Annotated in this window: 223 protein-coding genes, 3 rRNA genes and 3 other annotated features (1 of these 229 only partly in view); of the genes, 115 read left to right on the top strand and 111 right to left on the bottom strand. The window is 56.8% G+C overall.

Annotated features, from left to right (window positions below):
• Positions 1-34: 34 nt before the first annotated feature.
• Both KPHS_04230 and KPHS_04210 read right to left on the bottom strand, forming a co-directional pair.
• Positions 35-1333 (bottom strand): adenylosuccinate synthetase, encoded by a 1299-nt coding sequence (locus KPHS_04230; RefSeq protein ID YP_005224723.1) that lies wholly within the window; start codon positions 1331-1333, stop codon positions 35-37.
• A 102-nt stretch (positions 1334-1435) separates the two neighbouring features.
• Positions 1436-1633 carry a DUF2065 domain-containing protein gene (locus tag KPHS_04210; protein ID YP_005224722.1) on the bottom strand — a complete coding sequence of 66 codons (198 nt, stop codon included), beginning with the start codon at positions 1631-1633 and terminating at the stop codon, positions 1436-1438.
• A gap of 104 nt (positions 1634-1737) precedes the next feature.
• On the opposite strand from KPHS_04210, the gene KPHS_04220 reads away from it, so the two are divergent.
• Positions 1738-1878 (top strand): hypothetical protein, encoded by a 141-nt coding sequence (locus KPHS_04220; protein ID YP_005224721.1) that lies wholly within the window; start codon positions 1738-1740, stop codon positions 1876-1878.
• Positions 1856-2146 (top strand): hypothetical protein, encoded by a 291-nt coding sequence (locus KPHS_04200; protein ID YP_005224720.1) that lies wholly within the window; start codon positions 1856-1858, stop codon positions 2144-2146. The genes KPHS_04220 and KPHS_04200 overlap by 23 nt, the downstream gene beginning before the upstream one ends.
• Before the next feature lie 82 nt (positions 2147-2228).
• Here KPHS_04200 and KPHS_04190 read toward each other — a convergent pair whose 3' ends face one another.
• From KPHS_04190 to KPHS_04100, 10 genes are all read right to left on the bottom strand, one after another.
• Complete coding sequence (locus KPHS_04190) at positions 2229-3233, bottom strand: FtsH protease regulator HflC (RefSeq protein ID YP_005224719.1); 1005 nt, start codon at positions 3231-3233, stop codon at positions 2229-2231.
• Positions 3234-3235: 2 nt separating this feature from the next.
• Positions 3236-4498, bottom strand: coding sequence for an FtsH protease regulator HflK (locus KPHS_04180; protein YP_005224718.1), 1263 nt, complete (start codon positions 4496-4498; stop codon positions 3236-3238).
• A 65-nt stretch (positions 4499-4563) separates the two neighbouring features.
• Positions 4564-5844, bottom strand: coding sequence for a putative GTPase HflX (locus KPHS_04170; protein ID YP_005224717.1), 1281 nt, complete (start codon positions 5842-5844; stop codon positions 4564-4566).
• A 75-nt stretch (positions 5845-5919) separates the two neighbouring features.
• Positions 5920-6228: an RNA-binding protein Hfq gene (locus KPHS_04160; protein ID YP_005224716.1), complete on the bottom strand. Its 309-nt coding sequence runs from the start codon at positions 6226-6228 to the stop codon at positions 5920-5922.
• Between the two features lie 92 nt (positions 6229-6320).
• Entirely contained in the window at positions 6321-7226 is a 906-nt protein-coding gene (locus tag KPHS_04150; protein ID YP_005224715.1) for a tRNA delta(2)-isopentenylpyrophosphate transferase, read from the bottom strand.
• 37 nt (positions 7227-7263) lie between these two features.
• On the bottom strand, positions 7264-8811 hold the full coding sequence (locus KPHS_04140) for a DNA mismatch repair protein (protein YP_005224714.1): 1548 nt from the start codon (positions 8809-8811) through the stop codon (positions 7264-7266).
• Positions 7264-9122, bottom strand: a sequence feature (potential frameshift: common BLAST hit: gi|288937531|ref|YP_003441590.1| DNA mismatch repair protein MutL). (Overlaps the previous gene by 1548 nt.)
• Positions 8799-9122, bottom strand: coding sequence for a DNA mismatch repair protein MutL (locus KPHS_04130; protein ID YP_005224713.1), 324 nt, complete (start codon positions 9120-9122; stop codon positions 8799-8801). (Overlaps the previous feature by 324 nt.) Before KPHS_04130 ends, KPHS_04140 begins: the two co-directional genes overlap by 13 nt.
• A gap of 10 nt (positions 9123-9132) precedes the next feature.
• Entirely contained in the window at positions 9133-10488 is a 1356-nt protein-coding gene (locus KPHS_04120; RefSeq protein ID YP_005224712.1) for an N-acetylmuramoyl-l-alanine amidase II, read from the bottom strand.
• Positions 10489-10504: 16 nt separating this feature from the next.
• Positions 10505-10954 (bottom strand): putative ATPase, encoded by a 450-nt coding sequence (locus KPHS_04110; RefSeq protein ID YP_005224711.1) that lies wholly within the window; start codon positions 10952-10954, stop codon positions 10505-10507.
• Between the two features lie 4 nt (positions 10955-10958).
• Entirely contained in the window at positions 10959-12470 is a 1512-nt protein-coding gene (locus KPHS_04100; protein ID YP_005224710.1) for a bifunctional ADP-dependent NAD(P)H-hydrate dehydratase/NAD(P)H-hydrate epimerase, read from the bottom strand.
• Positions 12471-12483: 13 nt separating this feature from the next.
• Here KPHS_04100 and KPHS_04090 point away from each other — a divergent pair, with 13 nt between their 5' ends.
• Positions 12484-13623 carry a ferredoxin-like protein gene (locus tag KPHS_04090; RefSeq protein ID YP_005224709.1) on the top strand — a complete coding sequence of 380 codons (1140 nt, stop codon included), beginning with the start codon at positions 12484-12486 and terminating at the stop codon, positions 13621-13623.
• A 707-nt stretch (positions 13624-14330) separates the two neighbouring features.
• On the opposite strand, the gene KPHS_04080 is transcribed toward KPHS_04090, so the two are convergent.
• Complete coding sequence (locus tag KPHS_04080) at positions 14331-14531, bottom strand: hypothetical protein (protein ID YP_005224708.1); 201 nt, start codon at positions 14529-14531, stop codon at positions 14331-14333.
• 24 nt (positions 14532-14555) lie between these two features.
• Here KPHS_04080 and KPHS_04070 point away from each other — a divergent pair, with 24 nt between their 5' ends.
• The gene (locus KPHS_04070) at positions 14556-15287 is read left to right on the top strand and encodes a putative arginine-binding periplasmic protein (protein YP_005224707.1); all 732 of its coding nucleotides are present in this window, start codon (positions 14556-14558) and stop codon (positions 15285-15287) included.
• A gap of 43 nt (positions 15288-15330) precedes the next feature.
• Here the strand turns inward: KPHS_04070 and KPHS_04060 are convergent, their stop codons facing one another.
• Positions 15331-15876, bottom strand: coding sequence for an oligoribonuclease (locus tag KPHS_04060; RefSeq protein YP_005224706.1), 546 nt, complete (start codon positions 15874-15876; stop codon positions 15331-15333).
• Positions 15877-15970: 94 nt separating this feature from the next.
• Between KPHS_04060 and KPHS_04050 the strand changes: the two genes are divergently transcribed.
• The 3 genes from KPHS_04050 (at position 15971) to KPHS_04030 (ending at position 21508) form a co-directional block, all read left to right on the top strand.
• The gene (locus KPHS_04050) at positions 15971-17032 is read left to right on the top strand and encodes a ribosome-associated GTPase (protein YP_005224705.1); all 1062 of its coding nucleotides are present in this window, start codon (positions 15971-15973) and stop codon (positions 17030-17032) included.
• A 160-nt stretch (positions 17033-17192) separates the two neighbouring features.
• Positions 17193-18155: a phosphatidylserine decarboxylase gene (locus KPHS_04040; protein ID YP_005224704.1), complete on the top strand. Its 963-nt coding sequence runs from the start codon at positions 17193-17195 to the stop codon at positions 18153-18155.
• 23 nt (positions 18156-18178) lie between these two features.
• On the top strand, positions 18179-21508 hold the full coding sequence (locus tag KPHS_04030; protein YP_005224703.1) for a putative periplasmic binding protein: 3330 nt from the start codon (positions 18179-18181) through the stop codon (positions 21506-21508).
• Positions 21509-21545: 37 nt separating this feature from the next.
• Here KPHS_04030 and KPHS_04020 read toward each other — a convergent pair whose 3' ends face one another.
• Together KPHS_04020 and KPHS_04010 are read right to left on the bottom strand one after the other, a co-directional pair.
• On the bottom strand, positions 21546-23048 hold the full coding sequence (locus KPHS_04020) for an inner membrane transporter YjeM (protein ID YP_005224702.1): 1503 nt from the start codon (positions 23046-23048) through the stop codon (positions 21546-21548).
• A 182-nt stretch (positions 23049-23230) separates the two neighbouring features.
• Positions 23231-24208: a lysyl-tRNA synthetase gene (locus KPHS_04010; protein ID YP_005224701.1), complete on the bottom strand. Its 978-nt coding sequence runs from the start codon at positions 24206-24208 to the stop codon at positions 23231-23233.
• A gap of 275 nt (positions 24209-24483) precedes the next feature.
• Here KPHS_04010 and KPHS_04000 point away from each other — a divergent pair, with 275 nt between their 5' ends.
• The 5 genes from KPHS_04000 (at position 24484) to KPHS_03960 (ending at position 28424) form a co-directional block, all read left to right on the top strand.
• Entirely contained in the window at positions 24484-26274 is a 1791-nt protein-coding gene (locus KPHS_04000) for a fumarate reductase (RefSeq protein YP_005224700.1), read from the top strand.
• A complete protein-coding gene (locus tag KPHS_03990) occupies positions 26267-27001 on the top strand; it encodes a fumarate reductase iron-sulfur subunit (protein YP_005224699.1) in 735 nt (244 codons plus the stop codon). The genes KPHS_04000 and KPHS_03990 overlap by 8 nt, the downstream gene beginning before the upstream one ends.
• A 10-nt stretch (positions 27002-27011) precedes the next feature.
• Positions 27012-27407 carry a fumarate reductase, cytochrome b subunit gene (locus KPHS_03980; RefSeq protein YP_005224698.1) on the top strand — a complete coding sequence of 132 codons (396 nt, stop codon included), beginning with the start codon at positions 27012-27014 and terminating at the stop codon, positions 27405-27407.
• Positions 27408-27417: 10 nt separating this feature from the next.
• Positions 27418-27777 (top strand): fumarate reductase subunit D, encoded by a 360-nt coding sequence (locus KPHS_03970; RefSeq protein ID YP_005224697.1) that lies wholly within the window; start codon positions 27418-27420, stop codon positions 27775-27777.
• A gap of 113 nt (positions 27778-27890) precedes the next feature.
• Positions 27891-28424, top strand: a complete 534-nt coding sequence (locus KPHS_03960) for an outer membrane lipoprotein Blc (protein ID YP_005224696.1) — start codon at positions 27891-27893, stop codon at positions 28422-28424.
• On the opposite strand, the gene KPHS_03950 is transcribed toward KPHS_03960, so the two are convergent.
• From KPHS_03950 to KPHS_03920, 4 genes are all read right to left on the bottom strand, one after another.
• Entirely contained in the window at positions 28421-28738 is a 318-nt protein-coding gene (locus tag KPHS_03950) for a quarternary ammonium compound transport protein (protein ID YP_005224695.1), read from the bottom strand. The genes KPHS_03960 and KPHS_03950 overlap by 4 nt on opposite strands.
• A 143-nt stretch (positions 28739-28881) precedes the next feature.
• Positions 28882-29028 (bottom strand): entericidin B membrane lipoprotein, encoded by a 147-nt coding sequence (locus KPHS_03940; protein ID YP_005224694.1) that lies wholly within the window; start codon positions 29026-29028, stop codon positions 28882-28884.
• Positions 29029-29187: 159 nt separating this feature from the next.
• Complete coding sequence (locus KPHS_03930) at positions 29188-29319, bottom strand: entericidin A (protein ID YP_005224693.1); 132 nt, start codon at positions 29317-29319, stop codon at positions 29188-29190.
• Positions 29320-29392: 73 nt separating this feature from the next.
• Positions 29393-29959, bottom strand: coding sequence for an elongation factor P (locus KPHS_03920; protein YP_005224692.1), 567 nt, complete (start codon positions 29957-29959; stop codon positions 29393-29395).
• Between the two features lie 107 nt (positions 29960-30066).
• Here KPHS_03920 and KPHS_03910 point away from each other — a divergent pair, with 107 nt between their 5' ends.
• Complete coding sequence (locus KPHS_03910) at positions 30067-31029, top strand: putative aminomutase (protein ID YP_005224691.1); 963 nt, start codon at positions 30067-30069, stop codon at positions 31027-31029.
• Between the two features lie 121 nt (positions 31030-31150).
• Here the strand turns inward: KPHS_03910 and KPHS_03900 are convergent, their stop codons facing one another.
• Positions 31151-31795, bottom strand: a complete 645-nt coding sequence (locus KPHS_03900) for a winged helix-turn-helix domain-containing protein (protein ID YP_005224690.1) — start codon at positions 31793-31795, stop codon at positions 31151-31153.
• A 480-nt stretch (positions 31796-32275) separates the two neighbouring features.
• Between KPHS_03900 and KPHS_03890 the strand changes: the two genes are divergently transcribed.
• The 8 genes from KPHS_03890 (at position 32276) to KPHS_03820 (ending at position 42603) form a co-directional block, all read left to right on the top strand.
• Positions 32276-32839, top strand: coding sequence for a type 1 fimbrial protein (locus tag KPHS_03890; protein YP_005224689.1), 564 nt, complete (start codon positions 32276-32278; stop codon positions 32837-32839).
• Positions 32840-32896: 57 nt separating this feature from the next.
• A complete protein-coding gene (locus KPHS_03880) occupies positions 32897-33583 on the top strand; it encodes a fimbrial biogenesis periplasmic chaperone (RefSeq protein ID YP_005224688.1) in 687 nt (228 codons plus the stop codon).
• A 254-nt stretch (positions 33584-33837) separates the two neighbouring features.
• Positions 33838-36162: a putative fimbrial biogenesis outer membrane usher protein gene (locus KPHS_03870; protein YP_005224687.1), complete on the top strand. Its 2325-nt coding sequence runs from the start codon at positions 33838-33840 to the stop codon at positions 36160-36162.
• A 22-nt stretch (positions 36163-36184) separates the two neighbouring features.
• Positions 36185-37219, top strand: a complete 1035-nt coding sequence (locus KPHS_03860; protein ID YP_005224686.1) for a fimbrial protein — start codon at positions 36185-36187, stop codon at positions 37217-37219.
• Between the two features lie 211 nt (positions 37220-37430).
• Positions 37431-37796 (top strand): hypothetical protein, encoded by a 366-nt coding sequence (locus KPHS_03850; RefSeq protein ID YP_005224685.1) that lies wholly within the window; start codon positions 37431-37433, stop codon positions 37794-37796.
• A 528-nt stretch (positions 37797-38324) separates the two neighbouring features.
• Positions 38325-39611, top strand: coding sequence for a microcin H47 secretion protein (locus KPHS_03840; protein YP_005224684.1), 1287 nt, complete (start codon positions 38325-38327; stop codon positions 39609-39611).
• The gene (locus KPHS_03830; RefSeq protein ID YP_005224683.1) at positions 39604-41727 is read left to right on the top strand and encodes a microcin H47 ABC transporter, permease/ATP-binding protein; all 2124 of its coding nucleotides are present in this window, start codon (positions 39604-39606) and stop codon (positions 41725-41727) included. Before KPHS_03840 ends, KPHS_03830 begins: the two co-directional genes overlap by 8 nt.
• Positions 41728-41739: 12 nt before the next feature.
• Positions 41740-42603 carry a hypothetical protein gene (locus tag KPHS_03820; protein ID YP_005224682.1) on the top strand — a complete coding sequence of 288 codons (864 nt, stop codon included), beginning with the start codon at positions 41740-41742 and terminating at the stop codon, positions 42601-42603.
• A 54-nt stretch (positions 42604-42657) separates the two neighbouring features.
• Here the strand turns inward: KPHS_03820 and KPHS_03810 are convergent, their stop codons facing one another.
• The 3 genes from KPHS_03810 to KPHS_03790 form a co-directional block, all read right to left on the bottom strand.
• On the bottom strand, positions 42658-43011 hold the full coding sequence (locus tag KPHS_03810; RefSeq protein ID YP_005224681.1) for a putative lipoprotein: 354 nt from the start codon (positions 43009-43011) through the stop codon (positions 42658-42660).
• Positions 43012-43271: 260 nt separating this feature from the next.
• Complete coding sequence (locus KPHS_03800; protein YP_005224680.1) at positions 43272-44918, bottom strand: chaperonin GroEL; 1647 nt, start codon at positions 44916-44918, stop codon at positions 43272-43274.
• Positions 44919-44955: 37 nt separating this feature from the next.
• Positions 44956-45249 (bottom strand): co-chaperonin, encoded by a 294-nt coding sequence (locus KPHS_03790; RefSeq protein ID YP_005224679.1) that lies wholly within the window; start codon positions 45247-45249, stop codon positions 44956-44958.
• Positions 45250-45283: 34 nt separating this feature from the next.
• On the opposite strand from KPHS_03790, the gene KPHS_03780 reads away from it, so the two are divergent.
• Both KPHS_03780 and KPHS_03770 read left to right on the top strand, forming a co-directional pair.
• Positions 45284-45430 (top strand): hypothetical protein, encoded by a 147-nt coding sequence (locus KPHS_03780; RefSeq protein ID YP_005224678.1) that lies wholly within the window; start codon positions 45284-45286, stop codon positions 45428-45430.
• 51 nt (positions 45431-45481) lie between these two features.
• Positions 45482-46732 (top strand): putative transport, encoded by a 1251-nt coding sequence (locus tag KPHS_03770; RefSeq protein ID YP_005224677.1) that lies wholly within the window; start codon positions 45482-45484, stop codon positions 46730-46732.
• A 51-nt stretch (positions 46733-46783) separates the two neighbouring features.
• On the opposite strand, the gene KPHS_03760 is transcribed toward KPHS_03770, so the two are convergent.
• Both KPHS_03760 and KPHS_03750 read right to left on the bottom strand, forming a co-directional pair.
• Positions 46784-47260, bottom strand: coding sequence for an FxsA protein (locus tag KPHS_03760; protein YP_005224676.1), 477 nt, complete (start codon positions 47258-47260; stop codon positions 46784-46786).
• Positions 47261-47414: 154 nt separating this feature from the next.
• On the bottom strand, positions 47415-47573 hold the full coding sequence (locus tag KPHS_03750) for a proline-specific peptidase (RefSeq protein YP_005224675.1): 159 nt from the start codon (positions 47571-47573) through the stop codon (positions 47415-47417).
• Between the two features lie 24 nt (positions 47574-47597).
• Here KPHS_03750 and KPHS_03740 point away from each other — a divergent pair, with 24 nt between their 5' ends.
• The 6 genes from KPHS_03740 (at position 47598) to KPHS_03690 (ending at position 55437) form a co-directional block, all read left to right on the top strand.
• Positions 47598-49034 carry an aspartate ammonia-lyase gene (locus KPHS_03740; protein YP_005224674.1) on the top strand — a complete coding sequence of 479 codons (1437 nt, stop codon included), beginning with the start codon at positions 47598-47600 and terminating at the stop codon, positions 49032-49034.
• Positions 49035-49149: 115 nt separating this feature from the next.
• Entirely contained in the window at positions 49150-50451 is a 1302-nt protein-coding gene (locus KPHS_03730; RefSeq protein YP_005224673.1) for an anaerobic C4-dicarboxylate transporter, read from the top strand.
• Positions 50452-50575: 124 nt separating this feature from the next.
• On the top strand, positions 50576-50899 hold the full coding sequence (locus tag KPHS_03720; protein ID YP_005224672.1) for a divalent cation tolerance protein: 324 nt from the start codon (positions 50576-50578) through the stop codon (positions 50897-50899).
• Positions 50875-52671, top strand: coding sequence for a thiol:disulfide interchange protein (locus tag KPHS_03710; RefSeq protein ID YP_005224671.1), 1797 nt, complete (start codon positions 50875-50877; stop codon positions 52669-52671). Before KPHS_03720 ends, KPHS_03710 begins: the two co-directional genes overlap by 25 nt.
• Before the next feature lie 20 nt (positions 52672-52691).
• Entirely contained in the window at positions 52692-53282 is a 591-nt protein-coding gene (locus KPHS_03700) for a putative TetR/AcrR family transcriptional regulator (protein YP_005224670.1), read from the top strand.
• A 67-nt stretch (positions 53283-53349) separates the two neighbouring features.
• Entirely contained in the window at positions 53350-55437 is a 2088-nt protein-coding gene (locus tag KPHS_03690) for a DUF1176 domain-containing protein (protein ID YP_005224669.1), read from the top strand.
• Between the two features lie 371 nt (positions 55438-55808).
• Here the strand turns inward: KPHS_03690 and KPHS_03680 are convergent, their stop codons facing one another.
• Both KPHS_03680 and KPHS_03670 read right to left on the bottom strand, forming a co-directional pair.
• Positions 55809-55946 carry a hypothetical protein gene (locus KPHS_03680; protein YP_005224668.1) on the bottom strand — a complete coding sequence of 46 codons (138 nt, stop codon included), beginning with the start codon at positions 55944-55946 and terminating at the stop codon, positions 55809-55811.
• 273 nt (positions 55947-56219) lie between these two features.
• Positions 56220-56432 carry a PerC family transcriptional regulator gene (locus KPHS_03670; RefSeq protein ID YP_005224667.1) on the bottom strand — a complete coding sequence of 71 codons (213 nt, stop codon included), beginning with the start codon at positions 56430-56432 and terminating at the stop codon, positions 56220-56222.
• Positions 56433-56704: 272 nt separating this feature from the next.
• Here KPHS_03670 and KPHS_03660 point away from each other — a divergent pair, with 272 nt between their 5' ends.
• A complete protein-coding gene (locus KPHS_03660; RefSeq protein YP_005224666.1) occupies positions 56705-56827 on the top strand; it encodes a hypothetical protein in 123 nt (40 codons plus the stop codon).
• Here KPHS_03660 and KPHS_03650 read toward each other — a convergent pair.
• On the bottom strand, positions 56822-57388 hold the full coding sequence (locus tag KPHS_03650; RefSeq protein YP_005224665.1) for a LuxR family transcriptional regulator: 567 nt from the start codon (positions 57386-57388) through the stop codon (positions 56822-56824). The two genes, KPHS_03660 and KPHS_03650, sit on opposite strands and share 6 nt — an antisense overlap.
• A 633-nt stretch (positions 57389-58021) precedes the next feature.
• Here KPHS_03650 and KPHS_03640 point away from each other — a divergent pair.
• Genes KPHS_03640 through KPHS_03610 form a run of 4 tightly spaced genes read left to right on the top strand, consistent with a single transcriptional unit; the run spans position 58022 to position 64263 of the window.
• Positions 58022-60469, top strand: a complete 2448-nt coding sequence (locus KPHS_03640) for a poly-beta-1,6 N-acetyl-D-glucosamine export porin PgaA (RefSeq protein YP_005224664.1) — start codon at positions 58022-58024, stop codon at positions 60467-60469.
• A gap of 8 nt (positions 60470-60477) precedes the next feature.
• Entirely contained in the window at positions 60478-62493 is a 2016-nt protein-coding gene (locus KPHS_03630; protein YP_005224663.1) for a putative polysaccharide deacetylase, read from the top strand.
• Positions 62486-63814, top strand: coding sequence for a biofilm PGA synthesis N-glycosyltransferase PgaC (locus tag KPHS_03620; RefSeq protein ID YP_005224662.1), 1329 nt, complete (start codon positions 62486-62488; stop codon positions 63812-63814). Before KPHS_03630 ends, KPHS_03620 begins: the two co-directional genes overlap by 8 nt.
• Positions 63814-64263 (top strand): hemin storage system HmsS protein, encoded by a 450-nt coding sequence (locus KPHS_03610; RefSeq protein ID YP_005224661.1) that lies wholly within the window; start codon positions 63814-63816, stop codon positions 64261-64263. The genes KPHS_03620 and KPHS_03610 overlap by 1 nt, the downstream gene beginning before the upstream one ends.
• A gap of 45 nt (positions 64264-64308) precedes the next feature.
• Here KPHS_03610 and KPHS_03600 read toward each other — a convergent pair whose 3' ends face one another.
• Entirely contained in the window at positions 64309-65094 is a 786-nt protein-coding gene (locus KPHS_03600; RefSeq protein YP_005224660.1) for a putative DSBA oxidoreductase, read from the bottom strand.
• Between the two features lie 31 nt (positions 65095-65125).
• Between KPHS_03600 and KPHS_03590 the strand changes: the two genes are divergently transcribed.
• Together KPHS_03590 and KPHS_03580 are read left to right on the top strand one after the other, a co-directional pair.
• Positions 65126-65356, top strand: a complete 231-nt coding sequence (locus KPHS_03590) for a hypothetical protein (RefSeq protein YP_005224659.1) — start codon at positions 65126-65128, stop codon at positions 65354-65356.
• Complete coding sequence (locus KPHS_03580) at positions 65320-66003, top strand: putative transmembrane protein (RefSeq protein ID YP_005224658.1); 684 nt, start codon at positions 65320-65322, stop codon at positions 66001-66003. The genes KPHS_03590 and KPHS_03580 overlap by 37 nt, the downstream gene beginning before the upstream one ends.
• Here the strand turns inward: KPHS_03580 and KPHS_03570 are convergent.
• Positions 65960-66073: a hypothetical protein gene (locus KPHS_03570; RefSeq protein ID YP_005224657.1), complete on the bottom strand. Its 114-nt coding sequence runs from the start codon at positions 66071-66073 to the stop codon at positions 65960-65962. The two genes, KPHS_03580 and KPHS_03570, sit on opposite strands and share 44 nt — an antisense overlap.
• Positions 66074-66148: 75 nt before the next feature.
• Here KPHS_03570 and KPHS_03560 point away from each other — a divergent pair, with 75 nt between their 5' ends.
• The 4 genes from KPHS_03560 (at position 66149) to KPHS_03530 (ending at position 68903) form a co-directional block, all read left to right on the top strand.
• Entirely contained in the window at positions 66149-67066 is a 918-nt protein-coding gene (locus KPHS_03560; RefSeq protein YP_005224656.1) for a curved DNA-binding protein, read from the top strand.
• Positions 67066-67371, top strand: coding sequence for a chaperone-modulator protein CbpM (locus tag KPHS_03550; protein ID YP_005224655.1), 306 nt, complete (start codon positions 67066-67068; stop codon positions 67369-67371). Before KPHS_03560 ends, KPHS_03550 begins: the two co-directional genes overlap by 1 nt.
• Positions 67372-67539: 168 nt before the next feature.
• Positions 67540-68061 carry an IS3 family transposase gene (locus KPHS_03540; RefSeq protein YP_005224654.1) on the top strand — a complete coding sequence of 174 codons (522 nt, stop codon included), beginning with the start codon at positions 67540-67542 and terminating at the stop codon, positions 68059-68061.
• Between the two features lie 56 nt (positions 68062-68117).
• Positions 68118-68903: an IS3 family transposase gene (locus KPHS_03530; RefSeq protein ID YP_005224653.1), complete on the top strand. Its 786-nt coding sequence runs from the start codon at positions 68118-68120 to the stop codon at positions 68901-68903.
• Positions 68904-69068: 165 nt separating this feature from the next.
• Here the strand turns inward: KPHS_03530 and KPHS_03520 are convergent, their stop codons facing one another.
• The 5 genes from KPHS_03520 to KPHS_03480 all read right to left on the bottom strand — a co-directional run bounded on the left by KPHS_03520 (position 69069) and on the right by KPHS_03480 (position 73543).
• The gene (locus KPHS_03520) at positions 69069-69440 is read right to left on the bottom strand and encodes a plasmid stable inheritance protein (protein ID YP_005224652.1); all 372 of its coding nucleotides are present in this window, start codon (positions 69438-69440) and stop codon (positions 69069-69071) included.
• Positions 69441-69449: 9 nt separating this feature from the next.
• A complete protein-coding gene (locus KPHS_03510) occupies positions 69450-70406 on the bottom strand; it encodes a plasmid segregation protein ParM (RefSeq protein YP_005224651.1) in 957 nt (318 codons plus the stop codon).
• A 147-nt stretch (positions 70407-70553) separates the two neighbouring features.
• A complete protein-coding gene (locus tag KPHS_03500; protein YP_005224650.1) occupies positions 70554-70676 on the bottom strand; it encodes a hypothetical protein in 123 nt (40 codons plus the stop codon).
• A 5-nt stretch (positions 70677-70681) separates the two neighbouring features.
• A complete protein-coding gene (locus KPHS_03490; protein ID YP_005224649.1) occupies positions 70682-72097 on the bottom strand; it encodes a melibiose:sodium symporter in 1416 nt (471 codons plus the stop codon).
• A 93-nt stretch (positions 72098-72190) separates the two neighbouring features.
• Entirely contained in the window at positions 72191-73543 is a 1353-nt protein-coding gene (locus KPHS_03480; RefSeq protein YP_005224648.1) for an alpha-galactosidase, read from the bottom strand.
• Between the two features lie 239 nt (positions 73544-73782).
• Between KPHS_03480 and KPHS_03470 the strand changes: the two genes are divergently transcribed.
• Positions 73783-74721 (top strand): DNA-binding transcriptional regulator MelR, encoded by a 939-nt coding sequence (locus tag KPHS_03470; RefSeq protein YP_005224647.1) that lies wholly within the window; start codon positions 73783-73785, stop codon positions 74719-74721.
• Between the two features lie 49 nt (positions 74722-74770).
• On the opposite strand, the gene KPHS_03460 is transcribed toward KPHS_03470, so the two are convergent.
• Positions 74771-76273, bottom strand: a complete 1503-nt coding sequence (locus tag KPHS_03460; protein ID YP_005224646.1) for a proline/glycine betaine transporter — start codon at positions 76271-76273, stop codon at positions 74771-74773.
• A gap of 646 nt (positions 76274-76919) precedes the next feature.
• Between KPHS_03460 and KPHS_03450 the strand changes: the two genes are divergently transcribed.
• The 12 genes from KPHS_03450 (at position 76920) to KPHS_03340 (ending at position 85650) form a co-directional block, all read left to right on the top strand.
• Positions 76920-77153 carry a putative alkylphosphonate uptake protein in phosphonate metabolism gene (locus tag KPHS_03450; RefSeq protein ID YP_005224645.1) on the top strand — a complete coding sequence of 78 codons (234 nt, stop codon included), beginning with the start codon at positions 76920-76922 and terminating at the stop codon, positions 77151-77153.
• Positions 77154-77216: 63 nt separating this feature from the next.
• The gene (locus KPHS_03440; RefSeq protein ID YP_005224644.1) at positions 77217-77816 is read left to right on the top strand and encodes a VOC family metalloprotein YjdN; all 600 of its coding nucleotides are present in this window, start codon (positions 77217-77219) and stop codon (positions 77814-77816) included.
• A 155-nt stretch (positions 77817-77971) separates the two neighbouring features.
• Entirely contained in the window at positions 77972-78697 is a 726-nt protein-coding gene (locus KPHS_03430; RefSeq protein ID YP_005224643.1) for a putative transcriptional regulator, read from the top strand.
• Positions 78698-79150, top strand: a complete 453-nt coding sequence (locus KPHS_03420) for a phosphonate C-P lyase system protein (RefSeq protein ID YP_005224642.1) — start codon at positions 78698-78700, stop codon at positions 79148-79150.
• Positions 79147-79731 (top strand): carbon-phosphorus lyase complex subunit, encoded by a 585-nt coding sequence (locus KPHS_03410; protein ID YP_005224641.1) that lies wholly within the window; start codon positions 79147-79149, stop codon positions 79729-79731. The genes KPHS_03420 and KPHS_03410 overlap by 4 nt, the downstream gene beginning before the upstream one ends.
• Positions 79732-80796 (top strand): phosphonate metabolism protein, encoded by a 1065-nt coding sequence (locus tag KPHS_03400; RefSeq protein ID YP_005224640.1) that lies wholly within the window; start codon positions 79732-79734, stop codon positions 80794-80796.
• Complete coding sequence (locus tag KPHS_03390) at positions 80789-81637, top strand: protein in phn operon (RefSeq protein YP_005224639.1); 849 nt, start codon at positions 80789-80791, stop codon at positions 81635-81637. The genes KPHS_03400 and KPHS_03390 overlap by 8 nt, the downstream gene beginning before the upstream one ends.
• A complete protein-coding gene (locus KPHS_03380; RefSeq protein YP_005224638.1) occupies positions 81634-82392 on the top strand; it encodes a phosphonates transport ATP-binding protein in 759 nt (252 codons plus the stop codon). Before KPHS_03390 ends, KPHS_03380 begins: the two co-directional genes overlap by 4 nt.
• A 107-nt stretch (positions 82393-82499) precedes the next feature.
• Positions 82500-83180 carry a phosphonate transport ATP-binding protein gene (locus tag KPHS_03370; RefSeq protein ID YP_005224637.1) on the top strand — a complete coding sequence of 227 codons (681 nt, stop codon included), beginning with the start codon at positions 82500-82502 and terminating at the stop codon, positions 83178-83180.
• Positions 83177-84313 (top strand): phosphonate metabolism protein PhnM, encoded by a 1137-nt coding sequence (locus tag KPHS_03360; RefSeq protein YP_005224636.1) that lies wholly within the window; start codon positions 83177-83179, stop codon positions 84311-84313. The genes KPHS_03370 and KPHS_03360 overlap by 4 nt, the downstream gene beginning before the upstream one ends.
• Positions 84313-84876 (top strand): phosphonate transport ATP-binding protein, encoded by a 564-nt coding sequence (locus tag KPHS_03350; protein ID YP_005224635.1) that lies wholly within the window; start codon positions 84313-84315, stop codon positions 84874-84876. The genes KPHS_03360 and KPHS_03350 overlap by 1 nt, the downstream gene beginning before the upstream one ends.
• Positions 84877-84891: 15 nt before the next feature.
• Entirely contained in the window at positions 84892-85650 is a 759-nt protein-coding gene (locus KPHS_03340; RefSeq protein ID YP_005224634.1) for a carbon-phosphorus lyase complex accessory protein, read from the top strand.
• Between the two features lie 21 nt (positions 85651-85671).
• Here KPHS_03340 and KPHS_03330 read toward each other — a convergent pair whose 3' ends face one another.
• Together KPHS_03330 and KPHS_03320 are read right to left on the bottom strand one after the other, a co-directional pair.
• Positions 85672-86025: a membrane protein gene (locus KPHS_03330; protein ID YP_005224633.1), complete on the bottom strand. Its 354-nt coding sequence runs from the start codon at positions 86023-86025 to the stop codon at positions 85672-85674.
• A 70-nt stretch (positions 86026-86095) separates the two neighbouring features.
• Positions 86096-88381, bottom strand: a complete 2286-nt coding sequence (locus KPHS_03320; protein YP_005224632.1) for a putative histidine protein kinase — start codon at positions 88379-88381, stop codon at positions 86096-86098.
• Positions 88382-88560: 179 nt separating this feature from the next.
• On the opposite strand from KPHS_03320, the gene KPHS_03310 reads away from it, so the two are divergent.
• The 4 genes from KPHS_03310 to KPHS_03280 all read left to right on the top strand — a co-directional run bounded on the left by KPHS_03310 (position 88561) and on the right by KPHS_03280 (position 93130).
• Positions 88561-90081 (top strand): putative ABC transporter, encoded by a 1521-nt coding sequence (locus tag KPHS_03310; RefSeq protein YP_005224631.1) that lies wholly within the window; start codon positions 88561-88563, stop codon positions 90079-90081.
• A complete protein-coding gene (locus tag KPHS_03300) occupies positions 90078-91076 on the top strand; it encodes a ribose ABC superfamily ATP binding cassette transporter, permease protein (protein ID YP_005224630.1) in 999 nt (332 codons plus the stop codon). Before KPHS_03310 ends, KPHS_03300 begins: the two co-directional genes overlap by 4 nt.
• Before the next feature lie 30 nt (positions 91077-91106).
• Entirely contained in the window at positions 91107-92048 is a 942-nt protein-coding gene (locus KPHS_03290; protein YP_005224629.1) for a ribose ABC transporter ATP-binding protein, read from the top strand.
• Positions 92049-92122: 74 nt separating this feature from the next.
• Positions 92123-93130, top strand: a complete 1008-nt coding sequence (locus KPHS_03280) for a putative carbohydrate kinase (protein ID YP_005224628.1) — start codon at positions 92123-92125, stop codon at positions 93128-93130.
• A 124-nt stretch (positions 93131-93254) separates the two neighbouring features.
• Here KPHS_03280 and KPHS_03270 read toward each other — a convergent pair whose 3' ends face one another.
• The 4 genes from KPHS_03270 to KPHS_03240 all read right to left on the bottom strand — a co-directional run bounded on the left by KPHS_03270 (position 93255) and on the right by KPHS_03240 (position 96069).
• The gene (locus KPHS_03270; protein YP_005224627.1) at positions 93255-94172 is read right to left on the bottom strand and encodes a nucleotidyl transferase AbiEii/AbiGii toxin family protein; all 918 of its coding nucleotides are present in this window, start codon (positions 94170-94172) and stop codon (positions 93255-93257) included.
• Positions 94173-94177: 5 nt separating this feature from the next.
• Positions 94178-94936, bottom strand: coding sequence for a type IV toxin-antitoxin system AbiEi family antitoxin (locus KPHS_03260; protein ID YP_005224626.1), 759 nt, complete (start codon positions 94934-94936; stop codon positions 94178-94180).
• A gap of 85 nt (positions 94937-95021) precedes the next feature.
• Entirely contained in the window at positions 95022-95750 is a 729-nt protein-coding gene (locus KPHS_03250; RefSeq protein YP_005224625.1) for a putative response regulator, read from the bottom strand.
• 178 nt (positions 95751-95928) lie between these two features.
• Positions 95929-96069 (bottom strand): hypothetical protein, encoded by a 141-nt coding sequence (locus KPHS_03240; protein YP_005224624.1) that lies wholly within the window; start codon positions 96067-96069, stop codon positions 95929-95931.
• Here KPHS_03240 and KPHS_03230 point away from each other — a divergent pair.
• The 3 genes from KPHS_03230 (at position 96023) to KPHS_03210 (ending at position 99086) form a co-directional block, all read left to right on the top strand.
• Positions 96023-96442: a formate dehydrogenase-H gene (locus KPHS_03230; protein YP_005224623.1), complete on the top strand. Its 420-nt coding sequence runs from the start codon at positions 96023-96025 to the stop codon at positions 96440-96442. The two genes, KPHS_03240 and KPHS_03230, sit on opposite strands and share 47 nt — an antisense overlap.
• Positions 96023-98170: a sequence feature (potential frameshift: common BLAST hit: gi|238892571|ref|YP_002917305.1| formate dehydrogenase-H), on the top strand. Its footprint overlaps the gene before it by 420 nt.
• Positions 96491-98170 (top strand): formate dehydrogenase-H, encoded by a 1680-nt coding sequence (locus KPHS_03220; RefSeq protein ID YP_005224622.1) that lies wholly within the window; start codon positions 96491-96493, stop codon positions 98168-98170. It overlaps the preceding feature by 1680 nt.
• A 229-nt stretch (positions 98171-98399) precedes the next feature.
• Positions 98400-99086 (top strand): sel1 repeat family protein, encoded by a 687-nt coding sequence (locus KPHS_03210; protein YP_005224621.1) that lies wholly within the window; start codon positions 98400-98402, stop codon positions 99084-99086.
• Between the two features lie 36 nt (positions 99087-99122).
• On the opposite strand, the gene KPHS_03200 is transcribed toward KPHS_03210, so the two are convergent.
• Positions 99123-100436: a glutamate/aspartate:proton symporter gene (locus tag KPHS_03200; protein YP_005224620.1), complete on the bottom strand. Its 1314-nt coding sequence runs from the start codon at positions 100434-100436 to the stop codon at positions 99123-99125.
• Between the two features lie 111 nt (positions 100437-100547).
• Positions 100548-100748 (bottom strand): hypothetical protein, encoded by a 201-nt coding sequence (locus KPHS_03190; protein ID YP_005224619.1) that lies wholly within the window; start codon positions 100746-100748, stop codon positions 100548-100550.
• Between the two features lie 100 nt (positions 100749-100848).
• Here KPHS_03190 and KPHS_03180 point away from each other — a divergent pair, with 100 nt between their 5' ends.
• The 3 genes from KPHS_03180 to KPHS_03160 all read left to right on the top strand — a co-directional run bounded on the left by KPHS_03180 (position 100849) and on the right by KPHS_03160 (position 104954).
• Positions 100849-102807, top strand: a complete 1959-nt coding sequence (locus KPHS_03180) for an acetyl-CoA synthetase (RefSeq protein ID YP_005224618.1) — start codon at positions 100849-100851, stop codon at positions 102805-102807.
• Positions 102808-102990: 183 nt separating this feature from the next.
• Positions 102991-103302, top strand: coding sequence for a DUF485 domain-containing protein (locus KPHS_03170; RefSeq protein YP_005224617.1), 312 nt, complete (start codon positions 102991-102993; stop codon positions 103300-103302).
• Complete coding sequence (locus KPHS_03160) at positions 103299-104954, top strand: acetate permease (protein ID YP_005224616.1); 1656 nt, start codon at positions 103299-103301, stop codon at positions 104952-104954. The genes KPHS_03170 and KPHS_03160 overlap by 4 nt, the downstream gene beginning before the upstream one ends.
• 47 nt (positions 104955-105001) lie before the next feature.
• On the opposite strand, the gene KPHS_03150 is transcribed toward KPHS_03160, so the two are convergent.
• From KPHS_03150 to KPHS_03080, 8 genes are all read right to left on the bottom strand, one after another.
• The gene (locus KPHS_03150; protein YP_005224615.1) at positions 105002-106099 is read right to left on the bottom strand and encodes a putative adhesin; all 1098 of its coding nucleotides are present in this window, start codon (positions 106097-106099) and stop codon (positions 105002-105004) included.
• Positions 106100-106118: 19 nt separating this feature from the next.
• On the bottom strand, positions 106119-106631 hold the full coding sequence (locus KPHS_03140; protein YP_005224614.1) for a fimbrial morphology protein: 513 nt from the start codon (positions 106629-106631) through the stop codon (positions 106119-106121).
• Between the two features lie 71 nt (positions 106632-106702).
• Entirely contained in the window at positions 106703-108928 is a 2226-nt protein-coding gene (locus KPHS_03130) for a putative outer membrane usher protein (RefSeq protein ID YP_005224613.1), read from the bottom strand.
• 307 nt (positions 108929-109235) lie between these two features.
• Positions 109236-109925 carry a putative chaperone gene (locus KPHS_03120; RefSeq protein YP_005224612.1) on the bottom strand — a complete coding sequence of 230 codons (690 nt, stop codon included), beginning with the start codon at positions 109923-109925 and terminating at the stop codon, positions 109236-109238.
• Positions 109926-109985: 60 nt separating this feature from the next.
• On the bottom strand, positions 109986-110543 hold the full coding sequence (locus KPHS_03110; RefSeq protein ID YP_005224611.1) for a putative fimbrial chaperone protein: 558 nt from the start codon (positions 110541-110543) through the stop codon (positions 109986-109988).
• Positions 110512-110637: a hypothetical protein gene (locus KPHS_03100; RefSeq protein ID YP_005224610.1), complete on the bottom strand. Its 126-nt coding sequence runs from the start codon at positions 110635-110637 to the stop codon at positions 110512-110514. Before KPHS_03100 ends, KPHS_03110 begins: the two co-directional genes overlap by 32 nt.
• Positions 110638-111053: 416 nt before the next feature.
• A complete protein-coding gene (locus KPHS_03090) occupies positions 111054-111743 on the bottom strand; it encodes a putative inner membrane protein (protein YP_005224609.1) in 690 nt (229 codons plus the stop codon).
• The gene (locus KPHS_03080; RefSeq protein ID YP_005224608.1) at positions 111740-112147 is read right to left on the bottom strand and encodes a putative inner membrane protein; all 408 of its coding nucleotides are present in this window, start codon (positions 112145-112147) and stop codon (positions 111740-111742) included. The genes KPHS_03090 and KPHS_03080 overlap by 4 nt, the downstream gene beginning before the upstream one ends.
• A gap of 105 nt (positions 112148-112252) precedes the next feature.
• Between KPHS_03080 and KPHS_03070 the strand changes: the two genes are divergently transcribed.
• A complete protein-coding gene (locus KPHS_03070; protein ID YP_005224607.1) occupies positions 112253-113134 on the top strand; it encodes a LysR family transcriptional regulator in 882 nt (293 codons plus the stop codon).
• Positions 113135-113296: 162 nt separating this feature from the next.
• Here the strand turns inward: KPHS_03070 and KPHS_03060 are convergent, their stop codons facing one another.
• The 4 genes from KPHS_03060 to KPHS_03030 all read right to left on the bottom strand — a co-directional run bounded on the left by KPHS_03060 (position 113297) and on the right by KPHS_03030 (position 118215).
• On the bottom strand, positions 113297-114943 hold the full coding sequence (locus KPHS_03060; RefSeq protein YP_005224606.1) for a putative sodium:hydrogen antiporter: 1647 nt from the start codon (positions 114941-114943) through the stop codon (positions 113297-113299).
• Positions 114944-115090: 147 nt separating this feature from the next.
• A complete protein-coding gene (locus tag KPHS_03050) occupies positions 115091-116440 on the bottom strand; it encodes an NCS2 family permease (protein ID YP_005224605.1) in 1350 nt (449 codons plus the stop codon).
• 388 nt (positions 116441-116828) lie between these two features.
• The gene (locus KPHS_03040; RefSeq protein ID YP_005224604.1) at positions 116829-117497 is read right to left on the bottom strand and encodes a putative S-transferase; all 669 of its coding nucleotides are present in this window, start codon (positions 117495-117497) and stop codon (positions 116829-116831) included.
• A 259-nt stretch (positions 117498-117756) separates the two neighbouring features.
• Complete coding sequence (locus KPHS_03030) at positions 117757-118215, bottom strand: redox-sensing activator of soxS (RefSeq protein YP_005224603.1); 459 nt, start codon at positions 118213-118215, stop codon at positions 117757-117759.
• Between the two features lie 84 nt (positions 118216-118299).
• Between KPHS_03030 and KPHS_03020 the strand changes: the two genes are divergently transcribed.
• Positions 118300-118629, top strand: a complete 330-nt coding sequence (locus KPHS_03020) for a DNA-binding transcriptional regulator SoxS (RefSeq protein ID YP_005224602.1) — start codon at positions 118300-118302, stop codon at positions 118627-118629.
• Here the strand turns inward: KPHS_03020 and KPHS_03010 are convergent.
• Positions 118614-120218 carry an EAL domain-containing protein gene (locus KPHS_03010; RefSeq protein YP_005224601.1) on the bottom strand — a complete coding sequence of 535 codons (1605 nt, stop codon included), beginning with the start codon at positions 120216-120218 and terminating at the stop codon, positions 118614-118616. The two genes, KPHS_03020 and KPHS_03010, sit on opposite strands and share 16 nt — an antisense overlap.
• Before the next feature lie 506 nt (positions 120219-120724).
• On the opposite strand from KPHS_03010, the gene KPHS_03000 reads away from it, so the two are divergent.
• On the top strand, positions 120725-121006 hold the full coding sequence (locus KPHS_03000) for a YjcB family protein (protein YP_005224600.1): 282 nt from the start codon (positions 120725-120727) through the stop codon (positions 121004-121006).
• A 46-nt stretch (positions 121007-121052) separates the two neighbouring features.
• Here KPHS_03000 and KPHS_02990 read toward each other — a convergent pair whose 3' ends face one another.
• Genes KPHS_02990 through KPHS_02960 form a run of 4 tightly spaced genes read right to left on the bottom strand, consistent with a single transcriptional unit; the run spans position 121053 to position 125052 of the window.
• Positions 121053-121910: an ABC superfamily ATP binding cassette transporter permease protein gene (locus KPHS_02990; protein YP_005224599.1), complete on the bottom strand. Its 858-nt coding sequence runs from the start codon at positions 121908-121910 to the stop codon at positions 121053-121055.
• The gene (locus KPHS_02980) at positions 121907-122740 is read right to left on the bottom strand and encodes an ABC transporter permease (RefSeq protein ID YP_005224598.1); all 834 of its coding nucleotides are present in this window, start codon (positions 122738-122740) and stop codon (positions 121907-121909) included. Before KPHS_02980 ends, KPHS_02990 begins: the two co-directional genes overlap by 4 nt.
• A gap of 60 nt (positions 122741-122800) precedes the next feature.
• The gene (locus KPHS_02970) at positions 122801-123940 is read right to left on the bottom strand and encodes a periplasmic maltose-binding protein (RefSeq protein ID YP_005224597.1); all 1140 of its coding nucleotides are present in this window, start codon (positions 123938-123940) and stop codon (positions 122801-122803) included.
• A gap of 29 nt (positions 123941-123969) precedes the next feature.
• Positions 123970-125052 carry a putrescine/spermidine ABC transporter ATPase gene (locus KPHS_02960; protein YP_005224596.1) on the bottom strand — a complete coding sequence of 361 codons (1083 nt, stop codon included), beginning with the start codon at positions 125050-125052 and terminating at the stop codon, positions 123970-123972.
• Positions 125053-125176: 124 nt separating this feature from the next.
• On the opposite strand from KPHS_02960, the gene KPHS_02950 reads away from it, so the two are divergent.
• From KPHS_02950 to KPHS_02930, 3 genes are read left to right on the top strand one after another with little or no spacing between them, the layout of a single operon-like run.
• The gene (locus KPHS_02950; RefSeq protein ID YP_005224595.1) at positions 125177-125935 is read left to right on the top strand and encodes a ribonuclease Z; all 759 of its coding nucleotides are present in this window, start codon (positions 125177-125179) and stop codon (positions 125933-125935) included.
• The gene (locus KPHS_02940; protein ID YP_005224594.1) at positions 125932-126945 is read left to right on the top strand and encodes a mgl repressor, galactose operon inducer; all 1014 of its coding nucleotides are present in this window, start codon (positions 125932-125934) and stop codon (positions 126943-126945) included. The genes KPHS_02950 and KPHS_02940 overlap by 4 nt, the downstream gene beginning before the upstream one ends.
• Before the next feature lie 10 nt (positions 126946-126955).
• On the top strand, positions 126956-127717 hold the full coding sequence (locus KPHS_02930) for an inositol monophosphatase (RefSeq protein ID YP_005224593.1): 762 nt from the start codon (positions 126956-126958) through the stop codon (positions 127715-127717).
• Positions 127718-127755: 38 nt separating this feature from the next.
• Here the strand turns inward: KPHS_02930 and KPHS_02920 are convergent, their stop codons facing one another.
• A complete protein-coding gene (locus KPHS_02920) occupies positions 127756-128109 on the bottom strand; it encodes an anti-adapter protein IraM (protein ID YP_005224592.1) in 354 nt (117 codons plus the stop codon).
• Between the two features lie 551 nt (positions 128110-128660).
• Positions 128661-131084: a putative outer membrane antigen gene (locus tag KPHS_02910; RefSeq protein ID YP_005224591.1), complete on the bottom strand. Its 2424-nt coding sequence runs from the start codon at positions 131082-131084 to the stop codon at positions 128661-128663.
• Positions 131085-131105: 21 nt separating this feature from the next.
• Here KPHS_02910 and KPHS_02900 point away from each other — a divergent pair, with 21 nt between their 5' ends.
• Positions 131106-131336 carry a prepilin peptidase dependent protein C gene (locus KPHS_02900; protein ID YP_005224590.1) on the top strand — a complete coding sequence of 77 codons (231 nt, stop codon included), beginning with the start codon at positions 131106-131108 and terminating at the stop codon, positions 131334-131336.
• Between the two features lie 31 nt (positions 131337-131367).
• Here KPHS_02900 and KPHS_02890 read toward each other — a convergent pair whose 3' ends face one another.
• Positions 131368-131487 carry a hypothetical protein gene (locus KPHS_02890; protein YP_005224589.1) on the bottom strand — a complete coding sequence of 40 codons (120 nt, stop codon included), beginning with the start codon at positions 131485-131487 and terminating at the stop codon, positions 131368-131370.
• A gap of 222 nt (positions 131488-131709) precedes the next feature.
• On the opposite strand from KPHS_02890, the gene KPHS_02880 reads away from it, so the two are divergent.
• Both KPHS_02880 and KPHS_02870 read left to right on the top strand, forming a co-directional pair.
• Complete coding sequence (locus tag KPHS_02880) at positions 131710-133470, top strand: putative hydrolase (RefSeq protein YP_005224588.1); 1761 nt, start codon at positions 131710-131712, stop codon at positions 133468-133470.
• A gap of 33 nt (positions 133471-133503) precedes the next feature.
• Entirely contained in the window at positions 133504-133872 is a 369-nt protein-coding gene (locus KPHS_02870) for a helix-turn-helix transcriptional regulator (protein YP_005224587.1), read from the top strand.
• A 263-nt stretch (positions 133873-134135) separates the two neighbouring features.
• Here KPHS_02870 and KPHS_02860 read toward each other — a convergent pair whose 3' ends face one another.
• Both KPHS_02860 and KPHS_02850 read right to left on the bottom strand, forming a co-directional pair.
• Positions 134136-136394, bottom strand: a complete 2259-nt coding sequence (locus tag KPHS_02860) for an outer membrane ferric enterobactin receptor (RefSeq protein YP_005224586.1) — start codon at positions 136392-136394, stop codon at positions 134136-134138.
• Between the two features lie 160 nt (positions 136395-136554).
• Positions 136555-136719, bottom strand: a complete 165-nt coding sequence (locus KPHS_02850; RefSeq protein ID YP_005224585.1) for a hypothetical protein — start codon at positions 136717-136719, stop codon at positions 136555-136557.
• A gap of 261 nt (positions 136720-136980) precedes the next feature.
• On the opposite strand from KPHS_02850, the gene KPHS_02840 reads away from it, so the two are divergent.
• Positions 136981-138561 carry a putative periplasmic binding protein of transport system gene (locus KPHS_02840; RefSeq protein YP_005224584.1) on the top strand — a complete coding sequence of 527 codons (1581 nt, stop codon included), beginning with the start codon at positions 136981-136983 and terminating at the stop codon, positions 138559-138561.
• Positions 138562-138685: 124 nt separating this feature from the next.
• Here the strand turns inward: KPHS_02840 and KPHS_02830 are convergent, their stop codons facing one another.
• On the bottom strand, positions 138686-139210 hold the full coding sequence (locus KPHS_02830; protein YP_005224583.1) for a single-strand DNA-binding protein: 525 nt from the start codon (positions 139208-139210) through the stop codon (positions 138686-138688).
• Between the two features lie 251 nt (positions 139211-139461).
• On the opposite strand from KPHS_02830, the gene KPHS_02820 reads away from it, so the two are divergent.
• The gene (locus KPHS_02820; RefSeq protein ID YP_005224582.1) at positions 139462-142287 is read left to right on the top strand and encodes an excinuclease ABC subunit A; all 2826 of its coding nucleotides are present in this window, start codon (positions 139462-139464) and stop codon (positions 142285-142287) included.
• Here KPHS_02820 and KPHS_02810 read toward each other — a convergent pair whose 3' ends face one another.
• The 6 genes from KPHS_02810 to KPHS_02760 form a co-directional block, all read right to left on the bottom strand.
• Positions 142288-142644 (bottom strand): MmcQ/YjbR family DNA-binding protein, encoded by a 357-nt coding sequence (locus KPHS_02810; RefSeq protein YP_005224581.1) that lies wholly within the window; start codon positions 142642-142644, stop codon positions 142288-142290.
• A gap of 3 nt (positions 142645-142647) precedes the next feature.
• Positions 142648-143064, bottom strand: a complete 417-nt coding sequence (locus KPHS_02800) for a YjbQ family protein (protein ID YP_005224580.1) — start codon at positions 143062-143064, stop codon at positions 142648-142650.
• A gap of 130 nt (positions 143065-143194) precedes the next feature.
• Entirely contained in the window at positions 143195-143908 is a 714-nt protein-coding gene (locus tag KPHS_02790; RefSeq protein YP_005224579.1) for an acid phosphatase/phosphotransferase, read from the bottom strand.
• 190 nt (positions 143909-144098) lie between these two features.
• On the bottom strand, positions 144099-145292 hold the full coding sequence (locus KPHS_02780) for an aromatic amino acid aminotransferase (RefSeq protein ID YP_005224578.1): 1194 nt from the start codon (positions 145290-145292) through the stop codon (positions 144099-144101).
• Between the two features lie 176 nt (positions 145293-145468).
• Positions 145469-146548, bottom strand: a complete 1080-nt coding sequence (locus KPHS_02770) for an alanine racemase (protein YP_005224577.1) — start codon at positions 146546-146548, stop codon at positions 145469-145471.
• 31 nt (positions 146549-146579) lie between these two features.
• Complete coding sequence (locus KPHS_02760; RefSeq protein ID YP_005224576.1) at positions 146580-147995, bottom strand: replicative DNA helicase; 1416 nt, start codon at positions 147993-147995, stop codon at positions 146580-146582.
• A gap of 169 nt (positions 147996-148164) precedes the next feature.
• On the opposite strand from KPHS_02760, the gene KPHS_02750 reads away from it, so the two are divergent.
• The gene (locus KPHS_02750) at positions 148165-149148 is read left to right on the top strand and encodes a quinone oxidoreductase (RefSeq protein YP_005224575.1); all 984 of its coding nucleotides are present in this window, start codon (positions 148165-148167) and stop codon (positions 149146-149148) included.
• Positions 149149-149330: 182 nt separating this feature from the next.
• On the opposite strand, the gene KPHS_02740 is transcribed toward KPHS_02750, so the two are convergent.
• From KPHS_02740 to KPHS_02710, 4 genes are all read right to left on the bottom strand, one after another.
• Positions 149331-149573, bottom strand: coding sequence for a phage shock protein G (locus tag KPHS_02740; protein YP_005224574.1), 243 nt, complete (start codon positions 149571-149573; stop codon positions 149331-149333).
• A gap of 139 nt (positions 149574-149712) precedes the next feature.
• Positions 149713-150711 carry a tRNA-dihydrouridine synthase A gene (locus KPHS_02730; RefSeq protein YP_005224573.1) on the bottom strand — a complete coding sequence of 333 codons (999 nt, stop codon included), beginning with the start codon at positions 150709-150711 and terminating at the stop codon, positions 149713-149715.
• A gap of 100 nt (positions 150712-150811) precedes the next feature.
• Positions 150812-151300, bottom strand: a complete 489-nt coding sequence (locus KPHS_02720) for a hemolysin (RefSeq protein ID YP_005224572.1) — start codon at positions 151298-151300, stop codon at positions 150812-150814.
• A gap of 92 nt (positions 151301-151392) precedes the next feature.
• Positions 151393-151551, bottom strand: coding sequence for a hypothetical protein (locus KPHS_02710; RefSeq protein YP_005224571.1), 159 nt, complete (start codon positions 151549-151551; stop codon positions 151393-151395).
• Here KPHS_02710 and KPHS_02700 point away from each other — a divergent pair.
• Positions 151550-152065 carry a zinc uptake transcriptional repressor gene (locus KPHS_02700; protein ID YP_005224570.1) on the top strand — a complete coding sequence of 172 codons (516 nt, stop codon included), beginning with the start codon at positions 151550-151552 and terminating at the stop codon, positions 152063-152065. The two genes, KPHS_02710 and KPHS_02700, sit on opposite strands and share 2 nt — an antisense overlap.
• A 95-nt stretch (positions 152066-152160) precedes the next feature.
• Here the strand turns inward: KPHS_02700 and KPHS_02690 are convergent, their stop codons facing one another.
• Positions 152161-152370, bottom strand: a complete 210-nt coding sequence (locus KPHS_02690; protein YP_005224569.1) for a putative stress-response protein — start codon at positions 152368-152370, stop codon at positions 152161-152163.
• Between the two features lie 65 nt (positions 152371-152435).
• On the opposite strand from KPHS_02690, the gene KPHS_02680 reads away from it, so the two are divergent.
• A complete protein-coding gene (locus KPHS_02680) occupies positions 152436-152585 on the top strand; it encodes a hypothetical protein (RefSeq protein ID YP_005224568.1) in 150 nt (49 codons plus the stop codon).
• 19 nt (positions 152586-152604) lie between these two features.
• Here KPHS_02680 and KPHS_02670 read toward each other — a convergent pair whose 3' ends face one another.
• From KPHS_02670 to KPHS_02650, 3 genes are all read right to left on the bottom strand, one after another.
• A complete protein-coding gene (locus KPHS_02670; protein YP_005224567.1) occupies positions 152605-153921 on the bottom strand; it encodes a DNA-damage-inducible protein F in 1317 nt (438 codons plus the stop codon).
• 69 nt (positions 153922-153990) lie between these two features.
• Complete coding sequence (locus KPHS_02660; RefSeq protein ID YP_005224566.1) at positions 153991-154599, bottom strand: LexA repressor; 609 nt, start codon at positions 154597-154599, stop codon at positions 153991-153993.
• A 122-nt stretch (positions 154600-154721) separates the two neighbouring features.
• Positions 154722-155090, bottom strand: a complete 369-nt coding sequence (locus KPHS_02650) for a diacylglycerol kinase (RefSeq protein ID YP_005224565.1) — start codon at positions 155088-155090, stop codon at positions 154722-154724.
• A 128-nt stretch (positions 155091-155218) separates the two neighbouring features.
• Here KPHS_02650 and KPHS_02640 point away from each other — a divergent pair, with 128 nt between their 5' ends.
• Positions 155219-157642 (top strand): glycerol-3-phosphate acyltransferase, encoded by a 2424-nt coding sequence (locus KPHS_02640; RefSeq protein YP_005224564.1) that lies wholly within the window; start codon positions 155219-155221, stop codon positions 157640-157642.
• Between the two features lie 48 nt (positions 157643-157690).
• On the opposite strand, the gene KPHS_02630 is transcribed toward KPHS_02640, so the two are convergent.
• From KPHS_02630 to KPHS_02590, 5 genes are all read right to left on the bottom strand, one after another.
• The gene (locus KPHS_02630; protein ID YP_005224563.1) at positions 157691-158557 is read right to left on the bottom strand and encodes a 4-hydroxybenzoate octaprenyltransferase; all 867 of its coding nucleotides are present in this window, start codon (positions 158555-158557) and stop codon (positions 157691-157693) included.
• Positions 158558-158569: 12 nt separating this feature from the next.
• A complete protein-coding gene (locus KPHS_02620; protein YP_005224562.1) occupies positions 158570-159067 on the bottom strand; it encodes a chorismate pyruvate lyase in 498 nt (165 codons plus the stop codon).
• A gap of 187 nt (positions 159068-159254) precedes the next feature.
• Positions 159255-160178, bottom strand: coding sequence for a maltose operon periplasmic (locus KPHS_02610; RefSeq protein YP_005224561.1), 924 nt, complete (start codon positions 160176-160178; stop codon positions 159255-159257).
• Positions 160179-160292: 114 nt separating this feature from the next.
• Positions 160293-161582 (bottom strand): maltoporin, encoded by a 1290-nt coding sequence (locus tag KPHS_02600; RefSeq protein ID YP_005224560.1) that lies wholly within the window; start codon positions 161580-161582, stop codon positions 160293-160295.
• An 83-nt stretch (positions 161583-161665) separates the two neighbouring features.
• The gene (locus KPHS_02590; RefSeq protein YP_005224559.1) at positions 161666-162775 is read right to left on the bottom strand and encodes a maltose/maltodextrin transporter ATP-binding protein; all 1110 of its coding nucleotides are present in this window, start codon (positions 162773-162775) and stop codon (positions 161666-161668) included.
• Between the two features lie 370 nt (positions 162776-163145).
• Between KPHS_02590 and KPHS_02580 the strand changes: the two genes are divergently transcribed.
• From KPHS_02580 to KPHS_02560, 3 genes are all read left to right on the top strand, one after another.
• On the top strand, positions 163146-164336 hold the full coding sequence (locus KPHS_02580) for a maltose ABC transporter periplasmic protein (RefSeq protein ID YP_005224558.1): 1191 nt from the start codon (positions 163146-163148) through the stop codon (positions 164334-164336).
• A 117-nt stretch (positions 164337-164453) separates the two neighbouring features.
• Positions 164454-165998, top strand: a complete 1545-nt coding sequence (locus KPHS_02570) for a maltose transporter membrane protein (protein ID YP_005224557.1) — start codon at positions 164454-164456, stop codon at positions 165996-165998.
• A gap of 14 nt (positions 165999-166012) precedes the next feature.
• Positions 166013-166903 carry a maltose transporter permease gene (locus KPHS_02560; RefSeq protein ID YP_005224556.1) on the top strand — a complete coding sequence of 297 codons (891 nt, stop codon included), beginning with the start codon at positions 166013-166015 and terminating at the stop codon, positions 166901-166903.
• Between the two features lie 191 nt (positions 166904-167094).
• Here KPHS_02560 and KPHS_02550 read toward each other — a convergent pair whose 3' ends face one another.
• Positions 167095-167505: a phosphate-starvation-inducible protein PsiE gene (locus KPHS_02550; RefSeq protein ID YP_005224555.1), complete on the bottom strand. Its 411-nt coding sequence runs from the start codon at positions 167503-167505 to the stop codon at positions 167095-167097.
• Positions 167506-167878: 373 nt separating this feature from the next.
• Between KPHS_02550 and KPHS_02540 the strand changes: the two genes are divergently transcribed.
• The 7 genes from KPHS_02540 (at position 167879) to KPHS_02480 (ending at position 171775) form a co-directional block, all read left to right on the top strand.
• Entirely contained in the window at positions 167879-169156 is a 1278-nt protein-coding gene (locus KPHS_02540) for a serine dehydratase subunit alpha family protein (protein ID YP_005224554.1), read from the top strand.
• Between the two features lie 83 nt (positions 169157-169239).
• Positions 169240-169980 carry a putative amino acid transport protein gene (locus KPHS_02530; protein YP_005224553.1) on the top strand — a complete coding sequence of 247 codons (741 nt, stop codon included), beginning with the start codon at positions 169240-169242 and terminating at the stop codon, positions 169978-169980.
• Positions 169973-170140 carry an L-asparagine permease gene (locus tag KPHS_02520; RefSeq protein YP_005224552.1) on the top strand — a complete coding sequence of 56 codons (168 nt, stop codon included), beginning with the start codon at positions 169973-169975 and terminating at the stop codon, positions 170138-170140. The genes KPHS_02530 and KPHS_02520 overlap by 8 nt, the downstream gene beginning before the upstream one ends.
• Positions 169973-170293 (top strand) — a sequence feature (potential frameshift: common BLAST hit: gi|375258435|ref|YP_005017605.1| putative transmembrane protein). It overlaps the preceding gene by 168 nt.
• The gene (locus KPHS_02510) at positions 170162-170293 is read left to right on the top strand and encodes a hypothetical protein (RefSeq protein ID YP_005224551.1); all 132 of its coding nucleotides are present in this window, start codon (positions 170162-170164) and stop codon (positions 170291-170293) included. Its footprint overlaps the feature before it by 132 nt.
• A 20-nt stretch (positions 170294-170313) precedes the next feature.
• Complete coding sequence (locus tag KPHS_02500) at positions 170314-170694, top strand: reactive intermediate/imine deaminase (RefSeq protein YP_005224550.1); 381 nt, start codon at positions 170314-170316, stop codon at positions 170692-170694.
• A gap of 107 nt (positions 170695-170801) precedes the next feature.
• Positions 170802-171311, top strand: a complete 510-nt coding sequence (locus KPHS_02490) for a GNAT family N-acetyltransferase (RefSeq protein ID YP_005224549.1) — start codon at positions 170802-170804, stop codon at positions 171309-171311.
• An 8-nt stretch (positions 171312-171319) separates the two neighbouring features.
• Entirely contained in the window at positions 171320-171775 is a 456-nt protein-coding gene (locus KPHS_02480; RefSeq protein YP_005224548.1) for a UDP-3-O-(3-hydroxymyristoyl)-glucosamine N-acyltransferase, read from the top strand.
• A gap of 49 nt (positions 171776-171824) precedes the next feature.
• Here KPHS_02480 and KPHS_02470 read toward each other — a convergent pair whose 3' ends face one another.
• Positions 171825-173474 (bottom strand): glucose-6-phosphate isomerase, encoded by a 1650-nt coding sequence (locus KPHS_02470; protein YP_005224547.1) that lies wholly within the window; start codon positions 173472-173474, stop codon positions 171825-171827.
• Positions 173475-174238: 764 nt separating this feature from the next.
• Here KPHS_02470 and KPHS_02460 point away from each other — a divergent pair.
• The 3 genes from KPHS_02460 to KPHS_02440 all read left to right on the top strand — a co-directional run bounded on the left by KPHS_02460 (position 174239) and on the right by KPHS_02440 (position 177045).
• A complete protein-coding gene (locus KPHS_02460; RefSeq protein YP_005224546.1) occupies positions 174239-175588 on the top strand; it encodes an aspartate kinase III in 1350 nt (449 codons plus the stop codon).
• A gap of 138 nt (positions 175589-175726) precedes the next feature.
• Positions 175727-176656, top strand: a complete 930-nt coding sequence (locus KPHS_02450; RefSeq protein YP_005224545.1) for a putative cytochrome oxidase — start codon at positions 175727-175729, stop codon at positions 176654-176656.
• A 116-nt stretch (positions 176657-176772) separates the two neighbouring features.
• Complete coding sequence (locus KPHS_02440; RefSeq protein YP_005224544.1) at positions 176773-177045, top strand: DUF3811 domain-containing protein; 273 nt, start codon at positions 176773-176775, stop codon at positions 177043-177045.
• Here KPHS_02440 and KPHS_02430 read toward each other — a convergent pair.
• Positions 177042-177917, bottom strand: coding sequence for a 23S rRNA pseudouridine synthase F (locus KPHS_02430; protein ID YP_005224543.1), 876 nt, complete (start codon positions 177915-177917; stop codon positions 177042-177044). The two genes, KPHS_02440 and KPHS_02430, sit on opposite strands and share 4 nt — an antisense overlap.
• A gap of 343 nt (positions 177918-178260) precedes the next feature.
• On the opposite strand from KPHS_02430, the gene KPHS_02420 reads away from it, so the two are divergent.
• The 8 genes from KPHS_02420 to KPHS_02350 all read left to right on the top strand — a co-directional run bounded on the left by KPHS_02420 (position 178261) and on the right by KPHS_02350 (position 184808).
• Positions 178261-179214 (top strand): SorC family transcriptional regulator, encoded by a 954-nt coding sequence (locus KPHS_02420; RefSeq protein ID YP_005224542.1) that lies wholly within the window; start codon positions 178261-178263, stop codon positions 179212-179214.
• A gap of 70 nt (positions 179215-179284) precedes the next feature.
• Entirely contained in the window at positions 179285-180088 is an 804-nt protein-coding gene (locus KPHS_02410) for a sorbitol-6-phosphate 2-dehydrogenase (RefSeq protein ID YP_005224541.1), read from the top strand.
• A gap of 9 nt (positions 180089-180097) precedes the next feature.
• The gene (locus tag KPHS_02400) at positions 180098-180505 is read left to right on the top strand and encodes a sorbose-specific phosphotransferase enzyme IIA component (protein ID YP_005224540.1); all 408 of its coding nucleotides are present in this window, start codon (positions 180098-180100) and stop codon (positions 180503-180505) included.
• Positions 180505-180999 (top strand): PTS enzyme IIAB, mannose-specific, encoded by a 495-nt coding sequence (locus KPHS_02390; protein YP_005224539.1) that lies wholly within the window; start codon positions 180505-180507, stop codon positions 180997-180999. The genes KPHS_02400 and KPHS_02390 overlap by 1 nt, the downstream gene beginning before the upstream one ends.
• Positions 181000-181064: 65 nt before the next feature.
• Positions 181065-181865 carry a sorbose permease IIC component gene (locus tag KPHS_02380; protein ID YP_005224538.1) on the top strand — a complete coding sequence of 267 codons (801 nt, stop codon included), beginning with the start codon at positions 181065-181067 and terminating at the stop codon, positions 181863-181865.
• Positions 181866-181876: 11 nt separating this feature from the next.
• Complete coding sequence (locus tag KPHS_02370; protein YP_005224537.1) at positions 181877-182701, top strand: sorbose permease IID component; 825 nt, start codon at positions 181877-181879, stop codon at positions 182699-182701.
• Between the two features lie 72 nt (positions 182702-182773).
• Complete coding sequence (locus tag KPHS_02360) at positions 182774-184006, top strand: L-sorbose 1-phosphate reductase (RefSeq protein YP_005224536.1); 1233 nt, start codon at positions 182774-182776, stop codon at positions 184004-184006.
• Entirely contained in the window at positions 183999-184808 is an 810-nt protein-coding gene (locus KPHS_02350; protein YP_005224535.1) for a shikimate 5-dehydrogenase, read from the top strand. The genes KPHS_02360 and KPHS_02350 overlap by 8 nt, the downstream gene beginning before the upstream one ends.
• 87 nt (positions 184809-184895) lie before the next feature.
• On the opposite strand, the gene KPHS_02340 is transcribed toward KPHS_02350, so the two are convergent.
• A complete protein-coding gene (locus tag KPHS_02340) occupies positions 184896-186527 on the bottom strand; it encodes a putative alpha helix protein (protein YP_005224534.1) in 1632 nt (543 codons plus the stop codon).
• 129 nt (positions 186528-186656) lie between these two features.
• Positions 186657-190340, bottom strand: a complete 3684-nt coding sequence (locus tag KPHS_02330; RefSeq protein YP_005224533.1) for a B12-dependent methionine synthase — start codon at positions 190338-190340, stop codon at positions 186657-186659.
• Between the two features lie 131 nt (positions 190341-190471).
• On the opposite strand from KPHS_02330, the gene KPHS_02320 reads away from it, so the two are divergent.
• Complete coding sequence (locus tag KPHS_02320; RefSeq protein ID YP_005224532.1) at positions 190472-191365, top strand: IclR family transcriptional regulator; 894 nt, start codon at positions 190472-190474, stop codon at positions 191363-191365.
• Positions 191366-191415: 50 nt separating this feature from the next.
• Here KPHS_02320 and KPHS_02310 read toward each other — a convergent pair whose 3' ends face one another.
• The 4 genes from KPHS_02310 to KPHS_02280 form a co-directional block, all read right to left on the bottom strand.
• Entirely contained in the window at positions 191416-193200 is a 1785-nt protein-coding gene (locus KPHS_02310) for a bifunctional isocitrate dehydrogenase kinase/phosphatase protein (protein ID YP_005224531.1), read from the bottom strand.
• A 102-nt stretch (positions 193201-193302) separates the two neighbouring features.
• Entirely contained in the window at positions 193303-194622 is a 1320-nt protein-coding gene (locus KPHS_02300; RefSeq protein ID YP_005224530.1) for an isocitrate lyase, read from the bottom strand.
• Between the two features lie 64 nt (positions 194623-194686).
• Positions 194687-196288, bottom strand: a complete 1602-nt coding sequence (locus tag KPHS_02290) for a malate synthase (protein ID YP_005224529.1) — start codon at positions 196286-196288, stop codon at positions 194687-194689.
• A gap of 260 nt (positions 196289-196548) precedes the next feature.
• Positions 196549-197478: a homoserine O-succinyltransferase gene (locus KPHS_02280; protein ID YP_005224528.1), complete on the bottom strand. Its 930-nt coding sequence runs from the start codon at positions 197476-197478 to the stop codon at positions 196549-196551.
• 156 nt (positions 197479-197634) lie between these two features.
• Between KPHS_02280 and KPHS_02270 the strand changes: the two genes are divergently transcribed.
• Positions 197635-198096, top strand: a complete 462-nt coding sequence (locus tag KPHS_02270) for a putative acyltransferase (protein ID YP_005224527.1) — start codon at positions 197635-197637, stop codon at positions 198094-198096.
• Between the two features lie 161 nt (positions 198097-198257).
• On the opposite strand, the gene KPHS_r00030 is transcribed toward KPHS_02270, so the two are convergent.
• The 3 genes from KPHS_r00030 to KPHS_r00200 all read right to left on the bottom strand — a co-directional run bounded on the left by KPHS_r00030 (position 198258) and on the right by KPHS_r00200 (position 203247).
• Positions 198258-198372, bottom strand: a 5S ribosomal RNA gene (locus KPHS_r00030).
• 99 nt (positions 198373-198471) lie between these two features.
• Positions 198472-201370: ribosomal RNA gene (locus tag KPHS_r00120) — 23S ribosomal RNA — on the bottom strand.
• Between the two features lie 350 nt (positions 201371-201720).
• Positions 201721-203247, bottom strand: a 16S ribosomal RNA gene (locus tag KPHS_r00200).
• The 16S, 23S and 5S rRNA genes sit together here, the layout of an rRNA operon.
• Positions 203248-203854: 607 nt before the next feature.
• On the opposite strand from KPHS_r00200, the gene KPHS_02260 reads away from it, so the two are divergent.
• Positions 203855-205471, top strand: coding sequence for a bifunctional purine biosynthesis protein PurH (locus KPHS_02260; protein YP_005224526.1), 1617 nt, complete (start codon positions 203855-203857; stop codon positions 205469-205471).
• Positions 205472-205486: 15 nt separating this feature from the next.
• Positions 205487-206782 (top strand): phosphoribosylamine--glycine ligase, encoded by a 1296-nt coding sequence (locus KPHS_02250; protein ID YP_005224525.1) that lies wholly within the window; start codon positions 205487-205489, stop codon positions 206780-206782.
• Here KPHS_02250 and KPHS_02240 read toward each other — a convergent pair.
• Together KPHS_02240 and KPHS_02230 are read right to left on the bottom strand one after the other, a co-directional pair.
• Entirely contained in the window at positions 206772-208103 is a 1332-nt protein-coding gene (locus KPHS_02240) for a DNA-binding response regulator in two-component regulatory system with ZraS (protein ID YP_005224524.1), read from the bottom strand. The genes KPHS_02250 and KPHS_02240 overlap by 11 nt on opposite strands.
• A complete protein-coding gene (locus KPHS_02230; protein ID YP_005224523.1) occupies positions 208090-209484 on the bottom strand; it encodes a sensor kinase of Zn/Pb responsive two-component regulatory system in 1395 nt (464 codons plus the stop codon). Before KPHS_02230 ends, KPHS_02240 begins: the two co-directional genes overlap by 14 nt.
• Here KPHS_02230 and KPHS_02220 point away from each other — a divergent pair.
• Both KPHS_02220 and KPHS_02210 read left to right on the top strand, forming a co-directional pair.
• Positions 209474-209593, top strand: a complete 120-nt coding sequence (locus KPHS_02220) for a hypothetical protein (protein YP_005224522.1) — start codon at positions 209474-209476, stop codon at positions 209591-209593. The two genes, KPHS_02230 and KPHS_02220, sit on opposite strands and share 11 nt — an antisense overlap.
• A 150-nt stretch (positions 209594-209743) precedes the next feature.
• Complete coding sequence (locus KPHS_02210; protein ID YP_005224521.1) at positions 209744-210181, top strand: zinc resistance protein; 438 nt, start codon at positions 209744-209746, stop codon at positions 210179-210181.
• A gap of 3 nt (positions 210182-210184) precedes the next feature.
• Here KPHS_02210 and KPHS_02200 read toward each other — a convergent pair whose 3' ends face one another.
• The 6 genes from KPHS_02200 to KPHS_02150 all read right to left on the bottom strand — a co-directional run bounded on the left by KPHS_02200 (position 210185) and on the right by KPHS_02150 (position 214547).
• Entirely contained in the window at positions 210185-210880 is a 696-nt protein-coding gene (locus KPHS_02200; protein YP_005224520.1) for a DUF1481 domain-containing protein, read from the bottom strand.
• 12 nt (positions 210881-210892) lie between these two features.
• Entirely contained in the window at positions 210893-211165 is a 273-nt protein-coding gene (locus tag KPHS_02190) for a transcriptional regulator HU subunit alpha (protein YP_005224519.1), read from the bottom strand.
• A gap of 186 nt (positions 211166-211351) precedes the next feature.
• Positions 211352-211942, bottom strand: coding sequence for a YjaG family protein (locus KPHS_02180; RefSeq protein ID YP_005224518.1), 591 nt, complete (start codon positions 211940-211942; stop codon positions 211352-211354).
• Between the two features lie 42 nt (positions 211943-211984).
• Positions 211985-212656: an endonuclease V gene (locus KPHS_02170; RefSeq protein YP_005224517.1), complete on the bottom strand. Its 672-nt coding sequence runs from the start codon at positions 212654-212656 to the stop codon at positions 211985-211987.
• A gap of 12 nt (positions 212657-212668) precedes the next feature.
• Complete coding sequence (locus KPHS_02160; RefSeq protein ID YP_005224516.1) at positions 212669-213733, bottom strand: uroporphyrinogen decarboxylase; 1065 nt, start codon at positions 213731-213733, stop codon at positions 212669-212671.
• A gap of 40 nt (positions 213734-213773) precedes the next feature.
• On the bottom strand, positions 213774-214547 hold the full coding sequence (locus KPHS_02150; RefSeq protein ID YP_005224515.1) for an NADH pyrophosphatase: 774 nt from the start codon (positions 214545-214547) through the stop codon (positions 213774-213776).
• Positions 214548-214640: 93 nt separating this feature from the next.
• On the opposite strand from KPHS_02150, the gene KPHS_02140 reads away from it, so the two are divergent.
• The 7 genes from KPHS_02140 to KPHS_02080 all read left to right on the top strand — a co-directional run bounded on the left by KPHS_02140 (position 214641) and on the right by KPHS_02080 (position 220765).
• Positions 214641-215138 (top strand): anti-RNA polymerase sigma 70 factor, encoded by a 498-nt coding sequence (locus KPHS_02140; protein YP_005224514.1) that lies wholly within the window; start codon positions 214641-214643, stop codon positions 215136-215138.
• A gap of 262 nt (positions 215139-215400) precedes the next feature.
• Positions 215401-217296, top strand: coding sequence for a thiamin biosynthesis protein for pyrimidine moiety (locus tag KPHS_02130; RefSeq protein YP_005224513.1), 1896 nt, complete (start codon positions 215401-215403; stop codon positions 217294-217296).
• A complete protein-coding gene (locus KPHS_02120; protein ID YP_005224512.1) occupies positions 217296-217931 on the top strand; it encodes a thiamine-phosphate pyrophosphorylase in 636 nt (211 codons plus the stop codon). The genes KPHS_02130 and KPHS_02120 overlap by 1 nt, the downstream gene beginning before the upstream one ends.
• Positions 217924-218679 (top strand): thiamine biosynthesis protein ThiF, encoded by a 756-nt coding sequence (locus tag KPHS_02110; protein YP_005224511.1) that lies wholly within the window; start codon positions 217924-217926, stop codon positions 218677-218679. Before KPHS_02120 ends, KPHS_02110 begins: the two co-directional genes overlap by 8 nt.
• The gene (locus KPHS_02100) at positions 218663-218863 is read left to right on the top strand and encodes a sulfur carrier protein ThiS (protein YP_005224510.1); all 201 of its coding nucleotides are present in this window, start codon (positions 218663-218665) and stop codon (positions 218861-218863) included. The genes KPHS_02110 and KPHS_02100 overlap by 17 nt, the downstream gene beginning before the upstream one ends.
• A 1-nt stretch (position 218864) precedes the next feature.
• A complete protein-coding gene (locus tag KPHS_02090; RefSeq protein ID YP_005224509.1) occupies positions 218865-219635 on the top strand; it encodes a thiamin biosynthesis ThiGH complex subunit for thiazole moiety in 771 nt (256 codons plus the stop codon).
• Entirely contained in the window at positions 219632-220765 is a 1134-nt protein-coding gene (locus tag KPHS_02080; RefSeq protein YP_005224508.1) for a thiazole biosynthesis protein ThiH, read from the top strand. Before KPHS_02090 ends, KPHS_02080 begins: the two co-directional genes overlap by 4 nt.
• Before the next feature lie 81 nt (positions 220766-220846).
• On the opposite strand, the gene KPHS_02070 is transcribed toward KPHS_02080, so the two are convergent.
• Entirely contained in the window at positions 220847-220969 is a 123-nt protein-coding gene (locus tag KPHS_02070; protein YP_005224507.1) for a hypothetical protein, read from the bottom strand.
• Positions 220970-221081: 112 nt separating this feature from the next.
• Here KPHS_02070 and KPHS_02060 point away from each other — a divergent pair, with 112 nt between their 5' ends.
• The 3 genes from KPHS_02060 to KPHS_02040 all read left to right on the top strand — a co-directional run bounded on the left by KPHS_02060 (position 221082) and on the right by KPHS_02040 (position 223412).
• Positions 221082-222614, top strand: a complete 1533-nt coding sequence (locus tag KPHS_02060) for a sensor domain-containing diguanylate cyclase (RefSeq protein YP_005224506.1) — start codon at positions 221082-221084, stop codon at positions 222612-222614.
• A 216-nt stretch (positions 222615-222830) separates the two neighbouring features.
• Complete coding sequence (locus KPHS_02050; protein ID YP_005224505.1) at positions 222831-223091, top strand: PTS system lactose/cellobiose specific transporter subunit IIB; 261 nt, start codon at positions 222831-222833, stop codon at positions 223089-223091.
• 3 nt (positions 223092-223094) lie between these two features.
• A complete protein-coding gene (locus KPHS_02040) occupies positions 223095-223412 on the top strand; it encodes a putative PEP-dependent phosphotransferase enzyme III (RefSeq protein YP_005224504.1) in 318 nt (105 codons plus the stop codon).
• 42 nt (positions 223413-223454) lie between these two features.
• Here the strand turns inward: KPHS_02040 and KPHS_02030 are convergent, their stop codons facing one another.
• The 3 genes from KPHS_02030 to KPHS_02010 form a co-directional block, all read right to left on the bottom strand.
• The gene (locus KPHS_02030) at positions 223455-224795 is read right to left on the bottom strand and encodes an anaerobic C4-dicarboxylate transporter (RefSeq protein ID YP_005224503.1); all 1341 of its coding nucleotides are present in this window, start codon (positions 224793-224795) and stop codon (positions 223455-223457) included.
• Positions 224796-225195: 400 nt separating this feature from the next.
• Positions 225196-229419 (bottom strand): DNA-directed RNA polymerase subunit beta', encoded by a 4224-nt coding sequence (locus tag KPHS_02020; RefSeq protein ID YP_005224502.1) that lies wholly within the window; start codon positions 229417-229419, stop codon positions 225196-225198.
• 76 nt (positions 229420-229495) lie between these two features.
• Positions 229496-230686 carry the 3' end of a DNA-directed RNA polymerase subunit beta gene (locus KPHS_02010; RefSeq protein ID YP_005224501.1) on the bottom strand. 2838 nt of this gene lie beyond the right edge of the window, so only the last 1191 of its 4029 coding nucleotides appear in the window; the start codon falls outside the window, past its right edge; its stop codon occupies positions 229496-229498.

The following is a 230686-nucleotide window of genomic DNA, read 5'->3' as shown; positions in this document are numbered from 1 at the left end:
ACAAGGGCGCCCGAACGGCGCCCCTTGAGAGTGATTACGCGTCGAACGGATCGCGCAGAATCATAGTCTCGGTACGGTCTGGACCGGTAGAGATGATATCCACCGGCACGCCGGTCAGCTCTTCAATACGCTGGATGTAGTTCAGGGCTGCCTGCGGCAGGCCGCTGCGCTCTTTCACGCCGAAGGTGGTTTCGGACCAGCCCGGCATGGTTTCGTAGATAGGCTCGATACCTTCCCAGTTATCGGCAGCCAGCGGAGTGGTGGTCACTTCGCGGCCATCCGGCATACGGTAGCCAACGCAGATTTTCACTTCTTTCAGGCCGTCGAGGACGTCCAGTTTAGTCAGGCAGAAGCCGGACAGGGAGTTAATCTGCACCGCGCGACGGACTGCGACCGCATCCAGCCAGCCGGTACGACGACGGCGGCCGGTGGTGGCGCCGAATTCGTTACCCTGCTTGCAGAGGAACTCGCCAGTTTCATCAAACAGCTCGGTCGGGAACGGACCTGCACCGACGCGAGTCGAGTAAGCTTTAATGATGCCCAGTACGTAATCCACATAACGCGGGCCCAGGCCGGAGCCGGTCGCCACGCCACCTGCGGTGGTGTTAGAGGACGTAACGTACGGGTAGGTACCGTGGTCGATATCCAGCAGCGTACCCTGCGCGCCTTCGAACATCACGAAGTCGCCGCGCTGACGCGCCTGATCCAGCAGGTCGGATACGTCCACCACCATGCTGGTCAGGATGTCGGCAATCGCCATCACATCGTCCAGCACTTTCTGGTAGTCAACCGCTTCTGCTTTGTAGAAGTTCACCAGCTGGAAGTTGTGATATTCCATCACTTCTTTCAGTTTATCGGCGAAGGTTGCTTTATCGAACAGATCGCCAACGCGCAGACCGCGACGAGCGACTTTATCTTCGTAAGCCGGGCCAATGCCGCGACCGGTAGTGCCGATCGCTTTCGCGCCACGCGCTTTTTCACGCGCCACGTCCAGCGCCACGTGATAGTCAAGGATAAGCGGGCAGGCTTCAGAGAGCAGCAGACGCTCGCGAACCGGGATACCACGGTCTTCCAGGCCCTTCATCTCTTTCATCAGCGCGGCCGGAGACAGCACGACGCCGTTACCGATGATGCTGGTGACGTTTTCACGCAGAATGCCTGATGGAATAAGATGGAGAACGGTTTTTTCACCGTTGATTACGAGAGTATGGCCGGCGTTGTGACCACCCTGGTAGCGCACAACATATTTAGCCCGTTCAGTCAGGAGATCGACGATCTTCCCTTTACCTTCGTCACCCCATTGGGTGCCCAGTACGACGACGTTGTTACCCATTTTTCAAAATCACCGTTTGCTTAAAAATGGATTCTACCATCGCTTTTTCAGAGTTACAGCACTTTTTGCATCCAAAATAAGGCAAATCCGACCACTTTTTGATCAGCCAATCGATTTCCTCAACATGTAGTAGATCACAATCCCGGCAACCACAAGTCCGCCGCCAAAACGACGCAATAAATTATCCGGTAGCTGGCTCAGGCTGGCGACCATTTTGCGCCAGGCGCGCGGATAAAGCAGCGGGCCAAGCCCTTCAAGTACTAAAACCAGCGCCAGCGCCAGCCAAATGGTGGAGTTCATCGTCAACCCTAATTGAAAAGTATCATTGCCGCCCTCGCGGGCGTCTCGGCCAGCATGGTGAATTCATTCTCTCATTTCACATTGTCCCGTATTTCAGCTTCATTATGAACCGGAAAGGTGAAACAAAATTCACAACTAATTGTATTGCTGGATATTTTTTAAATTGTAACTATGCCATCGCGTACTACAACCCGGTACGTCTACTTAATCAGGAAGATTATGATGAGAGAATTAACCGCATTTGAAATCGAAAATGTGAGCGGCGCAGGCTGGTTACAGGATGGTCTGGCGGCCTTAGGCAGCAAGGTCGGCGCAGCCGCATGGACGATGGGCACTGATGCCCTGAGCATTAACCTGCCACTGCTTGGCACCCTCAATCTGGCCGACCTGGCGCCGGACCTGGGCAAAACCCTGGGCGAAAGCGTTGGGTCGACTATCGGCGGCACCATCGAAAGTGCGCTGGCAGGCCTGCCGGTGATCGGCGGCCTGCTGAACAAGCTACTCGGCAACTAATTCCCGCCCTCGCAGCATGAAAAAAGGCGCCTGTTTCAGGCGCCTTTTCGCATTATTACTTCAGGTTTACACCTTCTCCGGCTTATTTACGCGCCGAATCCGGTGAACGCATATAGCGGAAGAAATCGCTGTCCGGACTCAGGACCATCACATCCTGATTGCTCTGGAAGCTCTTCTCATAGGCACGCAGGCTACGGATAAAGGAGTAGAAGCCTGGATCCTGGCTGAACGCGTCGGCAAACAGTTTCGCTGATTCCGCATCACCTTCACCACGCAGGATACGGCCCTGGCGCTCGGCTTCCGCCAGCGTCTTGGTGACTTCATAGTCCGCAGTCGCGCGCAGTTTTTCCGCCTCTTCCTGACCCTGTGAACGATGGCGACGAGCAACCGCTTCACGCTCCGCGCGCATACGGTTATAAATCGCTTCCGACACTTCTGCCGGCAGGTTGATCTGTTTGATACGTACGTCGACAACTTCGATACCCAGCGCCGCCATACTGTTCGGGTTGATCACCTGCACTTTACCGTTGGTTTCGGCTTCCACACGCTCTGCCGCTTTAGCAATCGCGTCGTCAGCCGCCGGGGTGCTAACCTCATCTTCCGTACCGGCCGAACCCGAGTTCAGCGCATCACGCACTTCCAGGGTCAGGCGACCACGGGAGTCGGTGACGATATCTTTCACATCCAGACGACCAATTTCAGAACGCAGACGGTCAGAGAATTTACGCTTCAGCAGTACCTCGGCCTGGGAGACGTCGCCGCCGCCGGTTGCCAGGTAGTAACGGCTGAAGTCGCTGATGCGCCACTTGATATAGGAGTCGACGATCAGGTCTTTCTTCTCTTTAGTAACGAAACGGTCAGCCTGGTTGTCCATGGTCTGAATACGCGCATCCAGCATCTTCACCGATTCGATAAACGGGATCTTGAAGTGCAGGCCTGGCGCATACACCAGCGGCTTGTTTTCGTCGTCGCGCAGAACTTTACCGAAACGCAGCGTGATACCGCGCTCGCCTTCCTTTACGACAAAGACAGACATGTAGAGCACTACCAGCACGATGACAATGATCGCGATAACAGATTTACGCATCGTTATTCCCCCTGACGCTGGTAGTCGTTACGCTGCGCGTTAGCGCGGCGTTGGTCCATAATGCTACCCCCGGTTGAGCTCGAGGTTGATGAGGTGCTGGCGCTGCTTGAGCTGGATGCTGGCGGCAGGCGCAGCAGATCGCTGGCGTCACTACTATCGCTCTTTGCTGCCGGCGCAGCGGCGCCTTTCAGCATCTGATCCAGCGGCAGAACCATCAGATTGCCGTTTTTGCTGTCATTGACCAGCACTTTACGGGTGTGGCTCAGCACTTTTTCCATGGTTTCGATATACAGACGCTCGCGGGTAATTTCCGGCGCGGCTTTGTATTCCGGCAGGATCTTCGCAAAGCGAGCCACTTCACCCTGGGCTTCCAGAACGGTCTGGGTCTTATAGGCGCGTGCCTCTTCGAGGATACGCTGCGCCTGACCATTCGCCCGCGGCTGGACTTCGTTGGTATACGCTTCCGCTTCACGAATGTACTGCTGCTCGTTCTCACGCGCGGCAATGGCATCGTCAAACGCGGCCTTCACCTCTTCCGGCGGACGCGCCGTCTGGAAGTTGACGTCCAGCAGAGTGATACCCATGTTGTACGGGCGAATCGTCTCTTCCAGCTCACGCTGGGTATCGCTACGGATCACGGTACGACCTTCGGTCAGAATGCGATCCATGGTGTATTTGCCGATCACGCCGCGCAGCGCGCTGTCGGTGGCCTGACGCAGACTGTCGTCCGCGCTGGTCACGCTAAACAGATAGCGCTCCGGATCGGTGACGCGGTACTGCACGTTCATCTCAACGCGCACCACGTTTTCGTCAGAGGTCAGCATGACGCCGGAAGCCGCAAGTTCGCGCACCGACTCCACGTTCACCGCCTGAACGTTATCGATAAAGGTCGGTTTCCAGTTCAGGCCAGGCTCAACCAGATGGCTGAACTTACCAAAACGGGTGACCACGCCGCGCTCGGCCTCTTTAATGGTATAGAAACCGCTGGCCGCCCAGATAATCACTGCCGCCGCGGCAACGATGCCGACAATACGCCCGCCCATCGGTCCGCGAGGCCCCTGCGCGCTATTGCCGCCGCCCACTCCGCCCTTGCCGCCGCCGAGCCCGCCAAGTTTTTTACTTAACTTGCGGAAGATATCATCCAGATCCGGCGGCCCCTGCTCGCGACCGCCTTTATTGCCATTTCCCTCAGAGTTGCCGCCAGGTTTGCTGCTCCCCCACGGGTCGCGGTCCTGTCCGTTATTACCGGGCTGATTCCACGCCATGTATATGCTCCATATTTGTTTTTGATATCCCCACAGGGGTCAATATCTTCAGGCAAGCTGCAAGGTTAAACCACATAGTCAACAAGCGTTGGCTCTTGCTTACAGAGGCGCCGCCAGTCAACGATCGGCATGCGCACCTGCAGACTCACGCTGCCGTCATCCTCCATCCACTCTTTTTCTATCGCCTGAAGCTGATAGAAACGGCTTCTCAGTCGCCCTTCTTTCGGCGGTAAGCGCAGCGTATGCTGGGCCACTTCACCGGAAAGACGCTCCGTTAATGCCTGAAAAAGCAGTGGTACGCCAACCCCGGTCTGGGCTGAAAGCCAGACCCGAATCGGTTTATTTTCATCGTCGCGATCGATGCGCGGTTCAAAATCGTCAAGCATGTCGATTTTGTTCATCACCAGCAGCGCCGGGATCTCATCGGCCTCAATTTCAGCGAGAACCGTATTTACCGCATCAATGTTTTCCTGCACGCGGACATCCGCCGCGTCAATCACATGCAGCAGCAGCGTCGCCTGACGCGTCTCCTGCAACGTCGCTTTAAACGCTGCTACCAGATCGTGCGGCAGGTGGCGAATAAAGCCGACGGTATCGGCCAGCACCGTTTCGCCGACGTCAGGGACGTCAATGCGGCGCAGCGTCGGGTCCAGGGTGGCGAACAGCTGGTTCGCGGCATAGACCTCGGCGGCAGTGATCTGGTTAAAGAGCGTTGATTTTCCGGCGTTGGTATAGCCCACCAGCGACACGGTAGGAATATCGGCTTTCGCACGCGACCGCCGCCCCTGCTCGCGCTGTTTCTCGACTTTTTCCAGCCGCGACAGGATCTGCATGATACGGTTACGCAATAAACGGCGGTCGGTTTCGAGCTGGGTTTCCCCCGGGCCACGCAAACCAATCCCGCCCTTCTGTCTTTCAAGGTGGGTCCAACCGCGGACAAGGCGAGTCGCCATATGGCGCAGCTGCGCCAGCTCGACCTGCAATTTCCCTTCATGGGTGCGCGCGCGCTGGGCGAAAATATCTAAAATAAGACCGGTGCGATCGATAACCCGGCATTCGCACAGGCGTTCCATGTTACGTTCTTGCGCCGGACTCAGGGCATGATCGAAGAGCACGACCGAAGCGCCGGTCGCTTTAACGGCTTCCGCAATTTCGACTGCCTTACCTTCACCAACAAAATACTTCGGGTGCGGTGCTTTACGGCTACCGGTAATCACCTGCATTGCTTCGACACCGGCGGAAGAGGCCAGAGTTTCAAACTCCTGGAGATCTTCCATATCTTTGTCTTGCGAAAAATAGATGTGTACCAGTACCGCCTGCTCACCGGCGTCATAACGGTCAAACAAGCGTAAACCCCTTATAAAATACCAGCGGGGAACGCAGAAAACCTGGCTCCCCGGCGTGGAAAAACAGCACTGGCCTTATTCGGCGTCGTCGCTGTCTTGTTGCGGCGCAGAAGAACCCTGCGCGCTACCACCGTGGTGATAGTTACTGGAACCGCCGCCAGCATTGTTGCTGTGGTGAGACACCGGGCGAGACGGGACAACAGTAGAAATTGCGTGCTTATAGACCATCTGGCTGACCGTGTTCTTCAACAGGATCACGAACTGATCGAAAGACTCAATTTGCCCTTGCAGCTTGATACCATTCACCAAATAAATAGAAACCGGAACGCGTTCCCGACGCAAAGCGTTCAGGAACGGATCTTGTAAAGATTGCCCCTTAGCCATTCTCTCTTTTCCTTATATGTATGCTTGTTTTGTACTCAGAACCTTACGATTCTCAAAAAAAATTACGCACGATACCGTTTAATTGTACACGTTCAGTTCTGGCTCGCACCAACAACCTGTAATACTTTGTTGAGCGCTTGTTCAGGTTGTTCACTGTCTAACCAGTGCACACCTTCCCAACCGCGCAGCCAGGTGACCTGACGTTTGGCTAACTGTCTCGTGGCGCAAACACCTCGATAAACCATCTCATCATACGGGATCTCGCCATTGAGATATGACCACATCTGGCGGTATCCGACACAACGGATGGAAGGCATGTCCGTATGCAAATCTCCGCGGGCAAAAAGCGCCCGTACTTCTGCTTCAAAACCTGAAGCTAACATCTGATGAAAACGCTGTTCTATGCGTTGATGGAGCAGTTCACGGCTCGCCGGGGCGATGGCGAACTGATGCACCTGATATGGCAGAGCGTCTCCTGACGTTTGCGTCAGTTCCGTTAAAGTTTTACCCGAAATGAAAAAAACTTCCAGTGCCCGGGAAAGCCTTTGCGGATCATTTGGATGAATACGCGCAGCAGCCACGGGATCGATCTCCTGTAATTGCTGATGTAACGCATTCCACCCCTGCTCTGCGGCCTGCTGCTCAATCCGCGCTCTGACCTCTGGGTCAGCCGACGGTAAGGGCGACAATCCTTCCAGCAACGCTTTGAAATACAACATCGTTCCGCCGACTAACAGCGGAATTCGCCCGGCGGCGACAATATCCGCCATCGCCGCCAGCGCATCGCGGCGAAAATCCGCCGCGGAATAGGCCTCCGCAGGATCCAAAATATCCAGCAGCCGATGCGGCGCAGCGCTAAGCTCCGCAGCATCCGGTTTGGCGGTGCCAATATCCATTCCCCGATAAATGAGGGCGGAATCAACGCTAATCAACTCTACTGGCAAAACTTTACGTAAGGCTATCGCCAGCGCGGTTTTGCCGGAGGCCGTCGGGCCCATTAAAAAAATTGCCTTGGGCAGGCTCGCCTCGGTTACATCATTCATCTTTCAGGGCATTCATCGCCGAATGGAGATCTACAGGTTGTAACAGGCCACCCGGCGGCGTTCTCACCAGCTGCGGGCAAAGACGCTCAACGTCCGCCAGCAGCGCAATCGCCTGCGCCATATTCCATGACGTCTGTTCGCTCGTCAGATTACGCGCCATCCATTGGGCGATATTGCCGACGTCGAATGCGTTTTGCTGCGCCAGGTAGCCTATCAGTTCAGGAATCAAGATTTGTAAATTTTGTTGTCTTAAGGGTAAAGGGACCGCGCGCACCGTCACGTGCAGGGCATCGGTATGCACATCGATCCCTAGCTGCGCCAGCGCCGGCTGAGCGGCGGCCAGCGCCTGCTTTTCCCCTTCCGTAACTTTTAACCGCAGCGGGATCAGCAGCGGCTGAGCACATACCGCCTCCGCTCCCGGGGTCAACTGCGCCTGGCGCAGCCAGCGCTCGGCAACGGTCAACGACAGCAGCGCCAGACCGCCCTCGCGCTCCAGCAGCGCGCAGTCGCCGCCAACAATCGTCAGCACTCTGCCAAAGCTCTGACTGTGACCGGCCAACTCTGCCGCCGCCGGAGGCTGCAACGCTGGCTTTGGCGCCGTTGGCGTGTCGAGCAGTTGACGATAAAGCGCTCCCTGCTGCTTCTGGTAACCCGGCTGCGCATGCGGCCAGCTCGCGCCGCCCGGTTTGCCGCTGGAGGCCGCAGGCTCACGCGATGGCGTGATGCTGAAGCGGGTCGCAGGTTCCCGCGCTTCCGCTGGCCGCGCAAACTGGTTGCCTCCCGCGGCGATGCGGTTCTCCGGCATCGGGCGCGGCGCCGGCGGGTCGTCTTTTTCCGCCAGCGGCGCGTCAAGCTGCTGCTGCAGTACGCTCAGTACGCCCTGGTAGATAAAGTCGTGCACCAGGCGCGACTGATGGAAACGCACCTCATGCTTGGCCGGGTGGACGTTTACATCCACCTGATGGGGATCGATCTCCAGATACAGCACAAACGCCGGTTGCTGATCGGCCCCTAACTTGTCTTCACAGGCCTGGCGGATAGCATGGTTGATCAGCCGATCGCGCATCATCCGCCCGTTAACGTAGCAATACTGAATTTCCGCCAGCGCCGGGGTGGTATGCAGCGGATCGGCGACCCAGCCGCGCAGGGTCAGATCGCCATGCTGCCACTCGATCGCCAGCGCATGTTCGAGAAAAGCGGCGCCGCAAATTGTCCCCAGCCGGCGCTCGCGCTGGCCATCCTGAGCGACGGCCCGATACTGGCGCATCACCTTGCCGTTATGGCTGAGGTTGATAGTGACGTCGAAGCGCGCCAGCGCAATGCGGCGCACCACCTCGTCAATGTGGCCGAACTCGGTCTTTTCGGTGCGCATAAATTTGCGCCGCGCCGGGGTGTTATAGAACAGATCGAGGACTTCCAGAGTGGTACCGACCGGGTGCGCCGCCGGCTTCACCGTCACCGCCTGATCGCGGCCTTCAGCATACGCCTGCCAGGCTTCCTGCTGCTCCGCCGTGCGCGAAGTCAGCGTTAAGCGCGCCACCGAACTGATACTGGCCAGCGCTTCGCCGCGAAAGCCGAGGCTGATAATGGCCTCCAGATCGTCAAGCGAGGCGATCTTGCTGGTCGCATGACGAGCCAGGGCCAGCGCCAGCTCGCTTTTTTGATGCCGCTGCCGTTATCGCGGATGCGAATGAGCTTCGCGCCGCCGCGTTCGATATCAATGTCAATCCGCGTGGCGCCCGCATCAAGACTGTTCTCAACCAGCTCTTTCACCACCGACGCGGGCCGCTCCACCACCTCGCCGGCGGCAATCTGGTTGGCGAGCTGCGGCGGCAGAACCTGAATCGGCATCCCCTGCTCCTTAGTTAATCAACATCCCGCCCGGCGCCGCGGCGCTGGCGGTCTGCGCCGCCTCGCCGCGAGGCGCCGACTGCAGCGGATGCTGCATAAAGTAGTTGCGTAAGCCGTTATAAATCGCCTCCGCAATCTGCTCCTGGTAATCATCGCTCCCCAGCAGCCGCTCTTCGCCGTTGTTACTGATAAAGCCCGTTTCCACGAGGATCGACGGGATATCCGGCGAGCGCAGCACTCCAAGGCTGGCATGCTCCGGGCGGCGTTTGTGCAGGTTGCCAATACGCTGCAGCTGGCTCAGCACGTTGGTCGCCACATCGTAGCCGACGCGCTGGGAATGACCAAACTGCAGATCCAGCACCGCCTGGCTCAGGTAGGGGTCGGCCTGGCTGTTTGCCAGCACATCGCCCGCCCCGCCGAGCAGTTCAGACTGCTTCTCATGCTGCTCCAGCCAACCGGCCATTTCGCTGTTGGCGCGACGGTTCGAGAGCACCCACACCGAGGCGCCGGTGGCATCGCGGTTTGGCGCGGCGTCAGCATGGATAGAGACGAGGAAATTGGCGTTTTGCTTACGCGCCACGTCAGAGCGGCCCATCACCGAAATAAAGTAATCCCCGTCGCGGGTCAGCACCGGCTTAAACTGCGGATCGGCGTTCAGTAACGCCCGCAGCTTGCGCGCAATAGCGATAGTCACGTTTTTCTCTTTGGTGCCGTTCGGGCCAATCGCGCCGGGATCCTGGCCGCCGTGCCCGGCATCAATGGCGATAATGACTTTATCATCCGCCGACACCGTGCGGGCCGCCGGGCGAGTCACGGTCTGATTGTTGGTCATCGCCGGCTGAGAGGAGGTCATCACCGTCTGCCGTTCATGACCCGACGAGCTGAACGGGTTACGCCCTGACGTCGTCGTCCGGGAAGGCATCACCGGCGGCGGGTCGGCCCGTTTCACCACCACGGGCGGCGGAGGCGGCGGCGGCGGCGCGTCGGCGTTGATGGTAAAGACCACCGTGTAATTCGCCCCGTTCTGTTGCTTCACCGCCCGGGTTTTGCCATCTTCCGTCAGATCCACCAGCAGACGCAGCGTCTGCGTATCCTGCGGCGTGCCGGCGCGAATACTCTTCACCAGGTTGCTGCCGCTAAACTGCAGCGGTAGTCCCTGCAATACGCCGGTCTGCTTGATATCCAGCGCCACCAGACGTTTACCCTGTGGGGTAAAGGAGTACTCCGGCTCACCGACAAAGCTTAGGGTAATACGGGCCTGCTGGTCTCCGTTAGAGACCTGGATATCGGATAAACTCGCCGCAGTGGCGTGAAGACTCGACAGCATCAGCGCAGCGGCAAGCCAGGTGGTTATGCGATACTTCATCCCGTCATCCTTCAGGCTAAAAGGCTAAACGCGCCAGTAAAGATTCACCCCGTGAGGAGATCGCGGTAATACGCGCCTCACGCCCTTGTGCCTGGTAATCAAGGTGAATTTCAACATCCGGGTCAGGCAGGACACCTGCGCCTTGCTGCGGCCATTCCACCAGGCAGATGGCATCGTCGGCAAAATAATCACGGATCCCCATAAATTCGAGTTCCTCAGGATCCGCCAGACGGTAGAGATCGAAGTGATACACCATCAGGTTCTCGAGGGTATAGGGCTCCACCAGGGTATAAGTTGGGCTTTTGACATTGCCGCGGTGACCGAGCGCCTGCAAAAAGCCGCGGCTGAAGGTCGTTTTCCCCGCGCCTAAATCACCATACAGATAAATCACGGTGGCGCCGGTACAGGCCTGCGCGATGCGGTCGCCAAGGGCCAGCGTGGCCTGCTCATCGGGTAAAGGAATCACTCGGTTAATCATGGTCTACGTCAATCACATCCGGGTTAACAACACGCCTGAGCGTGGAAAAGAGATCGGTCGCCAGCATGCCGCGGGTGCCCTCGCGGGCGGCCAGTCGGTCGGCGGCATCACCATGAGCGACGCACCCGGCACAGGCAGCATCATACGGCGTCAGGTGCTGTCCTAACAACGCGGCGATGATGCCTGTGAGCACATCGCCCATCCCGCCGCTGGCCATCCCGGCATTGCCGGCATCGATAATGCCCATCGCCCCGCTTTCACTGGCCACTACCGTGCCCGCGCCTTTCAGCACAACCACGCCGCCATACCGTTTTACCAGACGCTGCGCAGAAAGTAAGCGATCGCTTTCAATTTCTGCCACGCTGACGTTCAGCAGACGGGCCGCTTCGCCGGGGTGCGGCGTTAGCACGCGATTGTGACGTTTATCGGGATTGAATGCCAGCAGGTTCAGCGCGTCGGCGTCCCAGACCATCGGTTTGTTAAAACTTTCCACCGTCCGCAGGGCGCTGCGTCCCCATTCGCGCTGCCCCAGGCCAGGGCCAATCGCCACCACATCAGCCCACTCCAGCGCGGCTTTCAGAGTCTGCGGCGTCAGTTCATCTACCATTAATTCCGGCCGCACGGTGACAATGGGCGCCACGTTCTCCGGGTGAGTAAGTACTCGCACCAGTCCCGCGCCGCTGCGCAGGGCCGCTTCACCGCACATACGGATAGCGCCTGCCGTGCCGCGATCGCCGCCGACAATCACCAGCTTGCCGTGATCGCCTTTATGGGAGGTGGCCCGCCGCGGCGGCAGCCAGTCGGCGAGGTGGGCGGCGCAAAACCGCGTCAGAGGAGTGCTTTGTCCGGCGAGCCAGCGTTCGAGCCCCAGCGCATGATGGTGGAGTTGCCCGACGACATCCCGCGCCTTGCCGGTCAGCAGCCCCGGCTTGAGGGCGATAAAGGTCAGCGTATGGTCGGCCTGTACCACTGCACCTGGCGTCGCGCCCGTCTGCGCATTCAGGCCGGAAGGGATATCCAGCGCCACCACCGGCGCCGGGTGGTGGTTCGCCTGGTGGATGAGCGCCGCAACGGGATCGCGCGGCGCACTGCGCAGACCGGTGCCGAGCAGGCCATCAATAATCAGTGAGATATCGTCGGGCCATGGGATGGTCGCCGCATGGATCACGCCGCCGGCGTTAAGCCACGCCTCCCGCGCCGCCTGCGCCTCTTCCGGCAGCGGGCTGTCACTCTCCACCGCCAGCAGCGTCACCCGCCGCCCCGCGGCCTGTGCCAGACGCGCAACGACATATCCGTCGCCGCCGTTGTTGCCATGTCCGCAGAGGATCAGCCAGTGCGCGCTGGCAGGATAAGCACAGCTGGCCAGCTGGAACGCCGCCTCGCCCGCGCGCTGCATGAGTTCGAACAGCGTCAGCCCCAGGCTGTCCGCCGCCTCTCGTTCGGCCAGGCGCAGCGCCTCCGCAGGCCAAATGTTGTATGGTATACTGTCAGGGTTTTTCGTCATTGTATGGTCCATCATGTCACAGCCCCTCGATCTCGTTCAGTTAGCGCAACAAATCAAACAATGGGGCACAGAGCTTGGGTTCCAGCAGGTGGGGATCGCCGATACCGACCTCAGCGCCAGTGAACCCAAACTGCAGGCATGGCTGGATAAACAATACCACGGCGAAATGGAATGGATGGCCCGTCACGGTATGATGCGCGCCCGTCCCCACGAACTGCTGCCCGGTACGTTACGCGTCATCAGCGTGCGGATGAACTATCTGCCCGCTAACGCCGCCTTTGCCCGCACCCTGAAAGATCCCACGCTGGGTTACGTCAGCCGTTATGCCCTCGGGCGTGATTATCATAAGCTGCTACGTAATCGCCTGAAAAAGCTGGGGGAGAAGATTCAGGAACAGTGTGCTTCGCTCAATTTTAGACCTTTTGTCGATTCCGCGCCTATCCTGGAACGGCCAATCGCAGAAAAAGCGGGCCTTGGCTGGACAGGTAAGCACTCACTAATCTTAAGCCGCGACGCCGGATCGTTCTTTTTCCTCGGCGAACTGCTGATTGATCTGCCCCTGCCGGTCGACAGCCCGGTTGCGGAGGAGTGTGGGCGCTGCGTCGCCTGCATGACCATCTGTCCCACCGGGGCCATCGTTGAGCCCTATACCGTCGACGCCCGGCGCTGCATCTCCTATCTCACCATTGAACTGGAAGGTGCAATCCCCGAGGAGTTCCGTCCACTAATCGGCAACCGTATTTACGGTTGTGATGATTGTCAGCTGATCTGCCCGTGGAACCGTTTCTCACAGCTCACCGATGAAGAGGATTTCAGCCCACGCAAAGCGCTGCATGCCCCGCTGCTGGTGGAGCTGTTCGCCTGGAGCGAAGCGTGGTTTCTGAAGGTGACCGAAGGGTCGGCGATTCGTCGCATTGGCCACCTGCGCTGGCTGCGTAATATCGCCGTCGCGTTGGGCAATGCGCCCTGGGATGAAGCCCATCTTCGCGCCCTGGAGAGCCGCCGGGGCGAGCACCCGCTTCTCGACGAACACATTGAGTGGGCGATTGCCCAGCAACTGAAAAAGCGGAACGCCGACGCCGTTGAAGTACAGCTGCCGAAAAAATTACGTCTGGTCAGAGTGGTAGAGAAAGGCTTGCCGCGCGACGCCTGATTCATTCACAGGCTGTGAATAAAATCTAAAACACATTGCGTTTCAAGGCGCAGACCAAGGTCAAGTGATCGGATTAACATTTTGAAATGAAATTTATTTGTTAAATTTCAATCACATACAAAGATACTATTTACAAAGCGAAGCATTTGCGCCGCCAGTGACGGAACGATAACCTGTGGATAACTCTGTTCACAGTATTTCTGAGGACCAAACGAAAATCATCCCCGGCGCTGGATTGCACTGTGGATAAATAAGAGATGGAAGAAAATTTGGAGCGGGAAACGAGACTCGAACTCGCGACCCCGACCTTGGCAAGGTCGTGCTCTACCAACTGAGCTATTCCCGCTTAATCATCGTCATTCAAGCTACCGTCTAGCAACCTGAAAACTGCGACTGGTGTGGTGTGTCTTTCAAATTTTGGAGCGGGAAACGAGACTCGAACTCGCGACCCCGACCTTGGCAAGGTCGTGCTCTACCAACTGAGCTATTCCCGCTTAATCTTCGGCTTTCGCCCCGCATCTGCGAGATGAAATCCTTTGATCAGGATGGTGCTTTCAAATTTTGGAGCGGGAAACGAGACTCGAACTCGCGACCCCGACCTTGGCAAGGTCGTGCTCTACCAACTGAGCTATTCCCGCGTTACTGCATTTTTTGCCATATTTCGATGGCGTCGTAATTTGCATTTCTGCGTCGTTACGGGAGGCGCATTATACGAGAATTCGATGCCCCTGCAACCCCCTGACGATCACTTTTTTGCGTTTTTTGTTTAAATGGACATTTTCTCGCCATCTACGCCGCTGAATTGTATAAATAAGCGTCATAACGGGCAAAATCGCTTTTTCCGCCCGGCTGAATGACGCAAAATCGCTCGCATCATACAGCGGTGGCGCGACGTATAACGAGGCCACCCCGACGCCAAACAGGGAATTAGCATGAGAAAAGTCCTCACCGTCCTGCTGCTGAGCACGCTGGCCATCGGAACCGCGTCAGCCGAGACGCTCCATTTTGGCACCACCACGGCCAATCCACCGTTTGTCACCGCCAACGGCAAAAATCAGCCCGTTGGCTTCGATATCGATCTCGCGCACGCCCTGTGCCAGCAGATGCAGGCGCAGTGCCAGTTCACGGCGCAGCGTTTCGATACCCTGATCCCGGCTTTACGCTTTAAGAAATTTGACGCGGTGATTGCCGGCATAGAAGTGATCCCGATGCGTGAGAAGCAGGTCGCCTTCAGCCGACCCTATCGCCAGGCGCTCTCCGGGGTAGTGATCGTCAACAAAGATGTCGCCCATACCTTTGCCGATCTGAAAGCTAAAAAAGTCGGCGTGGTGAAAGGCACGCTGCATCAGCGCTACCTGCGTGATAAACAGAAAGCCGTACAGGCTGTCCCTTACGACGATGTCGCCAGCGCCCTGGCCGCGCTGAAAGCCGGGCAAATAACCGGCGTCATGGGCGACTTCGCCACCCTCGACGCCTGGCAGCAGGAGAACCCTGACTACGCCATCATGGATGAACGGGCCACCGACCCGGCTTATTACGGTAAGCAGTATGCGATTGCGGTGCGCAAAGACGATCCGGAGCTGCTGAACGCCATCAACGATGCCCTGGCCGCGGTCATGGCGACACCTGACTTCCAGCAGATGCAGCAGAAGTGGTTTAAATAACGCAGAAAAGTGTACCGGGCCGCGCACAGGGCCCGGTCGCGGTTTACAGCTTAATGAAGTGTTCGCGGTAGTAAGCCAGCTCGGCGACCGACTCGCGGATATCGTCCATCGCCTGATGAGTGCCCTGCTTTTTAAAGCCGTCGAGAATTTCCGGCTTCCAGCGGCGCGCCAGCTCTTTCAGCGTGCTAACGTCCAGATAGCGATAGTGGAAATAGGCTTCCAGTTGCGGCATGTACTTAAACAGGAAGCGACGATCCTGGCCGATACTGTTGCCGCAGATCGGCGACTTGCCCGCCGGCACCCACTGCTTAAGAAACTCAATGGTCGCCAGTTCGGCATCGTGCTCGCTGACGGTGCTGGCCTTTACGCGATCCACCAGACCGCTGCCGGTATGCGTCCGCACATTCCACTCGTCCATTAATGCCAACTGAGCGTCCGACTGATGCACCGCGATGGTCGGGCCCTCAGCCAGAATGTTCAGGTTGGCATCGGTCACCAGGGTGGCGATTTCGATAATGCGATCGCGCTCCGGATCCAGCCCTGTCATCTCAAGATCGATCCAAATGAGGTTGTTTTCATTTGCACTCATGCTATTTTCCACCCTTCTCGCGTGACTATATTCATCTAAAATAGCGTGTATCATAGAGGTTTTGCCCCATCAGGGCGACCAGGAGCCAGTTCGATTGAGTAAAAATAAACTCTCCAAAGGCCAGCAGCGCCGCGTCAAAGCCAACCACCAGCGCCGTCTGAAAACCACTGCGGAGAAGGCCGACTACGATGACAACCTGTTTGGCGAAACGTCGGAAGGCATTGTCATCAGTCGCTTTGGTATGCATGCCGACGTCGAATCCGCTGACGGCAGCGTGCATCGCTGCAATATCCGCCGGACGATCCGCTCGCTGGTCACCGGCGACCGCGTGGTCTGGCGGCCGGGCAAAGACGCCGCCGACGGCGTAAGCGTCAAAGGGATCGTCGAGGCGGTGCACGATCGCGCCTCCGTCCTGACGCGTCCGGATTTTTACGACGGCGTGAAGCCTATCGCCGCTAATATCGACCAGATCGTGGTGGTTTCCGCGATCCTGCCTGAGCTGTCGCTGAATATTATCGATCGCTATCTGGTGGCCTGCGAAGCGCAGGATATCGAGCCGCTCATTGTGCTGAATAAAATCGATCTGCTGGATGATGATGGTCTGCGCTTCGTCAATGAGCAAATGGATATCTACCGCAACATCGGTTACCGCGTGCTGCTGGTTTCCAGTCGGACTCAGGACGGCCTTAAGCCGCTGGAAGCGGCCCTGACCGACCGCATCAGTATCTTCGCCGGGCAGTCCGGGGTCGGTAAATCGAGCCTGCTGAACGCCCTGCTCGGGTTGAGCGAGGATCAGATCCTCACCAATGATGTCTCGGACGTTTCCGGCTTAGGTCAACACACCACCACCGCGGCACGCCTCTACCACTTCCCGCACGGCGGCGATGTGATTGATTCACCGGGGGTACGTGAGTTCGGCCTGTGGCATCTGGAAGCGGAACAAATCACCAACGGCTTTGTCGAATTCCATGATTATTTAGGCCGTTGCAAATATCGCGACTGTAAACACGATACCGATCCTGGCTGTGCGCTTCGCGAAGCGGTAGAGAACGGCAAGATCGCCGAAAGCCGTTTTGAGAACTACCACCGCATCCTGGAAAGCATGGCGCAGGTACAGGTAAAAACGCGTAAAAACTTTTCCTCGTCCGATGACTGATCATTAAGCTGAGCATCACGTCAGGCGCTGCCGGGCAGCGATGATGACGCAGCTTACGCGGATGCCATTTGGCGAGTTTTACGTATAGAATCGTCCCCTTTTTTCAGGTCCCCGCCCGCAGGCGGGGTCAGGAACGACATATCATGGCCTGGAGGCTACTTTGTTAAACGATCTTAAACTTTCACTGCAATACATTCTGCCTAAACTGTGGCTCACCCGCCTCGCAGGCTGGGGTGCGAGCAAACGCGCAGGTTGGCTGACGAAGCTGGTCATCGATCTGTTCGTGAAATACTACAAGGTCGATATGAAAGAGGCGCAGAAGCCGGATACCGCGGCTTATCGCACCTTCAACGATTTCTTCGTGCGCCCGCTGCGCGACGACGTTCGCCCGCTGAATACCGATCCAAACGTGCTGGTGATGCCGGCCGATGGCGTGATCAGCCAGCTTGGCGCCATTGAGAACGATAAAATCCTGCAGGCTAAAGGTCATGACTACAGTCTGGAAGCCCTGCTGGCCGGCAACTATCAGATGGCCGACCTGTTCCGTAACGGCAGCTTCGCCACCACCTACCTGTCGCCGCGCGACTATCACCGCGTACATATGCCGTGCAACGGCATCCTGCGCGAAATGATCTACGTTCCTGGCGACCTGTTCTCTGTTAACCACTTGACGGCGCAGAACGTCCCGAACCTGTTCGCCCGTAACGAGCGCGTCATCTGCCTGTTTGATACTGAGTTTGGCCCGATGGCGCAAATTCTGGTGGGCGCAACTATCGTCGGCAGCATTGAGACCGTGTGGTCCGGCACCGTGACCCCGCCGCGCGAAGGCATTATTAAACGCTGGACCTGGCCCGCTGGCGACAACGAAGGCTCCATCGCCTTGCTGAAAGGCCAGGAGATGGGCCGCTTCAAACTGGGTTCCACCGTGATCAACCTGTTTGCCCCGGGCCAGGTGAAGCTGGTCGACACGCTGCAAAGCCTGTCCGTGACCAAGATCGGCCAACCGCTGGCGACAGCAGTGGAAGCGACCGCCGCCGCTGAACCCGCGCCGTTACCGGAAGAAGAGATCCGCGCCGAACACCGCGCCAGCCCGCTGGTTGACGATAAACAAGATCAAGGTTAATTCTTCAGCAAAAGGGTTATGCCGTGCGCCTGATATACACTTTCCTGTTGGCCTTGAGCCTCAGTTTCGGGGCGTACGCTGCGACAGCCCCGGATGCTAAACAGATAACCCAGGAACTGGAACAGGCGAAGGCGGCAAAGCCCGCCCAGCCTGAAACCGTTGAAGTTCTGCAGTCCGCGCTGAACGCGCTTGAGGAGCGAAAATCATCCCTCGAGCGCGCCCGTCAGTATCAGGACGTTATCGACAATTTCCCCAAACTGTTTCAAAGCCTGCGTGCCCAGCTCAATAATCTGAGCGAAGAGCCGCGCCAGGTGCCAACCGGCCTGACCGCCGATGCGCTGAACCAGGAGATCCTGCAGGTCAGCAGCCAACTGCTGGAATCGAGCCGCCAGGCGCAGCAGGAGCAGGATCGCGCGCGTGAAATCGCCGACTCCCTGAACCAGCTGCCGCAGCAGCAAACCGATGCCCGTCGTCAGCTCAATGAGGTTGAGCGCCGCATCGGCACGCAAACCGGCAACAATGCTCTCGCCCAGGCGCAAAATCTTGCCCTGCAGGCGGAATCAGCGCGTCTGAAGGCGCTGGTGGATGAACTCGACCTCGCCCAGCTCTCCGCCAACAACCGCCAGGAGCTGTCGCGCGCCCGTTCCGAGCTGGCGCAAAAACAGAGCGAGCAGCTGGATGCCTATCTGCAGGCGCTGCGCAATCTGCAAAACAGCCAGCGCCAGCGGGAGGCGGAAAAGGCGCTGGAGAGTACCGAACTGCTGGCGGAGAACAGTGAAAACCTGCCGCCGGACATCACCGCCCAGTTTAAGGTCAACCGTGAGCTCTCCCAGGCGCTGAACCAGCAGGCGCAGCGCATGGATCTGGTGGCGTCCCAGCAGCGGCAGGCGACGAATCAAACGCTGCAGGTGCGCCAGGCGTTAAACACCCTGCGCGAGCAGTCGCAGTGGCTGGGCTCCTCCAATCTGCTGGGCGAAGCCCTGCGCGCCCAGGTGGCGCGGCTGCCGGAGCGCCCTCGCCCGCAGCAGCTGGATACGGAAATGGCGCAGCTGCGCGTGCAGCGTCTGCGCTTTGAAGATTTGCTGAGTAAGCAGCCGCAGCTGCGGCAGATCCGCCAGGCCGACGGCGAACCGCTGACCAGCGAGCAGAACAAGATCCTGCAGGCGCAGCTGCGCACGCAGAACGAGCTGCTGAACTCGCTGCTGCGCGGCGGCGACACCCTGATGCTGGAGCTCACCAAGCTGAAGGTCGCCAACGGCCAGCTGGAAGACGCGCTGAAAGAGATCAACGAAGCCACCCACCGCTATCTGTTCTGGACTTCGGACGTCAGCCCCATCGGCTTCTCCTGGCCGCTGGAGATCGTCCAGGATCTGCGGCGCCTGATCTCCCTGGATACCATCAGCGAACTGGGCAAAGCCAGCGCGATGATGCTTACCAGCAAAGAGACCCTGCTGCCGCTGTTTGCCGCCCTGCTGCTGGTTGGCTTTAGCATCAGTTCGCGGCGCCATTTCACCCGCTTTCTCGAGCGCTCCAGCGCCCGGGTGGGGAAAGTCACCCAGGATCACTTCTGGCTGACGCTGCGCACGGTCTTCTGGTCGATACTGGTGGCCTCGCCGCTGCCGGTGCTGTGGATGACGCTCGGCTATGGTCTGCAGTCCGCCTGGCCGTTCCCGCTGGCGGTGGCGATTGGCGATGGAGTCACCGCGACGGTGCCTTTGCTGTGGGTGGTGATGATCTGCGCCACCTTCGCCCGGCCAAACGGGCTGTTTATCGCCCACTTCGGCTGGCCGCGTAGCCGCGTGGCGAAGGCGATGCGCTACTACCTGATGAGCATCGGGCTGATTGTGCCGCTGATTATGGCGCTGATCATGTTCGATAATCTTAACGACCGCGAATTCTCCGCTTCGCTGGGCCGCCTGTGCTTCCTGCTGATCTGCGGCGCGCTGGCGGTGGTCACCCTGAGCCTTAAGCACGCCGGTATTCCGCTCTATCTGGATAAAGAGGGGAATGGCGATAATATGGTGAACCGCCTGCTGTGGAACCTGATGCTTGGCGCCCCGCTGGTGGCCATGCTGGCGGCCGCCGTCGGCTACCTCGCCACCGCCCAGGCGCTGCTTGCGCGTCTGGAAACCTCGGTCGCCATCTGGTTCCTGCTGCTGGTGGTCTATCACATCATCCGCCGCTGGATGCTGATCCAGCGCCGCCGGCTGGCCTTCGACCGGGCCCGCCATCGTCGCGCGGAAATTCTCGCTCAGCGCGCCCGCGGCGAAGATGAGCCCGTTCACGTCAGCAGCCCGGAAGGGTCGGTGGAGACGGAGGTCAGCGAGGTCGACCTCGATGCCATCAGTACCCAGTCGCTGCGGCTTGTCCGCTCCCTGCTGATGCTGATCGCGCTGCTATCGGTCATCGTGCTGTGGTCGGAAATTCACTCGGCGTTTGGCTTCCTTGAGAATATCTCGCTGTGGGACGTGACCTCGACGGTACAAGGGGTGGAAAGCCTTGAGCCTATTACGCTTGGCGCGGTGTTGATTGCCATTCTGGTGCTGATCATCACCACTCAGCTGGTACGCAACCTGCCCGCGCTGCTGGAACTGGCGATCCTCCAGCATCTCGATTTAACGCCCGGCACCGGCTACGCCATCACCACCATCACTAAGTATCTGCTGATGCTGGTCGGCGGGCTGGTGGGCTTCTCGATGATCGGTATCGAGTGGTCGAAGCTGCAGTGGCTGGTCGCCGCGCTGGGTGTGGGTCTCGGGTTTGGCCTGCAGGAGATCTTCGCCAACTTTATCTCCGGCCTGATTATCCTGTTTGAGAAGCCGATCCGCATCGGCGATACGGTCACCATTCGCGACCTGACGGGCAGCGTCACCCGCATTAATACCCGTGCGACCACCATCAGCGACTGGGACCGAAAAGAGATTATCGTGCCGAACAAGGCGTTCATTACCGAACAGTTTATCAACTGGTCGCTGTCGGACTCGGTTACCCGCGTGGTGCTGACGGTGCCGGCGCCTGTGGACGCCGATACCGAAGAGGTGACGAAAATTCTCATCGCCGCGGCGCATCGCTGCTCGCTGGTCATCGATACCCCGGCGCCGGAGGCGTTTCTCGTCGACCTGCAGCAGGGGATCCAGATTTTCGAGCTACGTATTTTTGCCGCGGAGATGGGGCACCGCATGCCGCTGCGCCATGAGATGCATCAGCTGATCCTGGCGGGCTTCCGCGAGCATGGCATTGATATGCCGTTCCCTCCGTTCCAGATGCGTCTGGAAAGTATTGACGGCAGGCAAAGCAGTAAAACCATGACCTCGGCCGGAAAAACCAGCCGCCGTACGGCTGGTAGCCTGTAAACCATCCCCTGCCCGGCTGCACCGCCGGGCAGGTTCTTTAACTCTCCATCACCAGCGCGCCGGACGCCATGCGCCGACGGTAGCTTTCGTAGATCCCCAGCGCCAGCAGTGAGAAGAAGATCGGTCCACCCACCATCCACAGGGTGCTGTTCCAGTCCCCGCTGTCGATGACGGGTTGGATAATGGTGAAGATATTGGCGAAGGTCACCACCAGCAGCACCACGCCGGTCGCCAGCAGCGTCGACGGACGGTTTTTGAAGATCACGAACGGCCGGTCAAGATGGGTTTTCGCCTTGAAGAACGGGAAGGCGATGGTCAGGAACAGATAAGGCAAGGTCATAGAGACATTGGTCATCAGCGTCAGCTTGTTATAAAACGCGGAAGCGCTATCCCCACCGAACGATACCAGTACGATAAACACCCCGACCAGCAGACACTGCAGCCACATCGCCGCGGCGGGCATTCCGTTGACGTTAAGGCGGGTCATCACCGACGGCCAGAGCGCTTTTGGCGTGCCCTGGATAATCGCTTTCAGAGGAGAATAGCTGAGGGTGAAGAACGCGCCGGTGTAAGCGAGAAACATCGACAGGCCGGTAATACGGGCGAACCAGACCCCGGTCAGGGCTGACGCCGCAGGGGTCAGGTGCAGGGCCTGGCCCAGCGTCGCCCCGAGGCTGGTCATCAGCACATAGGTGATGTTGCCGAGGTTGGTCGAACGCGCGCCAAGCACCTGCTGCCAGTTGGCGCTCACGCCCCACAGCACAATCGCCAGCGAGTAACCGATCGAGATAACGATCGCCGCGATGATAATACCTTTGGCAAAGTTCTTTTCCGGCTTATCGGTCTTATCCACTAAGCCACCAACCGCCTCAATTCCGCCATAGGCAAAGATGGCAAATACCACAAACGACAGCATCGCCATGCCCGACTGATACCCGGGATTAGGCGAAAGGGTGAAGTTTAACGGCTGGGCGAAATGACCGCCGTTAAGCAGAAGGATCGCCCCGCTCACCAGCAGCAGCACCAGGTTAAGCCCCATCACCGCGATACCGCCGACGGCGGTAATTTTAGCGATTTTATTGATCCCTTTGACGGCAATAAAGGTCACCACGACCATCCAGCAGGCCGCCAGAATACCGACCGTCTGCGTCGGCGTCAGGCTACCCAGCGCCCAGGTCTGGGTTTTGTCCGCGCCAAACAAAAAAGTAGATAGCGGGACCCAGATCTTAGCGGCGGTACTCACCATCCACACTACGTACGAGGCAAACCACATAAAGGTACCAATGAAGGCAAAGCGCGGCCCGACGCTGTGGTTCATCCAGGAATAGATCCCGCCCTCTTCGCGACGATAAGCTGAGCCCATCTCCGCCATCATCAGCGCGAACGGGATAAAGAAAAAGAGGGCGGAAAAAAGGTAAAACGGCATCGCGCTATAGCCCATCAGATAAAACGCCGATGGGCTGTTGGCAAAGCCAAACACCGAGGTGAAGATCATCAGAATCAGCCCGATCAGGCTCATCTTCTTGAGTTGTTGATGCATAAATCTATCCAAACGTGGGCATCGCCCGACGAGCGACGCCTGGCCTCATAAAAAGAGCGCGGATAGTAGCAAAATCACGGAGGGAAATTGTGGGTATTCGGGCTAAAGCCGGGGCGAGGGTGTCAGGTCCAGAGTCGTCTTTCACCTCCCCCACCCGGCGGCGGAGGGAGGTGAAAAAGCGATCAGGCGCGGTCTACCGTAAAGGCGATCACTTCGCCGATGCTTTCAGCGCCCAGCGCCAGCATGACCACGCGGTCAACGCCCAGCGCCACGCCGGAGCAGTCCGGCAGACCCGCCTCCAGCGCCGCCAGCAGGTTGTTATCGATGGGCTGCTGCGGAAGGCCGCGCGCGGCGCGTTTGCGGTTATCCTGCTCAAACCGCAGGCGCTGTTCATGGGCGTCGGTCAGCTCGTGGAAACCGTTCGCCAGCTCAATACCTTTGTAATAGACCTCAAAGCGCTCAGCGACCCGATGATCTTCCGGGCTGATCTGCGCTAAAGAGGCCTGAGTCGCCGGGAAATGATAAATGAACGTTGGTCGATCTTTGCCGATGTGCGGCTCCACGCCCATGGTGAACAGCAGCTGCAGCAGGGTATCGCGATCTTCTTCAGTATCGGCGATATTGCTCAGATCCAGCTTCGCTGCGACTTCACGCAGCTGTGCTTTATCGGCAGAGAGCGGGTCAATTTCCAGATGGCGCTGAAACGCCTGCTGATAGGAGAGACTTTCCGCCGGTTGGCACTCCAGCACCTGCTGCAGCAGATCGTCCACCTCATTGATCAGGCGATACATGTCATAGCATGGACGATACCACTCCAGCATGGTGAATTCCGGATTGTGATGACGCCCCATCTCTTCATTACGGAAGCTGCGGCACAGCTGGAAGACCGGGCCGCAACCTGCCGCCAGCAGGCGCTTCATGTGGTATTCCGGACTGGTCATCAGGTACAGGTTAAGCCCCTGAGAATGGCCCGGGCCGACGAAACGGGTTTCGAACGGGAACAAATGAATATCCGTTACCGTCGCCTGACTCATGCAAGGCGTCTCCACCTCCAGCACGCCGCGATCGGTAAAGAAACGGCGGATTTCCGCCATCACCGCCGCGCGCTTCAACAGATTGGGAATGGGTGCGCTCGGCTGCCAGGTTGCCGTCTCGCTCATGGTACTTTCTCCGATTGCAAATTAAGGGCACGAAGTCTACTCGCAACCGGCGAGTGAAACAAATTTTGTGCAATATCCGGCAGACTACATGCCATTAATCTATCGTTAACCCTGACGCATAAATACCACTGATAAATAACCGCACATATCGATAAAAAAATCGAACACGTCAATTTTCCATACTGACCCTAAGGCTATACTCCTGTACCTATAAAGGAGCAGTGATACTTTTTCGCCAGCCCGGCGGCGAAATACACTAAAACTGGAGGAATGTCGTGCAAACTTTTCAAGCCGATCTCGCCGTAATTGGCGCCGGCGGGGCAGGCCTTCGTGCCGCTATCGCCGCCGCTCAGGCCAACCCCAACGCTAAAATCGCCCTGATTTCTAAAGTCTATCCGATGCGCAGCCATACGGTCGCTGCAGAAGGGGGGTCCGCAGCCGTTGCCCAGGATCACGATAGCTTTGAGTACCATTTTCACGACACCGTCGCGGGAGGCGACTGGCTGTGCGAGCAGGATGTCGTCGACTATTTTGTTCATCACTGCCCGACGGAAATGACCCAGCTGGAGCAGTGGGGATGCCCATGGAGCCGCCGCCCCGACGGCAGCGTCAACGTCCGGCGCTTCGGTGGCATGAAAATCGAACGCACCTGGTTTGCCGCCGACAAAACCGGCTTCCACATGCTGCATACCCTCTTCCAGACCTCCCTTCAGTTTCCCCAAATTCAGCGCTTTGACGAACATTTCGTCCTTGACCTGCTGGTCGATGACGGGCAGGCCCGCGGCCTGGTGGCGATGAATATGATGGAAGGCACCCTGGTGCAGATCCGCGCTAACGCCGTGGTGCTGGCTACCGGCGGCGCCGGGCGCGTCTACCGCTACAACACCAACGGCGGCATCGTCACCGGTGACGGGATGGGGATGGCCCTGGGCCATGGCGTGCCGCTGCGCGACATGGAATTCGTTCAGTATCACCCGACCGGCCTGCCGGGCTCCGGGATCCTGATGACCGAAGGCTGCCGCGGCGAAGGCGGGATTCTGGTCAACAAAAACGGCTACCGCTATCTGCAGGATTACGGCATGGGCCCGGAAACCCCGCTCGGCGAACCGAAGAATAAATATATGGAGCTAGGCCCACGCGACAAAGTGTCCCAGGCCTTCTGGCACGAGTGGCGGAAAGGGAACACCATCCCGACGCCGCGCGGCGACGTGGTCTACCTCGATCTCCGCCACCTCGGCGAGAAAAAACTACTGGAGCGTCTGCCGTTTATCTGTGAACTGGCGAAAGCCTACGTCGGCGTCGATCCGGTGAAAGAGCCGATCCCGGTGCGCCCGACCGCGCACTACACCATGGGCGGTATTGAAACCGATCAGCAGTGCGAAACCCGGATCAAAGGGCTGTTTGCCGTGGGCGAATGCTCGTCCGTTGGCTTACATGGCGCCAACCGTCTGGGCTCCAACTCGCTGGCCGAGCTGGTGGTCTTCGGCCGCCTGGCCGGGGAGCAGGCCATGCAGCGCGCCGCTCAGGCGGGCGAGGCAAACGGCGCCGCCCTCGATGCGCAGGCTGCCGATGTGGAGCACCGCCTGAAAGATCTCGTCAAACAGGAAGGTAACGAAAACTGGGCGAAAATTCGCGATGAAATGGGGCTGTCGATGGAGGAAGGCTGCGGCATCTACCGCACGCCGGAGCTGATGCAGAAAACGATCGACAAGCTGGCTGAACTGCAGGAGCGCTTTAAGCGCGTGCGCATTACCGATAACTCCAGCGTGTTCAATACCGATCTGCTTTACACCATTGAGCTGGGGCACGGTTTAAACGTTGCCGAATGTATGGCGCACTCGGCCATCGCCCGTAAAGAATCGCGCGGGGCGCACCAGCGTCTGGATGAAGGCTGTACCGAACGCGACGACGTCAACTTCCTCAAGCACACTCTCGCCTTCCGCGAGGCCGATGGCACTACCCGTCTGGAATATGGCGATGTGAAGATCACCACGCTGCCGCCGGCAAAACGTGTCTATGGCGCAGAAGCGGACGCGGCTGAGAAGAAGGAGACCACCCATGGCTGAGATGAAAAACCTGAAAGTCGAAGTGGTGCGCTACAATCCGGAGGTCGACACCGCACCGCACAGCGCATTCTATGACGTGCCTTACGATGAACAGACCTCGCTGCTGGACGCGCTGGGCTTCATCAAAGACAACCTGGCGCCAGACCTGAGCTACCGCTGGTCCTGCCGAATGGCAATCTGCGGTTCCTGCGGCATGATGGTCAACAAGGTGCCGAAGCTGGCCTGCAAAACCTTCCTGCGCGATTACACCAAAGGCATCAAGGTGGAGGCATTGGCCAACTTCCCGATCGAGCGCGATCTGGTGGTGGACATGACCCACTTTATCGAAAGCCTGGAAGCCATTAAGCCGTATATCATCGGCAATAACCGCACGCCTGACCAGGGGCCAAACAAGCAGACCCCGGCCCAGATGGCGAAATACCATCAGTTTTCCGGCTGCATCAACTGCGGGCTGTGCTATGCCGCCTGCCCGCAGTTCGGCCTGAACCCGGAATTTATCGGCCCGGCGGCGATCACCCTCGCCCACCGCTATAACGAAGACAGCCGCGACCACGGTAAAAAGGAACGCATGGCGCAGCTTAACGGCCAGAATGGCGTCTGGACCTGTACTTTCGTTGGCTACTGCTCGGAAGTGTGTCCGAAGCACGTCGACCCGGCGGCCGCGATCCAGCAGGGCAAGGTGGAAAGCTCGAAAGACTTTCTTATCGCCACCCTGAAACCACGCTAAGGAGCGCATTATGACGACGAAACGCAAACCCTACGTGCGACCAATGACCTCCACCTGGTGGAAAAAGCTGCCGTTTTATCGCTTCTACATGGTACGGGAAGGCACGGCGGTACCGACGGTATGGTTTAGCATTGTGCTGATTTATGGGCTGTTTGCCCTCAAGCACGGCGCCGAGAGCTGGGCGGGATATATCGGATTCCTGCAAAACCCGGTGGTGGTAATCCTCAACCTGATTACTCTGGCGGCGGCGCTGCTGCACACCAAAACCTGGTTTGAGCTGGCGCCGAAAGCCGCCAACGTCATCATCAAAGGCGAAAAAATGGGGCCAGAGCCGGTCATTAAAGGGCTCTGGGTGGTGACGGCGGTGGTCACCGTGGTGATCCTGTTTGTCGCCCTGTTCTGGTAAGGAGGCTGAGATGATTAATCCCAATCCGAAACGTTCCGATGAACCCGTATTCTGGGGGCTGTTTGGCGCAGGCGGCATGTGGGGCGCGATCGTCGCGCCGGTGATGGTGCTGCTGGTCGGCATCCTGCTGCCGCTGGGGCTCGCCCCGGCCGACGCCTTTAGCTATGAGCGTGTGCTGGCCTTTGCCCAAAGCTTTATCGGCCGCGCATTCATCTTTCTGATGATTGTCCTGCCGCTGTGGTGTGGGTTGCATCGTATTCACCACGCCATGCACGATCTGAAAATCCATGTGCCCAACGGTAAATGGGTCTTCTACGGCCTGGCGGCAATCCTCAGCGTCATCACCCTCGTTGGCGTACTATTTATCTGATCCTGCAAGAGCCCGGTCGCATTTCTGCTACCGGGCTCGCTTCATAGAAAAATCTTGCCGCCTTTTCCCTGCTGGACTCTACACTTAGCTTAAAAGCCAGCAAGGAGCATGCCATGCGTATCCTGCCGATAATCACCGCGATTGCCGTCTCGTTCCTGTCTGTCGCCTGCAGCACGCCCGCCCCGCCGCCGGGCGTCACCGTGGTCAGTCCCTTCGACGTTCAGCGCTATCTGGGTACCTGGTATGAAATCGCCCGCTTTGACCACCCTTTTGAAAGCGGGCTGGAAAAGGTCACGATCGCCTGGCACCCACGCGATGACGGTGGCCTGGACGTGGTCAATAAAGGCTATAACCCCGACCGTGGTATGTGGCAGAAAACGGACGGGGTAGCGTACTTTACCGGGGAGCCCAGCCGCGCCGCGCTGAAGATTTCCTTCTTCGGCCCTTTCTACGGCAGCTATAACGTCATTGCTCTGGATAAGGAGTATCGTTACGCGCTGGTCTGCGGCCCCGATCGCGACTATCTCTGGCTGCTGGCCCGGGCGCCGACCATCGCCCCGGAGGTCAGGCAGCAGATGCTGGACATTGCCACCCGACAGGGCTTTGATGTCGGCAAACTGGTCTGGGTCAATCAGCGCTATGATTAGTGCGCGCTGATCTTCAGGCCAATGATGCCAATCACGATACAGACAAGGCTGGCGATACGCATGGCGCTGGCGGATTCCCCTAACAGCACAATACCGGTCACGGCGGCGCCCACGGCGCCGATCCCGGTCCAGACGGCGTAGGCGGTACCTACCGGTAGGGTTTTCATCGCCCATGAGAGCAGCGCCATGCTGGCCACCATCGCCACGATGGTGATAACGCTGGGAACCAGGCGGCTAAAGCCATGGGTATATTTCAGGCCGACGGCCCACACCACTTCCAGCAGGCCAGCGATAAACAAGACTATCCAGGACATAAGGCTCCTTTGCTGGGGCCGTCCCCGGATGAGAAACGCTTACGGGTCGTCCCGTAAGGTGGATGAAAAGTCGTGGTGAGTATATCCAACGGAATGAGAGAAGTGAAGAACGGTACGGCGCTAAACCGTACCGTTGACGGCGTTTATTGCTGAGCTTTGGTTGCCGCGCCAGAGATTGCGTTGCCGCCGTCTGAAATATCCTCACCGACACCGCGCGTGGTGTTACAAGCGGTCAGTGCTGAAGAGAGGACCAAAACCGTAAAGAACGCTGCAATCGTTTTTTTCACCATAATGTCATCCTTAGTGTCAGTTTTGTTTTCATGCCCTATAAGCATAGACAAACCGTCCAAAGATGAAGGGATCTTTGCGATTTTTAAGAGAAAAGGAGTATGCGTGGAGGAGGCTGACATACCGGGAGGCAAGCGCCATTAACGAAACGGCAGGGAAATTCAGCTCACAGCGTGAGAGATAGCGTGGCCCAGGCCCTGAATATCTTCACCCACACCGCGGGCGGTATTGCAGCCAGCCAACAGTGCGCTGCTCAGAAAGAGTAACACCAGGAGTTTAACGCTGCGCTTCATGTATCGTGCTCGTTGTGCCTGTACGAAAAGAGCGGCGCAGCACGGAGGCTACGCCGGTCATCATGACGCGAAATTACTTCACGCGGGATACATATTCGCCAGAGCGAGTATCCACTTTAATCACTTCGCCGATCTGAACGAACAGCGGAACTTTAACCACCGCGCCAGTAGACAGGGTCGCCGGTTTACCGCCGGTACCCGCGGTGTCGCCTTTCAGGCCTGGATCGGTTTCAATGATTTCCAGCTCAACGAAGTTCGGCGGGGTGACCGCGATCGGCTGGCCGTTCCACAGGGTCACGATGCACTCAGCCTGATCCAGCAGCCATTTAGCGTTGTCACCGATCGCTTTCGCGTCAGCAGACAGCTGCTCGAAGGTTTCGTTGTTCATGAAGTGCCAGAACTCACCGTCGTTGTACAGGTAAGTCAGGTTCATATCGACAACGTCCGCGCCTTCTGCGGAATCGGTAGATTTGAAAGTTTTCTCAACGCGGGTACCGGTCAGCAGACGGCGCAGCTTAACGCGCGCAAACGCCTGGCCTTTACCTGGTTTAACGAATTCGCTGGCTTCTACCGCATAAGGTTCGCCATCTAACATGATTTTAAGACCAGCACGAAAATCGTTGCTATAGTAAGTCGCCATAAGGCCCTCTGAAATTGTTTAACTGGTAGCTAAGCCACAAAATGGCGCATATTGTAACCCTAAATACCCCATCCAGAGAAGATTGGATAACGCAACTTGCCAATGTTGTGACCAGTCCTGATGAACTGCTGCGTCTTTTAAATGTAGACGCTGATGAAAAACTGCTGGCCGGACGCGAGGCCAGACGCCTGTTCCCGCTGCGCGTCCCGCGCGCGTTTATCGCCCGCATGGAGAAAGGCAACCCTAACGATCCGCTGCTTCGTCAGGTACTTACCGCCGAGGAAGAGTTTATCGTCGCCCCCGGCTACTCCACCGATCCGCTGGAAGAACAGCACAGCGTGGTGCCCGGTCTGTTGCACAAATATCGCAACCGGGCCCTGCTGCTGGTGAAAGGCGGTTGTGCAGTCAATTGCCGTTATTGTTTCCGCCGCCACTTCCCTTATGCCGAAAATCAGGGCACCAGGCGCAACTGGCAGACAGCGATGGACTACATCGCGGCGCATCCGCAGCTTGATGAAATCATCTTCTCCGGCGGCGACCCGCTGATGGCAAAGGACCATGAGCTTGACTGGCTAATGACCCAGCTGGAAGCTATTCCGCACGTTAAGCGTCTGCGTATTCACAGCCGCCTGCCAATTGTGATCCCGGCGCGCATCACCGAGACGCTGGCCAGCCGCTTCCAGCGTTCGTCGCTGCAGGTGATCCTGGTTAACCACGTTAACCACGCCAATGAAATTGACGGTGAGTTTCGCGCGGCGATGGCCATGCTGCGTCAGGCGGGCGTCACGCTGCTCAACCAGAGCGTGCTGCTGCGCGGGGTGAACGACAACGCGCAAACCCTGGCCGACCTCAGCAATGCGCTGTTTGACGCCGGGGTAATGCCCTACTACTTACATGTGCTGGATCGGGTGCAGGGGGCGGCGCACTTCATGGTCAGCGATGATGAAGCCCGTGAAATCATGCGTGAACTATTGACCCTCATCTCCGGCTATATGGTGCCGAAGCTGGCGCGCGAGATTGGCGGGGAACCCAGCAAGACGCCGCTGGATTTAGGGCTGAAGCAGCGTTAATAAACTGAAGGTCTGCCAGGACGTTCTGGCAGACCTTCGGATAGGAAGATTTCGACAGACGGGTGTTAAGGTGACCAGCAAATGACTATCGCACCGCGCTATAACCCCTGGGTGCGACGAGCTACCGGTTTAGCACGACCAACACAATAATATTAATTACAATCATCACGACAATTAGCGCGATTAACCATATGGGTATTTTAAAAGTAACATGTAACCGCTCAGATACTTTTTCACCTTCTTCCGGTTTATTTGCCATCAAATCACTGCCATGATTTGATGAGTTTTCTATTAGTGGAAGATTTAAATGAGTGTCAGGTTTTTCCTTATCTTCAGAAATAAAGCCAACAACTTTATTATTCTGATAATGCGTTAATGTCACCCGGTTCATATTCTCACACTCTTCATCAGAGAGAGGAATGACCAATGTATTCGGAGCGACGCTAAAGCCTTTTTGCCGGACGGTGATAATGATATCCTCAGATAGCCCAGCTTTTACCAGCGATTTTCGCAGCAAAGAGATATTTTGATAGAACGTATTTTGCGAAACGACCACCCCCCGTGTTTCCCATACAGCCGCCAGGAACTCATCCCGTGAAATGACTTTGCCGCAATTCTGCAAAAGCAGCAGCAAGCATCTGGCGGTTGGCGCATTGAGGCTGATGCACTCCCCGTCCCCGGCAAGCGGCCGCAGCTCATTCATATTGGCATTAAATATAATCTCCTGATTAATTATACACCCATTAAATAATACTGCGTCATCCATATCCTTGCCCCACGTAACCCTATTATCCATAATAAAATCAAATGATTTCAACCAAACGATTATGTGAACACTCTTGTTTCAGATGGAAACAGGTACATTTCACATTGAAGTTCAGCCCACAGGATACCGCAGATAAAAAAACAAGCGATAGCTAACTTGCTTAATGGTCACATTTTCAGATTAAATTAATCTCAACTGGAATCCACATCTCATCAGAGAGGGGGGCAGCATTAAATTCACGGGTGCTTCATCAATAATTCACAAGCATTTTTTGCACCAGACTTTTAAATTACTCCCGCTTCTCCATGGTTCGCTATGGCAAGCGATATGGTAGCGTCGTTCAACAGGATGATTGGTCTCAGCACTATATAAAGGAAAGCTGACGCTTATTTTCAATATCAATGCGAATGCATACTCCATTCCCTTGATAACTGTTATCGATTCTACACAGGACTAAGTATCTATATATGGATTAATTAAATGAAAAAGACAATCGTAGCTGTAATGGTCGCTGCATCTGCAGTGCTGAGTGCTCAGGCAATGGCAACCAACACCGCTCAGGTAACTGTACTGGGTGAAGTCTCTGATGCAGCTAACTCTTGCGTCGTGACCCCAACCGGTACTCTGAATAGCGGTATCGTTCAGCTGATCACCGTAACCACTGCCGAAGCGAATGCAGAATCAGCGGGTACCCTGTTCAAAACTCAGGATTTCGGTTTTGACGTAAAAGACTGTGCACAGGGCAGCGCTACACCGGTTACTGGCGTAACTGTAAACGTTTCCGGTATTACTTCCAGCGACAATACCATCCTGGACAACACTGCTTCTAATGGTGCAACCGGTATTGGTATCGGTATCCAGCGCATCAGCGATTCCCATCGCGTAGCCTTCGACGGTTCCGACACTATGACCGAAAGCTACTCTGCCGCTAGCGGTACTCAGCTGAAATACACCACTGGTTATGTAAGAACCAACGCCGCGACCCCGGTAACTGAAGGTCCGGTTAAAGGTGTTGCGACCTTTACTATCGATTACACCCTCTAATTTTTTCCGAAGGGCACCGCTTTACGGCGGGCCCTTTTTCGCATTCAGAGAAAAACCATGTTCAGGACCTTATTAAATCTCACCGCATCCTGTGTATTACTCCTCAGCAGTATTGCCCACGCCGGTATTGTCATTGAATCCACCCGCTATCTTTATAAAGAAGGTGCACGGGAAATTACCGCGCAAATCGAAAATAAAGATGATATTCCCTATCTGATTAAATCTTGGGTTGAAACCCCGGCAGGGAAAGCGCCTTCTTTTATGGCTACCCCGCCGCTGTTCCGCCTTGAGGGAAAACAGCAGAATACGGTGCGTCTGTTTTCAACTGGAAACGTTAATGCCCCGACTGACCGCGAATCTTTGTACTATTTTAACGTGATGGCAATTCCTCCGGCTGATGATGAAAAAGCCAGCACCAATACCATTCAACTGGCGGTCCGCCACCGCATGCGCCTGGTCTATCGTCCCAAGACGCTTTTCGATCTATCCCCTAATACGGAAGCGAAAAAGCTCGAATGGCGTAAAGCTGGCACTAAATTAACGATCAAAAATCCGACACCGTTTTTTTACTATTTCCATAGCATTCAGATCGGTGGCAAAGAAGTGAAACCAGAAGTCAACTCGGTCGCTCCAATGACCACTAAAGAGGTGACGCTAAAAGAAAACATCAGCGCCTCCAGCATTACCTGGAAGATCGTCAATGATTATGGCGGAGCAGGGTCGCTCTATTCCTCATCGCTGTAATAAGAAATTTATTTTATCATTATAGGGATGTGTCTATGCCAAATAAGAATAATGGATTATTCAAACTATCCACTGTCTTTATCGCAATGCTTTCGGCATTGCTTTCTGGTTTGAATAATAAAGCGCAAGCACGTGACTTTTTCGATCCCTCATTCATTAGCTCATTGAATGGTAGCGATCCATCAACCACTCCCGATTTATCCATATTTCAGACTCAGAACGCGCAGGCGCCAGGGGATTATCGGGTCGATATTATGTTTAATGGCCGCTACCTGGACACCAGGACCATAAAGTTTGTCGCCAACAATCGCGCCAGCAGCGATAACCGCGAACCCGCTCTGGTTCCCTGCCTGAGTCTAAAAGCACTCGCGGAATATGGCGTAAGGATAAAAGCCTTTCCAGAGTTAGCCGAGGATCAAAACGGCTGTGCAAACTTTTCTGTCATTCCTGACACCAAAGCAGATTTTGACTTTACCGCCCAGCGCTTAAATATCTCTATTCCGCAGGCGGCCTTATCCACCACCGCACAGGGATATATTCCACCGGATCAGTTTGATGACGGCATCAACGCGTTATTGGTGAACTATCAGTTCAGCGGCTCAAACGACATGCAGGCCAATGATGAATACTACAGTCTGAATCTGCAGTCCGGCCTCAACGTTGGCCCGTGGCGCATCCGTAACCTCAGCACCTGGAATAAAAACAACAGCGGTGCCGGGGACTGGGATTCCGCCTATCTCTATATGCAGCGCAGCATCCGCTCCATCAATAGTAACCTTGTGATGGGTGAGAGTTCATCGCTCAACGGTATCTTCGACAGCGTGCCGTTTACCGGTATTCAGCTGGCCACCGATACGACGATGTTGCCGGAAAGTATGCGCGGCTATGCGCCAATTATTCGCGGTATCGCCAGAACCAATGCCCGCGTCATCATTAAACAAAACGGCTATCAGGTATACCAGACCTATGTCGCTCCCGGGGCGTTTGAAATCACCGATATGTACCCGAGCGGCGGTAGCGGCGACCTTTACGTCACAGTGGAGGAATCCGACGGATCGAAACAAGAATTTGTCGTGCCGTTCGCCACCCTGCCGGTGATGGTCCGTGAGGATCAGCTGGAATATGAGATCACATCTGGTAAATATCGCCCGTACGATGGCGGAGTCGATGAAACGCCGTTTACCCAAGCCACCGCGACCTACGGCGTCTCCAGCAGCCTGACGCTATATGGCGGCATGCAGGCGGCTTCGCGATATCAGGCGCTGTCGACAGGGCTTGGCTATAACCTTGGTGAACTGGGCGCCGCCTCGGCAGACGTCACCCAAGCCTGGTCAAAAAAGAAAGAGGATGAAAAGACTTCCGGACAGTCCTGGCGAGTTCGTTACGGGAAAAACATTGTCGAAACCGGCACCAACGTCACCATCGCCGGCTATCGCTACTCTACTCGCGGGTTTAATACGCTTTCCGAAGTACTGGATAGCTACTCTAATGACGGCAGTTATACCTCTCGTTCGCTACGCAACCGTACCAACCTGACGCTGAACCAAAGCCTGGGTAAAGGCCTCGGTAGCCTGTCGATAAGCGGATTGATTGAAGATTACTGGGATGATAAGCGTACCAACAAATCAATTAGCGTAGGATACAACGGCGGTTTCCGTAATGTGAACTACTACCTCGGCTACAGCTATAACCGCTACACCTGGAGCGGAGATAACTCTGGTAAGGATGCTCAGGACGATCAGCGCATCACTCTGACCGTAACGCTGCCACTGAGCAACTGGCTACCGGGCACTTACACCAGCTATCAATTAACTAACAGCAACCCGGGGTCTACCGATCAGTCTGTATCCATCGGTGGTAATGCGCTGGAGAACGACAGTCTGGAATGGAGCCTACATCAAGGGTACAGCAACCGCGAATACTACAGCGGCGATATGCGCGCAACCTATAACGGTGCCCGCGGTAGCGTTAATGCCGGCTATAGCTATGACAATAACAGCCAACGTATCGACTACGGCGCCAACGGCAGCATCCTTGCCCATGCCGATGGAATTACGCTGGGTCAGGATATCACCGACGCTGCCGTGCTGGTTAAAGCACCAGGGCTAGATGACGTCAGGCTGGCCAACGATAACACCATCTCCACCGACTATCGCGGCTACGCCATCGTCCCGTATGTTACGCCTTATCGTCGCACCGATATCACGCTCGACAGCACCACGCTTGGTGAAGATATGGAACTGCCAGAAACCACCAAGAGTGTTGTTCCGACGCGTGGCGCCATCGTGCGTGCAAGCTATGACGGCAATATCGGCCAGCGGGCCTTTGTGCACCTGAAAACAGCCAGTGGGCAGGATGTGCCTTATGGCGCGATGGTCCTACTCGTCGGCGACAGCAAATCGCAGCCAAGTATCGTCAGCGACGCTGGTATGGTTTATATGTCTGGCCTGCAGCAGACCGGGATCCTTAACGTCCAGTGGGGCAAAAGCGCCGCGCAGCAGTGCAATGCTTCATTTACTTTACCGACCAGGGAAGGCAAAGCGTCTGGCATCAGGCAAATCGAAACGATTTGCCGTTAGTCATTCACAGGGGAATATTTTAATGAAAAAAATAGTTATTTTAATAACGTTGCTGATGCTTGGCGGCCAAGCTGCTACCAATTGTACCTATAAAGGCAATACCAAGCGTCAAGGCTTAACGCTGACCAATATTAAAATACCAACAGATGCTTCCATTCCGGTAGGTAGCGTGTTACATACTCATAAATTTGGTACTGGCGCATATAAAACATTTACCTGTAATAAAAACACCGATGACCAATATATTATTGACGTCGGGGCTGCCGTTGTTCCTGGTGTTACCGGTGTTCAGGGTGGTCCGGTTTATGAAACGGGGATTGATGGGATTGGGTTTCAGGTCTCCGATCTGTTACGTAGTAAAAATGGTTCATTGATCGCCGCCGAGGCAGGTTCAACCTTGGTACCAATAACAAGCTCATCTGAAAATAATTACCAATTTATTACGGTATGGTTAATCAAAACTAAGACGGTGATTGATACGAGCACCAAGTCAACATCTAACCCCTCAGTTTCGTTCTCGGTAGGGAATTTAAAAACAAACCCTGTTGCCAATGACAGACTATTATACGCTGTAACCTCTATCTCTATTAAAAATATTAATTACCGCACAACATCTTGTAATATCTCCACACCACGATCGCAAATCACGCTGAATCGTATAGACAAAGGAAAATTGATGTCACTTTCCCGTGGTGCAACAACTCCGTCGGAGAAAACTATTGCCATGAATATTAGTTGCCCGAATGACTCCGTTGGCAATACTCTCATCTATTGGTTTAATCCTGTTGGAGGAATAAGCGCTTCAGGGAATGGTATTGTCGATAATATGCTTTCCGGCAGTGATGCAGCAAATAACGTGGGTATTATATTCAAACTTTCAGGTAGTCCTGTTGTTTTCTATGATACCGATAATTACAATTATAAAATAAACACTAGCAACGATCTTAACAAAACCATCAACCTAACCGCCGACTATTATCGCCAAAGTGATAACAGTAACGATGTTACGATGGGGCTTGTTAAAGGAATGATGGAAGTTGTTATTCAGGAAGAATAATAACTTTGTATTGAGGGGGTGCATAGCTTAATATCATGCATCTCCTTTGCTTTATAGTCCTCATGATGACACTATAAATGATTAATGAAATCACATAAAATTCACATAGGATGCTATTGATCTCTTCAGGTCTCTCACTTAAATTCCTCCCCGGCTTATATTAAGCCTACTTGTAATACGAAATATAATTTCATCAATAAAGGATATATTAATGAAGCAATTGACTGTTTTCGAAATGGAGGCCATCTCTGGTGGCTATTCTTGGGATTTTTCCTCCATCCAATCCAGCATCACCAGTCTCGTAAGTAATGGCGTTGAAGCAGTGGTTTCTGCTGCCACCATGGGAACTCTGGCGGCCGTCTTTGGCACCTTTGTCGGCGGTACACAGGCTGGGGCAAATGGCGGCGTCCTGGGATTTGGCCTCTTTGGTAACCTCGTCGGGATGTTTGTAGGCTTAGTCGGTGGTGCAATCCTCGGCGCAGGATGTGGTCTGGCCTGGGGATGGGACGGGACCATGGCAATTATCGAAGCTGGCGCACAAGGTTTAGTTGATGGCACCTTTGTCGTTTGGAAATAATCTACAGACTCGATAAATGTCATTATTTTATTAGATCATAACTTTACCAACAAAAGGAATTATTGCGTGAAAGAATTAACTGTATTTGAAATGGATACCATTTCCGGGGGTTATAGCTGGGATTTCTCCTCAATCCAATCAACCGTCACCAGTCTGGTAAGTAATGGTGTAGAAGCAGCTGCATCAGCCGCCCTGGGAGCTATCACATGGGGGGTCTATGGCCTGCTTTGGGGCGGTACTCAATCCGGCGCTAATGGTGGTCTTTTAGGTTTTGGTTTACTTGGTAACGCGGTTGGCGCTGTCTGGGGAACAATCATGGGAGCTATTGGCGGCGCGGTTGGCTATGCAGCTTTGGGCTGGGAGGCATCCGTGAATGAGTCCATGCAAGCCATGCTGGGCATTATCGATGGCTCCTTTGTGCCATGGAGCCACTAAGAGTTCTTAATTTTCATTTGATTATTAAGATTACTATATATTCAAAGGCTCATTTATGAGCCTTTGAATTAACCGTTGATACTGTGAACACTCATGACTAATAGTATTTATCGCAAGGAAGCGATAGCTTATAAGAAGTTGCACTGGAAAGGGAAAGCGCTATTGCTGGCTGGCTTGCCTGCATGGCTAGTTACATGTTTATCTCTTTTATTTCTCTGCGCTCTTATCTGCGCCCTTATATTCTGTAAATTTACACAACGCATTGATGTCAAAGGCGAGGTTATCACTCTCCCTCACTCCGTAAACGTTTTCTCTCCGCAACAAGGGTTTGTCGTCAATCAGTATGTTCAAATTGGAGACGTTGTCAAAAAAGGACAGACGCTTTATGAGCTTGATGTATCTAGAAATACCACAACAGGTAATGTCAGTGCAGCACAGATTGAGGTAATCAATGAAAAGATAGCCAACTCCGAAGCTATTATAAAAAAACTAACTCATAATAAAAACGAAACACTAATTGCACTGGATGCCCAGCTTAAAAATGCCAGAAACTCTCTTAACGAAACTGTACGTATGCTGGCCAATACGCAACAAGGCTTAAGCAAAATGCATGAAAACCTGTCCAGTTATGATAAATACCTTAAGGAGGGGTTAATTACAAAAGATCAATACAATTACCAACATTCGTTGTACTTTCAACAGCAAAGCGCCTATCAGTCATTGATAAGCCAAAAGATGCAACTAGAAACTCAGCTTACACAGTTAAGCAGTGATAAAGTTACTAAAGCTGCCGATTTTGATAATCAAATATCATCGCAATATAATCAGACAAATGATTATAAAAATCAACTAGTAGAATCAAACGCTAACGGAAATATTATCATTAAGGCAACAACGGAAGGACGCATTGAATCATTAGCCGTCACTAAAGGCCAAATGGTTGATAAAGGCAGTAGTCTTGCCCAAATCAAACCTATTGGTAACATCGAGTATTATCTCATACTTTGGCTACCTAACAACAGCATTCCTTATGTTAAAGTCGGCGACACAATAAATATTCGTTATGATGCATTCCCTTCCGATAAGTTCGGACAGTTCCCTGGTGAGATCATTTCTATCTCATCACTTCCTGCCTCACGACAGGAAATGTCAGAATATACCAATGTCAATGATGGCACTAATCAACAAGAACTTGCATTATATAAGGCAATTGTCAAAATAAGGGATAAAAAATTTAATTACGATGGAAAAGAACTTTCTCTTTCAAATGGATTAAAAGCACAAGCAGTGGTATTCCTTGAAGAACGCCCGCTTTATATGTGGATGTTTACACCAGTTTATAAAATTTCTCAAAGCGTGAGCGGCCCTGTCAATGACTAATGAACTATTTGAAAAGATCATCGCGAAAGTTAACTTTTCTCTCCTAAAGAAAACGCCAGTTATATTGCAATCGGAAGCCGCTGAGTGCGGCATTGCCTGTCTGGCCATGGTTTGTGGTCATTACGGCTTGGATATTGACCTGTTTAATTTCCGGCAGCGTTTTGGTAGTCCTTCACAGGGCGTGACACTGATGTCCTTAAGCAAAACAGCGGAGCATGCTGGGTTAAAAAGCCGTGCGCTGTCGTTAGACTTGGATGAAATACGCCAGCTCAAGTTGCCCTGTGTACTCCACTGGGGCATGAACCACTATGTGGTGCTGACTAAAGTTCGCAAATCCAGCTTTATCGTACACGATCCAGCGCTGGGTAAGCGTATTATCGGCATCCAGGAGATGTCCAATTATTTTACTGGCGTTGCCTTAGAGCTTTGGCCCGATCAGAACTTCCAGCAGGAAAAGGCTAAGTCCCGCCTTCGTCTGCTGGATCTAATGCGCAATATAGTAGGCTTAAAATCAGCGCTGCTGAAAATTTTTGCCTTCTCCGTGGTCGTGGAAGCCATCGGCTTACTACTCCCGATAGGTACTCAACTGGTTACCGACCATGTGATTATGGCGCACGACCAAAGCCTGCTATCAGTTATATGCATTGGCCTGGTCTTTTTTACACTATTTCGCACCTTCATCAGTATGCTCCGCGCCTGGACGTCCTTAACGCTGAATACCCTGACAAGTATCCAGTGGAAAACCACGCTTTTCGATCATCTGGCCAGTCTGCCACTATCCTTTTTTGAAAAGCGTCATTTAGGAGATATCCAGTCGCGTTTTTCCTCTTTGGATACCATTCGCTCGACGTTTACTAACAGTATCGTCAGCGGCATTATTGACTCAATCATGACCATCGGTCTGCTGATCATGCTAACTTTGTATGGTGGCTGGCTAACTTGGGTCGTAGTTGGCTTTACTTTATGCTACGCAATTATGCGTTTTGCAACTTATCGATTCTATCGTCGTGTAGCAGAAGAGCAGGTAATCAAAGGTGCTCGCTCCAGTTCGCATTTTATGGAGTCATTGTACGGTATCTCGACCATCAAGGCATTAAACTTGAAAGAACGTCGGTCCCAGCATTGGCTTAATATAAATATCGAAGCCTGCAACGCTGGAATCAAACAAACTCGTTTCGATATGCTATTTAGTGGGATCAATACCTTCATTACTGCTATCGATCAGGTCGCCGTGCTCTGGCTTGGCGCGATTATGGTTATTGATAATAATATGACCCTTGGTATGTTTATGGCGTTTAACGCCTATCGTGGTCAATTTTCACAACGCGCTTCTAGTTTGGTCGATCTTTGTATGCAACTGCGAATGCTCTCCCTACATAACGAACGTCTGTCAGAGATCGTTTTCAGCGAACCGGAACAGGAGCTTCCCACAAGAGAGGTTTTTTCTGCAGACTCGGGTGCCAAACTGGAAGTCAAAAATTTGTGCTATCAATATGATCCGTTTTCTCAGCCGATCTTTTCTAATTTAAATATAACCGTAGAACCCGGTGAGTCCGTAGCACTTGTCGGCCCTTCAGGCGTCGGTAAAACTACGTTATTAAAAGTGATGTGCGGTCTGTTGTCGCCCACCAGCGGTGATGTGTTAGCCGATAATCTCGATATCACCAAAATTGGTCTCAATAATTATCGTCTTGGTATCGCCTGCGTACTGCAAGAGGACCGCCTTTTCTCTGGGTCGCTTATCGATAATATCAGCGGCTTCGAAGATAACGCCGATATTGATTTTGTGATGGAATGCGCCAAACGCTGCAATATTCACGATGAGATCATCAAGATGCCGATGGGCTATGAAACCATAGTCGGCGAGCTAGGACTGGGAATTTCAGGTGGGCAAAAGCAGCGTATTCTGATCGCTCGCGCTCTTTATCGTAGACCAAGTATTCTTTTTATGGATGAGGCAACCAGCCATCTCGACTTAAAAAATGAGTCGGTGATAAATCAGTCTATTTCAGCATTAAGCATCACCAGGATTATTGTCGCTCACCGGCCATCGACGATTGCCTCTGCCGATCGCGTTATCGACCTGTCGCAGACAAAGACCCTCTCGCCAGCTTAAAAGGAGAAACTTATGCAAGGAACGTTTATTGGATTTAATACTGCAGGTATTACCTTTGAAGACCGCTTTCTGGCGCTGCTGTTAAAAATAAAGCAGCAAAATGGCCCCTGTCAGCAATACTATCTACAAGCGCCCATACTACTCGATCTTCTTCTCATACTTCAAAATCGTCTGCTTGTGACGTATAAGCGATTACACGAACAAGGGGAAACCTATAAAGAAGAGCTTATCGCTTATAATGAATCGCTGATCGCTAACATCCCTGCCGTAGAGATGGCGGAGATTCAGCAGCCGAATCCTGAGCGGCGTATTATGTCGATTACGCTTAAACCAGGCGAGACTGAATCGACTCTCATTCTGGTTCTCCAGAATGAGCAAATCTGCACATTATGTATTGAAGACAGGCAGGTAGAGGCATTACTCGCGGGTGTTCAACAAGCATTGAAAACAATCAATGATCAAGAGGTTTTGAAGTATTTAAGTTCAAATATGGATTTTTTAATGTGCTACACTGTCGACTTGACTACCCAGCCGAATATTGACTACCAGCAACACACTCAGGAAGACTGGAAGCTAAACCTATTTTCTCATTATCTGGGCGTGCTGTACTGCTGCGAGACAGACGAAGGCAAGAAAATTGTCTCCGGGGCGGTGGTGAAAACCAGCGCGCCGCATTTGTCGGAACTGGAAAACAACGTTGTGACGCGGATTATCGAGAAAAGCCCCAAGCTCAAGGCGATGCACGCGGAGCTGGCGCCATGCCAGATCTTCAGTACTATCATCCCTTCCCAGCCGGGAAGAATGCTCAGTCTGGAAGAATGCCTGCGTCCCCTACACGCCTTCTACCTTGAAAAGAAAGCGGAGCTTAGCGCCTGATCCTCATCTAACGACCACGCCTCTCTCTGCGCTCGCGGAGAGAGGCGTCACGCATCAGTTCGGGCACTTATAAACCTGGCCGTTCATTTCGCTGTCGGTAGGCACAAAGCTCGACAGCAGGTTTTGCGTCGGGCTGCTGACGCCGTAAATCACGTTGCCGCCCATCGCTGCCGCCTGGTTGCGCAGGGCGTTTGCCGCACCGCGCATGGAACCACCCTCATCGCCATTCTGGCCGGAGAGCCAGTTGCTCTGTTTACCCGTCGCGGTCCCTAACAGCTGACACTCTGCGCCCGGCTTCTCCTGCACGAAGCGCACATTCTGGCCGGCAGAGGTTAATTCATTGCTGGAACTGCAACCTGCCAACAGTAAGGCTGCGCCGACAATCCCTGCTAAATATTTTACCTGCATGTTATTCCCCATGATCGATGAGCTGGACGCACTGGCCCGGATGTAAATCTGTCATCCTTCAAACTGCGTCGGCATGAGCCGCGTTCATTTCCTCCCCGGTCGCGCTTGTCAGTTCACGCCCGAAACAGAGGTGCTTGCCGCTCTGATGCAGCTTAAATGATTTTTATGTATAAGCCTTATACTAAAAAGCGCGCCAAAAGAAAAACCCCCAGCCATTGCTGGCCAGGGGTTTCTGCTTTTTTATGCCGTAGAGCGCACGATTACATCATGCCGCCCATACCGCCCATGCCGCCCATACCGCCAGCAGCACCTAAGTCAGGCGCGTCGCCTTTCGGCAGGTCGGTCACCATGCACTCGGTGGTAATCATCAGGCCAGCCACGGAAGCCGCGTACTGCAGTGCAGAACGGGTGACTTTGGTTGGGTCCAGGATACCGAAGTCGATCATGTTGCCGTATTCTTCAGTTGCTGCGTTGTAACCGTAGTTACCGTCGCCAGCTTTCACGTTGTTTGCCACAACAGACGGCTCTTCACCGGCGTTGGACACGATCTGACGCAGCGGCGCTTCCATTGCGCGCAGCGCAACTTTGATACCGACGTTCTGATCTTCGTTCTGACCGGTCAGGCCAGCGAGTTTCGCCGCAACGCGAACCAGCGCTACGCCGCCGCCAGCCACCACGCCTTCTTCAACCGCAGCACGGGTTGCGTGCAGGGCGTCGTCGACGCGTGCTTTTTTCTCTTTCATTTCAACTTCGGTAGCCGCACCGACTTTGATTACTGCTACGCCGCCAGCCAGTTTAGCGACACGTTCCTGCAGTTTTTCACGATCGTAGTCGGAGGTCGCTTCTTCGATCTGCTTACGGATCTGAGCTACGCGGCCCTGGATTGCGGATTCTTCGCCAACGCCATCGATGATGGTGGTGGTGTCTTTGTTGATAACCACGCGTTTCGCCTGGCCCAGGTCTTCCAGAGTCGCTTTTTCCAGCTCCATACCGATCTCTTCAGAGATAACGGTACCGCCAGTCAGAGTAGCGATGTCCTGCAGCATAGCTTTACGACGGTCGCCGAAGCCCGGTGCTTTCACCGCAGCCACTTTAACGATGCCGCGCATGGTGTTAACCACCAGGGTCGCCAGCGCTTCGCCTTCAACGTCTTCAGCGATGATGACCAGCGGTTTGCCAGCTTTCGCTACGGCTTCCAGAACCGGCAGCATTTCGCGGATGTTGGAGATTTTTTTGTCAGCCAGCAGGATGAACGGGCTTTCCAGCTCAACGGCACCGGTGTCCGGCTTGTTGATGAAGTACGGAGACAGGTAGCCGCGGTCGAACTGCATACCTTCAACTACGTCCAGTTCGTCTTCCAGACCGGTACCGTCTTCAACGGTGATCACGCCTTCTTTACCAACTTTATCCATCGCTTCCGCGATCAGTTTACCAACGGTTTCGTCGGAGTTAGCGGAGATGGTACCTACCTGAGCGATAGCTTTGGAGTCAGAGCACGGAACGGACAGCGCTTTCAGCTCTTCTACTGCAGCCAGTACCGCTTTGTCGATACCGCGTTTCAGATCCATCGGGTTCATGCCTGCAGCAACAGCTTTCAGACCTTCGTTCACGATAGCCTGAGCCAGTACGGTTGCGGTGGTGGTGCCGTCGCCTGCTGCGTCGTTCGCTTTAGAGGCAACTTCTTTCACCATCTGCGCGCCCATGTTTTCGAACTTGTCTTCCAGTTCGATTTCACGTGCAACGGAAACACCATCTTTGGTGATGGTCGGCGCGCCGAAGGATTTGTCCAGAACCACGTTACGGCCTTTCGGGCCCAGGGTCACTTTAACTGCATCTGCCAGTACGTTTACGCCGCGCAGCATTTTTACACGAGCGTCGTTACCGAATTTTACGTCTTTTGCTGCCATTTCTTTTATTCCTCAAATTCGTTCAGGGTCGTGCGAATTAAGCTTCAACAATTGCCAGGATGTCGCTTTCGGACATGATCAGTACTTCTTCGTTGTCGATCTTTTCAGTCTTCACGCCGTAGCCATCGTTGAAAATCACGATGTCACCAACTTTAACGTCCAGCGGCTGCACGGTCCCGTTTTCCAGGATGCGGCCTTTACCGACAGCGATGATTTCGCCACGAGTTGACTTAGCTGCTGCAGAACCGGTCAGAACGATGCCGCCCGCAGATTTGGTTTCAACTTCTTTACGTTTGACGATCACACGATCATGTAACGGACGAATACTCATTGATAGCTCTCCTTCGAGAAAGTCATTATCAGTTATGGGTGACGCCGGGCCGAACGCGGTTTACCGGCTAGTGCAGAGAGAGATGGGGATGGCCATTTACGGCTTCAAGGGCAAAATTAAAAAAAATTTTTACCTTTGCGCTGGCGCACAAAAAGCGGCCATGTCAGGCAATCGGTCATAAGGAAAAGCGATTGTGATACTCTCTTTTTTTTCACTGGCGCAGGATTGAATCATGGGTGGTTTAAAACAGGAGTTAGGGCTGGGACAGGGAGTTGGGTTGCTTTCCACCTCATTGCTGGGTACCGGCGTCTTCGCCGTCCCGGCGCTGGCGGCGCTGGTCGCTGGCGATAACAGCCTGTGGGCATGGCCGCTGCTCATTCTCCTTGTTTTCCCGATTGCCATCGTCTTCGCCCTGCTGGGCCGCCATTTTCCCAGCGCGGGCGGCGTGGCCCACTTTGTCGATATGGCCTTTGGGCCACGTCTGGCCAGCGTCACCGGCTGGCTGTTTTTATCGGTTATCCCGGTCGGACTCCCCGCCGCCCTGCACATCGCCACCGGTTTTGGCCAGGCGCTGTTCGGCTGGCATGATGCGCAGCTGCTGCTGGCGGAGCTGGGCACCCTGGCCATCGTCTGGTGGGTCGGTTCGCGTGGCGCCAGCTCCAGCGCCAACCTGCAGACGTTGGTTGCCGTACTGATTGTGGCGCTGATCGTCGTAGTCTGGTGGCGCGGCGGGATAAGCCCGGCGCAGATCCCCTTCCCGGCCCCGGCGGAGATTGACCGCGGGCAGCTCTTTTCGGCGCTGTCGGTGATGTTCTGGTGCTTTGTCGGTCTGGAAGCCTTCGCGCATCTCGCCTCGGAGTTTAAACATCCCGAGCGTGATTTCCCCAGGGCGCTGATGATAGGCCTGCTGCTTGCCGGCTCGGTCTACTGGGCCTGCACCGTGCTGGTGCTGCACTTCCACGCCTTTGGCGAGGAGATGGCGGCGGCGGCGTCATTACCGAATATCGTGGTCCGTCTGTTCGGCGTCGAAGCGCTGTGGGTAGCCTGCGTCATCGGCTATCTCGCCTGTTTCGCCAGCCTCAACATCTATATTCAAAGCTTTGCCCGCCTGGTCTGGTCGCAAGCGCAGCATAAGCCACACAGCTACCTCGCAAGGCTGTCGCCACGGCAGATCCCGCGCAACGCCCTCAACGCCGTGCTGGGATCCTGCGTAGTTAGCACACTTGGCATCTATCTGCTCGATATCAATCTGGACGCGCTGATCGTTTACGCCAATGGCATTTTCATCATGATCTATCTGCTGTGCATGCTGGCGGGTTGTCGTTTGCTGCGCGGTCGCTATCGGCTATTGGCAGTGGTGGGCAGCATTCTCTGTCTGCTGCTGCTGGCGATGGTCGGCTGGAAAAGCCTGTACGCGCTGGTGATGCTGGCGGGGCTGTGGCTGTTTTTACCCAGGCGCAAGCTGGCGACGGGAAGCGTGTAGGCCTGCAAAGAAAGCGGCCCGGTCGCATCTGCTGACCGGGCCGGGGGGATGTTAATCGCGGCGATCGTCCTTATGGTCCAGACGGTCGCGCTGCTCATCTTTGCGCTGGAATTCCCCTTCGAAGGTCTCTCCGCCGCCAGTACCGGCGCTAAAGCCACCGCCCGGCATCCGGCTGAAGCGCAGGTGCGGCATCAGCTTCATCGTCAAATGCTTTTGCACCGGCGGCAGCAATAGCAGCAGGCCGAGGAAGTCGGTAAAGAACCCCGGGAGCAACAGCAGCAGACCAGCGATAATCAGCGATACGCTCTTGATCATCTCCGCCGCCGGGCTCTCGCCCGCGGCCATCTTCTGCTGCATCAGCAGGAAGTTTTTGAAGCCCTGGTTACGCACCAGCGACATCCCTACCACCGAGCTAAAGATCACCAGGATCAGGGTCATAAAGACGCCCAGCACGTGCGCAACCTGGATAAAGATCGATATCTCAATGTAAACGTAAAGAAAAAAGGCAATAAACGGAATCCAACGCACCGGCGTCTCCTTCATCAACGGGCGCTGCGTTCAGCGCCCGTAATCATCAATTTGCTGATCGCATCCCACTAACATGGGGATGCTGAGCGGCTTTTCAATCAGCGGAAAGGCTTATTTTTCTCAGGAATAAGAAAGCGGTGACCCATTTCACAGATTAATAAATCTTCTCATACCCGCAATGTAATAAGTGATCAAGCTTACTGATATTCGCTATCATCAGCATATGATCTTGGGCACCGGGCCGGTTAAGGAAATAATCGTCGGCCAGAAAATATACTGAATACTGGATATTCTGTGTGTTTGGTGAATTCATTGGCAGCTTGAAAAGAAGGTTCACATGTTAAACAACATTCGTATCGAAGAAGATCTGTTGGGCACCAGGGAAGTTCCCGCGGACGCTTACTACGGCGTTCATACTCTGCGAGCGATTGAAAACTTCTACATTAGCAACAGCAAAATCAGCGACATACCAGAATTCGTGCGCGGCATGGTCATGGTTAAGAAAGCCGCCGCGCTGGCGAACAAGGAGCTGCAGACCATTCCCAAAAGCGCGGCAAATGCGATTATCGCCGCCTGTGACGAAGTCCTGAATAACGGCAAATGCATGGACCAGTTCCCGGTCGATGTCTTCCAGGGCGGGGCCGGTACCTCCGTAAACATGAACACCAACGAAGTCCTGGCGAACATTGGCCTTGAGCTGATGGGCCACCAGAAAGGCGAATACCAGTACCTGAACCCAAACGATCACGTCAACAAATGCCAGTCCACCAACGATGCTTACCCCACCGGGTTCCGCATTGCGGTGTATGCCTCCATCCTTAAGTTAATCGATGCGATTAAACAGCTGGGCGAAGGCTTCCAGGCGAAAGCCGTGGAGTTCCAGGACATCCTCAAAATGGGCCGCACCCAGCTGCAGGACGCGGTGCCGATGACCCTCGGCCAGGAGTTCCATGCCTTCAATGTGCTGCTTAATGAAGAGACCAAAAGCATTCTGCGCACTGCGGAGCTGCTGCTGGAGGTGAACCTCGGCGCCACCGCCATTGGTACTCGCCTCAACACCCCGGACGGCTATCAACAGCTGGCGGTGCAGAAGCTGGCTGAAGTAAGCAACTTACCGGTCGTCCCGGCGGAAGATCTGATTGAAGCCACCTCGGACTGCGGAGCGTACGTTATGGTTCACAGCTCGCTGAAACGCCTGGCGGTGAAACTTTCCAAGATCTGTAACGACCTGCGCCTGCTCTCTTCCGGTCCGCGCGCGGGCCTCAACGAAATCAACCTGCCTGAGCTGCAGGCTGGCTCTTCAATCATGCCGGCGAAGGTTAACCCGGTGGTGCCGGAGGTGGTCAACCAGGTCTGCTTCAAAGTTATCGGCAACGATACCACTGTGACCATGGCCTCCGAAGCCGGTCAGCTGCAGTTGAACGTGATGGAGCCGGTAATCGGCCAGGCGATGTTCGAGTCGATTCATATCCTGACCAACGCCTGCTACAACCTGCTGGAGAAATGCGTTAACGGCATCACCGCCAATAAAGCGGTATGTGAAGGCTACGTCTACAACTCCATCGGCATCGTCACCTACCTCAACCCGTTTATCGGCCACCACAATGGCGATATCGTCGGCAAGATCTGTGCCGAAACCGGCAAGAGCGTACGGGAAGTGGTGCTGGAGCGCGGACTGCTGACGGCGGCGGAGTTGGATGATATTTTCTCTGCGCAAAACCTGATGCATCCCGCTTATAAAGCAAAGCGTTATACCGATGAAAGCGAACAGTAATCTTTCAGGTTAGTCATTCAAAGGCATGTCAGCGATGACATGCCTTTTTTGCTTTTTGGTTTTACTAAAATACAACAATTCAATATCAACTTGTTAAAAAACAAGGAAGGCATATATGTTTGGTGCAGAACTGGTTATTGTCCTGCTGGCGATTTATCTCGGCGCCCGGCTCGGCGGCATCGGTATCGGCTTTGCCGGTGGCCTTGGCGTCCTTGTCCTGACGCTTATTTTTCAAATTAAACCGGGTGCGATCCCCTTCGACGTTATTGAAATCATTATGGCGGTGATTGCCGCTATCGCCGCCATGCAGGTCGCCGGCGGGATGGATTACCTGGTCAGCCTCGCCGAACGGATGCTGCGCCGCCACCCGAAGTACATTACCTTCCTTGCCCCGCTGGTGACCTGGTTTATGACCGTGCTCGCTGGCACCGGCCATACCGCCTTCTCCACGCTGCCGGTGATCACCGAAGTTGCCAAAGAGCAAGGCATTCGTCCGTCTCGTCCACTGTCGATTGCGGTGGTGGCCTCCCAGATAGCGATCACCGCCTCGCCCATTTCCGCCGCAGTGGTCTTTTTCGCTGGTATCCTTGAACCGCTGGGCGTTAGCTATTTGACGCTGCTGGCCATCTGTATTCCGGTCACGCTGCTGGCGGTGATGCTCACCGCTATCGTCTGCAACTTCCTCGGCTGCGAACTGAAAGACGATCCGGTTTACCAGGAGCGGCTGGCCAAGGGGGAAGTCAGACTGCGCGGCAGCCAGGTATTTGAGCTGCAGCCGCACGCCAAACGTTCCGTTCTGCTGTTTTTGATCGGCATCGTGGCGGTGATGTTCTACGCCACGGCCATCAGCGATACCGTCGGCCTGATTAAGAACCCGGTGCTGCCGCGTAACGAGGCGATCGTGGTATTTATGCTGACCATCGCCACCCTGATTAGCATCACCTGTAAAATCGACACCGGCGAAGTGCTCAACGCCAGCACCTTTAAGTCCGGGATGAGCGCCTGCGTCTGCGTCCTCGGCGTCGCCTGGCTGGGAGATACCTTCGTTAAAGCGCATATCAGCGACATCCAGGCCGTGGCCGGCGATCTGCTGCACAATTACCCATGGCTGCTGGCGGTGGTACTGTTTTTCGCCGCCACGCTGCTCTACTCGCAGGCAGCCACCACCAAGGCGTTGATGCCTGCCGCGCTGCTGCTGGGCGTCAGCCCGCTGACGGCTATCGCCTCGTTTGCCGCGGTCTCGGCGCTGTTCGTTCTGCCGACCTACCCAACCCTGCTGGCGGCGGTAGAGATGGACGACACCGGCTCAACCCGCATTGGTAAATATGTCTTTAACCACGCCTTCCTGATCCCCGGCGTTATCGCTATCACGCTGTGCGTGATCCTCGGCTTTATCTTTGGCGGGATTATGCTGTAAATACCGCTGGCGGCGGGCCCACTACGGGCCCGCCTTCCGTTGCCCTCACTTTCCCCGCTCGTTACGTTAATATCCCCGCATCTTGCGTGTTATAGTGCCTCTTTTCGCTGATACGAGGTTCATGATGACTACGCCTGATGCTGTTGTTGTGCTCTGTACCGCGCCGGACGAAGCGACCGCCCAGGATCTGGCGGCAAAAGCGCTGGCGGAAAAGGTGGCAGCCTGCGCCACGCTGCTGCCGGGGGCTACCTCTCTGTATTACTGGGAAGGGAAACTCGAGCAGGAGTATGAAGTGCAGATGCTACTCAAAACTGACCTTGCCCATCAGCAGGCGCTGCTGGACTGCCTGAAGTCACACCACCCGTATCAAACCCCAGAACTGCTGGTTCTACCCGTCACGCATGGAGACAACGATTACCTCTCATGGCTTACCGCATCATTACGCTGATCCTGCTGCTGTGCAGCACATCAGCCACCGCCGGGTTATTCGACGCGCCGGGGCGCTCGAACTTCGTGCCTGCTGATCAAGCTTTCGCCTTTGACTTTCAGCAGCAACAGCATGACGTCAACCTGAGCTGGCAAATCAAGGATGGTTATTATCTTTATCGTCAACAGTTTACCTTCAGCGCCGCCGGGGCGACGATCGACGAACCGGCGCTGCCGGCGGGAGAGTGGCATGAAGATGAGTTTTACGGCAAAAGCGAGATCTTTCGCCAACGCCTGACCGTGCCGGTGACGGTGAAGGAGGCGGACAAAGAGGCTACTCTCACCGTCACCTGGCAGGGCTGCGCCGATGCCGGATTCTGTTATCCGCCGGAGACTAAAGTGATCCCGCTGAGCGCCGTGCGGGCGGCCTCAAACGACGCTCAGCCAACCGCCGCCGCGCCCGTGTCGTCGCTGAACCATCGTCCGGCCTTCAATCCGCCGCTGCCGGTTGAACCGCGCCCGATGGAGGAGAACGCCGTGCCGCAGGCGCCTGCCATGGCGCCGCCAGCAGACGTCCCCGCTCGTCTGCCCTTCACCGCCCTGTGGGCGCTGCTGATTGGCATTGGTATCGCCTTCACCCCCTGCGTGCTGCCGATGTACCCGCTGATTTCGGGCATCGTGCTGGGCGGAAAACAGCGGCTTTCCACCGCGCGCGCCCTGCTGCTGGCCTTTATTTACGTCCAGGGGATGGCCCTGACCTATACCGCGCTGGGGTTGGTGGTAGCCGCCGCCGGGCTGCAGTTCCAGGCGGCCCTGCAGCACCCATATGTCCTGGTCGGCCTGTCGGCGGTGTTTATACTGCTGGCGCTCTCCATGTTCGGCCTGTTCACGCTGCAGCTGCCGTCGTCGCTGCAGACCCGGCTGACGCTGCTCAGCAATAAGCGCCAGGGCGGCTCGCCCGGCGGGGTCTTTGCGATGGGCGCTATTGCCGGGCTGATCTGCTCCCCCTGCACTACCGCGCCGCTAAGCGCCATTCTGTTGTATATCGCCCAGAGCGGTAATCTGTGGCTGGGCGGCGGCACGCTGTACCTTTACGCGCTGGGCATGGGTCTGCCGTTGATCCTTGTGACCGTGTTTGGCAATCGCCTGCTGCCGAAAAGCGGCCCGTGGATGAGCCATGTGAAAACCGCCTTCGGGTTTGTGATCCTTGCCCTGCCCGTCTTCCTGCTGGAACGCATATTCGGCGACCAGTGGGGGTTACGGCTGTGGTCAATGCTCGGTGTCGCCTTCTTCAGCTGGGCGTTTATCACCTCGCTGGGCGCTACCCGGCCGTGGATGCGGCTGGTACAGATCATTCTGCTTGCCGCCGCGCTGGTCAGCGCGCGGCCTCTGCAGGACTGGGCGTTTGGCGCCCCGGCGGTCGAGCAGCAGGCGCACCTGGCCTTCACCCGCGTCAGCTCGGTGGCCGAGCTTGACCAGGCGCTGGCGCAGGCGAAAGGTCAACCGGTGATGCTCGATCTCTACGCCGACTGGTGCGTGGCCTGCAAAGAGTTTGAAAAATACACCTTTAGTTCACCTGACGTGCAGCAGGCGCTGAAAGGCACCGTGTTATTACAGGTTGATGTGACGAAGAACAGCCCGCAAGACGTCGCGCTGCTGAGACACCTGCAGGTGCTGGGTCTGCCGACGATCCTGTTCTTCAACGCTGAGGGTCAGGAACAGCCTGAGCGGCGAGTCACCGGCTTTATGGATGCCGCGGCATTCAGCGCCCATTTGCGCGATTGGCAAGCGTGAGCGACACTTTAGGAGGAAAGATGGAGGAGAACACCGTGCTACGTGAAGACGTCCTGGCAGAAGCCATTAAGATTCTTGAAATTGAAGGTATCGCCAACACGTCGCTGGAGATGGTCGCTGAGCGCGTGTCCTGCCCGACGAGCGACCTGAAACGCTTCTGGCCTGACCGCGAAGCGCTGCTGTACGACGCGCTTCGCTATCTGAGCCAGCAGGTGGATGCCTGGCGTCGTCAGCTCCTGCTGGACGAGACCTTAAGCGCAGAGCAAAAGCTGCTGGCACGCTATGCCGCACTCACCACCTGCGTAAGCAACCAGCGGTACCCGGGCTGCCTGTTTATCGCCGCCTGCACCTTCTACCCGGATCCTCAGCACCCCATTCACCAGCTGGCGGAACAGCAGAAGCAGGCTTCGCTGGCCTACACTCACGAGCTGCTGACTCAGCTGGAGGTGGATGACCCGGAAATGGTCGCCAAGCAGATGGAGCTGATTGTCGAGGGCTGTCTGAGCCGTCTGCTGGTCAAACGTAGCCAGACGGATGTGGATACCGCCCGGCGGCTGGCTGAAGATATTCTACGCTTCGCCCAGTGCCGTATGGGCGGCGCCTTGACCTGATTCTGATATCCTAACCGCCACGTCGCGCCTATAATTTCCCCCTCACTGATTGCTGACAGGGATTGATATGCGCGCGTTCTTCTGGGCTGCCTGGCTGGGCCTCTGCTCTACGCCCCTGCTGGCGGCTCCCCTGCAAGGTTTTTCCTTTGCACAAAAAGACTGGGAGCTCGCCTGCGATAATACCGGCGCCTGCCGGGCGGCGGGTTACGGCGTCCGCATGGGTGAGGTCAGCGTGCTGTTGACCCGCAACGCGGGCAGCGAACAGCACCTCACCGCCACGGTAACCTTTGCGCAAATCGAGCACGATATCCCCGCCGACTCCACCGCCAGCCTGCTGATCGACGACCGGGATTTTGGCGCGCTGGACGCTCTCGACGACAGCCACTTTCGCCTCGACAGCGATCAGACCACCGCCCTGCTACAGGCGTTAACGAATCAGCGCAAAATCGAATTCACCCTTAACGGCCAGCACCTGCCGCTTTCCAGCGCCGGCAGCCGCGAGGTGCTGGGTAAAATGGATGCGTTTCAGCGACGCACCGGCACCGCCGATGCGCTGCTGGATAAAGGCGATGCCGGCGACGATGCCATTTTGCCAGCCACTCCCGCCCCGGAAATTATCGCCGCCCCGGTTCTCCATAACGCGCAGCCAGTGCCGTTGAGTATGCTTCAGCGCCAGAAACTGCTGCCCATCCTGACGCCGCTGCTGAACCAGCGCTGCGACGACTGGCAGAATCAGGCCATTCCGGCGGCAGATCGCCAGATCACGCTGACCGCGCTGGATAAAACCCATTCTCTGGCGCAGGCGCTCTGCTGGCGAGCGCCCTATAACGACGGTTATGCCCTGTGGCTGGTCGATAACGCCCAGTTGAGCAAACCGCGGCTGCTCACTACCGAGGCCTCCAGCTACGCCGACGGCGCTATCGTCTTTTTGCACAAAGAACGGGGCATGGCCGACTGCGTCACCGGCGAGACGCGCGTTTGGGATGGTAAAACCTTTACCCCCAGCCTGAAGTACAGCACCGGTATGTGTCGGGAAATTACCCCGGGTGGCACTTGGATGCTGCCGACCTTTGTCAGCCAGGTGATCCCCAGGCAGCAGAAAGAGGCGGATAACCTGGCTCTGCGCACGTTGTATAACGCAGTGTTGAAAGCGCAAAAAAGCGATCCAGAATTGTCTCTGAATAAGGTCGCCGAGCAGTTTCCGTTAACCGGCCATATTACCGACTTCACGCTCACTTACGCCGACGATACGCTGATCACGACCAGTAAACCGTCCCCGGATATCAGCGATGATGAGTGGCAGGCGTTTCTGCGCTCCTCGATTAGCGCGGATTCAGAAAACGGCAAAGTCAGCTTTACCCTTATCGACCTCGACGGCGACGGCAAACGCGACCTGATTATCGACAGCTATGTGGGCGGCACCGGGCTCTTCAGCTACACCGGGGTGCTCAAGCGAGGTGATGATGATTTTGCCGCCGTCAACGGCAGCGACAGTGATAATGGTGATGATTTCGATGCCGGGGTGCCCGGCGCCCTCTTTTCCATTAATGGCCGCGGGGCTAACCAGTGGAACCACTGGGTCAAAATCAACGGCCAGGTGTATGCCCTGTGGTACAACGGCCAGTTTGGCGAAGATAACCTCTACCTGCTACGCCCGTTCAGCACCACCAGCCAGACGCCCGCGGTGACGGTTCGCTATCGCTATACGCTGAACAGCATCCGCTCCCCGGAGAAAGACCAGCCGCTGACCCCCAGCCTGAGCGACGGCGATAAAGCGGACCTGCTGCGCTCGCTGGAGGTAATGCAGGGCAGCCTGCTGAAAGACAGACCCGCCAGCGACAACGACGCGCCGATCTGCCCCATCCCGCCGGGCACCTCCGCTGACGAGGCGGATAACTACTACAGCGGCGTCGCCGTTAACTATATCTATGAGACGGTGGCCTATATTCCGGTCTGGCTGAACGGGAAGTGTTATATCGGCACCATTTTCAGCCATCATGGCGCCTATCGCCACGGCGTGGATGCGGAAATTACCCTGAGCTCGCCGCGTGAGGACGAGGAGGTCATTGGCGATTATCTCATCTCCGGACTACGCCACGTTATCGCCATTACCAGCGGCTGGAAAAGCCGCGAGGGCGATAACGGCATGCAGTGAAGTTAAGCCAAAACGCGCCTTTGAACGCAGAATTGCCGCAAAGATAAGCAATCGATAAGTAATTTAAGAAATTTGGTTGACGGGGTGGGCGGATTACGGTTTAATGCGCCCCGTTGCCCGGATAGCTCAGTCGGTAGAGCAGGGGATTGAAAATCCCCGTGTCCTTGGTTCGATTCCGAGTCCGGGCACCACTATTTAAAGAACCCGCCCAAAAGGCGGGTTTTTGCTTTTCTGCATCCGGACTCTTCATCGAACTCCGTTCGATTATTCGCCGCACAGCGGCTCACCCCTTCGGGGCCAGCGCGGCAAGCGCGCTGTTCAACGCCTGCGGCGTTAGTCCGAGTCCGGGCACCACTATTTAAAGAACCCGCCTAAAAGGCGGGTTTTTGCTTTTCTGCATCCGGACTCTTCATCGAACTCCGTTCTATCACCCGCTGCCCGGCGGCGCTGCGCTTGCGCGGGCCTACGCTGTTTGAACCAGCAGAGGACTCGTAGGCCGGATAAGGCATTTATGCCGCCATCCGGCACAACCGCAGGTACGGCGTCTGATGTGTATCACCCGGCGGCGCTGCGCTTGCGCGGGCCGGCGCTGTTTGAACCTGTGGGGGACCCGTAGGCCGGATAAGGCATTTATGCCGCCATCCGGCACAACCGCGGGTACGGTGTCTGATGTGTATCGCCCGGCGGCGCTGCGCTTGCGCGGGCCTACGCTGTTTGAACCTGTGGAGGACCCGCAGGCCGGATAAGGCGAAGCCGTCAGGCAAACGTCGTGAAGAAAGGCATTACTCGGCGGCCGTTTTCCCTTTGCCGGGCAGCCTGAATGCTTCGCCATAGGGCTTCGCAATGCCCATACGATATTGAGTCTCTTTCGCCGCCTGGTGGAGGTCGGCAAACTCCTCTTTCGGCGCCGGCGGACGTTGCGCCTTTTTCAGACACTGATTGCGATGGTGACGGATCCACTCTCGGTCCTCATCGTCCAGACAACGCTGCATCACCTCAATCCATCTGGATGCCGCCCGACGGTAGAGCCCGCATGCCTCTAATCGCTCAGCAATACTGTCCCTTATTCTCATCCACCTCGCTCCTCTGATGCTTTCACGATATCTCATGGTATTCCGACGCGTGAGTCGGAATACCATGGTAGTGTTAATTTATGACAAAACTATTCCTGTGCGGCGCAAGGAATATATTCATTATAATAATCGCTGTGCATAGCAAACCGCATTGGCGGTAAATACTTCCAAAGAGCTCCAGAATTATATGCCGAATGCCATCATCGATACCGCCGGGTATCGACGGTTGTACCTATCAATATCTATTTAATTTATTATATTTTCGTCAACAAATACCTTGCGATAACATCCATTCTCTGTACAGCGAAGCTTCATAACGAACGTTCGGTCTGCTCCAGCAGCTTATTTCGAAAGATAAATAAGCAAGCTTCATTAAAATTATCTAACCCCAACCGCTCATAAAGCGCAGTACGCTTGCGGTAAAGGCTTTTTAGTGACGTATTGAGATTGACGGCCACCTCCTCCATGGTCATCCCCGCCATGAGTAAACGTAACATTAACTGTTCAGACAAACTTAAGCGCAGATCGTCAAACCACTCTTTGGTCAGACGCTTGCTATTCATCTCCAGAAAAAGGCCAAATAATGTCGCCATATCCGCGGGTGATAATGACATGTTTAAAAACGATTTCAGGCTCAGTAAATGCTCTTCCCGATGGCGCATATCGAGGACGATACAACATATTCGCTTTCTGGATTTCGCCGCTGCCAGCACGAGATAATCGTAATGGCAAAGCGGCGAGCGGCTATCAACCAGCAGAGAGACTTCATCAACCTCATTATCTAAAATCGCTTTTCCGCTAGAATCTAACTGAATGATATCAGGAAAAAAATTCTTAACACCTTGAAAAAGATAGTAATCCTGGGTAACCAATATCATTAAAGTTGCCACAAATCGTCCCTTTAACATTTAATCAACAAATTCTCGTCAACCAGACGTTTTCCCTCCCCCTATGGAACGCTTCGCATGGCGGTGAAAATAACGAGACCTGTGATTTATCATTAGCGCGGCATCTGAATCTGGCTGTGAAAACCCTCCTTGCGTTCTGACAGGAAATAAACAGATTGATTATAAATAAAAAAAATCCACAGAAAAGATGCTTTTTTTGCTATTGAGAATTTTTGTCAGAAATCATCTTAAATATTGCCTAAAAAACTCTAACCCCAACTAAATATAAGCCACACCGCCATTTTGAAACAAAATTCCACCTGACTTTCTTTTTTATTTATATCAGTAGGTTAAAGAAATCAACTTGAACACTTCCGTTCGAATGAAGTCGATTTTACAGAATTATCTTAAAACGCAGACCATAATTTATCCATATTTATCGGTTGCCGTATCGGGTATAAATTACCCATTCATTCATCAACAGGAGATATGTTTATTAGTTTGCAATAGGTCATTCACCTGCAGTGCCAGTCAGCTAAATGGGACCATCCTCATCCTTTAACTCACCGTCAAAGGACGGTCGTGTTGTGCAATGGATTCTTGATGAACATATGGCAAATAGAAATGGAAAGATCACCTTATTCAAATACGTTATTGTTTAATCGCAACACGAAACTCTCGCTATCAATCGGCTTGCTTTTGCTCTTCCCGGCGCTGGTTCAGGGAGCGGATTCACTCTATGACCAGCAAATCTTGCAAGCGCGCCAAGGTCAGTACGCCCCCTTTCTCAGTTACCTTCAGCAGTACCAGCTGCGGCATGCCTTAACCCCTTCTCAGGTGGCGGACTGGCTGCAGGTGGCCCTCTGGGCCGGTCAGGACGATGAAGTGGTGAAAGTCTGGCGACGCTACCAGGTCTATATGCCGCTTCCCGCACGGGGCACCGCCGCCGCGGCGCAGGCCCTGCGCAACCAGAAGCAGTGGCAAACCTCGCTCACCCTCTGGCAGCAGGCACTCAGCCAGGCCCCTGGCAGCGACGACTATCGTATCGGCTATATCAAAACGCTCGCCGATGCCCGCAAGGACGGCGAGGCGCTCAGCGAAGCTCGTCGCCTGGTGGCGGAGCAGGCGAGCGTTGCGCACCTGCAGACGCTCTCCTATGTCTACCTGCGGCTGGGCAAAAGCTGGGACCAGCTGTTGGTGGACACGCAGATCCTCGATCGTGAACCGCAAAACAAAACCGCGCTGGCCAGCCTGATGGCGACCCTGACCCGCAACCGGATTGATTCCCCTGCTCTCGGCCTGGCGAATAGCGTCGAACTGACGCCTGCGGAAAAGCGTAACTTGCAGTTGAACGCCGCCGCCGAACTGGTGCGCCTTGCCGATACCCCTTCCCGCGAAGAAAAGGCGCGTTACGCGCTGGCCCGCACGGCGCTCACGCAGTATGACGCGATGATCGCCGCCTGGCACCCCGACCCACAGGCTGCGCCCGACATCATCCGGGCGCGTATTGATCGTCTGGGCGCGCTGTACGCCAGCGCCGAGTACGCGCAGGTCATCCGCGAATACCAAAGCCTGATCGCCCAGCAGCAGACCGTTCCCGACTGGGCCATCGGCTGGGTCATCTCCTCTTTTATCGCCCTTAAGCAAATTGAGCCTGCGCTGACGCTTATCCACCAGCATCCTTCGTGGCTGACAAGCCAACAGAATGAGGAACACGAGCTTTTCTACGCTCTGCTGGACACCGGTCAGTACCCGGCGGCGCAACGGTATGTTGCCCGCCTCACCAGGAATGCGCCCTACATCCGTCGTCTCTACGGCTCGCCAACGCCGCAGCCGAACGACGACTGGCTCACCGCACAGTCGCTTAACGTGCACTATTTAGCGGCTACCAACGACCTGCCGCAGGCCGAAGCCCGAATGCAGCGCCTGGCGGCGACGGCCCCTGGAAACCAGGGCCTGCAGATAGACTATGCCGCCCTTCTGCAGGAGAGAGGATTGCCACGGGCAGCCGAACGCCAGCTAAAAGCGGCGGAATCTCTGGAACCCGCCAGCCTGCAGCTGGAGCGCCAGCAGGCCTGGGTCGCCCTCGATCTGCAGGAGTGGCGGCAAATGGATCTGCTGGCTGACGACGTCGTCGCCCGCTCGCCACGGGATCTGAACACCCAGCGCCTGGCCAGAGCGCGCGAGATCCATCATCTCTCCGAGCTGCGCCTGAGCGTTGGCAAAGGGCTGCATTCCGACAACCCGGTGAGCGGCACGCACGACCTCAGTTTTGAGACGGCGATCTACAGCCCGCCGCTAGCCGACAGCTGGCGGTTGTTCGGCGGGCACCGCTTCGCTGAAGGCAATTTTGAAGAGGGGAAAGGCAGCCGTCGCCAGCTGTTTGCCGGTATTGAATGGCGTCCGCGCGACTACTGGGGCGAGCTTGAGCTCTCCAGCGTCAATTTTCACGACGAGAACAAGCCCGGCGTCCGCCTTTCCGCCGCCCATGACGTTAGCGATCGCTGGCAGCTGGGCGGCGAACTGGAGCGGATTTCGCAGCAGACGCCGCTGCGCGCGTTACGCAACGGCGTCAGCGCCAACCGCGGCGAAGGCTGGCTGCGCTGGTCTCCAAACGAACGCCGGGAGTACCGCTTCAGCGCGGCCGCCAGCCGGTTTACCGATCGCAACCGCCGCCAGGAGTACACCCTCTCCGGTAAAGAACGCCTCTGGCAAACCCCATGGTTAACGCTGGATTTGCAGCCCGGTCTGTCGGCCAGCGCCAATAGCCGCACCGACACCGCCTACTACAGTCCGGCACGGGACCTCGCCGCCACCGCGGCGCTGGCCGTCGATCACACGCTTTACCAGCGCTATGACACCGTCTGGAGCCAGCAGTTACTGGCCGGCGGCGGCAGCTACTGGCAAAAAAATCACGCCGCCGGGGCGATCACGGTGCTGGGTTACGGGCAGCGCCTGCGCTGGAACAACGTCGTCGACACCGGGCTGATGCTGAACTGGGATAAGCGCCCCTACGACGGCAAACGTGAAAACAACCTCGCCATCACTCTTGATGCAAATATACGGTTTTAAGGATGACCATGCTGAACACGACCCTGCGCAACGGCCCGATGCTTCTCATCTGGCTGTGCCTTATCTTCAGCGTGCGTGCTGAGGAAGTCCCCTTCCTCGCCCCGCAGCAGCGCCCCCAACTGGAGGCCAATCAACCCTGGCCGGCGGATCGCTTTCTGGTGCTGGCCTACCATGACGTCGAAGACGATGCCGCCGACCAGCGTTATCTTTCGGTGCGCACCAGCGCACTCAATGAGCAGATCGCCTGGCTGCTGCATAACGGCTACCATGCGATTAGCGTTCAGGACATTCTCGATGCGCATTATGGCTTAAAGTCGCTGCCGCCCAAGGCTTTTCTCCTCAGTTTTGACGATGGTTACAGCAGCTTTTACACCCGCGTATGGCCGCTGCTTAAAGCCTGGAACGTCCCGGCGCTGTGGGCACCGGTGGGCAGCTGGGTGGACACTCCCGCTGGTCAGCCCGTTAATTTTGGCGGCCTGATGACGCCGCGCGAGCGCTTCGCTACCTGGGAGATGGTGCGCGAGCTCAGCCGCTCGCCGCTGGTGGAGATCGGCGCTCACACCTGGGCCTCGCACTACGGTCTGCCGGCCAATCCGCAGGGCAGCCGCGAGCCTGCCGCCGCCAACCGCGGCTGGGATAAAACCACCGGCCGCTATGAAAGCGACGCGCAGTTTACCCGGCGAATGACAGATGACGTGCAGAAAGTGACGGCGAAAATCCATGAGGTTGCCGGGAAAACGCCGCGCGCCTGGGTGTGGCCCTACGGCGCCGCCAGCGGCAGCACCCTGACTATCGCCAAACAGCAAGGGTATCAGCTGGCGTTTACGCTGAACGACGGCCTGGGCAACGTGAAGGATCTGGACAATATTCCACGCCTGCTGATCGCCGGTAACCCGTCGCTCAAGGCCTTTGCCAGCGCCGTGACCCAGATTCAGGAAGCCGATCCTGTTCGGGTGATGCATGTGGATCTGGACTATGTCTATGACCCCAATCCCGTCCAGCAGGCAAAGAATATCGATAAGCTGGTGCAGCGCGTCTATGACATGAAAATCAGCCACGTCTTTCTGCAGGCCTTCTCCGACCCGCAGGGCGACGGCACGGTCAAGTCGCTCTATTTCCCCAACCGCTGGCTGCCGATGCGCGCCGACCTGTTTAACTTCGTCTCCTGGCAGTTGCAGACCCGCGGCAATGTGAAGGTTTATGCCTGGATGCCGGTGCTGGCCTTCGATCTTGCCTCAGATCTGCCGCGCGTTCAGCGCTGGGATCCGCAAACCGGGAAGGCGTTACTTGCCCGCCAGCCGTACGTCCGTCTGTCGCCCTGGGATCCCCGGGTTCGCCAGCAGATCACCGACATCTACGAAGATCTGGCCCGACACGCCAGCTTCAGCGGGATTCTGTTTCACGACGACGCCGTGTTGACCGATTTTGAAGACGTGAGCCCGGAGGCGGTCGCCGCCTGGCGGCAGACGGGTATGGCGCACGATGCCGCCCCGGTGCCCCAACGTCCGCAAGAGCGCCAGGCATGGATGCGTTTCAAAAGCCAAACCCTGACCCGCTTCACTCTGGATCTACGCCAGGCAGTGCAGGCCATCCGCGGCCCGCAGGTGAAAACGGCGCGTAATCTCTTCGCCCTGCCGATCCTGGAGCCGCAAAGCGAAGCCTGGTTTGCGCAGAATCTGGATGACTTCCTTGCCGCCTATGACTGGACGGTCCCCATGGCGATGCCGCTGATGGAGTCCGTGCCGATCGACGCCAGCCAGGCCTGGCTGACGCGGCTGGTGCAGGCCGTCGCCCGCCACCCGGGCGCGCTGAAGAAAACCATCTTTGAACTGCAGGCCAGAGACTGGAATCGACGCCAGCAAAACGCCATTCCCGACCAGCAGCTGGCGGACTGGATGCGTTTGCTGCGGCTGAACGGCGTCAAAAACTACGGCTACTACCCTGACGATTTTATTAACAACCAGCCTGATATCTCTCGTATCAGGCCGCAATTTTCTTCCTGGTGGTACCCTGACCATGACTGATCGCATTATCGCATTGTGCATTTTATGCCTCGTATTCGGGCTGCCGTTAGGTGTCGCAGCGGTATTTACCGGCGAGCTTATCCTCGACTTTGTCTTTTTCTGGCCGCTGTTTATGTCAGTGTTGTGGATCACCGGGGGTCTCTACTTCTGGTTTCAGCTGGAACGTCACTGGCCGTGGGGGGAGGATACCCCGCCGCCGACGCTGCCGGGCAATCCACTGATCTCGATCCTGATCCCCTGCTTTAACGAGGAGAAAAACGCCCGGGAAACCATCAGCGCAGCGCTGGCCCAGCGTTACGCCAATCTTGAAGTGATCGCGATTAACGACGGCTCTTCGGACAACACCGCCCAGGTGCTCCAGCAGCTGGCGCAGGAGGAGCCGAGGCTGCGGGTGATCCATCTGGCCGCCAATCAGGGAAAAGCGGTGGCGCTCAAAGCGGGCGCCGCCGCCGCCCGCGGCGATCTGCTGGTCTGCATCGATGGCGACGCCCTGCTGGACCGGGATACCGCGGCCTGGCTGGTCGCGCCGTTGATCCATTATCCGCACGTCGGGGCGGTCACCGGCAATCCGCGGATCCGCACCCGATCCACGCTGATCGGCCGCATTCAGGTTGGGGAGTTCTCGTCGATCATTGGGCTTATCAAACGGACGCAGCGGATCTATGGCCGGGTCTTTACCGTCTCCGGCGTAATCGCCGCCTTCCGGCGCCAGGCGCTGGCGGACGTCGGCTACTGGAGCCCGGATATGATCACTGAAGATATTGATATCAGCTGGAAGCTTCAGCTCCGCCACTGGGACATCTTTTTCGAGCCGCGAGCGCTGTGCTGGATCCTGATGCCGGAGACCCTCAAAGGGTTATGGAAGCAGCGTCTGCGCTGGGCCCAGGGCGGCGCCGAAGTCTTTCTGGTCAATCTGCGCCGCCTGTTTCACTGGCAGCATCACCGGATGTGGCCGCTGTTTCTGGAGTATGCCTGCTCCACGCTGTGGGCCTTTGCCTACGCGATCACCATTCTGCTGTTTATCCTCAGCCGCCTGATGCCGCTGCCTGACAATCTGGCGGTGCATAGCCTGTTTCCACCGGAATTCACCGGCATGCTGCTCGGCCTGATGTGCCTGCTGCAGTTCGTCGCCAGCCTGTATATCGAGCGGCGCTATGAGAAAAAGGTCGCCAAATCGCTGTTCTGGGTGATCTGGTTCCCGATGGTCTACTGGATGATCGGCCTGCTGACCACGCTGGTCGCTTTTCCGAAAGTGATGGTGAAACGTCAACGTTCCCGCGCGCGCTGGGTGAGTCCGGACCGGGGAAAAGGAAGCCTGTGATGAATGAAAATACGCTCATCTTAACCGAACATCGGGTGCTGCCCCGGCTGGTCGACGCCGGCTTAACGCTGCTGGCCTGGCTCGGTTTTCTGTTCTTTCTGTACGCCAATTTGCTGATGCAGTTCATCGCGCCGCCCTCTCCGCGCTGGGAATCGCTGATGGACTCCCTGAATACGGCGCTGGTGTATCTGCTGATTGCCGCGCTGAACGGCTGGCTGTTGATCCTCTGGTATCACTACAACCGGCGCCGCGCCCATACCCGGCGTCATACCGCGGTGCTCGCTCTGCGCGACGATGAGCTGGCGAGCAGCTTTAACGTCGCGCCGCAGATTATCTCGGAGATGAGCCGCTATAATTTGCTCACCGTTTACCACGATCAAATCGGGCAGATTATTGATTTAAAAAGCCACGCGTTACCGCCGCCGCAGGAAGAGAGCGATGACGCATGAGAGCAAGGCCGCCGTCGGCGGCCTGGACAGGTAATACGCCGGGGATTAGCCGCCGGCTTTTTTGATGGCGGCTTCCAGCGAGGCTTTGTCTGCCAGCCCCGGGAAGACGGTGATGCTGGCTTCCGTGGCGCCGGTGGTCGGCATCACGATCACGCCCGGCGTGCCGCTCAGACCAATCTCCTGCGCCAGATCGTTAATGCTCTGCAGCACCGGTTCGACGTCGGCGGCCTTCTTCGCATCAAAGCCGGCTTTCTTCGCCTGCTGCTGGATATCCGCCGTCGTCAGCTTGCCTTCGTTATGGCCGGTAGCGTAAATCCCGTTATGGTAGGCCAGATAGGCATCCGCCCCTTTCTGTTGATAGATCTGCAGGCCGGTTTTTGCCGCCTCCAGCGAGCTTTCCCAGCGGCCGCCGAAAATCGGCCACTCTTTGAAGGCGAAGCGGGTCTGCGGGTGCGCTTTAATCACCTGCTCCATCACCGGCGCCAGACGGCTGCAGTAGACGCACTGGTAGTCGAAGAATTCGATCACCGTGACTTTGCCGTTGGCCGGGCCGTAGGTCGGGGTATTTTTATCCTGGGTCAACACGGCGGCGTTCTTCAGCACCGCCTGAGTGGCCGCGCTGGCCTGCTGCTCAGCCTGAATTTGCTGCAGTTTCTGGCTCGCCTGCAGCAGGACTTCCGGGTGGGCGACCAGATAGTCGGCGGCGATTTTGCCGATTTTCGCCTCCTGTTCCGGGGTGAAAGTCGCCGGCGCGTCAGCGGCAGAGGCCATCGCCGGCAGTAAGACAGCGCTCAGCAGGGCGACAGAGAGGTATTTCTTGTGGCCAGACATAGTGGGGATCCTTGCGATAAGTGAACGGCAGGTGAGTCTGGGTGACAAAATATCACCCTTTTTCGCCGAAGCCTTGCCCAACGGCGCCTTGATTCGTAACTTTATTTTTCAGGCTCTCTCTTTCCCGCGCGATAGCGCAGGTCTGCGCCAGTGGTCAACGCGGCCCAGGCGGAGTACCCTGCGCAGCGGTTTTTCTTGCTCTTTTTTCAGGTGGTTTCTCTCGATATGTATGCATTTCTTCAACAATGGGACATGGCAGTGATTATGCTGCAGATTGTCGCCATCGACTTACTGCTGGGTGGCGACAATGCCGTGGTGATCGCCATGGCCTGCCGCAAACTGCCGCCGCAGAAACGCACCAAAGCGATCATCATCGGTACCGTGGGCGCCATCCTGGCGCGCGTTCTGCTGCTGGCGATCGCTTTGTATCTCCTGTCGCTGCCGTGGCTGAAAATAGTCGGCGCGCTGCTCCTGCTGTGGATTGGCATCAAGCTGGTCAGGAATGAGGAAGAAGAGAGCGAGGTTAGCAGCTCTGGCAGCCTGTGGCGCACCGCGATCACCATCACCGTTGCCGATGTGATTATGTCGCTGGATAACGTACTGGCGGTAGCTGCTGCGGGGAAAGGGCACATTGCGCTGGTCGCCCTCGGCGTGGCGATCAGCATTCCGGTTATTGTCGCCGGCAGCAAGCTGGTGCTGGTCCTGCTCACCCGCTTTCCCACGGTGGTGCTGCTGGGCGGGATGCTCATCGGCTGGATTGCCGGGTCAATGCTGGTCAGCGACCCTACCATTCGCCAGCTGTTTCCCAGCGCCGGCGAGGGCACCGCGCGCCTGGCTGGCGCCGTCGGCGCGCTGCTGGTGCTATTCACCGGATGGCGCCGCCGCCCACGGCCGCAGGCGAAGGACTAATCTTATCCACGGCGCCGTCGACCCCGACGGCGTCAAGTTTCCGCCACTTTTCTTCCCCGTCAGGGCGCATTTGCCCTACGCTTTATACTGACGCCTGTTCCAGGGAATATGTAACCACCGCACTGAGCATAGATGAGAAAAAATCATGGAATTGAAGGATTATTATGCCATTCTCGGGGTGCAACCAACCGACGATCTGAAAACCATCAAGACCGCCTACCGCCGCCTGGCGCGCAAATATCACCCCGACGTCAGTAAAGAAAACGATGCCGAAGCCAAATTTAAGGATCTCGCCGAAGCCTGGGAAGTCCTGAAAGATGAGCAACGGCGCGCCGAATACGATCAGCTCTGGCAGCATCGCAACGATCCCGGCTTCGGTCGCCAGCGACAGACCCACGAGCAGAGCTACAGTCAGCAAGATTTCGACGACATCTTCTCCTCCATGTTTGGCCAGCAGGCGCATCAGCGTCGTCGTCAACACGCGGCGCGCGGCCACGATCTGGAGATCGAAGTGGCGGTGTTCCTTGAAGAGACGCTGGCCGAGCAGACGCGCACCATCAGCTATAACCTGCCGGTGTACAACGTGTTTGGCATGATCGAAAGCGAAACGCCGAAAACGCTGAATGTGAAGATCCCCGCCGGGGTAGTCGATGGTCAGCGTATCCGCCTGAAAGGCCAGGGGACGCCGGGGGAGAATGGCGGCCCGAACGGCGATCTGTGGCTGGTTATCCACATCGCCCCGCATCCGCTATTCGATATTGTCGGTCATAACCTGGAGATCGTCCTGCCGCTGGCGCCATGGGAGGCCGCGCTGGGCGCGAAAGTGACGGTGCCCACCCTGAAAGAGAGCATTCTGCTGACGGTGCCACCGGGCAGTCAGGCAGGGCAGCGACTGCGTATCAAAGGGAAAGGACTCGTGAGCAAAACCCACACCGGCGATTTGTTCGCCGTTATTAAAATAGTGATGCCGCCAAAACCAGATGAAAAAGCGCGTGAGCTCTGGCAACAATTGGCCGCCGCCGAAGCCAGCTTCGATCCGCGTAAGACATGGGGGAAAGCCTGATGGCTACAGTAACAGTGACGTTTACCATTACCGAATTGTGCCTGCGTACCGGGGTGTCGGAAGAGGAGCTGACGGAGATCGTCGGCTTAGGGATGATTGAGCCACACCAGCCGCAGGCGGACACCTGGCTGTTCGACGACAGCGCGGTGACGATCGTGCATCGCGCGGTACGCCTGCGTAACGAGCTGGAGCTGGACTGGCCGGGAATTGCGGTGGCGCTGACCCTGCTGGATGAGAACGCGCGGCTGACCCGCGAAAATCGCCTGCTGCAGCAGCGCCTGGCGCGCTTCCTCGCCCACGGATAGGGCCGACATTCCGGGTCGTGGCGTTCCGTCTTCGCGCCGGGTGGCGGCTACGCCTTACCCGGCCTACAAATGGCACTGGACCCACCATTACACTGGATCCGTAGGCCCGCGCAAGCGTATGGACTGCACCCCAAAAGTTGGACACCCAACTGAGTAAGGTGCAATTTTATGGCTAAACCAAAGTATTCCCCTGAAACAAAACTGGCTGTGGTTAATCATTATTTGTCCGGTAAAGACGGAGAACAGAGTACAGCCGACCTTTTTGGTATTGAAAGAACATCTGTCCGTCGCTGGGTCAGGGCATGGCAGTTCCACGGTGCAGAAGGCCTGACTGCAAAAAATAATCATTATTCCGATGAATTTAAACTCGTGGTCGTCCGGGCGGTTATCAGTGACCGCCTGACGATGCGTGAAGCGGCTGCCCGGTTTAATCTCTCCGCAGAAATACTTGTCCGGCGCTGGCTCGACGTGTACAACGATGCCGGAGCGGAAGGTCTTTTAAACATACAATGCGGACGGCCCGGAAAAATGACAAAGCCAAAAAATATCCCACCACTAACAGATAAAGAGCTGGAAAAACTCTCCCCCGAAGAACTCAGGGCCGAACTGCGTTATCTGCGGGCAGAGAATGCCTATCTAAAAAAGTTGAAAGCCTTGGTTCAGAGCGAAAAAAATGGCAAAAAGCCCTGATAATCAGTGAACTAAGGCATGAACACGCTCTGCGGGACCTTCTGCGGGCGGCCGGTATGTCCCGTAGCACGTGGTATTACAATATGAATGCACTGAAGCAAGGGGACAGGTATGCGGGTCTTAAAGAGAACATCAGGAAGATATACCACTATCACAAAGGTCGTTATGGCTACCGCAGGATCACGCTCGCACTGAGAAAACAGGGGCTGCGGATAAACCATAAAACAGTGCAGCGGCTGATGGCAGAACTGTCACTCCGGTCTGTGATAAGGGCGAAAAAATATCGTGCCTGGAAAGGGAGAACGGGCGAGGCCGCGCCCAATATCCTGAGCCGGAACTTCGGTGCGTCAAAAGCCAACGAAAAATGGGTAACAGATGTGACAGAGTTCCCGGTACAGGGAAAAAAGCTTTACCTGTCGTCAGTTCTCGATCTGTTTAACCGGGAGGTTATCGCCTACAGCCTGTCGGAAAGGCCGGTGATGGAGATGGTGAATACGATGCTGGACGGTGCGTTCCCGAAGCTCAGACCGGGAGATGCTCCGCTGCTGCACTCGGATCAGGGCTGGCATTACAGGATGAGGAGCTATCAGGAACGTTTAAAGGCGCATGGGATGACGCAGAGTATGTCGCGTAAAGGAAACTGCCTGGATAATGCAGTGATGGAAAACTTCTTCGGGACCCTGAAATCGGAGTGTTTTTATCTGAGGGAGTTCAGGAGTGTCAGTGCGCTAAGAAAAGCCGTAGAGGACTATATCCATTACTACAACAACGAGCGGATAAGCCTGAAATTAAAAGGCCTGAGTCCGGTAGAGTACCGAACCCAGGCTCTGAGAGCCGCTTAATATGAACCATCCAACTTTATGGGGTCAGTCCAGTAGCGCCGCCGGGCATGGCCCCAGCCAGGGAGCCGCCTGTATGCCGGGTGGCGGCTACGCCATACCCGGCATACAAACTAAGCGCAGCGCAAGCCGGGGAGTTTCCCGGGTCGCGCAAACCGGGAATAGCGCTTAATCCGGTAACGAACCGGCGAGATTACGCGCGGAGACGCTCTCGCTCACCGGCGCGGGCGGCTCCGGCGCCTTAGCCGGGGCGGCTGTTGGCGCGGCTGCCGGGGCGGGAGAGGCCGGCTGGATCTCAAGGAACGAGGCCAGCATCTTACGCAGCGTTTCCGGTTTAGTATCTTCCGCCAGCAGCGCCGCCAGCATCGACGGCAAGCGGCTATCGACTTCCCCTAACGCCAGCCCCGCCAGCAGCGCGGTACGCGACATATCGCCGCGGTCGCCACGGTGATGGGCCTCAATTTTTGCGTCCGCGAAGCGCTCGCTGGCGCTGATATCCGGGCGCAGGTAAATCAGCACTTTTCTGCGATCCAGAGTCATAGACGCTCCTTAACCAATAATTTTCAGACCACGCACCAGGGCAAACTGCGGCTCTTCAGCCACCACGAAACGATCCTCGCGCAGACCCATCCGTTCACGAATGGCGTCGGCAACCAGCGGCGCGCCGCCGCCAATGACGATCGCGTGCGAATAGCCTTTAAAGCTATCGATGGCCGTCAGGACACGCGTGGTCAGACGTTCGATACTGTTATTGATCACCTTCTTCACCTCAGAAACCGCATCCGGATCGTTGATGTTGTCGGTCAGGTATTCTTCGTCGTGGCGGTTGATGATTATCTGGTCGACGTTATAGCTGGAGGTGTCGGTATTCGCCCGGGCCAGCGCCAGCTTAACGGCGTCGGTCACCAGCGATACGCCCAGCTTCGGGTCGCCGTAAATGCGCGAAACCGAGGTCATCTGCCCGGCGACCATTGAAATATCCAGCGTGGTGCCGCCAAGGTCGATAATCAGCACCGAATGCGACGGTTTCAGCTCATCACACAGGCTAATGCCCGCCGGAATCGATTCCGGGCGCACGGTAACTTTAGTGATATTGAACACCACGCCTTTATTCAGTTTAACGTCGCGCAGCAGGCTCTTTTTCTTGCGCTCAATATTGTCGAGGCGATATTGCGCATCTTCATCATAAAATTCGGTCAGCGGCAGGGTGACCACAATTTCAACATCCTGCGGCTCAAGACCGCTGGTCAGCAGCGCATGATGGACAGCGATGGAGTTCAACGGGCTGTATTGCCAGTCAATGTTATTGGTTGGGAGCGCATCGGGGGTGATCAGGTCGAATGAGTACTTTTCATCATCCACCGTGTAGTTAAAAGGCTTCCCCGAACCGAAGGTGGCAGACCAGCCGCGTTTAAAACTGTTGGGGCTGATATGGGTGAAAGTTTCGCCATCTTGCTCCCACAGCATTTTGATATTGGTTGAACCATCATCGATAAAAATGCGCATTGCATTGCTCCATCACTGAGACAAATAAGAGAAAAATGTAAGACCCAAAAAGAGTAGCAAGAGTTAAAAAGCAGCGCAAGAGCACGAAAAAGAGACAATTCTGAGTTTTATTTGAGAACAATCGGAGAAACAAACAGTCCAGAACGCTCAAAAAGAGAAATAATTGAGATAAAATAGAGAACTAAATTTTTCTCTTTCTGTTTTTTTAAGACACTGTTTTTTGCTCAAAAAGAGAGCATCCCTCCCCTCTTTCGTCAGCGGTTTTCGCACGCTTTTTACACCTGATTGGGTACCACAATCGGCCGTTCCGGCTCGACGTCATTTTCCGGTACCCGGCGATATTTATCCAGCAGGTGAATCTGAATCCGTCGCAGCATATCGCCATTCAGTTTGTAATAACGGAAATAGAGAAACAGCGTCAGGGCAAAAAAGAGCGTCGGAAGCGCAATCATAATCGCCTGCATCCCCAGCAGCGTGTGGGGCGACTGCACAACATTCGGCACGTAACCGATGATACCCAGCACGATGGCGATAAACCAGGCCGCAAACGCCGAACCGGCTTTGACTACCAGCGTTTGAACGGAATAGGCGATGCTTTCGCAGCGGATATTCATCGTATATTCGCCATAGTCGACGGTATCGGCCACCATAATAACCTGCAGCACCCAGAACAGCGCAGTGCCGATATTCAACAGCACCCCGGCCAGCGAAATCAGCGCGATGTTGTAAACGCCGCCCAGCGCCATCAGCAACAGCACGCCGCAGCCCAGCACGGGCATGATCGAAGCACCCGCCCACAGAATGCGCCGCGACAGCCCTTTTACCAGTCGTGGGAACAGGATCAGCGTCAGCAAATTCGCCGCCCCGGCGTAGGACATGTAATACGGGAACATCTCCGCGCTGCCAATCACGTAGGTAAAGTAGTAAATCGCAAAGCCAGCGATAATGTTCGCCGCCGTGTTATAGGCCAGCGCCATGCCTAACAGGCAGGCCAGCTGATCGTTTTTATAGATCAGCGCCACCATCTGGCGCAGTGAGAGGTGGCTGGAGTCTTCGCTCACACCACTGTCGGAGGAGTAAACCTCATGCACGTTGCGCAGGGTGACGAGGGTGGAAACGACGAAGAAGGCGATCAGCACCAGAGTGAACATCTGAAAACCGAAACCGCGATCGGCGCCGCCGACGGCGTTGACGAACGGCAGCGTGACGCCGGCCGTGACAAATCCCGCCAGACTGGCGAAAAAGCGCGGGTAAGGCACCAGCTGCTCGCGTTCGCGTTTATCGAGGGTAATGGTCGGCACCAACGACCAGAACGGCACATCCATGATGGTGTAGGTGAAGCCCCACAGCAGGTAGGTTAGCCACACCCACGCCAGCAGCGCCCCGCCGCTGAAGTGGTGGGCGCTGAACAGCATATACAGCACCACCGAGTTGGTTATCGTGCCGATCAGGATCCACGGTTTGAACTTCCCCCATCGCGATCGCGTACAGTTAACGATCCATCCCATGATCGGATCGGCTATCGCATCGAGGATCCTTGCCACCAGGAACAAGGTGCCAACCACCCCGACCGATAAGCCAACAATATCGGTGTAGTAATACATCAGGTACATGTAGACGATACCGATAGCGAAATCTTTACCAAAGGCACCAAATCCGTAGCTGAGCTTTGTTGTCATTGAAATACTCATAGGGTCCAGGTCGCTGTCGCCAGCGCCTCCTTCAGCGTTTGATAGAGCGTGACAGGCACCGCCGGGTTCGTTGCCCCCGGCGGCATAAGAGGATTAACGGTGCAGCCAGGCCGGCAGCCAGTCGCCGTGGCTGGCGATCAGATCGTCCACCAGCGCGTAGATCTCTTCGATCCCCAGCACCGCGGCGGTGTGCGGATCCATCATCGTGGCGTAATAGACGTAATCGCGATTTTCGGTGAGGATCGCCTGCGTGAGCAGCGTCTGCACGTTGATATTGGTCTGCATCAGCGCCGCCAGATGCGCCGGCAGCGCGCCCACTTTGGTCGGCTGGATGCCGTTGGCGTCCACCAGGCAGGCCACTTCCACACAGCAGCCCTGAGGCAGGTTGTCGATGAGATTATCGTTGCGCACGTTGCCGTACACCACGCTTGGCTCGCCGGTCCAGATGGCGTTCATGATGGTGCTGGCATATTCGCGGGAGGGTTTCACCCCAATGCGCTCCCCGCGCTTATAGCTCTCCAGCTCCTGATGCCAGTTGGCCAGTTGCTCGACGCAGCGTTTAGGGTATTCATCCAGCGGCACTTTATAGCGAGCGAGAAGGTCATCGCGGCCCGGCTTGATAAACCATGGCGTGTATTCGGCGAAATGCTCCGAGGACTCGGTGACAAAGTAGCCCAGCTTTTTGAGCATTTCATAGCGGACGATGTTTTCGCAGCGCGGGTTGCCGTGCAGGTTCGGCTTCGGCGCCCGCCCGTCGGCGTAGGCCTGTAGCAGGTCGGGGTAGATACTGACGTAGCTGCCGTCCGCGAGCTTTTTCTCCAGCGACAGATAGAACGCCATATGGTTAATCCCCGCGCAGCGGTAGCGTAAATCCGCCGGATCGAGATCGAGGTCGCGCGCCAGTTCTTCCGCTGTGCCTTGCACCGAGTGGCACAGACCCACCTGCTTGATATGCGGGTAGCGGGCGTACATCGCCCAGGTGTTCATCGCCATCGGGTTGACGTAGTTAAGCATGGTGGCGTCCGGGCAGACCTCGCTCATATCGTCGCAGATAGCCCACAGGTGCGGGATGGTGCGCAGCGCGCGCATAATGCCTCCCGGCCCCAGCGTATCGGCAATGGTCTGCTCCAGGCCGTGGCGCTTGCAGACTGCAAAATCGGTGACGGTACAGGGCTCATAGCCGCCAATCTGGAAGGCAACGACGACAAAATCGGCGCCCTGCAGGGCGGTTTTCCGGTCGCGGTGGCAACTGATTTCGCCGTTCGCGCCCACGGAATCCATCAGCTTGCGCACCACGATATGCGACTCTTCCAGCCGGGTTTCATCGATATCCATCAGCGCGATATGCGCCGATTTCAGCGCCGGGCGCTGGAAAACATCACCGAGAATATTTTTGACGAACACCGTCGAACCGGCGCCGATAAAAGTAATTTTTGGGGCAGACATCACGCACTCTCCATCAGGTCATTGAACACTTGCAGAGTGGCACGCCGCTCCCCGCTGCGCTGCCCTGTTCCCGCCGGAGCATTCCCGAAAGCTCAGATCGGCCATTAAGCGCCACAAAATCTGAGATTTCGGGAACAGATTGAGCAAAAAGGAGAGAAAATGGGCCGATTCTTCCGCTAAGCTGTCGTCAGTTCTGGCGAAAAATGCAGCCACTCTGACAATTCAGGAATACGCTAACGATGGAACACCGCTTCACCTCTCTGCCCCCCGATCCCTTTATGTGCAGCAGCGACGAAAAGCAGAGCCGCAGCCCGCTGGCGCTCTACTCCGAGTATCAGCGTATGGATATCGAACTGCGCCCGCCGCACGCCATGCCCACCAGCCACTGGCACGGCCAGGTGGAGGTCAACGTGCCGTTCGATGGCGACGTGGAGTATTTGATTAATAACGAAGTGGTGCGCATTGAGAAAGGCTATATCACTCTGTTCTGGGCCTGTACGCCGCATCAGCTGACCCGCCCCGGCGATTGCCAGCAGATGGCGATATTCAACCTGCCGATGCATCTGTTTCTCTCATGGCCGCTGGACCGGGAGCTTATCAACCACGTCACCCATGGGATGGTGATTAAATCCCTCGCCGCGCAGCAGTTGAGCGCCTTCGAAGTACGCCGCTGGCAGCAGGAACTGAGCCACGAGAATGAACAGATACGCCAGCTGGCGATCGATGAAATCGCCCTGATGCTGAAGCGGCTGAGCCTCGCCGGCTGGCAGCCGATTCTGGTCAATAAAACCTCACGCACCCACAAGAACAGCGTCTCGCGCCACGCGCAGTTTTATGTCAGCCAGATGCTGGAGTTTATCGCTGCCCACTACGACCAGGCGCTGACCGTCAATGCCGTTGCCGAGCACGTGAAGCTCAACCCGAACTACGCGATGGGGGTCTTTCAGCGGGTGATGCAGCAGACCATGAAGCAGTACATAACCGCCATGCGTATCAATCATGTGCGGGCGCTGCTGAGCGATACCGACAAGACCATCCTGGATATTGCCCTTACCGCCGGTTTTCGCTCCAGCAGCCGCTTCTACAGCACCTTTACCCGCTACGTGGGCATGCCGCCGCAGCAGTACCGTAAACTCAGCCAGCAGCGGCGTCACGGCCTGGCCTTGCCGGAGGCATAAAAAATGCCGCCGGGGTTTCCCCAGGCGGCATGATTAGCAGTGAAAACGGTTAGTCGTTGATACGCGGATGCTGCTGCACCAGGCGCGACCGTTTTGCCTGCAGATCGGCGATCTCCTGATCGATATCTTCGATTTTTTGCTCGATGTTATCGTAGTGCTCGCCAAGGATTTCTTTCGCTTCCTGGATATCCGACGCCGCCGGGGTCGCCCCTTTCAGCGGACGGTTAGCCGTCTCTTTCATCGACAGGCCCGTCGCCATACCCACCACCGCGATAACCATCAGGTAGTACGCCGGCATCATCAGGTTTTGGGTGGTCTCCACCAGCCACGCCGCCAGGGTTGGCGTCAGACCGGCAATCAGCACCGAGATGTTAAAGGCGCTGGCCAGGGCGCTGAAGCGGATGTGCGTCGGGAACATCGCTGGCAGCGAGGAGGCCATCACCCCGATAAAGCAGTTCAGCACCACCGCCAGCAGCAGCAGGCCGGCGAAGATCAGGCTAGTCACGTTGCTGTTGATCATAATGAAGGCCGGGATCGACAGGGCAAACAGCGCCACGCTACCAATCAGGATAAACGGGCGACGGCCGAAACGGTCGCTGAGCATACCGATAACCGGCTGTACAAACAGCATCCCGACCATGATAGCGATGATGATCAGCACCCCATGATCTTCCGAGTAGTGCAGGTTATGCGACAGATAGCTCGGCATGTAGGTCAGCAGCATGTAGTAAGTCACGTTGGTGGAAATCACCAGACCGATACAGGTCAGCAGGCTACGCCAGTGCTTGGTGGCAATCTCTTTAAAAGAGACCTTCGGCCCGTCCTGCAATCCTTCACGATCGCCCTGCTCCATGGTGTCAACATGCTGCTGGAACGCCGGCGTCTCTTCCAGCGCATGGCGCAGGTAGAGACCAATGATACCTAACGGTAGCGCCAGGAAGAACGGGATACGCCAACCCCAGTCGAGAAAGTTCTGTTCACCCACCACGCTGGAGATGAGAACCACCACGCCGGCCCCCATCACAAACCCGGCGATGGAGCCAAAGTCCAGCCAGCTGCCCATAAAGCCGCGCTTGCGGTCAGGAGAGTATTCCGCGACGAAGATCGACGCCCCGGTATATTCACCGCCGACCGAGAAGCCTTGCGCCATTTTACACAGCAGCAGCAGGATCGGTGCCCAGATACCTATCGTGGCATACGACGGAATAAGGCCGATACAGAAAGTACTTATCGACATGATCACGATAGTTATCGCGAGAATTTTTTGCCGACCATATTTATCGCCCAGCATCCCGAAGAACAGGCCGCCTAACGGACGAATTAAAAATGGTACGGAGAAGGTACCCAGCGCGGCAATCATCTGCACGCTTGGGTTGGCATCGGGGAAGAAGACTTTACCTAAGGCGTAGGCCACAAAGCCGTAGACGCCAAAATCGAACCACTCCATCGCGTTGCCCAGGGAGGCCGCGGTGATCGCCTTTTTCAGTTTACCATCATCGATGATGGTCACATCCTTAAGGGTGATGGGCTTTATTTTTTTCCTTTTAAGCATATTTTTCCTCTGCTACTCCGCCTTGAGTGCACGCCTCTTCGCCGAATGGCAAGGCCATTCGCATCGTGCGTCAGGAGCGGTGAATTGCTGTGCTCCTCATTTCAAGCGTAGCAGGTTTGCCTGCACTGTCTGCTGACAGAATGTACAACCGAACCTGTTGACGCCTGCTCTGGCTACTGGTGAATAAATGGAGCGGCTCATCGTGATGCTTGATGAAATTGACCTGCTCCCCTTTTTTACCCTAACAGTGTTTATATCTGCGATCAACTTCACAGAAATTTACCGCCTCATTACAGAGTGTCGGAAAATAAATAAGTTCATTTCCTGCCGATCGCGCGGAAATTATTTCGTCGATTTTGCTCTACTTCGGGCGGTTAATTTCAGCGTTTATTCGCTTTTTCCCGGAATAATACCACGGCTACTTTTTAGCAAAAAAACACCCGACAAAAGTGGGTGATTGCGCTATAATCATACCCACTTTCGGCTATCAGCCGCTGTTTAAAGGACCAACATCCTGTTTTTCGACGACATCATGAGGAGCGTCATGCAACTGCCACACTGCCCAAAATGCGATTCGACTTACACTTATGAAGATAGCGGCATGTACATCTGCCCGGAATGTGCCCATGAGTGGAACCCTGCCGAGGTGACGAAAGAGAGCGACATTCTGATCGTTAAAGATGCCAATGGCAATTTACTGGCCGATGGCGACAGCGTTACCGTCGTGAAAGATCTGAAGGTTAAAGGCAGCTCTTCGATGCTGAAAATCGGCACCAAAGTGAAAAATATCCGTCTTGTCGAAGGCGATCACAATATTGACTGCAAAATTGACGGTTTTGGTCCGATGAAGCTCAAATCGGAATTTGTGAAAAAGAACTGATTTAATTTCGGGTAGGCGGCGCGATTATTTTTTCACATAACCGTCGCCGCTCCCGATATCCTGGTGGCCGTTTGTCACCCGGCGCATCCTGTTATTTCCCTCGCCGGCAACCGCTATTTACACTGTCGCCTGCCGTCATATTTCAGCGCCCCTTTTCGCCCTGCCGTCTGGCTCAATCGCCTGCCGGGCGACTACGCTTTACGGGTTACGGTCACTGAGGTATTCACCATGTCCTTAAGTCCCTACCTTGCCTTTGCGGGCAACTGCGCCGAGGCGATCGCCTTCTACCAGCAGACGCTGGGCGCAGAGCTGATGTTTAAAATGACCTTTGGCGAAATGCCGCCCCCGGCGCAGGAAGCGTCAGACGGCTGCCCGTCTGGCCAGAAGATGGCGGATGATGCTATCGCCCACGCCAGCCTGCGCATCAATAATGGCGAGCTGATGCTGAGCGACAGCGCCTTCGGGCCCGATGTGCATTACGCCGGCTTCACCCTCGTCCTCGATCCCAGCGATGTCGCTGAAGGCCAGCGCTGGTTCGACGCGCTGGCTGTCGGCGGGCGCATTGAGATGGCCTGGCAGGAAACCTTCTGGGCCCACGGCTTCGGCAAAGTCGTCGACCGCTTTGGCGTCCCCTGGATGATCAACGTGGTCAAACAAGGCTGACGCCCCCAGGGCGGCCCGGCCGCCCTGTCATCCGCCTGGCATCAACTCTTCATCCTTTGGTCATCGTCACTTAACCGAAATGCAACATAAACCGGTCAGGATCGGCCCACAACGCGAGGAAGCTCCTCGTCTATGCTGTGTGAGGCTTGATGACCATGCACCTGTCCAGACATCCGACCAGTTACCCCACGCGCTATCAGGAAATCGCCGCCCGACTTGAGCAGGAGCTGCGCCATCACTATCGCTGCGGCGACTATCTGCCCGCCGAGCAGCAGCTGGCGACACGCTTCGACGTTAACCGCCACACCCTGCGCCGGGCTATCGACCAGCTGGTTGAGCGCGGCTGGGTTCAGCGCCGTCAGGGCGTGGGTGTGCTGGTGCTGATGCGCCCCATCGACTACCCGCTTAACGCCCAGGCGCGCTTCAGCCAAAACCTGCTGGAACAAGGCAGCGATCCCACCAGCGAAAAGCTGCTGTCGGTGCTGCGCCCCGCCAGCGCCCATGTCGCCGAGGCCTTTGGCATCAATGAGGGCGAGAACGTGATCCACCTGCGTACCCTGCGCCGGGTCAATGGCGTCGCCCTGTGCCTGATCGACCACTACTTCGCCGACCTGCGCTTCTGGCCGGTGCTACAGACCTTCAGCCACGGCTCGCTGCACGATCTGCTACGCGATCGGCTCGACGTCGAACTGACCCGCGTACGCACCAAAATCAGCGCCCGCCGCGCGCAGGCAAAAGAGAGCAAGCTGCTGGAAATCCCCAATATGGCGCCGCTGCTCTGCGTCCGCACGCTCAATAGCCGCGAGGGCGAGTCGGTCACAGCGGAGTACTCCGTCAGCCTGACCCGCGCCGACATGATTGAATTTACCATGGAGCACTGAATGCACTTCGATACCGCCACCCGCCAGCGCTGGATGTCCGTGCTGGCCCACAGTGAACCGCAGGACCTTCTGGCGCGCATGCAGTCCCTGCAGCTGGCGCCGGAATATGAATTGATTCGCACCCCGGAAACCGGGCTGGTACAGCTCCAGGCCCGCATGGGCGGTATCGGCGACCGCTTCTTTGCCGGCGACGCCACCCTTACCCGCGCAGCGGTACGCCTGGCTGACGGTACCCTCGGTTACAGCTGGATCTTAGGCCGCGACCGCCCGCACGCTGAACGCTGCGCGGCGATCGACGCCCTGCTGCAGTCGCCCCGCCATTTTCACACCTTAATGGAAACCCTGATAACCCCGCTGGAAGCGCTACGCAGCGCGCGCATTGAAGCCCGACGCGCCGAAGTCAACGCCAGCCGGGTCGACTTCTTTACCCTGGTTCGCGGAGATAACGTATGACCTTACAACCCGCTTTTACCCTGGCTGTGCAGGATGCCCAACACAGTTTTCGTCGCCTGCTGAAAGCGATGAGCGAGCCGGGGGTGATTGTCTCCCTGCAGCAGCTTCAGCACGGCTGGCAGCCATTGAACGTGGCCTCCACCAGCCTGCTGTTGACCCTTGCCGATCATGAAACACCGGTCTGGCTCGCCAGCGCCCTGCGTAACGATCTGGTGGGACAGAATCTGCGCTTTCATACCGGCGCGCCGCTGGTGGACCAGCCGCAGCAGGCGGTCTTTGCCGTCGCCAATGACGGCATCAGCGCCGAGCAGCTCAACGTCCTTTCCGCTGGCACCGTCACCGCGCCGGAAACCGGCGTCACACTGATCGTTCAGCTTGCCAGCCTCAGCGGCGGACGCATGCTGCGCCTGACCGGGGCAGGCATTGCCGAAGAGCGAATGATCGCGCCGCAGCTGCCGGACTGCATCATCGACGAATTAACCGAACGCCCGCACCCGTTCCCGCTGGGCATCGACCTGATCCTCACCTGCGGCGAGCGCCTGCTGGCGATCCCGCGCACCACCCACGTGGAGGTGTGCTAAATGTACGTTGCCGTCAAGGGCGGCGAGAAGGCGATCCGCGCCGCTCACGCCTTACAGGAACAGAAACGACGGGGCGATGGACGGCTTCCCGAACTGAGCGTCGAACAAATAGGCGACCAGCTCAGCCTGGCGGTGGACCGGGTGATGACCGAGGGCGGGATCGCCGACCGCGAACTGGCGGCGCTGGCGCTGAAGCAGGCCAGCGGCGATAACGTCGAAGCGATCTTCCTGCTGCGCGCCTACCGCACCACCCTGCCGCGGCTGGCGGTCAGCGAACCGATTAACACTGCGGAGATGCGCCTCGAACGCCGCATCTCCGCAGTGTACAAAGATATTCCCGGCGGCCAGCTGCTGGGCCCCACTTACGACTACACCCACCGCCTGCTCGATTTTACCCTGCTGGCCAATGGCGAAGCGCCGTCTGTGCAGCAAGCCGATGGCGAAGCAGAGCCGACGCCGCACGTCTTTAGCCTGCTCACGCAGCAGGGGCTGGCGAAGACCGAGGAAGATCGCGGCACGCCGCCCGACGATATCACCCGCACCCCGCCGGTCTACCCCTGCTCGCGTTCCTCGCGCCTGCAGCAGCTGATGCGCGGCGATGAAGGCTACCTGCTGGCGCTGGCCTATTCGACCCAGCGCGGCTATGGCCGCAACCATCCGTTTGCCGGCGAGATCCGCAGCGGCTACGTGCAGGTGGAAATCGTCCCGGAAGAGCTGGGCTTTAGCGTCAATATTGGCGAGCTGCTGCTGACCGAGTGCGAGATGGTTAATGGCTTCGTCGCCCCGCAGGAGGAGCCGCCGCACTTCACCCGCGGCTACGGCCTGACCTTCGGCATGAGCGAGCGCAAAGCGATGGCCATGGCGCTGGTCGACCGTGCGCTGCAGGCGCCGGACTATGACGAAGAGATTGCCGGCCCGGCGCAGGATGAAGAGTTTGTGCTGGCCCACGCCGATAACGTCGAAGCGGCCGGCTTCGTCTCGCATCTGAAGCTACCGCACTATGTCGATTTCCAGGCCGAACTGGCGCTGCTGAAACACCTGCAACGGGAGAACGAACGTGGCTAACCCACTGACTGGCTATAACTTTGCTTACCTCGACGAGCAAACCAAGCGCATGATCCGCCGGGCTATTCTCAAAGCGGTAGCGATTCCCGGCTACCAGGTGCCGTTCGGCGGGCGCGAAATGCCAATGCCCTACGGCTGGGGCACCGGCGGCATCCAGCTGACCGCCAGCGTCATCGGTGAGAACGACGTGCTGAAGGTGATTGACCAGGGCGCGGATGACACCACCAACGCGGTGTCGATTCGTCAGTTCTTTAAGCGCGTCACCGGCGTCGCCACCACCGAGCGTACCGAAGACGCCACCCTGATCCAGACCCGCCACCGGATCCCGGAGACGCCGCTGGTGGAGGATCAGATCCTGATCTACCAGGTGCCGATCCCGGAGCCACTGCGCTTTATCGAGCCGCGTGAAACCGAAACCCGCACCATGCACGCCCTGGAAGAGTACGGCGTCATGCAGGTGAAACTGTATGAAGATATCGCCCGCTTCGGCCATATCGCCACCACCTACGCCTATCCGGTGAAGGTCAATGGCCGCTACGTGATGGACCCTTCGCCGATCCCGAAATTCGATAACCCGAAAATGCACATGATGCCGGCGCTGCAGCTGTTCGGCGCCGGGCGCGAAAAGCGGATCTACGCCGTGCCGCCCTATACCCCGGTGGAGAGTCTCGATTTCGACGACCATCCCTTTACCGTGCAGGAGTGGGATGAGCCCTGCGCCATCTGCGGCTCGCGCCACAGCTACCTCGACGAAGTGGTACTGGATGACAGCGGCCAGCGGATGTTTGTCTGCTCCGATACCGACTATTGCCGCCAGCAGAGCGAGGGGCAGAAAAAATGAACCAGCCATTACTTGCTGTGAATAACCTGACTCATCTCTACGCCCCGGATAAAGGTTTTCGCGATGTCTCCCTCGAGCTGTGGCCGGGAGAAGTGCTCGGCATCGTCGGCGAGTCCGGCTCCGGTAAAACCACCCTGCTGAAGGCAATCTCCGCCCGCCTGACGCCGCAGCAGGGCGAGGTGCTGTACCAGCAGCGCTCGCTGTACGCCATGAGCGAAGCCGAACGCCGCCGCCTGTTGCGCACCGAATGGGGCGTAGTGCATCAGCACCCGATGGACGGTCTGCGTCGCCAAGTCTCCGCCGGGGGCAACATCGGCGAACGGCTCATGGCCACCGGCGCCCGCCACTACGGCAACATTCGCGCCACCGCCGAAAAGTGGCTGCAGGAGGTGGAGATTCCCCCCTCGCGCATCGACGACCTGCCCACCACCTTCTCCGGCGGCATGCAGCAGCGTCTGCAGATCGCCCGCAATCTGGTCACCCAGCCGAAGCTGGTGTTTATGGATGAACCCACCGGCGGGCTGGATGTGTCCGTGCAGGCGCGGCTGCTAGACCTGCTGCGCGGCCTGGCGGTGGAGCTGAATCTGGCGGTGGTGATTGTTACCCACGATCTCGGCGTCGCTCGCCTGCTGGCGAACCGTCTGCTGGTGATGAAGCAGGGCCAGGTGGTGGAGAGTGGCTTAACCGACCGGGTGCTCGACGATCCGCACCATCCTTACACCCAGCTGCTGGTGTCGTCGGTGTTGCAGAATTAATGCTGTTTTGCCGGGTGGCGGTTGCGCCTTACCCGGCCCACAGGTGCGTTATTCGTAGGCCGGGTAAGCGAAGCGCCACCCGGCAACTCAACCCCGTGAGAGCTAACATGATCCGCGTTGAAAACGTCCATAAAACCTTTGTTCTGCACCAGCAGCACGGCGTGCGTCTGCCGGTGCTGGCCGACGCCTCGCTGACCGTTAACGCCGGGGAGTGCGTGGTGCTCCACGGTCACTCCGGCAGCGGCAAATCGACCCTGCTGCGTTCGCTGTACGCCAATTATCTGCCGGACAGCGGCCATATCCATATCCGCCACGGCGACGAATGGGTGGACCTGGTCACCGCCACCCCACGCAAGGTGCTGGAAGTGCGCAAAACCACCATCGGCTGGGTCAGCCAGTTTCTACGGGTGATCCCGCGCATTTCAGCGCTGGAGGTGGTGATGCAGCCGCTGCTCGATCTTGGGACGCCGCGCGAAGCGAGCGCCGCGAAAGCCGCCCAGCTCCTGACCCGCCTCAACGTTCCGGAACGCCTGTGGCACCTTGCGCCGTCCACCTTTTCCGGCGGCGAGCAGCAGCGGGTCAACATCGCCCGCGGTTTTGCGGTCGACTATCCGATCCTGCTCCTTGATGAACCCACCGCCTCACTGGATGGCAAAAACAGTGCTGCCGTGGTCAACCTGATCCACGATGCCAAAGCGCGCGGCGCGGCCATCGTGGGGATTTTCCATGACGAAGGGGTACGCCGTCAGGTCGCCGACCGACTGCACTCTATGGGAATGACAGCATGATTATCAATAACGTAAAACTGGTTCTCGACGACGAGGTGGTCCACGGTTCGCTGGAAGTCCATGACGGTCGCATCCTCGCCTTCGCCGAAAGCCAGAGCCGGCTGCCGCAGGCGCTGGATGGGGAAGGCGGCTGGCTGCTGCCGGGCCTTATCGAGCTGCATACCGATAACCTCGACAAGTTCTTTACCCCGCGGCCGAAGGTAGACTGGCCGGCCCACTCGGCGATGAGCAGCCATGACGCCATGATGGTCGCCAGCGGCATCACCACCGTGCTGGACGCCGTGGCGATTGGCGACGTGCGCGATGGCGGCGATCGTCTTGAGAATCTGGAGAAGATGGTCAATGCCGTGGAGGAGACGCAAAAGCGCGGTCTCAACCGCGCCGAACACCGCCTGCACCTGCGCTGCGAGCTGCCGCATCACACCACGCTGCCGCTGTTTGAAAAACTGATCGATCGCGAGTCGGTGAGCATGGTCTCTCTGATGGACCACTCGCCGGGCCAGCGTCAGTACGCCGATCGCAGCAAGTACCGCGATTATTATCAGGGCAAATATCATCTGACGCATGACGAAATGGACCGTTTTGAAGCCGAGCAGATGGCTCTGGCCGCCACCTGGTCGCAGCCCAATCGCCAGACCATCGCCGCCATGTGCCGCGCCCGCCGTATCGCCCTCGCCAGCCACGACGACGCCACCGAGGCGCATGTGGCCGAATCTCACCAGCTAGGGAGCGTGATCGCCGAGTTTCCCACCACGCTGGCCGCGGCGCAGGCTTCACGTCAGCACGGGATGCACGTCCTGATGGGGGCGCCGAATATCGTGCGCGGCGGTTCCCACTCCGGCAACGTCGCCGCCCACCAGCTGGCGAGCCACGGTTTGCTGGACATCCTCTCATCTGACTATTACCCCGCCAGCCTGCTGGATGCCGCTTTCCGCATCGCCGACGCCGAGGACAATGCCTTCACCCTGCCACAGGCGATCCGTCTGGTCAGTCAGCATCCGGCGCAGGCGCTGGGCCTTGACGATCGCGGCGTCATCGCCGAGGGAAAACGCGCCGACCTGGTGCTGGCGCACCGTCGCGGCGAACATATCCAGATCGACCATGTCTGGCGCCAGGGAAAGAGGGTCTTTTAATGCCAGGAAAACTGATTTGGCTGGTGGGCCCCTCCGGCTCCGGTAAAGATAGCCTGCTGGCGGCGCTGCGCCAGCGCGAGCACCCGCAGCTGCTGGTGGCCCATCGTTACATAACCCGCCCGTTTAACGCGGGCAGCGAGAATCATATCGCCCTCAGCGAACATGAGTTTTTTACCCGCGCCGAGCAGCATCTTTTTGCTCTCAGCTGGCACGCCAACAATACTTACTATGGCATTGGCGTGGAGATCGACCTCTGGCTGCACGCCGGCTTTGACGTGGTGGCCAACGGCTCCCGCGCCCACCTGGCGCTGGCCCGGGAACGTTACGGAGAGGTTCTGGTGCCGATCTGTCTCGCCGTCTCGCCGCCGGTGCTGCGCCAGCGGCTGGAGCAGCGCGGCCGGGAAAACGCGCTGGAAATCGCCCAGCGTCTGGAACGCGCCGCGCGCTATAAGCCGGACAACTGCCTGACATTGAATAACGACGGCAGTCTCCGACAATCGGTCGATGAATTTTTCCGCCTGCTGCGCAGCCACGCGGCGCGCGAAGCGGATCAACTGGTATAAACAAAAGGTGACACGATGAGCCTGACCCTCCGCTTAACCGGCACCGGCGGCGCTCAGCTGGTGCCGGTCTTCGGCTGCGACTGCGCGGCCTGCCGCCGCGCCCGCCGCGAGGAGAGCCACCGACGCCGCCCCTGTAGCGGAGTGGTCACGTTCAACAGCGCCGTGACGCTGCTTGATGCCGGACGACCGGATCTGATGGAGCATCATCCCGCCGGCAGCTTTCAACAGGTGCTGCTGACCCACTACCATCTGGATCATGTGCAGGGGCTATTTCCGCTGCGCTGGGGAGTCGGCGCGTCGATTCCGGTCTATGGCCCGCCGGATGACGCCGGCTGCGACGATCTGCTCAAACACCCCGGTCTGCTTGACTTTAGCCATACCGTCACGCCGTTTGTGATGTTTAACCTGCAGGGGCTGCGGGTGACGCCCCTACCCCTTAATCACTCGAAGCTGACCTTTGGTTATCTGCTGGAGTCGGCCCACAGCCGGCTGGCCTGGCTCTCGGATACCGCCGGGCTGCCGGACAAGACGCTGAAGTTTTTGCTCAATAACCGCCCGCAGGCGATGATCATCGACTGCAGTCATGAGCCGCGCGCGCAGACCCCGCGTAACCATAACGATCTAAACACCGTCCGCAGCCTTAACCAGGTCATTGGCTGTCCGCGGGTGATCCTCACCCATATCAGCCACCAGTTTGACGTCTGGATGATGGATAACCCGCTGCCGACAGGTTTCGAAGCGGGCTATGACGGGATGGAAATAGCGCTGGATTAAACGCTGGCCTGCGGGGGGCGATCAGTAGCTATCATCCAGCCGACGCTGGTCGCTTTCTAACTGACGACGATCGCGGTCGAGCTGACGCTGGCGTTCATCCAGCTGGCGGCGGCGCTCGTCCAGCTGGCGTTGCCGCTCGTCATACTGGCGCTGACTGTCACGGCTCTGCTGACGGCTCCCCTGATAGCGCCCGTCATCATACCGGCCATCGTCATCGTATCTGTCGTCGTCATCGGAGCGACTGCTGCCCGGGTTATAGGCGTCGTTAATGGCTTGCTGAATATTGCCGATCGCGTCATCGATAATATCGGCGCGAGCGGCCAGGCTGGTCAGCGACAGAGTGCAAAAGAGCAGTGCGGTTGCGTAACGTTTCATCGGGGCCAATCTCATCAGAGTCCTGCCGCTACCTTAATCATCCGCATGAAACCCGGGTAGCGGAGGAATCTCAAATCCTCGCGTACGCCGCGCTCAGCGCCTGCGCCAGCTGGGCGCGGGTAAACGGCTTACGCAGCCACTCAACCTCCGGCAGGGCCGGGTTCTGCGCCGGACGCAAATCCTGGCCGCTGATCAGTAGCACCGGCAGCGCCGGAAAGCGGCGTCGGGCGGTATGGATCACATCGGCGCCGCTCAGGGCGCCGGGCAGCATCAGATCGCTAATCAGCAGGGCAATATCCGGCGAGGCCTCCAGCAGCTGCAGCGCCTCTTCACCGCTGGCGGTTTCCAGCGTCAGCCAGCCCAGCTGATGCAGCTGTTCACATAGCGTCTGGCGGACATCCTCTTCATCTTCCAGCACCAGCGCCAGCCGCTCGCCCGCCGGGGGCGGCTCGTCCACCGCTGGCGCCACCTCCTTCTCAACCTCGGTCAACGCTCGCGGCAGCTGCAGCCGCACCGTCGTCCCCTGCCCCGGCGCGCTCTCCAGCGCCACCCGGCCGCCAGACTGGCGCACAAAGCCATACACCATCGACAGCCCCAGGCCGCTGCCGCTGCCGGTGGCTTTGGTGGTGAAGAACGGTTCAAACACCCGGGCTTTCACCGCCTGCGACATCCCGCTGCCATGATCGATCACCTCCAGGGCCACCATATCCTGCCGCTGGCCGCTGCTGCGGGTGACCCGCTGATTCCAGGTGCGTATTTTGATGACCCCGTCGCGCCCCGCCATGGCGTCGCGGGCGTTCATCACCAGATTGATCAGGGCATTTTCCAGCTGGCCAACGTCTATCCATGCCGGCCACGCCGGCGACTGCGCCTCAATCTCCAGGCTTAAGGTCGCCGGCAGGGAATGACGCATCAGCTCGCTGAGGTTCTCCAGTAGCGGCGCCATCGCCACCGCCTGGGGATGCAGCGCCTGCTTGCGCGAAAAGGCCAGCAGCCGCTGGGTCAGAAGCGCCCCACGCTCCGCCGCCTTCAGCGCCCTGGAGAGGCGCGGCGCATCGCGCGCATCCGGCTCCACCAGCTCAAGGCTGCCGATAATCACCGCCAGCAGGTTGTTAAAGTCATGCGCCAGACCTCCGGTCAGCTGGCCGACGGCCTTCATCTTCTGACTATGCAGCAGCGCCTCCTCCAGCTCCTGGCGCTTAATCCGATCGATCTCCATCTGGTTGGTCTTCTCTTTCAGCAGCCGGGTGGTGTGCTCCAGCGACGCCATATTGCGGGCGAAAACGTTAAAGGCCCGCGCCAGCTCCCCCAGCTCGTCGCGCCGCTGCAGGGCCGGCACCGAGACGTTCGGCTCTCCCTGAGCCAGCCGCGACATCGCCCGCGAGATGGCGGTCAGGTTCGAGCCGAGATTACGGTAGATGTACCACCCGGCGCAGCCGGTGATCGCCAGCGCCAGCAGCGCGGAAAGCAGAATAAACATACTGATGGAGCGCAGCTCCCGATGGCTCTGCGCCGCCCGCTGCTCTGAGGCTTCCGCCACCCGGGTCACGTACTGATTGATATCTTCGTTAAGCAACGCGACCAGCGCTTTGATGTGATACATGTACCAGCTGATCGTCAGGTCGCTCTCCTCCAGCTGGGCCGACAGCGGGGCCAGCGTCGCCAGTTCGCGGGTCACATCAGGGAGGACAAACGCCAGCGCGGGATCGGCGCTGCGTGTCGGCAGGGCGCCGCGCAGCTGGTCGAGTTGCAGGACGATCGACCGCGGCGTGACGGTATGGATCGCAGCCACGATCAGCCGGTCCATCTCGGCCAGCCGGCGCGGATCGATCGCCTTATCCCCGCCGCGATCGTTAAGATCGGCGAGATGGCGCAGGTTACTCTGATTCTGGTAAAGCGAACTCAGCAGCGCATTGCGCTGCAGATGGCGGCGCTGGCCGCGCTCCAGCATCTCCGCCACGCTCTGCTGCAGCGCGTTGCTGCGGCGAATAATATTGGCCACCCGCGCCTGCTCCTGCTGCGCCAGCGGGGCCGCCGCCAGCTGGGCCAGCGAGTGCTTCAGCGCCTGCTGCGTCGCCAGCAGCCGTTCCGCTTCGCTTTTGTACTCCAGAGCCCCCACCACCTGCGACAGGCGCACCGCCGCCGTGGCGACATTCGCCGTGTCCCGCGCCAGATCCATACTGCCGCGCATGTCGTTGAGAGTCTGGCGCTGCACCTGCTCCTGCAGCTGGCTGGCGTGGTGAAAGCCGAACACCGCCACGCCGCTGACCAACAGGGTGACCACGCCCATCAGCAGATTAAAGGAGAGCAGGCGGCCACGGGCGCTGGTGAAAAACGGGTGTCGGCGAGCGGTCATAACAACTCCGGTGAAGGATCGGTCGGCAGATAAGCGTGACGGTGCAGAAAATGACGCCGCGTAACTGTGATCGCGGTTAACTATTTATCACTATGACAAATATGAATGGATTCTGACATTCTGCATTTATTTTCCGGTGGTGGACTGCAGCTATTGTTCTTACAGACAGGAGCGCCGCGATGACCGCCACCCCGGTACTGGAAATGCGCCATATCGCCAAAGCTTTTGGCAAATTCTACGCGCTGAAGGGCGTCGACCTGACGGTCTGGCCCGGCGAGATCCATGCCCTGATGGGGGAGAACGGCGCCGGAAAAAGCACGCTGATGAAGATCCTCGCCGGCGCCTATACCGCCACCAGCGGCGAGATCCTGATCGACGGAAAACCGCAAACGATCCGCGGCCCCAAGGACGCGCTGGCCGCCGGGATCACGTTGATCTACCAGGAGATGCAGCTGGCGCCGAACCTGACCGTCGCGGAAAACATTTTCCTCGGCAGCGAGCTGGCGCGCGGTGGTCTGGTGCAGCGCAAAGCCATGCTCAGCCAGGCGCAGGCGGTGATCGACCGTCTCGGCGCCCAGTTCAAAGCCAGCGACCGGGTGATGACCCTGACCATCGCCGAACAACAGCAGGTGGAGATCGCCCGCGCCCTGCACCGTCAAAGCCGCATTCTGGTGATGGATGAACCCACCGCCGCCCTCTCCTCGCGGGAAACCCAGCGCCTGTTCGAGCTCATCCTGCGCCTGCGCGATGAGGGGATGGCGATCATCTATATCAGCCACCGCATGGCGGAAGTGTATGAGCTCTCCGACCGGGTCAGCGTCCTGCGCGATGGGCAGTATGTCGGCAGCCTGGTGCGCGACAAGCTCAACGCGCCGGAGCTGGTGCGCATGATGGTCGGTCGGCCGCTCAGCGATCTCTTCAATAAAGAACGGGACATTCCCCGCGGCCAGCCGCGCCTGCGGGTCGAGGATCTGACCGATGGCGGCAAGATTAAGCCCAGCAGCCTGGTGGTGCATGCCGGCGAAATCGTCGGCCTCGCCGGGCTGGTCGGCGCCGGGCGTTCCGAACTGGCGCAGCTGATCTTCGGGGTGCGCAAAGCCACCGCCGGGGTGATTGAGATCGACGGCGAGCCGGTGGTGATCCACTCGCCGCGGGAAGCCATCGACCTCGGGATCGGCTTTCTGACCGAAAACCGCAAAGAACAGGGGTTGTTTCTCGAACTGGCAGCCCAGGAAAACATCACCATGGCGACGCTGGAGCGCGACGCGACCTGGGGGATGCTCAACCGCCGGAAGGCGCAAACCATCTCCGATGACGCCATCCAGTTGCTTAACATCCGCGTGCCGCACGCCCAGGTGCGCGCCGGCGGACTGTCCGGCGGCAACCAGCAGAAGCTGTTAATTTCGCGCTGGGTGGCGATTGGCCCGCGCATTCTAATCCTCGATGAACCCACCCGCGGCGTCGACGTCGGCGCGAAAAGCGAAATTTACCGCATCATGAACGACATGGCGCGCCAGGGCGTCGCCATTCTGATGATCTCCAGCGAGCTGCCCGAAGTGGTGGGCATGAGCGACCGGGTCTATGTGATGCGCGAGGGCGTTATCGCCGGCGAGCTACAGGCCGGTGATATTAGCCAGGAAAGTATCATGACGCTGGCCACCGGCGTGACCGATTCTCACCTTAAGGCAGGGCAACTATGAGCATACCGAAAGAGACCTCCGCGCCGGTCGCGAAATCCGCTTCGGCGAAAAAAATGTTGATGGGCGACCTGATGCAGACCGTCGGCATTCTGCCGATCCTCATCCTGATCGTCGCCGTTTTCGGCTTTATCGCCCCCAACTTTTTCACGGAAAGCAATCTGCTGAATATCACCCGCCAGGCCTCGATCAACATTGTGCTGGCGGCGGGAATGACCTTCATCATCCTCACCGGCGGCATTGACCTTTCCGTCGGCTCCATCCTTGGCACCACCGCAGTGGCCGCGATGGTGGTGTCGCTGATCCCGGCGTTTGCGTTGCTGTCGATTCCGGCGGCGCTGATGCTCGGCCTGCTGCTCGGCCTGTTCAACGGCGCGCTGGTCGCCTTCGCCGGGCTGCCGCCGTTTATCGTCACCCTCGGCACCTACACGGCGCTGCGCGGCGCCGCCTATCTGCTGGCCGACGGCACCACGGTGATCAACTCCGATATCAGCTTCGAGTGGATCGGCAATGACTACCTCGGCCCGGTGCCGTGGCTGGTAGTCATCGCCCTGGCGGTGATCGCGGTGTGCTGGTTTATCCTGCGCCGCACCACCCTTGGGGTGCATATCTACGCGGTGGGCGGCAACATGCAGGCGGCGCGGCTGACCGGCATCAAAGTCTGGCTGGTGCTGCTGTTTGTCTATGGCATGAGCGGCCTGCTCTCCGGCCTTGGCGGGGTGATGAGCGCTTCGCGGCTGTACAGCGCCAACGGCAACCTCGGCGTCGGCTACGAGCTGGACGCCATCGCCGCGGTCATTCTCGGCGGCACCAGCTTCGTCGGCGGTATCGGCACCATCACCGGTACGCTGGTGGGGGCGCTAATTATCGCCACCCTCAATAACGGCATGACCCTGATGGGGGTCTCCTACTTCTGGCAACTGGTGATCAAAGGGGCGGTGATCATCATTGCGGTGCTGATCGACAAATACCGTACCCGACATCATCAAAGTGCATAACAACAACATCTTACCTGCGAGGAAAAGCGAATGCGTTTAAAACCGATAGTCACCGCGCTGTGTGCTGGCGCGCTGCTGGCCGCCTCCCCTTTTGCGTCGGCCAAAGAGCTGAAAGCGATTGGCGTGACGGTGGGCGACCTTGCCAACCCGTTCTTTGTGCAGATCACCAAAGGGGCGGAGCTGGAGGCCCGCAAACTGGCGGGGGATAACGTCAAAGTGACGCTGGTCTCCAGCGGCTACGATCTGGGCCAGCAGGTGGCGCAGATCGATAACTTTATCGCCGCCAAAGTCGATATGATCATCCTCAACGCCGCCGATTCGAAAGGCATTGGCCCGGCGGTGAAGCGGGCCAAAGAGGCCGGGATCGTGGTGGTGGCGGTTGACGTCGCCGCCGAAGGGGCCGACGCCACCATCACCTCCGATAACACCCAGGCGGGCGAGCTGGCCTGTAAATACATTAGCGACCGCCTGAACAACAAAGGCAACGTGGTGATCATCAACGGGCCGCCGGTCTCCGCCGTACAAAACCGCGTCGAAGGCTGCGAAACGGAGTTCAAAAAACACCCGGACATTAAAATCCTCTCCGCCAACCAGAACGCCAAAGGCAGCCGGGAAGGCGGCCTGGAGGTGATGACCTCCCTGCTGGCGGCCAATCCGAAGATTGACGGCGTGTTCGCGATCAACGATCCGACGGCGATTGGTGCCGATCTGGCAGCGAAACAGGCGCAGCGCAGCGAGTTCTTCATCGTCGGCGTCGACGGCAGCCCGGACGGCGAAGAGGCGCTGAAGCGTAAGAACTCGCTGTTCGTCGCCACCCCAGCGCAGGACCCACAGGTGATGGCAGCGAAGGCGGTGGAGATTGGCTACGACATCCTGCAGGGCAAACCTGCGCCGACCGCGCCGGTACTGATCCCGGTGACGATGATCGACAAAAATAACGTCAGCTCTTACAAAGGCTGGACCGTGAAATAAGCGCAACCAGGCGCACAATCGTTCCGCCGATTGTGCGCTACGCTTAACGAATATGACGGCGCGGAGTAGCGATCATGGAACGGAAAGGCATTATTGCCGCAGGCAACATGCTGGTCGATCATGTCCACCAGATCGGGCAGTGGCCGGAGCGCGGCTGGCTGGTGGAAATTGTCCATAGCGAACGCGCCACCGGCGGCGCGCCGCTGAATGTCCTGCTGACCCTGGCCAAAATGCACGCCGGGCTGCCGCTGCAGGCGGTCGGCCTGATTGGCGAGGATAACGATGGCGACTACATCACCGCCATGCTCGATCAGTACCATATCAATCGCCAGCTCGTACAGCGCACCAGCTCCGCCCCCACCTCGATGACCCAGGTGATGACCGACGCCGAAGGCCAGCGCACTTTCTTTCACTCTCCCGGCGCCAACCGCCTGCTTGATCTCCCGGCTTTTGAGCCGCTGGATGCGCCGCTGAAAATTTTCCATCTCGGCTATCTGCTGCTGCTCGAAAGCCTCGATCGCCCCGATGAAGTGTACGGCACCCGCAGCGCGCGACTGCTGGCGCAGATGCGCGAGCGAGGCTATGAGGTGTCCCTCGATCTGGTGTCGCGCAAAGGCGACCCGCGCTACCGGCCGCTGGTCCTGCCGGCGCTGAAGCATCTTGACTACCTGACCATCAATGAACTGGAAGCCAGCGAGTTTAGCGGGCTGGAGATTCGTCTACCCAACGGCGAGCCGCACGTCGCCAATATCGCCCGCGCCGCCAGCGCATTGCTTGACGCCGGCGTACGCCAGCGGGTAGTGATCCATTGTCCGGAGGGGGCATGGGGCGTCTCCCGTACCGAAGCCGGGCGCTGGGTACCGTCATGTCGGCTACCGCCGGAGGAGATTATCGGCAGCGTCGGCGCGGGGGACGCCTTCTGTGCCGGCCTGCTGTACGGCAGCCACGAACGCTGGCCGTTAACCGCCAGTCTGCAGCTGGCTCACGCCTGCGCCCGCGCCAGCCTGCAGGCCGCCAATGCGATCGACGGCGCCAAAACGCTCCCTGAGCTGCAGGCGTTTATACAATTGCAGGATGGTTAGATCGAGTAGATCCCGCTATCAGGGCGATGCCACAGGAGAACGGCGTATCATGGCGAGAAAAGGGATACGGTTTATTCAAATCACGCCTGTTTTACGCTGAGTTCAACAAGGGCGGGCCAGGTAACTAACTGCGCCACTCGGCCAGCACCTTTTCCAGTTTATCTAATGACTCAGCGCGTTTTATCGCTGGCATCTGATGAATATTGCGCAATTTCCACTGCACGGCAGGCAAATCCTGAATACGCATTTCCGGCGCTAAACGCCAGTCTGGTTCGCCTCGTTTAAATGACAGTAAAAAATCGACATCCTGTTGTGTGAAACAGGATTTTAACGCAGCAATCATCCTGTTGGGGACTGCTGTCAGTTCCTCCAGGGCTATCGTCTCAAATGTCATCCCGCTGAATTCACGGTAAAAAGGTTCAGCAATATCTTTCCAGCGAGGATTCAGCACTTCAGCCAGAGGCCGATTATGGCTCAGTAAATACACGATAAACCCATTGAAAATGGGACGGTCAAGCTCCTGCGCATCAAGAAGTAATTTCACGTCATAAAAATCTCTGGGATGCTGGCGATCCAGCGCCGCGCATAATTTTCCACCGTAGAGGTCAGGCAACGAAACCACTGGAAGGCTGGCATAGCCAAAAACGTCCTCTACCGCCCCCACCACTTCTCGCTCCTGTGGTGGATATAATGTTCCCCGGGCGACCGGTGAAACCTCTATCTTTATTTGCGCGCTATCGGTAGTAACAATGACACGCATCTCATCTGAACGATTAGCTTGTAATACAGCGCTCATACCTGCCTGTTGTTGCAGATTGGCGGCAATACGTGCAAGCGCATCCCGTATATGAGGTAAAGCGATGGCTCTGCTTTCCAGGGGCACCCAGGCGAGGTCGATATCCACCGATAATCGAGGGAAATCGCGGATAAAGAGATTGATGGCAGTGCCACCTTTCAGCGCAAATTCCCGTTCGACAGCAACATAGGGTAAAACCTGCATTAGCAGAGCAACCTGCCGATAATAAGGCGCCTGTATATCCATATTTTTTATTCCTTTTGAAAGCGTTCAGGCACTGTGATTTGGTATTGAGCATTGAACTTTCCATTTTCCACGATTTGCCGCTTGCCCGCTCCCAGATCGATTTTTTGGCTATCGATTCGTTTGAGCCAGCCATGCTCGTAAAAACTGGCGAAGAAGAGATACAAACGCTTGGCCTGCACGGACTGGCTGACGGAAAGAAGATACTCTACTTTACGAGGATTAAGATTAACCAGCCCCTGGAAAAGCTCTGCAGCGTGGTTAAATGAGAGGGTCCCCGGCACCGCGCTCAGCAACTCGTAAGCAGCCAGTTCTGGCGCACTGCCGATGAGTTTTTTCCCTTTTATATCAAGCGTTACACGGTATCTATCATCCAGCACCGGCAGTTTTTTCCCCGATATGACTATCCACTCCACACCCGGGAATTCCCTGAACCATTTCGGCAGCAGCGCTTTATTTTCCACACTAAGCCAGCACTGGTTTTGTTTTAGCTGTAGATAGTGTGAACGGCCCTGCCAGACTAAGCTACTGAGCCCCGCAACATACACCGGAGCGGCAAGCTGATTTTGCAAACATGCTAATGCATCGTTCCACTCCGGCTCACGTCCCGCACGCGCATATACGCCGTTGCCTCTTTTTTTTAACCAGCCACTTTGCGCGTATTTAAAGGACAGAGAGGGAGAGATGGCATGCTGGCTTAACCAGGACTGAAGGATCACATCTCCGGGAGCGCTGTTTTGCAGCAGCCAGTTTAATTTTGTTGCCATAGATTAACCCAGAGTGTCACTTTAATAAAAAAAGTAAACTCCCTGCGCCAAATAAAGTCAACAGCGGGTTGGCAGCAAACCCGCCCTACGCCGCCTTCTCGCTGTGGGTCACGTCGGCGGAAAAGACATAGCCCAGACCGCGCAGGGTTTTAATCAACGTCGGCTGATGCGGGTTGAGCTCAATTTTGCGCCGCAGGCGCATGATCAGCACATCGATGGTCCGGTCGAATACCTCGGTGCTTTCGTTATGGGTCAGCGCCAGCAGCTGTTCGCGATTCAATACCCGGCGCGCGTTCTGCGCCAGCGCCAGCAGCAGGCCATATTCTCCCTGGGTCAGCGGGATCGCCTGCTGCTGCGGGTTATACAGTTCACAGCGCGTGGTATCCAGCCGCCAGCCGTTAAACGTCAGGCCAGCACCGGCGCCCGACGCCTCGCCGGCCAGCGCCCCGCTGCGTCGCAGTACCGCTTTCACCCGGGCGACCACCACCCGCGAGCTGAACGGTTTGGCGATGTAATCATCGGCGCCCATCTCCAGACCCACCACCACATCAGACTCACTGCCCAGACCGGAGAGCATCACCACCGGCAGCTCAGGCCGCGTGCGCTGCAGCTGCTGGAGCACCTGCAGGCCATGGGTATCCGGCAGGATCATATCCAGTAAGACCAGCGCGATATCCGCCCGCTGCGCCACCGTCGTCAGCGCGTCGTTGCCGGTCTGGCTGACAAGCACTTCAAACGCGTGCGCGCCGAGCACATCGCTGAGCAGCTCGCCCATCGCCCTGTCATCATCCACCACTAAAATGACTGGTTTCATTTTTGCCTCTGCCCGCCGGGAATTAGTGTCAGTCTGATCGATTCTGCAAGCCTGCGCCGACAAATTCCTCTCCCGGTGACATTTTTTCAAGCGCCGTCACATCTCCAGGGTATCGACACGTCAAATCTGTCGACAGGCTGTTTTTCGTCAGCATTCCGCCCAAAAAACCCGCGTATCATCAAGGAATACCCACAATGAAAATATGGCATAGAAGATGCATAGTGACGGCGCGATAGCGCAAACGCGCCCATTGAATAACTGGAGCAAGACCGATGAAAAAAGTCGTCACGGTTTGCCCGTATTGCGCATCAGGTTGCAAAATCAACCTGGTGGTCGATAACGGCAAAATCGTTCGGGCTGAAGCGGCGCAGGGGAAAACCAACCAGGGAACCCTGTGCCTGAAGGGCTATTATGGCTGGGACTTCATTAACGATACCCAGATCCTAACGCCGCGCCTGAAAACCCCCATGATCCGCCGTCAACGCGGCGGCAAGCTGGAAGCCGTCTCCTGGGACGAGGCGCTGGATTACGTCGCCACCCGCCTCAGCGCCATTAAAGCCAAATATGGCCCGGATGCGATCCAAACCACCGGCTCCTCCCGCGGCACCGGTAATGAAACCAACTATGTGATGCAAAAATTCGCGCGCGCCGTTATTGGTACCAATAACGTCGACTGCTGCGCTCGCGTCTGACACGGCCCTTCGGTTGCAGGTCTGCACCAGTCGGTCGGTAACGGCGCCATGAGTAATGCCATCACGGAGATTGATAACACCGATCTGGTGTTTATCTTCGGTTACAACCCGGCGGATTCCCACCCTATCGTGGCGAATCACGTCATTAACGCTAAACGCAACGGGGCGAAAATTATCGTCTGCGACCCGCGCAAAATTGAAACCGCGCGCATCGCCGATATGCACATTGCGCTGAAGAACGGCTCGAACATCGCGCTGCTCAACGCCATTGGCCACGTGATTATTGAAGAGGATCTGTACGATAAATCCTTCGTCGCCAGCCGTTCCGAAGGCTTCGAGGAGTATCGCAAAATCGTTGAAGGCTATACGCCGGAGTCGGTGGAGGAGATCACTGGGGTCAGCGCCCAGGAGATCCGCGCCTGCGCCCGGATGTATGCCAGCGCCAAATCCGCCGCCATCCTGTGGGGCATGGGCGTCACCCAGTTCTACCAGGGCGTGGAGACGGTGCGGTCGCTGACCAGCCTCGCGATCCTCACCGGCAACCTCGGCAAGCCGAACGTCGGCGTCAACCCGGTACGCGGCCAGAACAACGTTCAGGGCGCCTGCGATATGGGTGCGCTACCGGATACCTATCCGGGCTATCAGTACGTCAAGTTCCCGGAGAACCGCGAAAAATTCGCCAAAGCCTGGGGCGTGGAAAGCCTGCCTGCGCATACCGGCTATCGCATCAGCGAATTGCCGCACCGCGCGGCGCACGGTGAAGTGCGGGCGGCGTACATTATGGGTGAGGATCCGCTGCAGACCGACGCCGAACTCTCGGCGGTCCGCAAAGCGTTCGACGATCTGGAACTGGTTATCGTCCAGGACATTTTCATGACCAAAACCGCCTCCGCGGCCGACGTCATCCTGCCGTCCACCTCGTGGGGCGAGCACGAAGGCGTGTATACCGCAGCGGACCGCGGCTTCCAGCGCTTCTTTAAAGCGGTGGAGCCGAAGTGGGACCTGAAAACCGACTGGCAGATCATCAGCGAAATCGCCACCCGGATGGGCTATCCGATGCATTACAATAACACCCAGGAGATCTGGGACGAGTTGCGGCATCTGTGCCCGGACTTCTACGGCGCCACCTACGAGAAAATGGGTGAGCTCGGCTATGTCATGTGGCCGTGCCGCGATGAGTCCGACGCCGATCAGGGAACGTCGTATCTGTTTAAAGAGAAGTTCGATACCCCGAACGGACTGGCGCAGTTCTTCACCTGCGACTGGGTCGCGCCGATCGATAAGCTTACCGACGAGTACCCGATGGTATTGTCGACGGTGCGCGAGGTCGGCCATTACTCGTGCCGTTCAATGACCGGTAACTGCGCGGCGCTGGCGGCGCTGGCGGATGAACCAGGCTATGCGCAAATCAACACCGCCGACGCCGAACGGCTAGGCATCGAAGATGAAGAGCTGGTATGGGTCAATTCGCGTAAGGGGCGCATCATCACCCGCGCGCAGGTCAGCGATCGGCCGAATAAAGGCGCGGTGTACATGACCTACCAGTGGTGGATCGGCGCCTGTAACGAACTGGTCTCAGAGAACCTGAGTCCGATAACCAAAACGCCGGAGTACAAGTACTGCGCGGTCAACGTTGAGCGGATTGCCGATCAGCGCGCCGCGGAACAGTACGTGATCGACGAGTACAACAAGCTGAAATCCCGCCTGCGCGAAAGCGCGATGGGTTAAGGTTCGGCGGTCTGACCCGGCTCGCGCGATGCGTTGGCCGGGTCAGGTGCAGCCGCCACCCGGCACATAAACGGCTCCGTGTCCGCAGTCTGCCGCCCGGCGGCGCTGCGCTTGCGCGGGCCTACGGTCAGGTAACGCAAATCGGCCCTACCTACCGATACCCGCCATTTTCTTCTTTTTCGCCTCCCTTTATACTGCGCGCTATGTTCCTTACTGATAATAAATACAAATGAAATACCTCTTTTTATTTCTACTGGTTTTCACCAGCGGCGCAGCGGTGGCCACCGAACCTGGCAGTCAGTATCAACAGCAGGCCGAAGCCGGCGATCGACGCGCGCAATATTACCTTGCCGATACCTGGGTCAGCTCCGGCGATTATCAAAAAGCCGAATACTGGGCGCAGAAGGCGGCCGCCCAGGGCGATGGCGATGCGCTGGCGCTGCTGGCGCAGCTCAAAATCCGTAACCCCCAACAGGCGGACTATCCGCAGGCCCGCCAGCTGGCGGAAAAAGCCGTCGAGGCCGGCAGTAAATCCGGAGAGATCGTCCTCGCGCGGGTGCTGGTCAACCGTCAGGCTGGCGCCACCGACGTAGCGCACGCCATCACGCTGCTGCAGGATGCTGCCCGGGATAGCGAAAGCGATGCGGCGGTAGATGCCCAGATGCTGCTGGGGCTGATCTACGCCAGCGGCGTACACGGCCCGGAGGATGATGTGAAAGCAAGTGAATACTTTAAAGGCAGTTCATCACTTTCCCGCACCGGCTATGCCGAATACTGGGCCGGGATGATGTTCCAGCAGGGAGAGAAAGGCTTTATCGAACCGAATAAGCAGAAGGCGCTGCACTGGCTCAACGTCAGTTGCCTGGAGGGGTTTGATACCGGCTGCGAAGAGTTTGACCGGATTAGTAAAGGATAAGAAAAAGCCCGGCGCTATCGCGCCGGGCTTTGTGTTTTATTGGGCGGTTTTATCAAACTTGCCCAGCACTTCGCGTTCATAGGCCAGCGCTTTTTTGCGATCGAACTTATGCTCCCACTTGGCGATAACCAGCACCGCCAGCGCATTACCCACCACGTTCAGCGCGGTACGCGCCATATCGAGGATACGGTCGACGCCGGCAATAAAGGCAAGCCCTTCCAGCGGGATCCCGACGCTACCCAGGGTGGCCAGCAGCACCACGAAGGAGACGCCCGGCACGCCGGCGATCCCTTTCGAGGTCACCATCAGGGTCAGCACCAGGGTAATCTCCTGCCAGATAGAGAGGTCAATACCGTACAGCTGGGCGATAAAGATCGCCGCGATGCTCTGATACAGCGTTGAACCATCGAGGTTGAAGGAGTAACCGGTCGGCACCACAAAGCTGGTGATCGACGCCGGCGCGCCGTAGGCTTCCATCTTCTCAATAATGCGCGGCAGTACGCTCTCCGAACTGGCGGTAGAATAAGCCAGAATCAGCTCATCTTTCAGGATGCGGATCAGGATCCAGATGCTCAGACCACACAGGCGCGCGACAATCCCCAGCACCACCAGCGCGAAGAACAGGATCGCAAAGTAAACCAGCAACACTAGCTTGGCCAGCGGCCACAGCGAGGCGAAACCGAAGGTGGCGACGGTTACCGAAATCAGGGCGAATACCCCGACCGGCGCATAGCGCATCACCATATGGGTGACTTTAAACATGGTCTCGGAGATAGAGCGGAAGACCGTCACCAGCGGCTCACGGTGGGTCGCCGGCAGCGAGGAGAGCCCCAGGCCAAACAGCACCGAGAAGAAGATAATCGGCAGCATATCGCCTTTCGCCATCGATGCCACGATATTGGTCGGCACCAGCGACAGGATGGTGCCCATCAGACCGTGCGCATGGCTCTGCACTTCGGCGGTGGTGTTCTGATATTTCGAAATATCAACTGCCGCCAGCTGCGACATATCAATGCCCGTCCCCGGCTGGAAGACGTTGGCCAGGGTGATACCCAGCACAATCGCCACCGTGGTGATCACTTCGAAATAGATAATGGTTTTGGCACCGATCCGCCCTAACTGTTTGGCGTCACCCACGCCGGCAATCCCGACCACCAGGGTCGAAATGACAATCGGGACCACGATCATTTTAATCAGATGGATAAAGATATCGCCCGCCGGCGTCAGCAAATTGCTAATTAACCAATCGCGACTTTCAGCGTGGTAATGCAGATAACTGCCCAGAAGGATACCCAGCACCAGGGCTAGCAAAATTTGCCAGGCCAGACTGACTTTTTTTGTTTTCTTCACTACTGACTTCCTCAATGAAAGGCACCATTCCTTTTCGTCATGGTACCCACTGCAGGGGGTATGAATTGTGTTGCGTTGCTTTGTGGGGTTATTTAACGCGCAATATCAGTATCATTTGCACGGCATGCTGCGCAAGCCTTTAAGAACAGGGCTTTCCTCTGCTTTTATGCATAAAGCAGCGAATTTCCCCCAGTTATATTGCATAAGTATTTGTAATAAAAAAATTTTCACAGCTTCCGTTTCTATAAATTCATTTGCGTAATTATTTCGCTTCAAAGTTTCATTTGATGAAATTTCACCCAGTTTAATCATTGCGTGATCTGCCCCCCAATTAACAAACAAAGCTGTCAAAACCCCTACTCTTAACGTTTGTTTGACATATATTTAACAAGTTCAAAGGAGAAAAAAAGCCATGAGCCAAATTCACAAACACCCTATTCCCGCTAATATTGCGGAACGTTGCCTGATTAACCCGGATCAGTACAAGGCGCAGTACCAACAATCCATAACCGACCCTGATACATTTTGGGGCGAGCAGGGCAAGATCCTTGACTGGATGCGGCCCTATACCCGTGTAAAGAACACCTCCTTCGCACCGGGTAATATTTCCATCAAATGGTATGAAGATGGCACCCTGAACCTCGCCGCTAACTGTCTCGACCGCCACCTCGCCGAACGCGGCGATCAAACCGCCATCATCTGGGAAGGCGACGACGCCAGCCAAAGCAAGCACATCACCTACCGTGAACTGCATGCCGACGTGTGCCGTTTCGCCAATGTGCTGCTCGACCTCGGGATTAAAAAAGGCGACGTGGTCGCTATCTATATGCCGATGGTGCCGGAAGCCGCGGTGGCGATGCTGGCCTGCGCCCGCATCGGGGCAATCCACTCGGTCATTTTCGGCGGCTTCTCGCCGGAGGCGGTGGCCGGACGCATTATCGACTCCAGCTCACGCCTGGTGATCACCGCTGACGAAGGGCTGCGCGCCGGTCGCGCCATCCCGCTGAAGAAAAACGTCGATGACGCGCTGAAAAACCCGAACGTGAAAAGCATTGAGCACGTGGTGGTCCTGAAACGCACCGGCGGCAATATCGACTGGCAGGAAGGCCGCGATCTGTGGTGGAGCGACCTGATTGCAAACGCCAGCGCCGAACACCGGCCCGTCGAAATGAACGCCGAAGATCCGCTGTTCATCCTCTATACCTCCGGCTCCACCGGTAAACCGAAAGGGGTGCTGCACACCACCGGCGGCTATCTGGTCTATGCGGCCACCACCTTTAAATACGTTTTCGACTACCATCCGGGCGATATTTATTGGTGCACCGCCGACGTGGGCTGGGTCACCGGCCATAGCTATCTGCTGTACGGCCCACTGGCCTGCGGCGCCACCACCCTGATGTTCGAAGGGGTGCCGAACTGGCCTACGCCGGCGCGCATGTGCCAGGTCGTCGATAAGCATAAGGTCAGCATTCTCTATACCGCCCCGACGGCTATTCGCGCCCTGATGGCGGAAGGCGACAAAGCTATCGAAGGCACAGACCGCTCCTCGCTGCGCATTCTTGGCTCGGTCGGCGAACCGATTAACCCGGAAGCCTGGGAGTGGTACTGGAAGAAGATCGGTAACGAGAAGTGCCCGGTGATGGACACCTGGTGGCAGACCGAAACCGGCGGCTTTATGATCACTCCGCTGCCGGGCGCGATTGAGCTGAAGGCCGGCTCCGCGACGCGTCCGTTCTTCGGTGTCCAGCCGGTGCTGGTGGATAACGAAGGCCTGCCGCTGGATGGCGCCACCGAAGGCAACCTCGCCATCGCCGACTCCTGGCCCGGCCAGGCGCGTACCCTGTTCGGCGACCATGAGCGCTTTGAGCAAACCTACTTCTCCACTTTCAAAAATATGTACTTTAGCGGCGACGGCGCGCGTCGTGATGAAGATGGCTATTACTGGATCACCGGCCGGGTGGATGACGTCCTGAACGTCTCCGGACACCGTCTGGGGACCGCCGAGATCGAATCGGCGCTGGTGTCGCACCCAAAAATCGCCGAAGCGGCGGTGGTGGGGATCCCGCATAACATCAAAGGCCAGGCCATCTATGCCTACGTGACGCTCAATCACGGCGAAGAACCGACGCCGGAGTTGTATGCCGAAGTGCGTAACTGGGTACGCAAAGAGATCGGTCCGCTGGCGACGCCGGATGTGCTGCACTGGACCGATTCGCTGCCGAAAACCCGCTCGGGCAAAATCATGCGCCGCATTCTGCGTAAGATTGCCGCAGGCGACACCAGCAACCTCGGCGATACCTCGACCCTCGCCGATCCTGGCGTCGTGGAAAAACTGCTCGAAGAGAAGCAGGCCATTACCATGCCATCGTAAGTAAGGACCGATTCCCTACACCCTCTCCCCTTCCGGGGAGAGGATAAAAATAAGTCCCTCCCCCAGGATTTCACTCGCAGGAACGCCGTCAGCAACACCTGTCCCGGCTCCGTCGCCGGAGGGGTTGCTGTCGCCAGCGTCCGCCGAGTGGATGACGAAAGGGAGACCTCTGGAGACGCTAAGATGAATGAACAACTTTGTCAGCGGATAGAAAATAGTTCGCATTTCAGGGAGTTAGTTGCATCACGGCAACGGTTTGCCGCCATTCTGTCAGTGATTATGTTAGTGATCTACGTGGGCTTTATTTTGCTTATCGCCTTTGCACCCGGCTGGCTCGGCACCCCGCTGCACGCCGGAACCAGCGTCACCCGCGGGATCCCGCTCGGCATTGGCGTGATCGTCATTTCGTTTATCCTGACCGGTATTTATGTCTGGCGAGCTAACGGTGAATTCGACCGTTTGACCAAAAGCGTTCTCAACGAGGTAAAAGCATGATCAAGAGAGTCCTGACGGCGCTCGCCGCCACGCTGCTGCCCCTCGGCGCCCACGCCGCAGACGCTATTACCGGCGCGGTACAGCGCCAGCCGACCAACTGGCAGGCGATTGTCATGTTCCTGATTTTCGTCGCCCTGACGCTGTACATCACCTACTGGGCCTCAAAACGGGTGCGTTCGCGCAGCGATTACTACACCGCCGGCGGCAATATTACCGGCTTCCAGAACGGGCTGGCGATTGCCGGCGACTTTATGTCAGCGGCGTCGTTCCTCGGTATCTCCGCGCTGGTGTATACCTCCGGCTACGATGGGCTGATCTACTCGCTGGGCTTTCTCGTCGGCTGGCCGATTATCCTGTTTCTAATTGCTGAACGTCTGCGCAATCTTGGCCGCTATACTTTTGCCGATGTCGCCTCTTACCGCCTGAAGCAGGGGCCGATCCGCACCCTCTCCGCCTGCGGTTCGCTGGTGGTGGTGGCCCTGTATCTGATTGCCCAGATGGTGGGCGCCGGCAAGCTAATCCAGCTGCTGTTCGGCCTTAATTACCATGTCGCCGTAGTGCTGGTTGGCGTGCTGATGGTGCTCTATGTCCTGTTCGGCGGCATGCTGGCGACTACCTGGGTGCAGATTATTAAAGCGGTTCTGCTGCTGTGCGGCGCCAGCTTTATGGCCTTTATGGTCATGAAGCACGTCGGCTTCAGCTTCAATAACCTGTTTACCGAGGCGATGGCGGTCCACCCGAAAGGGGCGGCGATTATGAGTCCCGGCGGACTGGTGAAAGATCCGATATCCGCGCTCTCTCTGGGTCTGGGTCTGATGTTCGGTACCGCTGGCCTGCCGCATATTCTGATGCGCTTCTTTACCGTGAGCGACGCCAAAGAAGCGCGTAAAAGCGTCTTCTACGCCACCGGTTTTATGGGCTATTTCTATATCCTGACCTTTATCATCGGCTTCGGCGCCATCATGCTGGTCGGCGCGAACCCGGCGTTTAAAGACGCGGCCGGACAGCTTATCGGCGGCAATAACATGGCGGCGGTGCACCTGGCGGATGCGGTTGGCGGCAACCTGTTCCTCGGCTTTATCTCTGCGGTAGCCTTCGCCACTATCCTGGCGGTGGTGGCGGGCCTGACCCTCGCCGGCGCGTCAGCGGTGTCGCACGACCTGTACGCCAACGTCTTCCGCAAGGGCGCGACCGAGCGTCAGGAGCTGAAGGTCTCCAAGATCACCGTGCTGATCCTTGGGGTGGTGGCCATTCTGCTGGGTATTCTGTTTGAAAATCAGAATATTGCTTTCATGGTCGGCCTGGCCTTCTCCATCGCCGCCAGCTGTAACTTCCCGATTATTCTGCTGTCGATGTACTGGTCGAAGCTGACCACCCGCGGCGCGATGGTCGGCGGCTGGCTGGGCCTGCTGACTGCGGTCATTCTGATGATCCTCGGCCCCACCATTTGGGTGCAGATCCTCGGCCATGAGAAAGCGCTGTTCCCGTATGAATATCCGGCGCTGTTCTCCATTGCCATCGCGTTCATTGGCATCTGGGTCTTCTCCGCCACCGATAACTCACCGGAAGGGATGCGCGAGCGCGAGCAGTTCCGCGCCCAGTTTATCCGTTCACAAACCGGGATCGGTATCGAACGCGGCCAGGCGCATTAATCGTCCTCTCCCTTCCCCGGCATCGTTCGGGGAAGGGATTCTCCCCCTCAGTTATAAGTAAAGGTGATCACCCCGGTGGCGTTGGCTGTCCCCGCGGTCACCGCGCTCCCCGTCCTGTAATAGTTAGTGGATAAGGCGAGCGTCTGCATGGCCGCTGCGCCTCCGGGGCTGTCGGGGTTGGTGAAATAGCTGTAGCTGGCATCCGCGCCGCTGTTGGTCACCGTCGCGCGGCTCGAAGTATAGAGGCTGATATCGGTATTTAACGGCAGTGCTTTGCCATTCAAATTTAACTGCACTCCCACGCCAGTGGCGGCATTCTGTTCCGCCGTGAGGGCCATCACCGTATTGTCAGGGTTATCCCCGCTTGCAGAAGCAGCCGCCACACGCATCGAAACGTTAGTTCCCGGCTCGCAGGAGAGGCTCAGAGACTGCCGCGCGCTACCCACCTTCGTCGCGGTATTAAACTCACTGGCATTGATGCTGCCCATGGAAAAACTGAGATTATTGCTACCGACAATACACCCCATCGGGATTAGCTGGATGCTGGTGGTGCCGCTGATGTGCAGTTGTGAAATAGCGATGGTCCCCTTTTTATCCTTGGCCGATACCGTGGCCACCGGGTCGCTGAACGATAATTGACTCTTGCTGGCGATGGCGCCGCCGGTGGCCACCAGCTGCAGCTGATACGCCGGGGTATAATGAGTCGACGCGAAAGAGTCGAAAAGACCTGTCGGCTTTCCGAGGTAATAATTCACATCACCAATATAATGCACCTGCGAGTCGGGGCTGAAATCATCGGTGTCATCGCCATATTCACCGCTGATATTGAGCCACACCTTGACGCGGATACCGATCCCCTGCACCGAGGTGGCATAGATATTATCCCCTATCAGTGCCCCGGCATTGTTCGAGGACCAGGCAAAAACCGCGTAGGTGCTCCCCTCACAGTTAAGCAATTCCGTTTGCGAGCGCGTAATCTTCCCCGAGTCATACAGTACCGTCCCTGCGGTATAGCTCCCGGCATTGACCAGGATCTTTTCCGGCAGGTTGGTCATCGAGACATCGCCATAGTTGGTTCCCGTGCAGGCCGCCCAGCTATAGACGGGACACAGTGCCAATATGAGCAATAAGATCAGTTTTTTCATACCCATCCCTGTCGAAACGTTATTTGTAGGCCACATCGAACGTGGCGGTAAACCCGACCATCCCGGACCTTACCTGGCCATAAGGCGAAAACATACGTGCCACCATATTAAAGGTATGGATATCCGCATCGTCCCCAAAGGTATAGAGATACTGGTCGCCGGGGCCAAGGGGCTGCTGGTCGGCCATGCTCTGCAGCTGCAAACCGACGCCGCTGGCACCGTTGCTGCCAGTCTGGAAGTTTTTATAGATTGAAGCGTGGGTGCTATCGAAGCTGGTGCCGCTAAACGCGATGGTCACCGCCGACGCATCGGCGGAACAGCTGGAAAAGACCAGCTTAACCGGCACGCTGGCGCCGCTCGCCCCGGCATGTCCGGAGAACGTCTGCGAGGAGACGGTGCCTAAATCGATACTGTTCGACGGCTCCACGGCCACCTCACAGGAAGGCGCTTCGATGGTGCCCGTGACGTTAAAATTGACCGTGCTGCTGCCCTCATAAGCCAGCGCCGGAAGGGAGAGCAGCAAAATGGCCACCAGGAGGCCCCTTGTGCTGCCGTCTCGCATATTCATATCAGCCCCTCTTCCATGTTGAAAACCTGCATCCATTACCGACATTCTGCCTGATAGAACAGAATATCGTCGCCAAGGGCCATGCCGGAGAAGTCATAATGAACGGTGCACTGCTCACTGCTTTTCTCCCCCCAGCGCGCTAACAGCTGGCCTTTTTTCTGCAGCCCCGTTAGATACACCTGCCCCTCATCGCCAACGATATTGCTGCGCGACGCGCTACCGTGATCATTATCGAGGGTCACCAGCGCGCCGAAAGGCACCACGCCATTGCGGGTACGCAGGGTGAGCATCGCCTTATAGCCAATTCGCGTGTCGTACTTCACTTTGACGATCGCATTGCGCGTCGGAACCACCGTTCTGGCGACGTTATCCACTTCAGCGCCAGGTATTTCCTGTTCATCCAGCGCCAGGCTGTTACGATGGTACGGACGGACGTAAGGCACCACCGCATATCCGGCGGCATCCGTCGTCACGTTTGTCTGACCGCGCACTGTCACATCGCTGACGCCAGGCGTTTCGACCAGCGCAGAACTCTCGCCCAGAAACCGTGATAGCGTGAGTCCGCCCGCATGGGCGACCATGCCCCCGCGCAGCGAATAGTTGTAGTGATTGCTGTAGCGGTCGTAGCCATAGCCGCCAGCCACATCCCCTTTCGAACCCTGGTAGTTGACGCTGAGGTTGCCGGAGGTGCTTTTATCCTGCGTGTTGTACCCTTCCAGTACGCTCCAGTTCAGGGAACGATCCTCGAACGCCGAGCCGTTGAGCCCCACGCTGTGCGTGGTGTCGTTATGCCGACCATGGTTCAGGGTGTAATTTGCCGAAAGCGTCTCACCAAGCGGAATACTTAACGTCAGGGAGACGACCGTATCGCTGGATGGCCGGTTATTGCTGCTGTCATCGGTGCTTTGCACATTGCGGTTATAGGAATAGTTAATAAAGTAGGAGGCCTTGCCAATCGACCCGCTATAGCCCACGCCCACCGATTCCATACGCGAACTGTCCCAGTAGGTCTCATTGACCAACGAAAGCGAGAGCGAACCATAGCCAAACAGCGTCTGCGACAACGATGCGTCAAACCGGCCTTTCGTTCTGCCGCTCTGCGTACAGCAGTCGCGCTGTGTGGAAGAGTTATCGACAAAGTCCTGAAACGAATAATATCCCGAGGTGGAGTAGCGATAACCGGCCACGGAAAAGCTGGTGCCCGTCTGCAGAAAGCTTTTACTGAAGCGGACGCGATACGATTGCCCTTGCTCTTTACTGGTTGACGAGGCCGTATCGCTGGTTTTCACGTCGGCCCACGACTGAGAGCCATCAAACGACAGCGCACCGATAGTACCGAGGTTAAAGCCAGCGCCTAACAACAGGTTGGTATATTTATCTTCCGCCTGCTGGAAACCAGTATAAAGAGTGATGTTGCTGGTGGCGCCATAGGCCAGGGAAGACTGAATAAAGTTATATTCTTTATCGTCGGAGCTACCCGATCGCGTCCTGCCGCTGCTCAGCGCATAGTCCAGCTGGCCCTCACGTTGCAGGATCGCCAGCGACGCGAAAGGCACCACAAAGTTTTGCTCGCTGCCGTCAGACTCTTTAATGTTGACGTACAGGTCGCCGGCGCTGCCGGTGGCGTACAGATCGTTAATTTCAAAGGCGCCGGGAGCAACGGTGGTTTTATAAATGCTGTAACCATTCTGATAAACCGAGACCTCCGCGGTGGTGCGCGCGATCCCTCGAATCGTCGGCGCAAAGCCATGCAGGCTATCCGGCAGCATCTCTTTGTCCGAACTGAGCTGCAGACCGGTAAAACTCAAACTGTCGAAAATGCCGGAAGAGGTATACGTATTACCGACCACCAGCTGGCTGCGTAGGGTGTGAATATCGCGGGCAAGATAGGAGTAAACCGACTCCCAGCGGCTGTTGTTATCGCTGTGGCTATAGGTGCTGTAGTTGCGCAGGCGCCATGGTCCCAGATTCAGCCCAGGCTGCAGGCTGACGAACTGACTGTCGATAGTGGCGCCGTTATGCCGCGGCGCATTACGCTGCCCGGTGACGCTATAGTTGAGAAGACCGGCATTGATCCCCTGTTGCCACTGGCTCTCGGGAATATAGTCTCTGGGGCGATTCAGCATGGCGGCCTGCGGCACGGTAAAATCAATGCGCTGCTGGGCAAGAGATACCGAGAACGTCATCCCGGGGATCGCCGACAGCCGGGCGCAGGTTTCCCCTGCCTCGAACAACTGCGGATAGGCGGTGGTATTAATCAACCATGAATTCAGATACTCCGCGGACAGGCAGGGAGAAGCAGTCGCGCCTGCGTCATGGCTAATTTCCTGAAAAGTCAGCGAGTCTGAACTGACGTACTTATCGTTGATGTAAACATCCAGGTGATAGGTGCCCGGCGGTATGCCATCTTGCGAAAAATAGGATAGATCAACCGAAGCCGCAGGACTCTCGGCGACTTCGAGTAAATTTGGGTTGAAATATTCGCCGGCCTCCGCGCGAGAGGGTAGAGTACTTAGGCACAGAATAATAGCGACGCAGATACTTTTAGTTGAAAATAGCAGCTCAACGCTACTGAATGATAGCGGTATATTTCTTCCCTGACATACCATAATCATTAATCACGCTCCATGTGATCTCTTTTTTTCCTGTCGCCGACAGGCTACTCTGCACGGGTATTTTTAAGGTGGAAAACGGGGCAGCAAACCATGCGCCAGAAATATTTTTACCGTTAAGGCTAACCTGTGAGAAATTCATATACAGCGGTGAGTTATTTTTTACCGTCACCGACGTCCTCTCTTTCCCCCACTGTAATTTTTCAGCGTACGATTCCGGTGTATTACCTTTTAACGCAGCGGGTCGATAAATCAATTTTATTTTCGAATTAATCGCAAACTGTACGACATTTTTATCAGGTACATATTCTGTTGCCGGGATCCCTTTAATATTGAGCCAAAACATCGACTCGCGATCGTCGGGTAATTTCTTTCCTGATCGAACTACGCGGACAAATCCTTTCTCCCCGGCTTTGAGACGAAACAGCGGCGGCGTAATAATAAATGCGTCTTTGGCGGGTGAGGCTGCATCAACCACCGAGAGCCAGGACTGAACGATATTGCTGTTCTGATCTTTATTCTCAACCGTTATTACAGCGTTATTTTTCGTACCATCAAAAACCAGACGCGTACCGCCAACGACCACGCTGGCCTGCGCGAAGGAAGAAGACAGCAATAAACCGATCGCAAAAAAAGGATATCTCATATGTTTAATTTAAGGGGAATAGCAGGCGATTCCCCTTTCTCCATTCAACAAGAAGCCGAATTAATGATAGGTCACGTTATAAGTCACGGTTGTCTGAACGGTACCTTTCGTCGGATCGGCATCACCCGATTTCACCATTTTAACGGTGAACGGAATGGTTGCTGCACCCGAAGAGATATCAACATCAGAACCCTCTTCGTTATTCTTCATCACATTGCCCGCTTCGTCGAAAAGGGCCACAGCGACGCCGGTTGCCGGCTCATCAGTTGCCTGGTTTTTAAAATAATCGCTGTTCGCGGTATCGGAAACACCGCCAAAAGTGACGCGGGCGATACTGTTGCCACCTTCTTCCGCGGTCGGGCAATCAGCTAAGCTAAAGGAGAAGTTCTTGGCAGCGCCGAAGGTATACGCTTTCAGATCCGCCACTGAGGTGGTGCCCATATCAATAGCCGTTACACCGCCATCAATGGTCGCCGTACAGGTGGTATCGGAAACAATACCATTAAAGGTAATGGTGTTATCAGCCTGCGCAACGGTAGACAGCGCGCTGCAGGCAGAGAAAATCAGGGCACCCGCCAGAAATTTTTTACTCATCTTCATATTTATTCCCATATCCATTATAAACGACAATCAGTCCGTCAATTGCTTTATGCAGCGATATTAGAGAATGAAATTCAAGCAGCGCGGCGTCATGCATGTATTTACATGACATATGGTTTATGACAATTAATATTATTCATAAATAAACGACCAGCATTTGAATCCATTCAATAATACAAGCTCGCGTAAAAATAATAACTAGCATGAGGTAAGAACTCAATTATTAATGTAAAAATTGATTTTTTGCGACATAACATCGCAACGCATGAGTGGCCATACTCAAAACCATAAAAATCAAATAGTTATAAAGTTATAAAATTCGCAAAGATAATTGGATATTTATATAATATTTACCCCACAATTAAATACGGGCATGCAGAGAAACATTTAGTTACAAAGTCAGTGCTGATATAAGAATTGGCTTAATCTTTTATGATGAACCGTTAAATACATCAATAACAAAAACAGGGAATAGCCGATAGCTATTCCTCTCCTCAATATTTATTAACATTCACTCTGGCGATAATGTTAAAACAGCAGCCAGCGGACGACCGGCGCAGCCAGCACCACCACTACGCCTGACAGCATCATCACCAGGCTGGCCACCACGCCCTCCTGCTGGCCCAGCTCATACGAGCGCGCCGTTCCCGCACCATGGGAAGCCGCGCCGAACCCGGCTCCTTTCGCCATCCCCTCCCGGATAGCAAGACGTAAGAACAGCATATCTCCCACCGCCATGCCAAACACGCCGGTGATCACCACAAACAGCGCCACCAAATCGGGTTGACCGCCGAGCGGTTTCGCCGCCGCCAGCGCAAAGGGCGTGGTCACCGAGCGCACCGCCAGGCTACGCTGAATTTCATCAGACAACATAAACCCGCGCGCCAGCCATACGGAACTGGTGACAGCCACCACTACCGCCGTCACCACCCCGGCGCTGAGCGACATCCAGTGGCGTTTAATCACCGCGACATTTTCATACACCGGAACGGCAAAGGCGATGGTCGCCGGGCCCAGCAGCCACAGCAGCCAGTGGGTCTCTCCCATATAGCTCTGATAAGAGATATGGCCTACCACCAGAATCAGCACCAGCAGGATCGGCGTGAACACCAGCGGCATCAGAGGGAGTTTATGAAAACGTCGATACAGTTTTTTGTTGGCGTAATAGAGGACCAGCGTCGCCACCAGGCACAGGATACTCAGCACGGCATCGCTCATTTTTTTAACCTGCCCACTTCGTAACGATAGACCTTGTCAACGACCCAGGCGGTGGCGCCGAGCACCATCAGCGTGCTTAAGGCAATCACCAGAAATATCCGCCAACCATCGACCATCAACAGCTGGGCGTAGTTCACCACCGCGACCACCGCCGGGACGAAAAACAGCAGCATCTCCGCCAGCAGCCAGCGGGCGCCGGCGCGCACCCAGCTTACCGGTATCACCCGGCAGACGATCAGCAGCAGGAGCATCACCATGCCGACCAGGTTAGCCGGCAGCGGTACCTGCCACCTGTTCACCAGATATTGTGCGAAGATGAATAACCCGACGTAGAGAAGTACCTGTACCGGGATCTGAAGTCGTTGCGCCACGGCGGGGGCAACGCGAGCTGGCGCGAAGGCCATGTGCGATAGTCCTGAAAAAAAGAAGTCAGGCGAGCAGTATAGAGAGCCGCCGAAGCGGACAGAAATGAATTAAAATCATCGCAGGTATAGTCTCAGGGAATAATTATGGATATCCGAACGCTGCGCTATTTCGTTGAAGTGGTTCGTCAGCAGAGTTTTACTCGCGCGGCGGAAAAGCTGTTTGTCACACAGCCCACCATCAGCAAGATGCTCAAGAATCTCGAAGATGAGCTGAACTGCACGCTGTTGATCCGCGACGGCCGCAAACTACTGCTCACCGATACCGGGCGCGTCGTTTTTGAACGCGGCCAGGCGATCTTGGGCGAGTTCAGCCAGCTGGAGTCAGAGCTGAGCGATATCAACCACCTGCATAAAGGGGTGCTGCGGCTTGGCATTCCGCCGATGGTCGGGATGCTGATGGCCGAGCCGATCAGTCGCTTCCGCCAGCGCTATCCGGGCGTCGAGCTGAAGATCGCCGAGTTTGGCGGCCTGACGGTCCAGCAGGCGGTCAGCAATGGCGAACTTGATATGGCGATGACCGCCCTGCCTGTCGAGGAGGATAGCAGCCTCACCATTCTGCCGTTGTTCAATCACCCGCTGTGCGTCCTGACGCCAAGGACCGCGGAGTGGGAAGGTAAAACCTCGCTCTCGCCGGCCGAGCTGGCGTCGCATCCGCTGGTTATCTACAACGAGGAATTTGCCCTTAGCCAGCAGCTGATGCGGCTGTTTGCCGAGCATGACGTGAAGCCACGTATCGCGGTGCGCAGCGGCCAGTGGGATTTTCTCGCCGCCATGGTGCAGGCGGGCATTGGCGTAGCGATCCTGCCGGAGCCGATTTGCCAGCGTCTCGACCGGCAGAATTTTTGCTGGATCCCGTTGCAAAGCGAGCTGCGTTGGGAGCTGGGGATGATTTGGCGGGAAGGCGTATATATGTCGCGCAGCGCTGAAGCCTGGCTGACGTGCAGCAAAGCGTTCTGGCTGGAATAATTCTCTGGTGACAACGCGTTCCGCAAGGGAAGGGGTAGCCCGGGTCAGGCGCTTGCGCCGCTGCCCGGGTTTCCCCCGGTCGCGCTAACGCTTACCGGGGCTACACATTTACTGCAGTCTCGCCAGTAGTCCGAATAAGCGTCGCGCTATCCGGATTACAGGTTATTGATCTTCGATTAACAGCGCTTCCAGCAGGTCGAGATCGTGGAGCAGCTTCTGCAGCGTCTCGTTACTGATCTGCCGGGTGGCGCGCAGATGATACAGCTCGCCGCGCTCAGAGCGCAGCGCCGCCAGGCGGAAGCGGCGTTCCAGACTCTCTTCGAGCATAGAGGTTTCCACGTCGTTACGCCCATCGGCGCGCCGGCGCAGGTTACCGATCACCCGCGAACTGACTTCGGTCAGCAGTTGGGTATCGATATTCTCTTTGGTATCCGCCGCCAGACGCTCTTCCATCTTCTGGATCGCCACAATCGCCACGTCAGCCGTTGCCGCGCGCGCCAGACGCTCCTCTTTCCGCTGCTGCACATTATCGCTCGATTCAATGTGACGTAGCAGGATCGGCAGCGCAATCACCCCGACGAACAGCGAGAACAGGATCACCCCGGCGGCGAGGAAAATCAGCTCATAGCGCGCCGGAAAGACATTCCCGTCCGGCAGCAGCAGAGGAATGGAGAGCACACCGGCGAGGGTAATCGCCCCGCGCACCCCGGCAACGGAGGAGATCAGCAGCTCGCGCGTAGTCCAGGAGCCAAACTCCATCGGCTTCTTCTTCAGGAAGCGCTGACTGAGCTTACGCATCGACCACAGCCAGCCAAAACGCACCAGCATCAGCGCGGCATAGATCAGGATAATGTCGGTAAACAGCATCCAGGTCTCAACGTTGGGGTCGGCCTCCGCCGCCACCAGCGAACTGGAGAGGATATCCGGCAGCTGCAGGCCCAACAACAGGAAGACCATGCCGTTGAAGACAAACTCCAACATTGCCCAGGTGCTGTTGGCGCGCAGGCGCATGGCCAAGGGCGCGGTGCGCATCACGCCGGAACGGGTGATGGTCATCCCCGCCGCCACCGCCGCCAGGATGCCGGAGACACCGATATGTTCGGCAATCAGATAGGAGGCAAACGGCAGCAGGAACAGCAGGACAATCTGCGTGGCGGGTTCATCCCCGCCCCAGCGGCTGAGGAAGCGCATCGAGCGGCCATACGACCAGCTCACCACAAACCCGGCCAGCACGCCGCCAATCGCCACCTTCAGAAATTCTACGGTGGCGCCGCCAACGGTAAAGACCATGGTGCCCATCGCCACCGCGACGGCAAACTTGAGCGAGACCAGGCCGGAGGCGTCGTTCATTAGCGCCTCCCCCTGCAGAATGCCCATGATTTTCTTCGGTATCCGCCCTTCCCCAACGATGCCCGAAAGCGCCACGGCGTCGGTCGGCGACAGCACGGCCGCCAGCGCGAACGCCGGGATCAGCGGAATGCCCGGTACAATCCAGTAGATCAGAAAGCCGATGCCGACCACCGTCACGACCACCAGCGCTAGCGCCAGGCCGAGGATCTCGCGCCCGTGTTCAATAAATTCGCGGGTTGGCGTTTTCCAGCCGTCGGCGAATAGCAGCGGCGGGATAAACAGTACCAGAAACAGCTCTGGATCAAATTCAACGTGCAAACCAAAGGTCGGCCACGCCAGAAGCGCGCCAATGGCGATTTGCATCAGTGGAAGTGGAACCTGAAAGGGCAGTACGCGCGTCACTACCCCGGAGAGTGAGACCACAAGGGTCATGATGAGGATGGTAAAGAATATTTCCATGTGTTCCCTGTTTGCTGCGTTTTCTTTTATACCTGTAAGGCGTCGTGCCTGTGAATCATACGCTACCCAGATTAACGCAAATGGAAACAGGATGTGGCTTAAAAATAAAACGGGCGGCCTGAGCCGCCCGTGAGGAGCACGAAGGGTTTAAATCGCCCAGCCGCCGGCGTAGAACACCACCAGCGCCACAGCGATAATCACCGTGCCGAGGTTCAGTTTGCGCCACTCGCCGGAGACCAGACGGCCAATAACCAGGGTCGCGAAACCGATCATGATGCCCGTCACGATGTTACAGGTCAGCACGATAAACACCGCGGTGATCAGGCCAGCCATCGCGTCAACAAAGTCATTGAAATCGATTTTCGCCACGTTGCTCAGCATCAGCAGGCCAACGTACATCAGCGCCGGCGCGGTCGCGTAGGCCGGCACCAGATAAGAGAGCGGGGAGAGGAACAGGATCAGCAGGAACAGGACACCGACCGTCACCGCGGTCAGACCGGTTTTACCACCGGCCGCGGTACCCGCCGCCGATTCGATATAAACCGCCGCCGGCGCCGCCCCGACTAAACCGGAGAAGACGCTGCTCAGGGAGTCGGTGGTCAGCGCTTTACCGCCGTTGATGATCTGTCCGTCCTTATCCAGCAGGTTCGCCTGGCCAGCCACCGCGCGGATGGTACCGGTGGCGTCAAAGACCGCCGTCATCACCAGCGCCAGCACGCTTGGCAGCACGACCGGGTTGAGCGCGCCGACGATATCCAGGCTGCCGATCAGGGAATTACCCTGGCCATCGCTCAGGGATGGCATAGCGAAAATGCCGGAGAAATGGACGTTGGGATCGAAAATCAGGCCGACAATCGACACGCCGATAATGGTCAGCAGAATGCCGCCCGGCACCTTCATTTTTTCCAGACCAATGATCACCGCGAGGCCAATCAGCGACATCACCACCGGGAAACTGTCAAAGTTGCCCAACGCCACCGGCAAACCGTCCAGCGGGTTTTTGATCACCAGACCAACGCCGTTGGCGGCGATCAGCAGCAGGAACAGGCCAATGCCGATCCCGGTACCGTGCGCCACGCCCTGCGGCAGGTTACGCAAGATCCAGCTGCGGATGCCGGTTGCCGAGATCACCGTAAACAGGACCCCCATCAGGAATACTGCGCCGAGGGCTACCGGAATACTGATCTGCTGCCCCAGCACCAGGCTGAAGGCGGTGAAGGCGGTCAACGAGATAGCGCAACCGATCGCCATCGGCAGATTCGCCCATAATCCCATCGCCAGCGAGCCAACGCCCGCTACCAGACAGGTCGAGACAAACACCGCGGCCGGCGGGAAGCCCGCTTTACCGAGCATGCCCGGCACCACGATGACGGAGTACACCATCGCCAGAAAGGTAGTAAGACCTGCAACAATCTCCTGACGCACGGTGCTGCCGCGCGCCGAAATTTTAAACCAGGCGTCCAATGAGCCGCCGGTACGCGCTGAAGGCGTAGACATAGAAAACTTCCCCTGAAAATTTTTATCGTTCGTTGATATGCGTGGTGGACCGTCCACTGCCAGTTAAACGCGATCTCCATGTACCGAATCGCAGCGCCAGGGGGGCCGCAAAAAAGCAAACGTTTAACTCCGCGCATACACTACGGTGGTCAACCTTATCGCCTCCCCCGGACAGCAGAAAAAAGGGGGAGCGAAACAGAAAGGCAAACGATTATCCGGCCTTTAGATAACCCTTTTCAACCGATGTTTATCGTATTTCGCTAAATTTCGCTTATGACGAACAGAAAACAACCAGACGATGCGCAAACGTTATCGTCCATGCGCAATCCGCTAACAATTTTTTAGTGAGTTGCTTTCATTTATCGACGTCATCGGATCCGCTGATATCTCAGGCGCCGGGTAAGGTGAAGGGGCCGCCGCGCTCGATGGCGCGTTGCCAGGCCGGTCGCTGTTCCACTCGCTGACGCCAGGCCTCGATATGGACAAGGTCATGCATGCCGCCGCGCGCCAACAATGCCATCACCGGGAAGCTCATCTGGATATCGGCCATGCTCAGCCGCTCGCCAGCGAACCATGGCCGTGCGGCAAGATGGTCGTCAATGAACCGCGCATGGGTGGCCAGCTGCGGATCGAGCCACGTTTTCTGTATCCCCTTTCCCAGCAGCGAACCCAGCGAGCGAACGCCAAAGGGCACAGGGGGTTTGCCAAGGCTGGCGAACACCAGCTTCATTAACAGCAGCGGCATCAGCGAGCCTTCGGCATAGTGCAGCCAGAAGCGGTACTGCAGTTTGTCGTCAATTCCCTGCGGCTTCAACAACCCGCCGCTGTCCCAGGTTTCCTGCAAATACTCGAGGATCGCCCCGGACTCCGCCAGCACATAGCCGTTATCTTCCAGTACCGGTGATTTGCCCAACGGATGGATTTTTTTCAGCGCCGCCGGCGCCAGCATCGTTTTCTCCCGCTGATAGCGGACTATCTGATAAGGCAGCTGCAGCTCTTCCAGTGCCCACAGTACGCGTTGCGATCGTGATTGATTAAGATGATGTACCGTCAGCATGAGCCTCTCCCGTAGTTTGTTCAAATTAACTATAGAAACAGGCGCTCATTGCCGGGAAAATTTCAGCAAAATAGTGAGGAAAAAGCGACGGCAGATGCCATAGTTAAAGTGTCGACGCAAACCGGAACCTCCATCAACAGATTGCGCAATACTGAGGGACGTCGACGTCGGGGGAAACCCTCTCGCGAACCAGCGAGATAATGCGAAAGACCAAGACCGGAAAACAACTAAAGCGCCCAGTTGTGGCGCTTTAGTTTTATCACTCGTCTTCCAGCAGCCGGGCGCCGGTTCCCTCTTCCCCCAGTTTATCGCCCGGGTTGCGCAGCGGGCAGTCGCGTCGCGATAAACAGCCGCAGCCGATACAGCCGTCGAGCTGGTCGCGTAGCGCCGTCAGGGTATGAATGCGCCGATCCAGCTCCTCACGCCACTGCGATGACAGCATCTTCCACTCTTTTGCGCTGAGATTGTGCCCTTCCGGCAGCACGCCAAACGCGTCGCCGATAGTGGCCAGCGGGATGCCAATACGTTGCGCAATTTTGATAATCGCCACCGCGCGCAGAACGTCACGCCGGTAGCGCCGCTGATTGCCGGCATTCCGCTGACTGTGGATCAGTCCTTTACTCTCATAAAAATGGAGGGCCGAGACCGCCACGCCGGTTCGTTTTGCCACTTCTCCAGGCGTCAACAGCATTTTGATGCGGGGTGATTTCTTTTCCATAAAGCGCTTTACCTCAAGTTAACTTGAGGAATTATACTCGCCTGCAGACAAAACGACGAATCGAGAATTGAGAGAGGCCGCTTTATGTCCCATCAGGATATTATTCAAACTTTGATTGAATGGATTGATGAACATATCGATCAACCACTTAACATTGATATAGTCGCCAGAAAGTCAGGATACTCGAAGTGGTACCTGCAGCGGATGTTCCGTACCGTGATGCATCAGACGCTGGGGGACTATATTCGCCAGCGCCGCCTGCTGCTGGCGGCGGAAGCGTTGCGAACCACCCAGCGGCCGATCTTTGATATCGCCATGGATCTGGGCTACGTCTCGCAGCAAACCTTCTCCCGGGTGTTCCGCCGCGAGTTTGACCGCACTCCCAGCGACTATCGCCATCAGATCTCCGCGTGACGCGGCGGCTGAGGCACGTTCGCGGGCGCGGGAGCATTGGCTAACCACTGCATAAACTCCCGCGCCGGCATCGCTTTCGCAAACAGCCAGCCCTGGCAATACTGTACGCCGCGCTTGTAGAGCCAGCTTACCTGCTCCGGCGTCTCCACGCCTTCTGCAATCGTCTTTAACCGCAACCCGCGCGCCATCTCGATGATATGTTCAGCAATCAGGTGGCTGGTGTTGTTGGTGGTGAGCGTATCGACGAAGGTTTTATCGATTTTGAGGATATCGACGTTCAGCGCGTGCAGATTATGCAGATTCGAGTAGCCGGTGCCGAAATCGTCGATGGCAATTTCATAGCCTGCTTCGCGGAACGCCTGGATCACCGGCGTGGTCTTCGGTACGTCGATAAACCCGCGCTCGGTCACTTCGATTTTGATTTGTCCGATACAGACCGCGTAGCTGTGCGCTTTCTCACTGATCTGTGAAATCAGCCGCGCCGAATGGAAATCCGACGCAGAGAGATTGATGGCTATATACAACTGTGGATGGCTGGCCAGAAACTCACCCATTTCATAAAACAGTTCATCCACCACGTAGTCCGTGACCTGGGCAATCATGCCTTCATTTTCCGCCAGCGGAATAAACTCCGCCGGGTTCATCACCGGACCGTCAAACCCAGGCCAGCGCAGCAGCGCTTCCGCCCCAACGCAGCGGTTATTTTTAATATCGATAATCGGCTGGTAGTGCAGGCGCAGCTGGCGGCAGCTCAGAGCCCGCTGCAGCATATTGCGCGGCGAGTGATACTGTCGGCGGGTGCGCGACCACACCAGCACCAGTAAAATACTGCAAATTATCCCCAGCGGCAGCGTCAGACTGGCCTGGTCACAAAAGTTGTGATAGTAGCTGGCCCGCGAGGTGGACATAATGACGGCGATGGGGCGAATAGCGGAGCGGGCGATCGTATACACCCGGCCATTCTGATTAAAAAAGGTATCGCCTTCGCGAATTAACGCATGGAGTTCCGCGGGCTCGACATTGTTACTTACCGAGAAAAAGAGGTTGGTTTTGGTATCGAAAACGCCATAGGCTAAATCGCGGTCGCTGGCGATCACCGAGCTGTACGAGAAGGGATTAACCACCACAACATAGGGCCCCTTCTGCATATAATTCATGGCAAAGCCCGGATAAAACGGCGTGTCCCGGTAATAGTAAATCGCGACATCCGGCTTTTTGGTGTAATTAGCCGCCGGCATCCGCCAGCCGGTTTGCTGATGAACGGACGTTGAACAGATAAAGCGCTGGCCGTTAGCGTAGATCAGATCTTCCACATACAGCAGGCCGCGCACAATATGCAGTAAATAACGCTGGTGATCCGCTGAACACAACTCACCGCGATACTGGCTGGCTTTAGCCCGAGCCTGATCCGCTTCCCGGATGACCATTTCCGTTTTTTGCAGCGCCAGCTGCGAAAATGAGTGTAATTGATCAATGGTTTCGGCTTTAGCCCGCAGCTGGGCAAACCACAATGCCAGCACCACTGGCAATAAAATAACCAAACCTGTTCCGATGAGTCTTAGCGCCTTATGCGGCGCACTGTCACCCATTTACGCTTACATCCATGCGATATGCCTTAATTAAGGTAGCCCGAACACGTTAGCAATCGCGATTGCGATAGACATCAGCTGACATCCGACAGCCCTCACGAGCGTCAGTTTTACCTCTGATGGTGATGAATAATACTTATTTATCAGGTATTCGGAAGATATTCCGGCAAGATTAAGAATAGACGCGCATCTGACTCGGTTTCTCCGTGTAATAAACAAGAACAGGTAATAAAACCCGCAGAATAATAATCATTAGGCAGTGAATGAAAATATGCTTCCCGGGGTTGCTCACCAATATCCACACAAATTTCATAGTTATTAAACGCAGCAAAAGCTCATTTTTTGACTGGTGAATAAAGCGCCAAGTGTGATATAGTTCACACAAGTTGATGAAACAGAAATGGCGTTTCATCACTCTCTAGTACGCCAGTTGAGACCAGAGCGCTATGCCATCGTCAGTCGCGTCAGGTCGTCCATGGCTCCCGACTTTCTTTGAGGATAGGTTAATGGCTTCCATTACTACCAGTGTCGTATTATTGCGCTGGCCCCTGGTGAGCGCGGTACTGATGTTTCTCGCCAGCTCACTGAATATTCAGCTTCGCAAAAGCGATTACGCCGGTCTGGCGGTGATCTGCAGCTGCCTCGGCCTGGCCGCCGCCTGCTGGTTCGCCACCGGTTTGCTCGGTATCACCCTGCTTGATATAGCCAAAATCTGGGGCAATATCAAAGATGTGATGATTGAAGTCATGAGTCAGACGCCGCCAGAGTGGCCAATGATGATGACCTGAGGTTAAAAAGCTTCCCGACGGGAAGCTTTTTCGTTTTCTGCAGCCCTTATTTCCCTAATTTCGCCATCATCTCCGGACGCATAAATTTATGGATCACCACCATAAAGAGCAGCGATGGGACCAGCAAAATCAGCGCGGTAATCGACGAGACCTGATAGTTACCCGACATGCTGGCGTTATAGAGCAGCAGCGGCAGCGTGGTGATATCCGGCGCCCCGACGAAGAAAGTGCCGGTAAACTCATCCAGCGACTCCAGAAAAACAAAGATGCTGGCGGCAACGATCCCCGGCGCCGCCTGCGGCAGCACAATGTGCCAGAAGGTATACACCGGCCCGGCGCCCAGGTTACGCGATGCCCGCGCCAGCAGCGGGTCGATGGCTGAAAACGCGGCCACACAGATCCACACCGAGTACATCAGACCGTGGACGCTATGCACCAGCACCACCCCTGCGATACTGCCGTTCAATCCCCACTGATAAAACAATCTGGCAACATTCATGTATACCGTCAGGTTAGGAAAGGCCTGCGGGATAAGAAATAGCAGCATGAACAGCATCCGTAATGGCATTTTCCGCCGGGAAAGCGCATAGCCGGCGGGTACGGAAATCAGCAAACAGACCCCCACCGATAACAGAGCGATCAGCACGCTGGTTAACAGCGAGCTGGAGACATCGCTGTATGGATTGAAAACCTGATACCAGTACTTCAGCCCCCACCGGCTGGGCAGCGAATGGGGAAAATACCAGCTTTCCGCTACGGTCCAGATCAACAGGTTCAGCAGCGGACCAAACATCGCCAGCAGCATAAACAGCAGCAGCAGGGTCTGTAGCACCGGACTGGCGCGCACTTTACGGCGCCCTTTCACCCACCATGCCGAGGTTGATACGAGGGCCAGCGCTTTCATGATTCACCGCCTTTTTGCTGCAGGCTGTGGCGCAGGTAAAACCACGACAGCGCGCCGCAGATCGCCAGCGACACCACGCCAAGCGCATTCGCTACCGCGTAATCACCATAGGAATTGACGCGAAATGCCATATCCACGGTTAGCATCGTCGGGGCCCCCACGCCGATCATCAACGGTACCGACAGCACCGACATCATGGTCACCGTCGACAGCACCAGCGCCACGCCGATAGTCGGCAGGACCTGCGGCAGCATGATATCGAACAGGATCCGCGGCCGGGAGGCGCCAAGATTACGTGCAGCAAGGATCTGCGACGACTCCAGCGCCGCCATCGCCCCGCAGATCAGCAGCGTGGCAAAGGCCAGTTGCTTCCAGACAAAGGTGATCACTATCCCTTTCCATCCCAGCCAGGAGAGCGTCTCCAGCGGCGTGACCAGGTCGGCCGCCACCAGCGCATTGTTCATCAGGCCATTTTTGGCGAGAAAAGTGCGCATCATCTGGGCAACAACGATAAAAGGAATAAACAGCGGCAGGCGATACAAAAAACCCAGCAAACGCACAACGGGTCGGCAGGGTGACAGCGCAATCACTGCCGACAGGGTAATGGCGAGCAGCGCTAACAGCGCCACTGAGATCAGCACGATAAGCAGCGAAAAGAGCACATCGCTGGCGTAGAGCGCATAGACCTTGCGGAAGTGATCGAGGGTGAACGGCTGTCCCGGCGCGGTAAACGCCGAGACCAGCGAAAACCCCAGCGGATACAAAAACAGGATCGCGATCATCAGCGCCGCCGGGGCAACCAGCAGCAGATATTTTAATGAACTGGACATAATAAACCTGGCGTCAGCACAAGCAAGCGCCCGGGACGGCGGCCCGGGCTGGAAAAAGGTTTAATTAGCCACCTGGCTTTCGTAACCCTCTTTGATATCGTCAAAGTAGGGGGCGATCGGGAAGCTTTTGCCATACTTCGCCAGCGCTTCCGGCGAGATTTCGGCAAACAGCTTTTGCCAGGTCGCCGCATCCAGCTTCGGCTTCACCTGCCCGGCGTCGATGCCCGGATACCAGTTGAACTGCTTGACGATCCCCTGCGCCTGCACTTCCGGGCTGGTGGCCAGCGCGATAAAGTCGCGCGCCAGCTGCGGATTCGCCGCCTTCGCCGGGATGACGTAATACATCGGCTGGCCCGGCATGCCCGGCGCCAGTAAAGCAAGCTTGATCGACGGCGGCAGCTTGCCCTGATCTTTCCAGCTATAGAACATATCGACCCACACCGGGCCCATGGCGATTTCCCCCCGGCTCAGCATATCGAGCGTCCCGGCGTTGCCCGGGGTGAAAGTTACGTTTTTATTGAACGCCTTTAGCTTCTCATAGGCCTGCTGCCAGCCTTTTTCGACGCTTTTATCATAGGGCCCGGCGGAGAGACGCTGGGCGTCGGTCCCGTAGGCGTAGATCCAGCCCACCACAAAGCTGACGCCGGACATGCCGTTCTTGATGCCGTTATAGCCAAAAGCCTGCGGGTGTTTCTGCGTCCAGGCCACCAGCTCGTCATACGACGTCGGCGGGGTAGTGACCAGATCGCTGTTCCAGGCGATAGCGGTCTGGCTTAAGAACATCGGCATCACGTATCCGTCAACGTTAACGCCCAGCGCCTGGATGGCGCTCGGCGAACTCACCATGCCGCCGGTCTGAATATCCTGACGGTATTTTTGCAGCAATCCCTTTGCCACCTGCTCACCGCCCGCCTTCTGGTGCACTACCGCGACGTCGATATCCCACCGCTGCGCGCCGCTCTCCTGCTGGGCCGTTAGCTTCTCGCTAATTTTATTCGACCCGGCGTCGCCGGGGCCGGTACCGATCACCCGCACCTTGACGCCGGGATGAGCGGCTTCAAATTTTGGCCCCAGCCAGGTTTTTACATAATCCACCATATTCTGATCGCCCGCGGTGGCGACGTTGAGAATGGTGTCGGCCTGTGCGCCAAGGCTCAGGAAGAGGGTCGTTACGATCGCTGCTTTCGTCTTAGTCAACATGGATTGTCCCCAGAATGAACACGCTGATATCACTGTGATAGTGGTAAAGGAAAAATATGCAGGGCCGGCGTTGGCACATGGAGCCGAACGCGGCTTTTTGTCGGCCAGCACTGCGCGGCATCCGCCAGCAGCAGGCGGTCATGGCAGCGCACGCTGTGACGATACAGATTGCCCAGAAACGCGCTTTGCTCCACCACGCCTTCCAGAGCCAGTCCCTCCTGCGGCGCAGGCTGCGTTAATTCAGCGAGCGCGGCATCGGCGCTGCGAAAATAAATAACGTTGTCACCCTGCTGAGCGGCAGATAAACCGGATATTGCGGCAGCGGATAATTCACCGGAAATTATTTTATTATCGGCCCCCATAAAATCAGCGACGAAGGGCGTCGCGGGGCGTTGATATATTTCTTCCGGCGTGCCGGTTTGTTCAATACGCCCCTGATTTAATACCGCAATGCGGTCCGCCATCACTAAGGCTTCCTGCTGATCGTGGGTGACAATTAATGACGTGAACCCCAGTCTCTTTTGCAGAGATTTAATTTCATGGCGCACATTCAGGCGCACTTTGGCATCCAGATTAGATAACGGCTCATCCAACACCAGCACCTGGGGCTCTATGGCCAGGGCTCTCGCCAGCGCCACCCGCTGCCGCTGGCCGCCCGACAGTTCGGTCACTTTCACCTCGCCAAGCCCTTCGAGATTGACTATTCGCAGCAGCTCCGCCACCCGCCGCGCGATATCCGCCCCGCGCCATTTGCGCAGCTTCAGGCCATAGCCGATATTGCGCGCTACCGTCAGGTGCGGCCACAGGGCGTAGCTTTGAAATACCATGGTGATATTGCGCTGCTCCGGCGCAAGATGAGTGATCGTTCGGCTGGCAATAGCCACCTCGCCGCTTTGCACCGGAATAAAGCCGCAGAGGGCGTTCAGCAGCGTGGTTTTTCCGCATCCCGACGGGCCCAGTAGAGCAATCATCTCTCCCTGCTCTACCGCCAGATCGATATTATGTAAAACCACCTTATCGCCATAACTAATTTTAAGGCCGGAGATCTGTAAATAACTCATATTCGCTACCTGAAAGCGCTGCTGCGGCATTTTTTTTAGCAAGGTGAACACGTGTTCATTTGGCTGTAAAAAAAATGCAACGTTGACTCGACATGATGTGAGCCTACTTTGTCGGGTATTTATGACAATTTAATTAAGCGGCAAAAAATTTTGGCGAGGGTAAATGAAAATAGATGTGCTTGGCTGCGGGAGCGCCTTTTCCTGCACGCAAAATACCTCCGCGCTGCGGGTGATCGATGCGGACAACAAACAGTGGTTAATCGACTGCGGCCCCACCGTTCCCCGCGCGCTCTGGCAGCGCGGCGGCGAGGTCAACGATATCGACGCGATCTACTTCACCCACGTTCACCCGGACCACTGCACCGGCCTGACGGCGCTACTGAACCACTGGAAAAGTTATTCCCGTCAGAAGCCAGTCATTATCTACTGCCAGCCGGCGCAGCAGCCGGTGCTCATGCAGCTGGCCGCGCTGGCGAACTGGCCGCAGGCGGACCTTGGTTTCACCATCGACTGGCAGGAATGCCGCGAAGCCTGGACGTGGCAGGACTGGCAGATCCGCACTGCCCCCACCCAGCATGAGCTGAGTAATCGCGCCATCCGCATCACCATTGCCGGGCAGACGCTGTTTTACAGCGGCGATGGCCGACCGACCGCCGACTCGATAGCCCTGATGGCCGGCGCCGGGCTGGCGTTTCAGGAGTGCGCCTCGGTAGCAGCCCTGGACGATGACGCCTCGCATGGCGATTTCCCCTCCTGCCTGATGCTGTTCAGAACGCTGCAGCTCCCGGCGATGGGGCTCTATCACTGCGAGGATGCTTCTCTGTCGGCGCTAAAGCAGGCCTGTCAGCCGTGGCCGGGCTTATTCGTTTCCCGGGATGGACTCACCTTAACGCTGCCGCGTCCCACGCCCACTGACGAGACGTACCTCCTATGAACCCACGCAAACCCAGCGTCACCGCCCAGGATGTTGCCCGGCGAGCGGGCGTCTCCCGGGCAGTGGTGTCCCGGGCGTTGAGCAACAACGGCAGCATCTCTCCCGACGCCCGGGCGCGGGTACTGCGCGCCGCCGAAGAGCTGGGGTATCAGGTTAACTTCCTCGCCCAGGGGCTGAACCGTCAGCGCAGCCACTTAATCGGCGTGATCGTCTCGCGCATCAGCGATCCTTTTCGCAGTACCCTGCTTGATGCGCTGCTTAACGAGATCCAGCGCCAGGGCTTTCAGGCGCTGGTGAGCGAGATCCACAGCGAGCAGGATCTGGCGCAGACCTTGCGCCGTTTCGCTCAGTTTCGCGTCTCCGGCGTTATCGTCACCTCCGGCCAGCCGCCGGAGGCGCTGGTGAACGAGTGCGTCCAGCAGCATATTCCGGTCGTGGGCATTAATCGTCAGCCGACGATCCCCGGTGTGGATTACGTTTGTTCTGACAACGCCGCCGGCGCCGAACTGGCCGCCGACCAGCTGCTGCGCAGCGGCTGTCAGCGCTTTGGCTGGCTCAACCACCATCCTTCCACCTGGGCCGGCCGCATGCGCGGGGAAGCGTTCGGCCGGGCGCTGCAAACGCGCGGAGTGGACGTCGAACGCCACCTGGCGATCCTCGCCTGTCAGCAAGAAGGTTACGCGGGCGGGTTACAGGCTGCGGCGCTCGCCGACGAGGCGCTGGAGGGGATCTTCTGCGCCAACGCCCAGCTTGCCTGTGGCTTTCTCGATGGAATGCGCCAGCGCGGCAGAGAGGCTCCGGCGGATTTTCAGCTGATTGGTTTTGATAACACGCCGACGACCGCGCAATATAGCTATCAGCTCACCACGCTACATCAGGATGTGGCGGCGATCGCCCGCCAGGCGCTCGCCCGGCTTCTGGAGCGCGCCGCCGACCCTTCGCAACCTTCACGCACCACCTGGGTGGAGGTAACCTTAATTCACCGGCGCACGTCGCCCTTTGTTATCTGAGAGCAGGACTATGACGGAAGCACAACGAGAGTCATTATGCGCCTTGATTCGCCAGGCAGGCGCCCACGCCCAGGCGCTGCGCGATGCGGGATTACAGGTCGATAAAAAAGCGCGCCAGGACTTTGTGTCGCAGGCGGATCTCGCGGTAGAACAAGAGATTAAAGGCTGGCTGCAGGCCCACTTTCCCGAGGAGGGTTTCCTCGGCGAGGAGAGCGGTTTTGAAGGCAACGACCAGACCGTCTGGGTGCTGGATCCTGTCGATGGCACCACCAACTTTATCCTCGGCATGGATTACTGGTGCATCTCACTGGCGCGAGTGTGCCAGGGCGAGCTGTCGCTCGGCATCATTTACGCCCCCGATCGCGATGAATTTTTCTTCGCCGCCCGCGGCGAAGGCGCGTATCTCAACGGTCGGCGCCTGACGCTACGCGAGCCGGAGCCCGATGCGGTGGTGATCGGCATGGGGCGCTCCAGCCGGGCCCCGGCCAGCGACTACGCCCGGGCTATCGACACGCTGCTCGACGCCGGTCTGGAGTATCGCCGTTTTGGCGCGGGCGCCCTGATGCTGGCGCATGTCGCCGCCGGTCAGCTCCACGCCTATTATGAAGCGCATATGAACAGCTGGGATGCACTGGCAGGCATGCTATTGATTGAGGAGGCGGGCGGAACGTGCAATGCGTTTCTCGCCAATGCGGGCCTGCGGCGAGGCAACCTCGTGCTGGCCGGCTGCGCAAGCGTCCAGCCTCGACTGGCCGCCCTGCTGGCGAAATGACGTCACGCCGCCGGTGTCTGACCGGCGGCGTGGACTGGCTAACGCCAGGGTTCACTGCGGGGAATATTATTCGGGCAACGCTTAATCGTGCAAAAGGACTGGTAAAAACAGGAGTCAGACCGCTCGCCACCGGCATGGTAAGGGCACGATGGTCGCTCACGTAATTTTTCCCACTGCGCCTCGTCGTACACCGTAATATTATAGATTTTTAATGAATGATACTGGTCATTAATTAAAACTCTCGAGGAATAGAGTCTTATCGACTCACCGGGCAACAGGATTACATCAGCCTCGTACCACATGATAAATTTCAAGAAACGCAGACTGGATATAGCCGAGAAGGCGATACCAGATTGCGGGCAGATCAGGGTATTAAGAATAGTCCATTTCATATTCCTTCCTTATAAAGATGCTACAAATTATTACAATATATAGTGATAGCATTCATTGTTATAAATCGCAAGCGCCCCTGGCAATTATGTGATTTAAGACAATTCCTAACGACATACTCCATTATTAGTAACGTTTCATTTCCCTCTCTAAATTTATGGTTAGGCCTGATGAAAAACAGCCAAATTACCCTTAAAAAAGAAAATATAATAAAAAATAAGATAATATAAACTTAATTTACAATACGTCTTAGTCCCTCTGGATGAGGCCTCAGTCATTGGTATTAGATGATGCAGCACTGAGTATTACCCGCGGTTTGGCAAGAAGAGAGGATAGTAGCAGGCAGCTATTTTTTGCGCGGTTACCTCGTCGTACGCCACCAGGTCCGCGAGGCCCTCAGACCGCGCTCGGGTAAATGTCGCGGGTGTCCCGCCAGATCGCATTCCTTAGCGATAATATCGACATAGCGGTTGAGTATATTCTGCTCAATCGCTATGTCGGAGGACAGTCCACAGAATATAGCCACGCCGGTCTATCAGGCCCCGTTGGAGCCCTACCAGGTTTTGCCGATATTAAACTGAAACTGTTCGGCTTTATCACCATCGTACTTTTTAAACGGCTCTGCCCAGGAGAAGACCAGTGGACCGAGGGGAGACATCCACTGCACGGCAATCCCCGCGGAGAGACGAATATGACTCGGATCGCCGTAGTCAGGGATCCCTGCCGCCAGCGTCTGCGCGGTGTTGTGCCAGGATGTACTCCAGACCGTCCCCGCGTCAACAAACAGCGAGGTTCGCAGACTATCGGCGTACTTATCATTCACAAAGGGGGTTGGAATGATAAATTCGCTGTTCAGCACCGCCATGGCATTCCCGCCGACCGCATCAGACGAGGCGTCCAGCGGGCAGGCGCTATAGCTGCTTTCGCTACCGTTACAGCGGTAATAGGCCGCTTTAGGCCCAATGGTGTTAGAAGAAAATCCGCGCACTGACGACGAACCGCCTGCGTAAAAGTTATCGTAGAACGGCACACTTTTGCCGTCTAACCCGCCGGCATAGCCTGCGCGCAGGCGTTCCATCCAGACCCAGCGCTTGTTCTCGCTCAGCGGCAGATACTGGGCGGTGTCAAAAGAGAGTTTGTAGTAGCTATTATCCGAACCGGGGAGCGTCACTTTACCGCTCAGGCTGCTCTTGTTTCCCGCACGCGGGAAGAAGCCGCGATCGAGATCGTTGTAGCCCCATCCAAGACTCACAAAATAATCGTTGGCGCTATATTTTGCGCCGCTGTCGCCATCTTTCGTCACCACGCTGGGCTCGATTCCCCGAGAGCTGAGGTAGCGCCAGGTCGTCAGCTCCGGATCCATATTGGTCAGGCGATTATGGACATAATCCAGTCCCAGGTTCAGGGAGTTATTTTCGCTAATGGGAAACCCTAGCGTACTACCTAAACCATAGCTCTGCTGGTTATAGCTCCCGGCATCCGCATCAGAAGCATCATAGCTGTTATAAAAAATCTTTCCGCCCAGGCTGATGCCATCTACGGTAAACCACGGGTTCGTCGCCCCCAGTTCAAGATAAGACTGGTAGCTGTTGCGCGTCCCGTTGAAGCTAACGCTATTACCCGTTCCCAGCCAGTTATCCTGCGTCACGCCAAGCTGATAGCTCACGCCGCTGTCCGTACCAAATCCCAGGCCCACATTGAATGAGCCGGTGTTGCGCTCCTTCACCTTGTAGACCACATCGACCTGATCCGCCGTTCCATTGACCGGAACGATCTGCTGTTCAACGTTCTCAAAAAAACCCGTTCGATCAAGACGTACCTTCCCTTGATCGACTTTTTCGTTGTTGAGCCACGCCCCTTCCATTTGGCGCATTTCACGACGCAGCACCGCGTCCCGGGAGGTGTCGTTACCGGAAAAGCGGATCTGGCGTACCGAGTAGCGGCGGCCCGCGTTGACCTGAATATGCAGCACCACGCGGTGATGCGCATCATCGATTTCCGGCGTGGACGTCACCTGCGGCCAGGCATAACCATACTTACCAAAGTGCTTTTTGATCTCATTTTCAACCGTGGTGACTTGCGCCCCGCTATACCATGCCCCCGCCAGCGGCTGGGCAAGCGCCTCGATCTCCGGCCCATGCTGAGCCAGATCGCCTGTCACCTGAGTTCGGTCGACCCGATAACGTTCGCCTTCATTGAGGGCGATAGTGATATACAGGGATTTTTTATCTGGGGTCATACTGACCTGCGTGGACTCGATAGCAAAGCGCGCATAGCCGCGATCGAGATAAAAACTGCGCAGCGTTTCCAGATCGGCTTCCAGCTTCTGCTTCTGGTATTTTTTATCGGCTACCACGTTCCACCACGGCACATTATCACGTAGCTGAAGCTGGTCCAGGAGCGTCTCTTCCCGAAACGCCTGATTACCGATAATGTTTATTTGTGCGATTTTCGCCGAGATGCCTTCCTGAAAAACGAACGTTAAGTCAACGCGATTACGCGGTAACGGGGTCACCACCGCGTGAACCTGCGCACTGTATTTCCCCGCGCTGTAATAGAAATCCTGCAACCCCTTTTCTATTTCGCTAAGCGAATTTCGATCCAGTGCACTACCTGCAGAAATACCGGACGCGGTGAGATTTTCCTTTAGCGCATCATCCTTCACTACCTTATTCCCGGAAAAACTGACGCTGGCAATAGTGGGCCGTTCCTTAACCTGCACCACCAGCGTTTTCCCATCGCGCAGGATCTGCACATTTTCGAAATTGCCGCTCGCATACAGCGCGCGCACTGCCTCGCTGACATCTTCTGGCGTCACCGCATCTCCCGCGTGCAATGGCATACTTAATAGCGCCGCCCCGACGGTCACGCGCTGTAGCCCTTCAAAACGGATATCATCAACTTGATATGATGTTGCGGCATATAACGTTAAAGGGGCGATCAATAATCCGCTGATGATATGAGTCTTTTTTAACATGAATGTGTCGTCTACGAGATAATGAGCAATAGCAGTGTTCTGCTGGCGTTGAGCTTATTTGTTCAGGATGCATCTCTAAAATATGCGACAGAAAATAACCTGAGCGAGGCGCAGAATTACATGCAATTATGGCGACAAAATGGAGAAAAAATGGATATTAAAGCATCTTTAAAAATATATTTAATGATGGAACTTTTTCTGAAGCGCATTGTTCTAATGGCCAACACCAGTACTATATTTAGATTTTCCTGAACGTTTTATTAATAAAAAGCCCCCTTTCTTATTAATGGAAAGGGGGAAGGATCTCGTTAGGAATGATGCTCTCTGGGATCACCAGGAACAGGGAGAAAAATAACCTGCAACCCAGCAGATTTAATGAAGAGAAATTGAATAAATTATGCAATTGATATCACAACATTCTACCCCGAATTCACCGCCAGACGCCGTTGGCAAACATCTCCATATTTTCCTCAAAATAGCAGAATACAGTAGGGTCGCCTTATCAAGGCATCAAGGAAAGTCTATCGTTATCTACAATAGCCAAGCAGTGGCGCCTCGCCAGGGAAGGTGAGGCATAGGTTTCGCCATCCTGCCGCCTCCCATCATCAGCCACAGGGAACTGCGTATGACACGCTTACTCAAGACAATCTTGCCCATCATCCTCTGCGCCCTCTTCGGGTTATCGTTCGCTTCACCCACGCAGGCTGTCGCCAGTCTGCCGATCGTTCTTCCCGCGCTGACATGCGATGCGCTAAGCGCTACCGACTTCAGCGCGGCCGTTGGCGCAAAGGTCACTATCAATCACACTGAAATGCAGACCTCCGCGCAGGGAAGCTGGTGCAAGGTGAGCGCCACTATCGCCCCTGAGATTGGCGTGCAGATTGCCCTGCCGACTCAACGCTGGAGTCAACGTTTTTTGCAGGTCGGCTGTGGCGGACTGTGCGGGAGTATTAACCTGAGTCTGTCGAATGCCAGCGGCTGCCTGCCGGCAATGAACGGCGAGTTTGTGGTGGCAGCAACCGATATGGGGCACCATGGCAGTATGATGGATGCGTCATGGGCCGAAGATCCGCAAAAGCGCATCGATTTTGCCTGGCGCGCCAACCACCTGACCGCCGTGCTGGCCAAAGCGGTGATGCAGACGCTTTACCGCCAGCCGCCAAAGTATGCCTACTTTATGGGCTGCTCAGACGGCGGTCGCGAAGCATTGATGGAAGCGCAGCGCTTTCCGCAGGATTTTGACGGTATCAGCGCTGGCGCGCCAGCGGCCTTTTTCCAGTTTCAGAACTCCTTCTTCCACGGCTGGAATGTGGCCGCCAATCAGCGCCCGGACGGTACCGCTATCCTGCTGAAAAATCGCCTTCCTCTGATTCACCAGGCCGTGCTGGCTCACTGCCCGACGCTTTCCGGCGTGCAGGATGGTATCCTGCAAAATCCGTATGCCTGTCAGTTCTCTGAGTCATGGCTCCCCCGCTGTCCTGCCGATGCTCGGGACCGTTCTACCTGCCTGACGCAGGAAGAGATCGAGGTGGTGAAAAAGCTCTACCGCGGCGCTTACGACAGCCACGGCGCCCAGTTCGTCGCGGGCGGTCTGCCGCTGGGTTCCGAGCTACGCTGGCCGGTGCCCGAGACGCCGACCGGCCACTCAATGTCGGAAATGATGGTACTACCGGCTCTGCAATCCGTGCTCCTGCCAGGAGAAAAACAGAAGATCCAATCGATGCGGGATTTCCCGCTTAACCAGCAGAATTTTGACGCCGTCGCCCAACTGGCGCCGCTCTATAACGCGGCAAATACCAATCTTCATGCCTATCAACAGCGCGGCGGCAAGCTTATCCTCTGGCACGGTCTGGCCGATGACTCCGTCAGCCCGGCCTTTTCTATCGCCTATTATCGCGGCGTAGAAGCAGAAATGGGCCATGCCGCAACGGATACCTTCCTGCGGTTATTCCTGCTGCCTGGGGTAGCCCATTGCGGTAATGGCGAAGGTTACGATCAAATTGATCTCCTTACCCCGCTGATGCGCTGGACCGAGGAAGGCATCGCCCCGCAGGAGATCATGGCCGGCAAACGGGCAACAGCCGCTGCCGACCTGCCGCCGATGACAGAAAAACCAGATGCGCAAACGCAGTTTCACGGCGTGCAGAAAGTCAGTCAGCCTTACGCTGACGCCGCTCCAGCTGTTATCGCGACTCGTCCGGTGTATCCCTTCCCGGCCATTGCCCGTTATAACGGGCGCGGCGACGTGAATGACGGCGAAAATTATCATGCAGAGCAAACAACCGCCTTTGGTCATCTGCAGCTGGCAAAACCCGCCAGCGACTATATTGGCCCTGATAATCAAAAAAATTATCAGGTTCGCCACGGCACACTCACTGTTCAATAAACCCCAGGGCTCCTCATTGGGGAGCCCTGCGTTATGGGATTGGCCGCAATTATGCGTAGCAAAACGCTCCAGCAATCGGTATTAAGCGACCTGCTCTTGTGGATCGATAATAATCTGGATAAGAAACTGACCGTCGACGATCTGAGCGATATCTCTGGTTATTCCCCCTGGCATTTGTTTCGGCTCTTCCGTCATTATTTTGATCGTTCGCCAATGGAATATATCCGCCAGCAGCGCATGTCGCTGTGTTGCCGTTTATTACTGACAACGCCTGGTTACCGAATCGTCGATATTTGTATGATGGTCGGTTATGACGATCTCAGTGCGTTTAATCGTACCTTCAAAAAATATCATGCGCTCACGCCCACTCAGTATCGCTATCAGATCACGCGGCAAAAATAAGGAGGTCCCCCTCCTCCGCATCGCTGCGGTTGGGAATGGAAGGGGGACAGGGGATATTACAGAAGGGAAATAGCAGGATGCTATTATCGAACCCGGTCGGGATCAACGACCTTGCGCGACGGAAATCAGTATAAAAGGATATGTTGAGCTAATAATGTAGAGGGCGTGAAGATTTTGTCACGATTTATAACCGCCTCCTCCGCTCTCATCTGAAATAAAAAAACCGGGTCGCATTGCACCCGGTTTACTCCTCATCAGGATCATCAGAAATGAGTATTAACGCTCATAAAGAAGGTCCGCCCCGATTCGTTATAGGTCTCGGCACCCGCGCCATACAGATAAGCTCCCGTCGTCGCGTTGCCGGTCGTTTGCGCATTCCCTGCCCGGTAGTGGCGAATATCAAACAGGTTATCTATCCCGCTGGTGAAGCTCAGATTTTTGTTCACATCCCAGGTCGCACTGAGGCCGACAATGCTGTATGGGCTGACTTCGTTTAGTTCGCTGCCGCTGACCGCCTCGCTCTTATAATTGAAGCGTTTTGGTTTCTGTCGGCCATACCAGGTAAAGGTGCTCTGCAGGGAGAGATCTTCACGAACCTGCCAGCTTAGGGTCGAGTTCAAGGTAAACTGCGGGATCACTGACAGCCGGTCGCCTGTCGTCTTATTCTTGCTCTGCAGCATCCAGGTCAGGTTATTGCTCCAGTTAACCGCCTCCCCCACCGGCAGATTCAGCGTTCCTTCCAGGCCTTCCACTAACGCCTTTGGTACGTTTTCCCACTGATAGATATTGGTGGTGCCGTTGCTGGCGGTACCCACCGCCGCATACCCTGACTCAATCTTATTGTGATAGTCGTTACGGAACCAGGTGATCCCCGCCTGATAGCCATCATGCTTGTACTCAAGACCAATCTCTTTATTAACGCTGGTCTCCGCTTTCAGATCGCTATTCCCCATCAGATAGCAGGCGGAACTACTGGCATAACAGCCTTGACCGTTGCTGTAGAGAATATAGTTCGGGTTCAACTGGTAGAGGTTAGGCGCCTTGTAAGCACGGGCAATGCCCAGCTTCAGCGTCCAGTCGTCTGTCAGCTCTTGGGACAGGTTCAGTGAGGGACTCCAGTTATTGCCGACGATGCTGTGATGATCGAAGCGCAGAGCGGGTGTCAGCATGGTGCTGTCCGTTAGCGCCATATTATCTTCGGTAAACAGCGAGAAGATCTCGGCGCTGGAGTACGGGCTACGACCGGTAGCCGATACGCCATCGATAGTGCCGTAAGAGAGCGCCTGGGTTGTCGATACGCCATCTTTCATCCGCTGCTGATTCCATTCTGTCCCCAGCGTCAGATTCTGATCGACCCCCAGCGTAAACGGAATATTCACTTCACTATGTAGCAGGACATCGGCCAGATCGATATCTGAAAACTCGCTACTGGAGAAGATCCCTTCCGTACCGCCCGCCAGCCCTTCATCCATTCGCGAGTTACGGGTGTGTTCGTACTGGGCATAGCTGTTGCTGGTCACGCCATTATCCCAGCCGCCGGTCCATGTTACGCCGTAAGTTTGCCGGTAGAGACGGTTGGTCTCTTTCCCGTACATACTCTTCACCAGCGTACTGGTATTGGTGTTTTGAGTGTCGCCGGCATAGAGATTACCCTGGCGGCTGTAACCGGCCTCAAACTCCAGGGCCTGCATCGGGGCAAACTCCCAGCGCAGCTTACTGTGAATATCTTTGTTCACCACCCCTTCACGTCCGGCGGGATAAGAACCGGCGTAGGAACCGGTACGTTCCGCTTCATGCCCGGCGTTAATATCCTGTGCATCGGCCTGGGTTTTACTCAGATTACCCCAGAGATTGAAGCTGACACTGTCCGACAGCGGACCATTGAGGCTAAAGTTAGTACGTTTCGTCGCCCCTTCTTTACGGTGCTGCGGAGCATTCATATAGGTATTCCACGACCCGTGCCATTCTGGTGTGGTCGGTTTGGTCACGATGTTGACGACCCCGCCCATCGCGCCATTACCATAGCGCGCCGCCGCCGGGCCGCGGATCACATCGATATGATCGATCATCTCCGCTGGCACCCAACTGGTATCGCCGCGGGAGTCACGATCGCCGCGCCAGCCATACCGCACCGAGTTACGGCTGGTCACCGGTTTACCATCGACCAGCACCAGGGTATTCTCAGGCCCCATGCCACGGATATCAATTTGCCGGTTGTTGCCGCGCTGCCCGCTGGTAGAGTTGCCGGTCAGGTTTACCCCGGGCTGCGTACGAATTAACTCCGACACATCGCGGGCGGGGGGATGTTTGCGGATCTCTTCTGCGGTGATGGTCGACACGCCCGGCGCCTGCAGGTTCTGCCTGGCGGCGGTTATGACCATCGTCTCCTCGTGATTTTCGGCAGTGGCGGCGCTCTCGTCAGGCGTCGATTGTTCGGTCATGTTCTCTGCCGCCTGCAGCGGCACGCTACAGGCGAGCAGAGGAATGACGATCCCCAGCGGGAAGTGAGACGTGTATTTCATAGAATATGCCCTGTTTTCTGTTGCTGTCGGGCATAACGCCTTCCCCAATTGAAAAAACAATGGGATAAAATACTTGCCTCAGCGCGTCGCCAGATTTTGGCGCAGGTCAGCGCCTTCCCGGCATTAATGGGAATAAAAAAAAGCGTGAGGCATAATAAAATTAAGTGCCCTGTTTCATCATTAGAGAAAAAGCGCTGCGCGCTATTCTTTGATAGCGTAATCCAGACAGCGTGTCATTAGAGTAATGTGCCGTGTTACGGTAATAAAAATGAGATTCATTATCAAGATGATAATAATCAATATCGGAGAAAAATAAAATAAACACCAACAATCAAAAAGTTACAACAAAACAGATGGGGAGAAATAAAATAAAAACATCATCATTATTTTCTATTTATCATTAAAAACACACATTTTCGCCATATTATCTCCATAGTTAAATTAAAGATAAAAACACATTAATAGTAAGCGATAAAATGGGAGAAAACTATTTGTCGGCATTGTTATGTTTTTTACGCCCTTGTCGTTCCCAGCTAACGGCGGCCGTTCTGCTAAAATAATCACATCCCCTGCGGAGTATTCCTCCATGAACGCCTACTCGCTATCACGTCTGTTTATCGCCTGGCTCACCTGCCTCGCGACACTGTTATTCGCTCCTCTGCTGCCGGCAGTAGAGGCGGAAAAAGCGCCGCCGGCAGCAGCCGAAGACAACACGCTATCGATTCATATCGACGATATGCTACGGCCATGGAGAGGCGATTTGCCTGGCATGATCGACCGTCGTACCATTCGGGTATTAACCACCTACAGCAAGACCTTCTTTTTTATTGATAAAGGCACCCAGCGCGGGGCGACGCACGACATTTTTATCGCGCTGGAAAACGAGCTGAATAAACAGCTAGCGAAGGATAAAAAGCTCAAACAGCGCCACCTGAAGCTGCATATCGTTTTTGTGCCGGTCAGTCGGGACAATCTCTTTATCGCGCTTAATGAAGGTAAAGGCGATATTGCGGCTGCCAATCTGACTATCACGCCCTCGCGGGAAGCACAGGTCGATTTCGCCCAGCCGCTCTACAGCAACGTGAAAGAATTACTGATCTCCGGCCCGGCTTCACCGAAGGTCGACAGCCTGGAGCAACTCTCTGGTCAAACCGTCTTTGTTCGCCGCTCCTCCAGCTATTACGACAGCCTGCAAGCGCTGAACGCCCGATTTGCCGGTGAGTCGCGCCCACCGGTGATACTGGAGGCGGCGCCGGAAGCGCTGGAGGATGAAGATCTGCTGGAAATGCTCAACGCCGGGCTGATTCCGCTGATCGTCGTCGATCAGCATAAAGCGTTGTTCTGGAAACAGGTGTTTCCAAAAATTCAGGTCCATGACAATGTGGTGCTGCGCGACGGCGGCGACATTGCCTGGGCGGTACGCAAAGACAGCCCGCAGCTGCTGACGGTACTGAACAACTTCGTCAAAAAGAATCGTCAGGGCACCACGCTGGGCAATACTCTCCTGCTGCGTTACCTGAAAAATGCTAAATATGTCAAAAATGCCGCGGCGAGTAAGGAACGACGCAAATTCCTCGCGATGGTAGATGTCTTCCGCAAGTACGGCGATCGTTACGACGTCGACTGGCTGCTGATGGCGGCCCAGGGATACCAGGAGTCGCGGCTGAATCAGTCGGTACGGAGCCACGTCGGCGCCATCGGCGTTATGCAGGTGATGCCCAGCACTGGAAAAGAGCTGAAGGTGGGCGATATTAAACAGCTGGATCCCAATATCCATGCCGGCGTGAAATACATGCGCTGGATGATGGATCGGTACTATGCCGATGAGCCCATGACCCGGCTCGATAAAGCGCTGTTTACCTTTGCCTCCTATAACGCGGGTCCGGCGCGTATCGCCCGCCTGCGCACCATGACTAAACAGCGAGGATTTGACCCGAACGTCTGGTTCGGTAACGTCGAAAATATGGCGGCAGAAAAAATTGGCGCCGAGACGGTAACCTACGTCAGCAATATCTATAAGTATTACATCGCCTATCGGCTGATCGTCGATGACATGGCCCGCAAACAGAAAGCGACGGCCGTACCGCGGCAGGAGCCGGTAGCGCAGCCAGCCAAACCGCAGCCCAGCGTGGCGACAGCCGCCACCGCTCAGGTGCCCGTCATCTGAATCGCTCGTTACCGTAGGTCAAATTCCATCCTGAAATGACGGTGCAGGAATAACAAAGAAAAAGCCCCGGCGAAACCGGGGCTTTCTGCTTTCGACTGCGCAGACAGTGCGCCTAAGGCAAGCCTTAGAACGGGATGTCGTCGTCGAAGTCCATCGGCGGTTCGTTGGAAGGCGCTGCCGGGGCCTGCTGCTGCGGACGGGACTGCGCGCCGCCGCTGAACTGGTTGCCGCCCTGCGGCTGCTGCGGCTGACCCCAACCGCCCTGCTGCTGGCCGCCGCCTGCCGGTGCGCCGCCGCCCTGACGGCCGCCCAGCATCTGCATGGTGCCGCCCACGTTCACCACCACTTCGGTGGTGTATTTGTCCTGACCGGATTGATCGGTCCACTTGCGGGTACGCAGCTGGCCTTCAATGTACACCTGTGAGCCTTTACGCAGATACTCACCAGCGACTTCCGCCAGTTTGCCGAACAGCACAACGCGGTGCCACTCGGTCTGCTCTTTCATTTCGCCGGTCTGCTTGTCACGCCAGGATTCGGAAGTTGCCAGCGTGAAGTTGGCGACAGCGCCGCCACTTGGCATGTAGCGTACTTCCGGGTCCTGCCCCAGATTACCGACGAGAATCACCTTGTTTACGCCTCTGCTGGCCATGTTCGTGTCTCCTGAATACGTTTCTTAATAGTGTAAACGCGCGAGTGTACCATTTCCACGTAGCATTTTAATAGCTGCGAGGCTGATTCCAGAGATAGTACCCGGCTACGACATTGTTGCACACTCGACCCGAATTTGCATTCCGATACTGTATATTCATTCAGGTTAAATTGTGTCATAATTAGCCGTTTCTGCCGTTTGTCCTTCAAGCAAACCAGGCAATCCGTGTATCTACCTACCGGGAAAGGTGAATGGATAAGATCGAAGTTCGGGGCGCCCGCACCCATAATCTCAAAAACATCAACCTCGTTATCCCGCGCGACAAACTCATTGTCGTCACCGGGCTTTCCGGGTCTGGCAAATCTTCACTCGCTTTCGACACCCTGTATGCCGAAGGCCAGCGTCGCTACGTCGAATCGCTCTCCGCCTATGCGCGACAGTTCCTGTCGCTGATGGAGAAGCCGGACGTCGACCATATCGAAGGGCTGTCGCCGGCGATTTCCATCGAACAGAAATCAACCTCTCACAACCCCCGCTCGACGGTGGGTACTATTACCGAAATTCACGACTATCTGCGTCTGCTGTACGCCCGCGTCGGCGAACCGCGCTGTCCGGATCACGACGTGCCGCTGGCGGCGCAAACCGTCAGTCAGATGGTCGATAATGTCCTCGCCCAGCCGGAAGGCCTGCGCCTGATGCTGCTGGCGCCCATTATTAAAGAGCGCAAAGGCGAGCACACTAAAACCCTGGAAAACCTCGCCAGTCAGGGCTACATCCGCGCGCGGATCGACGGTGAGGTCTGCGATCTGTCGGATCCGCCGAAGCTGGAGCTGCAGAAGAAGCACACCATTGAGGTAGTCATCGACCGCTTCAAGGTGCGCGACGATCTGGCGCAGCGCCTGGCCGAGTCGTTTGAAACCGCGCTGGAGCTCTCCGGCGGGACCGCCATTGTGGCTAATATGGATGATGAGAAAGCGGAAGAACTGCTGTTTTCCGCCAACTTCGCCTGCCCGATCTGCGGCTACAGCATGCGCGAGCTGGAGCCGCGTCTGTTCTCCTTTAACAACCCGGCGGGCGCCTGCCCGACCTGCGACGGCCTCGGCGTGCAGCAATATTTCGATCCCGATCGCGTGGTGCAAAATCCCGAGCTGTCGCTGGCGGGCGGCGCCATCCGCGGCTGGGATCGGCGTAACTTCTACTACTTCCAGATGTTGAAGTCGCTGGCGGAGCACTATAAATTCGACGTCGAAGCGCCATGGGGCACCCTCAGCGCCAACGTGCAGAAAGTGGTGCTGTACGGTTCAGGTAAAGAAAGTATTGAATTCAAATACATGAATGACCGCGGGGATACCTCGGTGCGCCGCCATCCGTTCGAAGGCGTGCTGCATAACATGGAGCGCCGTTACAAAGAGACGGAATCCAGCGCGGTGCGCGAAGAGCTGGCGAAGTTCATCAGCAACCGTCCGTGCGCCAGCTGCGACGGCACGCGTCTGCGTCGCGAGGCGCGCCACGTGTTTGTGGAAAACACCCCGCTGCCGACCATTTCCGATATGAGCATCGGCCATGCGATGGATTTCTTCAACAATCTGAAGCTCTCCGGACAGCGGGCGAAAATCGCCGAAAAAGTGCTGAAAGAGATTGGCGATCGTCTGAAATTCCTCGTCAACGTCGGCCTCAACTACCTGACGCTCTCCCGCTCGGCGGAAACGCTCTCCGGCGGCGAAGCCCAGCGTATCCGTCTGGCAAGCCAGATTGGCGCCGGGCTGGTTGGCGTGATGTACGTGCTGGATGAACCCTCTATCGGCCTGCACCAGCGCGATAACGAACGCCTGCTCGGCACCCTGATCCACCTGCGTAATTTAGGCAACACGGTGATCGTCGTTGAGCACGACGAAGACGCCATTCGCGCCGCCGACCATGTGATCGATATCGGTCCCGGCGCTGGCGTTCACGGCGGCCAGGTAGTAGCGGAAGGGCCGTTGGAGGCCATTATGGCGGTCCCGGAATCCCTGACCGGCCAGTTCATGAGCGGTAAACGCAAAATTGAAGTGCCGAAGCAGCGCGTGCCCGCCAACCCGGAGAAAGTCCTCAAGCTGACCGGCGCGCGCGGCAACAACCTGAAGGATGTAACGCTCACCCTGCCAGTGGGCCTGTTTACCTGCATCACCGGCGTCTCCGGCTCGGGTAAATCCACGCTGATCAACGATACCCTGTTCCCGATTGCCCAGCGCCAGCTCAACGGCGCGACCATCGCCGAACCAGCGCCGTATCGCGATATCCAGGGGCTGGAACATTTCGATAAAGTGATCGATATCGACCAGAGCCCGATCGGCCGGACGCCGCGCTCCAACCCGGCAACCTATACCGGGGTGTTTACCCCGGTGCGCGAGCTGTTCGCCGGCGTACCGGAGTCTCGCTCACGCGGCTATACGCCGGGGCGCTTTAGCTTTAACGTTCGCGGTGGGCGCTGCGAAGCCTGCCAGGGCGATGGAGTGATCAAGGTCGAAATGCACTTCCTGCCGGATATCTACGTGCCGTGCGACCAGTGCAAAGGCAAACGCTATAACCGCGAAACGCTGGAGATTAAGTACAAGGGTAAGACCATCCACGAAGTGCTGGATATGACCATTGAAGAGGCGCGTGAATTCTTTGATGCCGTACCGGCGCTGGCGCGTAAGCTGCAAACCCTGATGGACGTCGGCCTGACCTATATCCGCCTTGGCCAGTCGGCGACGACCCTGTCCGGCGGCGAGGCGCAGCGCGTGAAGCTGGCGCGCGAGTTGTCCAAGCGCGGTACCGGCCAGACGCTGTATATCCTCGATGAGCCGACCACCGGTCTGCACTTCGCCGATATCCAGCAGTTGCTGGAAGTCCTGCACCAGCTGCGCGATCAGGGCAATACCATCGTGGTGATTGAACACAACCTCGATGTGATTAAAACTGCCGACTGGATTGTCGATCTCGGCCCGGAAGGCGGCAGCGGCGGCGGCGAAATCCTGGTCTCCGGTACGCCGGAAACCGTCGCCGAGTGCGAAGCCTCGCACACCGCGCGCTTCCTCAAGCCCATGCTGAAATAATTAGCGGGTAAGCTGCTGCCGGACCGGCTCCGGCAGCATTTTCACCGCCTGCTGATAAGACGCATCGACCAGGTAGTAGATTTGCGAATCCGGCAGCGAGCCATCCAGATAGACGGTGCTCCAGTGCGCTTTATTGAGATGCTGGCTGGGCCGGACATCGCGATGCTGCTGACGCAGCAGCTCAGCCAGCTCCGGACTCGCCTTCAGCGCGACCGCCGGCCGCTGGTCCTCAACCTCCTTCACCATGGCAAACAGCACATCTGAGACCTTAATCTGCGTGGCTTTCCAGTCGCTGTGGACGCTCTGCTCTGCTCCCGGTTTCGCCATGCAGTACTGTAATAACTCCGAAATTGTCATCTTTTATTCCCCCATGAGCGTCGCAACGATGCGCCGCGAACCGCCGTGTATCCGATGCTCCCCCAGCCAGATGCCCTGCCAGGTTCCCAGCCTGACGCGCCCGTCCTCGACCGGCAGCATTAGCGACACGCCAAGCATCGATGATTTGATGTGCGACGGCATATCGTCAGGGCCTTCATAGTCATGTTCATACGGCGCATTGTCCGGTACGGCGTTGAGAAAATACTGCTCCATGTCATAGCGGACGGTGGGATCGCAGTTTTCGTTGAGCGTCAGGGAAGCGGAAGTATGCTGGAGCAGGAGGTGCAGCAGGCCAACCTTCACCCCGGACAGCCCGCGGATCTGGCCAAGGATTTCGTCGGTGACCAGATGAAAACCGCGGGATTTTGGCCCAAGCGTCAGGGTTTGCTGATACCACATCATTGACTCCTTTTGCGAATGAATCCTTCTAAGTGTGCAGCAATACGTGAAAAGGTAAAACCTTCCACCCCTGATTTTGCATAAAAAAACGGCAGCGCCGTCGCTGCCGTTTATCGCGTTCAGGCGGTCATCAATATTCGGAATTGACGATTACTTCCTCGCCCAGCGCGCCAGCCATCGGCAACGGCTTATAGGAGGAGTTGGCGGCCCGCAGCACGCGGATGCCACGGGCGCCCGCTTCGCGGGCGGCGGTGATATCATTATCCGAATCGCCGTAGAAAACCTTTATCTGCTTCGCCTGCAGCCACTGGGTCTTGGTGTTTTGGCCAGGCTTATCGCCAGCGAAAATCACCGGATTCATATTGGCGGCCGGGATGAGAAAATCATCCTGCAGGGTTTTAGAAACGGTTTCGGTTTTGGTCTGGCTGCGGCCGGTGACGAACCAGATGCTGTCCCCGCGCTTCACATGCATCGCAATCAGCTGGCGCGCCACCTCTTTCGGCATGCTGAATTCATCCCAGCCATTGTTCATTTTTTCCCAGAACTGTGGGTTTTTCAGGTAATCCTCGCTGCCGGGAGAGAAGGTTTTTTGCCCGCGCCAGAAACCCGGACTGGAGAAGAGGACGGTGTCATCGATATCAAAACCGACGGCCATCGGCGGCCGCCCCAGCAGGCTGTTCTCAATTTGCGCCACCGAAACCCAGTGGATCGGCGCCTGCTCGGCCAGCTGGGCCACGTTGGTGCCAACCCACAGCGGCTGCGGCGTGGAGGCGCGCGCCACAACGGCGCTGTTCAGCGTGAACAGGAGAGAAGCCGCCGCAAGGGCGAGAGTAAGTTTGCGCATATTTATCCCTAAATCTATCAATCATTATTGTTTTCAATAATGTGCATGCTTATCAACGTCCCGACCTTACCCGCCGGCGGCATGGATGAAAAGCCTTTTTCGCGCAGATGTCATAGAAAAAGAGGATGATCACATCCGAGGGGGTTGCCCCTGCCCGTTGACCGGCAGAGACAACCTGCTGGAGAGCGGCTTACATTACCGCGGCAAAAGCTTTCGCTACCTGCTGAACATTACGTGAGTTTAACCCCGCCACGCACATGCGTCCGCTGGCAATCAGGTAGACGCCAAACTCGTCGCGCAGACGATCCACCTGCGCCGCGCTAAATCCGGTATAGCTGAACATCCCGCGCTGCTTGAGCAGGTAATCCACTTTGCTACCCGGGGCAACCTGCTGCAGCGCGTCGACCAGCGCCTGGCGCATGGTCAGGATGTGCGCGCGCATGGCGTCCACTTCCGCCTGCCAGGTGGCTTTCAGAGCTGCATCGTTCAGCACCGTCGCCACCACCTGCGCGCCAAAGCTTGGCGGGCTGGAGTAGTTGCGGCGCACGGTGGCCTTCAGCTGACCCAGCACGCGGCCCGCGGTTTCGCTGTCTTCACAGACCACGGACAGACCGCCGACGCGCTCCCCGTACAGCGAGAAAATTTTGGAGAACGAGTTGCTGACCAGCATCGGCATCCCGGCGCTGGCGATGGCGCGAATGGCGTAGGCATCCTCTTCCAGCCCCCCGCCAAAGCCCTGGTAGGCGATGTCGAGGAAGGGGATCAGCTGACGCGCTTTCAATACCTCAACCACGCGGTCCCACTGGGCTGGCGTCAGGTCGGCGCCGGTCGGGTTGTGGCAGCAAGGGTGCAGCAGCACAATATCGCGGGCCGGCAGCGTTTGCAGCGTCGCCAGCAGGTCCTCAAAGCGCACGCCGTTGGTGGCTTTATCAAACCAGGGGTAAGTACTTACTTCGAAGCCAGCCCCTTCAAAAATGGCGATGTGGTTTTCCCAGGTCGGATCGCTGACCCAGACATGAGACTCAGGAAAGTAACGTTTGAGGAAGTCGGCCCCGACCTTCAGCGCGCCCGAACCGCCGACCGTCTGAATAGAGGCAATGCGATTTTGCTTAAGCGCGGTATGCTCTGCGCCAAACAGCAGCGGCGCAATCGCCTGACGGTAGCCGCTCAACCCTTCCATTGGCAGATACAGCGAGGCGCCATGCGGCTCGGCGTTCAGGCGTGCTTCCGCTTCCGCCACCGCCTGCAGCTGCGGGATAATGCCGTCATCGTTGTAGTACAGCCCGATACTCAGGTTGACTTTGTCGCTTCGCGGGTCTTCTTTGAAGCGTTCCATCAGAGAAAGAATAGGGTCGCCGGCGTAGGCGTCAACTTTTTGAAACACGCGATGTATCTCCAGGTTTACATGGGGCAGGTTCTTACACAATAAACCGGATATGACGGCAGGTCGAGAGGATGTTGAGGGGAAAGTGACCGCGCAGCGGTATAAACCGCTTTTTTGAGCGCCGCAGGCCTGGTGCGTACCGGATCAGCCTCTGTACTATCCGGTACGCCAGAGGCTTAGTCGAGGTATTTCATGGCGACGCGGGAGGTCAGTCGCGTAATAAGTTCGTAAGCACTCACTTTCGTTATCTCGGCGATGCGCTCTACCGGGAGCCCCTCTCCCCACAGCACTACCGCGTCGCCGGCCTTATCCTGGGCCTGCGGTCCGAGGTCAACGCAGATCATATCCATCGCCACCCGGCCGACAATCGGCACTTCCCGGCCATTGACCAGTACCGGCGTGCCCGACGGTGCCGCACGCGGATAACCGTCGCCATAGCCCATCGCCACCACGCCGAGACGGGTATCGCGTTCGCTGATCCAGGTGCCGCCGTACCCGACGGGCTCCCCTGCTTTATGCTCGCGCACCGCAATCAGGCTGGACGTCAGGGTCATCACCGGCTGGCAGCCGAAATCTTTCCCGGTGGAGCGATCGTCCAGCGGCGACACGCCATACAGGATAATTCCGGGGCGCACCCAGTCGTAATGCGATTGCGGCCACAGCAGAATGCCGCCCGAGGCGGCGATAGAGCGCAAGCCCGGCTTGCCTTCGGTAAAGGTGGTGAAGATGTCCAGCTGGCGTTCGGTGGCGCCGCAGGTCGGCTCATCGGCGCGCGCGAAGTGGCTCACCACGTTCACCGGCTGGCGGACGTTTTTACACTGGCTCAGACGCTGATAAAACGCCTCGGCTTCCTCCGGGCGCACCCCTAAGCGATGCATGCCGGTATCCAGCTTCATCCACACGGTCACCGGCTCGGGGAGATCGGCTTGCTCCAGCGCCGCCAGCTGTTCGGGGCTATGCACCGCCGTATGCAGGCGCTGGGCGGCGATCACCGCCAGGTCTTCCGCAGCAAAAAAGCCTTCCAGCAGGAGGATCGGCTGGGCGATGCCCCCCGCTCGCAGGCGCAGCGCCTCTTCCAGCCGGGCGACGCCAAAGGCGTCGGCGTCGGTCAGCGTTCGCGCGGTCTCGAGAAGACCGTGTCCGTAGGCGTTCGCTTTCACTACCGCAACCAGTTTGCTGGCGGGCGCCAGTTCACGCAGACGTTGCAGGTTGTGTCGCAGAGCGCGGCGGTTGATAACTACAGTTGCCGCTTGCATTTGAATTCCTTAATAAAAGAAGGCGGAAGGATTACTCATCATCATACTGAGGACCGGCATAATTATCGAAACGCGACCACTGGCCGTTAAAGGTCAGTCGCACGGTGCCGATCGGACCGTTACGTTGTTTACCAATGATAATTTCCGCGATGCCTTTAAGATCGCTGTTCTCGTGATAGACCTCATCACGGTAAATGAACATGATTAAGTCGGCATCCTGTTCGATAGAGCCGGACTCACGCAGGTCGGAGTTGACCGGGCGCTTATCGGCGCGCTGCTCCAGCGAGCGGTTAAGCTGCGACAGCGCCACCACCGGCACCTGCAGCTCTTTCGCCAGCGCCTTCAGCGAGCGGGAGATTTCGGCAATCTCAAGGGTACGGTTGTCGGAGAGCGACGGCACGCGCATCAGCTGCAGGTAGTCGATCATAATCAGTCCGATGCCGCCGTGCTCGCGGGCGATACGCCGCGCGCGGGAGCGCACCTCCGTCGGCGTCAGGCCGGAGGAGTCATCGATATAGATATTGCGCTTTTCCAGCAGGATGCCCATGGTGCCGGAGATCCGCGCCCAGTCTTCGTCGTCCAGTTGACCGGTACGAATGCGGGTCTGATCGACGCGCGACAGCGAGGCCAGAGAACGCATCATGATCTGTTCCGAGGGCATCTCGAGACTGAAGATTAATACCGGTTTGTCCTGCAGCATCGCCGCGTTTTCCACGAGGTTCATCGCGAAGGTCGTTTTACCCATCGATGGACGGGCGGCGACGATAATCAGATCCGACGGCTGCAGGCCGGCGGTCTTTTTGTTGAGGTCGTCGTAGCCGGTATTGACCCCGGTGACGCCGTCATGGGGCTGCTGGAACAGCTGTTCGATACGGGCGACAGTGGCATCGAGGACATCGGCGATGTTCTTCGGCCCTTCGTCTTTGTTGGCCCGGCTTTCGGCGATTTTGAAAACCCGGGATTCGGCGAGGTCGAGCAGATCTTCGCTGGTTCGCCCCTGTGGGTCGAAGCCGGCTTCGGCGATCTCGTTGGCCACCGAAATCATTTCGCGCACCACCGCGCGTTCGCGCACGATGTCGGCATAGGCGCTGATGTTAGCCGCGCTGGGCGTGTTTTTGGACAGTTCGGCCAGATAGGCGAAGCCGCCCACGCTGTCCAGCTGCCCCTGACGCTCCAGCGACTCGGCGAGCGTAATCAGGTCAATCGGGCTGCCGGACTCCTGCAGGCGCGCCATCTCGGTAAAAATATGACGGTGCGGACGGGTATAAAAGTCGTCGGCAACGACGCGTTCGGCGACGTCGTCCCAGCGCTCGTTATCCAGCATTAAACCGCCCAACACCGACTGCTCCGCTTCAATCGAGTGCGGCGGGACTTTCAGCCCGGCGAGCTGCGGATCGCGTTCGCGGGTTTCTGTCTGTGGTTTGTTGAAGGGTTTATTTCCTGCCATAGCCTAACATTTCACCGATCCGGAAAAGAGCGTGACAGTATAGCGAGAAAGCCATTGCCGCTAAAGAACCCATTAAGCGTGGCAGGCCTGAGGCGGGTAAGAAAATCCGTCGCCGCCGGCGCAGGCTGTTAAGCTTACTGAATAATCTCGGAACAACACAGGAGCGAACATGGCAACACGCATCGAATTTTCGAAACACGGGGGACCGGAGGTGCTTCAGGCGGTTGAGTTCACGCCACGCGATCCCGCAGAACATGAGATTCAGGTCGAAAACAAAGCCATCGGCATCAACTATATCGACACCTATGTTCGCAGCGGCCTCTATCCGCCGCCGTCGCTGCCGAGCGGCCTGGGCACCGAGGCGGCCGGCATCGTCAGTAAAGTTGGCCATGGGGTCACGCATATTAAGGTAGGCGATCGGGTGGTGTACGCCCAGTCGGCGCTCGGCGCCTACAGCACGGTACACAATGTGCTGGCCGACAAAGCGGCGGTCCTGCCGGACGCTATCTCTTTCGAACAGGCCGCCGCGTCGTTCCTCAAAGGATTAACGGTCTGGTATCTACTGCGCAAAACCTATGAAATTAAGCCTGATGAGATGTTCCTGTTTCACGCGGCCGCTGGCGGCGTGGGGCTGATAGCCTGTCAGTGGGCGAAAGCGCTGGGGGCGAAACTTATCGGTACCGTCGGCAGCGCGCAGAAAGCGCAGCGCGCCAAAGAGGCGGGCGCCTGGCAGGTGATTAACTATCGCGAGGAGTCTATCGTGGAGCGGCTCAAGGCGCTCACCGACGGTAAGAAAGTGGCCGTCGTCTACGACTCGGTGGGGAAAGATACCTGGGAGGCCTCTCTGGACTGCCTGCAGCGCCGCGGCCTGATGGTCAGCTTTGGTAACTCCTCCGGTCCGGTGACCGGCGTTAATCTGGGGATCCTGAATCAAAAAGGCTCCCTGTACGTCACTCGCCCATCGCTGCAGGGCTATATCACCAACCGGGAAGAACTGGAGGAAGCCTGCAGTGAATTGTTTTCGCTGATCGCCAGCGGGGTGATTAAAGTGGACGTGGCTGAAAGTCAGATCTATCCGCTGAGCGAAGCGCGGCGGGCGCATGAAGTTCTGGAGAGCCGGGTGACGCAGGGTTCGAGTTTGCTGCTGCCATAAGTTGGCAGAAGGGGCAAAAGTTTAGGGCTTCCAGCTGGGAAGCCCTTACTTTTTTTAAGTTCGGCTGTATGTAGGGTACAGCGCGATGAATTCGTTAACGCGCTAATAGTGACAGATTTGCGCAGCAATGCCTACGCGGTTGTCTGCAAAATTGTTCAGGTTGTGACGCACCCCTCAATACCTTAGTAACGCCAACGGTTATTGTCGCGAAAAGCATTTCCGTTCGGGGATTTCAGCGCCCGAATAACCCACACCACCGCCACCGCCAGCAGCAGCCACGGCAGTAATTTGATCATCAAGGCGAACAACCCGCCGACGAACATCAGCGCCGTCGCCACCACGATTGCCGCGATAATCCCCAGCAGCGATACGCCGGTGACCAGCAGCATGACAAAAAATCCAATGACAAATAGCAGTTCCAGCATGGTTCTCTCCCCAAAGAATGAATACTTCACTCTGCAGGTATTACAAAAAGCATGCCAACCATAAGCTTTTGACTTTAAAACAAAACGCCCCGCGACGGTGCGCGAGGCGTGGTCAATTTCACCAGGTTTTGGTCAGAAATTAACGTTTATCTGCCACCAGCTTCAGGGCATGCTCCAGCACTGCAATATCGGCGCCGGCTTTATGCGCATTTTCGCTCAGGTAGCGACGCCACTGGCGAGCGCCGGGGATCCCCTGAAACAGCCCCAGCATATGGCGGGTAATATGGCCCAGATAGGTGCCCTTGCTGAGCTCGCGCTCAATATAGGGGTACATGGCTCGCACCACCGCTACCGGATCGGCATCCGCGCCGGCGACGCCGAAAATTTCGCGGTCGACCGAGGCCAGAATGCCCGGGTTCTGATAGGCCTCACGCCCGACCATCACCCCATCCATATGCTCAAGCTGTACTCTGGCTTCGTCCAGCGATTTGATGCCGCCGTTGATCGCCATCGTCAGATGGGGGAAATCGCGCTTCAGCTGCCAGACGCGGGGGTAATCCAGCGGCGGGATCTCGCGGTTCTCTTTTGGACTCAGGCCGGAGAGCCAGGCTTTGCGGGCGTGAATAATAAACATCTCACACTCGCCCTTGCCGGAGACCGTCTCAATGAAGTCGCACAGAAACTCATAGCTATCCTGGTCGTCAATGCCGATACGGGTTTTCACCGTGACCGGAATCGACACCACATCGCGCATCGCCTTGATGCAGTCGGCCACCAGTGGCGCATTGCCCATCAGGCAAGCGCCAAACATCCCGTTCTGCACGCGGTCGGAGGGGCAGCCGACGTTGAGGTTGATCTCATCATAGCCGCGCGCCTCGGCCAGCTTCGCGCACTGCGCCAGGGCCTGGGGATCGCTGCCGCCGAGCTGTAGAGCAACCGGGTGCTCTTCTTCGCTATAGGCCAGATAGTCCCCTTTGCCGTGAATAATCGCCCCGGTGGTCACCATTTCGGTATACAGCAGCGTATGCCGCGACAGCAGCCGCAGGAAGTAGCGGCAGTGTCGGTCGGTCCAGTCGAGCATCGGCGCGATGGAGAAGCGGTGAGCAGGGAAAACAGGTGACGTTGATTCAGGCATCATGGCGAATAAATAAGCATCCGGGTAAAAAGGGGCGCTACTATAGCATAAAGATACACCACAGGCGCATAGTGCGCCGCGCTTCGCCCCTCACCTGAAATGATTACTTTTTCCGCGGCTTGCCGTCGTGTGGACCGAAGAACTGCGGCGGATGGTCAACCCAACGATCCTGGCGCGTCGCGGCATAGCCGGGATTGAGCGGGTAATAAATGCGGTTGTACTTCTTGTTGGCCTCGCCCACCACCAGCAGACGAACTTCCTGCTCGGTGTTATTGAGAAAGGTGTGGCAGATGCCGGTACCAGCGGGAAAACCCACGCTGTCGCCGGGCTCCAGCTTCCAGAGATAGCCGTTTATCCACACTTCCGGATAGCCCTCCAGCACGTAGATGAACTCTTCCTCATCGCTCTCCGCGTGTGGATAAGAGGTGCGCCGCCCGGGCGGCAGCCGCTCGTGGTGGATCCCCAGCCGGTTGAGACGTAAACCTCGCCCCAGCGGCGCGCCGATTGAAAAACGCTCCGGGCTGTCGGGATAAGTAGCATCGTCGGGCCCTTCCAGTTCGCGCCAGTGGCGAATGCAATCAGGTCGTTTCATCGTTTTCTCCCGAAAATGAGACACTTCAGATATAGCATACCCAGGGTCGGGCGTGTTGTGATTAAATCGGACATGGTGGTTTTAGCGAGCGGCTAAGGCGTAGTCTGCTCGAGAATAAGCGGCCAGCGCTCGGGACGGGCGCCGGTGCCGACAACCTGAAGTATGACCCGTATCACCTGCCGGCTCTCGGTGTTTTCTGAGGAACGTGATAAAGTAACAGATTCAAATTCACGCAATCCGAGGATGCTCATGGATAAGACCCCTTCGCAAGAGATGTTAGCGCATGCTGAAAAGCTTTGCGCACAGCGCGGCGTACGCCTGACTCCACAGCGTCTGGAAGTGTTGCGCCTGATGAGCCTGCAGCAAGGGGCAATCAGCGCCTACGATCTGCTGGACTTGCTACGTGAAAAAGAGCCGCAGGCGAAGCCGCCGACGGTTTACCGTGCGCTGGAGTTTTTACTCGAGCAGGGTTTTGTCCATAAGGTAGAGTCAACCAATAGCTATGTGCTGTGCCATCTGTTCGACCAGCCGACCCATAGCTCGGCCATGTTTATCTGCGACCGCTGCGGCGTGGTAAAAGAAGAAGCGGCGGAAGGGGTGGAAGATATCATGCATACGCTGGCGGCCCGCATGGGGTTTGCCCTGCGCCACAATGTGATAGAAGCTCACGGGCTTTGCGCGGGCTGCGTGGAAGTCGAAGCCTGCAGCACCCCGGGACACTGCCAGCACGATCATACTATTCAGCTCAAAAAGAAAGCCCGCTGAGCGGCTGCCGCAGCGGGAAAAAGGGTTAACGGCGCGTCCGTGCGCCATTCAGACAGGCACTAACACAAATGCTTCATTCTTCGGATCAAGGAACGCTACCAGCGATAGTCGTTCTTATGCTCCCAGTCTGAGACTTCTTTCTCAGCCTGATCTTTCTCATAGCCGTAACGCTCCTGAATTTTGCCGACCAGCTGGTCGCGCTTCCCTTCGATTACGGTCATATCATCATCGGTAAGTTTGCCCCACTGTTCCTTGGCTTTACCTTTAAACTGTTTCCAGTTACCGCCGATTTCGTCTTTATTCATAATAACGTCCTCATCATTCGGTGGGTTTACAGCCCGTTTTGTGCCGGACATGGTATTAACTATAGATGAGAATGCTGGCGTCGATTCGTTATTCGGAATTTTTAACCATCGCACCGCGGGATAACGCGAAGAGGATGTTCCCGGCTTGCGCCACGCTGAGCCGGGCTATTGAATCGCCCTGTAAGCGTAGCGCGACCGGGGAAGGTCACGGCTAACGGCAATGACGGGAGATGACTAACTAAACCATGTGCCGCGTCGCCAGTGACGACGCCAGATCAGCGCCAGCGACAGGCCGCGCAGGGCGAGGAACACCGCCAGCGCCAGCCACAGACCATGGTTGCCAAGCACCGGTAGCGTAAGCAGCGTCACGGCAAACCCCGCCGCGGCGACCGCCATACTGTTCCTCATCTCAGCGCCGCGCGTCGCGCCGATAAACATGCCGTCCAGCAGATAGCACCAGACGCCGACCACCGGCAGGATCGTCTGCCAGATCAGATAGCGATCGGCCAGCTGCTGCAGGGAAGGCAGTGAGGTTAACAACGCGATAATGTACTGCCCCGCCAGGCTGTAAATCAGGGCAAACGCCAGCGCCACCATGCCGGACTGCCGGCAGGCCGCCCGCCACACCTCCAGCAACTGGCTACCGTCGCGCGCGCCGTAGGCCTGGCCGGAGTGAGCCTCCACGGCATAGGCAAAGCCATCCAGCGCGTAGGCGGTAAAGGTCAGCATGGTCATCAGTACGGCGTTAACCGCCACGATGTCGCTGCCCAGACGGGCGCCGAATACGGTCAGCGCGCCAAAGCACAGCTGCAGCAGCAGCGAGCGCAGCATGATGTCCCGATTCAACGCCAATAAACGGCGCAGATCCCCGCGCCAGGCGTTTTTCAGCATCGCCAGCGACACGCCGCGCAGCGTCAGCACCCGCTTCGCCATCAGCAGGCCAATAATGAGGGTGGCGTACTCCGCGGTGACCGTGGCCAGCGCCGCTCCCTGGACGTTCATTCGCAGGCCCATCACCAGCCACAGATCGAGCACAATATTCAACAGATTACCCACCACCAGCAGAATAACCGGCGCCCGGGCGTACTGGACGCCCAGCAGCCAGCCGAGCAGCACCAGGTTGGCCAGCGAGGCGGGGGCGCTGAGCCAGCGAATTTCGAGAAACCGTCTCGCCTGCTCAAGCACCGCCTCGCTGCCGCCGACAATATGTAGAGCGAGGTCAATTAGCGGCAGGCGAAGCAGGATAATCAGCACCCCGGCGCCCAGCGCCAGGGCCAGCGGCTGCACCAGCGCCCGCGCCAGGCGCTGCGGATCTTTGGCGCCCCAGGCCTGAGCGGTGAGCCCGGTGGTGCTCATGCGCAGGAACAGCAGCAGCATGAAGAGGAAACTGGTGGCCGTCGCCCCGACCGCTACGCCGCCGAGGTATACCGGGCTGTCCAGGTGGCCGATCACCGCCGTATCCACCAGCCCCAGCAGCGGGACGGTGATGTTGGAGAAAATCATAGGGAGGGCAAGACGCCACAGCGCTTTATCGGCAGCGTTGAGCAGCATGTTTGAGGACCTGATTGAGGAAAAACGTCGCAGCGTCACGCAACAGATGACGCTGCGCAGAGGCAGGCGCTACAGCCATTCTCCATTACGGATCACGCCAACGGCCAGACCCTCAATGGTAAAACTCTGCTGGCGCAGATCGACGACGATCGGGGAAAACTCGCTGTTTTCCGGCAACAGTTCAACGACATTGCCCTGCTTTTTCAGACGCTTCACCGTCACTTCTTCATCGATACGCGCGACAACCACCTGACCGTTACGCACATCCTGGGTTTTGTGGACCGCCAGCAAATCGCCATCCAGAATACCGATGTCTTTCATCGACATCCCACTGACGCGCAGCAGGAAATCGGCGTTGGGCTTAAACATCGACGGGTCGACCTGATAGTGGCCTTCAATATGCTGCTGCGCCAGCAGCGGCTCACCGGCGGCGACGCGACCGATCAGCGGCAGGCCTTGCTCTTCTTCCGTCAGCAGGCGAATACCGCGAGAAGCGCCGGAGACGATCTCGATCGCGCCTTTACGCGCCAGCGCTTTCAGGTGTTCTTCCGCCGCGTTTGGGGAACGGAACCCCAAGCGCTGAGCAATTTCCGCACGCGTCGGCGGCATGCCCGTCTGGCTGATATGATCCCTAATGAGATCAAACACCTCTTGCTGCCTGGTCGTTAACGCTTTCATTCCGCCCCCTGGGTGTATATACAGTTATGCTGTGAGTATATACAGCTAACGGTGATTTTGGAACCACATGGCACACAAAAATCGGCGGATTGTTCATATTTTGCGAGGGTTAGCGAAGAACGTTAGTGATAATGACTCCACAGCAGCGTTCCCCAGGTGATCAGCGCGATGATAATCGCCAGCAGAACCGCCGCCGACCCCATATCTTTGGCGCGCCCTGAAAGCTCGTGAAAATCCGAGCCGATACGGTCCACAACCGCTTCAATCGCGCTGTTGAGAATTTCGACTATCATCACTAGCAGGACCGAGCCAATCAGCAATACGCGGGTGATGGCGTCGACGTCCAGCCAGCAGGCTACCGCGACGGCCACGATAGCGGCGACGCCTTCCTGACGAAACGCAGCCTCGTTGATCCACGCCGCGCGAAATCCTTTCCAGGAGTAACCTGCCGCCTTAATGATCCGGGTTAACCCGGTGGTATTATTGGCCATCACAAAACCTTTTTACGTAAATGACGTCGATGAGTGTGCGCGTTTGCCGCGTGGTAACGGAAATTTTGCCCACTTTCTGTTATTCTTGCCGCGCATTTGCATGATTAACCAGAGGCTTCACATCGTTTATGTCCGGCTGGCAACGAATTTACTATAAATTACTGAATTTACCATTACAGGTGCTGGTAAAAAGCAAGTCTATTCCGGCAGAGCCTGCCCAGGAATTAGGACTCGATACCTCGCGTCCGGTCATGTACGTCCTGCCCTATAATTCGAAGGCGGACCTGCTGACGCTGCGCGCCCAATGCCTGGCGCATGATTTACCTGACCCGCTTGAACCGCTGGAAATCGACGGCGCCCTGCTGCCGCGTTACGTATTCATCCACGGTGGGCCGCGCGTATTTACTTATTACACGCCAAAAGAAGAGTCCATCAAGCTGTTCCACGATTACCTCGATCTGCACCGCAACCATCCGGACCTCGATGTGCAAATGGTGCCGGTTTCGGTCATGTTCGGCCGTTCGCCGGGTCGCGAGAAAGGAGAAGTCAATCCGCCGCTGCGGATGCTGAACGGCATTCAGAAATTTTTCGCCGTCTCCTGGCTCGGCCGCGACAGCTTCGTGCGCTTCTCGCCGTCCGTTTCGCTGCGCCGCATGGCGGATGAGCACGGTACCGATAAGATCATCGCCCAGAAGCTGGCTCGCGTCGCTCGCATGCATTTTGCCCGCCAGCGGCTGGCCGCCGTCGGCCCGCGTCTGCCGGCCCGCCAGGATCTGTTTAATAAACTGCTGGCCTCGAAAGCGATTGCCCGCGCGGTGGAAGACGAAGCGCGCAGCAAGAAAATTTCGCACGAGAAGGCACAGCAGAACGCTATCGCGCTGATGGAAGAGATTGCGGCGAACTTCTCATACGAGATGATCCGCCTGACCGACCGCATTCTCGGCTTCACCTGGAACCGCCTGTACCAGGGTATCAACGTGCATAACGCCGAGCGCGTACGCCAGCTGGCGCACGACGGCCATGAAATTGTCTATGTCCCCTGCCACCGCAGCCACATGGACTATCTGCTGCTCTCCTACGTCCTGTACCATCAGGGGCTGGTCCCTCCGCATATCGCGGCGGGCATCAACCTCAACTTCTGGCCGGCCGGGCCGATCTTCCGCCGCCTCGGCGCCTTCTTTATTCGCCGCACCTTTAAGGGCAACAAACTCTATTCCACCGTGTTCCGCGAATACCTTGGCGAACTGTTCAGCCGCGGCTATTCCGTGGAGTATTTCGTCGAAGGCGGCCGCTCCCGTACCGGCCGCCTGCTCGATCCGAAGACCGGTACGCTGTCGATGACCATCCAGGCGATGCTGCGCGGCGGAACCCGACCGATCACCCTGGTGCCGATTTACATCGGCTATGAGCACGTGATGGAGGTAGGAACCTACGCCAAAGAGCTGCGCGGCGCCACTAAAGAGAAAGAGAGTCTGCCGCAGATGGTGCGTGGCTTGAGCAAGCTGCGCAACCTGGGCCAGGGTTACGTTAACTTCGGCGAACCGCTGCCGCTGATGACCTATCTTAACCAGCATGTGCCGGATTGGCGGGAAGCGATCGACCCGATCGAAGCGGTTCGCCCCTCCTGGCTGACGCCGACGGTGAATAGCATCGCCGCTGACCTGATGGTGCGCATCAATAACGCCGGCGCGGCCAACGCCATGAACCTGTGCTGTACGGCGCTACTGGCCTCCCGCCAGCGTTCGCTGACCCGTGAGCAGCTCACCCAGCAGTTAGAGTGCTACCTCGCGCTGCTGCGCAATGTGCCCTATTCTCCGGATGCGACCGCCCCATCCGCTTCAGCCAGCGAGCTCATCGATCATGCACTGCAGATGAACAAGTTCGAAGTGGAGAAGGACACCATTGGCGACATCATCATCCTGCCGCGCGAGCAGGCGGTGCTGATGACCTACTATCGCAACAATATCACCCATATGCTGGTGATGCCGTCGCTGTTAGCCGCTCTGGTGACTCAGCATCGTCATCTCAGCCGCGCCGAAGTGCTGCGTCATGTGGAAACACTCTATCCGTTCCTCAAGGCCGAGCTGTTCCTGCGCTGGGAAAAAGCGGAGCTGGCCGGAGTGGTGGATGCGCTGATTGCCGAGATGCTGCGTCAGGAGCTGATCGTCGTCGATGGCGATGTCATGAGCCTCAACCCGTCGCACTCTCGCTCCCTGCAGCTGCTGGCCGCTGGCGCCCGCGAGACGCTGCAGCGCTATGCCATCACCTTCTGGCTGCTGAGCGCTAACCCGGCGATCAACCGCAGCTCGCTGGAAAAAGAGAGTCGCACCGTGGCCCAGCGTCTGTCGGTGCTACACGGCATCAATGCGCCGGAGTTCTTCGACAAAGCGGTGTTCAGCACCCTGGTGTTGACCCTGCGCGATGAAGGCTATATCAGCGACACCGGCGACGCCGAGCCGGAAGAGACCCTGAAGGTTTATCGGATGCTGGCGGACTTGATTACGTCGGATGTCCGACTGACCATTGAGAGCGTCACGCAGGACGACGCGTAACGCGGCGTTTGCTGCCCCCCGGAATGCCGGGGGGCAGCGGACAGGAGGTTACAGGTAGCTCATCGCCAGGCCGAGGAACAGCACCAGCCCGACGTAGTTATTGTTCATAAACGCTTTGAAGCAGTTATCGCGGTCGCGATTGAAGATAAGCTTCTGCTGCCAGCCAAACAGACCCGCCGCCACGAACAGCGACCAGTAATATTCCCAGCCCAGCCCATTCAGCCAACCCACCGCGCCCATCAGCGCCAGTACGGCCACCTGCAGGATACCGATAATCAGACGATCGTTTTCGCCAAACAGGATCGCCGTCGACTTGATGCCGATCTTAACGTCGTCATCGCGATCCACCATCGCATACTGGGTATCGTAGGCCACCGCCCACAGAATATTGGCGAGGAACATCAGCCAGCAGCTCAGCGGCAGCGATTCGCTGACGGCCGAGAAGGCCATCGGGATCGACCAGCCAAAGGCCGCGCCCAGCACCACCTGCGGCAGATGAGTGTAGCGCTTCATAAACGGATAGACCCACGCCAGCGCCAGCGCCGCCACCGACAGCAGAATGGTCATGGTGTTGAGGGTGAGCACCAACAGGAAAGAGAGCAGCACCAGCACGATAAACAGCGTTCGCGCCTCTTTCTCGGTAACATCGCCGCTCGGCAGCGGACGGCGGGCGGTACGCTTTACGTGACCATCAAATTTTCGGTCGGCATAGTCATTCACCACGCAGCCGGCGGCGCGCATCAGCCAGACGCCGGCGACGAATACCGCCAGGATCCACAGCGGCGGGACGCCCGGCGAGGCCACCCATAGCGCCCACAGCGTCGGCCACAGCAGCAGCAAAGCGCCGATCGGTTTGTCAGTGCGCATCAGGCGATGAAACGCCAACAGCTTATTCTGCGACAGACTCCACTCCATTTTTTCTTCCTCTTAGTACAACGGCGACGCAGGCAAAAAAAGCTCGGTCAGCAGCAGGGGTTTGCCGCTCAGCCGCAGGCGGGAACGACGCCCCCACAGCGCTGCATCGCGACCAATTTCAATAAAATCGCGGGTTAATGTCGACGACGTAAACAGGTATCGGCCCAGCGGAGTTTGCCCGAGCTGCTGTAGCGCCAGCTCCGGACCACACAGCGTCGACTCCGGCGCCACCGTGCGCCCGGCCAGCCAGGGCTCGCCATCGGCATTGAGTATAATCTCCCGCAGCCAGTAGCGCGGCTCGTCGGGCAGCAGCGCCGCTTCGTCAGTCAGCGCGTCACGGCCGATATACCCTTCGTTAACCAGGGTCACGGTGACCTGCTTTCCTTGTTGTTCAAAGCGCTGGGTCATTGAGTCCTCCAGCAGCAGCCAGTCACTTAGCGGCGGCGGCAGGGATGGCATAACGGCAAAATAGCGCAGCGCACGCAGTCGCGTAAGCGCAGGATGGGACATGCCTGATTCTCCGGTACATAACGTGAAAGCATTGTATCGCAGAATAGGCGGTTGGTGGCGGGCAAACGTCAATATACGATCATTCACGCAACAGCCATGCAACAGGCTGCCGCGCGTGCAAAAAAAGGTGCATCCCGGAGGATGCACCTAAAGGCTGTGCCTAAACATCAGCATTGTGGGGAGACGATTACCCCTTGCCTTTTACACTGCTGATAAAGGTGGAACGAGCGGATTTCGAGCCGAGGCGCTCAGCTTCGTTCATCAATTTCAGGGCTTTGTCGATGTCACCTTGTTTCACCGCCTGCTTAATACCATTGTTGAAGTAGGTTTCGGTATCGCTGAGCATCGGCTCGCTTTTGGCGGCCGGCGCCGCGGCGGCGGCTGGCGCGGCTACCGGCGCCGCGGTGTTGCCGACGGTTACCGGACCCGGGCCGGAAGAGCCGAACAGCGGCCCCACCAGCACGCTGGAAGTGCTATTAGTTTTCACTTTCAGCTTCAGCACGCCATCGGTGGTATGTTTAGCGATCGGATCCGGGATATCCGGGGCCGCATTGCCAGCGCCTTTGGCATAGGCTTTCGCCGGATCCAGCAGGGTCGTGGTCTGCTGGAGATCTTTTTCAGTGGTAAACACCAGCACATAGAGCTTTTGCTGGCCCAGCGCCGGGGTCAGGCGCATCACGCCGCCCAGGCGGTCAGCGGTCATCACGCCCGGCTGCTGATAGGTAAAGTAATTGCTGGGGAAGAACGCCGCGGGCGTCATGTTCTGGTCGAGAATCAGCACGTTCGGCGCAAAAATCTGCTTATGTTTGTTCAGTTCGCTGTCGAGCGTCAGGGTCAGCTCACCGATATTGGCCGGCACGCTCCAGGCGGCGACCGGTCCGACGATCCCCGGGACATCCAGGCGTTGACCGCCGGTAGTTAAATCAACGCTCTGCGTCTTTGATTGATCGGCAGGCGTCCAGATCAGCTGCTGCAGCGCGCTGGCTGGAATAGCCGGCGCGGCGCTGGTGTTCTGCGGTACAAAGTTAACATCGGCAAGGCTCATCCCCGGCACGCATGCCAACATCCCTGCGGATAAACACAGAGCGACGAGAGTTTTCTTCATTTTCATTCTTCTCACCTTGGATAGCATCGGTTTAGCGGTAGCCAGGCAATAGCGCGCTAACCCTGAATAATCAGGAGGGGCTGACGCCCCTCCCAGGTTACACCCGTCCTGCGGACGGTATTACCACCACACTTCCATCTGGGCACCGAAGGTAACTTCGCTGTCGTCACCGCGGCTGGAGGTGAAAGCGCCGCTTCCGCTGCTGTCTTTCGTCTGCAGACCGGAGGTGTTGCTGTAGCCCCAGTTTTCATCCCACTTCGCGTAGGTTGCGAAGATACGGATAGCCGGACGAGACCAGACGCTGTTGCCTGCCTGCCACTGTTGAGCCAGAGTAATTTTGTACTGGTTGTTGTTTTCGCTGGTACGCTGGGATTTCACGTTGTCGTAACCGATTTCCAGCTGGGTGCTCATGATCGGCGTCCATTTGTACATCGGACGGACACCCACGGTGTACCAGGTAGAACCGTTCTTGCTGTCCAGATCCACGTCCTGGTACATTGCCACGTACATCAGGCCCCAGTCATCGTTGAAGTCCATCGCGCCGTGATCCAGAACGCGGATCATGCTGCCGTTGTTATCGATGCTGGTCCCCTGAGAGTGGCCGCTGTTCCAGGAGGTCATTGCGTCAGTGGCGTACTGAACCACAAACTTGTTGAAGCCGCCCCAGATAGACTGAGTATGTTCACCGGTCCACATCCAGCCGTCTTTCGACGCGCCGTCTTCCAGGCGATAGTCATCCTGCGGGTTAGCACGGTCGTAATCGACCCCTAACTCCAGCACGCCGCCCGGGTTGGTTTCCAGACCCGCCAGACGGATATCAAAGACGTCGTTGGCAGTTTTCGCAGCATATTTTTTGGTGTCATCGCTGGAGAAAGTATAAGAGCCGCCGCTTTCTGAGTTACGGGTAGCGGCCAGAGAGAGCTTACCGAAGCCAAGGTCAACGTTTTCCAGACCTGCACCCGGGCCGGAGATATCCCAGTAGTAGAAGTCGATCATGTGAACGTCATGACGCTGATAGAAGCGTTTACCCGCCCACAGCGTGGAGCCCGGCAGCCAGTCGATCAGGTTTTTACCCTGGATGTTGGCTTCACGGAACGCCGGAGAGGTGCTTTCCCAGTCATCTTCCTGATTCACGGAATAGGCAACGTTAGTATCGAAATAAAAACTCTTATCCCCTTCCTTCCACAGCTCCTGGCCCAGCTTCAGTTCCGCATAGGTTTCACATTCGTTACCAAGACGGTATTTACTTTGAGCGCCGGTTGCTTTGAAGCACTGTTGCTCGCCGCCGCTGCCGGTCCAGCCAATGCCGGAACGCGCGTAGCCATGGAAATCGACAGCCAGCGCCTGAGCAGACATCACGCCTGCTGCGACGGCGACCGCCAGAGGAAGTTTGCGCAGAGTAATCATCATTCTATCTCCTGAGATCATTGCTTTTCTTTGCACGCTTCGCCGGTATATCGCCAGCCGGGTTCGCGCTTTTTTAATGGGAAGCCTTACACGCCCGGCTCTTTATGCAGCCGACGACAAGCGGTGCCATCCTCACGGAATAAATGGCAACGTTCTGGCGGCAAACCGATAGCGAATGTGGCTCCCTCTTCTACCAACACCACGTCGTTCTGGCGGTAAACCAGGTTCTGACGGATGGCGGGGATCTGGATATGAATTTGCGTTTCGTGACCGAGCTGTTCGACGACCTGGACCTCGCCTTCAAGGGTTACATCGGCGATATCGCTGGGCAATAAATGCTCCGGTCGAATACCTAAGGACATATTGGCGCCCGCCTGCACGTTGGCGCTGTCCACCGGTAGCCAGATTTGCTGACGGTTCGGCAGTTCAACCTGCACCTGATCGATAGCCGTCGCGGTGACTTTGACCGGCAGGAAGTTCATCTTCGGTGAACCAATGAAGCCGGCAACGAAGCGGTCAGCCGGATAGTGATAGAGCTCCAGCGGTTTCCCAACCTGCGCCACACGGCCGGCGTCGAGGACCACGATCTTGTCGGCGAGGGTCATCGCTTCCACCTGATCGTGGGTGACATAGATCATGGTGCGGCCCAGTCGCTTATGCAGACGGGAGATTTCGATACGCATCTGGACGCGCAGGGCGGCATCGAGGTTGGAAAGCGGCTCATCCAGCAGGAAAACGCTTGGCTCTGCCACCAGCGTACGACCAATCGCCACGCGCTGGCGCTGACCGCCGGAGAGGGCTTTCGGTTTACGCTCCAGCAGATGGGCCAGCTGCAGCACTTCCGCAACCTGAGTCACCCGCTGGTTAATCAGATCTTTTTTCGCGCCGGCCAGCTTCAGGCCAAACGACATATTTTCCGCAACGGAAAGGTGGGGATAGAGTGCATAAGACTGGAATACCATCCCAACGCCGCGTTCTGCCGGTGGGATCTCGTTCATGCGGGTGTCACCGATAAACAGGTCCCCGCTGGTAATAGTTTCTAACCCGGCAATCATACGCAGCAGGGTAGATTTGCCGCAGCCCGATGGCCCGACAAACACGACGAATTCCCCTTCGTGGATATCGAGATTGATATCTTTCGATACCACCACGTCACCCCAGGCTTTCGTTACATTTCGCAGCTGTACGCTCGCCATGCCCTTCTCCCTTCGTTACAACCTGTCACTAACAGTCACATTCAAGATGGGTCGACTATGCGGCATTCATTACGCAGGTAAATCCTCCACCCCCCGGCTTTTTTATGGGGGAGGAGATGGGAGGATGAGAGATTGGCTCTCGCCGCGGGGGATGGCGGGCGGAGCGTGATTTCGTGATGGAGGCGACAAAATTGGGCGCTTTTTTCTGTGCTCCAGGACGCAATACGGCCGTTTTTGCAATGGAGATCACACAACCAGCGGGTGGGGCGTAGACCTGGGGAGGATGGAAAGGGGTTGTTAAAAAAGGAAACTCATCATCGTTAAGCCACCGAAGTGTATCCACGAGTACAACACCAAAAAGGACGGGTATATGAAAATCAAAACTGGCGCTCGCATCCTCGCGCTGTCGGCACTGACCACGATGATGTTTTCCGCCTCTGCCCTCGCAAAAATTGAAGAAGGTAAGCTGGTTATCTGGATTAACGGCGACAAAGGCTACAACGGCCTCGCTGAAGTGGGTAAAAAGTTTGAAAAAGACACCGGCATTAAAGTTTCCGTAGAACACCCGGACAAGCTGGAAGAGAAATTCCCGCAGGTTGCGGCGACCGGCGACGGCCCAGACATCATCTTCTGGGCGCATGACCGTTTCGGCGGCTACGCGCAGTCGGGCCTGCTGGCGGAAATCACCCCGGACAAAGCGTTCCAGGACAAACTCTATCCGTTCACCTGGGATGCGGTTCGCTATAACGGCAAACTGATCGCCTACCCGATCGCAGTCGAAGCCCTGTCCCTGATTTACAACAAAGACCTGGTGCCGAACCCGCCGAAGACCTGGGAAGAGATCCCGGCGCTGGATAAAGAACTGAAAGCGAAAGGTAAGAGCGCGCTAATGTTCAACCTGCAGGAACCGTACTTCACCTGGCCGCTGATCGCTGCCGACGGCGGATACGCGTTCAAGTTTGAAAACGGCAAGTACGATGTGAAAGACGTCGGCGTGGACAGCGCAGGCGCGAAAGCGGGCCTGACCTTCCTGGTTGACCTGATCAAGAACAAGCACATGAATGCCGACACCGACTACTCCATCGCGGAAGCGGCCTTCAACAAAGGCGAAACCGCGATGACCATCAACGGTCCGTGGGCGTGGTCTAACATCGATAAGAGCAAGGTTAACTACGGCGTGACCCTGCTGCCAACCTTTAAAGGCAAACCATCGAAACCGTTCGTTGGCGTGCTGAGCGCGGGGATCAACGCCGCCAGCCCGAACAAAGAGCTGGCCAAAGAGTTCCTCGAAAACTACCTGATGACCGATCAGGGTCTGGAAGCCGTTAACAACGACAAACCGCTGGGTGCCGTGGCGCTGAAATCCTTCCAGGAAAAACTGGAAAAAGATCCGCGCATCGCTGCCACCATGGCGAACGCCCAGAAAGGCGAAATCATGCCTAACATCCCGCAGATGTCTGCCTTCTGGTATGCCGTTCGTACCGCGGTTATCAACGCCGCCAGCGGTCGCCAGACTGTCGATGCTGCGCTGAAAGATGCACAGAGCCGTATCACTAAGTAAGAAAACGGCGGGTGGCGCGTGCGCCTACCCGCCCTACCACTACGGCTCGGACCGTAGGTCAGGTAAGCGAAGCGCCACCTGACAAATAAGTTTTCACCGCTGTAGAGGATGATCCCCATGGATGCCGTTAAAAAGAGACACTGGTGGCAAAGCCCGCAACTCACATGGTCTGTGATTGGCTTACTGTGCCTGCTGGTGGGTTACCTTGTTGTTTTGATGTACGCCCAGGGGGAGTACCTGTTCGCCATCATGACGCTGATTTTAAGCTCAGTTGGCCTGTATATTTTCGCTAATCGCAAGGCTTATGCCTGGCGCTATGTTTATCCCGGCCTCGCCGGCATGGGCCTGTTTGTCCTGTTTCCGCTGATCTGCACTATCGCTATCGCGTTTACCAACTACAGTAGCACCAACCAGCTGACCTTTGAGCGTGCGCAGCAGGTGCTGATGGATCGTTCCTTCCAGGCCGGCAAAGCCTATAATTTCACGCTGATCCCTGCGGGTGACGAGTGGAAGCTGGCGCTGACCGACGGCGAAAGCGGTAAAAACTACCTTTCTGACGCCTTTAAATTTGGCGGCGAGCAGAAGCTGGCGTTAAAAGAAACCGACGCCCTGCCGGAAGGCGAGCGCGCCAACCTGCGCGTGATTACCCAGAATCGCACCGCGCTGAACCAGCTGACCGCTGTGCTGCCGGATGACAGCAAAGTCATCATGAGCTCCCTGCGCCAGTTCTCCGGTACCCAGCCTCTGTATACCCTCGGCGAAGACGGGGTACTGACCAACAATCAGACCCACGTTAAATACCGCCCGAACAACGACGTCGGCTTCTACCAGTCAATTAACGCCGACGGCAGCTGGGGCAATGAGAAGCTGAGCCCGGGCTACACTGTGACTATCGGCTGGGACAACTTTACCCGCGTCTTCCACGATGAAGGCATTCAGAAACCGTTCTTCGCGATCTTCGTCTGGACGGTGGTGTTCTCGGTGCTGACCGTGGTGCTGACCGTCGCGGTGGGGATGATCCTCGCCTGCCTGGTGCAGTGGGAAGCGCTGAAAGGCAAAGCGATTTATCGCGTCCTGCTGATTCTGCCGTACGCCGTACCGTCGTTTATTTCGATTCTGATTTTCAAAGGGCTGTTCAACCAGAGCTTTGGTGAAATCAACATGATGCTCAGCACGCTGTTCGGCATTAAGCCGGCCTGGTTTAGCGACCCGACCACCGCGCGCACCATGATCATCATCGTCAACACCTGGCTGGGCTACCCGTACATGATGATCCTGTGCATGGGGCTGCTGAAGGCGATTCCGGACGATCTGTACGAAGCGTCGGCAATGGATGGCGCCGGCCCGTTCCAGAACTTCTTTAAAATTACCTTCCCGCTGCTGATTAAGCCGCTAACGCCGCTGATGATCGCCAGCTTCGCCTTTAACTTTAACAACTTCGTCCTGATTCAATTGTTGACCAACGGCGGTCCGGACCGTCTCGGCACCACCACCCCGGCCGGTTATACCGACCTGCTGGTGAGCTACACCTATCGCATCGCCTTTGAAGGCGGCGGCGGTCAGGACTTCGGCCTGGCGGCGGCTATCGCAACGCTTATCTTCCTGCTGGTTGGCGCGTTAGCGATTGTGAATCTGAAAGCCACGCGCATGAAGTTTGATTAAGGGAGATAACGATAATGGCTATGGTCCAACCCAAATCGCAGAAGCTACGTTTATTTACCACGCATCTCCTGCTACTGATTTTTATCGCCGCGATTATGTTTCCGCTGCTGATGGTTATCGCTATCTCGCTGCGCGAAGGCAACTTCGCCACCGGCAGCCTGATCCCGGATACCATCTCCTGGGAGCACTGGCGTCTGGCGTTAGGCTTCAGCGTCGAACACGCCGATGGCCGCGTCACGCCGCCGCCGTTCCCGGTCCTGCTGTGGCTGTGGAACTCGATTAAGGTCGCCGGGATCACCGCGATCGGTATCGTCGCTCTCTCCACCACCTGCGCTTACGCTTTCGCCCGTATGCGCTTCCCGGGGAAAGCGACCCTGCTGAAAGGGATGCTGATTTTCCAGATGTTCCCGGCGGTGCTGTCGCTGGTTGCCCTGTACGCGTTGTTTGACCGCCTGGGCCAGTACATCCCGTTCGTCGGCCTCAACACCCACGGCGGCGTCATCTTTGCCTACATGGGCGGTATCGCGCTGCACGTCTGGACGATTAAAGGCTACTTCGAAACCATCGATGGCTCGCTGGAAGAAGCGGCGGCGCTGGATGGCGCGACCCCATGGCAGGCTTTCCGTCTGGTGCTGCTGCCGCTGTCGGTGCCGATTCTGGCAGTCGTGTTTATTCTGTCGTTCATCGCGGCCATCACCGAAGTGCCGGTCGCCTCGCTGCTGCTGCGCGATGTGAACAGCTATACCCTGGCGGTAGGTATGCAACAGTATCTCAACCCGCAGAACTATCTGTGGGGCGACTTTGCCGCCGCGGCGGTGCTCTCCGCCATTCCGATCACGGTTGTCTTCCTGCTGGCGCAGCGCTGGCTGGTTAATGGCCTGACGGCGGGTGGAGTGAAAGGTTAATTTTTTTGTAACACCGGCCCCAAATTTCAGAGGAGGGCCGACGGTCTAGCCGCAATACACGACCCCAACCGGGTATTGTCGCCGTCGCCCTCAGCTGAAAAAGTAAGGTCAATGCCACTGCTATCCTCAACTGGACCCTACATAAATTCTATTTGTGACTGTTGGTCAGCGGCCCTGGAGGCCGCTTTTTTTTATTCGCGTTTCAGGCGATTGGAGTTACACAGCCAGAGCGTAATCACCAGGATCAGGATCGCCGCGGAGTAAATGAGCACCGCCAGCGGCGACTCATGATCGACGATAATAAGCCGCACAATTGCGGTAATACCGATATAGACGAAATAGCGCAGTGGAAAGTGAAAACCGGATTCAAAATATTTAACAATCAGCGCGATAAACTCAAAGTAGAGAAAATAGACCACCAGCCCTTCGACCAGCTTGTACTTACTCACCGGCTCCGGCGTAAACAGTACGTGCGCCAGATGCAGGGTCTCCTTTCCCAGGAACACCACCAGAATAATTCCCAGGCACAGCAGTGCCAGATTCAGCACGGCCTGCATGGCCTTCGCAACGAAATTAACCAGCGGACGATATACCGACGGCATAGTGACACCTCAAATGCATGAACGTTGTCGATCTGTATAGCGCAAAAGTGTGATCCAGATCTACCTATGATTCCTTCGCCTTACGCTATCTCCGGGCTATTGATTCGAAAAGTACGAACAAGAGAAAATTGTCCTTCCAGAAACGCTGTGAGCAGATTAACAAAAACATCCGTTACGCTTAGAACGAATCACCCCAACTAACTGAAATATAAAAAGTTTACTTTTTGACACAGGTGTATCTTAAAACCTCCCGTAAGATAAAATTTTTCTCCAAACCACAGTCTTTTTATGGTTATTAGGGTAAGTTTTTTCTTATCTTTTGTCTTAGCATTATCGCAGCTGAATAAAATTTAATTTTGGACATTAAATCATTATGAACACCGATAACGCTTCCCTGTACGTAAAATGGCTCAAACAAGAGGTCGCCCCGGCTTTAGGTTGTACTGAACCCGTCGCTATTTCCTTCGCGGCCGCCTACGCCGCACAATATCTGGATCAGCCTTGCACCAAAATTAGCGGTTTTATTTCCGCCAATCTTTATAAAAACGCGATGGGCGTCACCATACCCGGCACCACCGTTTGCGGTGTACCGCTGGCAGCCGCAATTGGCGCATTTGGCGGCGACCCGCAAAAGGGATTAAAAACGCTGGAAGATATCACTCCGCGGCACGTTGAAATGGCGCAGAAGCTGATCGCCAATAACGCCGTTGATATTGCCGTCGAAGAGACTCCGGATTTTATTCATCTCGATTTAACCCTCTCTGCTGGCGAGAATTGCTGTCGTGTCGTGGTCAAAGGAACCCACACCAACGTGGTCGAGCTTTATATTAATGGCCAGCCGCAGCCATTAAGCGAAAAACAGAATACGCACACCCAGCGCGAAACGCTGCCCACTTTCTCGCTACAACAGGCTTACGACTTTATTAATCGCGTCGACTTTAATGATATTCGCTTTATTCTCGACGCCGCGCGCTTAAACTCCGCGCTGGCGGCAGAAGGCAAAACAAAAAAATATGGCCTGAACATTAACGGTACCTTTTCTGACGCAGTGAAAAACGGCCTGATGAGCAACGATCTGTTAAGCAAGGTGATCATCAACACCGTCGCCGCTTCAGATGCCCGCATGGGCGGCGCGCCGGTGGTAGCGATGTCTAACTTCGGCTCAGGCAATCAGGGCATTACAGCAACCATACCGGTAGTGGTGGTTGCAGAGCATCTCGGCGTCGATGAAGAGACCCTGGCTCGCGCTTTGTCTCTATCTCATCTCACCGCCATCTCAATTCATTCTCGTTATACGCGCTTATCTGCGCTATGCGCAGCCTCAACCGCCGCTATGGGCGCCGCCGCCGGTATGGCCTGGCTGTTTACCCGCGATATCAACACCATTAATACCGCAATTATTAATATGGTCAGCGATATTACCGGCATGATTTGTGATGGCGGTTCCAACAGCTGCGCGATGAAAGTCTCGTCAGTGGTATCCAGCGCCTTTAAGGCGGTACTAATGGCCATGCAAAATAGCTGCGCTGGCGCCAATGACGGTATTGTCTGCGCCGATGTCGAGCAGACTATTAATAACCTGTGCCGTCTGGTGATTAAACCAATGACTCTCACCGATAAAGAAATTATCAGCATTATGGTCGCTAAATAATACCATTTCACGGGCCTGAAAGAGCAGGTCCCGATTAACGTACTCTACCCACACTATTATTTATAAATTAGCAGGTATAGCAGATGAATAAAAAAGTCATCTTCCGCGGCGCCAGCGCTATTATGCCCCTATGCATCGGCGACTTTCCATTTTCATTTATTGTCGGCGCATTAAGCGTTAGCGCGGGCATGAGCGTCTGGCAGAGTACGGCGTGGTCGGCGATCGTCATTGCCGGCTCGGCGCAAATGCTGGCACTGAATATGTTAAAAACCGGCGCCACGCTCGGCGTGATTATTTTCACCACATTAATTATCAATCTTCGCCACGTGCTGTATAGCGCCTCTATTTCCGGCAGCGTGCGTGAAGCTTCATTCTTTAAAAAATGCTTTATGTCCTATGCGCTCACCGACGAGGTGTATGCCACCACCGTCAAAGAGATGGAAGGAAATAAAAAGGAAAAATATCTGTTTTATGGTTCGGCGATGATTACCTTCTGGGCGATTTGGGTGCTGGCTGATTTTCTTGGCGCGCTGGTCGGCGCCTCGTTTCCCCACATTGAGAAATACGGTCTCGATTTCGCCATGGTCGCCGCCTTTATCGCCATCGTGGTGCCGCAAATTAAAAGCCAGGCCTGCACCGTCGCCGCGGTTGTAGCCGCCGTTTCCGGCGTGCTGTTAGTGGTCCTACCCTATTCGCTGGGTATCGTCGTCGCCTCAGTGCTTGGCGTCCTCGCCGGCCTGTGCGTCGACCTGGCGGAAGAGCGCAAGCAGATGGCAAAAACCGAATCCGATATGCCGTTAGTGGAGGCGATGGAAAATGAGTAATAGCTATTTTATCGCCCTGACGCTGGGCATGGCCGCGGTGACTTTTCTCATCCGTTTCTCGTTTATCGGCCTGGCCGGCAAGATCCAGATGTCCGAGCGGGTGACCAAAACGCTACGCTTCGTGCCGGTCACTGTTCTGCCGGCCATCATCACCATTTAGATCCTGAGCGTGAATTCCAGCATGGAGTTCGACTTAAAAAATCCGAAGGTGATCGCCGCCATCATCTGCACGCTCGCCAGCTTCCGTTTAGGTCTGGTGTGGGTGGTAGTGAGCGGCGTCGGCTCGCTGGTGTTGTTAAATTATTTTATGTAACCGTTTGAAGGATAAACCGTATGATTATTACCACCGCTGACGCGCCTGCCGCTATCGGCCCGTACGTGCAGGGCGTCAATCTCGGCGCGATGACCATCACCTCCGGTCAGCTGCCGATTAATCCGCTGGACGGCACCATGCCAGGCGATATCGCCGAACAGGCGCGGCAATCACTGGAGAACGTGAAAGCCATCGTCGAAGCCGCCGGACTCACGGTCGGGCAGATCGTTAAAACTACGGTGTTTGTCAAAGACCTGGCGGATTTTGCCGCCATCAATGCCGCCTACGAGGCCTTCTTTATCGAACACCAGGCGGCCTTTCCGGCGCGCTCCTGTGTGGAGGTGGCAAGGTTACCGAAAGATGCCGGCGTCGAAATCGAAGCGATCGCTTTCGCCCGCTAACCCCCAGGCTGGAGGGAGCGCCTCCAGCCTTCTCCCACCGATTTTTGTCGTTCCACATTGTTCACTTTACAGGCAATATAGCCGCAGAACGACGCGAGGAACGCAGCATGTTAACTATTCGACAGGCATGTCCCGAGGACGCGCCCCAGCTTAGCGCGATGGGCTATGCCAGCTATCATCACCACTTTGCTCATCTCTGGCGCGATGCCGATGAACTGGCGTTATTTCTTAAGCAAGAATATGCCGAAGATGCGCTACGTCGGAGTCTTGCGGATGCGACCCAACACTGGCTCATCGCCGAAGCCCCCTCTCCTGTTGGTTTCGCTAAATATAGCTATCAGCAGCGAATGGCTGACGACGGCAAGATTGGTACGCTGCTGCATAAGCTCTACCTGATGCCGGGGAAGACTGGCCACCGCTACGGCGAGCATATTTTTCACGCCGTCGAGACGCGAGCAAAAACGGCCGGTGAAAGTTGGCTGTGGCTGGAAGTACTCGCCGCGAATCCCGCCGCGCGCCGTTTTTACGAACGCCAGGGGATGCAGCACATCAGAGACACGATTTTCCACTCCGCCAGCCAGCAAAGCACCTTACATATTCTGGCCAAACCGATTTGAGAGGAACTATGCCTGAGCTTCGTGATACCGGCGTACGTAACGTCGTTTGTGGGGAAAATGTCGTTATTTACCAGCCCGCCAACCTCTATGATTGCCAGCTCGGCGATAACGTCTTCGTCGGGCCGTTCGTTGAGATCCAGCGGAATACCCGCATCGGCGCGAACAGTAAAATTCAGTCCCATACCTTTATCTGCGAGTACGTCACCATCGGCCAGCGCTGCTTTATCGGTCACGGCGTGATGTTTGCCAACGACCTGTTTCGCGAGGGTAAACCAAACGCCGACCGCGCCAGCTGGGGGCGGATCGAGATTGGCGATGACGTGTCGATCGGCAGCGGCGCCACGATTCTGGCCGTCAGCATCTGCGATGGGGTGGTGATAGGCGCGGGCAGCGTGGTAACGAAGTCCATTACCGAGAAAGGCGTGTGGGCGGGGAATCCGGCGAGGCTGCTGCGGCGGCTATAAATAAAAATGCCGACCAAAGGGTCGGCATTCCGTCTTAGCTGCGCAAGCGTTATGCGCGCCAGGCTTTATAACGGTTAATCAGGCCGTTAGTAGAGCTGTCGTGGCTGCTAACTTCGCTGCCGTCTTTCAGCTCCGGCAGGATGCGGTTAGCCAGCTGTTTGCCCAGCTCAACGCCCCACTGGTCAAAGGTGAAGATGTTGAGGATCGCGCCCTGGGTGAAGATTTTGTGCTCGTACAGGGCAATCAGCGCCCCGAGGCTGAACGGGGTGATCTCACGCAGCAGGATGGAGTTAGTCGGGCGGTTACCTTCGAACACTTTGAACGGCACCACGTGCTCCAGGGTCGCCGGGTCTTTACCCTGATCGCGATATTCCTGCTCAACCACTTCGCGGGATTTACCAAAGGCCAGGGCCTCGGTCTGGGCGAAGAAGTTAGACAGCAGTTTCTGATGGTGGTCAGACAGCGGGTTGTGGGTGATAGCCGGAGCGATGAAATCGCACGGTACCATTTTGGTGCCCTGGTGGATCAGCTGGTAGAACGCGTGCTGACCGTTGGTGCCCGGCTCACCCCAGATGATTGGGCCAGTCTGGTAGTCTACCGCGTGGCCGTTACGGTCAACATACTTACCGTTGGACTCCATGTTGCCCTGCTGGAAGTAAGCGGCAAAGCGGTGCATGTACTGGTCGTACGGCAGAATCGCTTCGGTTTCCGCACCGAAGAAGTTGTTGTACCAGATGCCGATCAGAGCCAGCAGCACCGGCAGGTTTTTCTCCGCCGGAGTGGTGGAGAAGTGCTTATCCATCGCATGCGCGCCGGACAGCAGCTCAACGAAGTTGTCGAAGCCCACGGAGAGAATGATGGACAGACCAATCGCCGACCACAGGGAGTAACGGCCGCCAACCCAGTCCCAGAATTCGAACATGTTGGCGGTGTCGATGCCGAACTCGCCAACCGCTTTCGCGTTGGTGGAAAGCGCGGCGAAGTGTTTCGCCACGTGCTTGTCGTCGCCCGCGGTTGCCAGGAACCAGTCGCGCGCGCTGTGGGCGTTGGTCATGGTTTCCTGGGTAGTGAAAGTCTTGGACGCCACCAGGAACAGAGTCGTTTCCGGATTCACGTTCTTCAGCACTTCGGCGATATGGGTGCCATCGACGTTAGAGACAAAGTGCATGTTGAGGTGGTTTTTATACGGACGCAGCGCCTCGGTCACCATGAAAGGACCGAGGTCGGAGCCGCCGATACCGATGTTAACCACGTCGGTGATCGGTTTGCCGGTGTAGCCTTTCCAGCTACCGGAGATAATCGCTTCGGAGAAGGTTTTCATCTTCTCCAGCACAGCGTTCACTTCCGGCATCACATCTTTGCCATCAACCACAATCGGCGTATTGCTGCGGTTACGCAGCGCGACGTGCAGTACCGCGCGGTCTTCGGTGCGGTTGATCTTCTCACCTGAGAACATCGACTTGATAGCGCCCGCCAGGTCAGTCTCTTTCGCCAGATCCTGCAGTTTAGCCAGCGTCTCTTCAGTGATGCGGTTTTTGGAGAAGTCCACCAGCATCAGATCGTCGAACGTCGCGGAAAATTTAGAAAAACGGTCGCTATCTTTGGCGAAAAGCTCGCTGATAGTGACATCTTTCATTTCGTCGAAGTGTTTCTGTAATGCCTGCCAGGCAGAGGTCTGCGTTGGGTTGATGTTTTTCATTAGCAATACTCTTCTGATTTGAGATTGTGACTTCGGTCGATTGTAGCGCCGGTGACGGAAAATTGTGATGATTTTTGTGACTTGACCCTGACGCCGGTCAGGAATCGGGTCAAAACGGAGTAAAAAGCCCCATTAGTATAGCTATCATAAGGCTTTTTTCTGTTAGCCGCAGAGGCATGAAAAATCCGCATAACCGCAGCGTTGACATAGCTGGCGTTAAGCCTTTATATATCCGCAGTGCTTACGTATTGGTAGGTATCTATTGCTCGCGCATTTCACGCTACAGCGAAAGGGTATTCGCGGGGGATATAATGTCCCTGTTCCCCCGGCCAGGTGAAAGACGTCAGTAATTGCCAGAAGAGGTGCGTTGCCCAGGTAACCGTATTGGAGGAACCAGTCCGGGGAAGATACGTGAGGGGGAGCAACGCCGAGGTGAAAGAGCGTCTGGTCACGCTCCTCGCCGGCCACAGGGGCTGAATCCCCTGGGTTGTCACCAGAAACGTTCGCAGTCGGGCGTTTCATACCCGAACACCTCAGCGCCCAAAGCGGTGAGTCGGGTCTACAAGGTGGAGCACTTCTGGGTGACATCGTAGTTGTTTATCACTCTGCGCCACCCTGTTTATCGCTCTTCCCTTGTGCCATGGCTGAATAATTTGGCCTGGCTTATTAAGACATTTTGTTGCGATCCGGCGGCGTCCAGCCCCTGCCAGGATCGGTGCTCAGGAATCGTTTTAATAAGTCAGGCCCCCTGACACGAGGTTGTTATGACAGATCTAGTCGTCGCCAAATTTGGCGGCACCAGCGTTGCTGATTTTGACGCAATGAACCGCAGCATCGATGTGGCGCTGCTCGATGCCAATACCCGTATTGTTGTGCTCTCCGCCTCTGCCGGCGTGACCAACATTCTGGTGGCCTTAGCGGGAGGGCTGGAACCCACCGAACGTTTTTCCCAGCTGGACGCTCTGCGTCAGATCCAGTTCAATATTCTGGAGCGTTTGCGTTATCCCAACGTGATCCGCGAAGAGATTGAGCGCTTGCTGGAAAATATCACGACGCTGGCGGAAGCCGCCGCGCTCGCCTCCTCAACCGCCCTGACTGACGAACTGGTCAGCCATGGCGAACTGATGTCTACCCTGCTGTTTGTGGAAATTCTGCGTGAACGCGGTATTCAGGCGCAGTGGTTTGACGCCCGTAAAGTGCTGCGCACTAACGATCGCTTTGGCCGCGCCGAACCGGACATCGCCGCCGTCGCCGAACTGACCCAGCAGCAGCTGGCGCCGCGCCTGGCGGAAGGCCTGGTGGTGACCCAGGGCTTTATCGGCAGCGAAGCGAAAGGCCGCACCACCACCCTCGGCCGCGGCGGCAGCGATTATACCGCCGCTCTGCTCGGCGAAGCGCTGAATGCCACCCGCGTCGATATCTGGACCGATGTCCCGGGGATCTATACTACCGACCCGCGCGTCGCGCCGGCGGCGAAACGCATCGACGTCATCGCCTTTGAAGAGGCAGCGGAAATGGCCACCTTTGGCGCCAAAGTGCTGCATCCGGCGACCCTGCTGCCTGCCGTGCGCAGCGATATCCCGGTGTTTGTCGGCTCCAGTAAAGAGCCTAAAGCGGGCGGTACGCTGGTGTGTAAAACCACCGAGAACCCGCCGCTGTTCCGCGCGCTGGCGCTGCGTCGCCGGCAAACGCTGCTGACGCTGCACAGCCTGAATATGCTGCACTCCCGCGGCTTCCTCGCCGAAGTGTTCGGTATTCTGGCGCGCCATAACATCTCAGTTGATTTGATCACCACCTCCGAAGTGAGCGTGGCCCTGACCATGGACACCACCGGCTCGACCTCTGCGGGCGATACCCTGCTGACCCAGGCGCTGCTGACCGAGCTCTCTTCGCTGTGCCGCGTGGAAGTGGAAGAAAATCTGGCGCTGGTCGCCCTGATTGGCAATGAGCTGTCGAAAGCCTGCGGCGTCGGCAAAGAGGTCTTTGGCGTCCTCGAGCCGTTTAACATCCGCATGATCTGCTATGGCGCCTCCAGCCACAACCTGTGCTTCCTGGTGCCGGGCGACGATGCGGAGAAGGTTGTGCAGAAGCTGCATCATAATTTGTTTGAATAAAATTCCTTAGCACGTTAAACAATACCTATAGCCGGGCTCGAACCCGGCTTTTTTATAACAACATCAACACAACCAGCTGACCTGCTCGCCGCCCATCGGGATGGCGCGGCCCGGTTCGCGTATCGCAAGGAACACAACATGCTCGCAACTCTGACGCGGCTGTTCCCGTTATGGGCACTGCTGCTCTCCGTTCTGGCCTATTACACTCCCACCACCTTCACCCCAATTGGCCCATGGGTCACCACCCTGCTGATGCTGATCATGTTCGGTATGGGCGTGCATCTGAAGCTGGAGGATTTCAAACGCGTCCTGTCGCGTCCGGCGCCGGTCGCTGCGGGGATATTTCTGCACTATCTGGTGATGCCGCTCGCCGCCTGGCTGCTGGCGCTGCTGTTTCATATGCCGCCGGAGCTTTCCGCCGGGATGGTGCTGGTCGGCAGCGTCGCCAGCGGGACCGCCTCCAACGTGATGATCTTTCTTGCCAAAGGGGATGTGGCGCTGTCGGTGACCATCTCCTCGGTCTCCACCCTCGTCGGCGTCGTGGCGACACCGCTGCTCACCCGTCTGTACGTCGACGCGCATATTCAGGTCGACGTCATGGGCATGTTGCTCAGCATTCTGCAGATTGTGGTCATTCCTATCGCGCTGGGACTGATTGTCCATCATCTGCTGCCGAAGGTGGTGAAAGCGGTAGAGCCGTTCCTGCCCGCCTTCTCGATGGTGTGCATTCTGGCGATCATCAGCGCGGTGGTGGCGGGTTCCGCCGCCCATATCGCCTCCGTCGGCCTGGTGGTGATTATCGCGGTGATCCTGCATAACACTATTGGTCTGCTTGGCGGGTACTGGGGCGGACGTCTGTTTGGTTTTGATGAATCCACCTGCCGTACGCTGGCGATCGAGGTGGGGATGCAGAACTCCGGCCTGGCGGCCGCGCTGGGTAAAATTTACTTCGGCCCGCTGGCGGCGCTGCCGGGCGCGCTGTTCTCCGTCTGGCATAACCTGTCCGGTTCGCTGCTGGCCGGGTACTGGTCAGGAAAGCCCATCGCCAAAAAAGCCGACAAGCGCTGAGTTTGATACGTCCGGGCGCAGGCCTGGGCGTGTGCCTGCTTTAGTTGCCATACAGGCTATCAGTAAAATATTCATTGCCGTACACTGGGTGCTCTGGTCTGACTGAGGGCACCACCATGGCACTCCCCCGTATTACACAAAAAGAGATGACCGAGCGCGAACAGCGCGAATTGAAAACGCTGCTTGACCGCGCGCGTATTGCGCATGGCCGCCCGCTGAGCAATGCGGAAACGAACAGCGTGAAAAAGGAATATATCGATAAGCTGATGGCGCAGCGTGAAGCGGAAGCGAAGAAAGCCCGCCAGGTGAGAAAACAGCAGGCTTATAAAACGGATAAGGAAGCGACCTTTTCCTGGTCGGCGAATACGCCGACCCGCGGCAGGCGTTAACGCCCTTTCTTTTTACGTCCCGGCTGGGTGAAACGTTTCCCGTTACCAGCCGGGCGGCCCTTATCGTTGCTATTTTCCATCTTCACCACCGGGCGCTTGATGCCGGGAGTCGCCGCTTTGGCCTTCGGCCTGGCTTTCGGCTTCGCTTCGGAAGAGGAGTTTTCAATCAGCTTGAACAGGTCGATCAGCTCGTCATCGGTTAGATCACGCCATTCACCCAAGGGGATCCCCGTCAGGCTCACGTTCATGATCCGCGTACGCTCAAGCTTCGTCACTTCATAGCCAAAGTGCTCGCACATACGACGGATCTGGCGATTCAGCCCCTGCACCAGAGTGATGCGGAAAACGAACGGCGCTTCTTTCTTTACCTTACATTTTTTGGTCACGGTCCCGAGAATCGGTACCCCCGCGCCCATGCCGCGAATGAACTCATCGGTCACCGGCTTATCGACCGTGACCAGATACTCTTTTTCATGGTCGTTGCCGGCGCGCAGGATCTTGTTCACCAGATCGCCATGGTTGGTGAGGAAGATCAGCCCCTGGGAGTCTTTATCCAGACGGCCGATAGGAAAGATACGCTTGCTGTGGTTGACGAAATCGACAATGTTGTCGCGCTCGCCATCTTCGGTGGTGCTCACAATGCCGACCGGCTTATTCAGCGCAATCAGTACCAGATCATCCGCTTCGCGCGGCTCAATCAACCGTCCGTTCACTTTGACTAAATCGCCAGGCTTCACCTGATCGCCAATAGTGGCGCGCTTGCCATTGATAAAGACGTTGCCTTGTTCAATAAAGCGGTCCGCTTCGCGACGCGAGCAGATGCCGCTTTCGCTGATGTATTTATTTAATCGGGTTGATGAGTCGGGCAGCATAGATTCTCCTGTAAAAGCGAAATATACCCTACCTTGTGGGCGAGAAAAAAGATGTGCCTTTGCGCCCTCCGGCGCAAGGTGTGATCGACTACGCCTTTTTTCACAAAAGTGTCCCGCTCAACGCCTGGCAACTTTGCATGATGAAATATCACAGAATCAGAGATTTAGCGTGCAATGCACAAAGGTGCCAATAACCCGCTATTGATAACGCAAATGTGCAAGATTATTCGCCAGATTAGGGTGATGAAATAAAAGAAAATCGCTTTAAACGGTGGCTCTAATAGGGTTATATCAGATCAACAGCACAAACCCGCGATTTGCACAAATGTGCAGGAGCCTGCAGATGACCATGGAAAACAGTGACGATATCCGGTTGATTGTCAAAATCGCCCAGCTCTATTACGAGCAGGATATGACTCAGGCGCAAATTGCTCGCGAGCTGGGGATCTATCGCACCACCATCAGTCGCCTGCTGAAGCGCGGCCGCGAGCAGGGCATTGTTACCATCGCCATCAACTATGACTACAATGAAAACCTGTGGCTCGAGCAACAGCTCAAGCAAAAATTTGGCCTGAAAGAGGCGGTGGTTGCCAGCAGCGATGGGCTGCTGGAAGAAGAACAGCTGAGTGCGATGGGCCAGCATGGCGCCCTGCTTGTCGATCGGTTGCTGGAGCCAGGCGATATCATCGGTTTTTCATGGGGCCGCGCCGTGCGTTCGCTGGTGGAGAACCTGCCGCAGGCCAGCCAGTCACGCCAGGTGATCTGCGTCCCCATCATCGGTGGACCTTCCGGTAAACTGGAGAGCCGCTACCATGTGAACACCTTAACCTACGGCGCGGCAGCCAGACTGAAAGCGGAATCCCACCTTGCCGATTTTCCAGCCCTGCTGGATAACCCGCTGATCCGCAACGGCATCATGCAGTCCCAGCACTTTAAAACCATCTCATCCTACTGGGACAGCCTGGATGTGGCGCTGGTGGGTATTGGTTCACCGGCCATTCGCGACGGCGCAAACTGGCACGCCTTCTACGGCAGCGAAGAGAGCGACGATCTCAACGCCCGCCACGTCGCCGGGGATATCTGTTCGCGTTTCTACGATATTAACGGCGGGTTAGTCGATACCAATATGAGCGAAAAAACCCTGTCGATCGAAATGGCGAAGCTGCGCCAGGCTCGCTATTCCATCGGCATCGCCATGGGGGAAGAGAAATACTCTGGCATTCTTGGCGCATTGCACGGACGCTATATTAATTGTCTGGTGACAAACAGAGAAACGGCTGAGTTATTACTGAAATAACACACAGGATATGATTTCACGCAGCACCCGCTGCGGGGGATCCCTTTATCTAAAGAAATGGGAGTGAATAATGAATACCTGGTTAAATTTAAAAGATAACGTCATTATCGTGACCGGCGGCGCCTCGGGAATTGGGCTGGCCATTGTCGATGAATTATTATCACAAGGTGCTCATGTCCAGATGATTGATATTCATGGCGGCGATCGTCATCACAATGGCGATAATTATCACTTCTGGCCGACGGATATTTCCAGCGCGACAGAGGTGCAACAGACTATCGATGCCATTATTCAGCGCTGGTCGCGTATTGATGGTTTGGTCAATAACGCTGGCGTGAATTTCCCGCGTTTATTAGTCGACGAAAAAGCACCGGCCGGCCGCTATGAATTAAACGAAGCCGCTTTTGAAAAAATGGTCAATATCAACCAGAAAGGGGTGTTTTTCATGTCGCAGGCGGTGGCGCGTCAAATGGTCAAACAGCGCGCCGGTGTGATTGTCAATGTCTCTTCGGAGAGCGGCCTGGAAGGTTCTGAAGGTCAAAGCTGCTACGCCGCGACCAAGGCCGCGCTCAACAGCTTTACCCGCTCCTGGTCCAAAGAATTGGGTAAATATGGGATCCGCGTGGTCGGCGTTGCGCCGGGGATCCTCGAAAAAACCGGTCTGCGGACACCGGAATATGAAGAGGCGCTGGCCTGGACGCGCAATATCACCGTCGAGCAACTTCGCGAGGGATATACCAAAAACGCCATTCCCATCGGGCGGGCAGGAAAGCTCTCGGAAGTGGCTGATTTTGTTTGCTATCTCTTGTCAGCGCGCGCCAGCTACATCACCGGAGTCACCACTAACATTGCCGGCGGAAAAACGCGCGGTTAAGGAGGCAGTATGGTTCACGCTATCTTCTGCGCCCACGGCCAGCTGGCCGGGGCCATGCTTGATTCGGTATGCATGGTCTACGGCGAGGTTAACGTCAGCGCCGTCGCGTTTGTCCCCGGCGAAAACGCGGCGGATATCGCCATTAACCTGGAAAAGTTAGTAAGCGCCCACACCGATGAGGAGTGGGTAATCGCGGTAGATTTGCAGTGCGGAAGCCCATGGAATGCCGCAGCCGGGCTGGCAATGCGTCACCCGCAGATCCGGGTGATTAGCGGCCTGTCGCTGCCGCTGGCACTCGAGCTGGTGGATAACCAGCATACCCTGAGCGCCGATGACTTATGCCAGCATCTGCAGGCCATCGCCAGTCAGTGCTGTGTGGTCTGGCAGCAGCCAGAAACCGTTGAGGAGGAGTTCTGATGCAAATTACCCTCGCCCGTATTGATGACCGACTGATTCATGGCCAGGTCACCACCGTGTGGTCAAAAGTCGCCAACGCCCAGCGGATAATTATCTGCAATGACGATGTATTTAACGATGAGGTTCGCCGGACCCTGTTGCGCCAGGCGGCTCCGCCAGGCATGAAGGTAAACGTTGTCAGTCTGGAAAAAGCGGTTGCGGTCTATCATAACCCGCAATATCAGGACGAGACCGTCTTTTATTTATTTACCAATCCACACGATGTTTTAACGATGGTGCGCCAGGGCGTGCAGATCGCCACGTTAAATATTGGTGGCATGGCCTGGCGACCCGGTAAAAAACAGCTAACCAAAGCCGTTTCTTTGGATCCGCAGGATATTCAGGCATTCCGTGAACTCGATAAACTGGGCGTAAAACTCGATTTACGCGTGGTCGCATCAGATCCGTCAGTCAATATTCTCGACAAAATTAACGAAACAGCTTTCTGCGAATAAAAAATAGCGCCTGTTGTGATATGCCGTAGCAGGCAGGATGACTCACACCTTAAAGGTCATAAATTATGGAAATTAGTACCCTACAGATAATAGCCATATTTATTTTTTCCTGTATTGCCGGAATGGGCAGCGTGCTGGATGAATTTCAGACCCATCGGCCCCTTATCGCCTGTACCGTGATTGGCCTCATCCTGGGCGATTTAAAAACCGGGGTTATGCTCGGCGGTACGCTGGAGCTGATCGCCCTCGGCTGGATGAACGTGGGGGCAGCGCAGTCGCCAGATTCGGCGCTGGCCAGCATTATCTCCGCCATTCTGGTGATTGTGGGCCACCAGAGCATTGCCACCGGTATCGCCATTGCTCTGCCGGTGGCCGCCGCCGGGCAGGTGCTGACCGTTTTCGCCCGTACCATTACCGTGGTGTTCCAGCACGCCGCGGACAAAGCGGCCGAGGAGGCGCGCTTTCGCACCATCGACCTGCTGCATGTCTCCGCACTGGGGGTGCAGGCACTGCGCGTGGCAATCCCGGCGCTGGTGGTCTCGCTGTTCGTTAGCGCGGATATGGTCAGCAGTATGCTCAGCGCGATCCCGGAATTCGTCACCCGCGGCCTGCAGATTGCCGGTGGTTTCATTGTCGTCGTGGGCTACGCGATGGTGCTGCGAATGATGGGCGTGAAATACCTGATGCCCTTCTTTTTCCTCGGTTTTCTCGCCGGGGGTTATCTCGACTTCAGCCTGCTGGCCTTCGGCGGCGTGGGCGTCATCATCGCGCTGATCTACATCCAGCTCAATCCACAGTGGCGTAAAGCTGAACCCGCCGCCTCCACTGCCCCCTCTGCCCCCGCCCTTGACCAGCTTGACGACTAATGGAGCCGAAAATGGAACAGAAAAAAATCACGCAAGGCGACCTGGTGAGCATGTTTCTCCGCTCCAACCTCCAGCAGGCCTCCTTTAACTTCGAACGTATTCATGGCCTGGGGTTTTGCTACGACATGATCCCGGCGATCAAACGCCTTTATCCGCTCAAAGCCGATCAGGTCGCGGCGCTGAAGCGTCATCTGGTGTTCTTTAATACCACGCCGGCGGTGTGTGGCCCGGTGATCGGCGTCACCGCCGCCATGGAGGAGGCCCGGGCTAACGGCGCGGCCATTGACGATGGCGCTATCAACGGCATCAAAGTGGGTCTGATGGGCCCGCTGGCCGGCGTCGGCGACCCGCTGGTCTGGGGCACGCTGCGGCCGATTACCGCGGCCCTTGGCGCCTCGCTGGCCCTCTCCGGCAACATTCTGGGACCTTTGTTATTTTTCTTTATTTTCAATGCAGTGCGGCTGGCAATGAAGTGGTACGGCCTGCAACTGGGCTTCCGTAAAGGGGTCAATATCGTCAGCGATATGGGCGGTAACCTGCTGCAGAAGCTGACCGAAGGCGCCTCCATTCTCGGCCTGTTTGTCATGGGGGTGCTGGTGACCAAATGGACCACCATCAATGTGCCGCTGGTGGTTTCCCAAACGCCCGGTGCAGACGGCGCCACCGTCACGATGACCGTCCAGAACATCCTCGATCAGCTCTGCCCCGGCCTGCTGGCGCTGGGCCTGACGCTACTGATGGTGCGTCTGCTGAACAAGAAAGTGAATCCGGTCTGGCTGATTTTCGCCCTTTTCGGCTTAGGCATTATCGGCAACGCCCTCGGCTTTCTGTCCTGATTATTCCGCCCCGGCGATGCCGGGGTGACGTCAACAACATAGCCCCGAAAGATGAAGGGGATGAGGTGGTTTATGCAAACAACAACGGCCCTGCGCCTGTATGGCAAACGAGACCTGCGCCTGGAAACCTTTACCCTCCCGGCGATGCAGGACGATGAGATCCTCGCCCGGGTGGTCACGGACAGCCTGTGTCTTTCCTCATGGAAAGAGGCCAATCAGGGTGCCGATCATAAAAAGGTGCCAGATGATGTGGCCACCAGGCCCATTATTATCGGTCATGAATTCTGCGGCGAAATCCTTGCCGTCGGTAAAAAGTGGCAGCATAAGTTTCAGCCAGGGCAGCGCTACGTGATCCAGGCCAACCTGCAGTTGCCCGACCGACCCGACTGCCCCGGCTACTCATTCCCATGGATCGGTGGCGAAGCCACCCATGTGGTGATCCCCAATGAGGTGATGGCGCAGGATTGCCTGCTCACCTGGGAGGGGGATACCTGGTTTGAAGGATCGCTGGTGGAGCCGCTCTCCTGCGTCATTGGCGCTTTCAACGCCAATTATCATCTGCAGGAGGGGAGTTACAACCACGTGATGGGGATCCGTCCTCAGGGACACACTCTGATCCTGGGCGGGACGGGGCCGATGGGGCTGCTGGCTATCGACTATGCGCTGCACGGCCCCATCAATCCTTCACTACTGGTAGTGACCGATACCAATAAGCCGAAGCTCAGCTACGCCCGCCGTCATTACCCCTCTGAGCCGCAGACGCTGATCCACTACCTCGACGGCCATGAGGCCAGTCGCGATACGCTACTGGCGCTCAGCGGCGGCCATGGCTTCGACGATATCTTCGTGTTTGTGCCAAACGAACAGCTGATCACCCTGGCCTCCTCGTTGCTGGCTCCGGACGGCTGCCTGAATTTCTTTGCTGGCCCCCAGGATAAGCAATTCAGCGCCCCGATCAACTTCTACGACGTGCACTACGCCTTTACCCACTACGTCGGCACCTCCGGCGGTAATACTGACGATATGCGCGCCGCGGTGGCGCTGATGCAGGCGAAAAAGGTCCAGACGGCGAAAGTGGTCACCCATATTCTCGGCCTGAACGCCGCGGGCGAAACCACCCTCGATCTGCCTGCCGTCGGCGGGGGAAAAAAGCTGGTGTATACCGGAAAAGCCTTCCCGCTCACGCCGCTGGGCGAGATCGCCGATCCCGAACTGGCAGCGATTGTGGCGCGTCACCATGGGATCTGGTCCCAGGAGGCTGAAGCGTATCTGCTGGCCCACGCGGAGGATATTACGCATGATTAACCGCGATACGCTGCTGTGCATCTCCCTGGCGGGTCGCCCCGGCAACTTCGGCACCCGCTTTCATAACTATCTGTATGACAAGCTGGGATTGAACTACCTCTACAAAGCCTTTACGACTAAGGATATTGAGGCGGCGGTAAAAGGGGTTCGCGCATTGGGTATCCGCGGCTGTGCGGTCTCCATGCCGTTTAAAGAGAGCTGCATACCGTTTCTTGACGCGATCGATCCGTCAGCAAAAGTCATCGACTCCGTCAACACCATCGTCAACGACGACGGGAAGTTAACCGGGCTAAACACCGATTACATCGCGGTCAAAAGCCTGATCGCCAGCCATCGGCTCGATACCAACGCCAGAGTGATGATTCAGGGTAGCGGCGGCATGGGGAAAGCCGTCATTGCCGCCTTCCGTGATGCCGGTTTCCGCGACGTGATCATTGCGGCCCGCAATCGCCAGCGCGGCCTGGCGCTGGCAAAACAGTATGGCTTTCAGTGGCAGCCCCTGCCCGAAGGGATCGCAGCCGAGATTCTGGTCAATGTCACACCGCTGGGCATGGCGGGGGGAGCGGAAAGCAACACGCTGGCGTTCAGCGAGGCCATGGTGGCCCAGGCCAGCGTCGTGTTTGACGTGGTCGCGTTGCCGGCGGAAACTCCGCTGATCCGCCTGGCGCAACAACGGGGTAAGCAAACCATCAGCGGTGCGGAAGTTATTGCCCTGCAAGCCGTCGAGCAGTTTGCCCTTTATACCGGCGTACGGCCGGATAGCGCGCTGGTGGCAGAGGCCTCGGCGTTTGCCAGAAGCTAGGATGTCCCTCCCGGGAAGGCGTCAGCCACGTCCCGGGAGGGCTACCTCGCCAGAAAAGAAGCGACATAAACGGAAAAATAATCCGTCTCAGTAGTCATCCCGTTCGTCGTCTTCATCCGGCTGCTCCATCACGCTGTAAGCCACCGAGCAGAACAGGCTGTTCAGACGCTTCATATCCCCCAGCAGCGCCAGGTGCAACGTACTGGTTTCGATGCTCTGCACGTTCTGCTGATGCAGACGGTCAACGTGCGCATGCGAGTAGCGGCGGTTAAGAATGCGGAACCGGTGTTTGCTGCGCCGCAGGCGGCGGGCGCTGGGCACATCGCTGGAGAAGAAGACCGACATCGCCAGCTGCAGGTTGCTGAGCAGCAGATCGTACAGCGCATCAAGCTCCTTTAACCCTTCTACCGAGAAGGCGCGCCGCGCCGCCAGCGATTTATCGGCGATCTCGCTGCCCATTCGCTCGACGATATCGGACGCCTGTTCGAGGTTTAACGACATCTCAATAATTTCCGCCCAGCGCCGGGATTCCTCTTCCGCCAGCTCATCCTTTGGCATTCGCGCCAGATAGAGCTTAATAGCGGTGTAAAGTACGTTGATATCATCCGCCATACGGCGCAGCTCTTTCTCTTGACGCGGTTCGCCATGCATCACCTTGTGCAGGCTCTCCAGCATCTGCTCCATCGCGTCACCAATGCGCAGCGTCTCACGCGCGGCATTGGCCAGCGCCAGCGCCGGGGTGTCCAGCGCCGACGGGTCGAGATGCTTGGGTTTGAGATGGTTATCCAGCTCGGGCTCATCGCGGATCAGACGCTGGCACAGCTTCGCCATCGGTCCGGCAAAGGGCACCATCGCGATGCAGCGCAGCAGGTTGTAAAAGACGTGGAAGTAGATAACCAGCTCGGACTCGGCCAACGGCAGCTTTTGCATCGCCGCGGCCAGCGGATGGACGAACGGCAGAATAATCAGACTCCCCACCAGCTTAAACAGCAGGCTGCCCAGCGCCACCCGGCGCGCCGCCGCGTTCGCCGCGCTGTTGTTAAGCATCGCCAGCAGCCCCGATCCCAGGTTGGCGCCAATCACCAGACACAGCGCCACCGGGAAAGAGATCGCTCCCGCCGCGGTCAGCGTCGCCGTTAACAGCACCGCCGCCAGGCTGGAGTAGCTAATGATTGCAAATACGGCGCCAATCAAAGCATCCAGCATGATATCGCCGGTCAGCGAGGCGAAAATCACCTGCACACCGTTCGCCTGGGTTATGGGGTGTACGGCCTGGACAATCAGCTCGAGGGCCAACAGGATCAGCCCCAGACCAATCCCCACCCGTCCAAGCTGCCCGGCGCGGGTCTGCTTGCGGCCGAGGAAGAAAATCACCCCGATAAATATCAACAACGGCGACAGCCACGACAGGTCGAAGGTCAACACCCTCGCCATCAGCGCCGTCCCGACGTCGGCCCCCAGCACCATCACCAGCGCTGGCATCAGACCCACTAAATCCTGGGCGACAAATGAGGTCACCAGCATGGTGGTGGCGTTACTGCTTTGCACCAGCGCAGTCACGCCAAGACCCGCGCAGAAGGCGAGCGGCTTTTTCTCTACGCTGCTACTGAGAACGGTACGCAGGCGAGCGCCATAGACGCGCATCACCCCGGTACGCACGATATGCGTGCCCCACACCAGCAGAGCAACCGCGGACAACAGGTGTAGCAGAGTTAACACGGAATCAGCTTCTCCTTATCGTTATAGGTTTTCCGAAGTTCAGGAACCTATCTCAGTATAAGGGGTTAACCTCAATAAAGAGACAAGGCGCTCACAGAGCGCCTTGTTTGTTGTAAGGAAAGATGACGACTAGTCCGCATCATAGCCCAGATTAGGCGCTAACCAGCGCTCGACCTCCGCCGGCGTCATTCCTTTACGCAGCGCGTAATCTTCGACCTGATCGCGCTGGATCTGCGCCACGGCGAAGTACTTGCTATCCGGATGGCTGAAGTACCAGCCGGAAACCGATGCGCCCGGCCACATGGCGAACGATTCGGTGAGCTTCATGCCGGTATGGGCTTCGACGTCCAGTAGCTGCCAGATGGTCCCCTTTTCGGTATGCTCCGGACAGGCCGGATATCCCGGCGCCGGTCGGATCCCCTGGTAGTTCTCGCGAATAAGCTCCTCATTGCTGAGGTTCTCATTGGCCGCATATCCCCAGTAAACCTTGCGCACTTTCTCATGCAGATACTCGGCAAAGGCCTCCGCCAGGCGATCGGCGATGGCCTTGATCATGATCTTGTTATAGTCATCATGCTGCGCTTCATAGGCATCCGCCAGCGCGTCCTCTTCCAGGCCGCCGGTCACGGCGAAGGCGCCGATGTAGTCCGCCTTGCCGCTCAGCTTCGGCGCGACAAAATCGGCGAGGCAGTAGTTGGCGAAGCCAACCTTCTCCGTCTGCTGGCGCAGATGATGGCTCACCGTCAGCACGTGGGTGCGGGTTTCATCGCGATAGATTTCAATATCGTCGCCCACGCGGTTGGCCGGGAACAGACCCACCACGCCCCGCGGGTTCAGGGTTTTCTCTGCGCTCAGCTTATCCAGCAGCTCGTTAGCGTCTTTGAACAGGCGCTGCGCCTCTTCCCCTACCACTTCATCTTCCAGAATGCGCGGATATTTACCCGCGAGCGACCAGGTCATGAAGAACGGCGTCCAGTCGATGTAGTTGCGCAGAGTCTCGATACTGGCTTCCACCGTCTGTACTCCCAGACGATGAGCCACCGGCGGCGTGTAGCTCTCCCAGTCAAAGGCCAGATCGTTTTCCCGCGCGGCGGCAAGGGTCACCGGCGGCGTACGCGGTTTTTTACGCCCATGCTGGATACGCACCGTTTCATACTCTTTGCGCGTGCGGGCGACAAACTCGTCGCGCTGCGTGTCCGAGAGCAGCGCAGACACCACGCCGACGGTGCGCGAGGCGTTCTGTACGTAAACGGTCGGGCCGCTGTAGTTCTGCTCGATTTTCACCGCCGTATGCGCTTTCGAGGTGGTCGCGCCGCCTATCAGCAGCGGGATGGTAAAGCCCTGGCGCTCCATCTCTTTCGCCACATTAACCATCTCGTCCAGCGATGGGGTAATCAGCCCGGAAAGACCAATTAGATCCGCGTTTACCTCTTTGGCCGTTTTGAGAATTTTATCCGCCGGGACCATCACGCCAAGATCGATGATTTCGTAGTTATTGCACTGCAGCACCACGCCGACGATGTTTTTGCCAATGTCATGAACGTCGCCTTTTACCGTGGCAATCACCATTTTGCCGTTACTGGAGCCCTGCTCTTTACTGGCTTCAATAAACGGCTCAAGGTAGGCCACCGCCTGTTTCATTACACGGGCGGATTTCACCACCTGCGGCAGGAACATTTTGCCTTCGCCGAACAGATCGCCGACCACGTTCATGCCGTCCATCAGCGGCCCTTCAATGACCTCAATCGGGCGGGCGGCCTGCTGACGCGCTTCTTCGGTGTCCTGTTCGATAAATTCGGTAATGCCCTTCACCAGCGAATATTCGAGGCGTTTTTTCACTTCCCAGGTGCGCCACTCCGCCTGCTGGGCATTCGCGCCGTCGTCCGCTTTGCTGCCGCGATATTTTTCCGCCAGCTCAAGTAACCGTTCGGTACTGTCATCGCGGCGGTTGAGGATCACGTCTTCGACCGCGTCGCGCAGCTCGCCCGGGAGGTCATCATAGATGGCCAGCTGACCGGCGTTGACGATCCCCATGTCCATGCCGTTGCGGATCGCGTAGTAGAGGAATACGGCGTGGATCGCCTCACGTACCGGGTCATTACCGCGGAAGGAGAAGGAGACGTTGGAGACCCCGCCGGAGATTAGCGCATGCGGCAGCTCGCGTTTGATGTCTTCGCAGGCGCCGATAAAGTCCTGTGCGTAGTTGTTATGCTCTTCGATACCGGTGGCGACGGCAAAGATATTGGGGTCGAAGATAATATCTTCCGGCGGGAAGCCGACCTCTTCGGTTAGGATTTTGTAGGCGCGACGGCAAATCTCAATTTTACGTTCGCGGGTGTCGGCCTGACCAACCTCGTCGAAAGCCATCACCACCACCGCGGCGCCGTAGCGGCGAACCAGTTTCGCATGGTGGATAAAGGATTCGACGCCCTCTTTCATCGAAATCGAGTTAACGATGCCTTTGCCCTGAATACATTTCAGGCCCTTTTCAATGACTTCCCACTTGGAGGAGTCGATCATGATCGGCACGCGGGCAATGTCCGGCTCGCCGGCAATCAGGTTAAGGAAACGCACCATCGCCGCTTCCGCGTCGAGCATCCCCTCGTCCATGTTGATATCGATAATCTGCGCGCCGCTTTCCACCTGCTGACGCGCAACGTCCAGCGCTTCGCTGTACTTCTCTTCTTTAATCAGCCGCTTAAATTTCGCCGAGCCGGTGACGTTAGTTCGTTCACCGACGTTAACGAACAGGCTATCGTCGCCGATATTCAACGGCTCCAGGCCGGCGAGGCGGCAGGCCACCGCAATTTCCGGCAACTGACGCGGCGGCAGGCCCGCTACCGCCCGGCTCATGGCGGCGATATGCTCCGGGGTGGTACCGCAGCAGCCGCCAACGATATTGAGGAAACCGGCTTCCGCCCATTCGCGAATTTGCGTCGCCATGGTGTCGGCGTCCAGATCGTATTCGCCGAAGGCGTTGGGAAGGCCGGCGTTCGGGTGCGCGGTGACGTAGCATTCGGCAATGCGCGACAGCTCCTGGACGTACTGCCGCAGCTCGTCCGGCCCGAGGGCGCAGTTCAGACCAAACGATAAGGCTTCGGCGTGACGCAGCGAGTTATAAAAGGCTTCGGTGGTCTGTCCGGAAAGCGTGCGGCCAGAGGCATCGGTAATGGTCCCGGAGATCATCAGCGGCAGGTCAACGCCTAACGCCTCCAGCTCCTCTTTCACCGCATATATAGCCGCTTTAGCGTTCAGAGTATCAAACACCGTTTCAATCAGGATCAGATCCACGCCACCTTCCACCAGCGCCCGGGTGGATTCGCGATAGGCGGCCACCAGCTGGTCAAAGGTAATATTACGGAACGCCGGATCGTTCACATCAGGCGAGATAGAGGCGGTGCGGTTGGTCGGGCCAAGCACGCCCGCGACATAGCGCGGTTTTTCCGGCGTGCGGGCCGTCCAGGCGTCGGCGCTGGCGCGGGCCAGCTTCGCCGCGGCAAAGTTGATCTCGGCCGACAGGGATTCCATCTGGTAATCCGCCATCGCGATGGTCGTCGAGTTAAAGGTGTTGGTCTCAATGATATCCGCGCCGGCCTCGAAATAGGCGCCGTGGATCTCGCGGATCACTTCGGGTTTGCTGAGCACCAGCAGGTCGTTGTTGCCTTTCAGGTCGCACGGCCAGTCAGCAAAGCGCTCACCGCGAAAGTCCTGCTCACTCAGACGATAGCCCTGGATCATGGTGCCCATGCCCCCATCCAGAACCAGAATACGTTCTTTTAACTGCTGATGCAGTTGCTCAACTTTGCTGCTCACACTTGCTCCCGACAACGCTCGACTCAGGCCAAATAGCCAACAAACCATACTGGCATAAACCACCGGAGCGGAAAAGACAACAACGGGCAATATGAGACATGTTCAGCTTCACTCCTCCGATGAGTCCGGTTGTGATTGCATTATTGCCAAATAAAACGAAAATTATTTCCACGATACAGAAAAAGGAGTTCGCGATGGCCACAACCCCCATTCCCGCGAAACGCGGCAGAAAACCCGCGGCTGCCACTGCCCAGCAGGCTGGCGGTCAGGTTCAGTCGCTGACCCGCGGCCTGAAATTACTCGAATGGATTGCCGAGTCCCACAGCAGCGTCGCGCTGACCGAACTGGCGCAGCAGGCGGGTCTGCCCAACTCCACGACTCACCGTCTGCTGACCACCATGCAACAGCTGGGCTTCGTCCGCCAGGTTGGCGAGCTGGGTCACTGGGCCGTAGGGGCGCATGCTTTCGTGGTCGGCAGCAGCTTTCTACAAAGCCGCAATCTGCTGGCCATTGTCCACCCGATCCTGCGCCAGCTGATGGAAGATTCCGGTGAAACGGTGAATTTAGCGGTGCTCGACCAGAGCGACCACCAGGCGATCATTATCGATCAGGTGCAGTGCACCCAGCTGATGCGGATGTCGGCGCCAATCGGCGGTAAACTGCCGATGCACGCTTCCGGCGCCGGGAAGGCGTTTCTCGCGCAGCTGAGCGAAGAGCAGGTCACCAGTCTGCTGCACCGTAAAGGGCTGCATGCCTATACGCATGCCACGCTGGTCTCCCCGCTGCATCTGAAGGAAGATTTAGCCCAGACCCGCAAGCGGGGCTACTCTTTCGATGATGAGGAGCACGCGCTCGGCCTGCGCTGCGTCGCCGCCTGCATTTACGATGAACATCGCGAACCGTTCGCGGCAATCTCCATCTCAGGCCCCATCTCGCGTATGACCGATGATCGGGTGACTGAGCTGGGCGCGCTGGTGATCAAGGCGGCGAAGGAAGTGACGCTGGCGTATGGCGGGGTTAAATAAAAAAATGCCCCAGAAGGGCATTTTAAGTAGGCCTGATAAGCGTAGCGCCATCAGGCAGATCGGCGCACCTTGCCGGATGGCGGCGTAAACGCCTTATCTGGTCTACTGTCGGCGCCATAGCGCACGCTAAAACGCTGCTTGCGCCGGTAGGCGTAGACATCTTCCACATGGCCGTTTTTAATCCGCATCTGCAGTGCGCGCCAGTAGTCGGCGCGCAGCAGGTCGGCATGCATCTCTTCAAACAGTGGCCCAATGCGCGGGTCGGCGCACAGCCAGTGGCGGAACTCCTCCGGAAACACATCGCCAGGCGAAACGCTGTACCACGGCTCGCTGGCCAGCTCATCCTCCGGATAGCGCGGCGGCGGGATCTCGCGAAAATTCACTTCCGTCATATAGCAGATTTCATCATAGTCGTAGAACACCACCCGGCCATGGCGGGTGACGCCGAAGTTTTTAAATAACATATCGCCGGGAAAGATGTTGGCGGCGGCCAGCTGGCGGATAGCATTGCCATACTCTTCTACCGCATCACGCAATGCCTGGCCGTTAACCTGCTCCAGCCACAGGTTGAGCGGCACCATTCGCCGTTCAATATAGAGATGGCTGATGACGATGCGGTCGCCGAGATCGGTGAGTTTGTTCCCCGCTTCCGCCTGCAGCAGCGCCAGCAGCGCCGGCGCGATTTGCCGTTTATCCAGCACGAAATTTTCAAACTCCTGTGTGTCCGCCATCCGCCCGACGCGGTCATGCTCCTTTACCAGCTGATAGCAAGCCCGCACATGGGCGGCGGTCATCTCTTTCTGCGGCGCGAAGCGGTCCTTGATCACCTTAAACACCCGGTCAAAGCCCGGCAGGGTAAACACCAGCATCACCATCCCGCGAATACCCGGCGCTTCAATAAACTGCTCATCGCAGCGAGTAATGTAGTGTAGATATTCGCGATAGCTTTCGGTTTTGGCGTGCTTCTGACAGCCAATCGCCATGTACAGCTCGGCCGTCGTTTTACCCGGCAAGATCTCGCGCAGCCATTCCACCAGCGCGCCGGGCAACGGCGCATAAACCATAAAATAGGAACGCGCGAAGCCAAAAACGATACTCGCTTCGGCATGGGTTGTGAGGCAGGTGTCAACAAACAGCTCACCCTCTTCGCTGCGGTGGATCGGCAGCAAAAAAGGCAGCGTCGCCATCGGCATGACCAGTTTGCCCACCAGCCAGGCGGCTTTATTGCGGTAGAACAGCTCATTGGCGACCTGCAGATGACAGGTGGCGAGCAGTTCCTCCCCCAGCGCCTCCTGCAGACTGGCAATGATATAGCCGATATCCCGCGCTTTGTTTTGCCACGGTAGCCGCAGCGGCAGATCGGACAGTACTTTACCCAGCAGGTGCGACCAACCGCGTTCCGGAAAGAAATCTTTCGCCAGCGGTCGCGGGAGGGTACGAAAGGGTCGCTCGGGCTGCGAGCTGAAAATAAAGAGCCGCTCGGGGGTCAGCGAGCGGTGGTCAAACAGGCGGCAGTAGACCGAATTGAAAAAGCTCTCAGCAATTTCAAAGCGAGGGTAATCCGGTAAAAGTTGGGTGTACTGCTGTTTCACCCGCAGAAGAAAATCGACGTCGGTGCTTTTCCCTTCGGTGATGCAGCGCAGCTGCTCTACTACCAGGCCCACGTGGTGATCGTAGAGATGGATCCGCTGCTTCATCGCCTGCTGCACGGCGTGCCAGTCAGCCTGTTCAAAGCGCTGCTGCGCGCCGGAAGTGACTTCAAGAAAACGCCCATACTGCGCGTCAAATCCCTGCAATATCGTTTGGGCAATCAGTAATTCAAGACCACGCGTCATCGCTTTCCCCCATCCGGCGCCACGTCATGCCGGAAGGCGCGCTCGCTTATCCGGCCTGCGTCCTCTTGCAGGACCGGTCAGCGTCGCGCCACCGGGCATGGCTTAAAACTGCTCTTCTTCGGTCGAGCCGGTCAGCGCCGTTACCGACGAGGTACCACCCTGGATAATGGTGGTGACCTTGTCGAAGTAGCCGGTGCCCACCTCCTGCTGATGCGAGACGAAGGTGTAGCCTTCCGGCCCGGCGGCGAATTCCGGCTGCTGCACTTTCTCAACATAGTGGCGCATCCCCTCACCCTGAGCGTAGGCATGGGCGAGGTCGAACATGTTGAACCACATGCTGTGGATCCCCGCGAGGGTAATAAACTGGTATTTGTATCCCATGTCCGACAGCTGCTGCTGGAAGCTGGCGATGGTTTTATCATCAAGATTTTTCTTCCAGTTAAACGACGGCGAGCAGTTATAGGCCAGCAGTTTGCCCGGGAAACGCGCATGGATAGCCTCGGCAAAGCGGCGCGCCTGCTCGAGATCCGGTTTCGACGTTTCACACCACACCAGATCCGCATACGGCGCGTAGGCCAGCCCGCGGCTGATCGCCTGCTCGATCCCGGCGTGGGTGCGGAAGAACCCTTCGCTGGTGCGATCCCCGGTAATAAACTCACGATCGTACGGATCGCAGTCTGAGGTAATTAAATCCGCGGCGTCGGCATCGGTACGGGCGATGACCAGCGTCGGGACCCCCATCACGTCGGCCGCCAGACGCGCCGCCACCAGCTTCTGAATCGCTTCCTGAGTCGGAACCAGCACTTTACCGCCCATATGGCCGCACTTCTTCACCGATGCCAGCTGATCTTCGAAGTGAACAGCCGCTGCACCGGCTTCAATCATCGATTTCATCAGCTCAAAGGCGTTCAGGACGCCGCCAAAACCGGCCTCCGCATCCGCCACGATCGGCAGGAAGTAGTCGATAAAGCGCGGATCGTTCGGTTCAATTCCCGCTGACCACTGGATCTGATCGGCGCGGCGGAAGGTGTTGTTGATCCGATCCACCACCGCCGGTACCGAGTTGGCCGGATACAGCGATTGATCCGGATACATGCTGGACGCCAGGTTAGCATCCGCCGCCACCTGCCAGCCGGAGAGATAAATGGCTTCGATACCCGCCTTCGCCTGCTGCAAGGCCTGGCCGCCGGTCAGCGCGCCGAGACTGTTGACGTACCCTTTTTTCGCCTCCCCGTGCAGCAGACGCCACAGTTTCGCCGCGCCAAGCTGCGCCAGCGTGCATTCCGGATTCACCGAGCCGCGTAACTTCACCACCTCTTCCGCGCTGTAGGGACGGGTAATGCCTTCCCAGCGCGGGTTCGTCCATTCTTTGTTTAATTCTTCGATTTGTTGGGTACGGGTTTTCATGTGCAGATGCTCCATATAATTTCCTGGCTCCCCAGGCTCATAGGTGAAGGACTAAATGGCGAACCACACCATCTGGCGATTAGGCCAGCAGGCGGTAGCCCGGCAATGTCAGAAAATCAATTAGCTCGTCGGAGGTGGTGATCTGCTCCATCAGTCGCGCCGCATCGTCAAAGCGGCCGTGGCTGAAGCGGTGCTCTCCCAGCTCCTCCTGAATCACCATCAGCTCTTCCGCCAGCCACTGGCGGAACAGCGCCTTAGTGACCGGGGTACCGTCGTTCAGGGTTTTCTGATGATGGATCCACTGCCAGATAGAGGTGCGCGAGATCTCGGCCGTTGCGGCGTCTTCCATCAGGCCATAAATCGGTACGCAGCCGTTGCCGGAGATCCACGCTTCGATGTACTGCACCGCCACGCGAATGTTGGCGCGCATTCCGGCTTCCGTGCGTTCGCCCTCACAGGGAGCCAGCAGTTGTTCAGCGGTAATTGGCGCATCCTCGCTCCGGGTGACCGAGAGCTGATTCGGCTTATCGCCCAGCACGCGGTCAAACACCGCCATGGCGGTATCCGCCAGGCCCGGGTGGGCGATCCAGGTCCCATCGTGACCGTTGTTTGCCTCCAGCTCTTTATCGGCGGTGACTTTACTCAGCACCTGGCGGTTACGTTCGGTATCTTTGCTCGGGATAAACGCCGCCATACCGCCCATCGCAAACGCGCCGCGTTTGTGGCAGGTCTTAATCAACAAGCGTGAGTAGGCGCTGAGGAAGGGTTTATCCATCGTCACCACCTGCCGGTCCGGCAGTACGCGATCCGGATGGTTTTTCAGCGTCTTGATATAGCTGAAGATGTAATCCCAGCGGCCGCAGTTCAGGCCAACAATATGGTCGCGCAGCGCATGCAGGATCTCATCCATCTGGAACACCGCTGGCAGCGTCTCAATCAGCAGCGTGGCCTTGATGGTGCCGCGCGGCAGGTCAAAGCGATCTTCCGTAAAACTGAAGACATCGTTCCACCATGCCGCCTCCTGCCAGGCCTGTGTTTTTGGCAGATAGAAGTAGGGACCACTTCCTTTCGCCAGCAGCGCCTGGTAGTTATGAAAGAAATAGAGCGCAAAATCGAACAGGCTGCCGGGGATGGCCTCATTACGCCAGGTCACATGCTTTTCCGGCAGATGCAGGCCGCGCACACGGCATACCAGCACAGCGGGATTGGGCTGCAACTGATAGATTTTGCCGGCCTCGTTGGTGTAGCTGATGGTTCCGTTCACGGCATCGCGCAGGTTGATTTGACCATCAATGACTTTGCGCCAGTCAGGCGCCAGCGAATCCTCAAAGTCCGCCATAAAGACTTTGACGTTGGCATTCAGCGCGTTAATGACCATCTTGCGCTCGACGGGGCCGGTGATTTCCACGCGGCGATCCTGCAAATCAGCCGGGATACCGCGAATAGTCCAGTCGCCATTTCTAATGGAAGCAGTTTCCGAAATAAAATCCGGAAGCTGCCCGTCGTCAATAGCCTGCTGTTGCTGCAAACGAGCGGCCAGCAGCTTATTGCGCGCCGGCGTAAAGCGGCTCACCAGTTCCGTCAGAAATTCTACCGCCTCAGGCGTTAAGATCTGCTTCTCCTGCTCGCCATAGGGCTGACTAAAGGCCAGTTCATCGGTGATTGTCGCCTGCTGCGTCATTGTGCTGCTCCTCTTGGTTGATCCGCTGGAAGCGAGCGAAAGATCGTTGTGCAGTTTTCGCTCAGCACAATTAAGACTACTCAATTAATTTCCAAAATCAAAAACAATTTCCATTTTAATTTTAATTTATCATTAACACATTGATAACAATGAAATTAAAGTTATCCTCGCGTATGAAGTGAATTTCGGAAATAAAAAAGGCACCCGAAGGTGCCAGAGGCAAAATGCTGAAACGCTTTAGGATCGTCTCACGTAGAGTATTATTCCAGCGTCGGATTCATATGACGCAGATCGTATGGCGTAATCTGGTAGACGTAATAGTTAAGCCAGTTAGCGAACAGCAGATTGCCGTGGCTGCGCCAGGTGGCGCGCGGTTTGTTCTGCGGGTCGTTTTGTGGGAAATAGTTATGAGGTATCTCAGGGTTCAAACCGGCTTCCACATCGCGGAAATATTCGCTTGCCAGGGTATTGGCATCGTACTCCGGGTGGCCGGTGACAAAGGCGATGCGCTTATCTTTGCTGGCGAACAAATACGCATCGCCCTCTTCCGTCTCCGCGAGGATCTCGAGATCGGTATAGTCGCGAATAAGTCCGGCCGGAAAATCAGCATAGCGTGAGTGCGGGGCCAGGAAAGAGTCGTCGAAACCGCGGGTCAGTAAGGCGTGCGGATGAAGAATATGGTGTTCATAGACGCCGGAAATCTTTTCGGCGCGGGTCTGCTTGGGAATGCCGTACAGAATGTTCAGCGCGGCCTGAACCGCCCAACAGACGAACAGCGTCGAAGTGACGTGATCCTTGGCCCACTCCAGCACCTGTTTGATCTGCGGCCAGTAAGCAACATCGTTAAACTCAACCAGGCCTAAAGGAGCGCCGGTAACAATCAGGCCGTCAAAGTTCTGATCGCAGATCTCATCGAAATTACAGTAAAAGTTATTCAGATGCTCCGCAGGGGTATTACGCGACTCGCGCGCATCGATACGTAATAACTGGATATCCACCTGCAGCGGAGAGTTTGATAGCAGACGCAGGAACTGGTTTTCCGTCTCGATTTTCTTCGGCATCAGGTTGAGGATTAACACCTTCAGGGGGCGGATTTCCTGAGTCGTTGCACGTGTTGTCGTCATTACGAAGACGTTTTCATTGCGCAAGAAATTGACGGCTGGCAGCTCGTCCTGCACCCGAATTGGCATAACTGTATTACCTCATAGCATACGTATAAACGTTTAGACATCCAGATAGCTGAAGATAACCAGGAATCGGGTGAATGTCGAGTCTGCATGTTCACGGTGAGAAAATTTCACGGCGCTTGTTGAGTTAGAATATAAGAATGTAGAAAAGGAGAAAGTATGGTTATTAACATCCGCCGTTCCCGGCCTGATGAAGGGGATAAACTGACTGCGATCTGGTGTCGGTCGGTCGACGCCACGCATGATTTTCTGACAAAAGCGTATCGAAAGGAGCTGGAGGAGATGGTACGCGCATTTTTACCGGAGGCTCCGCTGTGGGTGGCGGTTAATACGGAAGACCAGCCGATCGCCTTTATGCTGCTGACCGGAGAACATATGGATGCGCTGTTCGTCGATCCGGATGTCCGCGGCTGTGGCGTGGGGAAGTTGCTGATTGAGCATGCGCTGTCGTTAACGCCGAAGCTGACGACCAATGTAAATGAGCAGAATGAACAAGCGGTCGGGTTTTATCAGAAGATGGGTTTTAGGGTGACAGGGCGCTCTGAAACGGACGATCTGGGGCAACCGTATCCGTTATTGAATTTGATGTATGAGCAGCAGGCTGAAGCAGACTACGATTGACGTCGGTAACTTTGCGGCATTGATGTCCCCTCGGCCAGCAGGTGGCCGAGGATCTGTAGCCCCGGTAAGCGCAGCGCCACCGGGGGGACATACCCGCACGCTGGCCGGACGACAGAAACGCAAAAAGCCCATCCGGCAGGATGGGCTCTTCACTTGTTTGATGCCTGGCAGTTCCCTACTCTCACATGGGGAGACCCCACACTACCATCGGCGCTACGGCGTTTCACTTCTGAGTTCGGCATGGGGTCAGGTGGGACCACCGCGCTAGTGCCGCCAGGCAAATTCTGTTTTATCAACACGTTTCACCAACGTATCGATTAATCTGTATCAGAGCTGAAAATTCTCTCAAATCCGCCAAAACATCTTCGGCGTTGTAAGGTTAAGCCTCACGGTTCATTAGTACCGGTTAGCTCAACGCATCGCTGCGCTTACACACCCGGCCTATCAACGTCATCGTCTTAACGTTCCTTCAGGAGACTTATAGTCTCAGGGAGAACTCATCTCGGGGCAAGTTTCGTGCTTAGATGCTTTCAGCACTTATCTCTTCCGCATTTAGCTACCGGGCAGTGCCATTGGCATGACAACCCGAACACCAGTGATGCGTCCACTCCGGTCCTCTCGTACTAGGAGCAGCCCCCCTCAATTCTCCAGCGCCCACGGCAGATAGGGACCGAACTGTCTCACGACGTTCTAAACCCAGCTCGCGTACCACTTTAAATGGCGAACAGCCATACCCTTGGGACCTACTTCAGCCCCAGGATGTGATGAGCCGACATCGAGGTGCCAAACACCGCCGTCGATATGAACTCTTGGGCGGTATCAGCCTGTTATCCCCGGAGTACCTTTTATCCGTTGAGCGATGGCCCTTCCATTCAGAACCACCGGATCACTATGACCTGCTTTCGCACCTGCTCGCGCCGTCACGCTCGCAGTCAAGCTAGCTTATGCCATTGCACTAACCTCCTGATGTCCGACCAGGATTAGCTAACCTTCGTGCTCCTCCGTTACGCTTTGGGAGGAGACCGCCCCAGTCAAACTACCCACCAGACACTGTCCGCAACCCCGGTCAGGGGCCAACGTTAGAACATCAAACATTAAAGGGTGGTATTTCAAGGTTGGCTCCACGCAGACTGGCGTCCACGCTTCAAAGCCTCCCACCTATCCTACACATCAAGGCTCAATGTTCAGTGTCAAGCTATAGTAAAGGTTCACGGGGTCTTTCCGTCTTGCCGCGGGTACACTGCATCTTCACAGCGAGTTCAATTTCACTGAGTCTCGGGTGGAGACAGCCTGGCCATCATTACGCCATTCGTGCAGGTCGGAACTTACCCGACAAGGAATTTCGCTACCTTAGGACCGTTATAGTTACGGCCGCCGTTTACCGGGGCTTCGATCAAGAGCTTCTCCTTACGGATAACCCCATCAATTAACCTTCCGGCACCGGGCAGGCGTCACACCGTATACGTCCACTTTCGTGTTTGCACAGTGCTGTGTTTTTAATAAACAGTTGCAGCCAGCTGGTATCTTCGACTGGTCTCAGCTCCATCCGCAGGGACTTCACCTACACACCAGCGTGCCTTCTCCCGAAGTTACGGCACCATTTTGCCTAGTTCCTTCACCCGAGTTCTCTCAAGCGCCTTGGTATTCTCTACCTGACCACCTGTGTCGGTTTGGGGTACGATTTGATGTTACCTGATGCTTAGAGGCTTTTCCTGGAAGCAGGGCATTTGTTACTTCAGCACCGTAGTGCCTCGTCATCACACCTCAGCCTTGATTATCCGGATTTGCCTGGACAATCAGCCTACATGCTTAAACCGGGACAACCGTCGCCCGGCTAACATAGCCTTCTCCGTCCCCCCTTCGCAGTAACACCAAGTACAGGAATATTAACCTGTTTCCCATCGACTACGCCTTTCGGCCTCGCCTTAGGGGTCGACTCACCCTGCCCCGATTAACGTTGGACAGGAACCCTTGGTCTTCCGGCGAGCGGGCTTTTCACCCGCTTTATCGTTACTTATGTCAGCATTCGCACTTCTGATACCTCCAGCATGCCTCACAGCACACCTTCGCAGGCTTACAGAACGCTCCCCTACCCAACAACACATAGTGTCGCTGCCGCAGCTTCGGTGCATGGTTTAGCCCCGTTACATCTTCCGCGCAGGCCGACTCGACCAGTGAGCTATTACGCTTTCTTTAAATGATGGCTGCTTCTAAGCCAACATCCTGGCTGTCTGTGCCTTCCCACATCGTTTCCCACTTAACCATGACTTTGGGACCTTAGCTGGCGGTCTGGGTTGTTTCCCTCTTCACGACGGACGTTAGCACCCGCCGTGTGTCTCCCGTGATAACATTCTTCGGTATTCGTAGTTTGCATCGGGTTGGTAAGTCGGGATGACCCCCTAGCCGAAACAGTGCTCTACCCCCGAAGATGAGTTCACGAGGCGCTACCTAAATAGCTTTCGGGGAGAACCAGCTATCTCCCGGTTTGATTGGCCTTTCACCCCCAGCCACAAGTCATCCGCTAATTTTTCAACATTAGTCGGTTCGGTCCTCCAGTTAGTGTTACCCAACCTTCAACCTGCCCATGGCTAGATCACCGGGTTTCGGGTCTATACCCTGCAACTTAACGCCCAGTTAAGACTCGGTTTCCCTGCGGCTCCCCTATACGGTTAACCTTGCTACAGAATATAAGTCGCTGACCCATTATACAAAAGGTACGCAGTCACACCCGAAGGTGCTCCCACTGCTTGTACGTACACGGTTTCAGGTTCTTTTTCACTCCCCTCGCCGGGGTTCTTTTCGCCTTTCCCTCACGGTACTGGTTCACTATCGGTCAGTCAGGAGTATTTAGCCTTGGAGGATGGTCCCCCCATATTCAGACAGGATACCACGTGTCCCGCCCTACTCTTCGAGTTCACAGCCTGTGCATTTTGGTGTACGGGACTATCACCCTGTACCGTCGGACTTTCCAGACCGTTCCACTAACACACAAGCTGATTCAGACTCTGGGCTGCTCCCCGTTCGCTCGCCGCTACTGGGGGAATCTCGGTTGATTTCTTTTCCTCGGGGTACTTAGATGTTTCAGTTCCCCCGGTTCGCCTCGTTAACCTATGTATTCAGTTAACGATAGTGCAACGAATTGCACTGGGTTTCCCCATTCGGACATCGCCGGTTATAACGGTTCATATCACCTTACCGACGCTTTTCGCAGATTAGCACGTCCTTCATCGCCTCTGACTGCCAGGGCATCCACCGTGTACGCTTAGTCGCTTAACCTCACAACCCGAAGATGTTTCACTTCTGATTGCGAAAATTTGAGAGACTCGAACACACATTAACTGTGTGTCGTTTCAATTTTCAGCTTGATCCAGATTTTTAAAGAGCAAATATCTCAAACGTCACCCGAAGATGAGTTTTGAGATAGTTCGGCACGCGTCTTTCACTCACGAACCAGCAAGTGGCGTCCCCTAGGGGATTCGAACCCCTGTTACCGCCGTGAAAGGGCGGTGTCCTGGGCCTCTAGACGAAGGGGACACTGAAGTCTCAATCGCAAGACGCCTTGCTTCTTTACGTTCATCAGACAATCTGTGTGAGCACTACAAAGGCAGGTTCTTTAAGGTAAGGAGGTGATCCAACCGCAGGTTCCCCTACGGTTACCTTGTTACGACTTCACCCCAGTCATGAATCACAAAGTGGTAAGCGCCCTCCCGAAGGTTAAGCTACCTACTTCTTTTGCAACCCACTCCCATGGTGTGACGGGCGGTGTGTACAAGGCCCGGGAACGTATTCACCGTAGCATTCTGATCTACGATTACTAGCGATTCCGACTTCATGGAGTCGAGTTGCAGACTCCAATCCGGACTACGACATACTTTATGAGGTCCGCTTGCTCTCGCGAGGTCGCTTCTCTTTGTATATGCCATTGTAGCACGTGTGTAGCCCTGGTCGTAAGGGCCATGATGACTTGACGTCATCCCCACCTTCCTCCAGTTTATCACTGGCAGTCTCCTTTGAGTTCCCGGCCGGACCGCTGGCAACAAAGGATAAGGGTTGCGCTCGTTGCGGGACTTAACCCAACATTTCACAACACGAGCTGACGACAGCCATGCAGCACCTGTCTCACAGTTCCCGAAGGCACCAATCCATCTCTGGAAAGTTCTGTGGATGTCAAGACCAGGTAAGGTTCTTCGCGTTGCATCGAATTAAACCACATGCTCCACCGCTTGTGCGGGCCCCCGTCAATTCATTTGAGTTTTAACCTTGCGGCCGTACTCCCCAGGCGGTCGATTTAACGCGTTAGCTCCGGAAGCCACGCCTCAAGGGCACAACCTCCAAATCGACATCGTTTACGGCGTGGACTACCAGGGTATCTAATCCTGTTTGCTCCCCACGCTTTCGCACCTGAGCGTCAGTCTTTGTCCAGGGGGCCGCCTTCGCCACCGGTATTCCTCCAGATCTCTACGCATTTCACCGCTACACCTGGAATTCTACCCCCCTCTACAAGACTCTAGCCTGCCAGTTTCGAATGCAGTTCCCAGGTTGAGCCCGGGGATTTCACATCCGACTTGACAGACCGCCTGCGTGCGCTTTACGCCCAGTAATTCCGATTAACGCTTGCACCCTCCGTATTACCGCGGCTGCTGGCACGGAGTTAGCCGGTGCTTCTTCTGCGGGTAACGTCAATCGAGAGGTTATTAACCTCACCGCCTTCCTCCCCGCTGAAAGTGCTTTACAACCCGAAGGCCTTCTTCACACACGCGGCATGGCTGCATCAGGCTTGCGCCCATTGTGCAATATTCCCCACTGCTGCCTCCCGTAGGAGTCTGGACCGTGTCTCAGTTCCAGTGTGGCTGGTCATCCTCTCAGACCAGCTAGGGATCGTCGCCTAGGTGAGCCGTTACCCCACCTACTAGCTAATCCCATCTGGGCACATCTGATGGCATGAGGCCCGAAGGTCCCCCACTTTGGTCTTGCGACATTATGCGGTATTAGCTACCGTTTCCAGTAGTTATCCCCCTCCATCAGGCAGTTTCCCAGACATTACTCACCCGTCCGCCGCTCGTCACCCGAGAGCAAGCTCTCTGTGCTACCGCTCGACTTGCATGTGTTAGGCCTGCCGCCAGCGTTCAATCTGAGCCATGATCAAACTCTTCAATTTAAGTTTGATGCTCAAAGAATTAAACTTCGTAATGAATTACGTGTTCACTCTTGAGACTTGGTATTCATTTTTCGTCCGAGGACGTTAAGAATCCATGTCACTTTGAGTGCCCACACAGATTGTCTGATAAATTGTTAAAGAGCAGTTGCGACGCGCTTTAGCGCTCTGTCGCGAGGTGGCGTATATTACGCTTTCCTCTTTCAGAGTCAACCCGTTTTTCAGGATTTTTCTCTGCAACCGAACCGGCTGTTTGTGTGAAGTGATTCACATCCGCCGTGTCGATGGAGGCGCATTATAGGGAGTTCTCGAGCGTCCGCAATAGAAAAATGGCAGAAAAATGACTGACTGCTGCATTCCCCAGCAAAACCCCGCTTTATACCTCGTTACACACAGAATTATCCACAAGAGAGCGTAAAAACATGACCGCTAGCCCCATGGATCGCCAGCTATATAGAAGGAGAATCACCGGCCTGGAGAGAAACATAAAAATTCGCGAGCGTTGCGCAAACGTTTTCGTTACAATGCCGCGCTATGACACGGATGCCCGGTTGGGTGCGTTAGGTGAGTTTTTAGGCAAAAGCTCACCTAACGCTCTCTGTAATGTTCAAATCCTGGGGATTTAATACCATGCAACAACGTCGTCCAGTCCGCCGCGCTCTGCTCAGTGTTTCTGACAAGGCCGGTATCGTCGAATTCGCGCAGGCGCTTTCCGCTCGTGGTGTCGAGCTGCTGTCCACCGGCGGCACCGCTCGCCTGCTGGCAGATAAAGGCCTGCCGGTTACCGAAGTCTCTGACTACACCGGTTTCCCGGAAATGATGGATGGACGCGTGAAGACCCTGCATCCGAAAGTACACGGCGGCATCCTCGGTCGTCGCGGTCAGGATGACGGTATCATGCAGCAACACGGTATCGCGCCTATCGATATGGTTGTCGTGAACCTTTACCCGTTCGCCCAGACCGTCGCTCGTGAAGGGTGCTCGCTGGAAGACGCGGTGGAAAACATCGATATCGGCGGCCCGACTATGGTGCGCTCTGCAGCGAAGAACCATAAAGATGTCGCCATCGTGGTTAAGAGCAGCGACTACGACGCCATCATTAATGAGATGGACGCCAACGAAGGTTCCCTCACGCTGGCCACCCGCTTCGACCTCGCCATTAAAGCCTTCGAACACACCGCCGCTTACGACAGCATGATCGCCAACTACTTCGGCAGCATGGTTCCGGCCTATCACGGCGAAAGCAAAGAAGCCGCTGGCCGCTTCCCGCGTACCCTGAATCTGAACTTCATTAAGAAGCAGGATATGCGCTACGGCGAAAACAGCCACCAGCAGGCGGCTTTCTATATAGAAGAGAATGTAAAAGAGGCCTCCGTGGCGACCGCCACTCAGCTGCAGGGCAAAGCGCTCTCCTATAACAACATTGCCGATACCGATGCGGCGCTGGAGTGTGTAAAAGAGTTCAACGAGCCGGCCTGCGTTATCGTTAAGCACGCCAACCCGTGCGGCGTTGCCGTCAGCGACTCGATTCTTGACGCCTACGATCGCGCTTACAAAACCGACCCGACCTCCGCGTTCGGCGGCATCATTGCCTTTAACCGCGAGCTGGATGCTGAAACCGCGCAGGCGATCATCTCTCGCCAGTTCGTCGAAGTGATCATCGCGCCGTCCGCCAGCGAAGAAGCGCTGAAAATCACCGCCGCGAAGCAGAACGTCCGCGTACTGACCTGCGGCCAGTGGGATACTCGCGTTGCCGGCCTCGATTTCAAACGCGTTAACGGTGGTCTGCTGGTTCAGGACCGCGATCTCGGCATGGTCACCGCAGGTGAACTGCGCGTGGTCAGCAAACGTCAGCCAACCGAGCAGGAACTGCGCGATGCGCTGTTCTGCTGGAAAGTGGCGAAATTCGTCAAATCCAACGCCATTGTGTATGCCAAAGATAATATGACCATCGGCATAGGCGCCGGTCAGATGAGCCGCGTCTACTCGGCGAAAATCGCCGGAATTAAAGCCGGTGATGAAGGTCTGGAAGTGAAAGGTTCCGCCATGGCCTCTGACGCTTTCTTCCCGTTCCGCGACGGCATCGATGCCGCAGCCGCGGTAGGCATCACCTGCGTTATTCAGCCGGGCGGCTCTATCCGTGACGACGAAGTGATTGCCGCCGCTGACGAACACGGCATCGCCATGATCTTCACCGACATGCGCCACTTCCGCCATTAATTCATGGAGCAGCAGATGAAAGTATTAGTAATCGGCAACGGCGGGCGCGAGCACGCGCTGGCCTGGAAAGCGGCTCAGTCGCCGCTGGTTGATACCGTCTATGTCGCGCCGGGCAACGCCGGTACCGCTCTGGAGCCGTCGCTGCAAAACGTCGCCATCGGCGTCACCGATATTCCGGCGCTGCTTCGCTTCGCGCAGGATGAGAACATCGATCTGACCATCGTTGGCCCGGAAGCGCCGTTGGTCATTGGCGTGGTCGACGCGTTCCGTGCCGCCGGGCTGAACATCTTCGGGCCAACCGAAGGCGCCGCGCAGCTGGAAGGCTCAAAAGCCTTCACCAAAGATTTTCTCGCCCGTCATCATATTCCGACGGCGGAATACCAGAACTTCACCGAAGTGGAGCCTGCGCTGGCTTATCTGCGCGAGAAAGGCGCGCCGATCGTCATCAAAGCCGACGGTCTGGCGGCGGGTAAAGGCGTTATCGTGGCGATGACCCTCGAGGAAGCCGAAGCGGCGGTCAAAGATATGTTGGCCGGCAACGCCTTTGGCGACGCAGGCCACCGCATCGTGATTGAAGAGTTCCTCGATGGCGAAGAGGCTAGCTTTATTGTGATGGTCGACGGCGAGCACGTCCTGCCGATGGCCACCAGCCAGGATCACAAGCGCGTCGGCAACGGCGATACCGGCCCGAACACCGGCGGGATGGGGGCGTACTCCCCGGCACCGGTGGTTACTGACGAAGTCCACCAGCGCACCATGGAGCGGATTATCTGGCCAACCGTGAAAGGCATGGCCGCTGAAGGCAACACCTATACCGGTTTCCTCTACGCCGGTCTGATGATCGACAAGCAGGGCAACCCGAAGGTGATTGAGTTCAACTGCCGCTTTGGCGACCCGGAAACCCAACCGATCATGCTGCGCATGAAGTCCGACCTGGTCGAGCTGTGCCTCGCCGCCTGCGCGGGCAAGCTGGACGAGAAAACCTCCGAGTGGGATGACCGCGCGTCGCTGGGCGTGGTGGTTGCCGCCGGCGGCTATCCGGGCAGCTACAATACGGGCGATGAGATCTACGGCCTGCCGCAGCAGGAAGTCGCAGACGGTAAGGTCTTCCACGCCGGCACCAAACTGTCTGACGACCAGCGCGTGGTCACCAACGGCGGGCGCGTGCTGTGCGTCACCGCGCTGGGTGACTCCGTAGCGCAGGCGCAGCAGCGCGCCTATCAGCTGCTGACCGACATTCGCTGGGACGGTAGCTTTAGCCGTAGCGATATCGGCTGGCGCGCCATCGAACGTGAAAAGGCTAACGGCTAAGTTTCGCCAGCAGCGTTTTGCGCGTAATGCCTAACTGACGGGCGGCTTCAGTTTTGTTGCCGCCCGTTTTTTCCAGCGCCGCCAGAATCACCTCTTTCTCCACTTCCACTAACGGCTGAATTCCTCCCTCCTCGCTCCCGCCTGATGGCAGCGGCGTACCGGCGATCGCCAGGGGCAGTTCTCGCTCAGAGATATAGTTTCCGGTCAGTAGCACCACCGCCCGCTCCACCGCGTTTTCCAGCTCGCGAATATTGCCCGGCCAGGGGTAGTGGATCAGCAGGTCCATCGCCTGTGGCGTGAACCCTTTTACCGTCTTACGATTGCGTTCGGTATAGCGTTTGAGAAAATGCTGCGCCAGCTGCGGAATATCTTCCCGTCGCCGGCGCAGCGGCGGCATATCAATAGTTACGACATTCAGGCGGTAATAGAGATCCTGGCGAAAACGCCCGGCGCTCACCTCCTCCGCCAGATTACGATGGGTGGCGGCGATAAGCCGCACATCAACGGCAAGCGTCTGGTTGCTGCCGACCCGCTGCACCTCCCGCTCCTGAATTGCCCGCAGCAAGCGGACCTGCATCACTGGCGAGATATCGCCTATCTCATCAAGAAACAGCGTGCCGCCATCCGCTTCGACAAAGCGTCCTTCCCGCCGCCGATCCGCCCCGGTAAACGCCCCTTTTTCATGGCCGAAGAGTTCCGACTCCAGCAGTGACTCATTCAGCGCCGCGCAGTTGAGCGTGACCAACGGCTTGTCACGACGCTCGCTGCAGGCGTGGATGGCGTGCGCCACCAGCTCCTTACCGGTTCCCGACTCCCCATAAATCAGCACCGTCGCGTCCGAAGGGGCCACCAGCGTAATATCGTTAAGAAGCGCCTGCATCGCCGGGCTGTCGCCAATCATGCCCCACCGTGAATCCGTCGCAACGCTGGGGTCGCTCTCGCTCTGCCGGGTGTGCGCCAATGCCTGAACCAGCGTCTGCTGCAGGGTGTCAAAATCCAGCGGTTTAACCAGATAATCCAGCGCCCCGGACTTAATAGCTTCTACCGCCGTACCGACGCTGGAAAACGCCGTCATGATCAGCACCGGTATCGCCGGGTTATAGGCCTTAATCTCTTTTAACGTTGCGATACCGTCCATCTCCGCCATACGGATATCGCACAGCACCAGGTCGAAGACCTGCTGATGGATCTGCTCCAGCGCCTGCAGGCCGTTGTGAGCCAACCCCACCTGATAGCCCCAGCCGCGCAGCAGCGCCTGCAGGATCGTGCAGTGGCTGATGTCATCATCAACGACCAGAATCTGTACTTTATCGCTGCTCATCTTCCCTCCGTTGAGCATCCACCGGTAACCAAAGCGTAAATATCGCTCCAGCTCCCGGCTGACTTTCGGCGCGGATCGTCCCGCCATGTTGTTCGATAATATTCTGCACTACGGCCAGCCCCAGCCCGGTGCCGTCCGCCTTGGTGGTGAAATACGGCGTGAAGATAGCCTGTAACTCTTCATCGCTCATCCCCTTACCGCTATCCGTGACGACGATTTTCACCCGCTGACGATCGGCTTCGCTTGCTGTTACGCGAATGACGCCGTCACGGCCAATCGCCTGCATTGCATTCAGGTACAGATTCAACAGCACCTGATTCAGGCGATCGGGGTCGGCGCTGATCGTGGTTAACTCAGGTCGCGGAGTAAATTGCAGCGCGATCCCGCGGCTCTGCGCATCCTGGCTTACCAACTGCAATGAGTGGCGGATAAGCGCGTTGATATCGACTGTCTGGTAGTTTAGATGGGCGGGCCGGACCAGCTCCAGCAGCTCGCTGACCACCCGGTTCAGGCGATCAGCCTCTTTGGCCATCACCTGGGCTAACTGATGCGACTCGCCGCCAGGCGACGTGCGCTCGGCAAAATATTTCGCCAGCCCTTTAATCGACGAGAGCGGGTTGCGGATCTCGTGCGCGACCCCCGCCGCCAGATGGCCAAGCGCCACCAGCTTTTCCTTGCGGGCCATCGCCTCCAGCAGCTGTTTCCGCGAGCGACGATAGCGGCGGAACCAGAACTGAGCGAGGATCGTCGCCGCTATCACCAGCGCGGCGGCACCCAGCATGATGGCCATATTCCGCTGCCCGCGGGCCTGCGCGGCATCCAGCTCGCGGCTATCAAAGGCGATAAAAATTACCTGCGGGACGGTGGCCTGAGCCAGGGCGCTATTGCCGCGGTTCATCATTCCCATATGGTGGCCGCGGGCCGGATTAAGCGGGCGAAAATGGCGATAGATCTCCAGCGCCGGCTGCGGTTCGCTAAGCCGGCGCCAGCGGGCCTGTTCGCCAACCGCTAACGCACGCATCTGCGCCGGGCTATACAGCGTTTTACCCACCTGCTGCGGATCGCTATGGGCGATAATTTTACCGTTTTCATCGGTCACCGCGAACCACAGGACGCCCGGTTGCCAGGCCATCTCTTCCAGCAGGGCCTGCAGCTGCGCATGATGCATACGCATCCCCATCCCGACGCGCGTGCCGGACTCCAGCGCGCGGATCAGCACGCTCCCTTTCTCTTCAATGGTTTGTCGGGCAGCGGTCGTCTCGCGACCGTAGTCGCGGACGATCATCGCGGAGAACAGCATGACCAGCAGCACAACCGTGCCGGTCAGCAGCCAGCTCAGCGCGCCAGCGGCGGCGTCCCGGGAGAGAGATTTGATCTTCATCGGCGAGTCCTTGTCATCTCTTTTTCACTATCTGCAGGCTCCTTCAGCAGAAATCATGCCATGTTTCCGCGCGGCCAATCCTGCTCTCAAACATATCGCCTGCGCTTAAGCGAGTAAAAATGACTCGCCTGACCCTGGCGGAACGGGTCATTTTTACTCGCTCTCCTCGGCAAAGGCTTCGGCAGGCCGACACAGACGGGCTTTTTCAGACTGGCATGGAAGATGCAATACCGAGGGAAACCACACAGGAGAAAATGCCATGAAACGGAACCGTACCTTACCTCTCGCCCTCGTTACCTTTGCCGCGCTGACCTTCGCCAGCAACGCGGCCTGGGCCAACCACCACTGGGGCAACAATAACGGGATGGGCAACCAGGGCTACAGTCAGCTGACCCAGGAGCAGCAGGCTACCGTGCAAAAGCTGCATAACGATTACTATGCGCAAACCAGCGCCCTGCGCCAGCAGCTGCAGTCCAAACGCTATGAGTACAATGCGCTGCTCACGGCGCAAAAGCCGGACAGCGGGAAGATTGAAGCTGTCGCTCAGGAGATGGAAGGCTTACGCCAGAAGCTGGATCAGCAGCGGGTGAAGTTTGATATCGCCCTGGCTGAGGCAGGCGTTCCCCGCGGCGCAGGAATGGGATATGGCGGCTGTCGCGGTAGCGCCGGCGGTCATATGGGCATGAACCACTGGTAAAGGTTAGAAGCTTTTTTCCGTCGGCTGCCAGGTGCAGAAGTTTTCATTGGCGACCAGCAGCAGTTGAGAGCCTTCCGGCGCCTCCAGCCAGGCAATGCTCACAGCGGCGGAAGCGTGGCTCTGGCGGCGTTCAATGTGCGCCAGGGCCCGGCTATCGAGGTCGGGCGTAACCGTCTGCCCTTCGCAGGTCAGCACGGTATGCGCGGCAGCGTTCCAGCGCCCCTGCCGCAGGACGACCCGCCCCTGGCGGAGGGCGTCGCTGGTCTGGCGGATCTGTTCGGCGCGATAACGATATAGCGCGACCTGGTCGCTGGAGAGCTGCTGCTTCTGCCCGTCCACTTCCCGTTGCATAAAGCTCAGATCGCCCTGCGCGTCGAAACGGGCGCGAATATGTTCCGGCGGTTTGCCATAGACATTGAGTTCGATAAGCGCCAGTTGATCGCCCTGCCAGCGATATTCGCTGGTCGAGGTGTCCCCGTGACGCCACGGGCTGAAGGCGGCGAGAAGATGGACTTCATCGCCAGAATCTTTACGCCAGATGCGCATCGCTCCCTGATTGTCCGCATATCCGCTGGCGGTAAACGGCGGTAGCGACGTGTCGTGGCTGCAGGCAGTCAGCAACAGGATGCCCGCCAGCGCCAGAGGCCGGCGCCAGACAGACAAAAGGGGCTTAATAGCCCCTTCGATAAAACTGTTCACTGCCACGCGGTCTTACTTAACTGCGTCTTTCAGTGCTTTGCCAGAAACAAATGCCGGCACGTTAGCTGCAGCGATTTTGATCTCTTTACCGGTCTGCGGGTTGCGGCCAGTACGCTCAGCGCGGTGGTTCACTTTGAAGGTACCGAAACCAACCAGTTGAACAGCATCACCTTCTTTCAGAGACTCAGTAATTGCAGCCAGGGTAGATTCCAGGGCAGCTTTAGCCTGTGCTTTGGACAGGTCAGCTTTGTCCGCAATTACATCAATCAGTTGAGTCTTGTTCATAAGTTATCCTTACAATGTGTTTATCGCTTGCTAAGCATCGAGTGCGACGGAAATGCCAAAAAAGCACCCTCCTGCATACACGCACCGATAGCCACTTTTTTTCGCCCTCCAAATGTAGACCAGACGGGGGGCGGAATGGAAGCCTTCAGACGCTACAATTCAGGCGGTAAATCACGTTTTCTGGTCTCACTGCTGAAAATTTATACCAATATTGCTCTCGCCAGCCTCGCGCAGGTCCGCGCGCAGGCCTTTTATCAGCTCAAGATCACGCTCTTCACAGTCGGCCAGCAGGCGGAAAATTTCCCACTGAATATCCCATTCCTGCTCTACCGCCGGATTCGCTTTCAACTCTTCGTCGGTCATTTCGCGACCTTCCTGGGTCATTTCCAGCATCGCCACGGTGGTGATGGAGGTCTTGCTCACCTCGATCGCGTGCTCGAGCGTTTCGCCGCTCAGACGAGAATGAATCAGTTCACTCAACGCCACGCAAGCGTCTATGGCCGGATAGACACCGTACATGTCGAAATCATCTGCCGCCGGGATCGCCTCTTCCAGCTTCTCCAGCTGGCTGTCGAAATTCACCTTCGCATCTTTAACCGTCAGCGTTTCCCAGATCAGGTCCAGGATACGACGATAAAGCAGGCCGTCGCCAAACTCGGTTTGCTTGCAGAACATCGCGTAGTTGGGATACATACGTTCGCACAGGCAGGCCATAAAAGTGACATGCTGCCAGCTTTCCAGCTTCTCCAGGCGCAGGTGAATCGGGTTTTGTAACATGATGAATTCTCGAAGTCAGAAATTAGGCGCAGTGTACCTGAATCAGCTGTGATTTGCTTGCCAACGCACAAACGACGGACGACGGGACGCCACCGCATCGGCCCAGCGCGTCGGCTCGGGCAGACGGTAGCCTCGCATGCAACGCTCAACCCACATTAAAGCGCTGTCCATGCCTACCCGGTGGCCGGTGCTAATAAACAGCGGGTTGCAGCGCACTTTGCTGCGCCAGACCCAGGCCAGTTGCTCATTTTTATCCATCAGCGGGGCCAGCGCGCCAGGCTCATCACCCAGGTCGCCGATTTTGCCGCACAGGCGTTTTTTCGCCACTCCGATAGTCGGCACATCAATCATCAGGCCAAAATGGCTGGCGACGCCCAATCTCCGGGGATGAGAAATGCCGTGTCCGTCAACGAAGAGCAGGTCCGGTTTTTGCGAAAGCTGCTCCCACGCCGCCAGCAGCGCAGGCGTTTCGCGAAACGAGAGAAAGCCGGGAATATAGGGCATAGAGGTGGCGACCCGCGCCACCTGATACTCCACCAGCTCAAGCTCAGGCCAGGTCAGCAGCACCATCGCAGCCCGGGTGATCTCCCCTTCCTGCTCAAACCCGACGTCCGCGCCGCCGATCAACGCCGGCGGGTCGCGATCCAGTCGATCCGCACGCTCTACCGACGCGGCTAACTGTTGCTGTTGGGTACGTAGTGCGGCTAAATCCATAGGGCTTATCTCCTACTGGTGATAGGGTGCGGACAGACGGTGCACAGCCTCAACAAAGACGCCCGCATGCTCGGGGTCAACGTCCTGATGAATACCGTGTCCAAGGTTAAAGACGTGGCCTTCCCCCTGGCCAAAGCCGGCAAGAATGGTCGCCACTTCTTCTTCAATACGCGGGGCGGACGCATAGAGCATCGACGGATCCATATTGCCCTGCAGCGCTACTTTGTTACCCACGCGACGGCGGGCATCAGCAATATCGGTGGTCCAGTCGAGACCCAACGCATCGCAGCCGGTCTCCGCCATCGCTTCCAGCCACTGACCACCGCCTTTGGTGAACAGGGTCACCGGCACGCGGCGGCCTTCGTTTTCCCGCAGCAGGCCATCGACGATCTTATGCATGTAGTAAAGGGAGAACTGCTGATAGTCGCGGCCGGTCAGCACCCCGCCCCAGGTGTCAAAAATCATCACCGACTGCGCGCCGGCTTTGATCTGCGCGTTGAGATACAGGGTAACGCTCTTCGCCAGCTTATCCAGCAGCGCATGCAGCGCCTGCGGCTCGGCGTACATCATCTTTTTAATCACGGTGAAGGCCTTGCTGCTGCCGCCCTCCACCATGTACGTAGCCAGCGTCCATGGACTACCGGAAAAACCGATCAGCGGCACTTCGCCTTTCAGTTCGCGGCGAATGGTGCGCACGGCGTTCATTACATAGCCCAGCTCCTGCTCCGGATCCGGGATCGGCAGCTTGTCGACGTCGGCTTTACTTTTTACCGGCGAGGTGAAGCGCGGACCTTCGCCAGCTTCAAAGTACAGCCCCAGCCCCATGGCGTCCGGGATGGTCAGGATGTCCGAAAAGAGGATCGCCGCGTCCAGCGGGTAACGGCGCAGCGGCTGGAGCGTCACTTCGCAGGCCAGCTCGGCATTTTTACACAGCGACATAAAGTCGCCCGCTTGCGCACGGGTGGCTTTGTACTCCGGTAAATAGCGGCCCGCCTGGCGCATCATCCACACCGGGGTGACATCAACCGGCTGACGCAGCAGCGCGCGCAGGTAACGATCGTTCTTCAGTTCGGTCATTTTTACATTCCTTTAGCGTTGATACGCCCAGTGTAACATGTCACTCGAACTCTGCCCGACACATCGCGACGGTATCTTCGATTAGCCGCCGCGCCACTGTCCCCGGCGGCGGCAGAAGCGGCAGGTCGTCATAGCGATACCAGTCCGCGGTCAGTAACTCTTTTTTGTCGACCACGATCTCGCCATCTGCGTAATCCGCCATAAAGGCGGTCATCAGCGACTGCGGGAACGGCCATGGCTGAGAGGTCACGTAACGCAGATTTTTTACCCGAATACCGCTCTCCTCCATCACCTCGCGAGCCACCGCCTGCTCAAGGGTTTCGCCGACCTCGACAAAGCCGGCCAGCACGGTGTGCACGCCGTTGCGATGGCGCGTATGTTGCGCCAGCAGGATCGCATCGTCGCGACGGATTGCCACGATAATGCAGGGGGCAATTTGCGGGTAGTAACGTTCGCGGCAGTGGCTGCACAGCATCGCCCATTCGCTTTTGCTGGCATGCATCGGGTGGCCGCAGTAACCGCAAAATTTATGCGAGCGATAAAATTCGGCGAGCTGGATCCCCCGCCCAGCCAGCTGGAAGAGTCCCGGATCCTGATCCAGCACCTGGCGCAACGATCCCATGTCATGGCGACGATCCTGGCGCACCATCCACACGGACTCGCCCTGCCACTCGCCAATATGCAGCGCATGCTGGCCGACAAGATCGAAATTAACCGCTTCGCCATGTGGTAATTCTCCACCAGGCAACCATAATTTTTGTTCGTGACTGACAACCCACCAGCCGCGATCTAATTTTTCAATAATACGATCCATATCTATTGCACTACCTTTGCTTCACTGGCATGTTGTTAACATTATATTTACATTTTGGTGAGCAGATTTAAATCAAAACTAGCGGAGTCAATCATGCTAAACCAGCTGGAAAATCTGACGGAGCGCGTTGGCGGTAGTAATGAACTGGTCGATCGCTGGCTACAAGTGCGTAAGCATCTGCTCGTGGCTTACTACAACCTGGTTGGCCTGAAACCGGGCAAAGAGTCGTTTATGCGGCTAAACGAAAAGGCGCTGGATGACTTTTGCCAAAGTCTGGTGGATTACCTCTCATCCGGTCATTTTAGTATTTATGAACGCATTATTGGCGAAATGGAAGGCGATACCCCTCTTTTAGCCGCCACCCGGCTTTACCCGCAGCTGGAAGCCAATACCCAGCAGATGATGGACTACTACGATACCTGCCTCGAAAACGCCATCGATCACGATAACTATCTTGAATTTCAGCAGGCGCTGTCGGATATCGGCGAGTCGCTGGAGGCGCGTTTCGCGCTGGAAGATAAACTGATCGCCCTAGCTGTCGCCCATAACCTGAGCAATGACGTGCGCGATAATATTGCGCCGACCGCTTGAGTTGTGAACCGTTAACGCGTAATTTACGTACATTATCCCTCTGCGGAGGGATTTCATCTTGTCGGAGTGCCTATTTTCCATGCGCAGGCTAACGTGGAAAAGGCTGAGACCGTTAATTCGGGATCCGCGGAACCTGATCAGGCTAATACCTGCGAAGGGAACAAGAGTAAACTGCTGTTCGCGTCAGTCCGTCAGGGCCGATCGCATCTGTTACTCCATCCGTCGTCTGACAAGCCATGTCCTTTTTTAACTGGAATGCGCTATGTCTACTACCAAACTAACCCGTCGGGAACAACGCGAGCACGCGCAGCGATTCATTGATACGCTGGCGGGTACCGCTTTTCCTAATTCACGCCGCATCTATGTTCACGGCTCACAAGCGGATATCCGCGTCCCGATGCGTGAAATTCAGCTCAGCCCAACTCTCGTCGGCGGCGATAAAGATAACCCCCGGTACGAAACCAACGAACCGATCCCGGTGTATGACACCTCCGGGCCGTATGGCGACCCGGATATTAGCATTGATGTCCGCCAGGGGCTGGCAAAGCTGCGCCAGCCGTGGATCGACGCGCGTAACGACTGCGCGCCGCTCAGCGAACGCAGCTCGGCCTATACCAAAGCGCGGCTGGCCGACGACGGTCTCGATGAGCTGCGCTTCAGCGGCCTGCTGACGCCCAAACGCGCCGTCGCTGGCAAATGCGTTACCCAGCTGCACTACGCCCGCCAGGGGATAGTCACCCCGGAGATGGAGTTCATCGCCATTCGCGAAAACATGGGTCGCGAACGTATCCGCAGCGAGGTTCTGCGCCAGCAGCACGCAGGTGAAGGCTTCGGCGCCCACCTACCGGAAAACATCACCCCCGAGTTCGTTCGCGATGAAGTGGCCGCCGGACGCGCCATCATCCCCGCCAACATCAACCACCCGGAGTCTGAACCGATGATTATCGGCCGCAACTTCCTGGTGAAAGTGAATGCCAATATCGGCAACTCGGCGGTGACCTCTTCCATCGAAGAAGAGGTCGAGAAACTGGTCTGGTCAACCCGCTGGGGCGCCGACACGGTGATGGACCTCTCCACCGGCCGCTATATCCACGAAACCCGCGAGTGGATCCTGCGCAACAGCCCGGTGCCGATTGGTACCGTGCCGATTTACCAGGCGCTGGAGAAGGTCAACGGCATCGCCGAGAATCTCACCTGGCAAGTCTTCCGCGATACCCTGCTGGAACAGGCCGAGCAAGGCGTCGACTACTTCACGATTCACGCCGGCGTACTGTTGCGCTACGTCCCGATGACGGCGAAGCGCCTGACCGGTATCGTCTCGCGCGGCGGCTCAATCATGGCTAAGTGGTGCCTGTCGCATCATCAGGAAAACTTCCTCTACCAGCATTTCCGCGAAATCTGCGAAATCTGCGCCGCCTATGACGTGTCGCTGTCGCTGGGCGATGGCCTGCGCCCCGGCTCCATTCAGGATGCCAACGATGAGGCGCAGTTTTCCGAGCTGCGCACCCTCGGCGAACTGACGAAAATCGCCTGGGAATATGACGTGCAGGTGATGATTGAAGGCCCTGGCCACGTGCCGATGCAGATGATCCGCCGCAATATAACCGAACAGCTGGAGCACTGCCACGAAGCGCCGTTCTACACCCTGGGGCCGCTCACCACTGATATCGCGCCGGGCTACGACCATTTCACCTCCGGTATCGGCGCGGCAATGATCGGCTGGTTCGGCTGCGCCATGCTGTGCTATGTCACGCCGAAAGAGCATCTCGGCCTGCCCAACAAAGAGGATGTCAAACAGGGGCTGATTACCTACAAAATCGCCGCCCACGCCGCCGACCTCGCGAAAGGCCATCCCGGGGCGCAGATCCGCGACAACGCGATGTCAAAAGCGCGTTTTGAATTCCGCTGGGAAGACCAGTTCAACCTCGCGCTCGACCCGTTCACCGCGCGGGCCTATCACGATGAAACCCTGCCGCAGGAGTCCGGCAAAGTCGCCCACTTCTGCTCCATGTGCGGGCCGAAATTCTGTTCGATGAAAATCACTCAGGAGGTCCGCGACTACGCCGCGAAGCAAAGTATAGAAGCCGGCATGGCCGATATGTCGAATAACTTCCGCGCCCGCGGCGGCGAAATCTACCTGAAACAGGAGGAAGCCTGATGTATCAACCTGATTTTCCACCCGTCCCGTTTCGTCTCGGACTCTACCCGGTGGTGGACAGCGTGGCGTGGATTGAGCGCCTGCTCGAAGCTGGGGTACGTACCCTTCAGTTACGCATCAAAGACCGGCGCGACAGCGAAGTGGAGGATGACGTGATCGCCGCCATCGCCCTTGGTCGCCGCTATCACGCCCGACTGTTCATTAACGATTACTGGCAGCTGGCGATTAAGCATCAGGCCTATGGCGTGCATCTCGGACAAGAAGATCTGGAAACCACCGATCTGAGCGCTATCCGCCAGGCCGGGCTGCGTCTTGGCGTCTCTACTCACGATGATATGGAAATTGATGTCGCCCTTGCGGCGCGCCCCTCTTACATCGCGCTAGGTCACGTCTTCCCGACGCAAACCAAACAGATGCCTTCCGCGCCGCAGGGCCTCGAGCAGCTTGCCAGACATATTCAACGCCTGGCGGATTACCCCACCGTAGCGATCGGCGGAATTAGCCTGGAAAAGGCGCCGGGGGTACTGGCGACCGGCGTCGGCAGCATCGCGGTGGTCAGCGCCATCACCCAGGCGGCGGACTGGCGGGCAGCGACCGACCAACTGCTGGCGCTGGCGGGAGCGGGCGATGAATGATCACGACTTTATGCGCTATAGCCGCCAGCTGCTGCTGGAGGATATTGCCATCGAAGGGCAGCAGAAGCTGTTAGCCAGTCGAGTGCTGATTATCGGCCTTGGCGGGCTGGGCTCCCCGGCGGCGCTCTATCTGGCCGGGGCTGGCGTCGGGACGCTGACCCTGGCCGATGACGACGCGGTGCATCTCAGCAACCTGCAACGGCAGATCTTGTTCACCAGCGCGGATATCGATCGGCCAAAAGCCGCAGCGGCACAGACCCGGCTCAGCCAGCTAAACCCGCAGATCAAACTGGTAGCGCTCCAGCAGCGCTTAAGCGGCGAGGCGCTACGCGCCGAAGTGGCGAAAGCGGACGTGGTGCTGGACTGTACCGATAATATGGTCACCCGCCAGGCGATCAATGCCGCCTGTGTGGCCCTCGATACCCCGTTAGTAACCGCCAGCGCCGTGGGCTTCGGCGGTCAGCTGATGGTGCTCACCCCGCCCTGGAGGCAGGGCTGCTATCGCTGCCTGTGGCCGGAAAGCGATGAACCGCAGCGCAACTGCCGCACCGCGGGGATCGTCGGCCCGGTGGTCGGCATGATGGGCACCCTGCAGGCGCTGGAGACGATTAAGCTGCTCAGCGGCATGGCGACGCCGCGCAACACCCTGCGGCTGTTCGACGCCCGCACCAGCAACTGGCGCGCCCTTGCGCTACAGCGCTCCCGGAGCTGCCCGGTGTGCGGAGGGCGGCATGCAGATCTGGTTTAACGACGAGCCGCTGGCGTGCGCCGACAATCTCAGCGTCAGCGCCCTGCTGACCCAGCTCGAACAGCAGCAGCCGGGCGTTGCGCTGGCGCTCAATCAACACATCCTGCCGCGCGACCGGTGGGAAGATCATCTCTTGCAGGAAGGCGATCGGGTCCTGCTTTTTCAGGTTATCGCTGGAGGCTGACATGTTACGTATTGCAGACAAAACGTTTGAATCCCATCTTTTCACCGGTACCGGCAAATTCGCCGCCCCGGAGGTGATGGTTGAGGCGATTCGCGCCTCGGGCAGCCAGCTGGTAACCCTGGCGATGAAGCGCGTCGATTTACGCCAGCGCAATGACGCCATCCTCGCCCCGCTGCTGGCGGCGGGGGTTAACCTGCTGCCGAATACCTCAGGCGCCAAGACGGCGGAAGAGGCGGTGTTTGCCGCCCGCCTGGCGCGGGAAGCCCTGGGTACCCATTGGCTGAAGCTGGAGATCCACCCGGACGCCCGCTGGCTGCTGCCCGACCCGATTGAAACCCTGAAAGCGGCGGAGCTGCTGGTCCGCGAAGGGTTCGTGGTGCTGCCCTACTGCGGCGCCGATCCGGTGCTGTGTAAACGACTGGAAGAGGTGGGCTGCGCGGCGGTGATGCCGCTGGGTGCGCCGATCGGCTCCAATCAGGGGCTGGAAACCAAAGCCATGCTGGAGATTATTATCGAGCAGGCGACGGTCCCGGTGGTGGTCGACGCCGGGATCGGCGTCCCGAGCCATGCGGCGCAGGCGCTGGAGATGGGCGCGGACGCGGTGCTGGTCAATACCGCCATTGCCGTCGCCGACGACCCCGTGGCCATGGCCCGCGCCTTCCGTATGGCGATCGATGCCGGATTACTGGCGCGTCAGGCCGGACCGGGGGCACGCAGTACGCAGGCGCAGGCCACCAGCCCGCTCACCGGATTCCTGGAGGCGCTGGCATGAAAACCTTTAGCGATCGCTGGCGGCAGCTGGAGTGGGACGATATCCGCCTGCGCATCAACAGCAAAACCGCCGCCGACGTCGAACGGGCGCTGGCGGCCAAACAGCTCACCCGCGATGATATGATGGCCCTGCTCTCGCCTGCCGCGGCCAATTACCTTGAACCGCTGGCCCAGCGCGCGCAGCGCCTCACCCGGCAGCGCTTCGGCAATACCGTCAGCTTCTACGTGCCGCTGTATCTCTCCAACCTGTGCGCTAACGACTGCACCTACTGCGGCTTCTCGATGAGCAACCGCATTAAGCGCAAGACGCTGGATGCCGCCGAGATTGCCCGCGAGTGCGCCGCAATCCGCAACCTGGGCTTTGAGCATCTGCTGCTGGTGACCGGCGAACATCAGGGTAAGGTGGGAATGGATTATTTCCGTCAGCACCTACCGGCTATCCGCAGCCAGTTTGCCTCGCTGCATATGGAGGTGCAGCCGCTGGCGACTGAAGAGTATGCCGAGCTGAAAACCCTGGGGCTCGACGGGGTGATGGTCTATCAGGAGACCTATCATGAAAGCATGTACGCCAAACACCATCTGAAAGGAAAAAAGCAGGATTTCTTCTGGCGGCTGGATACGCCGGATCGCTTAGGCGCGGCGGGGATCGATAAGATCGGCCTTGGCGCGCTCATCGGCCTTTCCGACAGCTGGCGAGTGGACTGCTTTATAGTCGCTGAGCACCTGCTGTGGCTGCAGCAGCGCTACTGGCGCAGCCGCTATTCGGTCTCCTTCCCGCGCCTGCGTCCCTGCGCCGGCGGTATTGAACCGGCTTCGCTGATGGATGAGCGCCAGCTAGTGCAAACTATCTGCGCCTTCCGCCTGCTGGCGCCAGAGGTTGAGCTGTCGCTATCCACCCGCGAATCACCCTGGTTCCGCGACCGGGTGATCCCGCTGGCGATCAATAACGTCAGCGCCTTCTCTAAAACCCAGCCCGGCGGCTACGCCGACGATCATCCGGAGCTCGAGCAATTTGCCCCGCACGACGATCGCCGCCCTGAAGAGGTCGCCAGCGCGCTGGCCGCCCGCGGCCTGCAGCCGGTATGGAAAGACTGGGATAGCTGGCTGGGACGCGCTTCGCAAACCTCATGATGTACAGTGTAAACGCCTGATAATTTTGCGCGCCTGCACGAGAGATGAAAAACGGAGGCTGGCCCGCCCGACGCCGTTTTTCTATTCTGCCCGGGTCAGCAGCGGACGCTGACCAGGGCGAACCTTTTCTTCCTCATTTTCGCCCTGCCTCTCCGCGCTGAGCAGAGGCCTGCACATTATCGCCGAATATAAATCACGATACATGAAGGCCTCAGAGTTATAATTGAGCAATAGTGAACTGATTCGATCGGCAGGCGTCCCAGACGCAACCTGCGTTCGGACCCATGGTTTATACATCCGGGACGATTAACGATTCATGGCTCTACACAATAGAAAGCTCTCTTTTACGACGCCGATCGTCGTGGGGTTTGCCGGTATTTTGCTCAGTTTTATGCTGATCGCTATTTTTGTGACTCTGGCGCAACAGAAAGATTTTCTCGAAGATTATCACGATATTAACCGCAATTTTACCCATAACCTGGCGATCAACTATACGGAAACCCTGCTGCGGGAAAATGATTTTATCCTCGGGCGCGCAGCCGCCTTCTTTGCCCGCAATGACGAACTGAATCGCGCAGTCAATGTGGAGCCGGAGAAAGGGTTAACCACGCTGATGCAGTTACAGAACATGATGCCAAGCGTCTCATCCATCTCGCTGGCGGATACCGAGGGCCACTATCTGCGCGCCCCGGAGGTGCTGGAAAACGAAGACAGCCGGGCTTTCGATCCCAAAACGCGGCCCTGGTTTATCAAACAGGCGGAAGCCAGCACCTTCAGCCACTACACCAGTCCGTATATGGATTATTTCACCCACCATCCGACGATTACCATTTTCAAACCCATCATTACCCCGGAAGGGAAACTCAAGGGCAGCCTGGCCTTTCATCTCGATCTCACCTCCATGGGGTTCGCGCTGCGCCAGATGGTGGCGCCCGTACAGGGGGAATTTTTTGTGGTGCAACGGGATGGCAAAGTGGTCCTGCACTCCGACCCGGGCGCGCTGTTTAAACCCTTCGTCAGGGACGAGCTGATGGATAAAATGACCAGCGGAGAGGGGCAGCTTTACGATCCCGGGAGCGACACCTGGTATTACTATTACTCCTTTACCAATCCCGACTGGTTTGTGATTTTCCGTGTCGATAACGCCACCCTGGTCAATCTGACACGTCATGAGACCAATTTAGTGATCGGCGGTTTCACTCTCGCAGCGATCATTATTATCCTGTTCGGTCTTTATCTGCGTCATGCTTCCCGTACCGTGCTGATGAATATCATCAATGCGATTAAAACCGGTGACGTCAAACGCGCCCCGCGCCTTGAGGCGATGCTGAGTAAAGCGATTGAAACCAATAAACAGCGCGAACTGTCCTACGTCCGCCAGGCGACCATCGACGCTCTCACCGGCTGCAAAAACCGCCGCGCCTTCGACAGCGATATTGCCGCCCTGATGAACGATCACCAGCCATTCGCCCTCGCGCTGGTCGATATCGATAACTTTAAATCGATCAACGACACCTGGGGCCATCTCAATGGCGATATCGTCCTGCGTAACGTCGCTCGCGAAGGGCTACAGGTCCTCCAGCCGCTGGAGATATCCCTCTATCGCTACGGCGGCGAAGAGTTCGCGGTGGTCTTTCCTGCCGAACATATCGATAACGCCCGCACGCTGCTGGAAACATGGCGGGTAAACGTCGAACGACGCACCTGGCGCGAAGATGGCCTGACGGTCACCTTCAGCGCCGGCCTCGGGGAATGGAATATGGAGCCACTGGATAAGCTGGTGGTGAGCGTCGATGAAGCGCTGTACAAAGCCAAACAGCAGGGTAAAAACCGTATCCTGCGCGCGTAAGACTTCAGCGCCGCCACCGCCCACTTCGGTGGGCTTTTTTATTTTTCCGGAAAAAATGAAACCGGTTTCAATTATTGTGTGATGCCTTACACACAATCACGGTAAAGCGGTTGTCGCATCGCCAGGGCCGCGATAAAGATAAGACATCACGGAACACAAGGGCCACTGACTATGAAGAATATCGTTTTGTGCTGTGCCGCCGGTATGTCTACCAGCATGCTGGTTCAGCGTATGCAAGATGCCGCGCAGAAGAAGGGTGTTGAGGTCTCTATCAAGGCCGTACCGGTCGCTGAGTTTAAAGATAATCTGGCCGCCGCCGACATTATTTTGCTCGGCCCGCAGGTGAAATATGAGCAGGCGAAGCTGCAGGCGCTGGCCGACCCGTTCGGCAAGAAGGTCGCCGTGATCGATATGATGGACTACGGCATGATGAAAGGTGATGCCGTTCTGGATAAAGCCCTTAAGATGCTGGAGTAATCGATGGAAGATTTAGAAACGATCATCATGGAGCTGCTGGTTAACGCGGGTTCCGCACGTAGCGCGGCGCTGACGGCGCTACAGCTGGCGCGCAAAGGCGATTTTGTCGCCGCGGAGCAGGCCATGGCTGAATCCCATGAGTTCGTCAAACATGCGCATAAAATTCAGACCCAGCTTATCGGCATGGATGAAGGCAGCGGTAAATTGCCGGTCAACCTGATCACCGTGCATTCCCAGGACCATCTGATGAACGCTATGGTCATTCAGGATCTGGCGACCGACATGATTGAACTCTATCGTCGTCTGCCCCTCGCGCAATAATCTCACGGATTTAACGGGCGTCGCTGCCGGCGCCCGTCCTTCTTACAGAAAGCCGTACATCGCCGCGAATACCCAGCCAAACACGCAGGAGACGCCGACGCCGATGAGCCCGGGCAGGATAAAGCTGTGGTTAATCACAAAGCGGCCGATATGGGTGGTCCCTGAGCGATCAAACTGGATCGCCGCCAGATCGCTTGGGTAGGTCGGCAGAATATAGTAGCCATAGCAGGCCGGCGCAGAAGCCACGATATAGGCCGGGTCGACGCCGATGGCCAAGGCTACTGGCACAATCGCCGCCAGCGCTGCCGCCTGGGAGTTCACAAATTTCGAAACCAGTAGCAGCACGATGGCATAAGCCCACGGATACTCTTTTACCATTTCACCAAGCACGCCTTTAATCTCGGTCATGTGCGCGCCAAACATGGTCTCCGCCATCCACGCGATGCCGTACACCGCGACGATAGCGATCATTCCCGAACGAAAGACCTCATTTTTGGAAATCGATGCCGGGTTAGTTTTTGTAATGATGATGATCAGCGCTCCGGAGAGCAGCATAAACATCTGGATAACCAGCACCATCGACAGTGGTTTACCGTCAAAGGCCGGGCGCAGTTCAGAAAAAGCGCCAAGCAGCGCCACCACGGCGATAGAGGCCAGAAAAATCCACATTGCTATCCAGTTGCTGGTCGGCAGCTTTTTGTCCAGCAGCGTCGCCGTATCGCCATAGACGTAATGGCGGTTCTCCGGTAGCGCAATAAACGCCTGGAAGGCTTCGTCCTGATCCAGGTCTTTGCCGCGGAACCAGCTGAAGATACCGATGGCTAAAATACCCAGCAGCGTGGACGGAATGGTTATCGCCAGCAGATCGAGAAACTCCAGGTGTTTCCCGTTAAAGGTAAAATTTCCCAGCATCGCCACCAGCGATACCACCGCCACCGAGACCGGGCTGGCGATGATCCCCATCTGAGCGCCAATGGAGCTGGCGGCCATCGGACGCTCCGGACGAATGTTATTCTTAATCGCCACATCGTAGATAATCGGCAGGATGGTATACACCACGTGGCCGGTACCGCAGAGGATGGTCAGCGTGCAGGTGACGAAAGGCGCCACGATAGAAACATATTTCGGGTTACGCCGCAGCAGCTTCTCGGCAATCTGCAGCATCACGTCTAACCCGCCGGACGCCTGCAGAGTCGCCGAGGCGGCTACCACTGCAATGATCACCAGCATCACATCAACCGGCGGTTTGCCCGGCTGGAGATGAAAAACAAAGACGAGGATCACCAAACCGATGCCGCCCAGCAGCCCCAGCGCAATACCTCCTTTTCGGGCACCATAAAACAGACAAATTAATATAATAATGAGTTGTATCGCGAATTCCATGCAGCCCCCAAAGCCTGTCCACTCAGATCTAAAAATGATCCCTACCTGCCTCTCGGGATTATTTCTGCGCCTGACCGGGAGAAGCATGAGATGCGGCGATCCCTCTCCAGCGCCGTCGCGCCGAAGATACAGCAACAGAAGTAATCCCATGATTCATCAGGTATTTTGAATATATACCCTTTGAATTGATTATTTTTTGATATGAGTAGAAGTTTTACCCATACATAAAGAAAGGTTTTAGAAAAAGGCTTCTAATAGATATTTTTCATGAATTAATTGCTAAGAAAATGAAGATTTAATATGTCGTAAATGTAATTAATGGCCGGGAAAGCGGCGAAAAATAGACAATAAAAAAAGCCGGTCAGGAAACCTGACCGGCTTTTTAGCAGTGCATCAACGATTAATCGTTGTCAGAACCGCCCAGACCTGCGTTCAGCAGCTCTGCCAGGTTGGCAGACGCTTCTTCCACGCTCACCTGCGGTGCCGCCGGCAGCTCGCCAGCAGCGCGACGGCGCATACGATCCTGGTGATACGCATAACCGGTACCGGCCGGGATCAGACGACCCACGATGACGTTCTCTTTCAGACCGCGCAGTTCGTCGCGTTTGCCCGCAACGGCTGCTTCGGTCAGCACGCGAGTGGTCTCCTGGAACGATGCCGCGGAGATGAAGGACTCGGTGGCCAGAGACGCTTTGGTGATACCCAGCAGATCGCGGGAGAACGTTGCGCCCACTTTGCCGTTCGCTTCCAGTTCGCGGTTCGCGATCTTGACGCGGGAGTATTCCACCTGCTCGCCTTCGAGGAAGTCGGAGCTGCCTGCGCTTTCGATGGTGGCTTTACGCAGCATCTGACGAACGATAACTTCGATGTGCTTATCGTTAATCTTAACGCCCTGCAGACGGTATACGTCCTGGACTTCGTTAACAATGTAACGGGTCACAGCATGTACGCCACGCAGACGCAGAATGTCGTGCGGTGCTTCCGGACCGTCGGAAACCACATCACCACGTTCCACACGTTCACCTTCGAACACGTTGAGCTGACGCCATTTCGGGATCATCTCTTCGTACGGCTCGCTACCGTCTACCGGGGTGATAACCAGGCGACGTTTCCCTTTGGTTTCTTTACCGAAGGAAATGATACCGCTGATTTCAGCCAGGATAGCCGGCTCTTTCGGACGACGTGCTTCGAACAGGTCCGCAACGCGCGGCAGACCACCGGTGATATCCTTGGTACCGCCGGATTCCTGCGGAATACGCGCCAGGGTGTCACCAGAGCTGATCTGTACGCCATCTTCCAGCTGAACAATCGCTTTACCCGGCAGGAAGTACTGAGCAGGCATATCAGTGCCTGGGATCAGAACGTCGTTGCCCTGAGCATCAACGATTTTCAGTGCTGGACGCAGATCTTTACCACCTGCGGTACGTTCTGCAGAGTCCAGAACCACCAGCGAAGACAGACCGGTCAGCTCGTCAGTCTGACGAGTAATGGTCTGGCCGTCGATCATGTCAGTGAAACGGATGAAACCGCTAACTTCGGTGATAACCGGCATGGTGTGCGGATCCCAGTTTGCGACGGTTTCACCGCCGGCAACCTGCTCACCGTCGCCTTTCGCCATAACCGCACCGTAAGGTACTTTATAGCTCTCTTTGGTACGACCGAATTCGTCGATCAGCTTCAGCTCGGTATTACGGGAAGTGATAACCAGCTTACCACTGGAGTTCACAACCGACTTCGCGTTGCTGAGCTTGATGCTACCTTTGTTTTTCACCTGGATGCTGGATTCAGCAGCCGCACGAGATGCCGCACCACCGATGTGGAACGTACGCATCGTCAGCTGTGTACCCGGCTCACCGATGGACTGTGCCGCGATAACGCCGATAGCCTCACCTTTGTTGATGAGGTGGCCACGCGCCAGGTCACGACCATAGCAGTGCGCGCAGACGCCAAAGTCGGTGTCACAGGATACAACGGAACGCACTTTGACGGAGTCAACGGAGTTCGCTTCCAGCAGGTCACACCAGTGCTCATGCAGCAGCGTGTTGCGTGGAACCAGAATATCCGCGGTACCCGGCTTCAGAACATCTTCCGCAGTCACACGACCCAGTACGCGATCGCGCAGCGGCTCTTTAACGTCGCCACCTTCGATAACCGGCGTCATGGTGATGCCTTCCAGGGTGCCGCAGTCGTCTTCAGTGACGACCAGGTCCTGCGCAACGTCAACCAGACGACGAGTCAGGTAACCGGAGTTCGCTGTTTTCAGTGCGGTATCCGCCAGACCTTTACGAGCACCGTGGGTGGAGATGAAGTACTGGAGTACGTTCAGACCTTCACGGAAGTTCGCGGTGATCGGCGTTTCGATGATGGAGCCATCCGGCTTCGCCATCAGACCACGCATACCAGCCAGCTGACGAATCTGTGCCGCAGAACCACGCGCACCGGAGTCGGCCATCATGTAGATGCTGTTGAAGGAAACCTGCTGCTCTTCCTGACCGTCACGGTTAATCACGGTTTCGGTTTGCAGGTTATCCATCATCGCTTTGGATACACGATCGTTCGCCGCAGCCCAGATATCGATAACTTTGTTGTAGCGTTCGCCCGCGGTCACCAGACCGGACTGGAACTGTTCCTGAATCTCAGCAACTTCCGCTTCCGCTTCGCTGATGATTTCGTATTTTTTCTCCGGGATGACCATGTCATCGATACCAACGGATGCACCTGAACGCGCTGCGTAAGCAAAGCCGGTGTACATCGTCTGGTCCGCAAAAATAACGGTCGGTTTCAGACCCAGAATACGGTAACAGGTGTTCAGCATCTTGGAGATCGCTTTCTTACCAAGCGCCTGGTTCACGATAGAGAACGGCAGACCTTTCGGTACGATCATCCACAGAATGGCACGGCCAACGGTCGTGTCTTTCAGGCTGGTTTTCGCGACAAACTCACCATTGTCGTCTTTTTCGTATTCAGTGATACGCACTTTAACGCGCGCATGCAGAGAGGCCAGGCCGGCGCGATAAATACGCTCAGCTTCTTTCGGGCCAGTCAGCACCATGCCTTCGCCTTTGGCGTTAACACTGTCACGGGTCATGTAGTACAGACCCAGTACAACGTCCTGAGACGGAACGATGATTGGTTCGCCGTTCGCCGGGGACAGGATGTTGTTGGTAGACATCATCAGCGCACGCGCTTCCAGCTGGGCTTCCAGCGTCAGCGGTACGTGAACAGCCATCTGGTCACCATCGAAGTCGGCGTTGTATGCCGCACAAACCAGCGGGTGCAGCTGGATGGCTTTACCTTCGATCAGAACCGGTTCGAATGCCTGAATACCCAGACGGTGCAGGGTTGGCGCACGGTTCAGCAGGACCGGGTGTTCGCGGATAACTTCGTCCAGGATATCCCAAACGACAGCTTCTTCGCGCTCAACCATCTTCTTAGCGGCTTTGATGGTGGTGGCCAGGCCACGCAGTTCCAGCTTGCCGTAGATGAACGGTTTGAACAGCTCCAGCGCCATTTTCTTCGGCAGACCGCACTGATGCAGACGCAGGTATGGACCTACGGTGATAACAGAACGACCGGAGTAGTCAACGCGTTTACCGAGCAGGTTCTGACGGAAACGACCCTGTTTACCTTTGATCATATCAGCCAAAGATTTCAGAGGACGTTTGTTAGAACCGGTGATCGCACGACCGCGACGACCGTTATCCAGCAGGGCGTCAACCGCTTCCTGCAGCATACGTTTTTCGTTGCGTACGATGATATCCGGCGCAGCCAGATCCAGCAGACGTTTCAGACGGTTGTTACGGTTGATCACGCGACGATACAGATCGTTGAGGTCAGACGTCGCGAAACGACCACCGTCCAGCGGAACCAGCGGACGCAGATCTGGCGGCAGTACCGGCAGAACGGTCAGGATCATCCACTCCGGCTTGTTGCCAGACTGAACGAAAGCTTCCAGCAGCTTAATGCGCTTGGTCAGCTTTTTACGCTTGGTTTCGGAGTTGGTTTCGTTCAGCTCTTCACGCAGCTGCTCGCATTCCTGCTCCAGATCCATATTGCGCAGCAGCGCCTGGATCGCTTCTGCGCCCATTTTCGCGTCGAATTCGTCACCGAACTCTTCCAGCGCGTCCAGGTACTGTTCTTCCGTCAGAATCTGGTTGCGTTCGAGGTTGGTCATGCCACCTTCGATAACCACATAGGATTCAAAGTACAGTACACGTTCGATATCACGCAGCGGCATATCCAGCAGCAGACCGATACGGGACGGCAGGGATTTCAGGAACCAGATGTGCGCAGTCGGACATGCCAGCTCGATGTGGCCCATGCGCTCACGACGCACTTTAGTCTGGGTCACTTCAACGCCGCACTTCTCACAGATCACACCGCGGTGTTTCAGGCGCTTGTACTTACCGCACAGGCACTCATAATCTTTTACCGGCCCAAAAATACGGGCGCAGAAAAGGCCGTCACGCTCAGGTTTGAACGTACGGTAGTTAATGGTTTCCGGCTTTTTAACTTCACCGAAAGACCATGAACGGATCATGTCTGGCGAAGCCAGAGCAATTTTGATCGCATCAAACTCTTCGGTTTTAGTTTGCGCTTTCAGAAACTTTAATAAGTCTTTCACGGATTTGCTCCCGTCGGAGTTAGCACATTCCGCTGCCGGGCGTTAACCCGGCAGCAGTGACCTGTTTGAGCGAGAATTACTCGTCTTCCAGTTCGATGTTGATGCCCAGCGAGCGAATTTCTTTCAACAGTACGTTGAAGGATTCCGGCATGCCCGGTTCCATCTGGTGATTGCCGTCCACGATGTTTTTATACATCTTGGTACGACCGTTCACGTCATCAGACTTAACGGTGAGCATTTCCTGCAGGGTGTAGGCCGCGCCGTATGCTTCCAGCGCCCACACTTCCATCTCACCGAAGCGCTGACCACCGAACTGTGCCTTACCACCCAGCGGCTGCTGAGTAACCAGGCTGTAAGAACCGGTGGAACGAGCGTGCATTTTGTCGTCGACCAGGTGGTTCAGTTTCAGCATGTACATGTAACCCACGGTTACCGGACGTTCGAACTGTTCACCGGTGCGGCCATCAAACAGGGTGATCTGACCGGAAGTCGGCAGGTCGCCCAGCTGCAGCAGCTCTTTGATTTCAGCTTCTTTCGCACCGTCGAATACCGGCGTTGCGATCGGCATGCCTTTACGCAGGTTTTCAGCCAGACGCAGAACTTCTTCATCGCTGAAGGTATTCAGGTCAACTTTCTGGCGAACGTCAGCGCCCAGATCGTAAGCACGCTGGATGAATTCGCGCAGTTTCGCGACTTCCTGCTGCTGTTTCAGCATGGCGTTGATCTTATCGCCGATGCCTTTTGCAGCCATACCCAGGTGAGTTTCAAGGATCTGACCGATGTTCATACGAGACGGTACGCCCAGCGGGTTCAGTACGATATCTACCGGCGTACCGTTAGCATCGTGCGGCATATCTTCGATCGGGTTGATCTTAGAGATAACACCCTTGTTACCGTGACGACCCGCCATCTTATCACCAGGCTGGATACGGCGTTTAACGGCCAGATATACCTTAACAATCTTCAGCACGCCCGGTGCCAGATCGTCGCCTTGGGTGATTTTACGGCGTTTCGCTTCGAGTTTTTTCTCGAACTCGTGTTTCAGTTCGTCATACTGCTCAGCCAGCTGTTCCAGCTGATTTTGTTTCTCTTCGTCGGTCAGGCCCAGTTCCAGCCAGCGATCGCGAGGCAGCTTGTCGAGCTTCTCAGCTTCAACGCCACCGGAGACCAGCACCGCGTAGATACGACTGAACAGACCGGCTTCGAGGATCTGCAGTTCTTCAGACAGGTCTTTTTTGGCCTGCTTCAGCTGCATCTCTTCGATTTC

This window comes from Klebsiella pneumoniae subsp. pneumoniae HS11286 (genome assembly GCF_000240185.1).
Lineage (GTDB): Bacteria > Pseudomonadota > Gammaproteobacteria > Enterobacterales > Enterobacteriaceae > Klebsiella > Klebsiella pneumoniae.
The sequence above is the reverse complement of the archived record's forward strand: the minus strand, read 5'-3'. Positions and strand labels throughout refer to the sequence as shown.

Coding starts and splice junctions, on each gene's coding strand:
- KPHS_03320 (YP_005224632.1), bottom strand. CDS start 88,381: ATGACCGCTCGCCGACACCCGTTTTTCACCAGCGCCCGTGGCCGCCTG.
- KPHS_03480 (YP_005224648.1), bottom strand. CDS start 73,543: ATGTCTGCCCCAAAAATTACTTTTATCGGCGCCGGTTCGACGGTGTTC.
- KPHS_02800 (YP_005224580.1), bottom strand. CDS start 143,064: ATGTGGTATCAGCAAACCCTGACGCTTGGGCCAAAATCCCGCGGTTTT.
- KPHS_02680 (YP_005224568.1), top strand. CDS start 152,436: ATGAGAATGCTGGCGTCGATTCGTTATTCGGAATTTTTAACCATCGCA.
- KPHS_02360 (YP_005224536.1), top strand. CDS start 182,774: ATGCAAACAACAACGGCCCTGCGCCTGTATGGCAAACGAGACCTGCGC.
- KPHS_02300 (YP_005224530.1), bottom strand. CDS start 194,622: ATGGAGCATCTGCACATGAAAACCCGTACCCAACAAATCGAAGAATTA.
- KPHS_03970 (YP_005224697.1), top strand. CDS start 27,418: ATGATTAATCCCAATCCGAAACGTTCCGATGAACCCGTATTCTGGGGG.
- KPHS_03530 (YP_005224653.1), top strand. CDS start 68,118: ATGTCCCGTAGCACGTGGTATTACAATATGAATGCACTGAAGCAAGGG.
- KPHS_04230 (YP_005224723.1), bottom strand. CDS start 1,333: ATGGGTAACAACGTCGTCGTACTGGGCACCCAATGGGGTGACGAAGGT.
- KPHS_02060 (YP_005224506.1), top strand. CDS start 221,082: ATGGCTCTACACAATAGAAAGCTCTCTTTTACGACGCCGATCGTCGTG.
- KPHS_04090 (YP_005224709.1), top strand. CDS start 12,484: ATGTCACAGCCCCTCGATCTCGTTCAGTTAGCGCAACAAATCAAACAA.
- KPHS_02710 (YP_005224571.1), bottom strand. CDS start 151,551: ATGAGCATCCTCGGATTGCGTGAATTTGAATCTGTTACTTTATCACGT.
- KPHS_02790 (YP_005224579.1), bottom strand. CDS start 143,908: ATGCGCAAACTTACTCTCGCCCTTGCGGCGGCTTCTCTCCTGTTCACG.
- KPHS_04010 (YP_005224701.1), bottom strand. CDS start 24,208: ATGAGCGAGACGGCAACCTGGCAGCCGAGCGCACCCATTCCCAATCTG.
- KPHS_02210 (YP_005224521.1), top strand. CDS start 209,744: ATGAAACGGAACCGTACCTTACCTCTCGCCCTCGTTACCTTTGCCGCG.
- KPHS_03270 (YP_005224627.1), bottom strand. CDS start 94,172: ATGGATATACAGGCGCCTTATTATCGGCAGGTTGCTCTGCTAATGCAG.
- KPHS_02930 (YP_005224593.1), top strand. CDS start 126,956: ATGACGGAAGCACAACGAGAGTCATTATGCGCCTTGATTCGCCAGGCA.
- KPHS_04070 (YP_005224707.1), top strand. CDS start 14,556: ATGAGAAAAGTCCTCACCGTCCTGCTGCTGAGCACGCTGGCCATCGGA.
- KPHS_02430 (YP_005224543.1), bottom strand. CDS start 177,917: ATGCTGCCCGACTCATCAACCCGATTAAATAAATACATCAGCGAAAGC.
- KPHS_02870 (YP_005224587.1), top strand. CDS start 133,504: ATGGGATTGGCCGCAATTATGCGTAGCAAAACGCTCCAGCAATCGGTA.
- KPHS_02390 (YP_005224539.1), top strand. CDS start 180,505: ATGCAAATTACCCTCGCCCGTATTGATGACCGACTGATTCATGGCCAG.
- KPHS_04210 (YP_005224722.1), bottom strand. CDS start 1,633: ATGAACTCCACCATTTGGCTGGCGCTGGCGCTGGTTTTAGTACTTGAA.
- KPHS_02750 (YP_005224575.1), top strand. CDS start 148,165: ATGGCAACACGCATCGAATTTTCGAAACACGGGGGACCGGAGGTGCTT.
- KPHS_02230 (YP_005224523.1), bottom strand. CDS start 209,484: ATGAAGATCAAATCTCTCTCCCGGGACGCCGCCGCTGGCGCGCTGAGC.
- KPHS_04200 (YP_005224720.1), top strand. CDS start 1,856: ATGAGAGAATTAACCGCATTTGAAATCGAAAATGTGAGCGGCGCAGGC.
- KPHS_03900 (YP_005224690.1), bottom strand. CDS start 31,795: ATGGATGACGCAGTATTATTTAATGGGTGTATAATTAATCAGGAGATT.
- KPHS_02900 (YP_005224590.1), top strand. CDS start 131,106: ATGAGCAATAGCAGTGTTCTGCTGGCGTTGAGCTTATTTGTTCAGGAT.
- KPHS_03570 (YP_005224657.1), bottom strand. CDS start 66,073: ATGCGCCCTGACGGGGAAGAAAAGTGGCGGAAACTTGACGCCGTCGGG.
- KPHS_02840 (YP_005224584.1), top strand. CDS start 136,981: ATGAACGCCTACTCGCTATCACGTCTGTTTATCGCCTGGCTCACCTGC.
- KPHS_02490 (YP_005224549.1), top strand. CDS start 170,802: ATGTTAACTATTCGACAGGCATGTCCCGAGGACGCGCCCCAGCTTAGC.
- KPHS_02500 (YP_005224550.1), top strand. CDS start 170,314: ATGATTATTACCACCGCTGACGCGCCTGCCGCTATCGGCCCGTACGTG.
- KPHS_02480 (YP_005224548.1), top strand. CDS start 171,320: ATGCCTGAGCTTCGTGATACCGGCGTACGTAACGTCGTTTGTGGGGAA.
- KPHS_03360 (YP_005224636.1), top strand. CDS start 83,177: ATGATTATCAATAACGTAAAACTGGTTCTCGACGACGAGGTGGTCCAC.
- KPHS_03710 (YP_005224671.1), top strand. CDS start 50,875: ATGGCTTACCGCATCATTACGCTGATCCTGCTGCTGTGCAGCACATCA.
- KPHS_03040 (YP_005224604.1), bottom strand. CDS start 117,497: ATGCTGACGGTACATCATCTTAATCAATCACGATCGCAACGCGTACTG.
- KPHS_03280 (YP_005224628.1), top strand. CDS start 92,123: ATGGAACGGAAAGGCATTATTGCCGCAGGCAACATGCTGGTCGATCAT.
- KPHS_02280 (YP_005224528.1), bottom strand. CDS start 197,478: ATGCCAATTCGGGTGCAGGACGAGCTGCCAGCCGTCAATTTCTTGCGC.
- KPHS_02170 (YP_005224517.1), bottom strand. CDS start 212,656: ATGGATTTAGCCGCACTACGTACCCAACAGCAACAGTTAGCCGCGTCG.
- KPHS_03660 (YP_005224666.1), top strand. CDS start 56,705: ATGCCATCATCGATACCGCCGGGTATCGACGGTTGTACCTATCAATAT.
- KPHS_03490 (YP_005224649.1), bottom strand. CDS start 72,097: ATGAGTATTTCAATGACAACAAAGCTCAGCTACGGATTTGGTGCCTTT.
- KPHS_02420 (YP_005224542.1), top strand. CDS start 178,261: ATGACCATGGAAAACAGTGACGATATCCGGTTGATTGTCAAAATCGCC.
- KPHS_02740 (YP_005224574.1), bottom strand. CDS start 149,573: ATGCTGGAACTGCTATTTGTCATTGGATTTTTTGTCATGCTGCTGGTC.
- KPHS_02350 (YP_005224535.1), top strand. CDS start 183,999: ATGATTAACCGCGATACGCTGCTGTGCATCTCCCTGGCGGGTCGCCCC.
- KPHS_03820 (YP_005224682.1), top strand. CDS start 41,740: ATGCAAGGAACGTTTATTGGATTTAATACTGCAGGTATTACCTTTGAA.
- KPHS_02100 (YP_005224510.1), top strand. CDS start 218,663: ATGCAGATCTGGTTTAACGACGAGCCGCTGGCGTGCGCCGACAATCTC.
- KPHS_02510 (YP_005224551.1), top strand. CDS start 170,162: ATGGAGTTCGACTTAAAAAATCCGAAGGTGATCGCCGCCATCATCTGC.
- KPHS_03860 (YP_005224686.1), top strand. CDS start 36,185: ATGAAAAAAATAGTTATTTTAATAACGTTGCTGATGCTTGGCGGCCAA.
- KPHS_02310 (YP_005224531.1), bottom strand. CDS start 193,200: ATGACGCGTGGTCTTGAATTACTGATTGCCCAAACGATATTGCAGGGA.
- KPHS_03250 (YP_005224625.1), bottom strand. CDS start 95,750: ATGAAACCAGTCATTTTAGTGGTGGATGATGACAGGGCGATGGGCGAG.
- KPHS_03560 (YP_005224656.1), top strand. CDS start 66,149: ATGGAATTGAAGGATTATTATGCCATTCTCGGGGTGCAACCAACCGAC.
- KPHS_02610 (YP_005224561.1), bottom strand. CDS start 160,178: ATGAAAATGAAGAAAACTCTCGTCGCTCTGTGTTTATCCGCAGGGATG.
- KPHS_03870 (YP_005224687.1), top strand. CDS start 33,838: ATGTTTAATGGCCGCTACCTGGACACCAGGACCATAAAGTTTGTCGCC.
- KPHS_03160 (YP_005224616.1), top strand. CDS start 103,299: ATGATCAAGAGAGTCCTGACGGCGCTCGCCGCCACGCTGCTGCCCCTC.
- KPHS_02600 (YP_005224560.1), bottom strand. CDS start 161,582: ATGATGATTACTCTGCGCAAACTTCCTCTGGCGGTCGCCGTCGCAGCA.
- KPHS_03690 (YP_005224669.1), top strand. CDS start 53,350: ATGCGCGCGTTCTTCTGGGCTGCCTGGCTGGGCCTCTGCTCTACGCCC.
- KPHS_02110 (YP_005224511.1), top strand. CDS start 217,924: ATGAATGATCACGACTTTATGCGCTATAGCCGCCAGCTGCTGCTGGAG.
- KPHS_03650 (YP_005224665.1), bottom strand. CDS start 57,388: ATGATATTGGTTACCCAGGATTACTATCTTTTTCAAGGTGTTAAGAAT.
- KPHS_02980 (YP_005224598.1), bottom strand. CDS start 122,740: ATGTCCAGTTCATTAAAATATCTGCTGCTGGTTGCCCCGGCGGCGCTG.
- KPHS_02160 (YP_005224516.1), bottom strand. CDS start 213,733: ATGACCGAACTGAAGAACGATCGTTACCTGCGCGCGCTGCTGCGTCAG.
- KPHS_02530 (YP_005224553.1), top strand. CDS start 169,240: ATGAATAAAAAAGTCATCTTCCGCGGCGCCAGCGCTATTATGCCCCTA.
- KPHS_04190 (YP_005224719.1), bottom strand. CDS start 3,233: ATGCGTAAATCTGTTATCGCGATCATTGTCATCGTGCTGGTAGTGCTC.
- KPHS_03950 (YP_005224695.1), bottom strand. CDS start 28,738: ATGTCCTGGATAGTCTTGTTTATCGCTGGCCTGCTGGAAGTGGTGTGG.
- KPHS_04150 (YP_005224715.1), bottom strand. CDS start 7,226: ATGGGCCCGACGGCCTCCGGCAAAACCGCGCTGGCGATAGCCTTACGT.
- KPHS_02180 (YP_005224518.1), bottom strand. CDS start 211,942: ATGTTACAAAACCCGATTCACCTGCGCCTGGAGAAGCTGGAAAGCTGG.
- KPHS_03420 (YP_005224642.1), top strand. CDS start 78,698: ATGCACTTCGATACCGCCACCCGCCAGCGCTGGATGTCCGTGCTGGCC.
- KPHS_03180 (YP_005224618.1), top strand. CDS start 100,849: ATGAGCCAAATTCACAAACACCCTATTCCCGCTAATATTGCGGAACGT.
- KPHS_02380 (YP_005224538.1), top strand. CDS start 181,065: ATGGAAATTAGTACCCTACAGATAATAGCCATATTTATTTTTTCCTGT.
- KPHS_02190 (YP_005224519.1), bottom strand. CDS start 211,165: ATGAACAAGACTCAACTGATTGATGTAATTGCGGACAAAGCTGACCTG.
- KPHS_02450 (YP_005224545.1), top strand. CDS start 175,727: ATGCTCGCAACTCTGACGCGGCTGTTCCCGTTATGGGCACTGCTGCTC.
- KPHS_03810 (YP_005224681.1), bottom strand. CDS start 43,011: ATGCAGGTAAAATATTTAGCAGGGATTGTCGGCGCAGCCTTACTGTTG.
- KPHS_03150 (YP_005224615.1), bottom strand. CDS start 106,099: ATGAAAAAACTGATCTTATTGCTCATATTGGCACTGTGTCCCGTCTAT.
- KPHS_03990 (YP_005224699.1), top strand. CDS start 26,267: ATGGCTGAGATGAAAAACCTGAAAGTCGAAGTGGTGCGCTACAATCCG.
- KPHS_02860 (YP_005224586.1), bottom strand. CDS start 136,394: ATGAAATACACGTCTCACTTCCCGCTGGGGATCGTCATTCCTCTGCTC.
- KPHS_03980 (YP_005224698.1), top strand. CDS start 27,012: ATGACGACGAAACGCAAACCCTACGTGCGACCAATGACCTCCACCTGG.
- KPHS_03550 (YP_005224655.1), top strand. CDS start 67,066: ATGGCTACAGTAACAGTGACGTTTACCATTACCGAATTGTGCCTGCGT.
- KPHS_04120 (YP_005224712.1), bottom strand. CDS start 10,488: ATGAAGTATCGCATAACCACCTGGCTTGCCGCTGCGCTGATGCTGTCG.
- KPHS_03850 (YP_005224685.1), top strand. CDS start 37,431: ATGAAGCAATTGACTGTTTTCGAAATGGAGGCCATCTCTGGTGGCTAT.
- KPHS_02140 (YP_005224514.1), top strand. CDS start 214,641: ATGCTAAACCAGCTGGAAAATCTGACGGAGCGCGTTGGCGGTAGTAAT.
- KPHS_03020 (YP_005224602.1), top strand. CDS start 118,300: ATGTCCCATCAGGATATTATTCAAACTTTGATTGAATGGATTGATGAA.
- KPHS_02570 (YP_005224557.1), top strand. CDS start 164,454: ATGGATGCCGTTAAAAAGAGACACTGGTGGCAAAGCCCGCAACTCACA.
- KPHS_03930 (YP_005224693.1), bottom strand. CDS start 29,319: ATGAAGCGCAGCGTTAAACTCCTGGTGTTACTCTTTCTGAGCAGCGCA.
- KPHS_02090 (YP_005224509.1), top strand. CDS start 218,865: ATGTTACGTATTGCAGACAAAACGTTTGAATCCCATCTTTTCACCGGT.
- KPHS_04180 (YP_005224718.1), bottom strand. CDS start 4,498: ATGGCGTGGAATCAGCCCGGTAATAACGGACAGGACCGCGACCCGTGG.
- KPHS_03750 (YP_005224675.1), bottom strand. CDS start 47,573: ATGAATTCACCAAACACACAGAATATCCAGTATTCAGTATATTTTCTG.
- KPHS_02620 (YP_005224562.1), bottom strand. CDS start 159,067: ATGTCCCATCCTGCGCTTACGCGACTGCGTGCGCTGCGCTATTTTGCC.
- KPHS_02070 (YP_005224507.1), bottom strand. CDS start 220,969: ATGTATCGTGATTTATATTCGGCGATAATGTGCAGGCCTCTGCTCAGC.
- KPHS_03350 (YP_005224635.1), top strand. CDS start 84,313: ATGCCAGGAAAACTGATTTGGCTGGTGGGCCCCTCCGGCTCCGGTAAA.
- KPHS_03330 (YP_005224633.1), bottom strand. CDS start 86,025: ATGAAACGTTACGCAACCGCACTGCTCTTTTGCACTCTGTCGCTGACC.
- KPHS_03890 (YP_005224689.1), top strand. CDS start 32,276: ATGAAAAAGACAATCGTAGCTGTAATGGTCGCTGCATCTGCAGTGCTG.
- KPHS_03520 (YP_005224652.1), bottom strand. CDS start 69,440: ATGACTCTGGATCGCAGAAAAGTGCTGATTTACCTGCGCCCGGATATC.
- KPHS_02120 (YP_005224512.1), top strand. CDS start 217,296: ATGTATCAACCTGATTTTCCACCCGTCCCGTTTCGTCTCGGACTCTAC.
- KPHS_03000 (YP_005224600.1), top strand. CDS start 120,725: ATGGCTTCCATTACTACCAGTGTCGTATTATTGCGCTGGCCCCTGGTG.
- KPHS_03220 (YP_005224622.1), top strand. CDS start 96,491: ATGAGTAATGCCATCACGGAGATTGATAACACCGATCTGGTGTTTATC.
- KPHS_03840 (YP_005224684.1), top strand. CDS start 38,325: ATGACTAATAGTATTTATCGCAAGGAAGCGATAGCTTATAAGAAGTTG.
- KPHS_03400 (YP_005224640.1), top strand. CDS start 79,732: ATGTACGTTGCCGTCAAGGGCGGCGAGAAGGCGATCCGCGCCGCTCAC.
- KPHS_03380 (YP_005224638.1), top strand. CDS start 81,634: ATGAACCAGCCATTACTTGCTGTGAATAACCTGACTCATCTCTACGCC.
- KPHS_03600 (YP_005224660.1), bottom strand. CDS start 65,094: ATGTCTGGCCACAAGAAATACCTCTCTGTCGCCCTGCTGAGCGCTGTC.
- KPHS_03310 (YP_005224631.1), top strand. CDS start 88,561: ATGACCGCCACCCCGGTACTGGAAATGCGCCATATCGCCAAAGCTTTT.
- KPHS_03410 (YP_005224641.1), top strand. CDS start 79,147: ATGACCTTACAACCCGCTTTTACCCTGGCTGTGCAGGATGCCCAACAC.
- KPHS_02880 (YP_005224588.1), top strand. CDS start 131,710: ATGACACGCTTACTCAAGACAATCTTGCCCATCATCCTCTGCGCCCTC.
- KPHS_03430 (YP_005224643.1), top strand. CDS start 77,972: ATGCACCTGTCCAGACATCCGACCAGTTACCCCACGCGCTATCAGGAA.
- KPHS_03800 (YP_005224680.1), bottom strand. CDS start 44,918: ATGGCAGCAAAAGACGTAAAATTCGGTAACGACGCTCGTGTAAAAATG.
- KPHS_03300 (YP_005224630.1), top strand. CDS start 90,078: ATGAGCATACCGAAAGAGACCTCCGCGCCGGTCGCGAAATCCGCTTCG.
- KPHS_02540 (YP_005224554.1), top strand. CDS start 167,879: ATGAACACCGATAACGCTTCCCTGTACGTAAAATGGCTCAAACAAGAG.
- KPHS_03210 (YP_005224621.1), top strand. CDS start 98,400: ATGAAATACCTCTTTTTATTTCTACTGGTTTTCACCAGCGGCGCAGCG.
- KPHS_02030 (YP_005224503.1), bottom strand. CDS start 224,795: ATGGAATTCGCGATACAACTCATTATTATATTAATTTGTCTGTTTTAT.
- KPHS_03370 (YP_005224637.1), top strand. CDS start 82,500: ATGATCCGCGTTGAAAACGTCCATAAAACCTTTGTTCTGCACCAGCAG.
- KPHS_03070 (YP_005224607.1), top strand. CDS start 112,253: ATGGATATCCGAACGCTGCGCTATTTCGTTGAAGTGGTTCGTCAGCAG.
- KPHS_02470 (YP_005224547.1), bottom strand. CDS start 173,474: ATGAAAAACATCAACCCAACGCAGACCTCTGCCTGGCAGGCATTACAG.
- KPHS_03740 (YP_005224674.1), top strand. CDS start 47,598: ATGTTAAACAACATTCGTATCGAAGAAGATCTGTTGGGCACCAGGGAA.
- KPHS_03260 (YP_005224626.1), bottom strand. CDS start 94,936: ATGGCAACAAAATTAAACTGGCTGCTGCAAAACAGCGCTCCCGGAGAT.
- KPHS_03770 (YP_005224677.1), top strand. CDS start 45,482: ATGGGTGGTTTAAAACAGGAGTTAGGGCTGGGACAGGGAGTTGGGTTG.
- KPHS_02970 (YP_005224597.1), bottom strand. CDS start 123,940: ATGTTGACTAAGACGAAAGCAGCGATCGTAACGACCCTCTTCCTGAGC.
- KPHS_03880 (YP_005224688.1), top strand. CDS start 32,897: ATGTTCAGGACCTTATTAAATCTCACCGCATCCTGTGTATTACTCCTC.
- KPHS_03640 (YP_005224664.1), top strand. CDS start 58,022: ATGGAAAGATCACCTTATTCAAATACGTTATTGTTTAATCGCAACACG.
- KPHS_03720 (YP_005224672.1), top strand. CDS start 50,576: ATGACTACGCCTGATGCTGTTGTTGTGCTCTGTACCGCGCCGGACGAA.
- KPHS_02250 (YP_005224525.1), top strand. CDS start 205,487: ATGAAAGTATTAGTAATCGGCAACGGCGGGCGCGAGCACGCGCTGGCC.
- KPHS_02810 (YP_005224581.1), bottom strand. CDS start 142,644: ATGACAATTTCGGAGTTATTACAGTACTGCATGGCGAAACCGGGAGCA.
- KPHS_03700 (YP_005224670.1), top strand. CDS start 52,692: ATGGAGGAGAACACCGTGCTACGTGAAGACGTCCTGGCAGAAGCCATT.
- KPHS_03780 (YP_005224678.1), top strand. CDS start 45,284: ATGGGTGACGCCGGGCCGAACGCGGTTTACCGGCTAGTGCAGAGAGAG.
- KPHS_02240 (YP_005224524.1), bottom strand. CDS start 208,103: ATGAGCAGCGATAAAGTACAGATTCTGGTCGTTGATGATGACATCAGC.
- KPHS_02690 (YP_005224569.1), bottom strand. CDS start 152,370: ATGAATAAAGACGAAATCGGCGGTAACTGGAAACAGTTTAAAGGTAAA.
- KPHS_03120 (YP_005224612.1), bottom strand. CDS start 109,925: ATGAGATATCCTTTTTTTGCGATCGGTTTATTGCTGTCTTCTTCCTTC.
- KPHS_02760 (YP_005224576.1), bottom strand. CDS start 147,995: ATGGCAGGAAATAAACCCTTCAACAAACCACAGACAGAAACCCGCGAA.
- KPHS_03830 (YP_005224683.1), top strand. CDS start 39,604: ATGACTAATGAACTATTTGAAAAGATCATCGCGAAAGTTAACTTTTCT.
- KPHS_02550 (YP_005224555.1), bottom strand. CDS start 167,505: ATGCCGTCGGTATATCGTCCGCTGGTTAATTTCGTTGCGAAGGCCATG.
- KPHS_02920 (YP_005224592.1), bottom strand. CDS start 128,109: ATGAAATGGACTATTCTTAATACCCTGATCTGCCCGCAATCTGGTATC.
- KPHS_02660 (YP_005224566.1), bottom strand. CDS start 154,599: ATGAAAGCGTTAACGACCAGGCAGCAAGAGGTGTTTGATCTCATTAGG.
- KPHS_02670 (YP_005224567.1), bottom strand. CDS start 153,921: ATGCTGCTCAACGCTGCCGATAAAGCGCTGTGGCGTCTTGCCCTCCCT.
- KPHS_02820 (YP_005224582.1), top strand. CDS start 139,462: ATGGATAAGATCGAAGTTCGGGGCGCCCGCACCCATAATCTCAAAAAC.
- KPHS_04020 (YP_005224702.1), bottom strand. CDS start 23,048: ATGCATCAACAACTCAAGAAGATGAGCCTGATCGGGCTGATTCTGATG.
- KPHS_02940 (YP_005224594.1), top strand. CDS start 125,932: ATGAACCCACGCAAACCCAGCGTCACCGCCCAGGATGTTGCCCGGCGA.
- KPHS_03090 (YP_005224609.1), bottom strand. CDS start 111,743: ATGAGCGATGCCGTGCTGAGTATCCTGTGCCTGGTGGCGACGCTGGTC.
- KPHS_02270 (YP_005224527.1), top strand. CDS start 197,635: ATGGTTATTAACATCCGCCGTTCCCGGCCTGATGAAGGGGATAAACTG.
- KPHS_03540 (YP_005224654.1), top strand. CDS start 67,540: ATGGCTAAACCAAAGTATTCCCCTGAAACAAAACTGGCTGTGGTTAAT.
- KPHS_04100 (YP_005224710.1), bottom strand. CDS start 12,470: ATGACGAAAAACCCTGACAGTATACCATACAACATTTGGCCTGCGGAG.
- KPHS_04130 (YP_005224713.1), bottom strand. CDS start 9,122: ATGCCGATTCAGGTTCTGCCGCCGCAGCTCGCCAACCAGATTGCCGCC.
- KPHS_02730 (YP_005224573.1), bottom strand. CDS start 150,711: ATGATGCCTGAATCAACGTCACCTGTTTTCCCTGCTCACCGCTTCTCC.
- KPHS_02460 (YP_005224546.1), top strand. CDS start 174,239: ATGACAGATCTAGTCGTCGCCAAATTTGGCGGCACCAGCGTTGCTGAT.
- KPHS_03170 (YP_005224617.1), top strand. CDS start 102,991: ATGAATGAACAACTTTGTCAGCGGATAGAAAATAGTTCGCATTTCAGG.
- KPHS_03060 (YP_005224606.1), bottom strand. CDS start 114,943: ATGGAAATATTCTTTACCATCCTCATCATGACCCTTGTGGTCTCACTC.
- KPHS_02910 (YP_005224591.1), bottom strand. CDS start 131,084: ATGTTAAAAAAGACTCATATCATCAGCGGATTATTGATCGCCCCTTTA.
- KPHS_02720 (YP_005224572.1), bottom strand. CDS start 151,300: ATGAAACGACCTGATTGCATTCGCCACTGGCGCGAACTGGAAGGGCCC.
- KPHS_03100 (YP_005224610.1), bottom strand. CDS start 110,637: ATGTCATGTAAATACATGCATGACGCCGCGCTGCTTGAATTTCATTCT.
- KPHS_03080 (YP_005224608.1), bottom strand. CDS start 112,147: ATGGCCTTCGCGCCAGCTCGCGTTGCCCCCGCCGTGGCGCAACGACTT.
- KPHS_02050 (YP_005224505.1), top strand. CDS start 222,831: ATGCTGGTTCAGCGTATGCAAGATGCCGCGCAGAAGAAGGGTGTTGAG.
- KPHS_02770 (YP_005224577.1), bottom strand. CDS start 146,548: ATGCAAGCGGCAACTGTAGTTATCAACCGCCGCGCTCTGCGACACAAC.
- KPHS_02830 (YP_005224583.1), bottom strand. CDS start 139,210: ATGGCCAGCAGAGGCGTAAACAAGGTGATTCTCGTCGGTAATCTGGGG.
- KPHS_03960 (YP_005224696.1), top strand. CDS start 27,891: ATGCGTATCCTGCCGATAATCACCGCGATTGCCGTCTCGTTCCTGTCT.
- KPHS_03190 (YP_005224619.1), bottom strand. CDS start 100,748: ATGATTAAACTGGGTGAAATTTCATCAAATGAAACTTTGAAGCGAAAT.
- KPHS_02290 (YP_005224529.1), bottom strand. CDS start 196,288: ATGACGCAGCAGGCGACAATCACCGATGAACTGGCCTTTAGTCAGCCC.
- KPHS_02640 (YP_005224564.1), top strand. CDS start 155,219: ATGTCCGGCTGGCAACGAATTTACTATAAATTACTGAATTTACCATTA.
- KPHS_02410 (YP_005224541.1), top strand. CDS start 179,285: ATGAATACCTGGTTAAATTTAAAAGATAACGTCATTATCGTGACCGGC.
- KPHS_02520 (YP_005224552.1), top strand. CDS start 169,973: ATGAGTAATAGCTATTTTATCGCCCTGACGCTGGGCATGGCCGCGGTG.
- KPHS_02080 (YP_005224508.1), top strand. CDS start 219,632: ATGAAAACCTTTAGCGATCGCTGGCGGCAGCTGGAGTGGGACGATATC.
- KPHS_03580 (YP_005224658.1), top strand. CDS start 65,320: ATGTATGCATTTCTTCAACAATGGGACATGGCAGTGATTATGCTGCAG.
- KPHS_03940 (YP_005224694.1), bottom strand. CDS start 29,028: ATGGTGAAAAAAACGATTGCAGCGTTCTTTACGGTTTTGGTCCTCTCT.
- KPHS_04220 (YP_005224721.1), top strand. CDS start 1,738: ATGAACCGGAAAGGTGAAACAAAATTCACAACTAATTGTATTGCTGGA.
- KPHS_02560 (YP_005224556.1), top strand. CDS start 166,013: ATGGCTATGGTCCAACCCAAATCGCAGAAGCTACGTTTATTTACCACG.
- KPHS_02590 (YP_005224559.1), bottom strand. CDS start 162,775: ATGGCGAGCGTACAGCTGCGAAATGTAACGAAAGCCTGGGGTGACGTG.
- KPHS_04060 (YP_005224706.1), bottom strand. CDS start 15,876: ATGAGTGCAAATGAAAACAACCTCATTTGGATCGATCTTGAGATGACA.
- KPHS_03620 (YP_005224662.1), top strand. CDS start 62,486: ATGACTGATCGCATTATCGCATTGTGCATTTTATGCCTCGTATTCGGG.
- KPHS_02990 (YP_005224599.1), bottom strand. CDS start 121,910: ATGAAAGCGCTGGCCCTCGTATCAACCTCGGCATGGTGGGTGAAAGGG.
- KPHS_02650 (YP_005224565.1), bottom strand. CDS start 155,090: ATGGCCAATAATACCACCGGGTTAACCCGGATCATTAAGGCGGCAGGT.
- KPHS_02400 (YP_005224540.1), top strand. CDS start 180,098: ATGGTTCACGCTATCTTCTGCGCCCACGGCCAGCTGGCCGGGGCCATG.
- KPHS_02370 (YP_005224537.1), top strand. CDS start 181,877: ATGGAACAGAAAAAAATCACGCAAGGCGACCTGGTGAGCATGTTTCTC.
- KPHS_03730 (YP_005224673.1), top strand. CDS start 49,150: ATGTTTGGTGCAGAACTGGTTATTGTCCTGCTGGCGATTTATCTCGGC.
- KPHS_03790 (YP_005224679.1), bottom strand. CDS start 45,249: ATGAGTATTCGTCCGTTACATGATCGTGTGATCGTCAAACGTAAAGAA.
- KPHS_03920 (YP_005224692.1), bottom strand. CDS start 29,959: ATGGCGACTTACTATAGCAACGATTTTCGTGCTGGTCTTAAAATCATG.
- KPHS_03010 (YP_005224601.1), bottom strand. CDS start 120,218: ATGGGTGACAGTGCGCCGCATAAGGCGCTAAGACTCATCGGAACAGGT.
- KPHS_03340 (YP_005224634.1), top strand. CDS start 84,892: ATGAGCCTGACCCTCCGCTTAACCGGCACCGGCGGCGCTCAGCTGGTG.
- KPHS_03030 (YP_005224603.1), bottom strand. CDS start 118,215: ATGGAAAAGAAATCACCCCGCATCAAAATGCTGTTGACGCCTGGAGAA.
- KPHS_02440 (YP_005224544.1), top strand. CDS start 176,773: ATGGCACTCCCCCGTATTACACAAAAAGAGATGACCGAGCGCGAACAG.
- KPHS_02040 (YP_005224504.1), top strand. CDS start 223,095: ATGGAAGATTTAGAAACGATCATCATGGAGCTGCTGGTTAACGCGGGT.
- KPHS_02700 (YP_005224570.1), top strand. CDS start 151,550: ATGGATAAGACCCCTTCGCAAGAGATGTTAGCGCATGCTGAAAAGCTT.
- KPHS_03110 (YP_005224611.1), bottom strand. CDS start 110,543: ATGGATATGGGAATAAATATGAAGATGAGTAAAAAATTTCTGGCGGGT.
- KPHS_03630 (YP_005224663.1), top strand. CDS start 60,478: ATGCTGAACACGACCCTGCGCAACGGCCCGATGCTTCTCATCTGGCTG.
- KPHS_02260 (YP_005224526.1), top strand. CDS start 203,855: ATGTTCAAATCCTGGGGATTTAATACCATGCAACAACGTCGTCCAGTC.
- KPHS_03680 (YP_005224668.1), bottom strand. CDS start 55,946: ATGCCTTATCCGGCCTACGAGTCCTCTGCTGGTTCAAACAGCGTAGGC.
- KPHS_04160 (YP_005224716.1), bottom strand. CDS start 6,228: ATGGCTAAGGGGCAATCTTTACAAGATCCGTTCCTGAACGCTTTGCGT.
- KPHS_02630 (YP_005224563.1), bottom strand. CDS start 158,557: ATGGAGTGGAGTCTGTCGCAGAATAAGCTGTTGGCGTTTCATCGCCTG.
- KPHS_02130 (YP_005224513.1), top strand. CDS start 215,401: ATGTCTACTACCAAACTAACCCGTCGGGAACAACGCGAGCACGCGCAG.
- KPHS_02580 (YP_005224558.1), top strand. CDS start 163,146: ATGAAAATCAAAACTGGCGCTCGCATCCTCGCGCTGTCGGCACTGACC.
- KPHS_03610 (YP_005224661.1), top strand. CDS start 63,814: ATGAATGAAAATACGCTCATCTTAACCGAACATCGGGTGCTGCCCCGG.
- KPHS_03470 (YP_005224647.1), top strand. CDS start 73,783: ATGGAACACCGCTTCACCTCTCTGCCCCCCGATCCCTTTATGTGCAGC.
- KPHS_03050 (YP_005224605.1), bottom strand. CDS start 116,440: ATGTCTACGCCTTCAGCGCGTACCGGCGGCTCATTGGACGCCTGGTTT.
- KPHS_03510 (YP_005224651.1), bottom strand. CDS start 70,406: ATGCGCATTTTTATCGATGATGGTTCAACCAATATCAAAATGCTGTGG.
- KPHS_03230 (YP_005224623.1), top strand. CDS start 96,023: ATGAAAAAAGTCGTCACGGTTTGCCCGTATTGCGCATCAGGTTGCAAA.
- KPHS_03290 (YP_005224629.1), top strand. CDS start 91,107: ATGCGTTTAAAACCGATAGTCACCGCGCTGTGTGCTGGCGCGCTGCTG.
- KPHS_02150 (YP_005224515.1), bottom strand. CDS start 214,547: ATGGATCGTATTATTGAAAAATTAGATCGCGGCTGGTGGGTTGTCAGT.
- KPHS_03460 (YP_005224646.1), bottom strand. CDS start 76,273: ATGCTTAAAAGGAAAAAAATAAAGCCCATCACCCTTAAGGATGTGACC.